198 protein-coding genes, 2 tRNA genes, 2 rRNA genes, 8 pseudogenes and 1 other annotated feature (2 of these 211 cut by a window edge) are annotated in these 230,686 nt (G+C 58.7%); of the genes and pseudogenes, 110 read left to right on the forward strand and 100 right to left on the reverse strand.

Going from position 1 to position 230,686, the window contains the following annotated elements:
* Window positions 1-474, forward strand: a 23S ribosomal RNA gene (locus R8G34_14940); it begins 2,893 nt to the left of the window's first position.
* 88 nt (window positions 475-562) lie between these two features.
* Window positions 563-677: ribosomal RNA gene (gene rrf, locus R8G34_14945) — 5S ribosomal RNA — on the forward strand.
* 271 nt (window positions 678-948) lie between these two features.
* Here the strand turns inward: rrf and R8G34_14950 are convergent.
* The 3 genes and pseudogenes from R8G34_14950 to smpB all read right to left on the reverse strand — a co-directional run bounded on the left by R8G34_14950 (window position 949) and on the right by smpB (window position 2,733).
* On the reverse strand, window positions 949-1,587 hold the full coding sequence (locus R8G34_14950) for an AAA family ATPase (GenBank protein MDW3224156.1): 639 nt from the start codon (window positions 1,585-1,587) through the stop codon (window positions 949-951).
* A gap of 71 nt (window positions 1,588-1,658) precedes the next feature.
* Entirely contained in the window at window positions 1,659-2,201 is a 543-nt protein-coding gene (locus R8G34_14955) for a toll/interleukin-1 receptor domain-containing protein (protein MDW3224157.1), read from the reverse strand.
* A gap of 89 nt (window positions 2,202-2,290) precedes the next feature.
* Window positions 2,291-2,733, reverse strand: a pseudogene (gene smpB, locus R8G34_14960) (SsrA-binding protein SmpB).
* A 397-nt stretch (window positions 2,734-3,130) separates the two neighbouring features.
* Window positions 3,131-3,207 (forward strand) — a sequence feature (AL1L pseudoknot).
* Here smpB and R8G34_14965 point away from each other — a divergent pair.
* Both R8G34_14965 and R8G34_14970 read left to right on the forward strand, forming a co-directional pair.
* Window positions 3,166-3,812, forward strand: a pseudogene (locus tag R8G34_14965) (IS3 family transposase). It overlaps the preceding feature by 42 nt.
* A 345-nt stretch (window positions 3,813-4,157) precedes the next feature.
* Window positions 4,158-4,234, forward strand: a tRNA-Met gene (locus R8G34_14970).
* Here R8G34_14970 and R8G34_14975 read toward each other — a convergent pair.
* Both R8G34_14975 and R8G34_14980 read right to left on the reverse strand, forming a co-directional pair.
* A complete protein-coding gene (locus R8G34_14975; GenBank protein ID MDW3224158.1) occupies window positions 4,191-5,843 on the reverse strand; it encodes a recombinase family protein in 1,653 nt (550 codons plus the stop codon). The genes R8G34_14970 and R8G34_14975 overlap by 44 nt on opposite strands.
* Window positions 5,844-5,855: 12 nt before the next feature.
* Window positions 5,856-6,083 (reverse strand): hypothetical protein, encoded by a 228-nt coding sequence (locus tag R8G34_14980; GenBank protein MDW3224159.1) that lies wholly within the window; start codon window positions 6,081-6,083, stop codon window positions 5,856-5,858.
* 400 nt (window positions 6,084-6,483) lie between these two features.
* On the opposite strand from R8G34_14980, the gene R8G34_14985 reads away from it, so the two are divergent.
* Entirely contained in the window at window positions 6,484-7,680 is a 1,197-nt protein-coding gene (locus tag R8G34_14985; protein MDW3224160.1) for a DUF932 domain-containing protein, read from the forward strand.
* A gap of 202 nt (window positions 7,681-7,882) precedes the next feature.
* On the opposite strand, the gene R8G34_14990 is transcribed toward R8G34_14985, so the two are convergent.
* Window positions 7,883-8,473 carry a hypothetical protein gene (locus R8G34_14990; GenBank protein ID MDW3224161.1) on the reverse strand — a complete coding sequence of 197 codons (591 nt, stop codon included), beginning with the start codon at window positions 8,471-8,473 and terminating at the stop codon, window positions 7,883-7,885.
* A 180-nt stretch (window positions 8,474-8,653) separates the two neighbouring features.
* Here R8G34_14990 and R8G34_14995 point away from each other — a divergent pair, with 180 nt between their 5' ends.
* From R8G34_14995 to R8G34_15005, 3 genes are all read left to right on the forward strand, one after another.
* Window positions 8,654-10,774, forward strand: coding sequence for a ParB/RepB/Spo0J family partition protein (locus R8G34_14995; GenBank protein MDW3224162.1), 2,121 nt, complete (start codon window positions 8,654-8,656; stop codon window positions 10,772-10,774).
* A 97-nt stretch (window positions 10,775-10,871) separates the two neighbouring features.
* On the forward strand, window positions 10,872-11,927 hold the full coding sequence (locus tag R8G34_15000; protein ID MDW3224163.1) for a toprim domain-containing protein: 1,056 nt from the start codon (window positions 10,872-10,874) through the stop codon (window positions 11,925-11,927).
* Window positions 11,928-12,236: 309 nt separating this feature from the next.
* Window positions 12,237-13,172: a DUF2493 domain-containing protein gene (locus R8G34_15005; protein MDW3224164.1), complete on the forward strand. Its 936-nt coding sequence runs from the start codon at window positions 12,237-12,239 to the stop codon at window positions 13,170-13,172.
* A gap of 109 nt (window positions 13,173-13,281) precedes the next feature.
* On the opposite strand, the gene R8G34_15010 is transcribed toward R8G34_15005, so the two are convergent.
* Entirely contained in the window at window positions 13,282-13,680 is a 399-nt protein-coding gene (locus R8G34_15010) for a DUF5615 family PIN-like protein (protein MDW3224165.1), read from the reverse strand.
* Between the two features lie 6 nt (window positions 13,681-13,686).
* Window positions 13,687-14,280: a DUF433 domain-containing protein gene (locus tag R8G34_15015; GenBank protein MDW3224166.1), complete on the reverse strand. Its 594-nt coding sequence runs from the start codon at window positions 14,278-14,280 to the stop codon at window positions 13,687-13,689.
* Window positions 14,281-14,555: 275 nt separating this feature from the next.
* Here R8G34_15015 and R8G34_15020 point away from each other — a divergent pair, with 275 nt between their 5' ends.
* From R8G34_15020 to R8G34_15045, 6 genes are all read left to right on the forward strand, one after another.
* The gene (locus R8G34_15020; GenBank protein ID MDW3224167.1) at window positions 14,556-14,972 is read left to right on the forward strand and encodes a hypothetical protein; all 417 of its coding nucleotides are present in this window, start codon (window positions 14,556-14,558) and stop codon (window positions 14,970-14,972) included.
* A 701-nt stretch (window positions 14,973-15,673) separates the two neighbouring features.
* Window positions 15,674-16,075 carry a single-stranded DNA-binding protein gene (locus R8G34_15025; GenBank protein MDW3224168.1) on the forward strand — a complete coding sequence of 134 codons (402 nt, stop codon included), beginning with the start codon at window positions 15,674-15,676 and terminating at the stop codon, window positions 16,073-16,075.
* A 264-nt stretch (window positions 16,076-16,339) separates the two neighbouring features.
* Window positions 16,340-16,594 (forward strand): hypothetical protein, encoded by a 255-nt coding sequence (locus R8G34_15030; protein MDW3224169.1) that lies wholly within the window; start codon window positions 16,340-16,342, stop codon window positions 16,592-16,594.
* 82 nt (window positions 16,595-16,676) lie between these two features.
* Complete coding sequence (locus R8G34_15035; GenBank protein MDW3224170.1) at window positions 16,677-16,958, forward strand: DUF2285 domain-containing protein; 282 nt, start codon at window positions 16,677-16,679, stop codon at window positions 16,956-16,958.
* 374 nt (window positions 16,959-17,332) lie between these two features.
* Window positions 17,333-17,827, forward strand: coding sequence for a DUF2285 domain-containing protein (locus R8G34_15040; GenBank protein MDW3224171.1), 495 nt, complete (start codon window positions 17,333-17,335; stop codon window positions 17,825-17,827).
* Window positions 17,828-18,044: 217 nt separating this feature from the next.
* Window positions 18,045-18,293 carry a hypothetical protein gene (locus R8G34_15045; GenBank protein MDW3224172.1) on the forward strand — a complete coding sequence of 83 codons (249 nt, stop codon included), beginning with the start codon at window positions 18,045-18,047 and terminating at the stop codon, window positions 18,291-18,293.
* A 115-nt stretch (window positions 18,294-18,408) separates the two neighbouring features.
* Here R8G34_15045 and R8G34_15050 read toward each other — a convergent pair whose 3' ends face one another.
* Both R8G34_15050 and R8G34_15055 read right to left on the reverse strand, forming a co-directional pair.
* Window positions 18,409-19,392 (reverse strand): hypothetical protein, encoded by a 984-nt coding sequence (locus tag R8G34_15050; protein ID MDW3224173.1) that lies wholly within the window; start codon window positions 19,390-19,392, stop codon window positions 18,409-18,411.
* A 57-nt stretch (window positions 19,393-19,449) separates the two neighbouring features.
* Entirely contained in the window at window positions 19,450-19,926 is a 477-nt protein-coding gene (locus R8G34_15055; protein ID MDW3224174.1) for a hypothetical protein, read from the reverse strand.
* Window positions 19,927-20,396: 470 nt separating this feature from the next.
* Between R8G34_15055 and R8G34_15060 the strand changes: the two genes are divergently transcribed.
* Window positions 20,397-21,506 carry a DUF4238 domain-containing protein gene (locus tag R8G34_15060; GenBank protein ID MDW3224175.1) on the forward strand — a complete coding sequence of 370 codons (1,110 nt, stop codon included), beginning with the start codon at window positions 20,397-20,399 and terminating at the stop codon, window positions 21,504-21,506.
* Between the two features lie 166 nt (window positions 21,507-21,672).
* Here R8G34_15060 and R8G34_15065 read toward each other — a convergent pair whose 3' ends face one another.
* Window positions 21,673-26,838 (reverse strand): hypothetical protein, encoded by a 5,166-nt coding sequence (locus R8G34_15065; protein MDW3224176.1) that lies wholly within the window; start codon window positions 26,836-26,838, stop codon window positions 21,673-21,675.
* Between the two features lie 589 nt (window positions 26,839-27,427).
* Between R8G34_15065 and R8G34_15070 the strand changes: the two genes are divergently transcribed.
* The 33 genes and pseudogenes from R8G34_15070 to R8G34_15230 all read left to right on the forward strand — a co-directional run bounded on the left by R8G34_15070 (window position 27,428) and on the right by R8G34_15230 (window position 63,046).
* Entirely contained in the window at window positions 27,428-27,712 is a 285-nt protein-coding gene (locus R8G34_15070) for a helix-turn-helix domain-containing protein (protein ID MDW3224177.1), read from the forward strand.
* A 19-nt stretch (window positions 27,713-27,731) separates the two neighbouring features.
* Window positions 27,732-28,574: a replication initiator protein A gene (locus tag R8G34_15075; protein ID MDW3224178.1), complete on the forward strand. Its 843-nt coding sequence runs from the start codon at window positions 27,732-27,734 to the stop codon at window positions 28,572-28,574.
* A pseudogene (locus R8G34_15080) lies at window positions 28,534-28,950 on the forward strand (replication protein). The gene R8G34_15075 and the pseudogene R8G34_15080 overlap by 41 nt, the downstream one beginning before the upstream one ends.
* Complete coding sequence (locus R8G34_15085; protein ID MDW3224179.1) at window positions 28,947-29,465, forward strand: DUF2840 domain-containing protein; 519 nt, start codon at window positions 28,947-28,949, stop codon at window positions 29,463-29,465. Before R8G34_15080 ends, R8G34_15085 begins: the two are co-directional and overlap by 4 nt.
* Window positions 29,462-30,052: a S26 family signal peptidase gene (locus tag R8G34_15090; protein ID MDW3224180.1), complete on the forward strand. Its 591-nt coding sequence runs from the start codon at window positions 29,462-29,464 to the stop codon at window positions 30,050-30,052. The genes R8G34_15085 and R8G34_15090 overlap by 4 nt, the downstream gene beginning before the upstream one ends.
* Complete coding sequence (locus R8G34_15095; protein ID MDW3224181.1) at window positions 30,036-30,371, forward strand: DUF736 domain-containing protein; 336 nt, start codon at window positions 30,036-30,038, stop codon at window positions 30,369-30,371. The genes R8G34_15090 and R8G34_15095 overlap by 17 nt, the downstream gene beginning before the upstream one ends.
* A 3-nt stretch (window positions 30,372-30,374) precedes the next feature.
* Window positions 30,375-31,118: a lytic transglycosylase domain-containing protein gene (locus tag R8G34_15100; protein MDW3224182.1), complete on the forward strand. Its 744-nt coding sequence runs from the start codon at window positions 30,375-30,377 to the stop codon at window positions 31,116-31,118.
* 199 nt (window positions 31,119-31,317) lie between these two features.
* Entirely contained in the window at window positions 31,318-33,132 is a 1,815-nt protein-coding gene (locus R8G34_15105; protein ID MDW3224183.1) for a DUF3363 domain-containing protein, read from the forward strand.
* Window positions 33,133-33,148: 16 nt separating this feature from the next.
* Window positions 33,149-35,137: a conjugal transfer protein TraG gene (locus R8G34_15110; protein ID MDW3224184.1), complete on the forward strand. Its 1,989-nt coding sequence runs from the start codon at window positions 33,149-33,151 to the stop codon at window positions 35,135-35,137.
* Between the two features lie 10 nt (window positions 35,138-35,147).
* Complete coding sequence (locus R8G34_15115) at window positions 35,148-35,576, forward strand: ribbon-helix-helix protein, CopG family (GenBank protein ID MDW3224185.1); 429 nt, start codon at window positions 35,148-35,150, stop codon at window positions 35,574-35,576.
* 237 nt (window positions 35,577-35,813) lie between these two features.
* Entirely contained in the window at window positions 35,814-36,407 is a 594-nt protein-coding gene (locus R8G34_15120; protein ID MDW3224186.1) for a restriction endonuclease subunit S, read from the forward strand.
* Window positions 36,404-37,921 carry a type I restriction-modification system subunit M gene (locus R8G34_15125; protein ID MDW3224187.1) on the forward strand — a complete coding sequence of 506 codons (1,518 nt, stop codon included), beginning with the start codon at window positions 36,404-36,406 and terminating at the stop codon, window positions 37,919-37,921. The genes R8G34_15120 and R8G34_15125 overlap by 4 nt, the downstream gene beginning before the upstream one ends.
* Window positions 37,911-39,113: a restriction endonuclease subunit S gene (locus R8G34_15130; protein MDW3224188.1), complete on the forward strand. Its 1,203-nt coding sequence runs from the start codon at window positions 37,911-37,913 to the stop codon at window positions 39,111-39,113. Before R8G34_15125 ends, R8G34_15130 begins: the two co-directional genes overlap by 11 nt.
* Complete coding sequence (locus R8G34_15135; protein ID MDW3224189.1) at window positions 39,114-40,526, forward strand: Shedu immune nuclease family protein; 1,413 nt, start codon at window positions 39,114-39,116, stop codon at window positions 40,524-40,526.
* 5 nt (window positions 40,527-40,531) lie between these two features.
* Complete coding sequence (locus R8G34_15140; GenBank protein MDW3224190.1) at window positions 40,532-41,362, forward strand: DUF3800 domain-containing protein; 831 nt, start codon at window positions 40,532-40,534, stop codon at window positions 41,360-41,362.
* The gene (locus R8G34_15145; protein MDW3224191.1) at window positions 41,359-44,583 is read left to right on the forward strand and encodes a type I restriction endonuclease subunit R; all 3,225 of its coding nucleotides are present in this window, start codon (window positions 41,359-41,361) and stop codon (window positions 44,581-44,583) included. The genes R8G34_15140 and R8G34_15145 overlap by 4 nt, the downstream gene beginning before the upstream one ends.
* A complete protein-coding gene (locus R8G34_15150) occupies window positions 44,580-45,296 on the forward strand; it encodes a SprT family zinc-dependent metalloprotease (GenBank protein MDW3224192.1) in 717 nt (238 codons plus the stop codon). The genes R8G34_15145 and R8G34_15150 overlap by 4 nt, the downstream gene beginning before the upstream one ends.
* A 239-nt stretch (window positions 45,297-45,535) precedes the next feature.
* The gene (gene trbB / locus R8G34_15155) at window positions 45,536-46,534 is read left to right on the forward strand and encodes a P-type conjugative transfer ATPase TrbB (GenBank protein ID MDW3224193.1); all 999 of its coding nucleotides are present in this window, start codon (window positions 45,536-45,538) and stop codon (window positions 46,532-46,534) included.
* Window positions 46,531-46,863, forward strand: a complete 333-nt coding sequence (locus R8G34_15160; protein MDW3224194.1) for a TrbC/VirB2 family protein — start codon at window positions 46,531-46,533, stop codon at window positions 46,861-46,863. Before trbB (R8G34_15155) ends, R8G34_15160 begins: the two co-directional genes overlap by 4 nt.
* Complete coding sequence (locus R8G34_15165) at window positions 46,863-47,144, forward strand: VirB3 family type IV secretion system protein (GenBank protein ID MDW3224195.1); 282 nt, start codon at window positions 46,863-46,865, stop codon at window positions 47,142-47,144. Before R8G34_15160 ends, R8G34_15165 begins: the two co-directional genes overlap by 1 nt.
* Window positions 47,145-47,154: 10 nt before the next feature.
* Complete coding sequence (trbE, locus tag R8G34_15170; GenBank protein MDW3224196.1) at window positions 47,155-49,650, forward strand: conjugal transfer protein TrbE; 2,496 nt, start codon at window positions 47,155-47,157, stop codon at window positions 49,648-49,650.
* The gene (trbJ, locus tag R8G34_15175; protein MDW3224197.1) at window positions 49,647-50,432 is read left to right on the forward strand and encodes a P-type conjugative transfer protein TrbJ; all 786 of its coding nucleotides are present in this window, start codon (window positions 49,647-49,649) and stop codon (window positions 50,430-50,432) included. Before trbE (R8G34_15170) ends, trbJ (R8G34_15175) begins: the two co-directional genes overlap by 4 nt.
* A gap of 18 nt (window positions 50,433-50,450) precedes the next feature.
* Window positions 50,451-50,729, forward strand: coding sequence for a putative entry exclusion protein TrbK-alt (gene trbK-alt, locus R8G34_15180; protein ID MDW3224198.1), 279 nt, complete (start codon window positions 50,451-50,453; stop codon window positions 50,727-50,729).
* A 3-nt stretch (window positions 50,730-50,732) separates the two neighbouring features.
* Window positions 50,733-52,085 carry a P-type conjugative transfer protein TrbL gene (trbL, locus tag R8G34_15185; GenBank protein MDW3224199.1) on the forward strand — a complete coding sequence of 451 codons (1,353 nt, stop codon included), beginning with the start codon at window positions 50,733-50,735 and terminating at the stop codon, window positions 52,083-52,085.
* Window positions 52,082-52,771 (forward strand): conjugal transfer protein TrbF, encoded by a 690-nt coding sequence (gene trbF / locus R8G34_15190; GenBank protein MDW3224200.1) that lies wholly within the window; start codon window positions 52,082-52,084, stop codon window positions 52,769-52,771. Before trbL (R8G34_15185) ends, trbF (R8G34_15190) begins: the two co-directional genes overlap by 4 nt.
* Window positions 52,768-53,754, forward strand: coding sequence for a P-type conjugative transfer protein TrbG (gene trbG / locus R8G34_15195; GenBank protein ID MDW3224201.1), 987 nt, complete (start codon window positions 52,768-52,770; stop codon window positions 53,752-53,754). The genes trbF (R8G34_15190) and trbG (R8G34_15195) overlap by 4 nt, the downstream gene beginning before the upstream one ends.
* Entirely contained in the window at window positions 53,751-54,890 is a 1,140-nt protein-coding gene (locus tag R8G34_15200) for a TrbI/VirB10 family protein (protein ID MDW3224202.1), read from the forward strand. The genes trbG (R8G34_15195) and R8G34_15200 overlap by 4 nt, the downstream gene beginning before the upstream one ends.
* Window positions 54,891-55,705: 815 nt before the next feature.
* Window positions 55,706-57,073, forward strand: coding sequence for an alpha-amylase family glycosyl hydrolase (locus R8G34_15205; GenBank protein ID MDW3224203.1), 1,368 nt, complete (start codon window positions 55,706-55,708; stop codon window positions 57,071-57,073).
* A 1-nt stretch (window position 57,074) separates the two neighbouring features.
* A complete protein-coding gene (locus tag R8G34_15210; GenBank protein MDW3224204.1) occupies window positions 57,075-58,010 on the forward strand; it encodes an ROK family protein in 936 nt (311 codons plus the stop codon).
* A 31-nt stretch (window positions 58,011-58,041) separates the two neighbouring features.
* Complete coding sequence (locus tag R8G34_15215; GenBank protein MDW3224205.1) at window positions 58,042-59,061, forward strand: ROK family protein; 1,020 nt, start codon at window positions 58,042-58,044, stop codon at window positions 59,059-59,061.
* Window positions 59,045-59,821 (forward strand): ChbG/HpnK family deacetylase, encoded by a 777-nt coding sequence (locus R8G34_15220; GenBank protein MDW3224206.1) that lies wholly within the window; start codon window positions 59,045-59,047, stop codon window positions 59,819-59,821. The genes R8G34_15215 and R8G34_15220 overlap by 17 nt, the downstream gene beginning before the upstream one ends.
* On the forward strand, window positions 59,818-61,071 hold the full coding sequence (locus R8G34_15225; protein MDW3224207.1) for a pentapeptide repeat-containing protein: 1,254 nt from the start codon (window positions 59,818-59,820) through the stop codon (window positions 61,069-61,071). The genes R8G34_15220 and R8G34_15225 overlap by 4 nt, the downstream gene beginning before the upstream one ends.
* Window positions 61,072-62,257: 1,186 nt before the next feature.
* The gene (locus tag R8G34_15230) at window positions 62,258-63,046 is read left to right on the forward strand and encodes a class I SAM-dependent methyltransferase (GenBank protein MDW3224208.1); all 789 of its coding nucleotides are present in this window, start codon (window positions 62,258-62,260) and stop codon (window positions 63,044-63,046) included.
* A gap of 62 nt (window positions 63,047-63,108) precedes the next feature.
* Here R8G34_15230 and R8G34_15235 read toward each other — a convergent pair whose 3' ends face one another.
* The 5 genes from R8G34_15235 to R8G34_15255 form a co-directional block, all read right to left on the reverse strand.
* Window positions 63,109-63,768 (reverse strand): cupin-like domain-containing protein, encoded by a 660-nt coding sequence (locus tag R8G34_15235; protein MDW3224209.1) that lies wholly within the window; start codon window positions 63,766-63,768, stop codon window positions 63,109-63,111.
* Between the two features lie 119 nt (window positions 63,769-63,887).
* A complete protein-coding gene (locus tag R8G34_15240; GenBank protein MDW3224210.1) occupies window positions 63,888-65,078 on the reverse strand; it encodes a class I SAM-dependent methyltransferase in 1,191 nt (396 codons plus the stop codon).
* Window positions 65,075-65,959 (reverse strand): hypothetical protein, encoded by an 885-nt coding sequence (locus R8G34_15245; protein ID MDW3224211.1) that lies wholly within the window; start codon window positions 65,957-65,959, stop codon window positions 65,075-65,077. The genes R8G34_15240 and R8G34_15245 overlap by 4 nt, the downstream gene beginning before the upstream one ends.
* Window positions 65,960-65,968: 9 nt before the next feature.
* Window positions 65,969-66,790 (reverse strand): phytanoyl-CoA dioxygenase family protein, encoded by an 822-nt coding sequence (locus tag R8G34_15250; protein ID MDW3224212.1) that lies wholly within the window; start codon window positions 66,788-66,790, stop codon window positions 65,969-65,971.
* A gap of 22 nt (window positions 66,791-66,812) precedes the next feature.
* Window positions 66,813-67,628 (reverse strand): phytanoyl-CoA dioxygenase family protein, encoded by an 816-nt coding sequence (locus tag R8G34_15255; protein MDW3224213.1) that lies wholly within the window; start codon window positions 67,626-67,628, stop codon window positions 66,813-66,815.
* A 139-nt stretch (window positions 67,629-67,767) separates the two neighbouring features.
* On the opposite strand from R8G34_15255, the gene R8G34_15260 reads away from it, so the two are divergent.
* Window positions 67,768-68,265 carry a hypothetical protein gene (locus tag R8G34_15260; protein MDW3224214.1) on the forward strand — a complete coding sequence of 166 codons (498 nt, stop codon included), beginning with the start codon at window positions 67,768-67,770 and terminating at the stop codon, window positions 68,263-68,265.
* A 125-nt stretch (window positions 68,266-68,390) separates the two neighbouring features.
* Entirely contained in the window at window positions 68,391-69,566 is a 1,176-nt protein-coding gene (locus R8G34_15265; protein MDW3224215.1) for a glycosyltransferase family 4 protein, read from the forward strand.
* Between the two features lie 23 nt (window positions 69,567-69,589).
* On the opposite strand, the gene R8G34_15270 is transcribed toward R8G34_15265, so the two are convergent.
* From R8G34_15270 to R8G34_15280, 3 genes are all read right to left on the reverse strand, one after another.
* Window positions 69,590-71,323, reverse strand: coding sequence for an AMP-binding protein (locus R8G34_15270; GenBank protein MDW3224216.1), 1,734 nt, complete (start codon window positions 71,321-71,323; stop codon window positions 69,590-69,592).
* Window positions 71,324-71,413: 90 nt separating this feature from the next.
* Complete coding sequence (locus R8G34_15275; protein MDW3224217.1) at window positions 71,414-73,417, reverse strand: acyl carrier protein; 2,004 nt, start codon at window positions 73,415-73,417, stop codon at window positions 71,414-71,416.
* A 276-nt stretch (window positions 73,418-73,693) separates the two neighbouring features.
* Window positions 73,694-73,870 carry a hypothetical protein gene (locus tag R8G34_15280; protein ID MDW3224218.1) on the reverse strand — a complete coding sequence of 59 codons (177 nt, stop codon included), beginning with the start codon at window positions 73,868-73,870 and terminating at the stop codon, window positions 73,694-73,696.
* Window positions 73,871-73,977: 107 nt separating this feature from the next.
* On the opposite strand from R8G34_15280, the pseudogene R8G34_15285 reads away from it, so the two are divergent.
* A pseudogene (locus R8G34_15285) lies at window positions 73,978-74,196 on the forward strand (IS5/IS1182 family transposase).
* 253 nt (window positions 74,197-74,449) lie between these two features.
* On the opposite strand, the gene R8G34_15290 reads toward R8G34_15285, so the two are convergent.
* The 12 genes from R8G34_15290 to trbB (R8G34_15345) form a co-directional block, all read right to left on the reverse strand.
* On the reverse strand, window positions 74,450-76,225 hold the full coding sequence (locus R8G34_15290; GenBank protein MDW3224219.1) for a recombinase family protein: 1,776 nt from the start codon (window positions 76,223-76,225) through the stop codon (window positions 74,450-74,452).
* A gap of 462 nt (window positions 76,226-76,687) precedes the next feature.
* Window positions 76,688-76,948, reverse strand: coding sequence for a DUF2274 domain-containing protein (locus R8G34_15295; GenBank protein ID MDW3224220.1), 261 nt, complete (start codon window positions 76,946-76,948; stop codon window positions 76,688-76,690).
* Entirely contained in the window at window positions 76,948-78,120 is a 1,173-nt protein-coding gene (locus R8G34_15300) for a TrbI/VirB10 family protein (protein MDW3224221.1), read from the reverse strand. Before R8G34_15300 ends, R8G34_15295 begins: the two co-directional genes overlap by 1 nt.
* Window positions 78,117-79,073, reverse strand: coding sequence for a P-type conjugative transfer protein TrbG (trbG, locus tag R8G34_15305; protein MDW3224222.1), 957 nt, complete (start codon window positions 79,071-79,073; stop codon window positions 78,117-78,119). Before trbG (R8G34_15305) ends, R8G34_15300 begins: the two co-directional genes overlap by 4 nt.
* Complete coding sequence (gene trbF, locus R8G34_15310) at window positions 79,070-79,753, reverse strand: conjugal transfer protein TrbF (GenBank protein MDW3224223.1); 684 nt, start codon at window positions 79,751-79,753, stop codon at window positions 79,070-79,072. Before trbF (R8G34_15310) ends, trbG (R8G34_15305) begins: the two co-directional genes overlap by 4 nt.
* Window positions 79,753-81,066, reverse strand: coding sequence for a P-type conjugative transfer protein TrbL (gene trbL / locus R8G34_15315; protein MDW3224224.1), 1,314 nt, complete (start codon window positions 81,064-81,066; stop codon window positions 79,753-79,755). The genes trbF (R8G34_15310) and trbL (R8G34_15315) overlap by 1 nt, the downstream gene beginning before the upstream one ends.
* Before the next feature lie 4 nt (window positions 81,067-81,070).
* The gene (gene trbK-alt / locus R8G34_15320) at window positions 81,071-81,340 is read right to left on the reverse strand and encodes a putative entry exclusion protein TrbK-alt (protein ID MDW3224225.1); all 270 of its coding nucleotides are present in this window, start codon (window positions 81,338-81,340) and stop codon (window positions 81,071-81,073) included.
* Window positions 81,341-81,348: 8 nt separating this feature from the next.
* The gene (gene trbJ, locus R8G34_15325) at window positions 81,349-82,116 is read right to left on the reverse strand and encodes a P-type conjugative transfer protein TrbJ (protein MDW3224226.1); all 768 of its coding nucleotides are present in this window, start codon (window positions 82,114-82,116) and stop codon (window positions 81,349-81,351) included.
* A complete protein-coding gene (gene trbE / locus R8G34_15330) occupies window positions 82,113-84,635 on the reverse strand; it encodes a conjugal transfer protein TrbE (GenBank protein MDW3224227.1) in 2,523 nt (840 codons plus the stop codon). Before trbE (R8G34_15330) ends, trbJ (R8G34_15325) begins: the two co-directional genes overlap by 4 nt.
* Window positions 84,636-84,638: 3 nt before the next feature.
* Entirely contained in the window at window positions 84,639-84,908 is a 270-nt protein-coding gene (locus R8G34_15335) for a VirB3 family type IV secretion system protein (protein ID MDW3224228.1), read from the reverse strand.
* Complete coding sequence (locus R8G34_15340; GenBank protein MDW3224229.1) at window positions 84,908-85,168, reverse strand: TrbC/VirB2 family protein; 261 nt, start codon at window positions 85,166-85,168, stop codon at window positions 84,908-84,910. Before R8G34_15340 ends, R8G34_15335 begins: the two co-directional genes overlap by 1 nt.
* 71 nt (window positions 85,169-85,239) lie before the next feature.
* Entirely contained in the window at window positions 85,240-86,220 is a 981-nt protein-coding gene (gene trbB / locus R8G34_15345) for a P-type conjugative transfer ATPase TrbB (GenBank protein MDW3224230.1), read from the reverse strand.
* Window positions 86,221-87,050: 830 nt separating this feature from the next.
* On the opposite strand from trbB (R8G34_15345), the gene R8G34_15350 reads away from it, so the two are divergent.
* Together R8G34_15350 and R8G34_15355 are read left to right on the forward strand one after the other, a co-directional pair.
* Complete coding sequence (locus tag R8G34_15350; GenBank protein MDW3224231.1) at window positions 87,051-87,299, forward strand: hypothetical protein; 249 nt, start codon at window positions 87,051-87,053, stop codon at window positions 87,297-87,299.
* 6 nt (window positions 87,300-87,305) lie between these two features.
* Window positions 87,306-87,761, forward strand: a complete 456-nt coding sequence (locus R8G34_15355; GenBank protein MDW3224232.1) for a DDE-type integrase/transposase/recombinase — start codon at window positions 87,306-87,308, stop codon at window positions 87,759-87,761.
* Window positions 87,762-87,903: 142 nt separating this feature from the next.
* Here the strand turns inward: R8G34_15355 and R8G34_15360 are convergent, their stop codons facing one another.
* Entirely contained in the window at window positions 87,904-88,416 is a 513-nt protein-coding gene (locus R8G34_15360; GenBank protein ID MDW3224233.1) for an OmpA family protein, read from the reverse strand.
* Between the two features lie 140 nt (window positions 88,417-88,556).
* Between R8G34_15360 and R8G34_15365 the strand changes: the two genes are divergently transcribed.
* The 4 genes from R8G34_15365 to tssI all read left to right on the forward strand — a co-directional run bounded on the left by R8G34_15365 (window position 88,557) and on the right by tssI (window position 94,867).
* Window positions 88,557-89,312, forward strand: a complete 756-nt coding sequence (locus R8G34_15365; GenBank protein MDW3224234.1) for a protein phosphatase 2C domain-containing protein — start codon at window positions 88,557-88,559, stop codon at window positions 89,310-89,312.
* Window positions 89,313-89,377: 65 nt separating this feature from the next.
* Window positions 89,378-90,133, forward strand: a complete 756-nt coding sequence (locus R8G34_15370; protein MDW3224235.1) for a M15 family metallopeptidase — start codon at window positions 89,378-89,380, stop codon at window positions 90,131-90,133.
* A gap of 29 nt (window positions 90,134-90,162) precedes the next feature.
* Window positions 90,163-92,502, forward strand: coding sequence for an ImcF-related family protein (locus tag R8G34_15375; GenBank protein ID MDW3224236.1), 2,340 nt, complete (start codon window positions 90,163-90,165; stop codon window positions 92,500-92,502).
* Window positions 92,503-92,578: 76 nt separating this feature from the next.
* A complete protein-coding gene (gene tssI, locus R8G34_15380; GenBank protein ID MDW3224237.1) occupies window positions 92,579-94,867 on the forward strand; it encodes a type VI secretion system tip protein TssI/VgrG in 2,289 nt (762 codons plus the stop codon).
* Here the strand turns inward: tssI and R8G34_15385 are convergent.
* The 14 genes from R8G34_15385 to R8G34_15450 all read right to left on the reverse strand — a co-directional run bounded on the left by R8G34_15385 (window position 94,854) and on the right by R8G34_15450 (window position 112,773).
* Window positions 94,854-95,132 (reverse strand): hypothetical protein, encoded by a 279-nt coding sequence (locus R8G34_15385; GenBank protein ID MDW3224238.1) that lies wholly within the window; start codon window positions 95,130-95,132, stop codon window positions 94,854-94,856. The genes tssI and R8G34_15385 overlap by 14 nt on opposite strands.
* Window positions 95,133-95,328: 196 nt before the next feature.
* Complete coding sequence (tssM, locus tag R8G34_15390; GenBank protein ID MDW3224239.1) at window positions 95,329-98,883, reverse strand: type VI secretion system membrane subunit TssM; 3,555 nt, start codon at window positions 98,881-98,883, stop codon at window positions 95,329-95,331.
* Window positions 98,880-100,238: a type IVB secretion system protein IcmH/DotU gene (icmH, locus tag R8G34_15395; GenBank protein ID MDW3224240.1), complete on the reverse strand. Its 1,359-nt coding sequence runs from the start codon at window positions 100,236-100,238 to the stop codon at window positions 98,880-98,882. Before icmH ends, tssM begins: the two co-directional genes overlap by 4 nt.
* A 4-nt stretch (window positions 100,239-100,242) precedes the next feature.
* Window positions 100,243-101,577: a type VI secretion system baseplate subunit TssK gene (gene tssK, locus R8G34_15400; GenBank protein ID MDW3224241.1), complete on the reverse strand. Its 1,335-nt coding sequence runs from the start codon at window positions 101,575-101,577 to the stop codon at window positions 100,243-100,245.
* Between the two features lie 12 nt (window positions 101,578-101,589).
* On the reverse strand, window positions 101,590-102,027 hold the full coding sequence (gene tssJ, locus R8G34_15405) for a type VI secretion system lipoprotein TssJ (GenBank protein ID MDW3224242.1): 438 nt from the start codon (window positions 102,025-102,027) through the stop codon (window positions 101,590-101,592).
* Between the two features lie 4 nt (window positions 102,028-102,031).
* Window positions 102,032-103,291, reverse strand: a complete 1,260-nt coding sequence (tagH, locus tag R8G34_15410; GenBank protein MDW3224243.1) for a type VI secretion system-associated FHA domain protein TagH — start codon at window positions 103,289-103,291, stop codon at window positions 102,032-102,034.
* Window positions 103,288-104,307 carry a type VI secretion system baseplate subunit TssG gene (gene tssG, locus R8G34_15415; GenBank protein ID MDW3224244.1) on the reverse strand — a complete coding sequence of 340 codons (1,020 nt, stop codon included), beginning with the start codon at window positions 104,305-104,307 and terminating at the stop codon, window positions 103,288-103,290. The genes tagH and tssG overlap by 4 nt, the downstream gene beginning before the upstream one ends.
* On the reverse strand, window positions 104,304-106,184 hold the full coding sequence (gene tssF / locus R8G34_15420; GenBank protein MDW3224245.1) for a type VI secretion system baseplate subunit TssF: 1,881 nt from the start codon (window positions 106,182-106,184) through the stop codon (window positions 104,304-104,306). The genes tssG and tssF overlap by 4 nt, the downstream gene beginning before the upstream one ends.
* Window positions 106,184-106,918 carry a GPW/gp25 family protein gene (locus tag R8G34_15425; GenBank protein MDW3224246.1) on the reverse strand — a complete coding sequence of 245 codons (735 nt, stop codon included), beginning with the start codon at window positions 106,916-106,918 and terminating at the stop codon, window positions 106,184-106,186. The genes tssF and R8G34_15425 overlap by 1 nt, the downstream gene beginning before the upstream one ends.
* A 6-nt stretch (window positions 106,919-106,924) precedes the next feature.
* On the reverse strand, window positions 106,925-107,428 hold the full coding sequence (locus R8G34_15430; GenBank protein MDW3224247.1) for a type VI secretion system tube protein Hcp: 504 nt from the start codon (window positions 107,426-107,428) through the stop codon (window positions 106,925-106,927).
* A gap of 35 nt (window positions 107,429-107,463) precedes the next feature.
* Window positions 107,464-108,969, reverse strand: a complete 1,506-nt coding sequence (gene tssC / locus R8G34_15435; GenBank protein ID MDW3224248.1) for a type VI secretion system contractile sheath large subunit — start codon at window positions 108,967-108,969, stop codon at window positions 107,464-107,466.
* Entirely contained in the window at window positions 108,969-109,502 is a 534-nt protein-coding gene (gene tssB / locus R8G34_15440; protein ID MDW3224249.1) for a type VI secretion system contractile sheath small subunit, read from the reverse strand. The genes tssC and tssB overlap by 1 nt, the downstream gene beginning before the upstream one ends.
* Complete coding sequence (gene tssA / locus R8G34_15445) at window positions 109,499-110,641, reverse strand: type VI secretion system protein TssA (protein MDW3224250.1); 1,143 nt, start codon at window positions 110,639-110,641, stop codon at window positions 109,499-109,501. The genes tssB and tssA overlap by 4 nt, the downstream gene beginning before the upstream one ends.
* 110 nt (window positions 110,642-110,751) lie before the next feature.
* Window positions 110,752-112,773, reverse strand: coding sequence for a protein kinase (locus R8G34_15450; GenBank protein ID MDW3224251.1), 2,022 nt, complete (start codon window positions 112,771-112,773; stop codon window positions 110,752-110,754).
* 97 nt (window positions 112,774-112,870) lie between these two features.
* Here R8G34_15450 and tssH point away from each other — a divergent pair, with 97 nt between their 5' ends.
* Genes tssH through R8G34_15495 form a run of 9 tightly spaced genes read left to right on the forward strand, consistent with a single transcriptional unit; the run spans window position 112,871 to window position 121,455 of the window.
* Window positions 112,871-115,513 carry a type VI secretion system ATPase TssH gene (gene tssH / locus R8G34_15455; protein MDW3224252.1) on the forward strand — a complete coding sequence of 881 codons (2,643 nt, stop codon included), beginning with the start codon at window positions 112,871-112,873 and terminating at the stop codon, window positions 115,511-115,513.
* A complete protein-coding gene (locus R8G34_15460) occupies window positions 115,510-115,929 on the forward strand; it encodes a DUF6484 domain-containing protein (GenBank protein ID MDW3224253.1) in 420 nt (139 codons plus the stop codon). Before tssH ends, R8G34_15460 begins: the two co-directional genes overlap by 4 nt.
* Before the next feature lie 10 nt (window positions 115,930-115,939).
* Window positions 115,940-117,070, forward strand: coding sequence for a hypothetical protein (locus R8G34_15465; protein ID MDW3224254.1), 1,131 nt, complete (start codon window positions 115,940-115,942; stop codon window positions 117,068-117,070).
* Entirely contained in the window at window positions 117,067-117,618 is a 552-nt protein-coding gene (locus R8G34_15470) for a hypothetical protein (protein MDW3224255.1), read from the forward strand. Before R8G34_15465 ends, R8G34_15470 begins: the two co-directional genes overlap by 4 nt.
* Window positions 117,619-117,621: 3 nt before the next feature.
* Window positions 117,622-118,419, forward strand: a complete 798-nt coding sequence (locus R8G34_15475; protein MDW3224256.1) for a DUF4150 domain-containing protein — start codon at window positions 117,622-117,624, stop codon at window positions 118,417-118,419.
* Complete coding sequence (locus R8G34_15480) at window positions 118,419-118,877, forward strand: hypothetical protein (GenBank protein ID MDW3224257.1); 459 nt, start codon at window positions 118,419-118,421, stop codon at window positions 118,875-118,877. Before R8G34_15475 ends, R8G34_15480 begins: the two co-directional genes overlap by 1 nt.
* The gene (locus R8G34_15485) at window positions 118,874-119,374 is read left to right on the forward strand and encodes a hypothetical protein (protein MDW3224258.1); all 501 of its coding nucleotides are present in this window, start codon (window positions 118,874-118,876) and stop codon (window positions 119,372-119,374) included. The genes R8G34_15480 and R8G34_15485 overlap by 4 nt, the downstream gene beginning before the upstream one ends.
* 3 nt (window positions 119,375-119,377) lie before the next feature.
* Window positions 119,378-120,445, forward strand: coding sequence for a DUF2169 domain-containing protein (locus R8G34_15490; protein MDW3224259.1), 1,068 nt, complete (start codon window positions 119,378-119,380; stop codon window positions 120,443-120,445).
* The gene (locus R8G34_15495) at window positions 120,433-121,455 is read left to right on the forward strand and encodes a hypothetical protein (protein MDW3224260.1); all 1,023 of its coding nucleotides are present in this window, start codon (window positions 120,433-120,435) and stop codon (window positions 121,453-121,455) included. Before R8G34_15490 ends, R8G34_15495 begins: the two co-directional genes overlap by 13 nt.
* Window positions 121,456-121,465: 10 nt before the next feature.
* On the opposite strand, the gene R8G34_15500 is transcribed toward R8G34_15495, so the two are convergent.
* The 6 genes from R8G34_15500 to R8G34_15525 form a co-directional block, all read right to left on the reverse strand.
* Window positions 121,466-122,938, reverse strand: coding sequence for a hypothetical protein (locus tag R8G34_15500; protein MDW3224261.1), 1,473 nt, complete (start codon window positions 122,936-122,938; stop codon window positions 121,466-121,468).
* Window positions 122,939-123,042: 104 nt separating this feature from the next.
* Window positions 123,043-123,423 (reverse strand): biopolymer transporter ExbD, encoded by a 381-nt coding sequence (locus tag R8G34_15505; protein ID MDW3224262.1) that lies wholly within the window; start codon window positions 123,421-123,423, stop codon window positions 123,043-123,045.
* Window positions 123,420-123,797: a biopolymer transporter ExbD gene (locus tag R8G34_15510; protein MDW3224263.1), complete on the reverse strand. Its 378-nt coding sequence runs from the start codon at window positions 123,795-123,797 to the stop codon at window positions 123,420-123,422. The genes R8G34_15505 and R8G34_15510 overlap by 4 nt, the downstream gene beginning before the upstream one ends.
* Window positions 123,787-124,398, reverse strand: coding sequence for a MotA/TolQ/ExbB proton channel family protein (locus tag R8G34_15515; GenBank protein ID MDW3224264.1), 612 nt, complete (start codon window positions 124,396-124,398; stop codon window positions 123,787-123,789). The genes R8G34_15510 and R8G34_15515 overlap by 11 nt, the downstream gene beginning before the upstream one ends.
* Window positions 124,395-124,811 (reverse strand): hypothetical protein, encoded by a 417-nt coding sequence (locus tag R8G34_15520; protein MDW3224265.1) that lies wholly within the window; start codon window positions 124,809-124,811, stop codon window positions 124,395-124,397. Before R8G34_15520 ends, R8G34_15515 begins: the two co-directional genes overlap by 4 nt.
* Complete coding sequence (locus tag R8G34_15525) at window positions 124,808-125,158, reverse strand: hypothetical protein (GenBank protein MDW3224266.1); 351 nt, start codon at window positions 125,156-125,158, stop codon at window positions 124,808-124,810. The genes R8G34_15520 and R8G34_15525 overlap by 4 nt, the downstream gene beginning before the upstream one ends.
* Window positions 125,159-125,198: 40 nt before the next feature.
* Here R8G34_15525 and R8G34_15530 point away from each other — a divergent pair, with 40 nt between their 5' ends.
* On the forward strand, window positions 125,199-125,843 hold the full coding sequence (locus R8G34_15530) for a TIGR02466 family protein (GenBank protein ID MDW3224267.1): 645 nt from the start codon (window positions 125,199-125,201) through the stop codon (window positions 125,841-125,843).
* On the opposite strand, the gene R8G34_15535 is transcribed toward R8G34_15530, so the two are convergent.
* Genes R8G34_15535 through R8G34_15545 form a run of 3 tightly spaced genes read right to left on the reverse strand, consistent with a single transcriptional unit; the run spans window position 125,800 to window position 133,710 of the window.
* A complete protein-coding gene (locus R8G34_15535) occupies window positions 125,800-127,764 on the reverse strand; it encodes a caspase family protein (GenBank protein MDW3224268.1) in 1,965 nt (654 codons plus the stop codon). The two genes, R8G34_15530 and R8G34_15535, sit on opposite strands and share 44 nt — an antisense overlap.
* Window positions 127,765-127,796: 32 nt before the next feature.
* On the reverse strand, window positions 127,797-132,029 hold the full coding sequence (locus R8G34_15540; GenBank protein ID MDW3224269.1) for a filamentous hemagglutinin N-terminal domain-containing protein: 4,233 nt from the start codon (window positions 132,027-132,029) through the stop codon (window positions 127,797-127,799).
* Window positions 132,030-132,054: 25 nt separating this feature from the next.
* Window positions 132,055-133,710, reverse strand: a complete 1,656-nt coding sequence (locus tag R8G34_15545) for a ShlB/FhaC/HecB family hemolysin secretion/activation protein (protein MDW3224270.1) — start codon at window positions 133,708-133,710, stop codon at window positions 132,055-132,057.
* 867 nt (window positions 133,711-134,577) lie between these two features.
* On the opposite strand from R8G34_15545, the gene R8G34_15550 reads away from it, so the two are divergent.
* The gene (locus tag R8G34_15550) at window positions 134,578-135,147 is read left to right on the forward strand and encodes a serine protease (protein MDW3224271.1); all 570 of its coding nucleotides are present in this window, start codon (window positions 134,578-134,580) and stop codon (window positions 135,145-135,147) included.
* 308 nt (window positions 135,148-135,455) lie between these two features.
* On the opposite strand, the gene R8G34_15555 is transcribed toward R8G34_15550, so the two are convergent.
* The 21 genes from R8G34_15555 to R8G34_15655 all read right to left on the reverse strand — a co-directional run bounded on the left by R8G34_15555 (window position 135,456) and on the right by R8G34_15655 (window position 153,761).
* Window positions 135,456-135,872, reverse strand: a complete 417-nt coding sequence (locus R8G34_15555) for a CopG family transcriptional regulator (GenBank protein MDW3224272.1) — start codon at window positions 135,870-135,872, stop codon at window positions 135,456-135,458.
* Between the two features lie 10 nt (window positions 135,873-135,882).
* The gene (locus R8G34_15560; GenBank protein ID MDW3224273.1) at window positions 135,883-137,868 is read right to left on the reverse strand and encodes a conjugal transfer protein TraG; all 1,986 of its coding nucleotides are present in this window, start codon (window positions 137,866-137,868) and stop codon (window positions 135,883-135,885) included.
* 30 nt (window positions 137,869-137,898) lie between these two features.
* Window positions 137,899-139,638 carry a DUF3363 domain-containing protein gene (locus R8G34_15565; GenBank protein MDW3224274.1) on the reverse strand — a complete coding sequence of 580 codons (1,740 nt, stop codon included), beginning with the start codon at window positions 139,636-139,638 and terminating at the stop codon, window positions 137,899-137,901.
* Between the two features lie 244 nt (window positions 139,639-139,882).
* Window positions 139,883-140,587 (reverse strand): lytic transglycosylase domain-containing protein, encoded by a 705-nt coding sequence (locus R8G34_15570; GenBank protein MDW3224275.1) that lies wholly within the window; start codon window positions 140,585-140,587, stop codon window positions 139,883-139,885.
* Window positions 140,588-140,645: 58 nt separating this feature from the next.
* On the reverse strand, window positions 140,646-140,984 hold the full coding sequence (locus tag R8G34_15575) for a DUF736 domain-containing protein (protein ID MDW3224276.1): 339 nt from the start codon (window positions 140,982-140,984) through the stop codon (window positions 140,646-140,648).
* Window positions 140,985-140,996: 12 nt separating this feature from the next.
* Window positions 140,997-141,578 (reverse strand): S26 family signal peptidase, encoded by a 582-nt coding sequence (locus R8G34_15580; GenBank protein MDW3224277.1) that lies wholly within the window; start codon window positions 141,576-141,578, stop codon window positions 140,997-140,999.
* Window positions 141,575-142,096 (reverse strand): DUF2840 domain-containing protein, encoded by a 522-nt coding sequence (locus R8G34_15585; protein MDW3224278.1) that lies wholly within the window; start codon window positions 142,094-142,096, stop codon window positions 141,575-141,577. The genes R8G34_15580 and R8G34_15585 overlap by 4 nt, the downstream gene beginning before the upstream one ends.
* On the reverse strand, window positions 142,086-143,150 hold the full coding sequence (locus R8G34_15590; protein MDW3224279.1) for a replication initiator protein A: 1,065 nt from the start codon (window positions 143,148-143,150) through the stop codon (window positions 142,086-142,088). The genes R8G34_15585 and R8G34_15590 overlap by 11 nt, the downstream gene beginning before the upstream one ends.
* 21 nt (window positions 143,151-143,171) lie before the next feature.
* Window positions 143,172-143,456, reverse strand: coding sequence for a helix-turn-helix domain-containing protein (locus R8G34_15595; GenBank protein MDW3224280.1), 285 nt, complete (start codon window positions 143,454-143,456; stop codon window positions 143,172-143,174).
* Window positions 143,457-143,642: 186 nt separating this feature from the next.
* Window positions 143,643-144,074, reverse strand: coding sequence for a DUF2285 domain-containing protein (locus R8G34_15600; GenBank protein MDW3224281.1), 432 nt, complete (start codon window positions 144,072-144,074; stop codon window positions 143,643-143,645).
* A gap of 91 nt (window positions 144,075-144,165) precedes the next feature.
* Window positions 144,166-144,414 (reverse strand): DUF6499 domain-containing protein, encoded by a 249-nt coding sequence (locus R8G34_15605; protein MDW3224282.1) that lies wholly within the window; start codon window positions 144,412-144,414, stop codon window positions 144,166-144,168.
* Window positions 144,415-144,526: 112 nt separating this feature from the next.
* A complete protein-coding gene (locus tag R8G34_15610) occupies window positions 144,527-144,790 on the reverse strand; it encodes a DUF2285 domain-containing protein (protein ID MDW3224283.1) in 264 nt (87 codons plus the stop codon).
* Window positions 144,791-144,911: 121 nt separating this feature from the next.
* The gene (locus R8G34_15615) at window positions 144,912-145,166 is read right to left on the reverse strand and encodes a hypothetical protein (protein ID MDW3224284.1); all 255 of its coding nucleotides are present in this window, start codon (window positions 145,164-145,166) and stop codon (window positions 144,912-144,914) included.
* Between the two features lie 190 nt (window positions 145,167-145,356).
* The gene (locus R8G34_15620) at window positions 145,357-145,680 is read right to left on the reverse strand and encodes a DUF736 domain-containing protein (protein ID MDW3224285.1); all 324 of its coding nucleotides are present in this window, start codon (window positions 145,678-145,680) and stop codon (window positions 145,357-145,359) included.
* A gap of 585 nt (window positions 145,681-146,265) precedes the next feature.
* Window positions 146,266-146,706: a hypothetical protein gene (locus tag R8G34_15625; protein ID MDW3224286.1), complete on the reverse strand. Its 441-nt coding sequence runs from the start codon at window positions 146,704-146,706 to the stop codon at window positions 146,266-146,268.
* Between the two features lie 267 nt (window positions 146,707-146,973).
* On the reverse strand, window positions 146,974-147,915 hold the full coding sequence (locus R8G34_15630; GenBank protein ID MDW3224287.1) for a DUF2493 domain-containing protein: 942 nt from the start codon (window positions 147,913-147,915) through the stop codon (window positions 146,974-146,976).
* A 289-nt stretch (window positions 147,916-148,204) separates the two neighbouring features.
* Window positions 148,205-149,287 (reverse strand): toprim domain-containing protein, encoded by a 1,083-nt coding sequence (locus R8G34_15635; GenBank protein ID MDW3224288.1) that lies wholly within the window; start codon window positions 149,285-149,287, stop codon window positions 148,205-148,207.
* A gap of 60 nt (window positions 149,288-149,347) precedes the next feature.
* Window positions 149,348-149,827 (reverse strand): hypothetical protein, encoded by a 480-nt coding sequence (locus R8G34_15640; protein MDW3224289.1) that lies wholly within the window; start codon window positions 149,825-149,827, stop codon window positions 149,348-149,350.
* A gap of 11 nt (window positions 149,828-149,838) precedes the next feature.
* On the reverse strand, window positions 149,839-150,315 hold the full coding sequence (locus R8G34_15645; GenBank protein ID MDW3224290.1) for a hypothetical protein: 477 nt from the start codon (window positions 150,313-150,315) through the stop codon (window positions 149,839-149,841).
* Window positions 150,316-150,391: 76 nt separating this feature from the next.
* Window positions 150,392-152,446: a ParB/RepB/Spo0J family partition protein gene (locus R8G34_15650; protein ID MDW3224291.1), complete on the reverse strand. Its 2,055-nt coding sequence runs from the start codon at window positions 152,444-152,446 to the stop codon at window positions 150,392-150,394.
* A 121-nt stretch (window positions 152,447-152,567) separates the two neighbouring features.
* On the reverse strand, window positions 152,568-153,761 hold the full coding sequence (locus tag R8G34_15655; GenBank protein MDW3224292.1) for a DUF932 domain-containing protein: 1,194 nt from the start codon (window positions 153,759-153,761) through the stop codon (window positions 152,568-152,570).
* Between the two features lie 262 nt (window positions 153,762-154,023).
* Between R8G34_15655 and R8G34_15660 the strand changes: the two genes are divergently transcribed.
* Both R8G34_15660 and R8G34_15665 read left to right on the forward strand, forming a co-directional pair.
* Window positions 154,024-154,410, forward strand: a complete 387-nt coding sequence (locus R8G34_15660) for a helix-turn-helix domain-containing protein (GenBank protein MDW3224293.1) — start codon at window positions 154,024-154,026, stop codon at window positions 154,408-154,410.
* The gene (locus tag R8G34_15665) at window positions 154,410-155,639 is read left to right on the forward strand and encodes a type II toxin-antitoxin system HipA family toxin (GenBank protein ID MDW3224294.1); all 1,230 of its coding nucleotides are present in this window, start codon (window positions 154,410-154,412) and stop codon (window positions 155,637-155,639) included. The genes R8G34_15660 and R8G34_15665 overlap by 1 nt, the downstream gene beginning before the upstream one ends.
* An 11-nt stretch (window positions 155,640-155,650) precedes the next feature.
* Here the strand turns inward: R8G34_15665 and R8G34_15670 are convergent, their stop codons facing one another.
* The 5 genes from R8G34_15670 to R8G34_15690 all read right to left on the reverse strand — a co-directional run bounded on the left by R8G34_15670 (window position 155,651) and on the right by R8G34_15690 (window position 164,560).
* Entirely contained in the window at window positions 155,651-157,375 is a 1,725-nt protein-coding gene (locus tag R8G34_15670; GenBank protein MDW3224295.1) for an AIPR family protein, read from the reverse strand.
* Between the two features lie 313 nt (window positions 157,376-157,688).
* Window positions 157,689-158,699 carry a PD-(D/E)XK motif protein gene (locus R8G34_15675; GenBank protein ID MDW3224296.1) on the reverse strand — a complete coding sequence of 337 codons (1,011 nt, stop codon included), beginning with the start codon at window positions 158,697-158,699 and terminating at the stop codon, window positions 157,689-157,691.
* Window positions 158,696-161,434: a Z1 domain-containing protein gene (locus tag R8G34_15680; protein MDW3224297.1), complete on the reverse strand. Its 2,739-nt coding sequence runs from the start codon at window positions 161,432-161,434 to the stop codon at window positions 158,696-158,698. Before R8G34_15680 ends, R8G34_15675 begins: the two co-directional genes overlap by 4 nt.
* Entirely contained in the window at window positions 161,431-162,960 is a 1,530-nt protein-coding gene (locus R8G34_15685) for an ATP-binding protein (GenBank protein ID MDW3224298.1), read from the reverse strand. The genes R8G34_15680 and R8G34_15685 overlap by 4 nt, the downstream gene beginning before the upstream one ends.
* Window positions 162,950-164,560: a DNA cytosine methyltransferase gene (locus R8G34_15690; protein ID MDW3224299.1), complete on the reverse strand. Its 1,611-nt coding sequence runs from the start codon at window positions 164,558-164,560 to the stop codon at window positions 162,950-162,952. Before R8G34_15690 ends, R8G34_15685 begins: the two co-directional genes overlap by 11 nt.
* 74 nt (window positions 164,561-164,634) lie before the next feature.
* Here R8G34_15690 and vsr point away from each other — a divergent pair, with 74 nt between their 5' ends.
* From vsr to R8G34_15725, 7 genes are all read left to right on the forward strand, one after another.
* Window positions 164,635-165,105 (forward strand): DNA mismatch endonuclease Vsr, encoded by a 471-nt coding sequence (gene vsr / locus R8G34_15695; protein MDW3224300.1) that lies wholly within the window; start codon window positions 164,635-164,637, stop codon window positions 165,103-165,105.
* 262 nt (window positions 165,106-165,367) lie between these two features.
* Window positions 165,368-166,366: a WYL domain-containing protein gene (locus R8G34_15700; protein MDW3224301.1), complete on the forward strand. Its 999-nt coding sequence runs from the start codon at window positions 165,368-165,370 to the stop codon at window positions 166,364-166,366.
* Between the two features lie 66 nt (window positions 166,367-166,432).
* Window positions 166,433-169,051, forward strand: a complete 2,619-nt coding sequence (locus R8G34_15705) for a PD-(D/E)XK nuclease family protein (GenBank protein MDW3224302.1) — start codon at window positions 166,433-166,435, stop codon at window positions 169,049-169,051.
* Complete coding sequence (locus R8G34_15710; GenBank protein ID MDW3224303.1) at window positions 169,048-172,194, forward strand: UvrD-helicase domain-containing protein; 3,147 nt, start codon at window positions 169,048-169,050, stop codon at window positions 172,192-172,194. The genes R8G34_15705 and R8G34_15710 overlap by 4 nt, the downstream gene beginning before the upstream one ends.
* Window positions 172,194-173,363, forward strand: a complete 1,170-nt coding sequence (locus R8G34_15715; protein ID MDW3224304.1) for a DUF6361 family protein — start codon at window positions 172,194-172,196, stop codon at window positions 173,361-173,363. The genes R8G34_15710 and R8G34_15715 overlap by 1 nt, the downstream gene beginning before the upstream one ends.
* Entirely contained in the window at window positions 173,353-175,197 is a 1,845-nt protein-coding gene (locus R8G34_15720; GenBank protein MDW3224305.1) for a phospholipase D family protein, read from the forward strand. Before R8G34_15715 ends, R8G34_15720 begins: the two co-directional genes overlap by 11 nt.
* Window positions 175,190-178,375, forward strand: a complete 3,186-nt coding sequence (locus tag R8G34_15725) for a helicase-related protein (protein MDW3224306.1) — start codon at window positions 175,190-175,192, stop codon at window positions 178,373-178,375. The genes R8G34_15720 and R8G34_15725 overlap by 8 nt, the downstream gene beginning before the upstream one ends.
* A 331-nt stretch (window positions 178,376-178,706) precedes the next feature.
* On the opposite strand, the gene R8G34_15730 is transcribed toward R8G34_15725, so the two are convergent.
* From R8G34_15730 to R8G34_15740, 3 genes are all read right to left on the reverse strand, one after another.
* Window positions 178,707-179,693, reverse strand: coding sequence for a recombinase family protein (locus R8G34_15730; protein ID MDW3224307.1), 987 nt, complete (start codon window positions 179,691-179,693; stop codon window positions 178,707-178,709).
* Entirely contained in the window at window positions 179,612-180,121 is a 510-nt protein-coding gene (locus R8G34_15735; protein MDW3224308.1) for a recombinase family protein, read from the reverse strand. Before R8G34_15735 ends, R8G34_15730 begins: the two co-directional genes overlap by 82 nt.
* Window positions 180,122-180,205: 84 nt before the next feature.
* A complete protein-coding gene (locus R8G34_15740) occupies window positions 180,206-180,433 on the reverse strand; it encodes a hypothetical protein (protein ID MDW3224309.1) in 228 nt (75 codons plus the stop codon).
* 400 nt (window positions 180,434-180,833) lie between these two features.
* On the opposite strand from R8G34_15740, the pseudogene R8G34_15745 reads away from it, so the two are divergent.
* Window positions 180,834-181,172, forward strand: a pseudogene (locus R8G34_15745) (DUF932 domain-containing protein).
* 17 nt (window positions 181,173-181,189) lie between these two features.
* Here the strand turns inward: R8G34_15745 and R8G34_15750 are convergent.
* Window positions 181,190-181,822, reverse strand: a complete 633-nt coding sequence (locus tag R8G34_15750) for a hypothetical protein (GenBank protein MDW3224310.1) — start codon at window positions 181,820-181,822, stop codon at window positions 181,190-181,192.
* 488 nt (window positions 181,823-182,310) lie between these two features.
* Here R8G34_15750 and R8G34_15755 point away from each other — a divergent pair.
* Window positions 182,311-182,676, forward strand: a pseudogene (locus R8G34_15755) (integrase core domain-containing protein).
* Window positions 182,677-182,884: 208 nt separating this feature from the next.
* On the opposite strand, the gene R8G34_15760 reads toward R8G34_15755, so the two are convergent.
* Window positions 182,885-183,292, reverse strand: a complete 408-nt coding sequence (locus tag R8G34_15760) for a hypothetical protein (GenBank protein ID MDW3224311.1) — start codon at window positions 183,290-183,292, stop codon at window positions 182,885-182,887.
* A 385-nt stretch (window positions 183,293-183,677) separates the two neighbouring features.
* On the opposite strand from R8G34_15760, the gene R8G34_15765 reads away from it, so the two are divergent.
* Window positions 183,678-184,016, forward strand: a complete 339-nt coding sequence (locus tag R8G34_15765) for a hypothetical protein (GenBank protein ID MDW3224312.1) — start codon at window positions 183,678-183,680, stop codon at window positions 184,014-184,016.
* Between the two features lie 236 nt (window positions 184,017-184,252).
* The gene (locus R8G34_15770; GenBank protein ID MDW3224313.1) at window positions 184,253-186,019 is read left to right on the forward strand and encodes a tetratricopeptide repeat protein; all 1,767 of its coding nucleotides are present in this window, start codon (window positions 184,253-184,255) and stop codon (window positions 186,017-186,019) included.
* A 980-nt stretch (window positions 186,020-186,999) separates the two neighbouring features.
* Here the strand turns inward: R8G34_15770 and R8G34_15775 are convergent.
* Genes R8G34_15775 through R8G34_15800 form a run of 6 tightly spaced genes read right to left on the reverse strand, consistent with a single transcriptional unit; the run spans window position 187,000 to window position 194,175 of the window.
* Window positions 187,000-188,382, reverse strand: coding sequence for an FAD-dependent oxidoreductase (locus R8G34_15775; GenBank protein ID MDW3224314.1), 1,383 nt, complete (start codon window positions 188,380-188,382; stop codon window positions 187,000-187,002).
* Complete coding sequence (locus R8G34_15780) at window positions 188,366-189,229, reverse strand: isocitrate lyase/phosphoenolpyruvate mutase family protein (protein MDW3224315.1); 864 nt, start codon at window positions 189,227-189,229, stop codon at window positions 188,366-188,368. Before R8G34_15780 ends, R8G34_15775 begins: the two co-directional genes overlap by 17 nt.
* Complete coding sequence (locus tag R8G34_15785) at window positions 189,226-189,846, reverse strand: isochorismatase family cysteine hydrolase (GenBank protein ID MDW3224316.1); 621 nt, start codon at window positions 189,844-189,846, stop codon at window positions 189,226-189,228. Before R8G34_15785 ends, R8G34_15780 begins: the two co-directional genes overlap by 4 nt.
* On the reverse strand, window positions 189,843-191,921 hold the full coding sequence (locus tag R8G34_15790; GenBank protein MDW3224317.1) for a hydantoinase/oxoprolinase family protein: 2,079 nt from the start codon (window positions 191,919-191,921) through the stop codon (window positions 189,843-189,845). The genes R8G34_15785 and R8G34_15790 overlap by 4 nt, the downstream gene beginning before the upstream one ends.
* Window positions 191,918-193,612 (reverse strand): hydantoinase B/oxoprolinase family protein, encoded by a 1,695-nt coding sequence (locus R8G34_15795; GenBank protein ID MDW3224318.1) that lies wholly within the window; start codon window positions 193,610-193,612, stop codon window positions 191,918-191,920. Before R8G34_15795 ends, R8G34_15790 begins: the two co-directional genes overlap by 4 nt.
* Window positions 193,609-194,175 (reverse strand): nuclear transport factor 2 family protein, encoded by a 567-nt coding sequence (locus tag R8G34_15800; protein ID MDW3224319.1) that lies wholly within the window; start codon window positions 194,173-194,175, stop codon window positions 193,609-193,611. The genes R8G34_15795 and R8G34_15800 overlap by 4 nt, the downstream gene beginning before the upstream one ends.
* A gap of 141 nt (window positions 194,176-194,316) precedes the next feature.
* On the opposite strand from R8G34_15800, the gene R8G34_15805 reads away from it, so the two are divergent.
* The 7 genes from R8G34_15805 (at window position 194,317) to R8G34_15835 (ending at window position 202,684) form a co-directional block, all read left to right on the forward strand.
* Window positions 194,317-195,123 carry a GntR family transcriptional regulator gene (locus R8G34_15805; protein ID MDW3224320.1) on the forward strand — a complete coding sequence of 269 codons (807 nt, stop codon included), beginning with the start codon at window positions 194,317-194,319 and terminating at the stop codon, window positions 195,121-195,123.
* Window positions 195,120-196,526 carry a 3-isopropylmalate dehydratase large subunit gene (gene leuC, locus R8G34_15810; GenBank protein ID MDW3224321.1) on the forward strand — a complete coding sequence of 469 codons (1,407 nt, stop codon included), beginning with the start codon at window positions 195,120-195,122 and terminating at the stop codon, window positions 196,524-196,526. The genes R8G34_15805 and leuC overlap by 4 nt, the downstream gene beginning before the upstream one ends.
* Window positions 196,526-197,137, forward strand: coding sequence for a 3-isopropylmalate dehydratase small subunit (gene leuD / locus R8G34_15815; GenBank protein ID MDW3224322.1), 612 nt, complete (start codon window positions 196,526-196,528; stop codon window positions 197,135-197,137). Before leuC ends, leuD begins: the two co-directional genes overlap by 1 nt.
* A gap of 96 nt (window positions 197,138-197,233) precedes the next feature.
* Complete coding sequence (gene dctP, locus R8G34_15820; protein ID MDW3224323.1) at window positions 197,234-198,247, forward strand: TRAP transporter substrate-binding protein DctP; 1,014 nt, start codon at window positions 197,234-197,236, stop codon at window positions 198,245-198,247.
* A gap of 136 nt (window positions 198,248-198,383) precedes the next feature.
* Complete coding sequence (locus R8G34_15825) at window positions 198,384-198,812, forward strand: TRAP transporter small permease (GenBank protein MDW3224324.1); 429 nt, start codon at window positions 198,384-198,386, stop codon at window positions 198,810-198,812.
* Window positions 198,812-200,119 carry a TRAP transporter large permease gene (locus R8G34_15830; protein ID MDW3224325.1) on the forward strand — a complete coding sequence of 436 codons (1,308 nt, stop codon included), beginning with the start codon at window positions 198,812-198,814 and terminating at the stop codon, window positions 200,117-200,119. The genes R8G34_15825 and R8G34_15830 overlap by 1 nt, the downstream gene beginning before the upstream one ends.
* A 606-nt stretch (window positions 200,120-200,725) precedes the next feature.
* Window positions 200,726-202,684: a hypothetical protein gene (locus tag R8G34_15835; GenBank protein ID MDW3224326.1), complete on the forward strand. Its 1,959-nt coding sequence runs from the start codon at window positions 200,726-200,728 to the stop codon at window positions 202,682-202,684.
* 921 nt (window positions 202,685-203,605) lie between these two features.
* On the opposite strand, the gene R8G34_15840 is transcribed toward R8G34_15835, so the two are convergent.
* Together R8G34_15840 and R8G34_15845 are read right to left on the reverse strand one after the other, a co-directional pair.
* Window positions 203,606-204,217: an MFS transporter gene (locus R8G34_15840; GenBank protein ID MDW3224327.1), complete on the reverse strand. Its 612-nt coding sequence runs from the start codon at window positions 204,215-204,217 to the stop codon at window positions 203,606-203,608.
* A gap of 323 nt (window positions 204,218-204,540) precedes the next feature.
* On the reverse strand, window positions 204,541-205,290 hold the full coding sequence (locus tag R8G34_15845) for a hypothetical protein (protein ID MDW3224328.1): 750 nt from the start codon (window positions 205,288-205,290) through the stop codon (window positions 204,541-204,543).
* Between the two features lie 151 nt (window positions 205,291-205,441).
* On the opposite strand from R8G34_15845, the gene R8G34_15850 reads away from it, so the two are divergent.
* Together R8G34_15850 and R8G34_15855 are read left to right on the forward strand one after the other, a co-directional pair.
* Entirely contained in the window at window positions 205,442-206,008 is a 567-nt protein-coding gene (locus R8G34_15850; GenBank protein MDW3224329.1) for a TetR/AcrR family transcriptional regulator, read from the forward strand.
* Window positions 206,009-206,202: 194 nt separating this feature from the next.
* Entirely contained in the window at window positions 206,203-206,415 is a 213-nt protein-coding gene (locus R8G34_15855; protein MDW3224330.1) for a hypothetical protein, read from the forward strand.
* Between the two features lie 96 nt (window positions 206,416-206,511).
* Here the strand turns inward: R8G34_15855 and R8G34_15860 are convergent.
* A pseudogene (locus tag R8G34_15860) lies at window positions 206,512-206,655 on the reverse strand (IS6 family transposase).
* A gap of 158 nt (window positions 206,656-206,813) precedes the next feature.
* Here R8G34_15860 and R8G34_15865 point away from each other — a divergent pair.
* Complete coding sequence (locus R8G34_15865) at window positions 206,814-208,640, forward strand: helix-turn-helix domain-containing protein (GenBank protein MDW3224331.1); 1,827 nt, start codon at window positions 206,814-206,816, stop codon at window positions 208,638-208,640.
* Window positions 208,641-208,730: 90 nt separating this feature from the next.
* Here the strand turns inward: R8G34_15865 and R8G34_15870 are convergent, their stop codons facing one another.
* Both R8G34_15870 and R8G34_15875 read right to left on the reverse strand, forming a co-directional pair.
* Window positions 208,731-209,564, reverse strand: coding sequence for a GNAT family N-acetyltransferase (locus tag R8G34_15870; GenBank protein ID MDW3224332.1), 834 nt, complete (start codon window positions 209,562-209,564; stop codon window positions 208,731-208,733).
* A 366-nt stretch (window positions 209,565-209,930) separates the two neighbouring features.
* Window positions 209,931-210,203: a hypothetical protein gene (locus tag R8G34_15875; GenBank protein MDW3224333.1), complete on the reverse strand. Its 273-nt coding sequence runs from the start codon at window positions 210,201-210,203 to the stop codon at window positions 209,931-209,933.
* 50 nt (window positions 210,204-210,253) lie between these two features.
* On the opposite strand from R8G34_15875, the gene R8G34_15880 reads away from it, so the two are divergent.
* Genes R8G34_15880 through R8G34_15890 form a run of 3 tightly spaced genes read left to right on the forward strand, consistent with a single transcriptional unit; the run spans window position 210,254 to window position 211,911 of the window.
* Entirely contained in the window at window positions 210,254-210,547 is a 294-nt protein-coding gene (locus tag R8G34_15880; GenBank protein MDW3224334.1) for a hypothetical protein, read from the forward strand.
* The gene (locus R8G34_15885) at window positions 210,548-211,687 is read left to right on the forward strand and encodes a hypothetical protein (protein MDW3224335.1); all 1,140 of its coding nucleotides are present in this window, start codon (window positions 210,548-210,550) and stop codon (window positions 211,685-211,687) included.
* 44 nt (window positions 211,688-211,731) lie between these two features.
* Entirely contained in the window at window positions 211,732-211,911 is a 180-nt protein-coding gene (locus R8G34_15890; GenBank protein MDW3224336.1) for a hypothetical protein, read from the forward strand.
* 7 nt (window positions 211,912-211,918) lie between these two features.
* On the opposite strand, the gene R8G34_15895 is transcribed toward R8G34_15890, so the two are convergent.
* Window positions 211,919-212,875 (reverse strand): hypothetical protein, encoded by a 957-nt coding sequence (locus tag R8G34_15895; protein MDW3224337.1) that lies wholly within the window; start codon window positions 212,873-212,875, stop codon window positions 211,919-211,921.
* Between the two features lie 95 nt (window positions 212,876-212,970).
* Here R8G34_15895 and R8G34_15900 point away from each other — a divergent pair, with 95 nt between their 5' ends.
* From R8G34_15900 to R8G34_15955, 12 genes are all read left to right on the forward strand, one after another.
* Window positions 212,971-214,215 (forward strand): RNA polymerase subunit sigma-54, encoded by a 1,245-nt coding sequence (locus tag R8G34_15900; GenBank protein ID MDW3224338.1) that lies wholly within the window; start codon window positions 212,971-212,973, stop codon window positions 214,213-214,215.
* 677 nt (window positions 214,216-214,892) lie between these two features.
* On the forward strand, window positions 214,893-216,557 hold the full coding sequence (locus tag R8G34_15905; protein MDW3224339.1) for an aromatic/alkene/methane monooxygenase hydroxylase/oxygenase subunit alpha: 1,665 nt from the start codon (window positions 214,893-214,895) through the stop codon (window positions 216,555-216,557).
* A gap of 77 nt (window positions 216,558-216,634) precedes the next feature.
* Complete coding sequence (locus R8G34_15910) at window positions 216,635-217,693, forward strand: 2Fe-2S iron-sulfur cluster binding domain-containing protein (protein ID MDW3224340.1); 1,059 nt, start codon at window positions 216,635-216,637, stop codon at window positions 217,691-217,693.
* 47 nt (window positions 217,694-217,740) lie between these two features.
* A complete protein-coding gene (locus tag R8G34_15915) occupies window positions 217,741-218,802 on the forward strand; it encodes an aromatic/alkene monooxygenase hydroxylase subunit beta (GenBank protein MDW3224341.1) in 1,062 nt (353 codons plus the stop codon).
* Between the two features lie 69 nt (window positions 218,803-218,871).
* Complete coding sequence (locus tag R8G34_15920; protein ID MDW3224342.1) at window positions 218,872-219,195, forward strand: MmoB/DmpM family protein; 324 nt, start codon at window positions 218,872-218,874, stop codon at window positions 219,193-219,195.
* An 81-nt stretch (window positions 219,196-219,276) separates the two neighbouring features.
* Window positions 219,277-220,299, forward strand: coding sequence for an amidohydrolase family protein (locus R8G34_15925; protein MDW3224343.1), 1,023 nt, complete (start codon window positions 219,277-219,279; stop codon window positions 220,297-220,299).
* A gap of 4 nt (window positions 220,300-220,303) precedes the next feature.
* Window positions 220,304-221,107, forward strand: a complete 804-nt coding sequence (locus R8G34_15930) for an iron-sulfur cluster assembly protein (protein ID MDW3224344.1) — start codon at window positions 220,304-220,306, stop codon at window positions 221,105-221,107.
* 30 nt (window positions 221,108-221,137) lie between these two features.
* On the forward strand, window positions 221,138-222,805 hold the full coding sequence (locus R8G34_15935) for a molecular chaperone GroEL (protein ID MDW3224345.1): 1,668 nt from the start codon (window positions 221,138-221,140) through the stop codon (window positions 222,803-222,805).
* Window positions 222,806-222,869: 64 nt separating this feature from the next.
* Window positions 222,870-223,913: an NAD(P)-dependent alcohol dehydrogenase gene (locus R8G34_15940; protein MDW3224346.1), complete on the forward strand. Its 1,044-nt coding sequence runs from the start codon at window positions 222,870-222,872 to the stop codon at window positions 223,911-223,913.
* 459 nt (window positions 223,914-224,372) lie between these two features.
* Window positions 224,373-225,383, forward strand: a complete 1,011-nt coding sequence (locus tag R8G34_15945) for a hypothetical protein (GenBank protein ID MDW3224347.1) — start codon at window positions 224,373-224,375, stop codon at window positions 225,381-225,383.
* 574 nt (window positions 225,384-225,957) lie between these two features.
* Window positions 225,958-226,356, forward strand: a complete 399-nt coding sequence (locus tag R8G34_15950; protein MDW3224348.1) for a hypothetical protein — start codon at window positions 225,958-225,960, stop codon at window positions 226,354-226,356.
* A gap of 105 nt (window positions 226,357-226,461) precedes the next feature.
* A complete protein-coding gene (locus tag R8G34_15955; protein ID MDW3224349.1) occupies window positions 226,462-228,429 on the forward strand; it encodes a sigma-54-dependent Fis family transcriptional regulator in 1,968 nt (655 codons plus the stop codon).
* A 28-nt stretch (window positions 228,430-228,457) separates the two neighbouring features.
* On the opposite strand, the gene R8G34_15960 is transcribed toward R8G34_15955, so the two are convergent.
* The gene (locus tag R8G34_15960) at window positions 228,458-228,658 is read right to left on the reverse strand and encodes a zincin-like metallopeptidase domain-containing protein (protein ID MDW3224350.1); all 201 of its coding nucleotides are present in this window, start codon (window positions 228,656-228,658) and stop codon (window positions 228,458-228,460) included.
* 86 nt (window positions 228,659-228,744) lie between these two features.
* Here R8G34_15960 and R8G34_15965 point away from each other — a divergent pair.
* Window positions 228,745-228,984 (forward strand): annotated as a pseudogene (locus tag R8G34_15965) (transposase).
* 47 nt (window positions 228,985-229,031) lie between these two features.
* On the forward strand, window positions 229,032-229,361 hold the full coding sequence (locus R8G34_15970) for a hypothetical protein (protein MDW3224351.1): 330 nt from the start codon (window positions 229,032-229,034) through the stop codon (window positions 229,359-229,361).
* 28 nt (window positions 229,362-229,389) lie between these two features.
* Here the strand turns inward: R8G34_15970 and R8G34_15975 are convergent.
* Window positions 229,390-229,464 (reverse strand) — tRNA-Thr (locus R8G34_15975).
* 86 nt (window positions 229,465-229,550) lie between these two features.
* Here R8G34_15975 and R8G34_15980 point away from each other — a divergent pair.
* Both R8G34_15980 and murA read left to right on the forward strand, forming a co-directional pair.
* On the forward strand, window positions 229,551-229,730 hold the full coding sequence (locus tag R8G34_15980; protein ID MDW3224352.1) for a hypothetical protein: 180 nt from the start codon (window positions 229,551-229,553) through the stop codon (window positions 229,728-229,730).
* A gap of 4 nt (window positions 229,731-229,734) precedes the next feature.
* A protein-coding gene (gene murA / locus R8G34_15985; GenBank protein MDW3224353.1) for a UDP-N-acetylglucosamine 1-carboxyvinyltransferase crosses the window boundary here: on the forward strand, window positions 229,735-230,686 show its 5' portion. The gene runs 317 nt beyond the window's last position; only the first 952 of its 1,269 coding nucleotides appear in the window; the start codon lies at window positions 229,735-229,737; the stop codon falls past the right edge of the window.

Consider the following 230,686-nt stretch of genomic DNA (forward strand, 5'->3'; position numbering starts at 1 on the left):
GGGCCATCGCTCAACGGATAAAAGGTACGCCGGGGATAACAGGCTGATACTGCCCAAGAGTCCATATCGACGGCAGTGTTTGGCACCTCGATGTCGGCTCATCTCATCCTGGGGCTGGAGCAGGTCCCAAGGGTACGGCTGTTCGCCGTTTAAAGAGGTACGTGAGCTGGGTTTAGAACGTCGTGAGACAGTTCGGTCCCTATCTTCCGTGGGTGTAGGATACTTGAGAGGAGTTGCCCCTAGTACGAGAGGACCGGGGTGAACGATCCACTGGTGGACCTGTTGTTGCGCCAGCAGCAGTGCAGGGTAGCTATGATCGGAAAGGATAACCGCTGAAGGCATCTAAGCGGGAAGCCCCCCTCAAAACAAGGTATCCCTGAGGGCCGAGGTAGACCACCTCGTCGATAGGCCAGAGATGTAAGCACAGCAATGTGTTCAGTTGACTGGTACTAATTGCCCGATAGGCTTGATTTGATCCAGTAGAAGCAAGACTTCGAAGGATATTCAAAAGCATACACAGCACATTAGAGTGCATGACTTGGACGACAGAGGTTTTTCATGGTTTGGTGGTCATAGCGCGAGCAAAACACCCGATCCCATCCCGAACTCGGCAGTTAAGTGCCGCCGCGCCGATGGTACTGCGTCTTAAGGCGTGGGAGAGTAGGTCACCGCCAAACCTAGTAAAACCTTTGTCAGTATCTCTCTAACGATACTCCCCAACTCACAGCAGATAGAAAATTGAAACGCAGCGCGGGCAGTTTTGCGTCCGTGTGGGCTAAGCATCCGCAAAACATGTCGTTCCTGCAAACGTCAAACCAGTAGGAAGCTAATACATCTTGGTGTTGTAAGCGTTTCATCCGCCCCCTGTTCAACCATGACCCCGCCCCCTGATCCGGGCAGATCAGGTTTACAATCCATTTCTGTTACTTTCTGTCGATTTGTTTGCGGTCAAGGCCTCCTGAGCGCAGTCCTTACATACACTAGTACTACCGTGCAAAGGTCCCCGCTATCAGTCATACCGCTGCGGCTGTCGATCAGTACGTAGTCATATTTGGCCAGCCACTCGCCGCGATACGCACCAAATCGATTGCCGATGTCGTGTTTGGTGTAAAGGTCGTCCAAATTCAGGTTCTGTACCAACTGGGTGTAGTCGTTAGCCGCACGGGATGCACGCCCCGACTGAATGATGTCCAACCGTGCGCCATCATTCGGTTCGTTGACAGCAAAAGACAGTGCTTCAAGATCGAGATTGACTTTGGTGACAACCGATCGCAAATCCATCGATTTGGGTGTCAGCAAATCAATGAGACCTGAGCCGGATCGCAACCGATCCTGCAATGTCGGATCATGAGAAAAAAAGAAATGCTCTAGCCCCGGCGCCTCGAGGTCAAAACCGATCATCAAGACCTTATTTCCCTGCACGGCCAGCGAAACGGCGACGTTCGCCATGGCCATGGACCGACCAACGCCTCCCTTGAACGAATAGAAGGTGTAAATTTTTCCTGGCTTGACCTGCGGCTTTTCCGGTTGCCGCTTGACCTCTTGGGCCGGGCGCAAGTCAAATCCCTTAAGCGTGACGTCTTCCATCAAACGAACTGCCCCCGAAAAGGTTGTTGTACTGGCGCTTGCGGACCGAACAAGGCAGCAAGTGTCGGGTTTTACTCAACTGGATCAGGAACATTGGGCAGTTTCGGAAAGTCCGGTTGGTGGGGCACATTATTGGCAACATGCTTTATCTTGTCTCCAGCGCCAGTGGTAAATTCCTTGAGCGCTTCGTCGAATCCGTGCCGGACTTCGGACACCTCAAATGTTGGTCCGAGCAGAAAGAACTCGCAAAAATCCCTTGCTTGGATGTCCCGTGCCCAAGACGGAAAATGGTTTTTGTCGTGGGTGCGGGCCGCATGGATTAGAGTGCCGCGTTCCAGATCAAGGTGATCTTCGCGCGTCATGAATGTCTTTAGCTCAGCAACGCAATAGTCCGAATTGAAATACCCAGGTGAGAAGAAAGGGATTAGGATCGGGGCGCGGTCCAGCCCATCGCGCAATTCGCTGCGCCAATTGGCCCCAAGTATAACCAAGTGTCTGTCAAAGAACACTTCGCGGTTATCGGCACCGAATGTCTGCTTGAGATACATCTCGACGCTTGCCTTGGACGTACCGAACCATTCATCGGCACCGGCCCCCCCGTTTGTAGCTAACAAATCCCAAGCTGTTTTAATGCGGCATACCCAAATTTCCGACCGGGACTGTGACAACTGCAGGTGGTTGGGTCAAGTGTTGATGGGCTTGATCAGCCCCGCTCTTTGAGCAAGCGCTGTTTCTGGTCATTCCAGTTGCGCTCGGCGGAGGTGTCGCGCTTGTCGTGCAGCTTTTTGCTCTTGGCGATGCCGATCTTCAGCTTCGCCATGCCCTTGTGATTGAAATAAAGCACGATGGGCACCAGCGTCATGCCTTGCCGCGGGGTAGCGTTCCAGAGGTCCTTGCGGCTGACCAGAAGCTTCCGACGGCGGTGTTCTTCGTGGCGGAAGCTCTTGGCCTGCTCGTAGGGAGCAATGTATAGCTATTGATCAGCCACAATTCGCCCTCGTCCACCTGCGCGTAGCTCTCGGCGATGTTGGCACCGCCTGCCCGCAGCGATTTGACCTCGGACCCTTCGAGCGCGATGCCGCATTCGAGATCTTGTTCGATCGCGTAAGGCTCGAACAAGCAGCTATTCAGTTCGTTGGCCTTAATGGCATCTTTGTCCGCGTCTAGATAGTCGAGCAACATTGTTGCGAAGGGGCAGTTTGGGAACTGGGTGCGTGGTGGATTTGAATGACCGGTTTTTCGACGTAGGCTGCAACGCAGCGAAACGCGCCCTGCGCCCGCAAACCGATGCCGCGCAAGCGAAGGCAGAATCTTCAATGTCGGTAAAGTCCGCGATGTGTGAGCTCAATGAAGCCCGGAGATTGCGCTTGCAGCGAATGACCGCAAAGCGGGCTGTGACTGCAGCATGCTGGCCGGTCGGTGAATGGCAGGTTTGGGCCGGAAATGCGCAAATTTGAGTTCCTGCATTGGCGCGTAGCGCCAATGTAACCCCAGTTTAGGCCCGCGAGAAGGTATCAAATAGGGGGTCAGATGCAACGCTTGCAAATGATTGCCTTCATCAAAGACTTTCGCGGGGAGCATGGGGTCGAGCCGATCTGCCGGGTTCTGCAAATCGCCCCATCCACTGCCCGGCAGGGCATTGCGCAGCAATGTCCCGAGAGGGGACATTCTATGAACGCCTTGCCGTCGAGCGTGATCCTGACCGGGCTTCGGACCGTGCCAAGCGAGATACGTCTCTGCGCAAGGAGATAGCCGACATCTGGGCAAAGAACCGGTCTGTCTCTGGCGCACGCAAACTTTGGCACGCGATGAACCGTGAGAAGTTTGATGTTGCCCGCTGCACCGTCGAGCCATTGATGCGCCAACTTGGCATTCAAGACGTCCGGCGTGGCAAAAAGATCAAAACCACGCACGGACAGCCTGTGGATCAATGCCCGATAGACAAGGTCAATCGCCAGTTCAGGGCTTCAATGCCAAACGAGCTATGGGTGTCCGACTTCACATTTGTGTCCACCTGGCGTGGGTTCGTTTATGTTGCTTTTGTCATCGACACCTTCGCGAACCGCATCGTCGGCGGGAAGGCATCGACAGCGCAGGACACGCAATTTGTTCTGGATGCGCTCGAACAGGCGATCCATGCGCGCAGGCCAGCTGAAAAGCTCATCCATCATTCGGATCGCGGCAGCCAATATGTGTCGATCAAATACACTGAACGCCTCGTTGAGGTCTGTTTCACAATGTCCAAGCTACTTTTCCTCAGCAGTGCCATACTGCCAATAGCGCGAACGCAGTTTGCAAGACGACCTAAATATTCGATTTTTTTGATTTGTGCTTGCATGGCGCAGTCTCCCGCCAGTGTTTTGACCGAATAAGCATGCTGAAGAGAAACGCGGTGCCAGTCTTAAAACATGCGCAAAGATGGGCATTTGTCCGGTTCCGGCGATCAATCAGGGATTTCGAATATTGCGTTTATACTCAACTGAAGAAAAAAGTCAGAAAAACCGTAATCCATGGCGGATTCTACTTGTGCTCCGCCTGGGTCAGACATAGACAAGCCTTGCTCGATTTGGCGCGGGATGGAGCAGCCCGGTAGCTCGTCAGGCTCATAACCTGAAGGTCGTAGGTTCAAATCCTACTCCCGCAACCAACGATCCTTGCGATAGCAAGTTGTCTAGCGCCTCGGCCTCCGAAAGGAAGTCGGGGTTTTTCTTTCCTGCCGCAAAGCGCAGGATTGCACCCAGATCGCCGCGCAGGATGATCGCCAATTCCTCGTTGTCAGGCATGAGCGTTACTTGCTCGATCAACGACCGCAGAACCTCGACCGCTGGTCCGCGGTCCTCCTCGCGCTGCAGGTTCTCGCACAGCTTGCCAACCCGATCCTGATAGACATACGCCATGTTCGGATGCAGCAAGGGCGGTGGTTCATCGGCATTCGCCAGCAGCTCGGCCAGTTCGACCTTGCGTGCTTCCAGCTTCTCGGCCTTGTCCTTCAGCTTCTCAGGTGGAAAGCCTCGAAGGATGGCGTCGACCATCTTGTCCAGCTCGCGATCAGCCCGTTCAAACTCCTTTTGCCATCCAACCAAATCCGCGCCGCGCTCGATCCTAAGACGGTTCACCTCGCGCGTGAATTCCGCGCAGAACTCCTTGAAGAGCTCCGGCTCCATCAAATGCTTGCGCAGGCCGTTCAGGATCGAGGCTTCCAGAGCATCGCGCCGGATATTCATCCGATTGCTGCATGTTCCTTTGTTCCGGGCCGTCGAACAGCCCAGCAGGTCTTTTGAGATCAGCGAATAGCCTCCGCCACAGCATCCGCATTTAATGAGGCCCCCCAACAGGTGCTTCGCCCGCCTCCGATCGTTCATCGGATTGCCACCCTCGCCCCCGGATGTGTCGAACGCGAGGCTGGCTTGCCGCACCTTCACGTCGTCCCAGAGCGACTGGTCTACAACCCGCAGGTCAGGCACCTCGTGCACCACCCATTCGCTTTCCGGGTTCGGGCGCGATACCCGCCTTCCCGTGTCGGGATCCTTCATGTAGCGCAGCCGGTTCCAGACCAACCGACCGATGTAGAGTTCATTGTTGAGAATGCCGGTTCCTCTTTTCGGGTTCCCGTGGATCGTCGAGGGCCCCCACTCCTTGCCTTGCGGTCCAGCAACGCCTTCCTTGTTCAGGGTCATTGCAATCGTGCGAGATGATTGCCCGGCAAGATAATCGCGAAAAATGCGCCGCACGACGGCGGCCTCTTCCGGATTTATCTCGCGCTCACCGCGGTCGTCCGGATCAGGCGTCCGAATGACGTCATAGCCAAAACAGAGACCACCGCCTGACCTCCCCATTTCCACCCGACCGCGCAGGCCGCGTCGGGTCTTGTCCGCAAGGTCCTTCAGAAAGAGCGCGCCCATCGTGCCTTTCAGGCCGATATGCAGTTCGCTAACCTCGCCTTCGGAGAGTGTCACGATGCTCACATCTGCAAAGCGCATCCGCTTGTAGAGCCCGGCGATATCTTCCTGATCACGTGACAGCCGATCCAGCGATTCCGTGAGAATAACGTCGAACCGCCGCTTGAGTCCGTCGGCGATCAGTTCCTGAACGCCTGGACGGAGGAGCGAGGCCCCGGAGATCGCGCGATCCGTATAGCTGTCGATAATCGTCCAGCCTTCGCGTTCCGCACGCGCACGGCAGATGCGCAACTGATCCTCGATGGAGGCATCGCGCTGATTGTCCGATGAATACCTCGCGTAAAGTGCTGCTTTCATATGCTCACCTCCCTAATCGCGGGGGCGAGTCTGTCCATGACGCGCGGTTTCCGCTTCGACAAAATCCCTTGCAGCTTGCCGTGCCAGCAGGCGAACCAAGTCGACCAGACGTGGGTCATCGCTTGCACGCCCCACGCGCACGACTTCACGATCTGCGTTCTCGGCTCCAATGGAGTAATGCCCTGTCGAGGTATCGCTTGCGGTCTGGCCGCTGCATGTTTTTTGACCGATGCGTTCCATAAAGCCCAGCATGACCGACGGTCGCTGAGTCTCAAGAAAAAACCATATGGGAAAACAGCGAGTTGCCGCATGCGCTGGCGTGCTTTGGCGTAGGCTGTCGCAGTATGGGAAAGCCTGGCGTCGCACATATAGGCACCGTAAAGGCCGTAGTTCGAATGCGTGTCAGTCCGAATTCTGTCCATGGCGAGGTCCTCGGCGGACGAATTGCCAGCGCAATCGCCCCATTCATAAAGAATGCCACAACCCGCCCGAATCGCAAAACGGCATTGAATTGGGGTTGCGAGATTTCGCCGTTTGCACGCGCGGCTACTCCGGCGGGAGAGTGAGAGATGGGTTTGGGGAGCCGTGACGGGCTAGGGCTGGAGGAGTGGCCTCCGGCGCCTGTCGTGGAGATTTTCCCATGATTCAGGAACAGAATTTCAATGCGCGCCCCGATGCGAGCGGCGGCTACAAGGTGGATGTGTCACGCGGCTCGAACGTGGACCGCGTGTCGTCCGAATGGTTTTCGCGGCCCGACGATGAGCGCTACCTGTCACTCGACGACCTTTTCGCCTCAGTCAAAGGTCGCGCAGAGCGCAGTCGGACGCGCACGGTGGAGAGCGCTGCGATCCGGGTCGAGGCGCATCGCGACAATCCTGAGAAGTTGGGGTTGGTCTTGCCCGGAACAGATGAGCCGATTGCGCCAACGCATTGGAGCTTTGGTCAACTGTCCAGCCTCGTCGGCGCGCCTGCCGCCTATTTGCGCCAGTTGCCCGCACCACTCGCAGGCATCAACTTACAATACGGCCTGACCAACCACCGCGCCGAACAAATCAAGACGCTGGAAACCGGCGACGGGCGCACCGAACTGCGTGCCGTGACCGGGCCCGACTATGGCCGCATCTACGATCACGAGCTGGTCTCTGCCGTCCAGCGTATCGCGGGCAATGGCACTGGCGACACGCGTTGGAAGGTGCCCGGCGTACTTGACTGGTCGACTGGCATCTACAATCCCCGGGTCGATATCACCAAAGACACCACCACACTTTATGCTTCAGACCGCGACGTCTTCCTCTTTCTGGTCGATGATCTGAACCCCATTGAGGCGGGGCTGCTGCCCGATGGCTCGCCCGACCTCTATTTCCGGGGGTTCTACTGCTGGAATTCCGAGGTGGGCGCCAAGACGCTCGGCATCGCCAGCTTCTACCTGCGGGCGGTCTGCCAGAACCGCAACCTCTGGGGCGTCGAGGACTTCCAGGAGATCACCATCCGGCATTCGAAATACGCCGCCTCCCGCTTCGCCCATGAGGCCGCGCCTGCGCTGAGCCGCTTCGCCGAGTCTTCGCCCGCGCCCTTCATCGACGGCATCCGCGCGGCGCGCGAGAAGATCGTCGCGCGGTCCGACGACGACCGTCAGGACTTCCTCCGCAAGCGCGGTTTCTCGAAGGCGGAGACGGGGCGGATCGTCGAGACGGTGCTGGCCGAGGAAGGTCGCCCGCCCGAAAGCGTGTTCGACTTCGTGCAGGGGATCACGGCGGTCGCCCGGTCGAAGCCGCAGCAGGATGCCCGGCTGGTGATGGAGGGCAAGGCGAAGGTGCTATTGGAGAGAGCTTCCTAGTCGGTATGCAAGCTGTTCAGGTTCGGTTGTCATTGTTGGGCAGAGGCCCTTTGTGAATGCCCGCCGGCTCTTTTGTCTCAATCTACCAGACAGCCGTTCAAAGAGCTGGCGCGCAGCCGTCTGGGAATTAGAATTGCGGCGCTTTCAATCCCGTTTAGTTCGTTCGGTGTTTCTGTGTTCTACTACGCGCGAGTCTCGGTGTTCAGCTGTTGTTTTCAAGCTCGGCGTGCATGTCTGCCAGCGCATCGATCCAGTCCCAATGTGCTTCGAGCGCGTCGCTGTCGTCGTCGACAAGAACCTTCATCACGCCATCGACCTCTTCTTCATAGAGGATGCCTTCGAAAATGAGGCCATTGATCAAAGTGCGACGCTTTTTCTTGCCAGTATCTTGGGCGTAGGAGCGTTGGACGAGGAAATCGTAATCCATAGGCCCGTGAGTGTCATGCAGCTTGACCACAGAATCTATTATCTGGATCCGTTGGACCGCTTCCTTCTGGCGATCCAATGCAAGTTTGAACAGACCGCCAATGGCGGCTCCTGCCACGTTGATGACCGAGCTGACAATTAGACCGCCCGCCACATCGTTAGCGGCGCGCTCGAGGCTCCGTCCGTGTTTTTCAGCCGCATCGTCAAGCGCCACTCGCATGCCGTTTACTGTCAATTCGAACGTCTCTGAGGCTTCCGATATCCGGTCAGCGCTTGCAGTGTAAGCCTCAACGCCGTCAAGAATTTCTCCGGACAGCCCTTCAACGTTGGCGTTAAGGTCTTCAAGAAGCTCTTTACGGGTAGGCATTGTTAAAACCTTCAAGCAGCGAAACGGTCCTACATGTACCACGCAAAGTTGACGAAATCTACCGCGCCTGACGCATGATGCTACCCAATTCCACCTAGAGTGAGAGGTGGGCCGGGTTTTCCGTGACGGGTTTGGAGGTCGGGAGAGAGGCTCCCGGCTGGCCCGTCTGGAGATATCCCGATGACCAAGCAACAGAAAATCACCCTCAGCGCCTCGCGCGACATTCCCTTCAACAAGCTGATGCTCAGCCAGTCGAACGTGCGCCACGTCAAGGCGGGCGTGTCGATCGAGGAACTGGCCGAGGACATCGCGCGGCGGACGCTGCTCAGTTCCATCACTGTGCGGCCCGTGCTGGACGACAGCGGCGCCGAGACCGGCACGTACACGATCCCGGCGGGTGGGCGGCGGTTCCGGGCGCTGGAACTGCTCGTCAAGCAGAAGCGCATGAACAAGACCGCCCTTGTGCCCTGCATCGTGCGCACCGATGGGCTCGCCGAGGAGGACAGCCTGGCCGAGAACGTCCAGCGCGCGCCGCTGCATCCGCTCGACCAGTTCCGCGCATTTCAGGCGATGCGCGAGAAAGGCCGCACCGAGGAGGAGATCGCCGCGGCCTTCTTCGTCTCGGCCAGCGTGGTCAAGCAGCGGTTGAAGCTCGCCGCCGTAGCGCCCTCGCTGCTCGACGCCTATGCCGAGGAGGAGATGACGCTCGACCAGCTCATGGCCTTCACGGTCAATCCCGATCACGCGCGGCAGGAGCAGATCTGGGAGGCACTGCAGCGGCACTATTCGCGGCAGCCCTACGAGATCCGCCGCATGTTGACCGAGGCTGCGGTGCGGGCCTCGGACAAGCGGGCTCAGTTCGTCGGGCTCGAGGACTACGTCGACGCCGGTGGCGAGATCCTGCGCGACCTGTTCGAGCAGGACGACGGCGGCTGGCTGCAGGATGCCGCCCTGCTCGATGTCATGGTGAGCGAGAAACTGGCCGAGGAGGCCGAAGCGATCCGGGCCGAAGGCTGGAAGTGGGTAGAGGTCGACACGGACTATCCCTATGGCCACACCTTTGGCATGCGGCGCATCCATGGCGAAGCGGAACCGATGAGCGACGCTGAGGCCGCAGACTATCAGGCGCTGAAGGCCGAATACGAGACGCTAGAGGCCGAGCATGCCGAAGCAGATGAGTTGCCCGAGGAAGTCGACGCGCGTCTCGGGGAGATCGAAACGGCGATGGAGGCACTCCAGGAGCGTCCGATCCGGTTCGAGGCGGAAGACCTTGCAATGGCGGGTGCCTTCGTCAGCATCGACAGCTCCGGGCGGATGCGCGTCGAGCGCGGCCATGTCCGGTCCGAAGACGAGCCAGTCGAGGAACAGGACGAGTCTGCTGATGTCGATGCTGAAGCGCTGATTGACGAAGATGCGGATGACACCGTCTCGCCCACCGTCGAAGACGAGGAGGAAGAAGACGGCCTGAAGCCGCTCTCCGACCGCCTCGTCATGGAACTGACGGCGCATCGCACGTTGGCGCTCCGCAATGCATTGGCGCAGGATCCGCAGGTCGCTTACCTCGCGGCGCTCCATGCGATGACGCTTCGGCTGTTCTACCGCTATGGCCTCGACAGCTGCATCGAGATCGAACCGCGCAACGCGGCGTTCGGGTCGCAGGTGCCGGGCCTTGGCGACACGGCCTATGCGCAGGCCATCGACCAGCGGCACGAGACCTGGGCGCGCAACCTGCCCAAGGCGTCGGAAGACCTATGGGAAGCGCTGACCGAGTTCGACAGTTGCAGCCGCGAGACGCTGTTCGCCCATTGCGTGGCGATGAGCGTGAATGCCGTCCACGATCACTACCAGCGCCGCCCCCGTGCGATCGCGCATGCGGATGTACTGGCCGGGACCGTCGGGCTCAACATGGCCAAGACGGGCTGGGTGGTAACCGGCGACAGCTATCTCGGTCGCGTGACCAAGGCGCGCATCCTTGAGGCCGTTCACGAGGCGAAGGGCGCGGACGCTGCCGACCGCATCTCTGGCCTCAAGAAGCTGGAGATGGTCACGGCCGCAGAGGACCTGCTTGCGGGCACCGGCTGGCTGCCGGAACAGCTGCGCACGCCGCCGCTGCCGGAGGAGGATGTCGCGGAGTTCGAACTGGTCGACAACGTCGATGAACCGGCTTCGGACGACAATACCGACGCGGGCGAAGGGCAATCGGTGGAAGACGGCGGCGAACCGGCTATCGGAGATTCCGATGTGTCGGACGAAGATGATCCCGTCACCACGGACGCCTTCGCCAAGACAGCCGCCGAGTGACTTTCGAGCAGGTCGAGGCCCATCCAAGAGGTCTGGCCACAGGGGTCCGCCAGCAGTGGCGGGCCCCTTCTTTTGTCTATTGCTGAAGGAGGTCCATATGCACAGCCCCGCCGCAGAACTGTCCCGTCGCCTTGCCGAGAACGCCGAGGCCGTGTGCCGCCATTACCTTTCAAACGGCAGGAGGCAGGGGCACTACTGGATTGTCGGTGATGTTCAGAATGCTCCAGGGCGGTCCATGTATGTCCTTCTTTCCGGACCTGCGAATGGCAAAGGAGCTGCAGGCAAGTGGACCGATGCGCAATCCGGCCTGCACGGGGATCTGCTGGACATCATCCGCGAAAGCTGCGGCTTGTACGACTTCAAGGATGTCGCTGCAGAAGCGCGGCGGTTTTTGAGCCTGCCACCACCGGAGCCGTCATTGCCGACTGTAGCCCGATTGCAGACACCGGTGCACGTCGGATCAACGGAAGCTGCACGACGCTTGTTCGCGATGGGCAGTCCGATCTGCGGCACTCCAGCCGAGTCCTATCTGCGTAGCCGCAGGATCAGTCTATTCAATCCGGTGCCGAACTTGCGGTTCCATCCAACGTGCTACTATCGGTGCGAGAACGGCGAGCCCGCGCTCCGGCTTCCGGCGATGCTCGCTGCGATCACCGATCTGGATGGCCACCAGACGGGGACACATCGCACCTGGCTGCGACCGGATGGGACCGACAAGGCGGATGTCGAGACACCGAGGCGGGCCATGGGCACGATGCTTGGCCATGGGGTCCGGTTCGGCTCGTTTGATGATGTTCTCGTCGCAGGCGAGGGCATAGAGACCGTTCTGTCCGTTCGCACTGCCCTGCCTGCAATGGCCACACTCGCGGGGTTGTCGGCGGCACACCTCGCTGCCATCCAGTTCCCCGAAGGCCTCAGGCGGCTCTATGTTTTGCGTGACCGCGATCCGGCGGGCGCGGCTGCGAGGGACACCCTATGCTCTCGCGCAGAGGGCGCCGGGATCGAAGCGCTGACCCTCACCCCGCGGCTGGGTGACTTCAACGATGATCTGCTACGCTACGGCGTGGTCGCCCTGCAAGAGCGTTTACGGCTTCATCTGCATCCCGAGGACGCTGCACGGTTTTTGGCGGTCAGAGGAGGAACGGGTCGGTAATCGCTGTACCGCTCATCGCATGACCTTTCGTGCTGGTTCCCTGCGGCCCCTTCCTCGTGGACTGGCCGGCGCGCACGGCCTTCTCAGAGGGCAGGGGACCCACAAACGGGATGGTCCGGCAATGGCCGCGCTCCGGTTATTTTCCGCCGCGCCCCGATGGGGCGCTTTGCATCGCGAAACAAAATAGCCGGGCTTGGCCATCAAGGCCCTCGCAAAGGGCTCGGGCTGCCCGTCCCTCCCGCCCGTGGGCGCGTTCCTGCCACGAAGGCCGCGTGTGTCGCGCGGCTCACCCGAGAAAGGAGCCCTGAGATGACCTTGGAACACGAAAGCACAGCGATAGAGCCGCATCACAGCTCGTCACCAACAGACCACGTCCTCACCGAACTCCAGCTTTATGGCTGGCGTCCATTCGAGGATGAACCCGATCCCCGCCCACTGCCTGAGGGCAACCAGGTCGCCGCTGCTGTCACAGATATCATCGACGCATTGGTCGCCACGCTGGGCGATACCCGACTTGAACCCGAACTCGACGAACTGCTTTGGGGGACGGTCAACCTGTTCCATCGCGCGCTGGCTCGTACCGAGCGGCAACTCGACGACAACGAACAGGCGCAGCGTCGCCTGCAACGGGAACAGGACGGCTCCGAGGTGAAGTCCCTCGAACTCGAGCGCCTTTTGACCGAAGGGCAAAGCATGCTCGAACGCCGCGCAGCACTGGAACTTTTCCGCGACCTCGCCGCCGAAGGGTTCGAGCATCACCTCGCTAAGCCCTGGCATCCCCGGAGCGGCTCGCGCGTCAGCCATCGCAATCTGACCGCAGCGATGATCGACAGCCGAGATTTCCTTGCCGCGCGCCGCCGGGCCGAGGCGCAACTGCTTCTGCCCGAGGGGCCCAAGGTGGCTGTCACAGGCGGCGCTGACTTCAACGACCACCACCTGATCTGGGCACGCCTCGACCGGGTCCATGCCAAGCACTCGGATATGGTGCTGTTGCATGGCGGCTCGCCCAAGGGCACAGAACTCATCGCCTCACGCTGGGCGGATCACCGCAAAGTGCCGCAGGTCGCCTTCCGCCCCGACTGGGCGAAACATGGCCGCTCAGCGCCGTTCAAGCGCAATGACGCGATGCTGGATGTTCTGCCGATTGGCGTCCTGGTCTTCCCCGGCACGGGCATTCAGGAGAACCTGGCCGACAAAGCCCGCAAGCTGGGCATCCCGGTTCTGAAACACGAGGGCGGCGCGTAAGCGCCGCCTGACCCCACTGCAGGCGTCTCAACCGAAAAACTGCCGCAACGACCGAAAGCGCCGGTATGATTGGGCTTCACCGACGCAGCCCCGGCTGTCCAAGTTAGAACTACGTGCCGTCCTTCGGCAATTCCGCATGCGTCACAAGACCTTGGAAATTGACCTCCACGACGCGGTTGACCATCCAATCCTGCGGTGTCTCTGGCGGTGCTTCTTCATTGATCAACGCGAGTGCGGCCTCGATGGACAGGATCTGACGCGCCTTTGAGACCGATGGAATTATGATCAGACCCGGATGCATTTGGTCTGGTTTTCCGCAGAGCTTCCGAAAATCCTTGCCGTTTACAGTGATCAGCGTGTGATCGTAAGCAATGCAATAGGCCAACACATCCGTGTCCGTCGCACCCGACATGTTGATATCGCGCGTGTGACAGGTCGCATGGGCGGTCGTGTCGCGAAAATGAACCGCTGCACCTGCCGAGACGCATTCGTCGAAGAAAAGGTTCATGCGGGACTACGCGGCCGCCTCCCAAGGACGGCCAGCCGCCACGGGGCGTCCGCGTTCCGGATGGGTGCGTGCGTAGATGTCGGCCGCGACGAAGGCTTCCCGCGGGATTTCGGGGTAGTCTTCCAACAGATCATCGATCGTATCGCCGTCGGCCAGCCGCCCGCTTACCGCATAGACTGGAATTCTTGTGCCCTTGATGATCGGAACACCGCCGAATATCTCCGGATCACTGGTGATATGACGCTTTTTGTTCACCATATAGGCGCGCGCGGCTTCGAGTTTTGTCCCCGCGATCATTGGCAGATCGAGGTGGAGCCCGGGTTCGAGATCGAGCGGCGCGAGGTTTGTACCGGCCATCCCTCGGATGGCCTTCATCAGGATCTTTTTGCGGCTCACCGGAATCTCCTTGAGAAACCTCATGTGTCCGACAGTCGCGAAGTAGCAGACGGCATCCACATTGAGGAACCGGGCGCGGGTCTTGGTGAACATCCCACGGCGCTTTACCGGCGTCATGATACCGGTCTCGATTGCCTTCTCCACACTGCGTGGCGGGACATCGGCGATGTGCGCGACTTCGTTGATCGTCAGTTCGGCGGCCATGTCTAAATCCTTTCCTCGTTGGGGAAGATATATACCGCACACGCCCGGAATTCAAGTCAGCACCCACGACCGTTCTGCGGTCACTTTATCTGCGATGGGGTCGAACGAAGCGCAATGCGCGAAGGTTCGCCGCATCGTCACATTTTTCTTCGGCCAAAAGCGGGTTTGGGCCATAATCGGACCAGCAGAACCGGCGTAGCAGCGCAGTCGCAGGCGGAGCGTTCATTCGGGCAGCCTGTCGTGATCATTCGTGTCACTGACCTATGGAGGCTTCCATGTCGCTAATTCTTCTTGCCATCTCGCTATCCGTCGCCCTCGGAGTTCTAGCCTTTCGCTTTGCGATCTTCGCCCTTCCGGTCATGGCCGGTATTGCCGCTTTCATGCAGGTTCAGAGCGGGGGTTCCAGTTTCGGAGTTGCCTTCCTTGCTGGTGTGCTTGGGGCAGTTGTTTCCATCGGGCTCGTCATCGCCATTCTGGGATTTGCGCGGAACCCTTTCCTTCGCCTTGCAGCGCTCGGCCTGTTCGCTGCGCCTGCATCGGTGGCGGGGTATGCGCTGGCTCATGGGATCGCAAAACATGCCCTTGATCCGGGTGTTATGCTGACGGTTCTGAGTGGGACCTGTGGTGCCGTGGTCGCGATAGCGGCAATCATCAATCTAAACGCGCTTGGCGACGGCGTCCTCGAGCCGTGACGCAATCGGCATGGTCTGAGCTCGGCTTCGTTTGAACACACTCCGGTCGACTTGGGCCGCAAAGCCTCGGGTGTGCCTCATTGAGGAACATCGTCGCGGCCTTAGAATACCTCGACGACGTCGCCCGCCATTTCCTCACAGCAGTCTGACAAAGACGGATTCTCTCAAGCGCAAACGCACTCGACCCGCTGTTCTCGGTTTGCTTGTTGCCCGTAAGGCCGGGTGAATGCAGCTTCCCTTTCCCGCCGCTGAACAAACGTCCCACCGAGGCTATGGCAGCCGACACGGTGCTGGTTGTCTTGAGCGTGTGCCGTTCATGCGGATTCTGTCCCGCTTCGGATTTGTGGCGGCCGTGCTGCGCGAGGTGGCGAGGATGATAAGAGGAGCCTCGGCGTCATTGCGCCTTGGGGATGTCCGACGTTAAACCTGCGTTCGGATGCTGGTTCTGCGCCGCGTCTCCGTTGGCGCTTCTTCAGAAAGACCTGTCCCTCCTCCTGATTGATTCCCTAATCCCGTCCGTCCGAGGCCAGCAACCCCGCACGGCGGAACCCGTGTTGGCGCGTGCCGCGCCTGCCCGCACCACGTCCCGCCTTTGGGGGTCAAGCAGACGCCGATGGCGTCAGTGCAGGCCTCGTCCAGCGGTCTTTGACGGGCCTCATCGGAGGGACGGTCCCTTCGGATGAAGCAACGGAGACCAAATCATGCAAAACATCGTCATCCTCGCTGGCAACATCGGCCAGACCCCCGAGACCCGCACCACACAAGGCGGCACCTCGATCACGAACTTCACCCTCGCCACCTCCCGCCCGCGCTATGCCGAAGGTCGGGTCCTCCGCGACGACAACGGCTTTCGCGTTCAGGACACCGAATGGCACCGCATCACCTGCTTCAACGGCCTCGGCAAGACGGTTCAGCAGTATTGCGAGAAAGGGATGAAGCTTCTCGTGCGCGGCCGCATCCACTACACCAAGTGGACCGATGCCGCCGGGGTCGACCGCTACGGCTGCGAGATCATCGCCGAAACTGTCGACTTCCTGAACCGGGCAAAGACGACCGACGACGAAGACGAGACCTTCATCGACGAAGAGGACGTCCAGTCCTGAGCAAGCGACACCCCGGACCCGGCGGCGCAAGTCGCCGGGTTTCGCGTGTTTGGCCATTCTGCCCCGATCACATTTGGTATCATTCGGCGAAAACCTGCTGCATGCACAATCCATCGCTGATGCGATTCGGACCTGGCAGGCCATAGTGGCGGATCACCTCAATACCGCGCCGCAACATTGGTGATCTCTGGCAAGCCAAGGGAACTACGACTAAAATAGTCGTAGTTCTGGCATGAGTGACTGGCTGGGTGGGAGGTGATCATCATGATCACCGCCCGACAATCACGGGCCGCGCGCGCTTTGCTGGGATGGACGCAGCAAACGCTTGCCGATAAGGCCCTGGTATCACTGACCGCTCTCAAAAGGCTTGAGTCTCAAAAAGGACTTCGGGTCTACGAGACGACAGACGATCAGGTGCGTCGGACGTTTGAGGCCGCAGGCATTGTTTTGTTGCGAACGGACGACGGTGAGGGCGTGTTGCTGACATCGCAGCAGGTGAAAAAGGCCAAGTCGTCGTAAAGAGTTGAGAAGACCCCCAGCTTGGGGTCTGTACAAAACGACAACTATGGGAGGGGGGTCCTTTCTGCGATCCTGCACGTTCATGGCACAGACCGACACAGCATTTCTCGACGCGCCACCGGCAAGCGAGACACTTACCGAATACGACCACGCGCATATGGTCCTCTACCTCCGCCTCTTCGACGCCGCAGAGGAAGGCGCTGACTGGCGCGAGGTGGTCAAGATCCTGTTTGGCCTTGATCCGGTGAAGGCACCCGAGCGCTGCAGACGCGTCTATGATAGTCACCTTGCGCGGGCGCGCTGGATGACCGAGCAGGGGTATCGCGAGCTCCTCCAGGGAGGCGGCGACGGCCCAAGCGGCTGACTCACGCCGAAACCTGCCGAAGTGAACGGGGCGAGACTCCCGAAAATCAATCATTGCGTGTAAAATCCTGAAGCTTGCGAGATGTTTTTGAACAGGATTTGTCATGCCGTCGGACCAGTCCGGCTGGCGTTCCACGGCAGAGTACGACTACGTCGAATACCTGAGTGCGTCCGATCTTGCCTGGGAATGGCTGCGCCGAAACAAACGCTATTCAAAGGACTACGCGACCTTGTCAAAGGCCGCCACGGATTCTGCGGCCTTGAAAGCGGCGCTTCTCGACAAATGGAGGTTGCGATTTCGCGGTCGATCCCTCCCTGCCAGCACCAAAGGCCCGCATCTTTTGGGACCCTGGGATCGACCCGGCAGTTATCGTTTTGCAGCCAGCGCCCGCGGTACTGGAGGATGCGAGTCCGCTGACCCCACTCCCCAACACGACCACCATTTCCGACCGGGACGGCCTCCATCATCTCAATGATGCCGGGGATGAACGCCGTGTCCAGATCCTTCAATGCGAACCCGACAGTACCGCGTTGGTCGCGGTTGTACCGCTCGGCCACGAGGGGTTCGCTCGGCTGGATGCGGTATATCGGCTTCTTGCACAGCTTCATGGACGGGCTATTCCTGCCGACAAACGTCTGACACGCCAGAAGCGCCTGCGCGCCAAACGCATGCTGCAGGCCCATGATGGGCGGCTTGCCGGGGCCTCTCAGCGTGAGATTGCAGAGGTGGTCTTCAAGTTGCCAGCGATCAGCCGGGACGAGTGGCAAAGCGCGTCGCAACGCTTTGCCGTTATGGCGCTCTTGCGCGATGCCGGACGGATGGTTGACGGCGGGTACCTGACACTGCTGCGACCGAGAAAACATGGGTGATGCCCCGTTCGGCGGCACCCGCAGAGATCAGCCACCCGCAGCGCCAAACTGGTCAGGCCTTCAATTGCGTTGACTTAGTCGGCCGAGGGCGCACTCGACCCTCGCGAATGAATGCGAAAGCGCAGGACGAGCATTGATGACGTTGGCAACCATCCACGAGATGTTTAGGGTTGTCTGCAAAACATTATGAGGCCTGCCAATAGAAACTGAACCCAGTATGGTCATTTCCAGCGCTTCACAGCAGATCGTTGTGGAAGGCGTCCCTTTCAAAGTGGACATCTACAAGCTCGAAGGCGGACATGGATGGTCCCTGGAAGTGGTGACCGAAGACGGCACATCCATCGTATGGGACGATCTGTACGACGATGATAAGGCCGCATTTGAGGAAGCGCTTGCGACCATCAAGAAAGAAGGCCCGGTCGCCTTTGCAAGCGGTGACGAAAACGTCATTCCGTTTCAGCGATAAGGACTTAAGAACGGCCCAAGCACGACTTTGGACCGCACCACGGACGCTGTAGTGCAACTTCTCAAAACAGGACATTGGTGTCGAGCTACAGAACTTTGTATGATCAGGTCAGCCCCTAATTCTTGGCCTCGAATACTCGATTACATTCTTTAAGGATACCAAGTCTATTGAGTTGGGGCTCGACAGTTTTCCAGCCAACCCCAACAACACGGTTAACCCGTGATAGATACGAAGCGATGGCCTTTGGCGCGGTAGAGTGTTCGAGGTTGGTTGTGCTAATCTGCCATCGTTTCATGCAACGTTTTGCAGCCAATAAAGTTAGGCCTTCGATCCCAATGCGCCTTACCGCTTGGGCGTCGATATCCAAGGCTAGGCGTCTTAAGATTGAGGAGCACAAAATTGCATCAAAATAGTCGAGTTTGATCGTTTCACCTTCCTCAAAGCTCTTCAACTTCAGCGGTCCGTGCTCGTCCGTTAGCTCCTCCCAGTTGGCCAAAGACTCAGAAAGGCTGGCCGAAACCACCTTCGTCTCAAGCTCTCGACTTGCCACCCCACTGCGGTGAATTATGCAATTGCGAGCCGCACGATAGTAGTCAAAAACAGGTGCTGCAAATTCAACATTCGACCTGCTGAAGCTTTGGCGTTCACAAAACCTCTCAAGCGCCATCCCTGGATTATCGAGACCGACACTGTCGTCATCCGTTATGCTCTTCAATGCTACGGACCCAGAAGAGTGATAATGGTCAAAGCTATCAAGTTCGCCTCCAATGTCCGCCAAATATCTATCAAACGCTGAAAAACTCCTGGCAAGTCCAAGGTTCGCAACTTCGGCATATGCTGTTTCCGCAATCTCTCGAGTGAAAATGGGTACTGTCCCCCAATCCTCAGAAAGCGCCCCAACTCGCGACCAAAGTGATTTAGCCGGGGTTCCACTTTGAATTTCCTCTATTGTCAGCGAAAGGCCGACGCTGACTATCTTTAGGACATTCCCAAGTTCTTCATGTGAATTACTAAAGGTCTTGAATGCGGTAGTATTTGCCTGCTTAATACTCAGCTCTGTCATCCCAAATTTTGTTCCTTCTTCGACCCAAGCGGACATTCGTCACAGTCGCTTTCTCTGTACTGCAGCTTCTCAAGAGAAGTCGTTCAAAGTTCATCAATTACCAGGCCCTTCAAACCATCGGTGTTGAACCCGTCCCAAGTCGGCTTCAGGCCCTGTCGACAAACGCAAGAATAATCCGTTTTGGTATCGCAACTGCCAACAGAACGCCTGCAGCTTAGCGTGATCATGCTCATCACCGACGGCATTGGTGGCTTTCTTCACCTCAACAACCAAGAGGTTGCGAAGATTGTGCCCACGCTCATGCACTATGATATCCGGAAAAACTCGACTTGTCGTCAAAACACCGTCTTGATCCGGCATTTCGATGTCCTTCGGTTCCAACCCGGGACCCTTGCGATTGTACTCAATATCCACTTTGTATCGGGGAAACTTCGGGCCCATCAGCATAGCCAGTCGTCCGCATATTGCACGCTCACCGATGTCTTGAGCTAAGATCTGACCATCTTGATCGTAGAGTTCTTGTAGGCATTCTCTCATCAATTGATCGAGCTGCTTGCGGTCCAAATCCATATTTCCAATACTTAGTTATCCGGTGATCGTGCGGTCAAGGATGCACGCTCAAACAGCAGTAGGCAATGATGGCCCAAAGCTGCCTTCCATCACAAAAGTTAACGATGCACCGCTGCACAGGCTTTGGTGATTGTGATTTTCAAACCAAAGCGGACAGCTTAAGTCGTTGAAACTTTCCAGCGGGCCCTTCATCTGCGACATGTTCCTAGGACCGTCTCCCGGCTTGGGCTATCGTTTGCTAGTTCGGAAAATCTGTTTGGCACCAAGATGAAGGTCATTCAAAAGACATGACAAGTTCGAAAAAATCCCATCTTGAACGAGACACGCTGCCCTTCATCCCTGCGAAGATACCGCACTGTCTGAGCGCGGTCAGAAAACATGCGCCATTGGACGCGGAGCATATTGTGCGTCCGCTTGCGACGATTTGGGATGAGGTTGTCCATCGGATCATTTCAGAGCTGATGGGGTTGGTGACCGACGATGACGCAGAGCTCCACATTGATTTGCGCGAAGAAATGATTCTAGAGCTTGCGCGCCTGCAAATTTGGCTTGGGGAACGCGTGGTTGAACAGCGCATCAACAACAGGCCACCTAATACTATAAATCCTGAAGTGGAACGAGAAGCCTGTCTGGGTCCGAAAGGCGCGGATACCATTTCCAGGACAGCACGCATGGCCTATGACCATGTCTGGAAAAAAATCACAGACGAACGCTGGAAACCCAAGTCGACAAATGCTCTTAAGCGGGCAAAGAATCCTCGAAAAGCGAAGCTTGCCGTCAAACCCGTCGCAAAAAATCACTTCATCCCTAGGTGGTTCTTGAAAGACAATTGGGCCACCGATGACCTTCTTCGTCGATGGCAATGCACCAAAAAAGGTTGGACCTCATCGCCGCGCAACTTTGGAAAATGGGGATTTCGCCATGCACTGTATAGCGATCAGCTTGAGGCATATTTCGCACTGCTGGAAGGGGATGCCAAGAGACCAGTAGAAATGCTGTTGGATACGCGCCCCCTCAATGGACCGCAAAGAGAGGCGTTCGTCGGCTTTCTGATCATTCAGATGCTGCGAAACCCACATTTCATTGAAACCATTGAAAAAGACATTGCACTCATGATTGCCGAGGGTGGGCACGACAACGTTCCCAAAACGGCGCGCCAGGTATATGAAACGCTGTTTCAAAACAATGAGCTCTACAACCGCTTTGCTCAGCCAATTATTCAAAGCCGGTGGGCGATTGTTAAATCAAACACTCCAATCTTCGTGCTTCCGGACAGATTTAGTCTTCAGGAAGATCTTGGTGATGGCTTGCGCACGATTGTCCCTCTAACGCCTAAAGCTTGCTTTGTGACATTGCTCGACAGAGAGGTAGAAAAACGGGTCGTGCCTTATTTCCTTCTTGCAGACGAGGCGCTTGCCAGGCGGATTTCCGCAACGCTAATCGCAGGATCAAAATCTGAGTTCGTGTCGCATCCTGACTTTGTGCCAGACCTCACAAACGCAGCCGGACTTAACAACCTGCTAAGTGCAATCGGCGATGCGATCACGACGCGACTGCGTTCGCGAGGCGAGCTAGAATGACTGCAAACGAGTCATCCTTTGAGAGGGTGGGGTCTTCAAAAAGTAGTCGCTCTAAACCTCACAATAATCGGCGACGACGCGCTCCCGGCCTCCCATCGAAATACTTCAAAAAAGGAAACTTCTCAGTGAATAGGCTAACCTCAGGATCCCAGACTCTAGCCACTTGTTAATGCCCCAGAAGTTTGATGCGTTCCTGCAGAGCCATTGCGGCTGGGTTGTTGCGTTGAGCAAGTAGTCCGGCAATCTCAACGAGAGCCAGGCGCGCCGATGCATCAGTTGCCAATTCACGATCCTCTTCATAGATCGAGGTGTTCAGAAGCTCGACTAATGCATCATCAGTTCTGTCCCTAAACCAACGGGTGCTCGGTGATCCTTGTTTGAACGCAGCCGCGATCCAACGCAGCCCATCACGTCGCAGAGGAGCGCCGAACGGTGTAGTGAGAAAATTACAAAACCGAGACACACAGTCTTCATCGTGGATAAGATGGTTTTTTGCCCAGCGTTCATAAACGTCATGCATTCGTGCTAGGACATCGGCGGGTAGCTGACCCAGAGCGTTCTCATGACCGAAGCCAAGGAAGTCACAGATCAGATTTTCGCCGCGGTACCACAGACGTTCACGCTTATGCCAATCGGAATCGAGAGCATACTCGACAATCTCCCGCCAAACCCGCTCGAAAGCGATACCGTCGCACCCATTTTGAAGCTGCTGGAATAGACCCCGGGTAAACTGGCCGATCGCATAGTGAGCAGCCGGCCCATGAGATAGTACTGGCATCCAAACGGTTCGCGTAGAGTTTTCTGGTGCTGACAACGACAGTTCGGCCAGTTTAGACAAAAGGTCATAGCCGAAGTTCTGGCTTGGGAGGTCATACTCGCCGCCTGTTTCGTCTTTGCCGCGCGCTTTCTGTCGTTCTGCTTCATGTTCCCAAAGACGCCCGGTAAGCAATCTGTCTTCTGCCAAGTCCCCTGCGCCGTCCCCGTTGGTGAGCCAGCTGAAGAGTTGCCCCAATACATCCCAAGCGAGACCCGTACTCCAGCTGCGTTTGGGTACGCCGCCCCAGCGTGTTTCACCTGCCTCGTAGGCGCGCATCTGCCGTGCATAATCCAGCCGTTCATAACCATTCGCTATGCGCATGACATCGAGGTTTTCGGCGCTGGCCGCGATCTCGCGAAGCCGAAATCGGCGCAAGCGCTTTAGCCAGGTCGCCCAAAGCTTTCCGTCATCGTCTTCCCCAAATTGAGGTTTCAATAGGACGAGCGCCGACCATAGAAGACCGGCATAAAGCAAGCGCCACCAAGCATCTCCAAGTCGTTCTCGGTAGAAGTAGGCAATTTCGATGATGGTTCCGAGCACCCGATTGTCGCCGCTCGTTAGTAGGGTGAGGACATGCCGCTCCCAACGTTCGCCTGCTGAGTCATTCTTCATCCAAAGGTGCATCACGGCGAAGGCAGCGTACTTCAGGTGTTCATTTCCGTAGCGCACTCTTGCGCTGCGAATCCCTTCCACCGTGTCGCCGACTTCGGCTATTGCTTCCATGACGATTGTTTGGGTGCGCTTGCGCGCATCCTGGTTTGTGGTCAGCAAGGATTCGCCGGAGACAATCAGGGCTGCGGCAAGGGCGACGCGAAAGTTAAACTTTTGTTCGGCCTCAATATCTTCGGCATGTTCGATTTCGTTCAGTTGGTCGTAGAGCTTGATCGCATCGACTTGAGACAGCGTGACCTGCTTGTTCAAGAGTTCCTCGCAAATCGTAGGAACAAGCAAATACTGTCGCGGCTTTTCATGCTTTTCGTTCCAATCTGCCAGCTCTCGATCAAGTTGGTCGGGCACCTCAAAAAAGGGCGCCTCGGTGTCAGTTGCTGCATTCAATTGCGTTCGATAATTCGAGTGGTCGAGCTGCGCGAAGATGATTTTGAACTCCAGAGCAAGCTTGGGGTCAGTTGGCACGTGCCAGGTCGGAATGGATTTAGTCAGAAAATCCGCGATCTCCTCGTTCGAATTGATTAATTCGACTACGAGAGAGAGGAGCTGAACGGTCCGATGCGTTGCCAGCCCCCAGTTCTTCGCCATCTCAAACACGACATCGCCCGAGCGCGCCCACGTCAACGCGTCAAACCTGTTCGCAGAGTTTGCCACCCGCCCATAATCCCAATAGAAGACACGTGGGTCCGTAAGGATCGGCGCAAGTGGACCGGCCAAGAGCTCCGGCCGATATTTGCCGATGTTGTTCAGCAGACCGATGAAGGCGGACGACGAGCCTTCGGCTAGTAACCGGTCGATAATCGGCAGAATGTTGACGCCAGCGTCGAGCTGGAGGATCATCCAGCGTTCGAGCGCATCGAGGGCGCAGAACAGATTTCCATTACGATTAGAACTGCTATGAACCCAGCCGAACACTTCCGACGTCCCCGTGAACAGCTTCATCGTCCCGTCATTCATTTGCAGCTTCAAACCTAGCGGCGAGCCTTCATGGCCTTTGCCAGCCTCTTCAAACCACCGCTGCGTGCAAAAATCTACTAGTGCGATTAGTGCGTCCAGCGCCTCCCTTTCCGCGACCTGCAAAAACGAGAAAAACGGACTCTTCCAATACATCGTCGGATAGCCGTCGCTCGCGAATTCGAGACCCAAATCTATTTCGTACCGGCTTCTGCCGTACTCGAATTCAGGCTCGTCCTCGATGATGAGTGCGAGGAGCACTTCAGCAGCGACCGCGGGCGCAGCCCGCATCAGCGGCAATAGGCCGTTGCTTTTGAAGGCGGCCTTGCGGAAGTCATGATCGACGCGTCGCTTTGCGCCGAGAGGCCAAGGCGGCAACCGCTCACGGCTGGTACCTAGTATGGAGCGTGATGTCTGCTTCCTGCTCTCTTCCTTCTCTTTGAAAGCGGCGTCCTTCTTTAGCCGTTCGGCATAACGCTTTGCTTTTGCCGAACGCTCATCCGAAATCCGCTGCTCCACGATAAGGTCGGCCTGGCGGCGTCCTGTTAGTTCGAGCGCCCAGGCTGAGATCTCAGCGGTCAAATCGGCAGCACCTGCGAGTGGTGCGGTGTACAAGCTCAGATCGTCCATGAGGTACATGACTCCATAGCCTTTTTCGACTTGGACCGTTCGCGCTATTGCGAGGGTAATCTCGGCGGCTTCCTTTCTGAACGGCACTGTCGTGCCGTCGGAAAGCTCCCTTGGGGTGCCGTTCAGCCAAGTCTCAAGAAGCTTCGCGGTTGCCACCGATGCAAAACTTTCAATTGTCTCGCGATGTGCGATCAGGAAGCGCAGCACCGAAGGCCAGCGCCCTACAATAACGGTCCTGAACTGGGCCTCCATGTAGAGGCCGAGCGAGGCGTCCGCACCGGCGACTCTCGCATTTGGGACCGTTCCGATGTGTCGGAAGCGCGACAGGAGTCGATCTAACCGCTTCGCCCTGTCTGAGAAAAGTTTGTCGGCACGTTCATTCAGGAACCGCTCGGCATCCGGGTCTAGGCAAAGAGCATCTAACAAAACATCTGACGCCAGAATATTCCCTGAAGTTTCTGCCTCCCTTAGCGCCTGATCCCAAGCCGTCGACCCACTCACGGTTTGCCTTAGCAGAAACTGGCCTAGCATCCGCAGCGCATTCATCCAGAGTGGGTTCGTTGCCAGCGTTGCCCACTTTTCCGTATTGTCAGCGACTTGCTTTAGGTACTGGAAACGGGCCCAATCCGCCGCGAGGTCGTGCTCGAACTCAATCCGGTTAGTTCGCACGTTGAGGCGAAGCGGAAGTGTCTTTGGGCGGTTCGCGAATAAGTTCGCTTCCGATGGGTTAAGTTCAGAAAGAGCGAAGCTGCGTTCAAATTGCGCCTCGCGTTCTGCGAACCGCATCATCATTGACTGTACGTCAGCTGCTCCGTTGGTCCAGTAGTCCCAAAGACGATCAGCGACATCATTATGTGACGCTATGCCGCCCTCGCACGAACCTAGAGAAGTGCCCGCTTTGGCCACCCACGCCAGAATTCGGAGATTGGTGAGTACGGCGACCGTCTCATCATGAGCGGTCAGCCAGCTGAGCGAAGGCGTCGCCCAGAGGGTATTTTTGACTATTGATTCCTTCAGCGGCTTGATCTCCAAGGCACAGACATCAGTCGTACGAGAAACGGAAATTACCTCGCTTGCCTCAGACCAGCCTTGGTTCTGTGTAACAAAGACAACGCGCCATACTGCGTCAGCCGCATCGGCAGTCTCAGGTAGGATAGCCTCCAAGAGCTGGCGGACAATACTGAACTCTACTGGGTCAATCCGCTCTGCGGAGTCGAGGATGAGCAGATTCCGGGCGTTGCTGCTGGCGCTGAGCACGCGCCCAAGTTCGTGATTCAGCGGGAGCGACCGTCGCCGCGCTGCGCTTAGCGCGACCCGAAGCTCTTCCGGTCCCAGCCAGACTTGCGTCCAGCCCCTGAAATCGTCGTCGAGGGTACATTTTACGATGGCAGACTTGCCTGTGCCTGACTCGCCGACCACTATTGTGACGAGGTTCGCCCTTATTGCCGTGCCGAGCTCTTTCTTCACGTCCGGCAATGAGACGCTATAACCTGTCGAGAACGCGGTCTGAATCCGCGCCTTGTAGTCCGAGGTCAAATCGGCGAGCGTCTGCCAGTCTTGCGCGAAGTCCGGATGGTCGCGAAGCTGGTGCTGCTTGCGCACTTCGCACCATAGCTCCGCTAGCGTCAGAGTACCGAACTGCATTCGGACCTTGCTGGCAATACCAATGAGGTCATTCCAGAGTTCTTCAGCTTCCGATGGGCTTGGGCTTGAAAGCAACTGCCGACACTGACTAATGGAACCGCTCTTCAGTTCTGACTGACTAAGCTGGAAGTCCGCTGATAACACATGAAGGTGGCGAATAAGTTCAACCGTTTCTTCGTCCGTTGCATCACTCGGTGTTCCGGCGGCTTTGCGCAAGCTGTCGAAGATCGCTGATTGCTTTGGCGCATTTCGGATCCTCCTCAGCGCCAACTTGGGATCGCTACCTGAGCACGCGTTCTTCACTTCCTGCCAGTTCGGATCGAAAACCGGGTGAGCACCCCTTTTTACTAGTGCGAGACCATCTTTGCGCTGCTTCAGTGGACCAGCCGTGTCTCGCCAGTGTCTCCAAGCAAGTTCGACGAAGTCCGGCGGTAACCCCGATGGTGTCACCTGTTGGTTTCCTTTGGCTGAAATCGCTAGCCGAATTTCTGAGCCAGAGTCATCCATCGCCGTCACTAGCAGGTCGTCGATCAGCCACCCGAGCGCGGAAACTTGCGCTTGGATTTGGGATATTTGACCACCAATAGCTGGGGCAGGTTCCCCGGCGAGCATCTTCACCTGAAGCCAAGCGCTGATTTGGTCCTCGAAATCGAAACCCGCGCCACTCGTTGACCTCAGAGTCGCAACAGGTTGCTTGCGCGTAGTCACATTTGAAGCCTTTCATATGTTTACGTATCAAACCATCGATAAACAATTTCGCAGTCATGGGAAATGTCGTCTCAAATTCCGTCATGGTATGATCATCTGACTTGGACAATGTCGTTCGGCCAAGTTCGAAGAACAAGCTGCTGAAATATCATGAACCCATTGGACCCGGCGGTCAGCAGATGAAGTTCAGCTCTTGATATCGAACAGCGCGGTGTTTGCGCTTGCAGCGAAAGCCGACTTTCCGACCTCCGCGTCGAATTTGTCGCATTTGCAAGCCCAAACCATAATAACTTAAGGAATGTCGCCACAATTCCCGTGACCTGACAACCTTCGTCGAACGCCGTAATTCTTCACGTCGGCTAGGGCACCGCCCACACCCTGCGGTGTGTGATTTCCGTATGCCCATCTTCGCACTCCATCTCGCCCAGTGCACTTCGCCATCGTTGTCCCAATCAGCCGCCAATGTCCGGCGGCCTCACGGACCCCACGGAGGCTTTTCATGCAACCCGATCACGCTCCATTTCCGCCACGCTATCTTCGCACCAAGGAAGCCGCGCAGTTCCTCAGCCTATCTGCGCGCACCCTTGAGAAACACCGTACCTACGGCACCGGCCCCGCCTATCACAAGCTCGGGGGGCGCGTTGTCTATTCGATTGAGGAGCTGGAGGCTTGGGTGAAACTCGGTTCCGTCACCTCGACGACCGACCCACGCGGAGGTCAGGTCTTGCCCGCCAAGCGCCATGTGCTCACCGCGACCTCGCCCGCGGGTCGGGCCTTTCGCTGAGCCGGTCGAGGCGCGCCCGATGTCAAAAACCCCTACCGAACGCGGCCAGCTCGATCTTTTCCATGCGTTGCCCGGTGAATTCGCGCCGCGTGACGCGCAAGACCTCATGGCCTATCCGTTCTTTTCGCTCGCAAAGAGCCGCCGCATCCGGCCCATCGAATTTACCTCCGGAAATGTCGAAATCCGTGTCGAGGCGGTAGCTGACCATGGGATGGCCACGATCTGGGATGCCGATATCCTGATCTGGGCCGCGAGCCAGATCGTCGAGGCTCGCGACGCCGGTCTCAGAACATCACGCCTGATGGCAGCGACGCCTTACCAAATCCTCAATTTCATCGGTCGCGGCACCTCGGCGCGTGATTATCACCGGCTGAAGGCCGGACTTGACCGGCTACAATCCACGACGATCTGTACATCGATCCGCCAACCCGTTGAGGGACGGCGGCACCGGTTTTCTTGGATCAACGAATGGCAAGTGCGCTCCGATGCACTGGGCCGACCCGATGGAATCGAACTGATCGTCCCGGACTGGTTCTATCAAGCGGTGCTGGACAACACGCTGATCCTCACCATCGACCCTGACTATTTCGACCTGACTGGTGGCTTGGATCGTTGGCTCTATCGCCTCGTGCGTAAGCACGGCGGTCGTCAACGCGCAGGATGGCGGTTCGAATTCCGCCATTGCATGTGTGTGTGTGTGTGTGTGTGTGTGTGTGTGTGTGTGTGTGTGTGTGTGTGTGTGTGTGTGTGTGTGTGTGTGTGTGTGTGTGTGTGTGTGTGTGTGTGTGTTTTTTTTTTTTTTTTTTTTTTTTTTTTTCCTCAAATCCGGCAGCCTCTCGCCATTCAAGCGGTTTGCTTTTGATCTGCGAGAGATCATCCGACGCCAGCCGTTGCCGGGATATCGCCTTGCGCTCGAGATAGAGCCACAAGGGCGCCGCTTGCTCGCGTTCGAGCCTTGTGGACAACCTGTGAATGGCCTCGTGCTATCGGGAACCTACGGTATCGTGCCATCAGGAACCGGACTCTCGTGCTATCGGGAACCCGAACGCGCCTTAAATTCTTCTGGCAGCGACAGAAATCGCGTCCTTAACTTAGAATCTAACAAAGAATCTAACTCTTGTAGTACTCGGCACGCTGGGGAAAACCCAAATCTGGCTCGTTCCAGGCCTCCGAAAACCGGCCGAGATGGGAGCACGCAGGATCTGCCGATCGGTCCGACTAGCGAGGCCAAGCCATGACCGAGCAGGGTTCCTCAAAACGCGCAGCGAATACGCGACCCGATGGGTTCGACACCGATCTGACATTCGTGGAACTGACCTGGAAGGAGGGCCAGGTCGAGCAATGGGTCCGCTTCGGCAAGCCGACCTGTGAACACCGTATCGATCAGTACCGCCGCCGGTTTGGCTTCGCGCCGGGTTCGGTCTTCGGGGTCAATCGCTGGGCCTCGAACGATTTCGGAACGGTCCTGTCGCGGTTTGACATTCTGTGCGCCGCCCATGCCGGAGAGACCATCCAGACGCTGCCCTTTCTGCATCCCGGTGGTGCGCTTCTGCTGTCGACCCATGGCTGGCCAAAGGTTGAGCGGGTTCTCCAAACAATCGATGCCATCGAAGCACTCGGCATCGACACTGCCGATGTTGCCCCCGACTATTGGCGACACGTCCACAATCGACTGGCCGCAGGACAAGCGGCTCACGCCTATACGCGGCTGCAGCATCGGGCCTGGCTCAAGCGGCGGAGCCTCGGGCAATGAACAGACGAGGCAAAATCGTCTGGGCTACGGCCCTCGCCGCCGCGCTGGTTGTCGTGCCGTCGTTCTTTCCTTGGACACCTCGGCTTCTCTGGAATGCCAGTGCGAGCGTGCCGATCGGGCTCTACCATCTGCGCCCCGCCGACCAGGTCGCCGTCGGCGACCTGGTTGCCGTTCAGCCACCACCGGAACTTTCTGCTTTCCTGGACGAGCGGGGCTACCTGCCGACGCATGTGCCGCTGCTCAAGCATGTCGTGGCGCTCCCGGGTGCTATCATCTGCCGCGCCAGTAACACCATCATTGTCGATCAAAGCGTCATTGGGTTTGCCCATTTGCTGGACAGTCTCGGCCGTCGTCTTCCGCGCTGGGAGGGATGCCGACACCTCATCGACGGCGAGATCTTTCTCATGAACCCAGAAGCGCCTGACAGCCTCGACGGGCGATATTTTGGTGCCTTGCCGAGCACCGCGATCACCGGGCGACTGGTGCCTGTCTGGGTTCATTCCGGCAGCGCGCACCGCGGGATCATGACCGCCAATTTACCAAACCACCGCAACAGAAAGGAGTCCTTCCATGCCCCAGATCGGTGAATTCACCCGCACGAAATCCGGCTTTGCCGGGCATATTCGAACGCTGACGCTAGACCTCGACGTCACCCTAAGCCAAGCCGATACGACCGAAGCTGAGAACGGGCCAGACTACCGTCTGTTTCACGGCGACGGTGAGATGGCCCGCGAAATCGGCGCGGCCTGGACGCGCACCGGCGAGAAGGCCGGTGAATACCTTTCGGTTCTGATCGACGACCCTATGCTCGCGCAACCGATCCGCGCGAACCTCTTCCGAAATGGCGAGGCATCGGTCTGGGCATTGCAGTGGAGCCGTCCACCGAAGCGCAGTGGGAAGGATTAGCCCATGCGCCGATCCCCATCCCGCAGTGATGTTCCAGTGACGGTGCAGATACCCCGCGCAACACGTCGCGTTGCCATTCTCCTTCTTTCCGGCTTCGCCGCTGCGTTACCAGCGAACAGAGTTGCACTAGCAGAAACTGTGCTTCCAGCCCTCACTGTGGCGCGGGATACCCATGCCGCTGCCATCTCTGAAGCATCGGTACGCTTCGCCATTCCAGAACACTGGATCCTCGCCGTGATGCGCGTCGAAAGCGCAGGCAATCCGCAGGCCATATCGCGGGCGGGGGCCATGGGGCTCATGCAGGTGATGCCTGGGACCTGGGTCGAGTTGCGACAACACTACGGCTTGGGACAAGATCCCTTCGACCCGCGCGAAAACATCATTGCGGGGACTGCCTATCTGCGCGCGATGCTTGACCGCTACGGAACAGTTGGTGCCATGCTTGCCGCCTACAACGCGGGACCGGGGCGATATGACGAATTCCTGTCCACAGAGCGTCCACTGCCCGCCGAAACTCGCGCCTATGTCGCGACCCTGGCGCCACTTCTTGACCGTGACGGGGCACTTCCGCACCGGTCCTCCGCGACCGATTGGCGCGAAGCAGCGCTCTTTGCGGACAGATCAGCTGCAAGCGAACTGCCGTCTGAGAGCGAACCGGCGACAGCGCGCTCGACGCTCGACGATCCTGCGCCAACGCCCACATCAGAGCTTTTCGTCGCACGGCAAAGCGAGGGCAGTCAGCCATGAGAGTGATCGCACCCCTGCGTGTTCTGGCGTGCTTCCGGATGATCTGGTCGGAAGGGCGTGCCTGGAGGAAGGGCGGGAAGAGAAAAGGGCGAGATAAAAGCGCATGCCAAGAATGCCGCAAGTCCCTGAAGGGACTGGCGTTTTCGCGTGCATACGGGTCGGTCGTGTGCAGGAGTTTTAGTTTTCTCAAGCGATTTCCATGGTCCGACATGCACAGTGCCGGGTTGCAGTTCGGAGGGAGTGTGTTGTGAGAGAATCTGAACGCGACTTCCGGATCAAACCAGGTAGGCCCCGAAGCACTCCTGTGCCGCGGACCAAGGGCTTCATTGATCAGGTGCTGCGCGCGGCTCAGAAGGCGGGCCACACGTCGCCATCTCGCACGAGCCGTGGGCCTGGCCGCTCGACATTTGGGCGCGGACAAAACCGATTTGGGCGCAGCCGACTTTTCTCGCCAACCCGCCGCGTGGTCGTGAAGGCAAGGATTGCGCGTTACAAGGGCCGTGCTTATCGCGCCGCCCCGCTCAAAACCCATCTTGCTTATCTGCGTCGCGAAGGCGTCAGTCGCGAGGGCGAGAAAGGGCTGCTCTTCGATGCCGAAACCGACAATCTCGACGGGTTGGATTTTGCAGAGCGCTGCGAAGATGACCGCCACCATTTCCGGTTCATTATTTCGCCCGAGGATGCAGCCGAGATGGAAGACCTGCGCGGTTTCACTCGGGATGTCGCACGCCGGATGGAGGCCGATCTCGGCACGCGACTGGATTGGGTCGCGGTGGATCACTGGAATACCGACAATCCGCACGTGCATCTGATCGTCCGGGGCGTCGATGATCGCGGTGGCGATCTGGTCATCGCGCGTGACTACATCAGCAGCGGATTGCGGTCCCGCGCCGAGGATCTGGTTGCGCTCGAACTCGGACCCAAGCCTGAACATGAGATCCGACATGCGCTCGAACAAGAGGTCACTGCGGAACGCTGGACCAGCCTCGACCGCGAAATCCGTTATCGCGCCGACGACCTCGCACTGATCGACCTGCGCCCCGAGACGCGCGGTCCCGAGGATCCCCAGATCAGGCGGTTGATGATCGGCCGCTTGCAGCACCTGAAAAAGCTTGGCCTTGCCTCGGAGGGCCGCCCCGGCGAATGGATGCTTGGGACAGAGGCCGAGCGCACGCTCCGGGATCTTGGCGAGCGTGGCGACATCATCAAGACCATGCACCGCGCCTTCGCTGCGAAGGGACAGGACCGTGGCTTCACAGATTTCGTCGTCGACCACGGCGGGGCCGGCGACCCGATCATCGGGCGGCTGGTCGCGACCGGGCTGCATGACGAACAGACTGGCATGGCCTATGCCGTGATAGACGGCAGCGATGGGCGCGCCCATCATGTCCGCTTCCGCGGGCTAGAGGCCTTTGAGCATGCGCCGCATCCGGGTGGCATCGTCGAAGTCCGCCGCTTCGGTGGACCAGACGACCCACGGCCCACTCTGGTTCTCGCCACGCGGTCAGATCTCGATCTGCAAAGCCAGATCACCGCGCCCGGTGCGACCTGGCTGGATCATCGACTGGTCGAGCGTGCCCAGATGCCGCTCGCCAAGGGCGGCTTTGGGAGCGAAGTCCGCAGCGCGCTCGAGGCCCGCACCGAACACTTGGCACGCGAGGGACTTGCCGACCGACAGGCGCAACGGATTCTCTTGCAGCGCAATCTGCTCACCACCCTTCGGCGGCGGGAGCTTGATAAAGTGGGCGAGAAGCTTTCGACCGAGACCGGTTTGTCGCACCGACCCTCGGAGTCGGGCGAACATGTCTCCGGCACCTACAGCCGCCAGCTGCGCCTGTCCTCGGGTCGCTATGCAATGATCGAAGGGATCAGCCCCGACGGCGGCCGCAGCTTCCAACTCGTCCCCTGGTCACGCGAGATCGAACCGCGACTTGGCCAGCGTGTCGCAGGTATCGCGCGCAGTGGAGGCGGCATCGACTGGAGCCTTGGGCGAAAACGCGGACTCAACATATGATGAAAGGACCCTGATCATGACCGCCACCAAAATCCTCTGGGGCCAGATTCTGGTCGTCTTCCTGATCGTGCTCACGACCACTTGGAGCGCGACCCAATGGGTGGCGTGGCGATTGGGGTTTCAGGCGCAGCTTGGCAACCCGTGGTTCGAGGCTTTCAGCGTGCCGATCTATCCGCCGCCAGCTTTCTTCTGGTGGTGGTACTTCTACGACGCCTATGCCCGCACCGTGTTCTGGGAGGGGGGAGCCATCGCAGCCTCTGGCGGTTTCATCTCCATCGCTGTCGCCATTACCATGTCGGTTTTGCGCGCCAGGGAGGCCGCAGATGTGGATACCTATGGCTCGGCCCGCTGGGCAACACGCGCGGAGGTCGAGGCCGCTGGGCTGCTCGGTTCAGATGGCGTCGTGTTGGGCAAGCTCGATCAGACCTACCTCCGCCATGGTGGTCCGGAGCACGTCCTCTGCTTTGCGCCGACCCGATCCGGCAAAGGCGTGGGTCTGGTGATCCCGACGCTTCTGACTTGGCCGGGCTCCGCCATCGTCCACGACATCAAGGGCGAGAACTGGGATCTGACGGCAGGCTTTCGCGCGAAACATGGCCGGGTGCTTCGTTTCGACCCGACCAGCATGACCTCCGCCGCCTACAACCCGCTGCTCGAAGTGCGTCGCGGCGAAAGGGAGGTGCGCGACGTCCAGAACGTGGCGGACGTCCTGGTCGATCCTGAAGGATCACTGGAGAAACGCAACCACTGGGAAAAGACGTCGCATTCACTGCTGGTGGGGGCAATCCTACATGTTCTCTACGCGGAGAAAGAAAAGACGCTGGCTGGGGTGGCGGCCTTCCTCTCAGACCCGCGCCGCCCGATCGAGGAGACGCTAGAGGCGATGATGGCGACCCACCATCTGGGCGATGCCGGGCCACATCCTGTCATCGCCTCGACTGCACGAGAATTATTGAACAAGTCCGACAATGAACGCTCAGGCGTGCTTTCGACGGCCATGTCTTTTCTCGGGCTCTATCGCGACCCGGTCGTCGCCCATGTGACCCGCCGCTGCGACTGGCGGATTTCCGACCTGATCGGCGGCGAGCAACCCTCGACGCTTTACCTCGTGGTGCCACCCTCGGACATCTCACGCACCAAGCCGCTGATCCGGCTGGTGTTGAACCAGATCGGCCGCCGCCTGACGGAGGATTTGAACGATACCAAACGACGGCACCGCATTCTGATGATGCTCGATGAGTTCCCGGCCCTAGGGCGGCTCGACTTCTTCGAAAGCGCATTGGCTTTCATGGCGGGTTACGGGATCAAAAGCTTCCTGATTGCTCAATCTCTGAACCAGATAGAGAAGGCCTATGGCCAGAACAATGCCATCCTCGACAACTGCCATGTCCGGGTGAGCTTTGCGACCAATGACGAACGCACCGCCAAGCGGGTTTCAGACGCCCTCGGCACGGCGACCGAGATGAAAGCAATGCGCAACTATGCCGGGCACCGACTGGCACCTTGGCTCGGCCATTTGATGGTGTCCCGCTCCGAGACCGCCCGCCAGCTTTTGACCCCAGGTGAGATCATGCAACTACCGCCCGACGACGAGATCGTCATGGTGGCCGGCTCGCCACCGATCCGAGCGAAAAAGGCACGGTATTTCGAAGATCGACGGTTCGCGGAGCGCGTGCTGAGGCCACCAGAGTCGAAGAAAACTGAACCCGTTCCGAAAAATGATCTTTGGTCTTCATTGACACCTTCATCTTCTGCAGATCCCGGGTTGGCTACTCAGACAAAGTCCGATGATGACGAAGCCAATGCGGGACTGCGCCGAGAGCCGGAATTGCCTGATCATGTTGCGATTGCGCCGGAGATCCTGCCAGAGCCAGCACGCGAGTTTGAAATGATGCTGGACGATGAGCCTGAGGAAGCAGTTCGACAACGACAGGCACTCCGCCGACAAATGGGACAGGTGGCCCGACAAGCCTCGCTTGACCGGAATGATGGCATCGATCTTTGAGGGCTAACCTATGCGTGACCGTCTCAACCTGTCTTTGCCAGCCGATCTGATCGGACGCATCAACGATTTGGCCGACCGAAAACGGCTGACCAGGTCTGCGGTCGTCGAGGCGGCGGTAGAGTCTTTTCTATCTCCGGATCATGCCGACATGCAGGAGGCCGCTCTGACGCGGCGCTTGGACCGCCTCTCGCGCCAGATCGCGCGGGTCGAACGAGACCAGCGGATCACCACCGAGACTTTGGCGTTGTTCGTCCGGTTTTGGCTCACTATCACGCCGCCAATACCGGCTGAGGAACAGGTGTCTGCCCAAGCCAAAGGGCGGGAGCGGTTCGATGGGTTCGTCGAGACGTTGGGGAAGCGGATTCAAAGGGGGCGATGGTTTGCTGATGAGATTGCAAGGGATGAAGTAGCGCCAACTAAAACTAGACCGCCCGACTGAGAGCCAGAACCAATGAAGTCATTGCCACCCTTGCTGATGCCTTGATGTGTTGATCGCCTCACGGCTTCGGCCGTCAGAGGTCGTTCAATGCGTTCGAAGCACTTGGTTTCGCATGCCGATGAGATGCGGTGAGCCATTCAATGAATGCTCTGTATTCGCAATACTGCAATAAAGACTATTGACTCTGGATGAGGCCTCATCTATTTCTCTGTAATGTTCATACAGAGGAATCAGCCTGTGAAGCTCGGCAAGGTTTGCAACCTAAGCACAGGATATACAGCCAGGGGGCGATTAGAGCTTGCAGAGCAAGGCGGGCAGCCTGCCGTTCAGTTGCGCGATGTTCAGGCTGACGCCGATCTCGAAGCTGGCCATCTGCAAAGGTACGAATTCGATGACCTGCCGGAACGCTATATGGTGCGTGGGGGTGAGGTCATCTTCCGATCGCGTGGCGCACCGAACACTGCTGCCGTTGTGAGTTCACAGCTGACAGAGCCGGTCGCCATTATCCTTCCTCTCGTCATCCTTCGTTCAAAGAAAGAGCTGGTCCTTCCTGATTACCTCGCTTGGGTGATCAACCAGCCGCAAGCACAGCGGTACTTCGATTCCGAAGCGCAGGGCACCAGTATGCGGATGATCCCAAAGACGGTGCTTGAGCAGTTAGAGGTTCCGCTACCAGACTTAGAAACCCAAGCTCGCATCGTTTCAATACACAAGCTGGCAAGGATTGAAGGATCATTGCTCCGCAATCTCGCTGACCGCCGCGAACAGCTTTCCTCCATCATTTTGGCAGAGCGCGCGCGCGCCGCCCATCAACAGGAACTTCACCAATGACAAACCAGGTTACACAGCAGCAGATCAATCAAACCGCCTGGGCCGCGTGCGACACCTTCCGGGGCGCAGTCGATGCAGGGCAGTACAAGGACTACATCCTCGTGATGTTATTCCTGAAGTACATCTCGGACCAATGGAACGACCATATCGAGACCTACCGCAAACAGTATGGCGACGATGACGCGCGCATACGGAGGCGGCTGGAGCGTGAGCGTTTCATCCTTCCAGAAGGGGCGAGCTTCTACGACCTTTATTCTCAGCGGAACGAACCCAATATCGGCGAGCGGATCAATATCGCGCTTGAGAACATTGAGGACGCGAACCGCGCCAAGCTTGAGGGTGTCTTCCGTAATATCGACTTCAACTCAGAAGCCAATCTTGGCCGTCCGAAAGACCGCAACCGCCGCCTCAAGAACATGCTTGAGGACTTCGCCAAGCCCGCGCTTGACCTGCGCCCGTCACGGGTGACCGAGGATATCATCGGCGAGTGTTACATCTACCTCATCTCCCGCTTTGCGTCGGATGCCGGGAAGAAGGCAGGCGAGTTCTACACGCCCACCGCAGTTTCCGGCCTGCTGGCAAAGCTTGCCGCGCCGCAGCCTGGCGATACGATTTGCGATCCGGCCTGCGGGTCTGGCTCACTACTCATTCAGGCCTCGCAAGAGGTCGGGTCCGAAAACTTCGCCCTTTACGGGCAGGAAGTGAACGGGGCAACCTGGGCGCTTGCGCGCATGAACATGTTTCTGCATGCCAAGGACGCGGCCCGCATCGAATGGTGCGATACGCTGAACAGCCCGACGCTGGTCGAAGGCGACCACCTCATGCGCTTCGACGTGGTGCTCGCCAATCCGCCGTTCTCGCTCGACAAGTGGGGCGCGGAGGATGCTGACACCGATCAGTACAACCGTTTTTGGCGCGGCGTGCCGCCCAAGTCCAAGGGCGACTATGCTTTCATCACGCATATGATCGAGATCGCCAAACGCCAGTCGGGCCGCGTGGCGGTGATCGTGCCGCATGGCGTTTTGTTCCGGGCCGGTGCCGAAGGGCGCATCCGTCAGCAGCTGATCGATGAAAACCTGCTCGACGCCGTAGTCGGCCTGCCTGCCAACCTGTTCACCACGACGACAATCCCGGTCGCCATCCTGATCTTCGACCGGTCCCGCGAGGAAAGCGGCGCTAATGAGGGCCGGCGCGATGTGTTGTTCATCGACGCCAGCAAGGAGTTCACGCCAGGCAAGACCCAGAACGTGATGGAGGAAGCGCATCTCAGCAAGGTGCTGGAGACCTTCCGTGTTCGCACTGAGGTAGACAAGTACTCTCATCTGGCCAGCCCCGAGGAGATCGCCGAGAACAGCTACAACCTCAACATCCCCCGCTATGTCGATACCTTCGAGCCAGAGGAAGAAATCGACGTCGCCGGTGTCCAGAAAGACATCGAGCGGATCGAGGCCGAACTGGCTCAGATTCGAGCCAAGATGGCCGGGCATCTGAAGGAGCTTGGTGTTGAAGCTTGAACCTTACGCCAAGTTGCCGCTTTCAAAGGTAGCAAGGATCGAGCGGGGCAAGTTTTCCGCTCGGCCTCGCAACGACCCGATGTATTACGGTGGCGAGACACCGTTCTTACAGACGGGCGACATAGCGAGAGCAGGTCGCGTCATTACGAATTGGACGCAGACACTCAATGAACTTGGCCTTGGCGTCAGTAAGCTGTTTCCTCGCGATACTATCTTCATGTCAATTGCGGCGAACATCGGGGACGTTGCCATTTCAGGTTTCGATGCGGCTTGCCCAGACAGCGTGGTTGCCGTGAAGCCCCGTGATGACGTTGATCACGAATGGCTGTTTCAGACGCTCAAATTCTCAAAGAAAGAACTTTCGGCGCTTTCCACGCAGAATGCTCAAGCGAACCTCAGTCTTAAAAAAATTGAACCTTTCAAGGTTCACGTCCCCTCGCTTCGCGACCAGAGCGAGATCGCTGCGATCCTGCAGACTTGGGACGAAGCGCACGAAAAGCTCAGCGGCCTGCGCGCGGCCAAGGACAAGCGTTTGGGTGCCCTTCGCGCAGCACTGCTCTTCGGCGAATTGCGGCTAAATGGACAGCGCCGCAACTGGGTGCCGACGCGTCTTGCCGCCGTGACCCATGAGCTGACCGGACGCAACGGGGCAAAGGGCCTTGGCCGAGACTATGTCATGGGGGTCACCAAGGCCCAAGGCGTCGTGCCCATGCGCGAACAGACGGTTGCCGGTGACATCAGCCGCTACAAACGCCTTCCGCCGCGCGCGTTCGCCTACAACCCGATGCGTATCAATGTTGGTTCCATCGCGATGAACGAACGCGATGAGGAGGTGCTGGTGAGCCCCGACTACGTCGTATTCGCCTGCAACGCCGACGGCCTCGACCCCGACTACCTTGACCACCTGCGCAAGACGTCCTGGTGGGCCCATTACATCAACAGTGGCGGCTCGGGCAGCGTGCGCCAGCGGACCTACTACGATGACCTCGCCGCACTGAAACTGCCGTTGCCCGAACTCGACGAGCAAAAAGCCATCGCCGCCGTCCTGACCACCGCCCGCGATGACCTGTATGCGACCGAACGTGAAATCGAAGCGGTGAAGCTTCAGAAGCGCGGCTTGATGCAGAAGCTGCTGACGGGCGAGTGGCGAGTGCAAACCGCCGAAAAAGGTTCCACGGAGGCCGCAGAATAGATGGCCTACTACATTCCCGCTCCAGATCCGAAAGGTGAACTCCAGATCGAAGAGGTCCATCCGCGGTGTATCGAGGTTTGGTTCACTCCGGAAAATGATCGGCTGCGCGCTGCGGGCATTGACAAGAAGGATCGGAAAAAGCATCGCGTGAGGCTTCTCGAGATGTCGGCCCAGGATCACTATATCTCGGTGTTCCCGGTCAATACGTTGCCGCGCAACCCGAAGTTCCTGAAGCCGAAATACAGCCAGGTTCGCGAGATCACCATCGCGGAGACCGATCTTTGGAACGTGCGGCTCGATGATGAGCTGCCAAAAACACGCGACGACATCGTAGAAATCCTGCACGACTTTCCGTCGGCTTTCACGAAGGACCCTGACTACGGGCTCGGATTGGCGAAGGAATATCGTTTCATCGTTGATGCCGTTGAAGCGTTGTCTTCATGCAGCTCGATTGTGATCTCGCCAAAAGAGATGACCCATGCAAACGAGGCTGAGGCAATCTTCTATATTTCGAGTGCGGATTTCGACGAAATACGCCGCAAGATCAACTCGATTGCGACCGCCAGTCAATCGGCTGGGCGCTCGGTGAAAGATGCGACGACCCACAACTATCTTGCGGAAAAGATCGGCAAGCCGCAAGTGGAGGTGACTGCAGGGCGGTCGCCGGTGCGCCGTATGATTACGGCGAAAGCAATGGGCGAGGAAGTCCTGCCGGAAGACGCGCAGGACGCGGTGATCCACGCTCTTGCAAAGACGGCTAAGTCCCTTGGGCCGGTTCAGACAGATCGCCTTGCCAAGTTGCAGAGCGATATCGAACTCGTGACTCTCGACGCGCTAATTGCCCGTTTTGAAGACATGCTTGGGAAGAAGCTGGACGAAGCAAAGTGGCAGGAATTCTTCAACGAGAATCCGTTCATTCTGAACATGGCGTTCGGCTACCCGGTTATCAAAGTCCGGGACCAGGCATCAGTCGGCGGCAGGAAGCTGTCTGGCGGCGGAGAAAAGATTACGGACTTTCTCGTCAAGAACAGCCTGACCAACAACACCGCCATCTTCGAGATCAAAACACCCCAGACGGCGGTGCTGTATAAGACGCCGTTCCGAGAAGGGGTCTATACCCCGTCGGCAGATCTTTCGGGGTCGATCAATCAGACGCTCGACCAGAAGTATCAGTTCCAAAAGCAAATCGCCCAAATCAAGGAAAATTCCCGACTTTACGACATCGAGTCCTACGCGGTTCACTGCTGTCTGGTTGTGGGGACGACGCCCGAAGGCGAGGACCGGCAAAAGTCGTTCGAGCTGTTCCGCAGAAATTCCAAGGATGTCGAGATCGTCACCTTTGACGAACTCCTGGAGAAACTGAAGCAACTAGGCACTTTTCTTCGCGCGGCAAAGACGGAGGACGCATCTTGAAGTTCGTGTATTTTGATGAAAGTGGTGCCGCGGGTGATAGCGACGTCTTCGTCATGTGTGGCTTGATGGTGGATGCCTACAAGCTGCGCAAGAAGACCGCTGATTTCGATAAGATGCTTGCGGAATTCCTAGCCATGCATCCGGGGTCGAGCACCGAGCTGAAGACCAGCAGGTTCATCAATGGCAAGGGAGGTTGGAGCAAGATCGCCCCTGACGAGCGCAAGGCTTTTCTCACCGAGATTTGCAAACTTGCGGTCGCTAATGGTGGAAAGCTCTTTGGCATCGGGTTGTCGTTCGCCGCGCTAGAGGCGGCGCGTGCCGCTGGGCACGGTCATCCTTTCAGTGATAGCTATTGGCTTGCCGGAGGCATGTTCACCTGCGCCCTCGTTCAGAAGAAGATGCAGAGCGTCAAGAACAGCAAGGGCCTGACCGTCGTCATCATGGACGACAACAAGGTCGAGATGCCTCAGCTCTCAGACGGCCTGTACGACGCGGATGCCTGGTATGACGGGCTGTACCAGCTCCGGGGCACCAAACGCGGCAAGAAGATCTGGCTGCCGCGCAGCAAGCCGGATCGGTTCGATCACATCATTAACACGGCCTTTGCGATCAAGTCGCACCATTCCTCATTGGTGCAGGTCGCAGATGCCATCTGCTACGTGTATCGCCGTCATCTCGAGATGAAGTTTTCGGGCGAAGCCTACCCTGGAGAGGCTGCGTACTACCAGAGCCTTGTCCATATCCTCGAGCCGCAGCGCGAGAAGCTCGGTCAGGCTCCCGAGGCGCCCTGCGTGACGTTCTACAGGGCTGCCAAGCACCCGGAATGGACGCTATGAGCTCAGAGTACTTCAATTCAAGCGAGAAGCACCAGTCCCAGGTCCCGGCGCTTCAGCTAATGGTGGCGCTCGGGTTCACCCCACTCTCGCAGGAGGACGCCCTTCGCCTGCGCGGTGGACGGCTCCGCAACGTCGTGCTGGACGATGTTCTCGCCGAGCAGCTGATGCGTATCAACCGCTTCACGCATCGGGCGCGCGAGTACGCCTTCGACCTGGAAGACGCCCACGAGGCCATGCGGCGGCTCAAGCCCACGCCGGACCGGTTGAAGGGACTTCGCGGGACGAACCAGGACATCTACGACACGCTCGTTCTCGGCACGACTATCACAAAGTCCATCGATGGCGATTCAAAGAGCTATTCATTCCGCTATATCGACTGGGAGAACCCAGACAACAACGTTTTCCACGTGACAGCCGAGTTCTCGGTTGAAAGGACAGCGTCCAGCCAGACGAAGCGCTGTGACATCGTCGCCTTCGTGAATGGAATCCCGATCCTCGTTATTGAGAACAAGCGGCCAACCGAGAGCCTGAAGAAGGCCGACAGCCAGTTAATCGGCTACCAAAACGAGGACAATATCCCGCAGCTCTTCCACTTCGCGCAGCTTCTCATCAGCACTAACCGCACAGGCGCGCGGTATGCCACCGTGATGACCAAGTCGAAATTTTGGGCCGAGTGGCGCGATGAGGAAGACACGGATGAAGCCATATTGCCCCGCGCGAACCGCGTCCTAAACACCGAAGAAAAGAAGGCCGTTTTTTCGGGCGACTTCATGGGCGCGCGCGCCTACTTCGACGCGATGGCCGCCGAGGGCGACCGCGCGGTCACGGTACAAGACCGGACGTTGTATGCGCTGTGTCGGCCGGAGCGGCTGCTCGATCTCATCCGCCGCTTCACCGTGTTCGATGGTGGCATTCGCAAGATTGCGCGTCATCAGCAATTCTTCGGGATTCGACGGGCGGTCGAGACGGTAAAGCAGCACGACGTCAACGGGGCTCGCAAAGGCGGTGTGATCTGGCATACGCAGGGCTCGGGCAAGTCGCTCACAATGGTAATGCTGGGTCGTTCGCTTGCCCTCGAGCGCAGCATCGAGAACCCGCGCATCATAATAGTCACCGATCGCGATGATCTCGACAAGCAGATCAAGGATACGTTCAAGTCCTGCGATCTCGAACCGGTCCGGTCGACGAGCGGCGCCCACCTTCTTGAGCTTGTCAGGAACAAGACGCCGCTGGTCACAACGATCATCAATAAGTTCGATACGGCGCTGAAAAACAGCCAGTTAGCGGATGACGATCAGAATATCTTCGTGCTGGTCGACGAAAGTCATCGGACGCAGACGGGGCGCTACGGTGGCCATAGCCAGTTCGCCGCCAAGATGCGCAGGCTTCTTCCGATGGCCTGTTACCTCGGCTTCACAGGCACGCCCCTGCTGAAAAAAGAGAAGAACACGCTGTCGACCTTCGGCAGGCTGATCCATCGCTATGCCATTGACGAGGCGGTCGCCGACGGCGCCGTCGTGCCGCTGCTTTACGAAGGACGATTTGTCGAACAAGAGGTCTCCGGCAACGTGATCAACCGTTGGTTTGACAAGATCAGCGAGGGGCTAACCGACAGCCAGAAAGCCGACCTGAAGCGGAAGTTCTCCCGGATGGATGCTCTGGCCAAGACCGATCAGGCCATCCGCGCCAAGGCCTTCGACATCTCCGAGCACTATCGCCAGCACTGGCAGGGGACTGGCTTCAAGGCGCAGCTCGTCGCTCCGTCGAAAGCTGCGGCTGTCCGCTTCAAGGAAATCCTCGACGAAATTGGCCATATCTCGAGCGCGATCATCATCTCGCCGCCAGATGAAAACGAGGGCAACGAGGAGGTTGATCAGGAGTCGAAGGACCTCGTGCGCGGCTTCTGGTCAAAGATGATGGCGCGGTACAAGACGGAGGAAGAGTACAACCGCAAGACTATAGATGCCTTCAAGGGCTCCGGAGATCCGGAGGTCCTCATCGTCGTCTCGAAGCTTCTCACTGGCTTCGACGCACCTCGCAACACGGTGCTCTATGTCTGCAAGTCTCTGAAGGAGCACAATCTCCTGCAGGCGATCGCACGCGTGAATCGGCTTTACGAAGACGGGGGCACGGAGAAACAGTTCGGTTTCGTTGTCGACTATGAAGGCTTGCTCGGCGAACTCGACAGCGCACTGACGACCTATAGCGCCTTTGAAGGATACGAGGCCGCCGACCTTTCCGGAACAGTGCACGACGTCAAGGAGGAAATACGAAAGCTGCCCCAGCTCCACGACCAGCTTTGGGATCTCTTCAAATCCGTCCGCAACAAAAAGGACATGGAGCAGTTCGAGCAGCATCTCGCCGACGAGGCGCTGCGGCATGAATTCTACGCCCGCCTGAAGGCCTTCAGCCGCTGCCTGCACATCTCGCTGTCGTCGGATAAACTGTTTGATGTCTTCGACGAGGCGAAGGTCGACGCCATAAAGCGTGACTGGAAGCAGTTCTCTGAACTCAAGCGCTCGGTCCAGCTCCGCTACCAGGAAACAGTCGATGTCCGCGAGTTCGAGCCGAAGATCCAGAAGCTTCTCGATGACCATGTTGTTGCCATGCCAGCTGAAACCATTATCGAGTTGGTGAACATCAACGATCCCGACGCTTTGAAGGCAGTCATCGAGGAGACGGGGGTTTCCGAGGCGTCGAGGGCTGACCGAATTGCCAGTGCAACCCGTCGGGCCATTACCGAGAAGATTGATGAGGATCCTACCTTCTACAAACAGTTCTCGGAGCTGCTCGAAGAGACCATCCGCGCCTATCGCGAGAAGCGGCTGTCCGAACGCGAATACTTGAAAAGCGTTGTGGACTTGGCGAGCAAGGTGGCGCGCAAGGATCGTGGCCGGGATGTTCCGGACAGTATCCGCGGCGATGAGGATGCGCAGGCGTTCTTCGGCATCCTGGACGGTCAGCTCAAGACCAAGGAAGAGCAGCAAGTTGCCGGCGACGAAGCCGCATCCATAGCTCTCGAGATCATCGGCATCATCAAGACGCACCTGATCGTCGACATCTGGTCGAACGAGGTGGCACAAAACGATCTGCGCAACGCCATCGATGACTACTTCTTCGACGTCTTGCGGGACCAGAAAGGCGTCGACCTGCCCGTAGAGGTGCTTGACGAGCTGGAGCTGAAGATCATGGACCTTGCTCGGGCTCGGTTTGCGGCATGACGCGCGAACTGCACTGCCTGAAATACGGCGAGCGGGAGATCCGCTACGAAATTGTCCGGCGGCCGAGGAAGACACTGGAAATCGCCGTCGAGCCGGATGCGTCGGTGGTAATCGCAGCCCCGGAGGATGCGACGCTCGACGCCATCGAAGCCAAACTGCGCAAACGGGCAGCATGGGTCACAAGGCAGCAGCGGTACTTCTCCCAGTTCCTGCCACGGACGCCTGAGCGCCGGTTCGTCGCTGGCGAGACGCATCTTTACCTCGGGCGCCAATACCGACTGATGGTTGTCCCACACGTCCAAGAAAGCGTGAAGCTGATCCGTGGCTTCATCGTCGTACGAACGCACCGGCCAAACAGACCCGAGGTGACGCGTGAATTGGTGGACGAGTGGTACCGGGCCCGAGCCCATATCAAGTTTCCGGAGCGGATCGAACTCTGTCTCGGTTTTTTCCCGAACCCGGAGGCATTCCGTCCCAAGGGTCTCATCGTCCGCCAGACCCGACAGCGGTGGGGATCCATGTCACCGGCTGGTCGACTGCTCCTTAACCGTCGCCTCGTCCAAGCACCGGTCGACGCGATTGATTATGTTATCACCCATGAGCTCTGTCACGTGGCTGAGCCTCATCACGGCGTGGCGTTCTTCGACCTCTTAGAGAAGGTGATGCCCGATTGGGAGCGTCGAAAGCAGAGGCTGGAACGGGCTATGGCCTGAGCACCCATGAATAACTTCGAACCCGGTCAGTCTTTTCGAAAACCTATTGGTTTCCGTTCGCAGTGAAACGTTGGGCAAGGCAAATGCGCTTTCGCTCTAAGTCCAGCATTTTTCCCTGTCTTTGCACGCCAGCGCCCTACGCCTCTTGAATAACTGTTGAGCGAAGCCGGTTTCCGGTCTTCTTGATGAACCCGATCCAGGGCCGCCTTTCGGCAGCCAAACCACGGAACGGGGACAACATGGCAGAGGCAGTTCAGAGACCGGAGGCGATCGAGCGGGGTGCGCGGATGCTGCGCACTGCGCTCGGGCCCGCCATCGCAGGATTTCTGGGAGACCCCATGACCGTCGAGGTCATGCTCAACCCCGACGGGCGGCTCTGGATCGACCGACTGTCAGAAGGCCTCTCCGACACGGGTGCCACGCTGTCGCCTGCCGACGGCGAGCGGATCGTGCGGCTTGTTGCCCACCACGTAGGCGCCGAGGTGCATGCCATGCGCCCACGAGTCTCCGCGGAACTGCCAGAGACCGGTGAACGCTTCGAAGGACTTCTGCCGCCGGTCGTCACCGCCCCGTGCTTTGCCATCCGGAAGCCCGCTGTGGCCGTCTTCACGCTGGCCGACTATGTCGCGGCCGGGATCATGACCGAGGCGCAGGCTGAGGCGTTGCGTTCAGGTGTGACCACGCGGGCCAATATCCTTGTTGCCGGTGGAACCTCAACCGGCAAGACGACACTCACCAATGCCTTGCTGGCCGAGGTCGCGAAAACCGACGACCGCGTCGTGCTCATCGAGGATACGCGCGAGCTGCAATGTGCCGCACCCAATCTCGTGGCCCTGCGCACCAAGGACGGGGTGGCGTCGCTGGCCGATCTGGTCCGCTCCTCGCTGCGTTTGCGGCCCGACCGCATCCCCATCGGCGAGGTGCGCGGGGCCGAGGCACTTGATCTGCTCAAAGCCTGGGGCACCGGCCATCCGGGCGGCATCGGCACCATCCATGCAGGCTCCGCCCTCGGGGCGCTGCGCCGGATGGAGCAACTCATTCAGGAGGCGGTGGTGACCGTGCCGCGCGCCCTCATCGCCGAAACCATCAATCTGATCGCTGTCCTGTCGGGGCGCGGAGCCAGTCGCCGCTTGGTCGAGCTGGCCCGCGTCGATGGGCTCGGGCCCGACGGCGACTACCGCATTTTCCCGGCGGAACTGCCGCCGGATGGCCCCCTTGTCACAGGAGAAACCCCATGATCCGACACATTCACCGCTTGCGCGCGCAGGCTCGCCATGCCGCCATCTTTGCTTGCGTCAGCCTGATGCTGGCCAGTCCTGCCCGGGCCGCAGGCTCGTCCATGCCCTGGGAAGCGCCGCTGCAATCGATCCTCGAGTCGATCGAGGGGCCGGTCGCCAAGATCATCGCGGTGATCATCATTATCGTCACCGGCCTGACGCTGGCCTTCGGGGACAGTTCCGGGGGTTTTCGTCGCCTGATCCAGATCGTCTTCGGCATCTCCATCGCCTTCGCGGCGAGTTCCTTCTTCCTGAGTTTCTTCAGCTTCGGCGGCGGAGCCCTGATCTGATGACAGTCGACCTTGAACACCTCAATGAGGTCCCGGGCTTCACCGTTCCCGTCCACCGGGCCTTGACCGAGCCGATCCTGCTGGCAGGCGCACCCCGGGCCTTCGCGATCCTGAACGGCACGCTTGCCGGAGCCATCGGCCTCGGTCTGCAACTCTGGGCCGCCGGGATCGCCATCGGGGTCCTTGGGCATGTCCTGGCCGTCTGGGCCGCACGGCGCGATCCGCTCTTCGTCGAAGTCGGGCGACGGCATCTGCGGCTGCCTGGTCATTTCGAGGTTTGAGGGAAGAGCGATGATGAACCTCGCAGAATATCGCCGGAAAGGGACGCGGCTGGCGGATTACCTGCCTTGGGCGGCGCTGGTAGCGCCCGGGGTGGTGCTGAACAAGGATGGCAGCCTCCAGCGCTCGGCGCGCTTCCGTGGCCCCGATCTCGACAGCGCCGTCGCGGCCGAACTTGTGGCAGTGGCGGGGCGGCTCAACAATGCCTTCCGCCGCCTCGGGTCGGGCTGGGCGATCTTTGTCGAAGCGCAACGGATCGCTGCCGCCGACTATCCCGACAGCCGCTTTCCCGATCCTGCCTCGGCCCTCGTGGATGCCGAACGCCGCGCCGCCTTCGCGGAGCAGGGGGTGCATTTCCAGTCGGAATACTTCCTGACCCTCCTCTATCTGCCGCCAGCCGAAGAAGCCGCGCGTGCCGAGACCTGGCTCTACGAGGGACGCGAGAAGACCGGGATCGACACGGGCGAGGTCCTGCGCGGCTTTATCGACCGCACCGACCGGGTGCTGGCGCTCTTCGACGGTTTCATGCCGGAGTGCCGCTGGCTCGATGATGGTGAGACGCTGAGCTATCTGCATTCGACCGTCTCGACCCACCGCCACCGGATCCGTGTGCCAGAGACCCCGGTCTTTCTCGATGCGCTTCTAGCCGATCAGCCCCTCACCGGCGGGCTTGAACCCCGGCTGGGCGTGGCGCATCTGCGGGTTCTGACCCTCTCCGGCTTCCCCAACGCGACCACGCCCGGGATCCTCGATGAGCTCAACCGGCTGGCCTTTCCCTATCGCTGGGCCACCCGCGCAATCCTGATGGACAAGACCGAGGCAACCCGGATGGTGACCCGCATCCGTCGCCAGTGGTTTGCAAAGCGCAAGTCCATCGCGGCCATCCTGAAGGAGGTGATGACCAACGAACAGTCGTCACTGGTCGATACTGATGCGGCTAACAAGGCTGCCGACGCCGACATGGCCCTGCAGGAGCTTGGTGCCGATGTCGCAGGCGAGGCTTATGTCACCGCGAGCCTGATCGTCTGGGATGAGGATCCCCGCCGCGCCGATGAAAAGCTGCGCCTGATCGAAAAAGTCGTGCAGGGGCGCGACTTCACCGCGATGGTCGAGACGGTTAACGCTGTCGATGCCTGGCTTGGCTCTTTGCCGGGGCATGCTTACGCCAATGTGCGCCAACCGCCGATCTCGACCCTGAACCTCGCCCATATCATCCCGCTGTCTGCGGTCTGGGCGGGCGAAGAGCGGGACACACATTTCAACGGGCCGCCGCTGCTCTACGGCAAAACCGAAGGCGCGACGCCCTTCCGCCTGTCGCTCCATGTGGGAGATGTCGGCCACACGCTGGTCATCGGGCCGACCGGGGCGGGCAAGTCCGTTTTGCTTGCGCTGATGGCGTTGCAGTTTCGCCGCTACCCGGGCGCGCAGGTCTTCGCCTTTGATTTCGGGGGGTCCATCCGGGCGGCAATCCTCGCCATGGGCGGAGACTGGCATGACCTGGGCGGCGAGCTGACCGACGAGGCCGAGACGGCGGTGTTTCTTCAGCCGCTGGCCCGCATCGATGACCCCGCCGAGCGATCCTGGGCCGCAGGCTGGATCAGCGCGATCCTGGCCCGCGAAGGCATCGCGATCACGCCCGATGTGAAAGAACACCTCTGGACCGCGCTGACCTCGCTCGCCTCGGCCCCGGTTGGCGAGCGCACCATCACCGGCCTCGCGGTCCTGTTGCAATCAACCGATCTGAAACAGGCCTTGCGGCCCTATTGCCTGGGTGGGGCCCATGGGCGGTTGCTTGATGCGGAGATCGAGGAGCTTGGCGCGGCTTCAGTCCAGGCCTTCGAGATCGAGGGGCTGGTTGGTACTTCGGCAGCGCCTGCCGTCCTCTCCCATCTCTTCCACCGCATTGGCGACCGGCTGGACGGGCGACCAACGCTTCTGATCATCGACGAGGGCTGGCTCGCGCTTGATGACGAGGGCTTCGCGGGCCAGTTGCGCGAATGGTTGAAAACACTGAGGAAGAAGAATGCCTCTGTGATCTTCGCGACCCAGTCACTCTCCGATATCGACGCGTCCGCCATCGCGCCTGCGATCATCGAAAGCTGCCCGACGCGGCTTCTTCTGCCCAACGAGCGCGCCATCGAGCCGCAGATTACCGCGATCTACCGCCGCTTCGGGCTGAACGACCGGCAGATCGAGATCCTCGCCCGCGCTACGCCGAAGCGCGATTACTACTGCCAGTCACGGCGCGGCAACCGGCTTTTTGAGCTTGGCCTTTCAGAGGTCGGCCTCGCGCTTTGCGCGACCTCCTCGAAATCTGATCAGTCGCGCATCATCGACATCATGGCCGAGCATGGCCGAGAGGGGTTTCTCGCCGCCTGGCTGCAGGCCCGGGGTGTCGGCTGGGCCGCCGACCTGATCCCGGACCTCACCAATCTCGCGCCCGACAGGGACGCAGATGATCCAGAAACCTTCCCAGACCCCCAAACCGAACAGGAGACAACATCATGACCCGCACACCCCATAGCCTTCGCAAATGCGTTAGCGCGTCTGCACTCGCTTTGACACTCGCCGCACCCCTTGGTCTGGCGCCGATCTTCGCCAGCCCGGCCCATGCCTTCTTCGGCGGCTTCGGTCGCATCGTTTACGACCCGCGCAATCACGCAGAGAACATCCTCTCGGCGGCCCGCGCCATGGAGCAAATCAACAACCAGATCACCCAGCTGCAGAATGAAGCGCAAATGCTCATCAACCAGGCCAGCAATCTTGCGAGCCTGCCTTATTCCGCGCTCCAAACGTTGCAGCAGAATGTGGACCAGACACGCCAGCTTCTCTCTCAGGCACAGAACATTGCCTTCGACGTGAACCAGATCGACCAGATCTTCCAGCAGGACTATGCCAACATTCCACTCGCGGCACCCGAGGCACAGCTTCTGGCCGATGCGCGATCCCGTTGGGAAAACACCGTGGGCGGGTTGCAGGACGCGCTCCGGGTTCAGGCGGGCGTGGTTGGCAATATCGACAACCAGCGGGCAGAACTCTCCGCGCTTGTCGGCCAGAGCCAGTCCGCCGTGGGGGCCTTGCAGGCGACACAGGCGGGCAATCAGCTTCTGGCACTCCAGTCCCAGCAAATCGCCGATCTCGTCGCGGTCACCGCCGCCAATGGTCGTGCGACGGCGCTTGTGGAGGCCGAACGCGCCGCAGCCGCCGAACAGGGCCGCGTCCAGCGCGAGCGCTTCCTCACCCCGGGTGCAGGTTACCAGCCTGGCAATGCCCAGATGTTCAACAACTGACCGGCAAGGAGCAGACCCATGGACGGATCGGTCCTTGCCCGCATCGCCGCCATCATCTTTGTCGCCGTGGCCATCACGGTGGCGGTGGTGCAGATGAGCCGGGAGGACGAGGGGCAGGTAGTGCGCCCGGGACCGGTCGCCGCACCCTTGGCCGATCCGCTGCGCGCCGAACAACGGCGGTGCCAGGAGTTGGGGGAGGCCGCGGCCTCCAATCCCGACTGTCTCGCCGTCTGGGCCGAGACCCGCGACCGATTCCTCGGGCGCGACACCGGCTCAAATCCAGCCGGGGGCGAATAGGCCATGGGCGGCACCGGCGTCATCGACACCTTCCTAGGCGTCTTCACCTCCTATATCGATTCCGGCTTCGGCCTTCTGGGCGGCGAGGTCGCCTTCGTCGCCAGCACGCTGATTGTGATCGACGTGACGCTCGCAGCACTCTTCTGGGCCTGGGGCGCCGATGATGACATCATTGCCCGCCTTGTCAAAAAGACCCTCTTCGTCGGCGTTTTCGCTTGGCTCATCTCCAACTGGAACAGTTTGGCGGCTATCGTCTTCGACAGTTTCGCGGGGCTGGGATTGCTTGCTTCCGGCACCGGGTTTTCGCCTGCCGATCTGTTGCGCCCTGGCCGGGTGGCGCAAACCGGGCTCGACGCCGGGCGGCCCCTTCTGGAAGCAACCGCCGATCTTATGGGCTTTGTCGCCTTCTTCGAGAACTTCATCCAGATTGCCTGCCTGCTTTTCGCCTGGGCGCTGGTGCTGCTGGCCTTCTTCCTGCTGGCCGTTCAGCTTTTCGTGACGCTGATTGAGTTCAAGCTGACGACGCTGGCGGGCTTCGTGCTGATCCCCTTCGGCCTCTTTGGCAAGACTGCCTTCATGGCCGAGCGGGTGCTGGGCAATGTGGTTTCCTCCGGTATCAAGGTGCTGGTGCTGGCCGTCATCATCGGCATCGGCTCTACGCTCTTTGGTCAGTTCACCGCGGGGTTCGGCGGCGTGACGCCCACCATCGACGAGGCCATGGCGATCGTGCTGGCCGCACTTTCGCTTCTGGGTCTGGGCATCTTCGGCCCGGGCATTGCCACCGGCCTCGTCTCGGGCGGTCCGCAGCTGGGTGCAGGGGCTGCCGTGGGCACTGGTCTTGCTGTCGGCGGTGCCGCATTCGCGACTGGCGGGGGCGCTATGCTCGCGGCGCGCGGGGCAGGCGCTTTGGCTTCCCGTGGCACCGCCGCCACGCGCGGTGCGGCCGCAGCAACCGGCGCGGCCTCGACCGCTTACAGCCTCGGGTCGATGGGCCAGACCGGTGCCGCAGCTGTCGCCTCCGGTTTGGGCGGTGTCGCGCGCTCTGCAGGCTCTGCCGCGGTCTCCCCCCTGCGCAATGCCGCGGCGTCAGCCACGGAAAGCCTACGTACAAGCCATGCCGACGGCGCGCGTGCCGGGTTCGCCGCCACGGGCGGCACCTCATCCTCAGGCTCGATTGCCATTGCTGCCAATCCAGCTGCCACCGGACCTGCAGGCGGCCCGCCCGCCTGGGCCCAATCCATGCGCCGCAATCAGGCGATGAGCCACGGCGTCTCTGCCGCCACCCATGCGCTACGCGCGGGCGACAGCCCGGGCGGCGGTGCCTCTGTTTCCCTGTCCGAAAGTGATCGCACATGACCTTTTTCAAACGCTCCGCTACCCATTACGGCAAAACGCCCGAACCCGAGACCCCCTATCAGAAGGCCGCCCAGGTCTGGGACGAGCGCATGGGTACGACCCGGGTGCAGGCGAAGAACTGGCGTCTCATGGCCTTCGGCTGCCTGATCCTCTCGTCCGGGTTCGCCACGGCGCTGGTCTGGCAGTCGGCGCGCGGCACAGTGGTTCCTTACGTCGTCGAAATCGACCGCCACGGCGAGGCCCGTGCTGTCGAGGCGGCGACAGCGGGGTATAGTCCGACCGATCCTCAGATCGCCTGGCATCTGGCCCGATTCATCGAAGAGGTGCGGGGCCTGCCGGCTGATCCAGTGGTGGTCCGGCAGAACTGGCTGCGCGCCTATGAATTCGCCACCGACCGCGGGGCACTTGCGCTGAACGACCACGCCCGCGCCGATGACCCCTTCACCCGTGTGGGCGAGCAGCAGGTTTCTGTCGACGTCTCGAGCGTCATCCGCGCGTCGCCAGACAGTTTCCGGATCGCCTGGACGGAGCGGCATTATGACAACGGCCAACTCGCCCGGACCGAACGCTGGACCGCGATCCTGACCCTCGTGATCGACCCGCCGCGCACGGCAGAACGTCTGCGCGCCAATCCCCTCGGAATTTATGTCAACGCGATCAGCTGGTCGCGGGAGATGAGCCAATGACCCTAAACCGTCCTATACTGCCCGTCGCCTTGCTCGCCGCTATAATCATGACTGGATGTGCCAGCGACCGCCCGCCGCAATTCGCCTATGACGACGCAGTTCCGCCCTTGCCCGCGCCCCCAAGCGCCGCGACGGACGAGCGCCCGCGTCCGCTCCATGTCCCGCCCGCCTGGACACCAAGCCGAGGTGGAGAGACGGCACCGACGCCGGTCGCACAGGTGGGCAATGCAAATGACGCAGCCCGGGTGGAGCCCCGGCGCGCGGGGTATTTCAACGCGATCCAGATCTATCCCTGGTCCGAAGGCGCGCTCTATCAGGTCTATGCCGCCCCTGGGCAGATTACGACGATCGCGCTTGAACCTGGCGAGCGCCTGACCGGCACCGGTCCCATTGCGGCGGGTGACACCGCCCGCTGGATCATCGGCGACACCGAAAGCGGCTCAGGCCGGGATACCCGTGTCCTCGTCCTTGTGAAACCCACGCGCCCCGACATCACCACCAATCTCGTCATCTCGACAGACAGGCGCACCTATATGATCGAGCTCAATGCCAGCGAAGAGACCTGGATGCCCGGCATTTCCTGGGCCTATCCACCAGCGCCTGAGACGCCGCGCGTTGCTGCTGCGACGCCAAGGATCCCGCCGCCCCATGCGCGCAACCATCGCTACGGGCTGCAGGTGCAAGGCGACGTTCCTCCTTGGCGTCCGGTTTCGGTATTCGACGATGGCCGCCGGGTCTATGTCGTCTTCCCCCGCGGGATCGGACAGGGCGAGATGCCGCCACTCTTCGTTCTCGGATCGGATGGCGAACTTGAGATCGTCAACAGCCGCATCCATGGCAACGTTTTGATCATCGATCGCCTGTTTGGCGCGGCCGAACTCCGCCTCGGACGCGGTCCTCGACAGGAGGTCGTGCGCATCCTGCGGATCGAACAGCAGACCGACGCAGCTGCCGCCCAAGGACCTGCGGAGCGGCCGACATGACGGAGACACCTCATGACACCGCGTCGGCCATGCGGTTGCGCGCTGATCCGCCCCGCGTGACACGGATTTCGCGCAAGGTAATTATCAGCCTCGGTGTTGTTGCTGGCCTCGGGATCGGTGCGGCGCTGATTTTTGGGCTGCAGCGCCCGGACCGCACCGCTGCACCGGACGAGCTGATCACCACCGACCGTCGGCAGCCCGCTGATGGCTTGCGCGATCTGCCTGGCAGCTACGACGCGATCCCGCAGCTCGGCCCACCTCTGCCGGGCGATCTCGGTGGTGGCATTCTCGATGCGCAGCAGCGCGGCCAACCTGTTGCGGCACCCAGCCTAACACCGCCCACCATGGACCCGGCAGAGCAACAACGTCTGGCTGAACTGGAGGCCGCCCGCGTCAGTGAGTTGTTTTTTCAGACACGACCTGGCGCATCGGCCATTTCACTCGGATCCCAAATGCCGTCCGGCGCGCCTAGGGCCGGGCTGGGCGTTCCCGCAGAAGCCGATCCCCGGCAAGCCTTTCTGAATGCACCCGTCGACCGTCGGACAGTTGCGCCCGACCGCGTCCAGCCGCCCGCCTCGCCCTACCTTTTGCAAGCGGGTTCCGTCATCCCAGCCGCCCTGATCACTGGCATTCGCTCCGACCTTCCCGGCCAGATCACGGCGCAGGTCACCCAGAATGTCTATGACAGCCCAACCGGCAGCTTGCTTCTGATCCCACAAGGGACGCGCTTGATCGGCGAATACGACAACGGCGTAACCTTCGGTCAGCGCCGCGTGCTCCTGGTCTGGACGCGGCTGATCTTCCCCGATGGGCGTTCTCTCGTCCTCGAACGCCAGTCCGGGGCGGATGCGACGGGCTATGCCGGTCTCGAAGACCGCGTCGACAATCACTGGGCCAGCGTCCTGCGCGCCGCGGGTCTCTCGACCCTACTGGCCATCGGCGCGGAACTTGCCACCGACGAAGACGACCGCCTCGCCCGCGCGCTCCGCGACGGAGCTCTGAACACTATCAACGAGGTAGGACAGCGGATCATCGAACGACAGCTCGAAGTGCCGCCGACCCTCACAATTCGCCCCGGCTTTCTAGTCCGCGTTATTGTGACGCGAGACCTAGTGTTTGAGCGTTTCAGAGAGTGACATAACCAAGTTGAAACTGTGTCCATGCCCGACGACAAACCGCTGAAGTAAGCTGTGAAACTGGCGGTGAGCCTGCATCGCGATCCTATTGCCTCTGACGAGATCCTTAGTCGCGAAGCAGGGCAGGAATCGATTGCTCTTAGATGGACACCCGCAATAACCCCTACTTCAAACCCTAAACTACCTCTACGCTATTGAATTACAACAGGTTTAGAAATGAAAACTGACATTATTGCCGGTGTGCATCTGGCTGATTGTGACGAAGCTCGAGCGGTTCGCTGACGAGCCAGCAACTCAAGCAAATCAAGATCGGGGCCCCCGTCGTTAACCATTGGGGTTCACCGCCCGATCGAACCGACACATGGCGTGCCCACAATTGCAGACACCGCTCGTACAAAAAAACTTGCTCAGTGGCCACACTTGAGCGATCTTACTCCCAATGGGCAGCCTACTTGGGAAATTCCTGAAAAATTCACCATTTGAGCTGAAGGAACATTTCGAGAGGCACTTGGTAGATGGTGGAGCTATTGTAGCCAATCGGCGAAGTGAGAGGCTTGATCAATCGCTAGAACTTTTGTGGTTATGGGAGCGAAAGCGCTTCGGGCAGGGTAGTTGGGGGTAACTCATGAAAAAACTTGAACTCAAAATAGCATCAGACGACGTAATCCAACAATGTCGTTGAGAGATACCTTTTGTTAATAGTAGGTCTTTACCCGCAGCAATTTCATCCTGGAGCACGAGAAACTCCTCTGGCTGAGACCTTTTTTAGGCTGAGATCCTCGATCCCGCCAAAAGTAATCCTTCACTTGTTACCAATGTGGAAGTCGGAAGGCGATGGCGGTTTTGCAGTCTCCTCTTGGTCTGACATTGATCCACGTTTTGGAAGCCTTAGTGAACTTGAAGATATAACCCGTTCCTGGCGCACAATAATTGACGGCATATTCAATCACGTTGCATGGGGCCATCCGATTGCTCAACAGTTTCTGCTAGACCCAGAACAGAATGCAGATATGCTTCACGCGGTAAAATCAGATGTTGAGCCAGAGGCACCATATGCGCCCCGAGGAGGCTCAGTATATTTGGAAAGCCAAATTGATGGCGCCAATTGGTATATCTGGCACACCTTTGGTGAGCAAGCTGTCGATATCAATCTTTCAAACGATCAAGTGCGCGCACAGGTAGAAGCTGCGATAGAACTCTATGCAAGTATTGGGGTTTGGGGATTACGGCTGGACGCACTGGGTTATTTTGGCAAGACAGCCCAAAACGTAGACCACACCCGCAACCCAGGCGGTGTTGAAGTGCATAACCCCGACGGAATTGAGATCTCGGAGGGTCTCATTGGTCATGCAGCTGGGGTCGGTCTAAAATGCCTGCTTCAAATTGACAGTGATGAGAAGGTAGATTTGTATAAGGATACTTTCAAACATCTGCCAGCGGTAATTGACTATTCCTTTACAGCGCATTTCGTTTTTTCGATTCTTTTTCAAGACCCTAGTCGAATTGCAAGCCATTTGGACGTTATCCGGGAAGGTGACGATTACTTGATTGTAAGGCCGTTGCGAACCCATGATGGTATACTTTTTCGATCACGAAACTCGAGTGATTTGGACCGATCTCGGTATGAATTCTATTTGGATAAAATGAATTTTCAAAAACGCGCTACGAACGGCATAATCTATGAGAGTAACAACTCACTTCCTCATCTTCTTGGAGTTCAACAAGATCGATCACTTTTCAATAGAAAATTAGCGGCAGGGATTATCATTGCCGAACTTACAGCAACCTACAGCTACATCTACTTGAATGCGTTAGTCGGAGACGAACCCGAACGCGAAAGAAAATTCGAGAGTGACCCAAGAGAATTACAACGGCGCTCGATTGACCCAAAGCAACTCGAGGGATGTTTTGACGACACACAGGGTATTTTGGGTGAGCTTTTATCAACTCTCGAAACACACTTCGATGTTGTTGGAGGCCGAAAGGCCTACAAAGTGTGGGCTGAAGGTGCTCTTCTAAGAATCGAAAATGAGGCTCTAGGTTTGTCGGCGACTGTAAACTTCTCAGATAGTAACGTTGAAGTCGACACTGATGGAGAAGTGATCTTTAGCAATGGATTCAACTCAACCGAGTTGGATGCATTTGGCTTAGTTTTGTGGCAGAATAAGCGGAAAGGAATGTGATATGAAGTCTCTTGTACTAGACATAGGCGGATCTTCTGTAAAAAGTGGGCTTTTTGACAAGAAAACCTACACCTTGCAGGACCCATTGGATGTCCGCCTCGACCCGATCTCGATAACAGGGCACAAATTTTCGGATGTGAAGGAGGCTGTGATTTATGCAGTTAAGGTAGGACTGCAAACTGAGGCCATCACTTCAGTCGGAATTAGCACCACTGGATCGGTATGGCCAAATGGTGTTGTAAAGAGCGCCGGGCATTTTGAAGGCTACGAAAACATTGACTGGTCCAAGCTGATACGTTCTGAGTTCTCAGCAATCAAAACAGTGGCGACCGAGAATGATGGGAAAGCTTCAGCTTGGGCAGAGTACAAACATTTTGGAGGGGTTGATGAGAGCCACGTACATTTCGTACTCGGAACTGGCGTTGGCAGCTCAACAATTGTTCGTGGCGAACTCATGCATGGAGATAGTGGAGAGGCAGGCTTCCTTGGCCACACCGTGGTAACATCTGAGCCAACAATCCTTTGTAGCTGTGAGCGAACGGGATGCATTGAGACAATCGCGTCTGCGCCAGGGCTAGCCGCTGAACTTTCAAAGATCAAATCATCAGATGTCGAAGACTTTGCACAGTTCACGCGACTGCTTAGCGAAGGTGACCCTGAAGCATTTCAAGTACTCGAAAGAGCTTGTAAGGGCCTAGGATTGATTTCGGCAATCTTAGCGAATTCATTCAACCCCAAGAACATAACCTTTGGCGGTGGTGTGGTTTTGGGACTTCAGGACGCACTTAGAGTCACATCGACGCCAGATTTTTTTCTTGATGTCATTAATCAGGAAGTAAATAGAGTGGCGTTCTCCAGGACTGCAGCCTCAACAAATCTCCACTATGGTGTCTTTGACAACGATGGTGGAATGGTTGGGGCTGGGCTACTTGCCTGAGCCGGAAAATAACGACATTTAGGAAGTGGAAATGGAAGTAGTAGTTCAGCTGGAAACCGAAACTGTTGATCTAGCTTGCATACGAAGTGAGGCTGGTAAACCTAAGATTTTATTTGAAACTCAATTTGCGCCCGATCTCTCAGATCCAACAGGCAAGGCGTTGTTTCGAGGCGTGGACGTCGAAGTGTCTAAAGCTGTGAGCAAGATCGCGCCAGGCATGGACGTCCATAACGTCAATGTATCGTTCGTAATGCCTGGTTCACTCCGCCCGCCCGATACAGTCGTTAGAGTTTCGAGGCTCAATATACGACAAGAATGCAACGTAACAAGCTGTCTTTCGGAACACTCTGCGCGCTACACGCTCGTGAACGATGTATTAGCAAGCGCAATGGGGCATATTGGTTATTCACTTGACCAAGAACTAACCCAAGACTGGGAAAGCAAAGTCATCTTATTCATTTATGTAAATGAAGGCATTGGTTCTCTTATCGTTGCAAATTCGGCCCCTATAAGTGGCGCAGGCTTTGCAGGGCCACTTGGCCATGCAATTGTCGAGCCTAAAGGACAGTATTTTGACGACTTTAGAGCGCGTGGAGCACTAGAAACGTATTCATCAAGACCGTGGATCAGCGCTAACATCGTAAACCGGTTCTTCACAGAACGACACAAATCCCAGGAGGAAGATCTTGATATTTCCAACTCATCTTTAAGGCGGGCATTGGAAGAAATTACTCTAGATAAAAAATACTCTCTTTCCATAGACTTAATAAATGTTGGAGTTGATACAAAAGATAATTTGGCGCTCTCAGCACTTCATGACGCTACTGATTATCTTGGCTTGGCAATTTCGCATATAATAGTCGCGCTTAATCCTCATCTAGTAGTCTTGGATGGTGGTGTGATCCACAACGTACAAGGGTATTTTGAGCATACTGTGCATGCAATTAAAAAGTACACTTACGTTGACGGTTGGAACAGCACAACAATAGTTAGATCGCAAAACTCGCCCAACAATACAATATACGGGGCAATAGATGCTAGAAAACTTTGAAGGAATTAGAGTCCTGGTTAACGCCGATGATTTCCTTCTTGCAGGAAGCGTGGACCATGCCATCATACAGCTTTTTAAGGAAGGCGCGATATCGAATACAACAGCCATGATGTGCTTGCCCCAAAGCGTGCAAAGTTTGAGTGAATTGAAATATAGTATAAATACCTATAAAATTGGTGTGCACCTGCAACTCACTTCTGGAAAGCCAATACTGAAAGATGTTCTAAGTCTTATTGACAGAAAAACACAAAGCTTTGCTCCCAAGGAAAATTTAAGTAATACTCGGGCGGATGAAGTGGAAAGAGAGTGGCGAGCACAAATTGATCTCTTCTGCCGTGTCATTGGGCACCCACCTTCCCACTTGGATTCGCATCACGGACCGCACAGACTTAGCCATCTCCTCCCCATATATCTGAAATTGGCCTCTGAGTTCGGTGTGCCTGTCCGTGGCGGTACCTTGGCGCTAGGCAAGCAAATTTCGATGTTAGGCTGTCGCTCAACCGCTATTTGTACAAGTGACTGGACCGGACGAGGACAAAGCTCAGAAAAATTGATGGAGAAAGTCCTTCATGTATTTTCAGTAGAAGGTCCTACAACGCTAGAGATCGTGACGCATCCATCGCTATTTGATCCAGAACTGCGCAAAATCAGCAGCCTGAACGACACTAGGTTCAATGACTATTCCGAACTCCGAAGATTTCGCGAACTTGTTGATAGTGAACCAAAGGTCAAAATGTATTCTTACGAGGCAAAGCAATGAAGCCATTAGCGCAGGCTTTTCTTAAGCAGGAAAAGTGGAAGAATTTTGAGTTCAAGGAATCACCGATTGATTTAGGACATGAGATTTTCGAAGGTGCGAACTTCCTGAATCATTATTTTGATGCTTTGCTGGCGCGAGGGTGTACTTTCAAGAACTCCTATTTCACGAAGTGTTCATTTCACAATTGCGATTTCTCGAATTCAGAATTTTCTAGCTGTACGTTTGATGATTGTAAGTTTGTCAATTGCGAATTTGGTAATTTGGACTTTCTTGAAACACGATGCGCCCAAGTCGAATTCAGCACTTGCAGTGCCGAAAGTATTAGCTTGCAGGGAGGATCTTTTGTTCGAGGTCGCGTGTGTTGTTGCAACTTTTTGGAAATTATTGGCAAGAATGTTACAAAATTCGACACTACATTCGAGGAGGCGAATGCCGTCCGGTTTGATTTCGAAGGAACTTTCCTTGCTATCAGTTTCGAACAATGCCGCAACGTTGAACTGTCGGCCAACGGAGGTGTTCCAAACATTTCAGCATCAACTTCATCGTTCAAAGAAATTTCGATTCGTAATTATCTTGGCCCATCAATTAGATTGCGAGACTGTGAAGTCCTGACTGCTGATTTTGGAGGTCCAAGTAAGGGATTAGTATTGCATGCTTACAACTCACTTATTTTTGGGCCTGATCTCGAAAAGGTAGATCTAATTGCCAGTACGTTGCCGGGGTGTTCCATTATCAATGGAAACTGGCCCAATCAGGACGGCAAAACCAATTGGATCGGTCGGTTCGTACCACCCGATAATTTGTTGGCAGAACCTGTTGATGACGTTATGGGCCTGTCCGAGACTGTGAGGCGAAATATCTCGCGGTCACAGGCGCTTGCCAGCTTAGAGCAAGAAAAATCAATATCTGTCGCAACATTTGTGTTGCATCGAATTGTCGGATTGACCACAGGGCATGGAAGAAGTCCCGCGCGTTTGCTTTGCTTTGCTTTGCTGCCTGCGACCCTTCTTAGCGTACTCCATGTGATTTATGTCCAAGAATTTGGCCCATTTGTCGATATTGAAAATCCTGCTTCTTTATCAGAATTTGTGAGTCTGTTTTGGATGTATTTCTCTCTTGTTGTAGGCTATGGAGATCGCTCAAGTCTTGCTTTGCTTCCAACTTTGGAGAGCGTGGCATGGGTCTTGAGTGTTTTGTTTTTGGGACTTGTAGTTACACTTTTTTCTAACTTTCTTTTTCGGCAAGGCTAAATGCTCCGTCCTGGATAATGACATTCGTCGTCTGCAATCTTCTCCGCAGGTTGATTTTGAGGAACCTTTTGGACAGGCCTCTAAGTTGTTGAGAATTCTTCACAAGAAAGCGACGAAGTGCATGTGTTGATCTAACGCTTGAAGCTTTGCGGTAGCAGTTTGACGATGATCCTTAGCTTATTGCGGTTGCCGAAGGTTGTGAGGTGTGGGTTAGACACACGCTAAGGATCGTGCCTAATTGAAACCGACGCCACGACCGAGATCATTGTTATTTGCAGTATCGTTGACCTTTATAACGCGGCAAGCTGCCGAACGCCATTTTTCGTAAATCGCAGGAAACGTAAGTTGCGAGCCCCCGCAACCAATGCCATCGGAAAACCAAAGATATTTCAGTGACTTGGCGGGCGGCTAAGAGTTGCAGCTCACGCGACCCATGTAGTATCTATAACTTAGCCCTATAGGTGCAAATCACCCCGCAACCAATTGCGTCGGAGCACTCTAGCGAATAGCGGGCGTCGATCTCGTGACGGATGGTGATGATTATGATTAAATTACAGTGGCTTGCGTGTGGTCGTGCGCAGCTAATGTTCATGTTCTGATCGTATGACTTCGCGCTGCGTCGCGTGCATGTCGGTCAGGGGACGGGTGCGCATTCCAGTTGATCCGCCCGCGTGTTCCGACGGCATCCGTCGAGCGTACAGCAAAAAAGAAAGCACAATTCAAAAGTCGGGGACTTTGTCGGCATTTGTAACCAAACTCGGATACAAAGGCTAACCCCCAAATAACAACCATCCTTCCTTTTCGGAGAATGCGCTAATCCTCGAATTAGTTTGTCCCGTGCTATTTCGCGAAAGTGTTCACAGGCTGCCGCTCTTAGGGCAAGGCAGGTACACCGACCGGCCAATGATGCCATCAAACACGCGGAACTGCTGACCAGATGGGTGGTAGTCTTCGAAACAGGCCGCAAGGTTCCAGCGAAGTATGCGTGAAAGGGCAAAATGCAAAAAAGATGCTTCGTGAGGCAGTGCCATGACCGCGCTTGGTCCGCGATTGTGGACTAGGCCCCGCACCTAGCAGAAAAGCCTCGCTGTTCTAAAAGCAAGCCGATATTGTTTCGCCAGTACTCCGCCATCAAGGAGCGCTGGCCGGCCGAAAGGCCAGGCGTGCGATTAGGGGACAGGGACGAATGGCGGATTTTGAAGATTTGATCTGGCACGATGACAGGATGGTTTTGGACGGCTGGACCTTCCGGCTAGAACACACGCCCGGCGACAATTGGCCAGAAAGCATCGAGTACTTTCGTTTATTCAAAACCCGCGACGTTATTGATCAGTATCACCGGTTCTGGCGAGCGCACGGTGCTTTGGCACCCGAGTTCCACCCTCTCCATGTTCTTGAGTTGGGTATCTGGGACGGCGCCAGCGCTGCGCTGTGGGCGGAGCTTCTGGCACCCGAGCGCTTGGTCGCTGTCGATCTGGCTCGGCGCAACGATAGCGCCTACTTTGAGAAATTCCGTAGAACTCGCGGCCATGGCGCGCGCCTGGTCACGCGGTGGGCGACCGATCAATCCGATCGAACGGCTTTGGGCGAGATATTTAACCGCGACTTAGGCGGGCGGCTGGATATGGTGATCGACGATGCCTCGCACGATCTTTCCGCGACAAAGGCAAGCTTTGAGATCTTGTTCCCCTTGCTGGCGCCAGGTGGCCTCTACTTCATCGAGGACTGGTCCTGGCCGCATTGGTACAATTTTCAGTCAGCCGAGCATCCATGGTCGAATAGGGCGCCGCTCAGCCGGTTGGCCGAGACGCTGATGCGGGCGGCTGGGTCGATGCCGGATGATGGCCCAAAGATGATCACGTCGCTGTTCGTGCAGCGCGATGTTCTGGCTGTCGAGCGCGGCACGCGGCAGGTCGGGGCTCCAGCCGAATTTCGATTGAAGGACTATGCCCTAATTCGTCCGCAAGATCGCTGAGCATCGACAGCATAGGACGACGGGACATCGCACGAGCAGCCGTACCCTAGAGCAAGCTGGGCCTACAGGTCGCCAGTTCCGTGGCGCGCGAGCGCATCGGCATAGCGACGATAACTCGGCATTTCCCGCCGACGTTTGCTGACCGGCCAAAGGTTGGTCAGGCTGACCGAGAATCCATCGTTCGTTACCCGGTGCCACCAGCAGCTTGGAATATAGATCATCTCGCCGCGCTGGACCGTCAGCGTGATACTGTCTGCGCAAGCCGTTGCGCGGCTCACCAGATCGCGATCCGTCAGGCTGGAGAAGTTCGAGCAATAGTGGTGGGTGGCATAGGGGGCCAGATCATCCGTTTGCTCGGGTGGGAAAAGAATAAAGCGTTTGGAGCCCTCGAGCACCAGCACAACGTTGTCTGGCAGATCATAGTGCATGTGCGTTCCACTGCGTCTATTTCCGACAAACAAAACCCGATTGTCCGGAGGACCGCCCGGACCATTTAAGCACGGCAGGTCTGCGGAAAGGACACCGTCCAAGCTCTCCGCATCGATTGCCGAGATATAGTGCACATCTGGGTAGTGATCACAGAATACGATGCGCTCCAGAGCGTCAGACGCCGCCATGCGCTTGCGGAAGTATCGCCCGTTGTTAACGTTTGGTCGGGGGTGATACATGCCATCGCAGCTGTACTCAACCCACAGCCTGCTGGTGCCAAGCCTGGTGCTCAATCTGGCTGCGGACCAATTGCCGAGCGCGCAGGGCGAGAGTTTTTGTGGCAGTACGGCTGGGCGGTACTCGTACCTAGGCGCGTCGATCGTGATCACCCGGCGCCGAAACGACGGGCAGGTCATGGATTTGTCCGCATGCAGACCGCTACGGTACGCACAACCGCAGGCATTTCACCGAACAGGCGCAGCGCCATCGAAACATCGCCTCGCATCCGCATCCTGTCTGCATAGTAAAGCCCCCAGAATGAAGACGGCGTGCCGAGTAGCTGGACTAGATCCGCCTCATTCGCGGTCAGGATTACATCCGGTATTCGGCTGGAGACGGTCGCAACCTCGGCGCTTTCGCCGTCGGAGATCCAGTGGATTCTCTTTAGCGAATCTTCGTCGACAATCTCCAGGCAAACATGCGCCGCGACAGCAAGATGCGCCCCGCCGACCCGGCTCGATGCTTTCAACATCGCCTGGGGGCTTTGGGCGCCTCCGGGCGCTACGATCTCGCACGGGGCGTCGGTCGCTGGCGGCGCAAGACCTTGCTTTTTCTCCAGGCGCACCGCACCGAAATGATATCGTACGATCCGGAAGTCGGTGCCCTCAAGCTCGGGCAGAACCATGATCATCGGAGCCGACCCCGGGGCGGGTTCGGTTGGCAAAGGATCAGGTGCTGCCAGTCCCGAACGGGCGATAATCTCGGTCTGCAGGTCGATAATGGAGACCGGGGGATCACCCAGCGCGCGGGCACCGGCGCCAAAGTCAAAGGTCAAAAAGAGCTGCCCGTCGGGGCTTAATGCACGGTGGATCTCTGTAAAGAATGATTGGCGTTGGCGTTTCATCAAACCCTCAAAAACTGAGATCGAAACGGCAGCGTCGAAGGCTCCGGATTTCACATCCCACCCGCACTCCGGCGCAATCTCCAAGGCACAGAGGCGGTCCGCAATGCCCAGTGCCGCCGCGTTTGACTGCACGGCAGTTACCGCATGGGGATCGATATCTACGACTGTGACGTGATAGCCAGAAAGGGCCAGTTCATAACAAAAGAGACTGCCGCCGCCGCCGACATCGAGCACCGAAGATCCGCGACCGAAATCCTCTTGGATACGTAGGGCGGTATGTACATGCTCCCAGTCGCGACCTCGGTCTTGACGCAATGCGAGCCCAAGCGACCGCATCTTGAAAACCAACGCGAGATTGCGCTGGCGCTGGGCTGCATAATCGAGTCGGTCGAAGTACGGCGCAAAGCTTTCTGGGATCGCGGTGTATTGCGGAAGTTTTCCCCCGCGGTTTGCGCGTCGTGCCGAGTGCTGCGCCGTCATGGAGTTCGTCCTGCTTTGTCCAGGTCCAGTATCTCGGGGCCTCGCGTCGGCCGGTCGCGCCGTAGTCCGGCGAGGAAAATCTCGCGATCTGAGAGAACGGCGAGCGACGCGACATCGTCCGGAATATCGCAGCCAAGCTGATCGAGTATCGCCCGGAACGCACGCTGAATTCGGGGTCCTAGCATAGAAGCCAGCGCCCGCCGCGCGCAATGGGCCTGGGTGTCCTCGTCATAGGTGCTGTCTTCGACCGCATAGACTCGAAATACAAGCCAGAGTCCTCGGTCCGGGATCGGCGATGTGTCCAAAGGTCCGGAAAATCCCGGGGAAAGTGCCTTTTGGCGGACCGCACCAGGCGCCTCCCAAGCATAGATCGTCAACTTTGACAAAGGATGCTCGGATACTCCATCGGCAAACAAAACTGAGTAGCGCCGTGCCAACGTGTCAAAGCTTGTGTCGCATTCCGTCAGAACGTGGCAAAGCTCTTGGGCAATGCCCTCATCTTCAACAGCGATGTACCCGGCGTGGATCCGCGCGTATGAATCCGGATCTGCGTCGAAAAGTGCCCGCCCCGCGGTTGCCACATCAGGATGCGCCAGAAACGCTTGCTCTAGCAGGTCTGACTCGAGAGTTTGGACCCAAGAATCGATGGTGAGCCCACGAACTGCCAGCCACGAGATTGTTGCGCCGCGGGACAACAAACCATGACGTCGGCGCATCTGGTCCGCTACCGCCTGCAGTGCCTCGCCATCGCAGATGACGCCCATAGCATCGGCAAGTTGTGCAAGAGCGGTCTGCCGTGCTGCGCGTTGTAGGGTGCCCGGGGGCATGGCGAGCACAAGCTGATCGAGAAGCCGGCCGGGAAGATCTGAAGTTGCCGCCATTGATTGCATCTATCCTTTTGAGTTCCAGATAACCGGGAACTCGCCTGGTTCCAGCAGTTGTCCGTCATTCTCTGGTCGGCCGACAGTGCGCTCCTGCGTTGCTGCGGGACGGCAACGGTGGCGTACGTCCTCGCCCGCGCAGCGGACGGAGAAGGCCCGCCGCCGCCAAGCCGTGGCGTTGCACGGAGCAGCGTGGGCGGTCATTGCATGAAACACTAGGCAATCTCCGGGTTGCATCTCGAAACCGATAATTGTCGCACCAACGGATTCTGGGTCCTGCATAACTGGCATGTAGCGCGGGCCAAATTCGGCGCCGGTGGTGAAGTCGCGCGGGCTGTACGCCTGCCAGCGGTGGCTTCCAGCGGCAAAGGTCATGCCTGCGCTCCGAGGAACCGCATCCACTGGCACCCAAATCGAACACATCTGTCGGCCCTCAACGGGCCAGTACGGCATATCCTGGTGCCAGGGTGTCTCCTTTCTTGTCCCGGCTTCCTTCACAATCAGTTGATCGGTGAAGTAGCGGATCGAGCGAGCGCGCATCAGCCGCCCGGCGAGCTCGGCGGCTGGCGAAGCCAGGACGAACCGCTCGAATGCGGAAAACCGGACGAGACCCTGATCGATGTAGAAGCGCCGACGGACGCCATCGACGAGAATGTCTTCGCATGTCTCAAGGGTTGGGGCTGGTGCCGCATCGGCCTGTGTGCAAACCTCACAGAGTGTCTTCATCTCGTCGGGGGTGAATATTTGGCGCACACATGCAACGCCGTCGGTCTCAAAGTCCGTAACCGCTCGGCTCAAGGCCGTGTCGCTGAGGCGATCGCTTAGCAACATTTACTGTGCTCCTATTGTAGTGTCATTCAAACCCTGTATGACCCAGATATGGATGATGGATACGGTATCCGATCAGTTGAAGTACATCTTGGGGAAGCCGATCGAGCCGCTCGCGGGGGACAGTCAGATAGAAGTTTTCCTCCTGGCGCAGCCAGCCGAGCATCAAAGAGATCGACAGTGCCCGGCGCGGCTGGTCGGTGCGATTGGCGCCCGAACAGTGCAGCACCCCGCCAAGCAACGGCAGAACTGCGCCGCACGCCATGTCCGTTGTTACAAGCTGTTCTGGTCGAACAGGATCGACCGCATCCAGATCCAGCCGGCCAGGTCCGATTTTGTCGGGATCGCGCGCCCAGCGATGGCTGCCCGGCACCACCAGTGTGCCGCCATTTTCTGTCGTGAAATCGGTCATTGGAATAAGGAAGTTGATAACCGCCACCGGTCGGGGCCACGGCATCGGCCAGATCACATCGTCGCGGTGAATTGTACCCTGCGCGCTGCCTGGCTGAACCTCTATCAGGTGAATCGCCGAAAGCTGGTAGGACGCGCAATGTGGCAACAAGAATCGCGTAGCGATGTTGTGGAGCAAATCTGATTGCAGAATTGGAACTATAGCCAGCGTTTTGGCCAGAACCGCGCCAACCCGCGCCGCGCCAGCGGCGAGCTCGCGCCGCAGGCGCGCACGATCCGTCGCAAGATATGGCGCTAGATCATCGTCGATCCGCTGGATCAGAGCCGGATCGATCACATCGCGGATCGCCGCCACGCCATCGCGTTCTAGCGCGCCGAGCATATCCTCGACGTCGGATTGACTGTTGAACTCTTCCAGTTGGGTGTTCATGGCTGTCTCGCAAAGGCACATCGTCTATAAGTAAAGGAATAATCCCAGTAAAGGCGTACCTGTTACGAAAAGTCCACTTGGCAGCGAATTCGCCCGTTGCTATTCTTCCCGGTGTTAAAAAAAGGAGTGGCCAGAACAGATGGATCTTGCGCTGGTAGCAGACTTTCCCGATCTCATTCCTACGCTCGGTGAGTGGTATCGCAATAGCTGTCCGGAAGAGAAGGAATCAGGACGTGACCCGGAGGATGATTTCCGCGGCTGTGCCAACCGCGATACGTTACCGATAGCGCTGGTTGCGCTGCAGAATGGCGAGCCCGTTGGAGCGACCTTCGTCCTCGGAACTGTATCGCGGGCGGACCCGGCTCTAGGTCCTTGGCTGGATGGCGGTTTCGTGCCGTCATCGGAACGGCACAATGAAATATGCATGTTCATGAAAGTCGGATCGATCGCGCTTTGCCACAAAATGGGATTCGTGCGTGTCAATCAAGGTGTGCGCTCGGAAACTGCAGCGCAGTGGTATGAGAAGAAGGGCTGGGTCCGATTCGATCTGCCCGGCAGTAATGATCCATCGGCGATATATCTGACGCGTAGTACTGAAGCACTGAAGGCACCCGCCGGACGACGTTGGTGTTTTTAGCTCCGCGAAGGATCTATAAGGATCTATATCGTGAAAAGTTCCCGTCGCAGAACGCAAAGCGAAGTATGGAATAGGTGTCTTTGTGTAGGTCTAACGGTGCACGAACAGCGGCCCGTAAGCATTTGATGCGGGTCTCTCTTATCACTCTAGACGGCCTCTTCCCGCCAGCGCATGGTGGGGCTCATGTCCTGCAGATGATCGCTCAGGGACTTGCAGAGCTCGGGCACGATGTTTCTTGCCTGATCCGACTGGCCGACGAAGATGCTAGCGATCTCACCGATCAGACAGTCGCGGGCCTTGCCGCGAGCGGTTTGAGGTATTCGCGATCATCAAGTGGTGTGGTGCGATTCAAGAGTGGGGCGCTCAGCGGCGCAGGCGTCATCGATGCTGGCGGGCGGTTCCTTCCGTTCGTTCTATCCGAACTCCGGCGCACGGGCGCGGAGACCGTTATTATGTCGGATATCGGAGGCAGGCCCGCGCACACGTTGCTCTCAGTCATCGCCGAGCGGTTCACGGGAATGTTGGTGTATGCACCGCAAACTGTCCACTTTTTGCCTGGCGGGCCGCTCGCGGTTCAGGCTGACCCTGCTGCCACAAAGGCGATGCGCCTTTGCCGCGTGGTCGTACCGAGCCAGTACTTGGCGGCCTATCTTCGGCAGCACTTGGGAATAGCGGCGCGCGTTAACCTGCCGCCGTTGTTTGCGCTTTCGGAAGTGCCGCCGCGACCGCAGCCCTTTGGTGGGCCGGTTGGCGTATTCAATCCTAACACATGGAAGGGGCTGCCGATCTTGCTGGCACTTGCCGACCGGCGGCCGGATTTGCAGTTTCTGGTACGGTGCGGCTGGCGGACTCTTCATACCGAGCGTGATGCCTTGTCGCAGCGCGGCAACGTTATCATTGAGGACCACTCCCATGACGGCGGAACGGTATATGATCAAGCGTCGATCATCCTCGTACCGTCGCTCTGCTATGAATCGTTGGGCCTCGTTTCGATTGAGGCGATGCTGCGTGGCCTGCCCGTTGTAAGTGCGCGACATGGCGGTTTAGCCGAGGCCGGCCTCGGAACTGCAGTGCTTTGTACTGCGGTGCCAATCGTTTTCGAGGACGACCGGAAAAATCCAGGAGGTCACGTGCGCCAGCACGTGCCCGAGCAACCTCTCGATGACTGGCTCGCCGCTATCGACCGTCTGACCAACGACCGGGCTTGGTACGAGCAGCGCGCGCGACATGCCATTATCAGGTCGCATGCATTCGCGCGCAGTCTGACTTGGGAGTCGACCGAGCGCTCCTTTTTGGGCTAGAATATTGATGGTACAGCATGATTTCAGCCAAGCAGCGTTTTGCCGTCTTCCGTGGCGTGCATGAACTGGGCACCACCGGATTCCCACAGCTGGCGATAATGACGATGTCGGCGCTTTCCACTGATGGTCGTCGCAAGCGTGTTGGGGGCCAACGTTACTACTTCGTCAGGCACGACCCCGAGTTTCTCCGCCGCGCTGCGACGGATGGCACGCAGCGCCTGGGTCTTGGCATCGTTTGAGGTTAGCTCAACGATCAATACGATCCGCTCTGTCCCGCGCTCTGGGTCGACCGCTCCGAAGGCCGCGAAGCGCCCGGCATCGACGCCTTCGATATCCTCTAAAACCGCCGTGAACTCGTCCGGGTCGATCTTGCGGCCGCGTATATTTATGGCGTCTTGTGACCGGCCGATCCAAAAGAGTTGACCATGGCGGAGATATCCAAGGTCTCCGGTCAACAGTAGCTTACCTTCGAACATAGCATCCGTGGCAGCCTGATCGTAGAGATACCCTTCGAACCGCGACGGGCTGTCGAGCACGATCTGCCCTACCGTGCGCTCAGAAAGAGCACGGCCGTAGTCATCCCGAGTCAATACCGACAATCCTGGCCATGGTGCGCCCACAGTAGCGACGTCAGAACGTCGGGCGCCAGCGCTCCAGTCGGCTGCAATTCTACGCGTCTCAATTGCCCCGGCATCAAGCGAATCGACCAATAGCGGCGAGTCACCAGTCGAGGAAAAAGTTGCACCGCCGGTGTTTTCGGCCAAACCGTAGTTCGCCCGCAATGTCTCAGGGCGTAGCCCAGTACCGGATAGTGTCTCGAGCATCGCGGAAATGCTCGACGGTAGTACTCTCTCGCCCGCGTTCCAGATTGCGCGGATCCCGGATAGCGACAGTCCAGCAATTAGATCCGGATCGACACGGTCGGCGATCTGGCGCAGTGCGAAGTTCGGTGCCGCGGTAATAGTGGCACCGCTTGCGTGCAACCCTCTCAGCCACATGGCCGGGTTACCGGCGAAGACCTGCGGGCTCATAAATGTTGCTGGTATGCCATGCAAGAGCGAGACGAACAGGAAATTTAGCAGTCCGACGGTGTGGTGCAGGCCCGACCACGAGAAGAACCGGTCGCCGGGGCCAAGGGCCATAGAATGTGCGACACCGGCGATAGCCGTTCGCATTGCCGGAGCATGCCAAATACAAACCCGGCTTGCTCCAGTGGTACCCGATGTCAGCTGCAATGCGTGGCAACGCGCAATGCGATTCGCACGCCTTGGTAATTCTATAACCACCGTAGCAGTTTCAAGCGCCGCGAGATGGAGACACATAACGGGTGCGCCAGACGCTTCCACTAAGTCTCTCGCTGCAGCAATCTGAGAGTGATTTCGCGTTGCCACGAGAACGACACGAGCATCGGTTATGGCTTGGGCGTGGGTCAAGACGGCCGTCGCGTTTGAAAAGCCCCCATCAAGCGCAGGTAGGACCAATGGCGGACAGCCCACGAGCACCGCGGCAACGATACAAATTGCGGCGTCCACTTCACCATCGCCGAACGGCATGATGAGCACAGGCTCGGCTGCCATGAGCCCCGCATGGACAAGTCCGTATGCGACCGTTCGGGCCTGCGTCAGAACTTCCCCGCGTGTGCGCCAGATAAGCTCTCCGTCGCGATAGTACTGAGCCAAGGCTAGAGCGCTGGGGTTATGAGACAGCGCAGCCTCGACTTCAGCGGCGAATGCGGTATTCGGCTTATCGGACTTCAAATGAGGTCTCCTTTCGGCTCATTTGTTCGGCGTTGGCGGGCTTTCGTATCGGAATCAGGCCACAATAACTGCGCAATAGTGTCGGCAAGGCTATCTTCGCCCAGTGCAGTCGGAAGCGTCGTCATGGGAGCTTTGCGCTTGGCTCCGTTGCAGCGCCCTTTGAAAGAGAGCTTGCAAATTGGTTACCTCGAATAGATTGGCACTTCCACGCTCCCAACTTTCAAGCTCGACGTCAAGAGCCTCCTCAATCGCGGCAATCACTTGAGCCAGTCCCAGTGAGTCGATTCCCAAATCCGCAATGTGTTCTAAATCATCCGGCGGCGCTTGGCCGGCTTCTTTTGAAATTACGGTGTTGATCACTTGTGCGAGCTGTTGCTTGCCATATGACGCAGGGTCGGCCCCAGGATTTTCCCCTTTCGATGTTAGGTTTCGTGGTCCGTCTTCGCGTGGCCTGGGCAACTTTGGTTCAAGTTCGGGCGCGCGGAGAATGATCTCGCGCATCCGCCATAGCTCGTGGCGGCCGAGTCGGACGACATTCGACGCCTCTGCGTCAGGTACGTCTGTAATGTCAGCCCACAAAACGGCTTGCGCACCGGCCGCTGTGGCGATTCTGGAAATCTGGTCGCGTTTGTCCCGGTTTACAATGGTCGACGCGATCATGTCGCGGCTGAAGAGCGAATCCAATCTGGCAGAGGTTTCTGGCATGCCCTTTTGTAGATCCGCTTTGTCCATGTCAGAGAGGCAGATCAACCGATGGCCCCGGCGCCAGAGCGTGCCGAGTGCTTCCGATATCCCAGCGAACCGGAAGTCTTGAACATCGGCCAAGAAATTAGTCATTGACGCGCGCGCGAGCCCACGATCATCCGCGTCCAGCGGCCACAACAGCCCGCGCGGCTCGAAAACAATCGCATGGACTCCTGGCGCATCGAGCCGGCGCAGTATACGCAAGATCTCCATCGTAACGCCAAGGGCTGGATCGGGCTGGCCCGCACCAGGCGGCGGCGGGCGCTCCGGTGGGCTAGCGGCATCGGGTCGGTGGGGGACCCATGACCAAGAGCTCATCGGCGCGCGATGGGCAGATGCATTTATCATATCATCCCAATATCGAGGAATTCCCAGCCGCTCGCGCGCATCGATTTCATCGATCAGTACCGCTGGTGGAACCGTCTCCAATGCTTCGCAGACGGCTAGGTTGATCCTGCAGAACAAATCGCGCAGCCGGAAGGCATCGGCAGAACCCGGGGCATGGATGCCGAGCGCCGGCGGATGTGCGGCGACAACGGCGATCGGTGCCGGCGACTTGGAGCGGACCTGTTGCAGCCAGCCCTCAATTGTCTCAACTACCCGCGCCATCAGCGCTTCTGCATCAGTCCATGCGCCGCGTGCTGCGAATTGAACGACATAGGGAACGAACTGGCCGGCGCTTATGACGATAAGATCAGGTGGGTTTGGCCCCAAGTCATCTTCGGGCGCGACGATGCTATGAATGTCGATCGCATAACCCGCCGCATATCCATGAAACACTAGGCACTCGGCGAATTGCTGAGCGATGCAGGGCCCGATCAGCGCGATTCTGCGCGCGGCGCTCGGCCGATCGATGCGAGCGACTGTAAATGGGCGGTGGATCTGGCGGTATTGGTCGTCCGGCCGCGTCACTAATCGTAGATTTGGAAGCATCTCCAAGTCTAGCCTCAGCCGATGCGCCGCCGCGGCTTGCTCCTGCTCGGCGGACTGGCAGAGCAGCAGCCGACTGAACAGAAACGCCCAGATATGGCACTCGGTTGAATCGATGCTCCTGCCGTCAGCGAATGTTTGTAGATAAGCCCAAAGGCCCGCATCCAGCTGGGTCACCGGGCCGGCAGCGTGTGTAACAAGCCAGTTGCCGTTTGTCAGGCTGAGCGAAGTGATAGCGCGCGACAGATAGAGACGCCCGGTCGGGAGAGAAGGCTCGGACGGCTCTAGTGTGCTGAGGCTGCACAACTCGATCTCACGTGCGGCTAAACTGGCGGCTTCGGCATAAGCTTGGCGAATTTGCCCAGCTTCGCTGACACCAGAACCGGCATCCGCGGACCAGATCAAGCCCGCGTCAGACATAGCCTCAGTGAGCTGCGTCGCTGTGGCGCTTTCCCAGTTTTGGCGCCGGAATTCACCGACATGCGGCGGTCCGAGAACCAAGCGTTTGCGGCCCAGAATATGGGACAATATGAGGTGCTTTTCCCCGATAGGGCAAAAGGCGACTAGCTTGCTCAACGAAATCGACTGTACTGCCATCTGATGATACAAATACGCTTAGCGACACGGCAAATAGTGTCAACGGAAAGCCTACACTGCCAAACGCTTTTCAAGCCTTCCCATTTGGGAAAACAGGCTTCAACCGCGAACTCCGGCGCACAGATTAGGAAGCGAGGCGTTGTCGCCGTTTTCTTCCTCAGCTTCCAATTCATCAATCTTGATCTTGCGAATCTTCTCTTTGGCGGCCTCCTTGCTGGCTTTGTCTTTGGTGTCCTTCTTGTCGGCGGTTGGCTTGTCGCTTGCTTTTTTGCTCATGATCCCATTCCATAATCTCTAGCACAGGATTAACCCTGTTGCACGATGATCCTGTCAAGTTAGTTTGCCTTCGGCAAGCGGATCATCGGCATGCGGGCACCCCAATTGCCCTGCAGGACAAACAGATACCCTCCTGCATTCCAGGCTGAACATCCCGCGACAAGGCCATCCGGTATAACAAGCGCCGATACAAGCGGCGCAACCGCATCGAGATAATGTTCGGTCGGCTGAAGGACTGGCGTTGGGTCGTAACCCGCTATGACATAAGCCCGAAGGTGTTCCTGTCCGCCGTCACCCTCGCCGCAGCCATCATATTCTGGCTATGAACGTCAATGAGTCCGGAGCCTGGTCTTGGCCTCGTTGTTCGTCGCAATCAAACCGCGCAGTGATTTCGAAGAAAGATGATGATTGAGGTGCCACTTCCGCTCATGGAGGATCGGACCGAAACTCAAGTGGCGTGAGACACTTGGGCCTTATGCACCTGCGGATCGTGTGCATAGGGCGTATCGGCGCGCTCCTTTTGAGGTGCGAAGGCTGAAGTCGCGCCGTCCGCACCTTTTCACGCCGCGCTTGCCGATTCTACGCCGCAAGCTGAGGCACCACGCCCTCCACCAACCGCAGAAATCGTGAATTGCGAGTCCCCGCAACCAACGATAATTGCGAATCCTCCGCTGACCCTGCCGCGGAGGTTTTTGCTTTTTGGGGCCCAGCGCACAGAGATCGTCTGTTGCGCCCTCCCGCAACCAACTCAAATTGCGATTGACCCGCCCTTGTGGTGGGTTTTTTGCGTTTTAGGGAAATGCCAAGGATTCCAGCAAGATCGCCCCTCACATCGATGAGCATTTCGTCGTCGGTCGGCGTCAAAATTATCTCATCGACGAGTGAGCGCAAAATCTCCGTGGCCTCCAGTCGTTTGGCCTCGATTTCGTCCTGCAGGGAGGAATGCAGTTTCTCGACCTGCAGGCGGTAGAATCCCGCCATTTCGGGATGTAGCAGCGGGGGCGGCTCATCGGCGTTGGCGAGCAAAATTTCGAGTTCCAGCTTCCTGCTTTCCAGCAGCTTGCTCTTTTCCTTCACCATTTCCACCGGTAGAACATCGTTGAGAAAGAGTTGAAGTATCTTGTCTAACTCTCGATCAATTTTTGCCAGCTCAGTTCGCCCAGCCTCGATCGTTGATCGCTCTTCAATCCGAAGGCGGTTCATTTCGCCTGTAAACTCATCGCAGAATTCTTTGAACAAGACCGGTTCCATTAGGTGATGACGTAAGGCACCCAACACACGATCTTCCAGATGATCACGGCGTATGTTTTTGCGATTGTCGCACGTCCCCTTGTTCCGGGCTGTCGCACACCCGACAAGATCAGCCGAGATCATGGTGTAGCCACCACCGCAGCACGCGCATTTGGTTAGCCCAGAGAACAGATATTTGGGGCGGCGGCGGTCGCGGAAATGATTTTCCGATGTCGGTTCGCCACCACGCTTGTGCTTAAGTTGCGATTGCCGTTCTTTTACAGACGCCCACAGGTCATCATCGACAATACGAAGTTCCGGGACTTCATGGATGATCCACTCATCTTCGGGGTTCATCCGCGCTTGCCGACGGCCCGTATCTGGATCCTTCAGGAAACGTTGTCGGTTCCAGATCAGCCGCCCGATGTATATCTCATTGTTCAAAATGCCGGTGCCACGCTTGGCGTTGCCGTTGATGGTGCTGAACCCCCAATCGCCACCGCTGGGTGCTCGGATACCGTCCTTGTTCAATTCGGTCGCGATGCGCTTGGGTGATTTCCCAGAGACGTAGTCCGTCAGGATTCGGCGGATCACACCTGCTTCGTACTCGTTGATCGTTCGGTCACCCCTTATGGGCTCCCCTTCCGACGAGAACTTCTTCACGACGTCATATCCATAGGCGTTACCGCCTCCTGATTTTCCCATCTCAACGCGTCCACGAAGGCCCCGGCGCGTTTTGTCGGCCAAGTCCTTCAGAAAGAGGGCGTTCATCGTTCCCTTGAGCCCGACATGGAGGTGCGTGATTTCGCCTTCGGACAGCGTGACAATCTTTACGTCCGCATATGCCATTCGCTTGTGAAGGCCCGCGATATCTTCCTGATCGCGGGACAGTCGATCCATTGCCTCCGACAAGACCAAGCTGAAGCGTCCGCGAAGGGCATCTTCGATCAAGGCCTGGATACCTGGCCTCAGAAGAGATGCGCCGGACACGGCGTGGTCAGAGTATTCTTCAACGATAGTCCAGCCCTGCTTCTCAGCATGTAATCGGCACACCCTGAACTGGTCTGCGATCGACGCATCCCTTTGGTTGTCGCTTGAATATCTGGCGTACAGGGCGATTTTCACAATTCGATCTCCTGAAACATCAGGAGCGCGGCTGTCGACGTGCTCCCGACTGCTGGTCATACCATTCTCGTGCAGCACGACGCGCTAGAAGGCGAACCAACTCGGCCAAGCGCGGGTCATGGCTTCCGGCGGAACTCGTAAGGCTCAAGAGACGACCGGGATCGTCTTTGCCTTTTCGATGTGCCTTCGGCTTGGTCATTATACCGCTGTCCGACTCAAATGGAAGATAACTCCATTGCCACAATCGCGGACATGAGCAGTTGGAGCAACTTTGCAGAGAGCGAAGTCTGGCGTGCCAATAAGCGCTTGTGGCGATGTTTTGTTACGCTGGCGAAAAACAGCGCAATATGCCGTAGTGCAAATACTTGCTCATTTCGGTGCCTCTTGGCGCCTGCCCAACTGCTTCTGGGCCGTTTGCTATCTGACTTAACCATCACAAACCAATTGCCCATATCTTGTCCGTTACTTGGGACGCGCCCCAGACAGCTGTTGGGCAGCCGATTCTTGCGTTTCGCGCCTCAGCTTTGCAAAGCCGCGATCCGTCGCCATGAAGCGTTCGACCATCGGTGCGATCAATTTTGCGGGGTCCTGGATGGTTTGTCCGGTCTCCTTCTCCAGCACCGTTGCATACGCGATCAGATCGCGATGGACGGGTGCGGGCAGTTCGACCGTCAGCTTGACCGGTTTGTCATCCGACAAAGCGCCCAGTTTTAATTTCGTCATCAGTGGCCTCCTTGTGGTTCGAGGATCAGATCGCGGGTCACGATCACACGCACCGGAAACCCCGGTCGGATCGTCAGGGTCGGTGGCACATCGATCTGACGACGGACAATCTCGCGGCCAGCATCTCCGATGGTGTCCTGTGCGCCGTCGCGGATGGCACTGGCGATGGGGTCTTCATCGTCTGCACCCAACTCGGTGCCGATGTTGAGCAGGGTCGAAAGCGCCGCGGCCCTGAACAGTCCATCCCAATGGTGATCGACACCGTCCTCAAGGCCTGCATATCCCGCGCTATCGGCCCCGGGTTGCCGTTCCAGAACGATGGAATGGCCATCGGGCAAGATGATCCGGGTCCACAGAAGCAGGATGCGGCGTTGTCCGAAGCCGACAACATTGTCGTATTCGCCGATGAGTCGCGATCCTTGCGGCAGCAGGAGGTAGCGGCCTGACGGGCTGTCATAGACGTGTTGGGTCACTTGGGCGACAACTTGGCCGGGGAGGTCGGAACGAATGCCTGAGACGAGGGCGGCGGGAATGACGGACCCTGCCTGAAGGATGTAAGGTGAGGCGGGCGGTGTCACCCTGTCGGGGGCAACGATGCGACGGTCGACGGGGGCATTGAGGAAGGCCAGTTGCCGATCCTGATCCGTCTGAGCTGCGCTACCTGGTTGCGATGCGGGGAAACTGTTCGGTGGTGTGGCACCGGGTGCCGCGAAGCCAGAAGGTGCGGTCGGTGATTGCGTTGCAAAGAACACTTCACTGGTACGGGCTGCCTCTTCTTCGGCCAGACGGCGCTGCTCGGCCGGATCGGGTCCCGGCATCGGCGAGGCGGGGACGGGTTGTCCTGCGTCTTGGGTTCGCAGGATAGGGCGCCCGAGGTCTCCGGGCAGCGCGGGTCCGAGTTGCGGGATGCCGCTATAATCTGAAGGCAGGCGGCGCAATTCGTCGGCGGTGGGGCGGTTTTCGGTCGTGAAGAGCTCACCGGGGCGATCTCGGGCCGGGCGGTCCTGCAAGGCAAAGATTAACGCGCCACCGATGCCGACGGCGGTGATCACGGCGAGGCCACCGAGGACCTTGCGGGACAGGCGCACGACGCGGGCCGGTTCTGGCCGCAGCCGGAAGGGGTCTGCAGAGCCGGGCAACGGTGCCTCGGGATCTTGAGCTGACGAGGTCATGGGCGCTGCCTCCCATCTGTCCGCACGATCCTGACCATCTGCTGATCGTTACCCCCGAGGCGCAATTCAGCGGCGGCAAAGAGCCGGTCCACGATCAGGATGTTGCGGATCACGCGCGTGTTGACGAGTTCGGCGCTGCCATCGGCCCCGAGAACGAAGAGGGGCGGCATCTCGCCTTGCACGATACCGCGTGGGAACACGACATAGACGCGACGGCCATCGTCGAAGACACTGTCCGGCCGCCAAGGCGGGGTGTCACCCTCGACTTGCAGCCCATAGCGATAGTTGCGGTGGCTGGCCGGAGGGATCACGGGCGCTTGAACCGCCGGTGGACGCGGCTGGACGCGCCCCGGCGGATAGCCCCAGGCGACCGACGGCATGTAGGAATCTTCATTCGCGCGCAGCTCCAGCAGATAAGTGCGTCGGTCGGTGTTGATGACGAGATTTGTGGAGATGTCGGGCCGGGTCGGTTTGACGAGGATATGGACGCGGGCCGTCCGACCGTTGCCGCTTTCGGTGTCCCCGATGATCCAGCGCGTCGTGTCCCCGGCTGCAATCGGCCCCGCGCCGGTTAATTGCTCGCCAGGTTCCAGCGCGATATTGGTGATCTGACCGGGCGCGGCATAGATTTGGTAAAGTGCGCCTTCGCTGTATGGGAAGACCTGGATCGCGTTGTAGTACCCCTCGCGGCGCGGTTCGACGCGGGCGGCTGCATTGGCATTTATGACGCGGGCCTCTGCCGTGGCGGCATCCGCATCACCGCCCCGCGACGGGGTCCAGGGCGGTGGGGTGTGGATCGCCCGAATGGGTTCTTCGACGACCGGTGGCGGCGCGGCGGGCAAGGACGGAACGTCACTGTCATAGTCGATTTCAGGGGGTGTATAGGTTGCGCAAGCGGTGAGCAAAAGGCACGCGGTCAGGGTGATGGGGAAGGTGAGGTTTACGCGTGTCATTGCTGAAGCTCCCGAGACCAGTTGATGGCGTGGACGTAGATGCCGAGGGGGTTCTGACGGAGCCGTTCGGCGCTGCGGGGTGGCTGGACCGAGATGGTCAGGATCGCCGTCCAGCGCTCGGTTGCGGCCAGGCTGCCGTCCTGATAGCGCCGCTCGGTCCACGCGATGCGGAAACTGTCGGGCGAGGCGCGAATGACGCTGGAGACATCGACCGAGATCTGAACCTCGCCGACCTGCGCAAAGGGATCGTTGGACCGGGCATGATCGTTCAGCGCCATTGCGCCGCGATCCGTGGTGAACTCATAAGCGCGCAGCCAGTTTTGCCGGACGACGATGGGGTCGGCCGGGATTGCCCTGACCCGTTCGATGAACTGCGCGAGGTGATAGGCGATCTGCGGATCACTCGCCAGGTAATCAGCACTGGCGGGGGCGATGCTGCGGGCCTCGCCCAGCTGATCGACCTCGACGACCCAAGGCACGACGGTGCCCTGGGTCGATTGCCAGACGAGGCCGAAGGCCAGTCCGGCGGACAGGAACAGCGACCCGAAAGCCATTAGACGCCAGTTTTTCGCCTGCACGCGGGCCGATCCGATGCGGTCATCCCAGACCTGTGCCGCTCTTTGATAAGGCGTCTCGGGTTCCGGGGTCTTGCCGTAATTGAGTGAGGGGCGTTTGAACATCAGGGATCCCTTTCCGAAAGGCTGACAGAGGTGCCGCCGCCGGGGCTGTCGCCGGAGCGCAGGGCATGGGTGGCGGCGGTCGCGCCATGGTGAAGGGTTTGTGCGCGACCCATGCGGGCTGCCCAAGCGGGCGGGCTGGACGCAGGTGCTGGGGCGGTGGGACTACCGCCGCCGGTGATCGCACCGCCGCTGGCCGCAACCGCCGCCCGTGCCCCGCCTTGGGCGCTGTCGCTCAAGGCTGACGCGGCCCGGCGCAAGGGGCTGGCGGCGACACCGGCTCCAGCCCGCGCGATACCACCGACCCCAGACGCAACGCCTGCAGCTCCGGTTCGTCCGGCTGACCCGAGACTGTAGGCGGCAGAGGCCCCGCCGACCGTTGCAGCTCCGCCGCGTGCTCCGGCAACGACACCACGTCCAGCAGCACTGGCCGCCATGCCCGTTCCGGCCATCCCGACGGCGGTGACGCCGCCTGCGACGAGGCCAGTGCCCACGGCTGCTCCCATGCTGAGTTGAGGCCCGCCCGAGATCAGCCCGTTGGCGATGCCGGGCCCAAAGATGCCGAGGCCGAGCAGCGAGAGAGCCGCCAGCACGATGGCCATAGCCTCTTCGATATTGGGCTGATCGCCGCCGAACCCGGCGGTGAACTCACCGAAAAGGCTCGATCCAATCCCGATGATGACAGCGAGCACCAGCACCTTGACGCCGGAGGAGACGACATTGCCGAGAACGCGCTCGGCCAGAAACGCCGTCTTGCCGAAAAGGCCGAAAGGGATCAGCACGAAACCGGCAAGGGTTGTCAGCTTGAACTCGATCAGGGTGATGAAAAGCTGGACCGAGAGGATGAAGAAGGCCAGAAGCACCATCGCCCAGGCAAACATCAGCACGATGATCTGAATGAAGTTCTCGAAGAAGCTGACATAGCCCATCAGGTCGGAGATCGAAGCGAGGATCGGGCGCCCGGCATCAAGCCCAACCTGGGCGACGCGCCCGGGGCGCATAAGATCGGTGGCGCTGAACCCGGTGCCACTGGCCTGCAGGCCGAGCCCGGCGAAGCTCTCAAAAACGATGCGGGCCAGCGCGTTCCAGTTTGAGATGATATAGGCGAAGGCACCCACAAAGAGGGTCTTCTTGATCAGCCGCGCGAGGATGTCGTCATCCGCACCCCAGGCCCAGAAGAGGGCGGCCAACGTGACGTCGATGACGATCAGCGTTGTGGCAAGGAAGGCAACCTCGCCGCCCAGAAGGCCGAACCCACTGTCGATGTAGCTGGTGAAGACCTCGAGGAAGCGGTCGATGACGCCGGTGCCACCCATTGGTTCACTCCTCCGGGTCTGGGGAAAGTGCCGGGTTCAGGAAACGGCGGCGAGTCTCGGACCAAGTGGCGGCGCAATCTTCGTCTTCTAAAGCGGCATCACCAAGCGACTGACATCGGCGCAGTTCTACCGTCAGGGGATCAGAGCTGTCCGTGAAGTTGGGCACAGATCGGACGTCGATCACGTCCTCACGGGCGATCTCAAGCAATGCGCCGAGGACCGCCATGAAAGCGATAACGCCAATGCCTAATCTGAGGAGGAACGCGCCTTTCATCTCCCGTCTCAGTTCTGAAACATCTGGGCATTACCCGGCTGATAGCCGGTGCCGGGTTCCAGAAACCGCCGCCGTTGCTCTCGTGCTTGCTCCTGTGCCGCGGCCATTTGCGCCGCTTCCAGGTTCTGCGCACGACCCTGTGCCGCCATCAGTGCTGTCAGGTCCGAAATCTGCTGTGATTGCAGGGCGAGCAACTGATTGCCAGCTTGTGTCGCCTGCAACGCGCCGGTCGCGCCCTGGCTTTCGCCAATCAGTGCCGACATCTGGGCGCGGTTGGTGTCCAGATTGCCGACAACACCGGCCTGCACCCGCATCGCGTCCTGCAATCCACCAACAGTGGTCTGCCAACGCTCACGGGCCCCGTCGACGAGCGCTTGATCACTGGCCGTGAGCGAGGCCGGGCCGTAATCGGTCTGAAATGCCTGATCGATCGCCTGCACGTCATAGGCGATGCGCTGTGCTTCGCCCAGAAGCTGTTGCGTGCGCTGCACTGATTGCTGCAGGTCCTGCAGCGCCGAATAGGGCAGGCTTGTGAGGTTGCGTGCCTGATTGATCAGCATCTGCGCTTCGTTCTGCAGCGAGGTGATTTGGTTGTTGATCTGTTCGAGCGCGCGGGCGGCGGAGACGATATTCTCGGCATGATTCTGCGGATCGTAGACGATGCGCCCAAAGCCGCCGAAGAATGCATGGGCAGGTGTGGCGGTGAGTGTCGCTGTTGCGGGAACTGCGAGCAGCAGCGCTGTTGCGATGCGGAGCGTGAGGTTCTTGGTGGTCATGGGGAAGTCTCCTGTTGGGTGAGGGGTGTGGGACTCAGCTGTGGGTCATTGGCGTTTGTTTCTTCGGTATTCGAAGCTGGTAGCACGGGTGACAGATTGGTCAGGCTGGGAAGCAGATCGACCGCCCAATCCGCGCCGCGTTCGCGTAGCCAAGCCGAGACGAAACCGTCGCGCCCGTATTCGGCGAGAATGCGGGAGATCGCAGTCTGGTCGGATTTGGACGAGGTGGCGGTGAAGGCGAGGGCAATCTCGCCCAGACCGAGGTCGAAAAGCCGGTTGCCTCGGCGCGACTGGCAATAATAGTCGCGCTTGGGCGTGGCCCGGGCGAGGATGTCGATCTGCCGGTCGTTCAAGCCGAAGCGGCGATAGATATCGGCGATCTGTGGCTCGAGGGCGCGTTCGTTCGGCAAGAACAGCCGGGTCGGGCAGCTCTCGATGATCGCGGGCGCGATGGCCGAGCCGTCGATATCCGCCAATGACTGGGTCGCGAACACGACGCTGGCGTTCTTTTTGCGCAGGGTCTTCAACCATTCGCGCAACTGCCCGGCGAAACCTGTGTCATCCAACGCTAGCCAGCCTTCGTCGATGATCAGCAGAGTTGGCGAGCCGTCGAGGCGGGCTTCGATCCGGTGGAAGAGATAGGCCAGCACGGCAGGGGCAGCGCCTGTGCCGATCAGCCCTTCCGTCTCGAAAGCTTGGACAGTGGCGGTGCCGAGCCGCTCGACCTCGGCATCCAGCAAATGACCGAAGGGGCCGCCAATACAATAGGGCTGCAGGGCGCGTTTGAGGTCTTGGGATTGCAGTAGCACTGAAAGACCCGTCAGGGTCCGCTCGACCATCGGCGCGGAGGCCAGAGACGATAGTGCAGACCAAAGGTGATCTTTGACATCCGGCGTGACGGTTACGCCTTCACGCGCAAGGATGCTGCCGATCCAATCAGCAGCCCAGTTGCGGGTTGCGGATTCATGAATGCGGGCGAGGGGCTGTAGGGCCACGGGGTCCGACGCATCGTCGGACAACGCACCGCCCAGATCGTGCCAGTCACCGCCCATGGCAAGCGCTGCGGCCCGGATCGATCCGCCGAAATCGAAGGTGAAGACCTGTGCACCCGCGTAGCGCCGAAATTGCAAGGCCATCAGGGCCAGCAGCACGGACTTTCCAGCGCCAGTTGGCCCGATGACCAATGTGTGCCCAACATCGCCGACATGCAGGGACAACCGGAACGGGGTCGAGCCTTCGGTCTGGCCGAAGAGCAGCGGAGGGGCCGCGAAATGATCATCTTGTTCCGGTCCCGCCCAGACGGCTGATAGTGGAATCATATGGGCGAGGTTGAGTGTCGAGACTGGCGGCTGGCGGACATTGGCGTAGACATGGCCGGGGAGAGAGCCGAGCCATGCTTCGACGGCATTGGTGGTCTCAGCGATGCAGGTGAAATCCCGGCCTTGAATGACCTTCTCGGCAAGTCGCAGTTTTTCGTTGGCAATGTGGGCATCCGTGTCCCAGACTGCTACGGTCGCGGTGACATAGGCTTCGCCGATCAGATCGGATCCAAGCTCCTGCAAAGCGGCATCGGCATCCATTGCCTTGTTGTGGGCATCCGTATCGAGAAGGGCTGACGTCTCATTCGTCATAATCTCCTTGAGGACGGCCGCGATGGATTTGCGCTTGGCAAACCATTGCCGACGTATCTTGGCGAGGAGCCGCGTCGCATCGGTCTTGTCGAGCATGATCGCCCGCGTTGACCAGCGATAGGGAAAGGCGAGCCGGTTGAGATCGTCGAGAATGCCGGGCGTGGTCGCACTCGGGAAGCCGGTGATCGTGAGGATGCGCAGATGTGCGTTCCCCATCATCGGCTCAAGTCCCGCCGTCAGTGGCTGATCGGCGAGCAGCGCATCGAGATGCATCGGTACTTCGGGCACGCGGACGCGCTGCACTTTGGTCGAGATCGTCGCATGTAGGTAGGTCAGAGTATCGGCATCATCGAGCCAGATACTCTCCGGCATGAACCCCTCAAGAAGTTGCAGCACGCGATCGGTCCGGTCGACAAAGCCGGCCAGCGTCTCGCGGGCGTTGGCCCCGCTCTCGCGATCGCGTCCTTCGTACAAGAACCGTTCCGCACGTGCGGCCTCCTCGGCGGGCGGTAGATACAGCAGCGACAGGAAATACCGCGACTCGAAATGCGCGCCTTCCTCTTCGAACTGCGCCTTGCGCTCGGCGTCGACCAAAGCCGACGCCGCGTCTGGAAACTGGCTGTCGGGATAGGAGAGGGCGGGCACGCGCTGCGCTTCGACGAAGACTGCCCAGCCAGAGCCGAGCCGTCGCAACGCATTGTTGATCCGGCCCGCGACGGCGACCAGTTCAGCAGGCACGGCACTGTCGAGATCCGGACCACGAAAGCGTGCGGTGCGTTGGAGGGAGCCATCCTTGTTCAGGATCACGCCTTGGCCGACAAGCGCCGCCCAAGGCAGAAAATCGGCCAGATGGGAAGATTTGCGGCGATATTCGGCGAGGTTCATCATCGCTCACACTCCGAGATGGCCGGGAATGCGCAGATGGCGGCGCACCACGTCGACGAAGAGAGGATCGCGTTTCGCCGCCCAGACCGCGGCGAGATGGCCCGCGATCCAGATCAGCAGACCGACCAGCCAGAGTTGCAGCCCAAGCCCGATGGCGGCCGCAAGTGTGCCAATTAGAATGGCGATCGAGCGCGGCGCGCCAGCCAGCAAGATGGGTTCGGTCAGCGCCTGATGGACCGGGATGACGAAGCCGGGGATGGTGTCAGGATCGAACATCAGATCACCGCCCCGCCACCGAAGGAGAAGAATGAAAGGAAGAAGCTCGATGCCGCAAAGGCGATGGAGATGCCGAAGACGATTTGGATCAGCCGCCGCGCGCCACCCGAGCTGTCGCCGAAGGCGAGGGTCAGCCCGGTGATGATGATGATCATCACCGCGATGATCTTGGCGACTGGACCTTCGATGGACTCAAGGATTGCCTGTAGCGGCGCCTCCCAAGGCATCGACGAGCCTGCTGCGCGGGCGGGGGTGGCCATGCTCAGCGAGACGAAAGCGGAAATGCAAAGGGCGTCGACCGCCCGGCGGCTTGTTAGAAAGCTGTTGGACATCAAAGGGATCCTTTGCTGGTGTCGGTTGCGGGGGAGAGACGATAGTCACCGGTCGAATCGATCCTTTCGACGTTCGCCAGTTCAGTGAGGCGGCGCACGAAACCGCGCCCCGATATGACTGCGACGAGGTCAATCGTTTCGGCGATCAGTGCGCGCGGGACGGTGACCACGGCTTCCTGGATGAGTTGCTCCATGCGACGCAGCGCGCCAAGAGCGGTCCCGGCATGGATTGTGCCGATACCGCCGGGGTGACCCGTGCCCCAGGCCTTGAGGAGATCGAGCGCCTCTGGGCCACGGACCTCGCCAATGGGGATGCGGTCAGGTCGTAGGCGCAAAGATGAGCGGACGAGATCGGAGAGCGAAGCCACATTGTCCTTGGTGCGCAGCGCCACGAGGTTTGGCGCAGCACATTGCAACTCGCGTGTGTCCTCAATTAGGACGACGCGGTCTTCCGTTTTGGCAACTTCGGCGAGGAGTGCATTGGTGAGCGTTGTCTTACCGGTGGAGGTGCCGCCTGCGACAAGAATGTTGCGACGGTCGGCGACCGCGACGCTCAGGGTTTCTGCCTGTGCTTGGGTCATTATGCCTGCGGTCACGTAATCTCCAAGCGTGAAGACAGCCACGGCCGGCTTGCGTATTGCGAAGGTGGGTGCTGCAACAACTGGCGGGAGCAGCCCCTCGAACCGTTCTCCTGTCTCGGGTAGCTCGGCGGACACGCGTGGCGCACCCGTATGAACTTCGACGCTGACATGATGGGCGACCAAGCGAATGATGCGTTCTCCATCCGCATGGGAAACGCAGTGATCGGTCGGGCGAAGACCTTCGGACAAACGATCAATCCAGAGCCGTCCATCAGGATTGAGCATGACCTCGACGACTTGTGCATCATCAAGATATCCTGCGATAGAAGGTCCAAGCGCAGTGCGCAGCATGCGGCTGCCGCGTGAAACTGCCTCTGAGTGTTGATGTGCCGCGGTCATGAGCGTCCCTTTTCTGCGGGGCGACACATGACGGCCCGGGTTGTGGGGACGATCAAGAAGACTGGAAAGGGATGTTTCGCAACAGCTTCAAGGGTGTAGAAGTGCCTTGGCGTGGAAAGACAGGGAAACGGCGGTGTGGTGTTCGGAAACAGGGTTTACCAATTGATGCAATCCAACTGCGAGAAACCACATTGCGGGTAAAACCCAAGTGGCTTCGCAGTTACATGGGTGCACCATCGGCGTCGTGGTCTATGCCATCAATGATGGATGGAAGTGATTCAGTATGAGTTTCAGTGACTTGCGTGCCTACGTGTGCAGCTCATGTTCTTCTTTCAATCGTACGTTCACGTGCTGCGTCCAACTGTTTTCGGAGGCTTGGCGAGCGTGACCCTTGGGCATACCACCCCGTGGCACCGCATCCCTCAACGCTTAGCCCTGCATAGGCGCCAAAGCGCGCGATTTCTGTGAACGTCAACACGCCCTAGCTCAGGACGTATTCTTTCCTTTAATCCCGGCCATCATGCGGGAGCGGGCCTCGGCATCGACGATATCCACCATCACCTTTCTTGGCCTCTGGCCCGCGGATATCTTGGTCGCACGAAGACATCTTCTGATCTCCAAACAAGCAGATGGGCAGTGTCCCCAATGGTGGTGTAGGAGGAAGCGCGCGGAGCCTCCGGCGTAGCGCAGCCCGCGGCCGCGGGTGACGCTGGCGGTCACCGCCGATCTTCGGAAAAGGTTCGGTTTGCGAGACCTGAAACCTAAAACGGCTCTGTTGCGTTACGTTCTTGAAGTACGACGTTGCTCGTAGCTTTGACAGGGGAATTCACGTGCAGCGTCCAGATCCGTTCAAACAACACCGTTTTCCGAAAGATGTGATCCTGTTGGCTGTCCGCTGGTACTGTCGATACCCGTTGTCCTATCGTGGCGTGCGAGATCTTTTGGCCGAACGAGGGATCACAGTTGATGCGGCGACGATCTATCGGTGGGTCCAGAAGTTTGGGCCTGAAATTCGCAAGCGCGCTTTCGGGCGACATCGCTCGTGGCTCGGGCTGCAATGGCACGTGGATGAAGCCTAGTTGCGAGTGAACGGCCGTTGGTGCTATTTGTGGCGCGCAGTCGCTCAGCGCGGCCAGTTGATCGATTTTCGACTTACCGCCCGCCGAAACGCCAGCGCAGCAAGGGCGTTCATGCGCCAGGCAAGAGAGACGGCACGGTGCTACGACCCCCTGACAATCGTCACGGACAAGGCACACAGCTATGCAAAGGTGATAGAGGAAATGAATTTCGGCAATGGGCCAGGCGACAGGATTCGGCACGTCGACCGAAAATATCTCAACAACCGGATCGAAGCAGACCATGCTGCGCTGAAACAGCTCCTGAGGCCGAAACGAAGTTTTCGAAAACTCACCGCGGCCAAGAACACGCTGAAAGGCATCGAGACCCATCGCGCTATCAAGAAAGGCCACTTCGCGAACAATAAGGCTGGTGTCTTGAATGAGATCGCCTTCGTGGCAAACCTGTTCGATGCGGCCGCATAATATGCAACAAGCTTGGCCTATCCGGCTCTACGCAGGCTAACGCAACAGAGCCAGTGGTGCACAGCGGCTGCGGCTCTGAGCGACCCAGCGTTGGAGGCGCAGTTGAAACGGCTGTCGGCTGAGGCGTGAGGCCCTTGGGCCGTCAGAGCGCCATCTGGATCTCGACCCGGCGGTTGCGGTCGCCGCGGGGGTTTTCCGGCTCCAGCAGGTGGCGTTCGCCCACGCCGACGGCCTGAAGCTGGGTTTCCTCAACCCCGCATTCTCCCGTTAGATGGGCCACCACGGCAGACGCGCGCTGCTCGGAGAGGGCTTTGTTGTAAGCCTCGGCCCCGGCGGCGTCGGTGTGACCGATGATGTTGATATTGGCGCCGCTGGTCGCATTGATCGCGGTGCAGAGTTCAGCCAGATCGGCGATTTCACTCTCAAGGATATCGGCCGAATCAAAGGCGAACTGGATACGCAACTGGACCTGATCCTCGACAGGCATGGTACGATAGCCGTCGTCGGCGGTCTCGGTGGGGTAAAACTCGACCCCCTTGGCAAGGCCCAAGGCCTGCCGTTCAAGGCGCGCAAGAATCTCTTCTGCGGTCATGTCCTGGGCAAGTGCACCCGTGGGCAGGGCAAGGAGGGCGGACAGGATCAATGGTCTCAGCATGGGGCATCTCCGGTGCGTGTAACGCATAAGAGAATGATACAAAGATGACGCAGATCCGGCAATAAAAACCGTGGCCCGAACACGGCAATATCATTTCACTCGGAAATTTGGCACACTGCCGATGCGGCAGGGGAGGAGTGATGCGAACACCGACAACGCGGATACCGGGCCAGACGGCTCAGCCCCTCAGGTTTGATGGCACCGGCGCCACCCATCGCGGGTATGTAAGGGACCTGAACGAGGACGCCATCCTGCTAGACCCTTCCGGGGCGATCTGGGCCGTGGTGGATGGTATGGGCGGGATGCGCCGAGGCGATCTGGCTGCCGAGATCACCACCGAGGCCCTGGCCAAAACCATTCTGTCCGGTGACCCGGCCGAGGACCTATGGGCGGCTCTGGAGGTCGCCAATACGAGCGTTCTGGAGATAGCACGGGCCGAGGGCTCGGAGGGGATGGGCGCAACCGTGGTGGCCTTTGCGCAGTACCGGGGCCATGCGGCGGTGGTGTGGGCCGGCGACAGTCGCGGTTATGTCCTGCGTGCGGGCTATTTGCAGCAACTCACGAAGGATCACTCCGTGGTCCAATCCCTGCTGGATCGCGGTCTGATCACACCCGTCGAAGCCGAAACCCACCCCGAGGCACATGTGGTCACCCAGGCCATCGGTGTGGTGTCGCCGCTGGTCGCCGAGATGGTGCGCGTGGAGCCTGCGCCGAGCGATCGTTATCTTCTATGCAGCGATGGCCTGTCGGGCGTGGTTTGCGCGGCAGAGATTGCCGCACATTTGGAAAAGGCAGGGGACCCGGGTGCGGCGGTCGATGCTTTGATAGCAGCCGCCTTGGCGGCGGGGGCGCCGGACAACGTGTCGGTTGTCGTGATCGACGTCAGGGCGGGCTGAGCGAAATGCGGATCATCGAGGCGACGATTCTTGCCATGGGGCTGGTGCTGGGGGCGGGGGTGTTCGTGGGCCTCAATCACCTGCTGATGCCCGCGGGCACGGATGTCGCCGTCATCGCTTCGCTGGAGCGGCGGGTGAGCCTGCAGGGCGCGCGTATCTCGACGCTGGAGCGGGACTTGGAGGCAATGCGGACCGAGGTGGCTGCCGCGCGTGCTGCCCTGCGCGCAGATCCCGACGTGGTTCTGAGCGAGGAGGATCACGGCGCCATCGCCACCACTGAGGCCCCGACCGAGGCCATTCGCGTCGCCCGTGCTCGGTTCAATCGTGACCTCAGACATGCAAACAGCGCCTTCATGATCCAGACGCTTGGGCCGCCCCGGTCAAGCTACAGCGACCAATGCGACCCGCTGGAAAACCCCCGGCTGCGCGGCGCCCTTGTGACCGAGCGCTTTGTTGATTTTCGCGTCACGCTGGTGCGCCCTGCGATGGAGTCCTTTCGCGCTGTGATGGCGCAGATCGAGGCAGCCGACCCCGATCTATATTCCCAGTTGGGAACTGCGGGGGGACTGTGTCCGAGGTTGATCCGGGGCAGTGACACCGCGGTGTCCAACCATTCCTTCGGAACTGCAGTGGATCTGAAGATCGCGGGGGTTCTGGACCCCTTTGCCGATGGCGAGACCCACGCTGGCCTAGTCCTCATCGCGACTATCTTCAACGATGCGGGCTGGTTCTGGGGTGGGGGCTATGGCCGCGAGGATTCGATGCATTTCGAGGCCAGCCGCGATCTGATCGAACGCTGGGTGTCCGAGGGTGCGCTGTGAGCCTTTACGCTATTGAGGCAAGCGAGGTCATGATGTTGATCGACGCCGTCTCCAAGGACCAGCAGAACGATGCGGCGCAGATTGCCGTTGCCGCCGAGCGATTGCTCGACGGCTTTGCCCAGCGTCTGGAGGCCGCACAGACCCCGCCGGGCGCCGCAGACGCCGCCCGCTATGGTCTGGCCGTGGTTGTCGATGCGGTGGTCCGCCGGGCGCCGGGGTGTTCTCTGGCCACCTGGGGTGCGTTGACGAACGGCACCCTCGGCGGCGGGGATCCGCTGTCGCGGGAGCGGCTGGAGACGCTGGCGGAAAAGGCCGGAACGCTGGGGCCGGAATACGATGATCTTGCGCGGTTTCTCGAGACCTGTCTGGCCCGCGCACAGGCGGATCCAGCAACGGCGCCCGGGCCAAAGGTCTGGCCCGCGCTTGGGGCGGCGGTGTTGTTGGTTCTGTTGGCGGCGGGGGCATCGTTTTTCTGGACACGGGCCGAGCAGGGCCGCGCGGTCGCGGAGGCTGCGGTAAACTTTCGCGCCGAGGTGGCGGCGGCGCGGGGCGATCCAGCGGCCCTGATCCTGGTCATGGACACGTTGCACGGGGCAGGTACGGAGGTGTCGGAGTCCGTCGGCGCGTGGGCGATGCCGATGCCGGGGCAGGTGGCCGCGGCGGTGGTTTATGGCGAAGTTTTGGCGGAGACATCGGGGCCGTTTCTGGCCGGCATGCTGGAGTCGGCGTTTGCCAGCGACGGTACTGCGGAAGGGAACTACGCGCATCTGCGCATCTGGCACATGGGTGCGGGCGCGGGGGCATGGAAGCCCGCGGTTTTCCGGGCGTGGCTTGCCGCGCGGGTGGAGGCAGACCCTTCTCAGGCAGGCGCGGCGGCGCATCTGGCGCGGGTGGACAGCCCCCCGGAACGACTGGTGCTGTTGATCCCCGCGCGGGTGGAAGACGCGCGCCGGATCGCGGGTACGGCCCCCCTGAGCGCGCGGATCTGGGTGGAGTTGCGGGCGCTGGAGAGCGTTGCGGCCTTGCCTTCGTGGCGGGCGGGAGAGTCCCTGCCGGATCTGGCGAGGGTCGCCGAGCGGGCCAGTGGGCGGGCGTTGAACGCGCCTGTGCCGGGCCTGTTCACGCAGGCGGGCTGGGACCATGCGGTGCGCGTGGCCATCCCGGCGGCGGAATTGGCGGCGCGGGCGGCCAGCCAGGACCTGTCGCTGCCCCTGCCTACCGAGGAGGCGCGGGCGGATATCTCGGTGCGCCTGCAGCGTGAAACCATCGCTGCATGGCGGGCCTTTCTCGACGACCTGACGTTGCACCCTCTGCGGGGTCAGGCCTCGGCGGTGGAGATGTTCGGAGTCCTCGGGCGCTCCGACAGCCCGCTGTATCGGTTGGCGCAGGTGGTTTGGGCCGAGAGCGGGGCGGCGGACGGGGGCCGGAGCTTTGACACGCAACTGATGGCGCGCACTGCCTTTGACCGGCTCAAGACCTATGCTGATGACGGCGGGTTTGAGGAGATTGCGCATTTGTTTGGCCTATTGACGCTGGCGCTGGCCCGCCAGGAGGCGGATGGGGCGGTCGATATCGAAGCCTTGATGAGCCATGGCGACCGCGCGCAGTCGATTAGCACGCTGGACCGCGCCCCAGGGGTGGTGAATCGGATTGTGCGCGACGTGCTGGTGCAGACCTCGCAAGCGTTGATTGAGGGCGCGAAAGATCCCGTAAGCGCGTTCTGGAGCGGTGTTCTGCGGTCCGAGTGCGTGGCGCTGATGGCGCGGTTCCCGTTTGGACCCGGGGCGGATCTGGATCTGTCCGACATTGCCGCGGCGCTGGGACCGCAGAGCTCAATGCGCCGCTATATGGAGCGGCGCATCCTGCCGCTGATCGACACCGGCGTCCAGCCGTGGCAGTGGCGTCCGGAGGCGCAGTTTCGCGGCTATGATCCTCAAAGTGCCACTTTTTTCCAGAGCCTCGCCGCCCTGAGCGCGCTTCTCGACGCGCCGGAGCGCGCGCGGGAGGTGCGCCTGTCGCTGTTTGGTGCGGCGGGCGGACCGGTGGAAATCACGCTGGGCGGGGTGGGGCAGGATCTGCCACAGGACGGCACCGAGATCGCGTTTCGCTGGCCGGGCACCCGGGCGGAGGCGGGCCTGTCGCTCGGTTTTCGCGGCGCGGGTACCGAGATTACCGCGCGCGGCACATGGGGGTTGGCGCGGCTGGCGCTGGCGCATGGATTGCGGCCGCGTGAAAGCGGGCGAAGCTATTTTCTGGATGTCCGCGACCCGCCGGCGCGCCTGTTAATGGAGGTGGTTTTTGCGGACGAGATAAACGCGCTGACGATTGCGCAGGCGCTGTCGCGCGCCCGCTGCCCGACGCGCCTGTAAACCGGCGTTTCCCGCTGGCGCCGGTTTCGCGTATACTTACGATATTTCATCGAGGTGTTGGGTTTGGGAGAGTGACATGTCAGTTTTGATCAATGTGAAAGTGACCACGCCGCTGGAGCCGGATGTCTTTGAGTTCGAATGGCTGTCGGGCCGGGAAGCGGTAAGCGACGAGTACAGTTTTGACCTGGGCCTGACGGCGCAGGACTTGGATATCGCCGCCGTCGATTTGTTGGGCCTGCCGGTCACGGTGAGCCTGGGCACGCCAGAGGGCGAGCGGCATTTCACCGGTCTTGTTTCGCGATTTTGCATGTCGCACTTCGCCCGCGGTCAGGCACATTACAAGCTGACGTTCCGGCCCTGGTCGTGGTTTTTGTCGCACCGGTTCGACTGCCGCATCTTTCAGCACAAGAACGTGCTGGACATCGTGCAGGAGGTGCTGGGTGAGCACCCTGCTGCGGCCATCGACGACCGCACCAGCGCGACCTATCCCGAACGCGATTACACCGTGCAGTTCGGGGAAAGTGATCTGGATTTCGCCAAGCGGCTGCTGGAGGATGAGGGAATCTTTTACTTCTTTGAAACGGGCTCGGGCGAGGCGACCCTTGTTTTGTCCGATGACATCGGCGCGCTGGACCCCGCGCCGGGTTATGAGACGGTGAATTACAACCCCGAGGGGTCCGAGTTGTTGGAGGATGTCGACACGATCCAGCACTGGCATTGCCAAAGCGCGGTAGTGTCGGGGGCCGTGGCGCATACGAATTATGACTTCATGAACCCCGGCACGAACCTGATGACCACGCAGGCCAACCCCCTCGGCTATGACGGTGACGACCCGGAGGTTTATCGCTATCCGGAAGCGCATCTCGATGTGGGCCGCGGCGAGACCATCGCCACCACCCGGCAACAGGAACTGCAGGCCCCCCACCGCCGGGTGACGGCCAAGGGCCGGGTGCGGGGTCTTTACGCCGGAGCGGTTTTTGCCTTTGCCGAATATGCCCGCGCCGCGGAGAACGGAGATTATTTCGTAGTTGCGGCGCAGTTTAACCTGAGCGCTGATGGTACCACGGAGCAGGACCATTTCGGTGTGTTTGAATTGCAGCCCGCCGAACTTGCGTTCCGACCGGCCCGGCGCACGCCGCGCCCAGTCATGAAGGGCCCCCACACGGCCACTGTGGTCGGTCCCGACGGCGAGGAGATCTATACCGATGAATGGAGCCGGGTGAAGGTGCATTTCCATTGGGACCGGCTGGGCCCGTCGGGCGAGACGACAAGCTGTTTCGTGCGCGTGGCCTCGGTCTGGGCGGGATCGGGATGGGGGTTTTTGCAGGTGCCGCGGATCGGTGAGGAGGTGATCGTCGATTTCATTGACGGCGATCCAGACCGCCCGCTGATCACCGGGCGGGTCTATAACGCGGCGCAGATGCCGCCCTTTCCCCTGCCGGGGAACAAGACGCAATCGGGCGTGATGACCAAAAGTTCGCCCGGCGGCGGGGGCGAGAATATCCTGCGGTTTGAAGACAAGGCGGGCAATGAAGAGATCTACATGCAGGCGCAGAAGGATCTCAACGAGCTGATCAAGAACAATGAAGGCAGGACGATCCAGAACGATTTTACCGAGACCGTGGAGAACAACGCGACGCAAACTGTAGTGGGCGTGCGGTCGGAGACGGTGAACGGCACCAAGGATGTGACGGTCGATGGCGACAGGACGGTCGTGTTGAATTCGAACGACAGCGAGACCGTAGCCTCTGACCGCAGCCTTACGGTCGGGGGCAACGAGGTGATCGGCGTTAGCGGCAACTCCAACGAAACGATCAGCGGTAGCCACAGCCAGTCCGTCACCGGATCGCAGACGATCACGGCCACCGGGCCGCGCATTGTGAATGCGGCGGCCACCGAGACAGTGAATGTCGCCGCCGCACAGTCGATCAACGTGCTGGGCGGGCGGTCGGTGGTGGTGGTGGGCGGTGAGATGCACACGATCTCTGGCGCCGATGGCTGGGGAGTGTCGGGCGCGCAGACGATCAATATTGGTGGGGCGCAGACTATGGGGATCGGCGGGGGCCAGACCTTTAACGTTGGCGGCGATCAGGGATTTACGGTAACCGGCAGTAAGTCGGTGAGCGTTGGCGGCACCTACGGCCTTCAGGTGACCGGGAAAATGGGTCTGAAGACGGACGCCGATGGAAAGATCGAGGCCGCCGGCAAGCTGGAACTGAAGTGTGGGAGCGCGAAGATCGTGCTGGAGAGCGGGGGCAAGATCACACTCGATGGCTCGGAGATCATTCTGAAGTCCTCGGGCAAGATCGGCCTCGATGCCGGGGGCGACATCATCGGCAACGGCAGCACCATCAGCTTGAATTGAGGGCTGCGGAAATGGCCCGGGAAGGGTCAACGCCGGGGGCGGCGTGGTACCGGTCCTGGCGGGGTTGCCAGGCATAGAACCCGGGCGCTAGGGTGCCGTTCTCTGGTGCGGAACAGGGGGGCAATGCGGCACAGAGCGTGTCGATGTCGGGCGCATGCAGCGCGAGGACAGCGGCCGTAAGGATCGTCAGCGCTGTCTCGGTCGCATCGAGGTCCCAGGGCGCGTCTAGCGCGATCCGAAAAGTCAGGGGATAGGCCCGGCCCACGGCATCGGTGCTGGGCAGGATCAGCGCGCACCAGGGGCGCAGCGCCACTTCGCTGAGGTGCAGGCCCCCGGTGGGCAGGTCGAGCGGTAGATGGGCCACGAGCCACCGGTCCCACAGGTCGCGGGCGCGGGGACCCATGCCGCGCGCCACGAAGTCGCCGTGGGCCGGCAATTTACCAAAGACCGCAACGGGGCGCTCAAAACGCGTCGGGGCAGGCAAAACCGTCAAACACCGTGAGATCGAAAGGGTTGATGAGGCTTTGGGCCCGTAACTCCAGAATGGCCCAGTGCGACGGCGTGCTAAGCCGCAGGCGGTAGACGAGTTGGCGGGTCGTCGGCGTGAGGCCCCCGCGCAGCAAGCGCAGGAAGGACCAGTCGCCGGTGAGGGTCTCGTCCTCCTGCTGGAAGCCGTCGAGCGATGTGAAGGCCACGGAGACCACGTCCGAGCGGTTGAGACCGGGCCAGGTGAAGGGCTTGGGCTCGATGAAGGCGTGGCGGTAGATCAGCGGCTCGCCGTCGATCGACAGGGTCATGGAGGCGGCATTGGGCGACATGTCCACGGGTTGCAGGCTGAAGCGCATGATCGGACCCGGCCCCGCGCCCCCTGACCACAGCGCGTTCCGGATCTCGCGCGCCTTGCGGAGCGCATCGAGGGGGGCGGGATCGCGCGTGATGCCCGGTCGCCAGGTCCAGGTGCGATCATCGATGTAATTGGCTATCTCGTTCTTGGTGAAGCTGTCCATGATCCCGTCCGGCCCCAACAGCGTGGCGAAATCCTGGATCGTGGTGTCGTCGCGCGCTCCGGTGTCAAAGGGGAAGCGTCCTTCGGTGAACAGGCGGCAGGTGCCGAGGTAATTCTCCTGCCACCGGTCATTGACACGGGCCAGCACCGCCTCGAGGGCCAGATCGTTGACGTCATCGGCGATCCCCACGACCCAGGTGCTGATCGGATCGGGCAGCTTGTTGGCGGAGGCCACCAGCGCGCCGGTCAAAAGCGAAAGCCCGCCCATCTCATCGAGAGCGCGCCGGGGATCACCGCTGTTGCGGGCGGTCTGAAGCTGGCCCTTGAGTTCGAGCATGGCGGTAACGACCTCGTCGATCTTGGGCGCCTCGGCGTCGACCTCTTCGATGATGCCCCGGATCGGGCGATAGTATAGCGACACGCGCATCCCATCGCCTACAGGCGCCTCCGCGGCGGAAGCGCTGCCGCCGCCGTTCTTGGCGGCGGCCTTGCCCGCCTTGCATGCAAATTTGGCGATCTTGCAAACGGTTTTCATGACCGTCTTGCGGGCTTTGGCTGGCACCACACGCCCGCCTCCGTCGGTGGCAGCAAGATCGGTTTGGTAGGCGATACCGTTGAGCATGGTGACGAAAGCGCCGTTCGCGCTTGAGACGTTTTCAAGCACGGTGATCGCCTGGCCGATGTCGTCGGATGGCAGCGGGATCAGGCGCAGATCGGTGAGCAGGAGGTCCCATTCGGAGATGAAGCGCTGATAATAAAGCTCAAGTACCTCGGCGCGCAGCGTGTCCTCGGAACGCGCCGCACTGTCGGCGCAGGAGGCGAGGAAAAAGGTGCTTTCGGCGGTGTAGCGTTCGACGACGGCGTCTAGGTTGGGCAGGATGGCCTGCCGAAAGGCATCGCGGGTGAAGGCGCCGTCCGTGCCTTCGCGCAGGGTTCGGTTGGAAAAGCGGGAAAAGACCTCATCGGCGCGACCCGCCGCGTTTGCCCGCGGGATCCAGTCCGGCATAGCGGTTACTTCGGGCAGGGCTAGTACCTCGTCTAGCGCCAGTTCCGCCAGCGACAGATTGTTGCAAATTACTTCTTCCGAGAGCGCCACGAGGGGCGCATTAGGGGTCACGGCGGTACGATTGCGCGGAAGGTTGGCAAACACGCGCTCCTGGTGGGCGCGAGCCTCTGGTGTGGGGTCGAGCACCACGGGCGTGACCTTTGACAGTTCGCTGAACCACCAGTTGGCGGCCTCCTCGGGTCCGTGGCTGCCGGTGCGGGTGAGGAATTTGTAGACCTTAAGAGCGCCAAGCTGGAACCTGGGGTCTTGCAGGCGCTCCCACATGGTTTGCTCCAGCAGAGCGACCATGCGCGGTTCGAGCGCGTTCGTGAGCACCCTGTCGTAGTTTGCCGACTGGATGCGCGACAGATCGCCTGCGGCAGAGGGCCCGAGCGCGCCGATGGCGGTGGGGTTCTTGTCGACCGCGGCGTTCGCCACATCCGTGACTGCCGCTAGCGCCACGCCAAAGTCTGGAGCCGCGTCCGAGACGACTTCAGGGAGGATCCCGGCCGAAAGCCGGGGCGTCACCTGAGCGAACGCTTCGCTTTGGGCGGTAAGCGTGCGGGACCAGCTTGCGTAGTTGATCGCAAAAAGCAGCGCCAGCACCACCGTGGCGGTCACGCTCACCCCAGCGACGCCGGCGAATATTGCCTTGCTCCGGCGGATAGAGGCGGCGTCCTGAGTGGCCAGCCCGGCCTCGGGAAAGATCACCCGCGCCATCAGGTCGTGCAGGAAGAAGGATCGCTTTTCGCGCACGGGCGCGGTGGCGTGCGCGGGCGCGGGCAGGCCAAACTCGGCGGCCATGGCGGAAACCATGCGCGTGATAGGCGTGCCCTCCTGCGTGGCCGAGGTCAGATAGATGCCCCGCAGCCACGCGGCCTCGCCCTCACCGGCGGCGCCGATGCGTTCGGCTAGCATGCGGATGGGGCGCACGAGCGTCTCCAGCTGGCCCGGAAAGCGGAACACCCTGGCGCGGCGGGCAGGGTCGGTTTCCGCGCCCAGCATTCCGGGCACGCCTGCGTCAATGCGGGTGAAGAGCGTGCGCAATTCAGCCGCGATGCCGGTGCCATCCATGCGCACGCCCTCGGGGAAGGTCGCACCCCAGACCTGGCGGCGCTCCTCGTCCAAGACCCGGTCCCCGAAGTAGGTGTTGAACCCGGGCACAAGGTCCAGTTTGGTGATCATCAGATAGACCGGCAGGACCACGCCGAGGCGCGCTTGGATCTCATCGAGACGGTTGCGGATGTCGCGCGCGTGGTTGGTGAGGGCCATCTCGTCGCCTAAAAGTTCCTGTACGGATACCGCGACAATCACCCCGTTGAGGGCGCGACGGCCCCGATGTTTCTTAAGAATGTCGAGAAAGCCGAGCCATTCGCCTGCATCGAGGCCCGGATCGCTGCGTTGTTCGACGAGTCGCCCCGCCGTGTCGATCATCACCGCGTTTTCAGTGAAGAACCAGTCGCAGTTGCGAGTGCCGCCGTGACCCTTTAGGTCGTCTTCAGTCTCCACGAGACTGACGAGACCCGCCTGTTTGAGCGCAGTTGTCTTGCCTGTGCCCGGCGGGCCGATGAAGACATACCAAGGGACGGTTTTAAGGTAGGTGCGCGCGGTATTGCGTTTGGAGGCATGCAGTGTGTCGAGCGCACGGCGAAACTTCTCGTTGATCAGGCCCACGCTTTCGGCGACGGGGTCGGAGGGTTCGGGTTCAGGCGGAGCGAGGGTCTTGCGGAATGCCCCTTCTGCTTTGAGCTTGCGGTATTCGCGCAGGAGCACCCAGATCAGGAGCGCCAGAAAGATCCCGATAGCAAGCAACCAGCGCACGATCTCGGCGCCGAGCGGCGCCCAGCCGCCGATTTCGACGAGGTCACCGAACGCAAGGATGCCGTAGAGCAGCAGGCAAAGGCCCATGAAGGTCCAAAAACGGCGACGGAAGGGGAAAAAGAGGAGCGCTTTCAAACGGGTCATTTGGCGATCGTCTTTTGCAGGAGGATTTCGACGCGCCGATTGCGGGCGCGCCCTTCGGAGGTGCCGTTGGTGTCAATGGGATCGGAGGCGCCCTTGCCCTCGGCGATGACGAAATTCTCGGGCAGTCCGTGTTCAAGCAGCAGGTCGCGCACCGTGCCCGCGCGGGCCTCGGACAGGCGCTGGTTGTTTGTGAAGGGGTTCGAGGATTGCACCGGGATCGAGTCTGTGTGTCCCAGCACCGTTACGCGGGCGATGAGAATGTCGTATTCGAGGATCACCTCGGCCACGCGCGCGATGAAGTCCTCGTACGGCGGATTGATGGTGGCTTTGCCCGAGCGGAAAAGCTCGGGGTTGGTGGCTTGCAGAACGAGGCGGGTCGCGAGCGGGTCGTCGGTTGATCGACCCTCGTCGAGCACTGGGGCCAGCGCTTCGGTCTGGAGCACGAATTCCGACAGGAGGTTGATCTCGGGTGTCTCGAAGTTTTCGGGCGGTGGCGTGGCCTCGCGCTCAAGGGAGATGGTGCGCACGATCTCGGCGCGTTTGAGCGGTGGCACAAGCGCGGAGACATCTTCGACCGCAGCTGCCTTGTGCGTGAGGGTGGCGGACAATCCGGCGTGGGTCAGTGTCAGGATGGTGGCGGCGCCCAAAACCATGACCCAAAGCGGCACGGGCGCGCGGCGGGGCGCGTCCGGAACGGTGGCGCCTTCCCACCGGAGAGACAGGCGCGCATCCGCGCGAGGGCCCGCCACCACGCGCCCGATCTCGGCCATCAGGTGCAAAAGCTCAGGCGCGGCGGAGCCGTCAGCCTGGCGGTATTTGCCCAGAAAACCCAGCGTCAGACAGGTATAGGCCAGCGTCAGAAGCTCGGGGTCTCGGTCGGCAAAGCGGCTGAGTTCGGCCAAATCGTCGAAAAACCTGACGCCGGTATCGCCGCCCCGATCCTCAAGCAGAAAGGTGAGGTCTTCATTAGGCCATACGCTGCGGGCGCCCCAGGGCGTGTTGATGGCCAGATCGTCGGCAAGGGCGGCCACCATCCAGGCGGCTTGGCGGGCGCGATGCCCGTCAACTCCAAGCGCCACGGCGCGGTCGCGTCCGCGCAGAATGCGGTCATGAAGCTTGAGCCGCAGCGTTTCGGGATCTGACGGCGGCTCTGCGCGGGACAGGTCGGGAATGACATCGAGCACTTCACCGAAGGCCTCGAAAAAGGGGTTGGTGGTTGGTCGCCGGGTGGGTCCCGTCATCGGCGTCGAGGCGACTGCTCCTGATGCTGCGGGCGGCGGCGTCCCCTGTCCGATGGATCGGATCTTGGTCCGTGAAGCTGAGCGTCGGAGGCCGAGGGGATGGTCGTCGCTCATGGCATCACCTGTAGACTACGTAGCAGTTCAGGCGCGGATCGTCGGGCAGGGTGCCGATGATCCCAAGCGCGAAACCAGGCGGTTTGGCGGCATCGGCCCAGAAATTCGAGGACTGATCAAACTCGAGGCACACTGCCTCGCCGTCGCGCGGCACGTCGCGAGGGTGGCTACGCAATTCCTTAAGGGACACGCCCGGTTTTCGCTGTGCCCAATGGGTCTGAAACTCGGCGGCCCCCGCGATGATTGCGTCGGTAAACCGATGTGCCACCGTCTCGGGCGACATGTCGGACATCACCCGCAGGATGACACTGCCATTGCGCAGCACCTCGGGGTTGTCGAGCCGGATCGCCCAAATGTTGTCACCGCGTTTGGTGGTTTCAAGCTCGGTGTACTTGGGTGTGTGGTGCGCGAGGGAGGCCAGAAGCGGCCGTATGGTATCAAGCAGTGTTGTGAATGCGCCCTGTGGGTGGGCGTGGACGTAATCGGGCAGGGGCCGCATCGACATATCAGCGGTCTCGTAGGTGGCCAGACGCCCCGCCAGTTCGGCCAAATAGCCATAAAGCTCGGACGGGTGCTGGGTGTCCTGTGCGCCGATATGCCGAAGCCGACCAAGGGCTGCATTGGCCAGTTCAAGCTTGAGCAGGCTTTCGTATCCGCCCGCGGTCTGGCCATGCACCGCCTTTGCGTGCACGGCGACCGCCTGCTCGAAACCGACAATTAACTCTCTTATAAGACGCGCATAATTCGGTGTGGCCCCGATGGTAAGCGCGGGCAGGAGGAAAGCGGAATTAAGGCGGATCTCGCCGGTGGCGGAGACCGATTGCACGTCGGCAACCGCTAGGCTGACGCGGCGGTCCATCTCGGCGTCTGGGGCGTCGAGCCGGGGCGCGAGGGTTGCAACCTCGATCTGCTCTGCCGCGCCGGTGTTCACGGTGATGTCGCGCGCCGTGTCATCGAACAGCCCCGCGTAGCGCGCGCCCGAGGTGGCCTCGCCTGCGCGATCGAACACCTTGCTGTCGGCCCGCGCCTCCGGGATCGAGAGCGACACCGTGCCCGTGGCGCTGTCGGCGGTGAAGACTAGGGGCGGGGGGATGGCCGCTGTGCCCGGGATGTCAAAGGGTGTCCCGTCCGGGAAAATGCCGCGTGCGCGGTCGATTGAGATACGGCCCTCGCCAAGGGCAGCGGGGTCAATCTCCAGCGTCTCGAAGCCGAAGGCTGGCGCGCCGCCAACCATCCGCGCGGCGTTGAAAAGCCAGTCTGTATAGCGATCCTGCCGCTGGAAATGCTGCTGTCTGAGAAACATTCCCTCGGACCAGATGACTTTGTGCCATTCCGCCATTGTTGCGTCCCGTCAGTTGAGCACGAGCCCGGAGGGCCCGACGGTGAGGGTGACGTCACTGGTCCTGCCGGATGCAACGGGCAGAACCTGTTGCCGCGCCTTGCCTGCGGGGTCGCGAAAGCCCGCCAACAGCCCGACCGCGGTGGCGCCATCAGCGACGGCAATATCCAGTGCCGCCGTACCGCCCGGTGGTAGGACCAGCGTGTCTTCTTGCAGCAGGTCCGCGCCCAAGGTGCCTGCCGCGTCGCTTTGAAGGGCAGCGAACGGGGCGGATTGGAACGACACGGGCGTGGTGAGGTGATAGACCGCAACTGTGAGTGGGCGGTCACTGCCGTCAGGCCCGGGGTTCATGCCCGCTGCCGCTGTTGCATTGAGGCTGACGACCGTTGGCCCGGGTTTGAGGCAGCCCGCAAGTCCCACAATCAGAAGTACAACGATGATGGTGCGCATGTGTCTATCCCCTTTTGTCACTGTCGTAGACGCGGGCGAATTCCGTCCCCACGCTGCCCAGAAACTTTTGCTCCGCGGCCTCGGACAGGTCTTTGTATTTACTTTTGTACAACTGCCAATGAGTCGAGTCACGGCCACCGGCGGCCGCTCGTTGAAGCCAGCCCTTAGTGTCGGCTTCCTGCTCAAACCGCTCTGGGTTCATATCCGCGATCAGTTTTCGCAGCGCGGCCTCAAGCCCGTTCCAGGTGCTCAGGTTATGCAGTGCCAGATCGCGAAAAGCCTGGTCGATGGCCGTTTTAGGGTCGAGAAAGCCCTCACCTTCGGGGCGGATCAGGGCGGCCAAAGGGCGGTCGGTGCCGGGCAGTGTCTTGAGCGGATTGTTGTCACGGACGCCAACCTGAGTTTTGCGCACGGGTAGGCCATCGCGCTGTTTGTCTCGGGCGCGCAACATGTAGATCAGCCCATCAACGAGGGATCTGTAGCGCTGGCCCAGAGCCTTCATCTGAGCCTCGGCGTCGTCTGTTGGGAAATCCGCAGGATCCAGCCCTGCGCCACATAGAAAGGCGGCGTAGAGATCGTCGGACAAAGGCATGGATGGGGCGACGTCGTGTTCGTGGACCGTCTCTGAAGGCTTTTGGGGCGTGCCTTGTCGTCGTTGCGGATCGGGCGGGGCCCGGCGCTGGATATTGGGAGGCTCGATAACATGACGGCCCTTGGGAAGGTTTGCTACCGGTGGCGCGGCGGGTGTATGCGTGGGTTCGCCCGGGAAAAGGCCGCCTGCATCCAGTCCGCCAGCCGATGGCGGTGGCTTGACCGGTAGTGGTGTAGACTGCGGGCTGTCATCAAGGCCGGGGATCGGATTTGGGGTGGAGGGACTTGTCCGCAGGCCAAGGTCGATGGTTGGCATTGGCGCAGGCTTTTCCTTTGAACCCTGCGCTTCCCCATCTATTTGTTGCGCGATGACTGAAATCACGTAGTCCCCAAGCCCGAGTGTGGTGCCTGGCCCGATCAGAGCGGAGTTGCCGCGCCCGAGGGCTGTCGCGCCACCATTGAGCATCAGCCCATTTGTAGAGGTGTCGGTCACGCAGTAGCCCTCGGAGGTGCTCGTGATCACACAGTGTTGGCCTGAGACAATGCATTCGGGGTCGTCGATCACCCAGTGGCAGTCGATCTCGCGTCCGATGACGACGTCGGTTTCACCGAGCGGTAGCTCGGTCTGGAGTTGCGCTTGGGGCGCGTGGGTCAGGGTGAGCAACAGCGTCATGGGCCAGCCTCGCGGAATGTGGTGCGCACGGCGCGCAGGCACAGATCATCTGCCGGTGCCGCGTCTATGCGCCCCAGCCAGGCGTCGCGTCCTAGTCCAACCTGGCCAAGCCGCGCGGGTGGCACGTCTTCCCCCGCAAGCACCAGGCGCACATCTGCATCGGGACCGCCTCCTATGAGCCGTGAGAGGGCGCGTCTGAGACGATCAAACCGCACCGATCCGGGCAAGAACTGTCGATATTCGCTGAGCTTCATGGGCCCAAGGGTCACTTCAATCCTGTTTTGACGCATGTAGATGCGCGCGCCGGCCACGGTATCGACCCCAAGCCGCCCGCCGACCGGGTGCGCGAGCCGCGATTGCAGGCGGGGCGGCAGGTCCATCCAATTTCCCACAAATTCGCGCACGGTCACGGGCACACCAAAGAGATGCTGCAATCCTGAGGCTAGTTTGCCGGGCCAGGTCTGTTCCTGCGCCATCGAGGTGGCTTGCGTCAGGCACATGGCATCAATGTGCGGATCTCCAGTCCGTCCCTCCGGCAGGCCGAGGCCGGAAATCGCACGCCCCATGCTACCGACTACGCCGGTGCCACCCCGGTCGGCGTCCACCTCTGCGCGGGTGTCGGCCCAGGCGCGGTAGAATAAGCCGATCATACGATGCTGCAGCATGTTGCAGAAATCGAGAAAGCCGGTATCAGCTACAATGTCGCCTGTTTCCTCGTCATACCAGCGGTCGGATTGACGACGTTGCATCCACCAACTCAGGTGCAGCGGCATTGGACCTTCGGGCCCAAAGAGACCAAAGGCGTTCACCGTCAACACCGCGGGCCTCTTCCCGCGCGCGGGTCGCAGATTGTCTATGTCGCCCTTGGCAAAACCTGTCCGCAGGGCCTGGGCCAGGCGGGCGGGCTCGTCGGCCCTATCCCGCGTGCGCCCGTAAACGGCCTTGCCGTCTTCGAGTTGCCGCAGCGCCTGAAAAAAGCTGGTGCCAATGGGCAGGTCTGGAAGATCGTCGTTCATATCGTGCGGCGCACTCCTGGACGCATTGGCCATGCCACGCTTTCGCCGGAGCGGGCGAGAGTTGTGGTGCAGCGCACAAAAGCATTAAGCCCGGCGTAGCGAGAGAAAACCTGGCCCAGCAACGCGCCGAGCAGGAACCGGGACTGGCCCACAAAGACCTGATCGTCGAAGTCGCAGGTCACGTCGGTTACGGTGCCGAAACAGATAGGCCCGTCCAGCGGCAAGCGCTCGGGCGTTTCAGCGGACTGCACGGCAATCAGAGCGCGGGCGTGATCGCGCAGGGTTGAGTCCCCCCGATCCGCATAAATTTGCAGCAGCCCCCGGAGGGGCACTGAGCCTTCGCCTTCCTCGGCCAGAGAGAGAAAGTTCAAAGACAGATGTGCCACCAGGCGCCAGGAGATGTCTTCTAGGACAGTTTCGCTGGCCGCGTTGCGAAGAAGACCTGATTTCAGGGCGGGTATGGGGCGTTTAAGGGCGGAGAGCAGCCGGATCTTGCCCACGGGAAGGCCGCTTTGCGAGGTGAGATTGGGCCGAGGCTCGAGAATGGGCAGATCGCGATTGCTGCACAGCGCCCGAATATCCAATCGGCGCACGCGCCGCCGTGCCTCGCCCATGCGCCGTTGCGACAGGCTGATGCGCACCTCGTCGCCGTTGTAGGTGGATCTGTATTTGCCCTGCGCCTTCTCGCCGGGACCCGGTCTGCGGGGCTGGCGCTCGATCGCGTAGACCGGGCCATCGGCGGCCAGGGCCCCGACAGAGGCTGCGTTGGAGATATGGGTCTCGTCGCCATCGTCGCGTTCGAGGTCCTTGACCGACACAAGGGCATAGATTTCGTAATCGCGCGGGCGGGCCTTGTCGGCAAAAACCACCTTTCCGTTGCCGCGGGTGTCCACATCCACCGTGCTGCACTCACGCTCGAAGAGATTGACGATTGGCGTGGAGAACAGGAGCATGTTGCGCGGCTTGACTGCTGCAATCTGGGGAACCGGGCGGGCGAGAGGAATGAAGATTTCAAGCGTCTGACCTTCGGCGGTTGCACCGCGTATCGCGGGGCCGAGGCCGTCAAGCGTCATGTTGTGAAATCGCTCGGGCAGCACGAAGTATTCGCGCAGCAGCCGGTACCCTTCAAAGCCCGCGCGGGTGCGGGGAAACAGGCTGTCGCAATCGTCGATCCCCTGCATTCCCGCTTTGTCCAGCCGCGTGATCGGACCGTTCCGGGGCCGGGCCAAGGCCCCGCTGCCGTGCCCATGGACCGCGTCAAAGAGCGCACCAGCCATCGGTGCACCCTCGAATGTGAAGGTCAGGGCATCAAGGCTCAGCGCGGCGAGCGGATCTGCGCCCGCCGGCGCAATTTCGATCCTGAGCGCTGCCTCGGCGGTGCCAATCTCGGCGTCGGTCAGCCCGGCCGCTTCCAGGGTGCTTCGGTTGGCGAGGTAGTCGGTGGCCCGGACCTGGATGGGCCAAAGGTGGACGTCCTGCGCGGTTGTATACGTGGCCCGCGTCTGGATGTCGTCCTGAGGGTCGGTGATCAGACGCGTCCCGCGGGAGACGTGGTAGCCGTCGAACATGCCCATCACCTGGTCGCCTGGTTCCATGACGATGCGCCCCACCGACGGCGTCGGCGCCGCGAGGTCGGGATAGAGCATCTCGAGAATATCGCGGCTCAACCGCGCCTGTTCGGTGTCGATCTTCAGCCGCGTTCGCGCGGCGAGAAAAGCCACACCCTCAAGCAGACGCTCGACATAAGGGTCGGGACAGGGGGTTTCCTTGAGCGACAGGTGCCGGGCGATCTGTCCGTTCATGTCGGCAAAATCGGCGGCGAGGTGCCGCAAATAGGTCAGATCATCGTTGTAGTATTCGAGAAACAGGCGATCCATCAGGCGTCATCCATACGCGCCGAGGTCTTGGCTGTGTTGAAATCGATCTCCGCAATCAGGCTCAGATGCTCGGGCGCGGGGGATAGGCGCACTTCGCCACTGATTAAAACCTCGACCCCTGAGCGCGTTGCGGTCCGTCTGGGGCGGCGCACTTCAACCCGCAACTTGTCCGGCGCGAGGCGTGGCTCGAACGTTAAGAGCGCGTCGCGCAGTTCCTTTTCCATCTGGTTCAGGTCCAGCGACCGGCGGTGCCGCCCGACCAGCGGCACGATGCCGTAGTTCACCACACTCGTCTGGACTTCGGGAAAGTCCGAGAGGTCGCGCACAAGGTCCGGGCGATTGCGCATTTCCTCTTCTGTGAGTGCCAGTTTGCAGTCATAGCGGGCCGTGTTCATCAGCGCCTCGATATCGCGCCGGACCGCTTCGACGACATTTCGCACGGATACCACGATCCCGGTGCGTTCCAGAACCCGCATTTTGCGTTCCGCCTCGCCGAGTGCCTTGAGATGGCGTTGCTGGTCCTTGGACAGGACGGCCGTTTCCGAGAAAGGCGCAGAGCCTGACAACAGGCGTTTGAGCTTGTTTTGCCCAATTTCGGTTTCGAGCTCAGCCTGCAGGTTGCGGACCTCAAGGCCAAGTCCGGGCAGATCATTCTTGAGACGATCCCAAAGCGTCGGCTGCGCCGCCGCTTCGGTCGCTTCGAGCCCCGTGTCAGAGCTTTGCGGGTCAGGCATCTAGCATCACGGCCGGTTGTTGGGATCGAGGAAGTGCTCGAACTCCAGGGACTCGCCTTCTTTCGGGCTGCGTTTCGGTGCAGTGTAGGTATAAAGAATGCTTTCTGCCGTGAGCGCAACGCGCTCGACAACCCGTGTCGGGCTATCGGGGCTGCCGTCGTTCATCTGGCTGAACTCCACGACCTTCACCACGTTCATATCGAGCGTCAAGTAGTCAACTTCCTCTTCTTCATCTTCGAAGGAAAGCATGATCTTTGCGGTGTCAAAGGTCATGTTCAGCGACAACGCCTTCATGATGTTGATCGATGCGAGACAGTTGTACTTGATGAGCGTCACATCATGGGTCAGAACCTGGCCCGTGACCGCATCGCCCTGAGCCTGGCGCTCGCGCTTGCGTGTCATTCCCGAGCCATATCCGATGATGGTGAACATATCTTCGCGGTCGCTGCCCCGCGCCTCTCCCGGAACATCTCCCGGGTCGCCCAGCTGGGCGTATCCTACAATTGGCATGATCTACGTCCTTCCCGATAATTTACATTGAGCCGTCACCCACGTTTTGACGGCAGGGTCGAAACAAGGCTGAGTTTTGATTTCAGGCCTTCTAGAAAAAAGAGCGGTCGGAGTGAAAATTTCGCGTCGTAATAGCCAGGGCGCCCTTCTACGCTGGAAACCTCGACCTCGGCTTCGGCGAGAGGCGCACGGGCCTTTTCGGCGTCGGTGGCCAAGGGGGGTGCCACGTAAAGGCTGATCCACTTCTGCAGAAACTCCTGCATGTCGGAGCGTTCCTTGAAGGTGCCCACCTTGTCGCGTGCGATAGCCTTGAGGTAGTGCGCAAACCGGGTCACGGGCATAAGGTACGCGATATTTGCGGACAGCCTGATATTTGAGGCCGCTTCCATGTCTGCGTACTGCCCGGCCAGCTTTTCTGCGTTCTGCAGGGACATTATCCCGAGAAATGCGGCGTTGTCGGTGTGTTTTCGATGCAGAAGCGGGATCATGCCCAAGGCGGACAGTTCGCCCTCGCGCTCGTCGTCGATGGCCACCTCGGTGGGGCATTTCATGCCGATACCGCCGTCATCGGTCGAAAAGGCGTGCACCGGAAGATCGATAACCGTGCCACCGCCTTCGACGCCGCGGATCTGAGTTGCGAAGCCATTTTCGTTTTGGCTGCGGTTGATGTTCACGCCCAAGGCATAGGCCGCATTCATCCAAACGTAATTCTCGTGCTGGCCCTCGATCTCTTCGTTGAAGCGGAAGCCTTTGACACGCCCGTCTTCCTCCGAATACGGCAGGCGGCTCAAAACACGCGGCATAGTTAGGCCGATGTACTTGGCCTCGTCCTTTTCGCGGAAGCCATTCCATGTTGCATATGCCGCGTTCGAGACGATTTTCTCCAGATCCTGCGGATTTGGCAATTCTTCCCAGGTATTCATGCGGAAAAGCTTTGGTCCTGCGGCTGCGAAGAACGGCGCGTGGGCGGAGGCAGAGACCTTGGCCATATTGCGCAAAAGTTGCACGTCAGTCGCGTTGTGGTCGAATTCATAATCGCCCAGGATGCAGCCGTAGGGCTCGCCCCCGAATTGGGAGTATTCCTCAGTATAGAGTTTACGGAAAATCGGCGAAGTCATATACTCGTTCTCGCCCTCGAAATCCGCGAGCGTTTCGCCTAGTTCTTCCTTTTTGATCGACATCACGCGGATCTTGAGTTTCTCACTCGTGGATGTGTTCTTCACCAGATAGTTGAGGCCGCGCCATGCCCCTTCGAGTCTGGTGATTTCGGGGGCGTGCAGAACCTCGTTCATCTGGGCGGTCAAAAGCGTGTCGATGCCTGCGATCAGTTCCTTGACTGCCTTTTTGGCGTTGCTTGAAACGGCGGATTTGCCGCTTTCATCCATGGCCAGCCTGGCCAGCGTGCCAAGCATCTTCTGAAAGCTTGCTTTTTCAGCGTCATCCAGGCGGAACGCCTCTTCGAGCTGGCCGGTGTACTCGGAAAAGTCGAGCGTCTGCTCCGCGCCGCCGGCCTGTTCTTCGAGCTTTGCGTCATCAGCCATCAGTTGTCTCCCTTCGGCGCATCATCGCCGCCAGCGGCGGGCACGGTCTCCATGATTTTGGAAAGCATCGGTTTGTTCTTGAGGAGCGACGCGATTTCCTTCTCCGCATCAGCTTTGCCGTCCATCAAGCCCAGAAGGTCTTCGAGGTCCTGACGCATTTTGAGAAGGCTCTTAAGTTCGGGGATCTGCTTGGCCATCTCATCCGGCGTGAAATCGGACATCGATTTGAACTTCAGATCAAAGCTGAGCGTCCGATCTTCGCTGTCCTCCTCGCCTTCGTCGAGCGGCAGGACGTTCTTCACATCGCCTTTTGCGCGCGGCTCGATCGCCTGCATGAGCTTTGGTAGTTCTTCGGCATCCGTAACCTTGAAGTCGCGCTGTGCCACTGGCCGCGTGGCGTATTCGGTCTTGCTTTCCCCTGCGAGATCGGACATCACGCCCATAACAAAAGGCAATTCCACCAGTTTGGTCGCGCCGTTGACGTCAACCTCATATTCGACCTTGATGCGGGCCTTTGAATTCTTCCGTGTCATGATATCTTCCCTTTGCTGTCAACGCTTGGCCCGATAATGGCGTTGAAGTCCTTCAAACCGCCCGGGGCCATGTCCTCCAAGAGTTCAACGAACGTTTTGTTGACCGCGTTTCGCGTCCGTTGCGCGAGCACGGGCACCGGGCTTGCAGGTTCGGTGCGTTTGTAGAAATCGATGATCCGGTCGAGCGCGTCGATCACGTCATCGCGGGACGCGATGGTGCCCTGCGCGGATTGAGCGGCAACCGGCTGTGCCTGGGTTGCTAAGTCGGCCGTGTGGCTTTGGTCCGAGGCATCTGGCACTGTGGCGGGCGTTGGTGACGCTGCCGCGGGTTTGATGCCGTCAATAGTGGCATTCATCCCCCGCAAAATGCGCCCAAGCTCCGGGATTGCGAAGATGGGCCCCTTTTCGCCCAGTTTTTCAGTCATCACCGTCTCCAGCGCATCGAGCGCCACGGCCGCATCGGTGGCATCTTTCTTCAGAGCCGCAAACTTCTCGGCATTGTCCCGGGCTAAGCCGCGCAAGGCGTCTTTCACGCGTTTAATCAACTGTGTTTGTGTGTGTATGACAGCCTGCCGGTCTTTGTCCCCGGCAAGCTCAGGCAGGCCGTCCGCCGCTTGCTGCGGGCTGAGCATTGCGCGCGACAGATCCTCGCCCGTAATTTCATCGTCGCCAGGCTGCGCAAGAAACGTGCGGTGCTTGAGCGGGCCGACGAGCCCGCTGGTGCGCCCATCCAACTGGCGCAGGGCGGTCATGCGGCGCCGCGCGGCATCTTCAACCGGCTGATTGGCGCGCAGGACGGGATAGGCCGTATCCCAAAAATCGCGGCAGGTGTCGCGCAGTAGGAGCAAGCCGTCGCGGAGTCCCGCAAGGCCACGAAGCTCAAACATCGCACGGGTGACGATCACCAAAAGGCGCAAATCCTTGCCGGATTCCGCGAGGGCCTCTGCCTTTTCCAGGACTGTTGCCCAATCGGGAGGTCGGGTGATGGAGTCGGAGACGTTGTTGAGGTCGTCCGTGACGACGTCGACGACCGGTTGGCACAAGCGTTCGATTTCGTCAAATCGCGGGTCCTCACGCAATTCGACGCCAGCGGGATTGTCACCCTGCACGGGCTCTAGCCACTTGCGCGGTTCGAACAAATCACATCCCCCGAAAATTCTTTAACAACAATTAATGATACAACCGCAGGTACCACCGCGCAAGTGAAGCGATTGACGTTTCGGCAAGGAAAACCGGACCAGAAGCGTTGTTATTGGGCGGGTTCGACTCGCCAAAGACGATAAGCCATGCTCACGTCGCCCGCCGTTTGCGAATTTCGAATCGCCATGAGGAAGGACTCGGGCGTGGTTCCAACGGTCTGAGATTCGATCAGTGGACCTGCGCTGAAGATTGCCACAACGGCAACTTCGCCCACGTCGTATTCCTGCATGATGAGATGCGCATTGGTCAGTGGCGCGTCCCCGCGCCCCCGTGATCTGTTGCCCAGAACGCGGATGATTTGCTGACCACCCGACTCTTCGCGCAGCGCTGGAATTCGGGTATTTTGAGTTTTTAGGTTGGGCAGAATATGGGTCAGCTCGCCAGATGCGCCCTGGTACAGAACCCAGAGATAGCCGTCTTCGACTCCGGGAAAATGCACGTCGACGACCGGGTTGTCTCCAACGGTGAACGTACCCGACAGCGCGGGTTGATCGGTCGCGCCGTCGCGAATGAGAACCGAAAGTGGCGCGGTATCGGGAAGGGCCGCGCGAAACGCGCAGGTGTGGGGGTTGGTGACCTTTGTAGAGAATGCGACGCGCCTGTCGCCCGCGATCTGGCCCAGGGCGTCGCGCAGACGGTTGGCCTCGGCGGTCGACGCCACACGCCCGCGAACCTCCACCGCCTGATCAAGCGTCAAGGCGCCCGTTCCCACCACCGTGAGCGGACCGCAGGTCGACAGCCCGTTGAGCGCATCCGCCACGTCATCGACCTCCAGCAAGATCGGACCGGCGAAGATCTCGGTGCGCAGAGTGTACCCCCAATCAGCAGCGAGGCTGGCCAGACGGGCCTCAACGCTTTGGCGTACCTGCCGCGACGCCGCGGTGCCGGACACCGAAATCTCGGTATCCTCGACTACGAGCCGCCAATCCTCAAGCGACAGCGCTTCCATGGTTTGCATGGTCCGCTCTGGCCAGTCGGGATCGGGCAGCCCCAAGGCGAGGGTGATCTCTGTGGACCCGCCGGTCAAAAGATCAAAGCGCTGCGTGAACATGTCTTCGAACGCGCGGTTTGGGGCATGGGTCACGAGAGACGCGGGGCCACCGCGGGTGGCAGAAGCCTCAAGCCGATAGACCGGCACCTTGGGTGGAGCGGGTACCCAGATTAATCCGATGTAACCGGCGATTGCCAATGCCGCCGCCAAACCGAAGCCAATCGAGACGCGCCGCAGCCAGGGGGAGCGCGTTGTCCTACCGTCCAGTCGCTGCAGAATGTCGGACGCGCTTTGAGGGCGATCCGCCGGCTCGGGTGCCGACATCCAGTCGATCAGGTCTTTCAGCGGTTCGGGCACGCCTGATGTGTCGAGGCGCAGCTTCTTTGCCTCCATGATTTGACCGTCGCTCAGTTTGTTGTAGGGCACCTTTTGCCGATAGATCGCAAGTAGGGAGGCGCCAAGCGCGTAGAAATCCGACCGCTCGTCGGTCTTGCCGAAGATCTGCTCGGGGGCGGCGTATTCGTATTTACCCGCAAATTTGCTTCCGATCAGTGTGGCGCGGCGTTCTCGTGTGTCCTTCGCGATGCCGAAATCGATGATGACAGCGTCTTCAGGCTTACCACCCCGCAGAATTATATTGTCCGGTGAGAGGTCGCGGTGCACCAGGCCGCTGTCATGGGCGGCCTTCAGCCCCTCGACCACGCGTCTGAGCACTATGGCTAATGCCTGCGGGTCCGGAAGGTGCGGACCTTCGAGAACTTCCGAGAGTTGTTTGCCCTCGACGTACTCCATGATGATAAAGTCATGCCCTCGGTCGCTGCGCCCGCAGTCATAGTATTTCAGCACCGCGGGGTGTTGGATATCACGGCCCAGAAGCTCGCCCCTCACAAAGGCAATTGCGTTTTGTGTGCGGGAAAATTCGAGCGTCAGCGCCTTGATTGCCACGTCCCCGCCGAGCACGACATTATGGGCAAGATAGACCTCGCTCATGCCCCCGCGCCCCAACAAAGCGCGGATTTCGAAAGTGTGGTTGACGACTTCACCGATGGTGAAAATGTCGCCTGGCAGGGGGTCCAGCATGGCTATGATTCCAATTCGGGGCAACTAATCATTTTGGAAATATACGCAAACGAGAGTATGGTGGCGAAATAATTGATCCATTTACGGTGGACAGCATATGGCAACGTCGAGCCCGAAGACGACAAAAGGGGATCTTGTCGGCAGGCTGAACATGTCCTGTCAGAAGGCGTTGATTGCCGCTGGCGAAACGGCCAAGACGCGTGGGAATGCCTATATCGAACTTAGCCATTTCTTGCTGGCGATTATCGCGGATCAGCGTTCTGATATCGTGCGGATGCTCAGCGGCACGGGTGATGAGGTCGGGCGGGTGATCACGGACCTTACCGCGGCGCTTGACAAATTGCCTCGCGGGGCAACTGCCACGCCGGTCATTTCTGAGCATATTTTTCGCGCGATCCACGAGTCATGGACCCTTGCGTCAATAACATTCAAGTCCGATAGCATCCGCTCCGGGCATCTTCTGATTGGTATCCTTGGAAATGACGCCCTGGCTGCCCTTGCGGGGAGCGCCAGCGCGCACTTTAACGGTCTCGACAATGCAGACCTGGCCGAGCGTTTCGACAGCCTGACGCAAGGCTCGATCGAGGCGCCGGGACCCTATGAGGTGCAGCGGACCCAAGAAGCGCCCGCGGAGGAGGGTGATCTGCTGGCTAATCTCAAACGTTATGGGACCGATTTGACGGCCGAGGCGGAGGCCGGGCACCTGTCGCCGGTCATCGGGCGCGACCCGGAGATCCGCCAGATAATCGACATTCTTCTGCGGCGACGTCAGAACAACCCAATTCTGACCGGTGAGGCTGGGGTTGGCAAAACCGCCGTGGTTGAAGGTCTGGCCCATCGCTTGGCCGCAGGTGAGGTGCCGCCACAGCTTCGCAACGTCTCGCTTTATCTTCTCGATATAGGGCTGATGCTGGCTGGCGCATCGATGAAGGGCGAGTTCGAGAAGCGGCTCAAATCAGTGATTGAAGATGTGGCCACCGCGCCGAACCCGGTGATCCTCTTTATTGACGAGGCGCATACGCTGATGGGGGCCGGGGGGGCGAGCGGCACGGGTGATGCTGCGAATTTGCTCAAGCCTGCGCTTGCACGCGGTGAATTGCGCACCATCGCGGCAACAACCTGGAGCGAGTATAAGGAACATATCGAGAAAGACCCCGCACTCACGCGGCGCTTTCAGGTGGTGCGAATCGAGGAGCCTGATGAACTCGCCGCGATCGAGATGCTTCGGGTTCTGGTCCCGACGCTGGAAGCGCACCATGGGATTGAAATCCTGGATGAAGCGATTTCCAAGGCCGTCGCCCTGTCGCGTCGCTATGTACCGTCCCGGCAACTGCCTGACAAGGCGATCAGCCTGCTGGACACGGCCTGCGCCCGCGTGTCCGTTTCGCAATTTGGGCGACCGCCGACCATTGAGGATCTCGAGCGTCGCATCGCGTCGCTGGAAAGCGAGTTGAACATGCTGGCGCGCATGGCGCAGGTGGGCGAGGGCGACGACGCGCGGCAGGCGTCTGTCACAGAAGATCGCGAGCAGGTCGAAGCGGAGTTGTCGCAAGCCCGCGGGCTTTATGATCAGGAGAAGGCGCTGATCGACCAAATCCTGGACCTCCGACGCAAACTGTCAGATCCAGAGGTTGCTGATGCGGACAGGCTGCGCCAAGACTTGCGCGGACTGAATGAGGAACTGGCTGCGCTTCAGGGCGAAACCCCGCAGGCCCACCCTTCTGTGACCGGTGTCGTGGTCGCTGAGGTTGTTCAGGATTGGACCGGAATTCCCGTGGGTCGTATGTTGGCCGATGAGACGCGGCGGATGCTGGATCTGGGCGCTGAACTGTCCACTCGCGTATTCGGGCAGGACCATGCGATGGAAATGATTGCGGCCCGTATGCAGACCTCCGCGGCCGGGCTTGATGCCGAAGAAAAACCCGTTGGCGTGTTCCTTCTGTGTGGCACTGCGGGTGTGGGCAAGACTGAAACGGCCCTTGCCCTGGCTGATCTGGTCTACGGCGGAGAGCATAATCTCATAACGATCAACATGAGCGAGTTTCAGGAGGCGCACACGGTCTCCACCCTCAAGGGCGCGCCCCCCGGCTATGTGGGCTATGGCAAAGGCGGAATTCTCACAGAGGCTGTCCGCCGCAAGCCCTATTCGGTGATCTTGCTCGATGAGATCGAAAAGGCGCACCCGGATGTGCACGAGATCTTTTTTCAGGTCTTCGACAAGGGTATGATGGACGACAGCGAAGGACGTCGGATCGATTTCTCCAACGCGCTGATCCTAATTACCTCGAACGTCGGCTCGGACGTCATCAGCAGCATGACCGATTGGGGCAAAGAACGCACCGTCGTCGACGCGCTTGTCGATGCTCTGCAGGACCCGCTGCTGGAAGTTTTCCCGGCCGCATTCCTCAGCCGCGTTGTCACGATCCCGTATTACCCGCTTTCCCCAGAAATGATAGAAGCCATCGCGCGCCACCAGTTTTCCAAGCTGCGTAAACGCCTCAGCAGTGGGTACGGGGCAGACCTGGTCTTGGGCAACAACGTCTACGAGACGATTGCCGCGCGCGTGACGGATGTGCATTCGGGCGGGCGGGCGATCCACCGCCTGCTGACCAATACGCTGCTTCCGGACCTCAGCCGCGCCCTGCTGCGACGGCAGCTTGACGGAGAGCCCATCGCACGGGTCATTATTGATGGGGATGGCAACAGCTTTCGCTATACCTTTGAGGGAGAGGCCCTATGACAGTGTCGACAAAACTGGAGGGTGTGGCGATCGGGTTGCTCATGGGTTTTGAGAATGGCCAGCCGCTGGTGGTCTACGCCCAGAACCCCGACGCGGCCGCGCGGGCAGCAAAAAGCCTCGTCCAGCTTTCGACCGAACAAGTGGGAAGTCAGGTCGCGCTGCTTTTTGTTGAGGGTGACCCCTCCGCCCCGATGGTGGTGGGCCCGGTGCTGGACACGCCGCTGGTCGATCGCGGCGCGGTTATTGTCGATGGCAAAGTACAGAAGATCATGGCAGAGGACCGGGTTGAATTGCGCTGCGGAAAGGCGTCGATCATCCTTGAGGCGTCCGGCCATATCACCATCCGTGGCAGCGATCTGACCAGCCAAGCAAGCGGCATAAACGCGGTGCGCGGCGCGTCGGTGACGCTGAACTGAGGGCACAGCGATGGCCATCATCCAACGCATCGTCCGGCAACACGTAGAGGAGGCCGCCCATCTCTGGCGGCGTCGCACCCGCGAGAGTGATAGCGCAATATATGGCACCGAAGACCTTGCACGGATGGATGGACGCCTCATGGCCCATATCGCGGGGCTGCGCGCAGCGGGAGTGGAAGGCTGGCCCATCGCGTTGCAGCAATTCGAAGATTACGTTGAACCCGGTGAGGCATTTGTGCTCTTTTTGCTAGCGCTCATTCTCGATGATTCCGAAAAATTAGTATGGGCCCGTACGCTGGTTTTCGCCGAGCCGCCCGAGGTGCAGGCCGGGGCTGCGGGTGCCTTGGCATGGTGCGGCCCGGATGTCTTGCGTCGGCATCTCGATACCTGGGTCTATGACCCCAGCGCCGACCTGAACTATCTGGCGTTGGCCGCTCTGCTTGCCTACCGCACAAACCCAGGGGACCGCCTGGCGCGATTGCAGGACCACCCCGACCCACGGGTGGCAATCGGTGCTGCAACCTTGATCGGAGCCATGGGTCTGGTGGATCTTGCCCCGCGTCTTGCCCGGCGGTGTGACGGTGAGAACGCGGAGGTTGCTTTTGCAAATCTCATTGCCCACGCCCGTCTCACCGGAGATCAATCTTCGCTCGACGCCTTGCTCAAGACGGAAACACACATCGACCTAGCCCTGATCCTTTCCGAACCTGTGGAAGCGCGGGCATGGATCGAGGAACGGCTCGCGGATGAGTCGACCCGCAGCGATGCCCTTGCTCGACTGGGGCTGTTGGGGGACCCTGCAACGGCCAGTGTGCTGTTCAACGCCATGGAGGAGCCGGCTCTCTCCGCAGCGGCTGGGATTGCGTTTCGCGATCTGCTGCCCTTGGATTTCAACGACTGGTCCGTGTTCACACTTGACGCTGCCGCGATGCCAGAGGGATTTGAGGGGCGCGACGACGGGCCGTGGCCGATCCCGCACGAAGCGCGCCGTTTGTGGGACCGGGTTCAGACGGGTGAGGTTGTGGCGGATTATACGTCCCAGCGCCGCGCAAAGCACGCAGCCTTTGCCGCCGGGCGCGTGGATCGCACATCAATCCTTGCTCGTTGGGACGCGCCCGCACCGGGCCCTGCGTGGTCATGATGCACGCGCCGCTCTCGCCCCCGCAGCACGCCAAGGAGGTAGGTCTGCTCGGACCGATCCCAAGCGAGACGGCACCCCTCGACACGGGCCTGTCTGCCGTGTTCAGAAACCGCTGGTCTGCCTTTTCCGCCCGTGCCCGAGAGATCGAGACCGACGACCATCGGATCTGGCACTTTCTTGCGGCGCCTGGCATTTTTGAGCGAACACCCTGCGCGGGCGTGTGGTGTCTAAGCCACAATCGTCAAAGCGAACCCGGCGCTTTGGTTCTGGCGGCGACAAACGCGCAGCCGCCGGCTGACGGCGCCTGGTTTACTGCGGCACGAGACCTGATTCAGGCTGCCACCGAAAGTTTCGCCAGCGCAGACCGCCTGTACCGCCGCCTGCGCGACCTGCCGCGCCTGATCCCGACAGAGACCAAGGGCGCGGGCGTCACCTTCTGGATCAACGACTGGGAGGTGCATGAACTGCATTACGACAGCATTCACGCCCTCGCCGCGACCGGCCTTTCCGATATGACTGGCCTACGTCCTGAGATTGAGGGAGGCTAGGCGATGGGCATTTCCGCATATGCTGAAGGTAAAGGATTTTTTCACAAGGGAAGTGGCGGCTCTGGTTCCGCGCCTGGGGATGTCTGCCTGTCGCCGCCGCCGGCGCCTACCGGTCCAGCTCCCGTTCCCTATGTCAACATGCTCAAGTCTGGAGACCTTTCCAAAGGTTCCAAATCAGTAAAAATTGATGGTCAGCCCACTGCCAAGGAGAACGTATCCTTTGTGTCGACGAGTAGCGGTGACGAGGCCGGGACTCAGGGCGGCGGCGTCGTTACGGCCAAGACCAAAGGAAAAGGCCGGTTCAACACTTGGTCATTCAAGGTGAAAGTCGAGAACAAGGGTGCCGTTTGTCATGGTCACCTGGCTGGGCAAAATAGCGGGAGTTTCCCACCCAACTGTGTCGACGCCACGCTGACCGTCGATTTCATCGTCAAGAACCTCACCATGGACCAACTCGAAAAGGATTGTGACGAACCTTACACGGGATCCAAGCACCGGCAGTCCACTACACAAGCTCAGCGGGACTCTGTTAACACCGCTGGTAGCAAGTGCTGGCAGTGTGGCACCAAACCACCGCCTCGTATGATTGCCGATCACCAACCTCCGGAGAATGTCGCTTGGGAGATGGGAGGGTGTAACATGGAGCCATCGCCCGAGGCCTTCAAGGCAGCGATGAAGGAACTTCCCGTGTTGCCGCACTGTCGTTCCTGCAGCAGCAGCCAAGGCGGGCAAATGCGCAGCGTTGATCAGCGCGAGGTTTTCGACTTTATGAATGATAACATTGTTGGGTTGGCGATATGATGGACATCGAGACAAACGACGACCTTGAAGCGTCCTATGATACGATTTGCCGAGAATGGGCCGCTGAAGTGGACGCACTGCTACCTGACCTGCAGGATTGGTGGGACGCACTCAGTGACAACCTGGACAAAACGCGACCTGGCCTCGTCAACGTTCATTGGCCTGCGGGCATTGGTAGCCATCCGCGTATCTTGGGCCTGTTTCGCATGTACTATTTCAGACTACTCGAACTAAACGATAGTATTGTGCACCTGTACCATCCTCCCGAACACGAGGATGGCGAACGCTGGGGAGACGTAGCGCGGGAGGAAGGCATGGATCCGACTGCCCCAGATCCCGTGTCACCTATCGTTTTGCTGATTGATGATCTGCCCTCATATTCGGAGAGCGCGGCGGAAGCCCTACGCAAGGTCAGGTTTTTCCCGATTGGAATGAACGCGCAAAGGGACTTGGAATGAGCTTTGCCGATAAAACAGGACACAACGCCCGAACAGGAATTTACCGGCTGCACAATGCGCCGCGCGATGCCTACACGCTTCGGGACTACTCAAATGCGATCTTCGAGCTCGACGATGCACCCGAAGTCTTTCGCAGCGCCTATGGTGACTTTCTGGAAGACATTACTGACGCTTTGAATGGTGCCATGTCCCATTGGCAAGATCAGATTGATGCGCAGATCGAAGAGGGCGACAGCGAGAAAGAGGCCATCATGCGCCTCACATTAACAATGCTTGGCGGGCCTGCGCGGCATCAACCTTTTATCTCAGCAATCCGTCGAAATTGGCTGGCAATTCAAGCGATATCACAGCCTCTTCCCGCAGAGGCACGTTGGGTCGCACCCGAAACCATCATGGCAAAGTGGCCATATGATCAAAAACTCTCGGAACTAGTAAGCGTTGTCTCTGCAATGCCTTACTGGCCTGTTGGGCTCGATGAGGATGGAAACTGGTGTTGAGCAATGGGATTTGATGTCTGGCTTGAAAACCGCACGCCGTTTGAGGCGGCGACGCATGTTCAGATGAATGCCGACGGGCAAGAGATCCTTCTGGCCGTGGTCTCGGCGGGTTTCACCGCGCCAGGGCTGGACGCAACGCTGGAGATCGCCGAGGCACAGCTTCCTGTTCAGTTCGGCGATGTGCCATACGGCAATCCGGAGTTGTGTTCGAACGAGCACGAGGCCGATCTCGCCCTCGAGAAACCGCAGCCTGAGTTGATCGTGCTGGGGCAGGCCCATGCGCCTCCGGGGCAGCTCACCGAGCAGATCGATGTGAGTGTAGAGGCTGGAGACATTCGCAAGCGTTTGCGCGTGACCGGCGATCGATTGCGGGTGGCGGGGGGGCTGTCGCCCCCGCGTGCGTTCGAAACGATGCCGATCCGTTGGGAACGCGCCTATGGCGGTACCTTGCCCGACGGACGGCTGGACCAACGCAATCCGGTGGGTATTGGCTATCGCGATGCACGCTCCGCAGATCCCGACGTTCTGTCGGATGTGCCCAATATCACTGACCCGGATCGTCCCGACACGCCCGTGGGTCTCACCCCGCTCGGTCGTGGTTGGCTGCCGCGCCTGCCCCTTGCCGGGACCTACGATGATTCTTGGCTTGCCAAACAATGGCCGCTGCCGCCGCATGACTTTAAAACCGCCTACAACCTCTGCGCGCCCGCGGATCAGCGTTCGGCGGCTTTGGGTCCCCATACGCCCGTGCGCCTGACCAATCTGACACCCAATCGGGTCTGGGCGTTCCGATTGCCCGCGTTGACCGCGCCCCTGACACTAATCTATCGCGACAGGACGGAAGTGCGTGAACTCGAGCCTGACACAGTGATCATCGAGCCGGATGCGGCACGCGTGACCCTTAAGGCACGGGTTGCGGTGCCGATTGTGCCCAATCGCCCAAAACTGTCGGAGCTTGTTCTTGGGCATGTCTCGCCGGTCTGGCTCTCGGCTCGGCGCCAGGGCAAGGCCTACCTCAACCCCCGTGGCGGCGACGGCACGCAAACCGACAAACCCCTATGGGTCGCCTGACGCCAGACCTTTTCATAACGGGCATCGGGGCCGTGACGCCTGTGGGCCTCACGGCCGCCCAATCGCTGGCGGCGACCCGCGCGAATACCTCGGGCTTTGAGGATCGGATCCAATCCCATCCTTTTGGATCAACGCAATCTGTGGCCTCGGTGCCCGCGAACTGGCGGCTGCAACGCACACCGGGCGAATGGCTGACCAATATGGCGGTACGGGCGTTGGCAGAGGTGTTGGATCGCGATGAAACAGTCGTGCTCGCCGCTGGTCCTGACGCATTTCGCCAACACCCGGCGGCCGAGACCTGGCCGAAGGAAGGGTTCCTTTCGAGCCTGCGGGCCAGAACGGACTACGCGTTCCACGCCGCGTCATCGGAGGTGAGCGGAGGTGCGGCGGGTATTGTTGGCGCACTTGAGCAGGCTGCAGCCCTCATCGCGTTGGGCGACGCGGAGGAGGTGATCCTTCTGGCATCCGACAGCTACGTGAACGACAGGGACATCGCACGGCTTAAGGCAGCGGAGCGTTTGTCAGGCGAGACGAATGCCCAAGGTGTCATCCCGGGCGAAGGGGCCGTTGCCCTGCGCCTTGCCGCCGTTCCGCGCAATCCCTCGGACGCTGTGATCCGCGCAGTGGGCACAGGGCAGGAGGCCTGTCCGGTCATTGGAGAGCGCCAGAGCCAAGGCCGTGGGATGCAGCAAGCGCTGGAAGGGACGATCTCGGAGGAAACACCGGAAAGCGCTGTTGATTTCATTGTCGCCAATTTCAACGGCGAGCGGTACAGCGGTCTTGAGGCGCTGATCTTCAGGGCGCGTCACTACCGCACGCACAGGCCGTTCATGGTGACGGCCTTTCCTGCAATGTCCGTGGGCGACATCGGATCTGCATCGGGTCTCTATTGTCTTGCCGTTGCCGCCGATAGCTTCAAGGAAGGATACGCGCCCGGAGCGGTTGCGATGTGCGAAGTGTCGTCCGAAGCGGGGGAGCGTGCCGCAGCGGTTGTAGCGCGCGGGGAGTGAGACGCGCACGTCACTCGCGCGTCTCGACAATGAAATACGCCCATTCGGCGCGAAAATCCGGATCCGTTGCGCGTGCCTCCGCGATCTGGCGCTTGAGCCATTCCAGATAAAGGCCTGCTGTCTCCCGCCGACCGCGGGAGCCGTCGGATAAGACCGCGCTGGAGGCGATGACGACCGCGAGTTCCGAGCCGTAGGGGGGGCTGATCCTCACCCTGGGAAAGCGGCCTGCGGCTATCGGTCCGGTCAGTTCCAAATTTTCGTCCGTCGCTAGCGCGAGCGGCGGAAATACATCGTTTGGTACGAGGTGGGTGACCATGCCCGCCGCATCATAGTAATCGATCATCAGTTTGGCGGGGTAATCCGACCCGGTCACCACCAGGTTCAACAGGTCGCCGCGGCGAAAGGTGAACACGCGCGCCTGCCCGGTCGGCCCGACCATGCGCGGCGAGACGCCTTGTTCATTCGACAAAGCGATGCCGAGATCTTCGAGGGCGCCGAGAACGCCGCATTGCGGCTCAGGCAGAAGGGCGAGTGTGTCGTCAATGGGGATGCTTGCACCGACAATATCCGCAAGCCCCGCCATCATCGGTGCGCGCAAGTCCTCCGTTGGAATGTGTCCCCGCAGCTCCATCCGTCCGGTCTCGGCACGGTATTCGACCTGGGCGCGGGCGCAGGGTAAAGCCGAAAGCAAATCAGAAAGCTGACCCTGCGTGCGTGGGCGCGCCGCTCCCGCCAAGCGCGGCGCCGCAAAGTCGGCGAGCGCGTCGAGTGACCGTGAATCGAGCGCTTGCGTGCCTGACCACGCGGCTGTCATGGGGCGAGCTTTTGATGTCGGGATACGTGCGGGCGCTGCGGGGCTGCGCGCCGGTCGGGGCGCCATCGCATAGCTCTGGCCAAGGTTTTCGGGCAAGGCGATGGCGGTTTTGGGCGGGACGTTGCTCGCTTTTGCGGACGGGGGCCATCCGGCGGGCACGGGATCGTGTCGTGTGCGGGTTGCGGTGACGACTTCTGATCGGACAAGCGTTTCGCGCAGGGGCCGAGCCTTTGGTGCCACGCCTGCGCGTTCGGGCACAGAGACCATTGCGGTGTGCTCTTGCGCAAGAGTTGGCCATGGAGCCTGGCCTGAGATGCGTAGGGACGCAACACCGGACGGTTCTAAACGCGTCGTGACTAGGCTGCGCGCTACGTTGCGATCGGGTGTGATGTCTCGCGGCTTGATCTCTCGGGCACCATTTCTTGGGAGGACACGCGCACCGGTGGGCGCAACCGAAAGGACTTGCGTTTCGGGCCCTCCCGAAGCGATCACACTTTCCCCCAGCCGATTTCGTGAAACAACCTTCACTGGATCCGGAAGGCCCAAATTGCCGCCGTCCATGCCCCGCGAACCAGCGGCTTCCAGTGATGATCCGGTCGCCTTCCGGCCCTCTGTGCGACGCTCGGGCACACTGTAGCCCGAGATGGCGACCCCGTCGTTCGCGTCCATCACCAAGGGCTCAAAGTGCGGTGAAAAGGTTAACCAAAGGAGGGCAGCCGCGCCGGCATGGAGGCCCACGGAGACCGCTCCCGCACCAACCCACCCCATCGCTTTCATTGCGCAGACCCTGAGACTACTAGGGCGACTGAAGCCGTACCCAGGGCCTCGAGTGAGGCGATCAGGGGCAGCACATCGCCGAGGCGCGCATCGGCGTGGGCTCGAATTTCAACGCGCGCTTTGGGAACATCCCCCAGGATCTCCGCGCGCGTGACGTTCGCTCCGTCGCGGGCCAGAGAGCCGTCTGCGCCTACCATCAGAACCAGTGCGCCCACTGCGGGCCCCTGTCCCTGGCCCTCTGGCAGAACCACGTCGAACGGCGCGCTGGCTTGCATCCGCCCGACGAGGAGAAAGAACACCAGAAGGAAAAAGACCACGTCGATCAACGGTGTGATTGTTTCGGGTGGCAGGCCCACTGACGCACGTCGCAGGTTCATTTGGCACGCCCAGGACGGACGAGGCTTATCGTGCCAAGGCCTGCCGCCTCCATGCGATTGAGCGCGGCGACAAGCTGACCTACGCTTGCCGCGCCAGACGGCAGCAGCACAACCTCGCGCCCCATCGCAGCGAGCGTAGACAACTCCGCTTCAGATCCGCGCAAACGCAACTCGCCGTCGCCCAAAAGCGTGACGACAACCGGGCCTGCCTGTGTTGTGGCAACTCCGTACGGTTCGGGCCCGACTACGGGGCGCAGGTCAAGATCGGCATAAGTGGACGTGACCATGAAAAAGATCAACAGGATCAACAGCACGTCTACCAGCGGCGCAAGGATCACCCGTCGCACACCCGCATGAGGGCGCTCAAGCCGCACGGTCGGCAGCCTTCAGCGCCAGCGCACTGTCTTCCATCAGTGCCGCCATCCGGTCGACTTGGGCCGTGAAAAGAATCGTGCCGAAAAGCGCTGGGATGGCGACGCCAAGCCCAGCTGCGGTCGTCAGAAGCGCTTGCCAGATGCCACCCGCCAGAACGGCAGCATTCGCACCCCCTCCGGCCAATTCGAGCGCGCGGAAGGCCTCGATCATGCCCAATACCGTGCCAAGCAGGCCGAGCAGAGGGCTGACAACCGCGATGCCCTCCAGAACTTTGAGATGTCGCGCAAGCTGCGTGACTTCGGTACGTCCTTGAAGCTGCAATGCTGACTCCATCGGGTGTTCTGATCGCAAGGCGTCGATGCCCGAATTCAGCACGCGCCCCACCGGTGTATCGCGACCGGCAACCGAGGCCGCGCGATCAAACGCGCCTTCTTGCACAAGCGCCACGACCTCTGCCACGCCGCTGTCGAAAGCCTGTGCGCGCCAAAGCGTTGCCACCTTGAGGATGATAAGCGCGATGGACATGATCGACAGACCCGAGAGGATTACAAGAACCGGGCCGGCACTCCCTTGCAAGGCATCGCCCAGAAAATTACTCATTTCACCAGTGCCACGTCAGCAAGGCTCTCAAGCGCTATCGTTTCGAAACAGGCAGGTGCTGTGCCATCTTCCGGGGCGCACGCGGGAATGTCATGTACGAGCAACTCCGAGATGTCATCACAGGCCAATCCAGAAATATCAAAGAGTTTCAAAGTCGTTCGCGCAGCGGGGACGGGGGCTGCATCGACTGTCAGAAGCTGGTTGATCACACCGTTTCCGTCCAGAATGGCGAGCGACAACTCCAGAGTGGCGAAATTCAGCCCCGTGCCGTTGCGAAAGAGAAAATAAGTACTGCATCCTCCCCCCTCCGAAGCCTCAACCTTGTTGAGTTCCACCACCAGCGTGTCCTGCGCAACGAGGGGCGCTGCCAGAAGCGTTCCGACAAACAGCGCAACAGACATTTGAGCTTTCACGACGCCATCCCGTTAGACGCCCGGTAGGCATCGCGGGTCTGCAGAAGCACCGACAAAAGTGTGTCGGGATCAGTTTCCCCGGTTATGCGAGAAAGCTCATTGGCGAGTATGCTCAGTTCGGCTTCGCTAAGTTGCGCCCGTTGGTTGAGAAATTTCTCGGCGGCCATTCTCGACATCGGACCGCAGGTCAGAAGGCCCCATGCAAAGCCTGCGGCCGCAGTGACCGGGATGCTCACCCCCCCGAAGGCGCCAGTGAGGACGCCTGCGGTAGTCCAGCCCGCGATGCAAGCCCGATAGAGATCCTTCTCTTTGACGTGCGATTTGAGGAATGCCATATCTGAACTCATTGTTTTCTCCTTTCTGAAATACTGGCTAGGGACAATACCCATGCGACTTACCGAGCAGCGCTACTTTTCGACCCCGATTTTTATTTCGGAACTCGAGGACGCGGCGGCATTGAACCCTGCGCTCATCGACGCCGTTCGTGCGCGACGTACATTCGACGCGGGGCAATCCGCGTCGAATGTGCCAGCCCTTGGGAGTTGGCACTCTAGCGTTGATCTCCATTTGGTTGAAGCCTTCAAGCCGATCGTCGAGGTTATCGGCGATGCCGCAACGCGAACCGCGAAGTCTCTGGCTCTTGATCCCCGCGCGCCGCTGGGGATCGACGCCATGTGGGCAATCGTCAATCCTCCTGGCAGTTACAACCGCAGCCATATCCATCCCCGATCGATCTTGAGCGGGGTTTACTATCTGCAAACGCCGCCCAAATCCGGCGCCCTTGAATTCACCGATCCACGGACGCAAGCCCTTGTGAATCCACCGCTTCTCTCTGAAGAGGCGCAGGCAAACGCCCAGCTTTGGTCGCGGGTGACGCTTGAGCCGGTGGCTGGGCGGCTCGTTCTGTTTCCCGCATGGCTCTATCACTCGGTCAATGTCAACCTGACCGAATTGTCCGGTGCTGAAGCGGATCGCATTATTCTGAGCTTTAATCTGAGCCAACTTGTAACCCCCGCTTTTCGTCAGGCCTGAGATAGCCGCCGTTGCGCCAGTCTGCGAGCGCGGTGTCAAACGCCGCGCTCGGCACTCCGCTCAAGACGCCGTGGTAAAGTCCTCGGCGAACTAGCGTGGCCTGCATCGCCCGGATCGTATCGGGCGACCACCCTGCGCGCGTATGGGGCTCTGTCAACAGGGCCAGCGCATCGCCCCGGTCACCCGCGACCGCCTCCAGGAGGTAATCGGCAGCGCGGAACGGATCAGGCCTGATACCACGACCTTGATCGTAAAGGATCGCAGCCGGCAAAAACGCGTCGACAGCGCCGTACCTGATCGCATCCTCAAGGTATTTGAGCCCCTGCGCTTCACCATTTCCGAAACCCTGCAAGGCCAGCCTGCCTAAGTTTATCGCAGCAAGCGGCGATCCGGCGTCGGCCGCTTCCTTCAGCAGCAAAAACGCGCCCTCAGGGTCTTTGTCACCGCCAACACCACGGCGCATTGCGACCGCGAGATTGATCAGCCCGTCACTGAAGCCGCGGTGTGCAGCACTGGTGTAGAGCGCGCGGGCACGTTCCGGGTCTTGTGGTACGCCGCGCCGTCCATCTTCCAGAATGAGGCCAAGGCTGAGCGCGGCGCGCATGTCGCCGAGAGCGATTGCAGCCTCGTAGCTCTCAAGCGCAAGCTGGGTTTGTCCATCCGCCCATAGCGTTCTCGCCAGAAGGCCCAGGTATTTGCCTTCCTGCGGATTGTCAGTCCCAGCGCGCTTGCAGGCTGTGATCGCCTCTTCTGCGTGACCAGCCAGCTGCCACATCGGCACACCTCCGCGCAATGATTGACCGTCGCGGGGGTGGAGGGCAAGATTTACACACGCCTCCTCCGGCGTTTCGGCGGCACGGTTTTCTGCCCGGCCGATCAGCGTACGTGCCGCCTCGCGCTCGGGGCCATCAGGAAACATCTCGAGATATTCACGCGCCAAATCCACCGATCGCGACCGTACAACCAGTTGCCAGAGCGCGCGCTCCTGCCGCGTGTTATTGCCGGTTGCCTCAGAAGCTTTGCCATCGGGAGCGTTGACCAGCGCCTCCGCCGACTTCGCATGAGTACCTGCCGGAAACCGATCGAGGTAGAGTCGTGCCAGGTCAGGGTCTTTATTGACCGCTGCAAGCTGCCACCAGAGCGTTTCGGGCGACGCCTCCACATCGCCGGGATCAAAAAAAAAGTCCTGAACGAGCCCGGAGTTGTCCCAAGGGATTTGGACCCCGCGCGTGTCTGCACTCACGTCCCGTCGCACGGCTTTGAACATGTCTTCTATCTGTACGCCCGGTACCCGGATGTGGCTCAAAACCGCTTTCGTGAAATAGCTGTTGCGTCCGCGAATACCCTCGTAGGCCTCACGGTTAGGTAGCGTAGCGTATGCGATGAAGACGTTTCTTCCAGCCGCTACCCCCGCCAGCCCAGTTTGGTCTTCCGTCGTCAAACTGCCCGTCAGCGGGTTCTGGCAAGCATCGAGCAGCAGGATCTTAACTCCGGGAGCCCGATCAAGACGCGCGATGACGTTCGCCAGTGGCACGACGCGTTCGTAGTACACCGTCCCATTGTCCTCTGTGCGTTCCGTATCAACCGGCATGAGCACGTTGCGGCCCTCGATCTGGCCTGCATGCCCGGAATAAAAAAAGAGCGCCACATCAGCCGTTTCCGCCGCTTCGGCAAAATCGTCGACCACGGAAAGGGTCTCGGCATAATCGAGGTCCGCACCAGGAAAGACCTCGAATCCCAGCCCACGCAGTGCCTCGGCCATATCGAAGGCGTCGTTCACCGGCTTCGTCAGTGCCCGTATGTCCTTGGTGTCCTGATAGGCCGAATTGCCAAGGACCAGCGCAACGCGCCGTTCCTCTGGTACGGGTGAGGTAATCGCAGCTACCTGAGACTGGCCTGCGTCCGCCGAAAATCCTAGCACCGCGCACAAGCACATGACCTTTACCATTCGCCTCATAGATCGCTCACACGTTCCAGTTCGCTTCCCAACGTGTCGATTGCGTCTGCCACCGATAAAATTGTCGCACGCTCAAATTCCGCACTTTGCGGATCATCGGCACGTACCAGTGTTATGGCGCTCCTGATCTCTGCGGAGGCGATTGCCAGTGCCGCGCGAGCTTCACTAGCGGCTTCGCCCTGGATGGCCCGTCGTTCAGCTTCCGTTTCCGCGGTCGCCAAACGAGCGGTTGCGCGCGTCGCCGCCGCGTTGATCCGAAGGCTCGCATCGCGGACGATCTGTGCAATGTTCTCCATACTTGGAGGTAAATCGAGCGCAATCGCGTCGAGTTCACCGGCGAAACTGTCCAGAGCGTCGGACAGGCAGGCTAGGTATCGGCCCACGTCTCCTCCACCCTGTCCGCAGGCGTCTGCGGCGATATCAAGCGCGTCCGAAAGCGACAGAACTTCGGCGGAGCTTTGTGCGGCATCTGGCCCGAGGAATTCCCCAGTGGCGGGGAAAAACCCGCTAAGATCATCACCGAAGTCAACGACATCAGGTGGATCTGGTAATCCAGCGGGTGTAATCACCTCAGGCCGCGGGACGAAGTCGTCAGCATTAGACTGGACTACTAAAGTTCCCGTGCCTTCGGTGATTAGATAATTTTCCAGGCCCACTCCCGAGAAATCGCCAATCGTAATCGAATAATCACCGACATCGGCCTCAGACGGAGCGCCTAGGCTCGACAGCGAGATTTCGTTTATCCCGTCGCCGGGAACCGCAAAACCGCTGGTCGTGAACTCGTCGCCTGCAAACACGAAGGTCTCGCCAAATGCCTTAACCTGTTGGTCAGGTGTGATGGTTAAAGGCGCAGGGTTTATCGTAAGCGTTCCACTTACAAACGTAATATCATAGTTATCCAGTCCTGACCCCGACGCTCCATCCTCGGTGGCTACAATTGAATAGCTTGCTTCGCCTGGATCGACAGCAGCCTGGACAGCGGAGCCATCGCTAGCCAAAGCAACTGACTCGACGCTGTCGTCGAAGAAGATTGTCCCCGAAACGGTAAAATTGCTCGGCGTGAAGAACTCCCCATACGTCTTTGTATCGTCGTCTGCGATGATCGTGAGCGGCGCAGCTGTTATCTCTACGACACCCGGTCGGTCAACGATGCGGTACGTCACACCATTCACGCTTTCCAGTTCTTCTGTTTCAATACGGTATGTCTGCAAACCAACCGGTGCGCCGGGTTCCAAATCCGTGAAGACTGTCACGTCACCGACAGAGTCGCCCTCTTCTGCAAACACGTAGGTCAAAGGACTGGGGCTGAATACTGTGCTTGTGAACGGCTCACCGGACAGTCCGTATTGTACAGTTGGCACTGGCTCATTGACGGGTTCGATCAAGATGACCGGTGTTGTTGTATAGTTCGCAGGGTAAAACCCCTCGTCCCCGGGCGCCCACGTCGTTCCGAAATCCCAACTTGGAGGATCGTCAGGATCGAGACGACTGGCAAGGCCAATGAAGGTTTCGGTATCCTGGAACTCAGCGGTACTTAAAGCGGTCCCAAAGGCGCTCGTTGCCTGTCCCGATGTGTCCTCGTCCCAAAAATTGCGACTACCCGACGCGTTGACTCCGGTAGCGCCGGCAAATCCGCCTTCAGAAGTGATTGCATCGCCGGAAACCAATACCTCGCCCGTCGAATAGGATCTGTTGATCGTACCGTTCATGAGTCCAACGAAACCGCCGGCAACAATCACGGGTGTTGATTCTGAACCGCTGCCATTGGAAATCGTCACACTGCCCTGGGCGTAGGAGTCGTTAATTGTCAGCAGTTCAACCCCCAACTCCTCGCCCACAAAGCCGCCGGCAAGAACGTCGCCAGAATTGCTAACGTTGTCATCATTGCTAATGTTGATGTCGCCAAGAGCATGGGATCGGTTGATCCGCCCAAAGTTTTGACCGGCAAAACCGCCGACCGAGTTTCTATCCTCAAACCCGGAACTTCCAACGTTTACAGAAATATCCGCGAGGCTGTCTTCGATCAGCCCCCTGTTTATGCCAACCAGTCCACCCGTCTGTTCGCCTTCTGTTTCAAGTGTGCCTAAAACCCGAACGTTGCGTATTGTGCCGTTATTTGTGTCGGCCAGTATACCGCCGGTGCTGCCAGTGAAGTCTGCGCCCTCGATTGTCAGGTCGCGGACTGTCGCGCCCGCCTCGATGGTTTCGAACAGCCCTACGCGTCTGGCACCTTGGTTGCCATCTCCGCCCCCATCCCCGTCAACGATGTTCTGAAACAGACCGGAAACCGCGAACCCATTGCCGTCGAATGTTCCGGTAAATCCCTCGATCGGCTGGAAGCCTCGATTGTTGCCGATACCCCACTCTTCGAGCCCGCTTTCATCAATGTTCTGCGCCAGCGTAAAACTGGAGCCAAAGGTACCGATGCCCTGCAGCCCGTATACGTCGAAGATCAGCGGAGGCAGATCAGGATCGCCAGCAGAACGAGTGCGCGCAAAAGAAGCAAGGGATTGGTTTAGCCCAAAACTATTTGCCGAAAATTCAGCGGTCGTATTGAACTGTTGCCAGTCCCCGTTTCCTAGAAAGAACCTGCCCACGTCGACGTCGCCAGTGGCCGTGATCGTTCCGCCCGCGGAAACTGTCAAGCCATCGACAGCCTGATCGGGTGACGCGGTGACTGCGCCGTTGATAGAGATGTTCTGGCCTGCGTTCAGATCGACGCTACCCGCATTTGCTGTGATCGAACTATTGACAAAAATGTCATTGTCAGCTGTCAGGGTGAGCTGCGTTGCGGCATTCCAGTCGAGATCAGCGTTGATAAAGATATCACCGGCTTCGTCCTGCTGCTGCCCCAACGCGTCGGACGTGTCCAGCGTCACATCACCTAGTTCGAGATCGGCTTCGATATCCACCTCGTTCTCGGCTCCGGTACCAGTCCCGACCACGATATTGCGGGGGTCAAGGAGCAGCTCTCCCGAACGGCCCTTGGGAGCTCGCCGGTCCGTAAGCCCCGCATAGCGCAACGTCTCGCGGCTCGACACTTCGTAAAACCCGCCGTCGCCTGCGTTGTCGCCTCCTCTCACGGAACCGAAACCAGAATATTCGGTGCGTAACTCCGACCAGATTACAACCCGACCGCCGTCGCCGTGCCCCAAAGCGTCCGCGCGGATACTGGTCCTCTCGTCAACCGTTACCTCTGTCGCGCGCGGCATGTCACCAACTCCACCGAAATCGCCCCCGATCCGAACAATCCCGCCGCCGCCGGCCGCGCTTGCGTCAATCTCAGCGCCCGCAAGTTCAATTCGATCGCCAGTGATGGTAATGCTGGGGCGGGCCAACGGGCGGATCGATACGTCCGGACTGGGCGTAGAAGCTTGACCACCTGCACGTATGCGCCCTGTCACGTTCACCTTTCCGCCTTTACCCCCACCAAGAATGATCGCACCGTTATGCACTGACACTGACTGCGCCTCAGCGACACCGCTCAAGTTCACCGCCTGCCGCACCGCTTCACGAGCCGTCGCCGCGCGCATTTCCACACGACCGCCTTGCGCGCTGGCCAAACCAGAGTTATCGATTAGTGCGTCATCGCCATCCTCGCCCACGGTAGGCAAGGCAACTTGCAGAAATTGATCGCCGTCGAGGTCCAACACGATACGTTCTCCCGAACCGAAGGCAATCTTGCCCATCGGAACCGTGATCGTTCCGGAGTTCTTTATCCTGCCACCGAGTAGTGCAGCGTAGCCGCCACGACCAATTGAGACGCGCCCTTGGTTCTCCACCGTCGCCGAGTTGCCGTCACCGTTGTAGCGAAACCGCCCTGCAAGAAAATCGTCATCTGCAATGCTGAGCGATGAGGCCACGAAACTGCCGGCGCTGACACTCCCGTTGGGTCCGATCAGAATGCCGTTGGGGTTTACGAGGTGAACCTGCCCGTTGGCCGTCAGCCGACCGTGAATTTCACTCGTAGTCGCTCCCGAAACTCGATTGAGAATAGTTGAACTGGAATTGGGTTGTCGAATGTCAACATGGGCGCCTGCCCCGACAGAAAATGAATTCCAGTTGACGATGGCCGAGTCGGACCCTTGCCGGATTGTCATAGAGCCGGGCGCGGATTGGCCAATTACCACATCGCCGTGCGCAACGGTGCCGCCCTGCGGCAATTCTTGCGCAACGCTCGTGGTGAAAAAACAAGAGGAGCAGACCGATGTAAGTAAAACTGAGCGCACTAACGCCCGATTGCGGAGACTAGATTTAAAAGCGGAAGTTGGCCAAAACACTGAGGCGCTGGTTATCCGGGAATGCATCATCTCGCTCTCCTATTCCATACTCAACCCTGATAGAATTTGACCGGTAGTTCGACTCGATCCGCGAAAACAGGTCTACTCCTATCCCGTAAGCGAGCGCTTCTGTTGAACGCTGCTCAATGGCAGTCGGATTTTCGATTTTCGCATAGCCGAAACCGGCAAATAGATAAGGTGATACCAAAAGCGGTATCTGTCCGACGCTTGTCTCAAGCTGCGTGGAGAGCTCAGTTCGAGCCACCCAACCACTGTCGCCACGCAACGACCCGGAGTCGAATGTCGAGAGTTCCTGCGGCCCAACAAGCGAAAACTGTTCAGAGGTCAGAAGCGGCTCCCCGAAAGAGCTTTGAAACCGCGCTGATACTGCAAGGGACAACCAGTCATTCAGCGCGCCGCTGTGGGAAAAAGATCCGGCAAGTTTGGTGAATTCGGCATCGGCTCCGGCACGAGAAAGGGGTATGGTTGAGCTCATGGCGTCGCCTTCTGTTCTGGCACCAAACGCGTCAATTCCCACCGAAACAACCAGGTTTCCCCGGCTCAACGCGCCGTTTTCATGGAGATAGGTAAGGTCGGCGCCTCCTCGCAGGACTGTAAGTTGGTCTTCGAAAATTGTAGCGCCGCTTATCAACTCTTGACTGTCTTGCGCTGTGTCAAGGGCGAATTGTCCAGACACGTTCCATTGTCTCTCTCGGATAAACGGATAGATCAAACGCACGGATTGGCGACTAAAGTCTGATCGTGTCGGCACAAGCGGATTATCCGGCGTCGTGTCGCTTTGCGTCGCTTCGACATTCAGGCTGGCGCCGGATGATCCAAGGGGCAGGACTGCGCCAACCGCAAAGATCCTACTTGTCGGGTCGCTCCCGAACACGCTGTCGGGTGCGGTTGAGAGCCGGATGTAAATTGTTTCGCCCAGTTTAAAGGCACTGTTCAACTCAGCCCCGAAGTCCAGCGTGAATTCGCCCAGCTCATCGCTTGCAGGATTTCCGAAGCCGACGAAACCGGTCATCACCCGGTACTCCGGATCGAGTGCAATAACGGTGCCGCCCAGGGTTTCGCCGCGAGCAAGAGCGGAGCGGAGCGCCGTACCGGGAGTGTCGCCAGCCAGCAGAAGCTGTCGTTCGAGTTCACGCCGCGTGAGGCCGGGACGATTCACAAGCTGCTGAGTCAACTGATCGACGCGGGCTTTGATGTTCTCCGGCACATTTGTCGTGTCCACTGTCTCGACAAATCCGTTAACGACAATTACGTCTAGCGCGCTACCGTTGCGCAACGTCTGCTGACGAAGTACCACGCGGGCGAGAACGAAGCCAGCTTGCGCGTAGGCCTCCTCGAGTTCCGCTGCGGCAACAAAGAGTTCCGAGACGGGTATCCGGCCCCGGGTCAAACGTGCCTCAAAGGCGTCGTTAGCGGCGGCCATTTCCGGCAACGCGTCTTGAAGATTAACCCCGCCCAGCGTGATGCCGATGTTTTCAGATCCGGGTGGCGCTTGTGTGCCCTCCTCCCCTGTGAAAACCACAGATCCATCGAAATTCCGCAGTTCCGGTTGGAAGTTATCGGGCGTGATCTCGCTCGCTGTCTGCGCCAGGCTTGTTCCTGGACTCATCGCGAACATGACCAACACAACTATTATCGCTGTTTTCAGCCGCCTGAGTTCACGCACGTAAAATAGCGTACAATGAGTCACTTGAAGTATACCCACCCGTTATTCGCGGTGCGTACCAATAATTAGTCACCGCGCGTAATCAGCATGACAAAAAATTCGCTTAACGCAAGTCTCGATACTCGCAAATAGCGAGCGACAAGGACTTATGCGTCCTCTGGGTTAATTGGTTTCTCCTTTGCCTCCGCGATCAGAACGGACGGCCCAGGTTTTTTTCTGCACCAAAGAAGGATGCGGCCCGGATGAAATTCCAAGGGCATACCGACGCGTTGATTTGAGCTATGGTGATCCATATTGGACTGTTGTGCGGCTTGCGGAAACGCGGCGGTACAACTTAGTCCTGCTGCCGCAATAGTGACGCTCGGACCCCTTCAGCTCCAGATCGAAGAAAAGTTAACTTTCAGTTAACAAAAGAAAATCTTAGCTGGAAAAAATCACTGTATAACCAAAAAATACAGAACCAAATTTAAGGTCGCGGCACCGCAGCATAGAAACTTGCTCATTTCAACCCTTCACTGGGCCACTTTGCCTCGCATCCTTTTTCGAGCTTACCCGGGCTCAACAAAGAAGTCTAGTGTCTGACACGCATTCGATCACCCGGTCGTGAGAACCGAGCAGTCAAACAATACAAGTCAGTTGTACCTCCGCAACGACGCCAACAGATAAAATTGAATGCAGATCATTCGGTCATCTAACCATATTATTAGGCCGCCTCTGTGAGCATCTCCCCGAATCCGCAGTTTTCGGGAGAATCAAGCATTGAAGAAGGCGTCGCTTGCAATCTTGCTGTTAGTCCTTTTCGCGACCCGAGTGCTGGCAGAGGTCAGCCCCCTCTTTCGGTACCACGCGACCGTCGTAAACGGGGACTTCCTTGGATCCAGTTTTGAACTTGAAAGCGGGCTCATCGCAACAAACGCACATGTCGTGCGGGGCATAGGCGTAGGGTCATCAATAAAACTTGTTGTATCTGACAGGCGCAAACCGGTGCGCGCTGTGCTGGTCGCAGTCAGCGAAAAAATCGATCTTGCGTTGTTGCAGATCCCGGCGGGTATTCTTGATACACCTTCAGCAAGCACCAAAATTGGTGCAGCGGAACTAATGCAAATTGTCGGCGTTGTTGCTCGAAATGGCCCGAGGGCAGTGGCGACTGGTACCGGGTACGTGCTCCGGAAAGAAGTCTTCATACCACACTTCGGACCGGGCATGATCCTGCGCACGCGAGGCGTGACGCCGGGTTTTTCAGGCGGACCCGTTTTTGACGGACAGGATCGGATCGTGGGAATGCTGACAGCACTTCGAAACCGCCCAAGCGGGACGGAAGCGCTTGTTATCACCGTTGCCGAGATCCGCGAGGAGGCCCGCCGACTCTTGAGCAATTGAGGCGGGTCTGTTGCATTATTTTGCCGTGCCATTAAAAATTGGATTCCCGCCGCGTTTTTCGGACGCAGTTTAGCGTTTCTTCGGCTTGGCTCGAAGACATCGTTGATCGCAGTGACGCGTTGGAAGCTTCCATCCAAATCAAAACCGATGGAGGAGTGGATGGAGTGAGCATATTTTCCAATGGGTTAGGTAGATTTCCTGTGCAAGTCATGTGCATATAGTGAGGCATGAATTGCATTCCGATGACTGCCAACAGCAGTTTCTTTCGCTCACTTCCTGTTTTTTGCTTTTCGGCAAGCATCTCACTGCTACTGGGGTATGTCCTCTAAAACCTCCTGCCGCAGCGCAGGCCCCTTGGTCAACCGTCGCCCGAGTGCTGCAATAAAGGCGTCATACCGCTCGCCAGCTTGGGCTTGGGCCGCGGCGCGGGCAGGCTCTGGAAGTGGCGGGTTCGTCGTTAGCCAGAAGCGCACGAACAGCGCGAGTGTTTCGACCGAGATACTGAGGTCTCGTTCTAGGCGGTCCATCCGGCGGTCGATCTGGTCGAGGCGTTTTGTGGTCGCCGCTTCTTGGCGTTCGGCGGCGTCAGGTGACAGGAACGAAGCAATCGCGGCTTCGGCGACAAGAGACCGGGAATGATCCCGTCTGGCTGCGTAATCGGCCAGCGCAGCCATAATGTCTGGGTCGAGATAGACGGACAGGCGCTGCTTTTTTGGCTGTTTCATTTCTGTTCCCTCACATGTCGATGCCGTCGTTGGGATCCATCGAGGCTTGGCGGGCAAGCTGGCGGGCTTGTTGATCAAGCTGCCTCAATTGAACGGTCTGATCTTTCGGCGGCTTCTTCAGGTCCGGCTCAAATTCGTTCTCGATGAGTTTTTCCTTCTCTGTTTCTTGGGTTCGGTCCAACTCAGGTTGCCGACGCTGTTCGTTCGGATCATCGGTGGTCGCGTCTTCTGCCGTCTGCGTCTCGGGATCAGCGATCTCTGGTGGCCTGGGTGGTGCTATCTGACTCCAGTCATCGTTCGCCGGTGCATCAGTCTTCTGTGCCGTCGCGGGCGGCAGAACGCGGGCTTGCAATTGGGCATCCTTGAAGTACCGCGCCTTTTGCGCCCGGATCGGCGATGTTCCCGCCACCATGACAATCTCGTCTGTGGGTGGAAGCTGCATCACCTCGCCGGGGGTGAGGAGAGGGCGTGGGGTTTCCTGTCGGCTGACCATCAGATGGCCGAGCCAGGGGGACAGGCGGTGGCCTGCATAGTTCTTCATCGCACGCATCTCGGTTGCCGTACCCAAAGCATCGGACACACGCTTTGCCGTCCGCTCGTCATTGGTGGCGAAGCTGACCCGCACATGGCAATTATCGAGGATCGAGTTGTTGGGCCCATAAGCTTTCTCGATCTGGTTCAAGGATTGTGCGATCAGGAAGCTCTTGATGCCATAACCTGCCATGAATGCCAGTGCGCTTTCGAAGAAATCGAGCCGTCCCAATGCTGGAAACTCGTCCAGCAACAGGAGGAGGCGGTGACGCCGATCCTTACCCTCGAGATCCTCGGTCAATCGGCGGCCGATCTGGTTCAAGATCAGGCGGATCAGCGGTTTGGTGCGGTTGATGTCAGACGGTGGCACCACGAGGTATAGTGTGACCGGTTTGGCACTCCCGAACAGATCGGCAATCCGCCAATCACAGCGCCGGGTGACGTCTGCCACGACGGGATCGCGGTAGAGACTGAGAAACGACATTGCCGTAGACAGCACACCGGACCGCTCGTTAGGCGACTTGTTCAGCAGCTCACGCGCGGCACCTGCAACGACGGGATGCGCTCCAGCGTCCCCGAGATGCGCGGTGGTCTTCATTGTCTCAAGCGTGGTTTCGATGGGATGCTTCGGGTCAGACAGGAATTTCGCGACGGCGGCGAGGGTTTTGTCTGTCTCGGCATAGAGAACATGCAGGATGGTTCCGACCAGCAGAGCGTGACTGGTCTTTTCCCAGTGATTGCGTTTTTCGAGTGAGCCTTCGGGGTCGACCAGGATGTCGGCAATGTTCTGGACATCGCGCACCTCCCATTCGCCCCTGCGCACTTCCAGCAGCGGATTGTAGGCGGACGATTTTGCGTTGGTCGGATCGAACAGCAGAACGCGACCGTGCTTCGCGCGGAAGCCCGATGTCAGATGCCAGTTCTCGCCTTTGATGTCGTGGACGATTGCTGATCCGGGCCAGGTCAGGAGCGTCGGAATGACGAGGCCGACGCCTTTGCCGGATCGTGTGGGTGCAAAACACAGCACGTGCTCCGGCCCGTCGTGTCGCAGGTAATCATGGTCACGCTTTCCGAGGATCACTCCATCCGGGTCAAACAGCCCTGCTGTACGGATGTCGCTCTCGTCAGCCCAACGGGCCGATCCATATGTGTCGACGTTCTCAGCTTCGCGCGCCCGCAAGACCGACATGAAGATCGCAACGCCAACCGACAAAAAACCGCCCGATGCGGCGATCAGGGCACCTTCGATAAAGATCGGTGGCGCGTAGGCGTCATAGGCATACCACCACCAGAAGAAGGCGGGTGGGTAGTAGATGGGCATTCCGAGCAATTCGAACCACGGCTGCCCCAACTGTGGTTGGAAGCCGAGCCGCAGCGCTGTCCACTGTGTCGCAGCCCAAGTCGTGGTGAGCACGATTAGACACACGATAAGGATCTGACCCCAGAGGATTTTCGTTGCTGACATGATCTTTCCCTTTCCCGGCAGTGGTCGCCGCTAGAACCCGATCCCCCGGTTGCGCCCAAAGTCCCAATCGACGCCGCCATTGCCGCGGGCGACGCCGCTGATGTGCTTGCCAAGGTGTTTCTCGATGGACGGAGTCCAGGGGACGAGTTGAAAGCCGAGCCCGTCATTGATCATGGCAAAGCGCCCTGAAGCGAGCGCGATGCGGCGCTGGTAGGTGCCAGTGACATAGTCCCCGGTCTTTGAGGGCGTGTGCGGACGACCGATTTCCGTGGAGAGCTTCTCTCTGACGGATTTGAGTTCGCGGTTGCGCAACGTGTTCAGCAGGTCGCGGTTGAAGATCACGCGCTGCCCCTGACGTTTCGCCAACCCTTCCGCGATCAGATGATCGGCGCGGCGTTCGAGCGCGTCGTGCACATTTGCGCCGAACCCGCCTTCACCGAGGGGCATTGGCTCGCGGGCAATGGCGTGCCGGTCGAGCCAAGTTGCGCCCGATGCCATCACCTGCCGCTCGATTGGCAAATCGGACCTGACTGCGAGGGCGACGCGGCGGCGGCCCTTCGCATCGTCGAATTTCCGCAACTCTACAATCGACCCCGGCGGGCTGTCTCCGGCCGCGTCGATATGGGGCAAGCGGATGTGATGCGTCCTGCCATCCAAGCCATCGACCACGGCATAGGCTGTGCCCTTCAATTCATCGTCGAGGCCGCGATCGACGAGCCTGCCGATAATGGGATCGTCCAGGTTTTCTCCGGCCAGAACATAGCTCGCTGCGCTGCGTTCAATAGCGCGCTCCGAAAGGCCTCGATGGATGCGTTTGATAATATCGCCGCGCGCGCCAAGCTCCCGTAAGGTGGTCTCGGCACTCTCGTCCATCACCCATTGGCCTGGCCCGATCTGATCGGCGAGACCGAGGGATTCCAGCTTGCGTAGGCGCCCGATTTTCAGCGCGTGATGGTTGTCTGGCTGGCTTCCCGGCCGCGGCGCGAGATCGATGATGCCGTTTCGGCCACCCTCTTTGGCAAGCTGGCGATCAAGGCTCGTCCAGCGGTCGCTATCAATCTGACGCTCCAGCGTGTTGTGAATGTCGCGATCAGTTCTAAGCCCAAGTTCCTGCGTGATCAGATCCTGCGCTCGGGCGCGCATCCCGTCACTGATGTAGTCGCGCGCGATCACGAGGTCACCGCAGTCATCGGCTCGACCTCTGGCGATCACATGGATGTGTGGATGTTCCGTGTTCCAGTGATCGACACCGGCCCAGTCCAGCTTCGTGCCCAGATCCGTTTCAGCCTGATGCATCAGATCGCGGGTGAAGGATTTTAGGTCCGTCATCTCGACGGCGTCTTCGGGCGAGACGATGAAGCGGAAATGATGTCGGTCGCCCTCACATCGTTTGGCAAACTCCTTTGCGTCTGTCTCGTCCGCCTCAGGTCCGAACAGCTGTGCCTTTTCTCCGTCGCGCGTGACGCCGTCGCGTTGGAGGTAGGACAGGTGGGTGGCAAGTGGGGCACTGCGCTGCCCATTCCGGACGACCCGCGTCTTGATGACAGCGACACGGGACCGTGGGCTGAGCCGACGAATCGCCTGCACGCTGGCGCGCTTGCCGCGACCAAAATGGGATCGACTGCCGGACGTGATCTTGCCGGAACGCGAGACCTTGCCCCCCGCGCGCTGTGTCGCCGCAAGAGCTTGCGAAATGAAGGGCCGCGCACGTTGGCTGGATGATGAGCGAATGCGGCCAGGACGGATGTGGAAGGTGTCGTCATCGCTCATTGCGCCACTCCTGCACATCGCGTTAACGCTCTGAAACGATTGCAGAACAGGTCAGGTTGCAGCCTGTGCCGAGGTTGCGCACCTCGCAAAATTGCTCTGTAAGGCCCTGAAATCACTCCCCACAACCGAGGCGCACATCGCGCCCTTTTATCTCGCCATCCCCTTCCTGTGTCGTCTGTTGCACACCCTTTGATACGCAAGACTGCGCAGCAGGCCTCAGCGGTACGATTTCGCCAAATACCCATCATTGCGAGGGGGCCAAGCGAGATGGTGAGACGAACATCCCGTCCGGACGATCCGTTGACGGGGCAAGGGCATTCGTTTCCGAGGAACTCGGAGCGGCGTCAGGTTGTCGGTGCATCTGCGGTTGAACTGTGGTCGGCGCGCGATCTGCGGGCGTTACAAAAAGTGCTGCGTCACGCCAATCCGTCGGTCGTACTGCAGTATGATGGTTGTCCGGCGGAGACTCTGATCCGATCATCGGCGCGAGCATCGCGACATAGGCACGTGTTTCGCGCGGCAATGGACGCCCCGTTTCGAGATGCTCCGCATACCGACGAGGACCCGCGTTGTAAGCGGCGAGAAAGCCCGGCGCGCCGAAGAGATTGTACATCTCGCGCAGATAGGCGGTGCCGCCGAGGATGTTATCGCGGGGTTCAAACGGGTCGTTGCCAAGACGATGACGCAGGCGCAAGTCAGCCCAGGTTCCGGGCATGATCTGCATCAGTCCCATCGCCCCGGCGGTGGAGACCGCTGTCACACGGCCCGCACTTTCAACCCGTATCACCGCGCTGATCCAGTGCTCCGGAATGCCGAACCTTTGCGAAGCTTCGGCAATATAGGCGGCATAGGGGTTCACGGAAGAACGCTCTAGGGCGACACTCTGGGCATGCGTCGGTATCGGCGCGGCAGCACCGGCAAGCAGTCCTGAAAGTAGGAAAAGGGACATAATTTGGGTGGCTGATTGCCACATGGAGGTTCGGTTGGGGTGCGGGTTGTCCATCGGTTCAGGACCGCTCGCGGCGCTTCGGGGCCCGGTTCCAAGTGAGCAGATAAAGCTCATTATCCTGCACCGAGTGAAACAGGTTTGCGTTAATCGGATGCGGCAAGGCCGGATCGTCGATCAGCACCGAGACATAGGCCCCGGCTTTCTCGCCGGTGCGTTTCCAGCCCGCTCCGACTTCCAGGCTCTGATCGTCGGTGCCGATATGCACGCGATAGTCGGGCGCATTCTCGGTATCGTTGTGATCGGCCGGAGTGAGCGTCAGTTCGACATCAAGGGTGAGCGTTTTTATCCAACCGTGATAGCCGTCTTTGGTGCGCGTGAATTGTCCGATATGTGCCATGGGGATCTCCTTTCAGGGGGTGTTGGGGATTGTGACTACGGCGTCGCCGATCACATCGGACGCCGGGGATAGATGCTTCGTGGCACGCTGATCCGCCGCCCAAATCAGGCTTGCTTCTGCGAGGATCGCGCTGCGGGGGACCGGTCCGAAATACCGACCGTCGAGACTGTTTTCGACATCCAGGTTCATCAGGAAGATTTCGTCGGATGTAATGCGGCGGCAGCCTTGCCAGATGGGCATTGGGCGACCGTGACTGTCGATCTGCTGCGCCTCTCCCAAAGCGATTCCATCGACGGTGATGCTGCTACCGATCCGGCAAACGATCTGTCCCGGAAGACCGGCCACATGCTTGAGAAGGGGGATGTCTGGTGGCAGATAGCCCCGTTCGGCGATGAATGCGGCGATCGGGTCGGGCGGGGCGACGGCGACGAGAACGCGCGGACTAAGATGGTCGATCGATTGCAAGCGGTAGAGGCCCATTGGAACCGAGGAACTGGCATTCCAGAGGAGCACTGGCGGCAAGTCGACGGCAGTCGAAAGAGCAATCGCACTGACTGTGATGGATGCGATGCCTGCCCAGATACGGGGCGTCATTGCCCCGCCCTCCGACGCTTAAGGCAGGCGGAATGGCGGTCAGGTGTATAGGCCCGCGGCGTTTGACCCGCCGCGATCCGGTTGTGGACATGACGCCAATAATCCTGCGCGACGTCTGCGGGATCGATGCCAAGTGCGTCGATGGCGTCGGTTGCTTGCAGCACCTGCTGGACTTTTGGCCAGCCCGTCAGCCGTAGGAGGTTTTCACCGCCCGGTCGCACACAGGGCAGCGTCTGGTGGGGTTCGCTGGGATGGACAGCGCGCAGGATGTCGATGCGCGACAGGACCGTTCCATAGTCATTCGACCGCCACCGGACCAAGGCGAAGACGCTGCCTGGCATAAAGCTGACGACACGGCGATGACGATCCAGGATCTGTTCTTTCGCAACGTGACCGAAGCGGATCCAGTATTCAATCCTGCCTTCGACCCAGATCAAATCGACATGCGTCAGCGCATGAGTCTGCCGGTCAATGTTTTTTCCGGTGACGGCTTTGGTTCGATGGTGCTCAATGCTCATCGCGGGCCTCCGCGATGCTGATGTCACGCGCCTGAACGTCTTTGTCCCCAACGCGACGGGCCCGACTACCAAAGTTAGAATCTGTGTTAGATTCTAAGTTAAGGGCTGCGTTTTCCGACTGTTCGCATTGGGTTAACGCGGATTTCGGTTCCCGATAGCACGAGTCACCGGTTCCTGATGGCACGACATTGGGGGTTCCCGATAGCACGAGGCCACCCACTGGTTGTCCACAGACAACTGGTGCGAATGCGAGCAGCAATTGTCGACGGGGGCCATTCTCAATCCACAAACGGTATCCGGGTAGGGGCTGGCGATGGACGATGCCGCGCAACTCGAACGCAAAACGTTTGAACGGTGAGAGGCTGCCGGATTTCAGATAAAGATGGCGAAACTCGAACCGCCAGCCGTTGCGTTGGCGACCACCGTGCTTGCGCACGATGCGGTACAGCCATCGGTCATAGCCACCGGTAAGGTCAAAATAGGCGCGGTCGATGGTCAGGATCAGCGCGTTATCAAGGACGGCGTTGTAGAACCAGTCCGGCACGATCATCTCGATGCCGGCTGGTCGGCCCTGCGGATCGACACGCTCGACCCATTCGTTGATCCACGAGAAGCGGTGCCGCCGTCCTTCGCTTGCTTGGCGGATGCTCGTTGCGATTGTTGTGGATTGCAGGCGGTCCAAGGCGGCCTTCAGGCGCTGATAATCGCGCGCACTCACACCCCGTCCGATGAAGGTCAAGATTTCGTAAGGCGTCGCGGCCATCAAGCGGGAGGTGCGCAAGCCGGCGTCACGGGCGTCGACGATCTGGCTTGCGGCCCAGATCAGGATATCGGCGTCCCAGATGGTCGCCATGCCGTGCTCGGCGACAGCCTCGACGCGGATGACGACCCCCGCCACCGCGTAGTCAATGGGCTGGGTGCGCCGCGATTTTGCGAGGCTGAAAAACGGATAGGCCATCAGGTCCTGCGCGTCGCGCAGGGCGAGAGCGGTACCATGAGCCCGAAACAGCTCCAACTGACCGCGTTCTGATGGGATGGGGGTTCGCTTTGTCATCACAGGCAACTGCTGGAGAGATCAGCGAGACCGGCCGCCGGAGCGGGCCTGCTGCGCGACCGGATCATGATGCTTGGCTGGAAGAACGGATCCGCGGGGATCAGACGTCGATGTGACGGCACCGCGATTTGCCCAGGCTTGCAGGTCGTCAATGGAATAGACGACCCGACCACCCAGTTTATGGTAGGCAGGACCGGTTCCGTAGGTGCGGTGCTTTTCCAGTGTGCGGCCGGACAGGCTCAGAAAGCGTGCTGCTTCGGGCGTGCGCAGGTAGCGCGGCGGCAAGTCGGTTGTATTTGCGGGCATGATCGGGCCTCCGTGGGTTCCAATGCAGCCACCTGAGAGGGGCGGCGGATTGCGGCCACGATGGCGAAGAAGAACCGGAAAGGGGGATGGGGAAGTAACGGGTGCCAAAATCGCACCCCTTTGACCCAGTCGCAGGGCCAGCGGCGTAGATCATCGGGAGGGATGAACAGTTGGGATGTTCGTGAGTTACTTCCGGCGGCGCTGACGCAATAGGCTGCGATATCCGCCGTCGATCATGGCGCGGCCGTCTCGGACGAGGCTGATCGTGCTGTCCCGTAGCGCCGAAGTCTTCCAGATTTCGGAGGCAATGCGGGATTTGCCGAAGAGAACTTTGCCGATGTCGCGGTAGCTTGCGCCATCGATGTGCCCGTCAATTGCCTGCAGCATCCGGCGCAACCTTTGACGACGCTGCGCAGTCAGTCGTCCATTGGATGCTGAAGGACGACCCTGCAGCATGCGCCAGAGGCGCAGGGCTGCTTCGATGCGATCCAAACCGGCATCATTGAGCGGGATGACCGCAACGAGGGGCGTGTCGGGCCCCGCGCCATCAATGAACAGAACGCGCAGCGCTCCGAGGTCATCGGACACAGTCACACTCGTTCCCTCCAGATCGCGCACGGTGGTGTCCGGTTCGACCGACGGGAAATCGACGGGTTGAAGATCTGGGATTGGTGATCTGGACGAAAGGATGACCGTGCCCGGGTCTATCTCAGGCTGCCAATAGACAACCGCCTGCAGCGCAGTCCGCTGGGGATCGATCGGGAAATCGCAACCCCCAGGACCGACGCACAAGATGCGTCAGGTCACGGGGGTCCTCTTTCCTCTCAATGGCGCGGGCATAATCGTGCTGGTAGTCCGTATTTCGACGCAACCATTCCCAGGCGAGGTCTGGTGCCGACAGGGATTCGACATAGTCGTATTCTGATGCCGAGCGCCAACGCGATGGGTCTGGGGGCATTTCAATCCTCCCGACGTGTGCATTGGTTCGATCGGGTGAGTTTCAATCAGAAGGGGAGTCGAAGCAAGTCAGCCCATCCACTGCTCATGGGCAATGGCAGTATCCTGCCGGGTCAATGTGTTGAACCGCCCAAAAGCTGCCGATAGCCATGCTCGGTCATCCATTGCGCGCGCGCCAGATGGCTATCGTGGATGCGGCGCGCGCGGTCTGGATCGGACGACGGATCAAGGGAAAAGAGGACGGACACGACCTCTTGCCAATCGGCACTATCGGCATAAGCATCCAGCAGACGCATGTAGAGTTTGACATGCGTCCGGTCGTAATCGGTCAGGACCGCACTTTCGGGCGGTGCATCAAGGAAGTCTGTGTTCGTCAAGTTGCCCCCTTGGTCGGCACGTTACTGCCGATTGAAGCGTCTGTTAACCATTTCCATCTTTCGCACGCCCGAAACTCCAGCCGCCATGCAATGACGCAGACAACTGGCTGAGCCATCTTTTCTAACGGGCTGCGTTGCCCACCTCATCGGACTCGTTAATCAACACACCTTCGCCTTGGGCGGTCGTCAGAAAAACGATGCCGACGGCTTCAAGAGCGCGGCGAACCTGATCATCGGTCGACTCGTAGACACGCTTGCCGTGGCGCGACTCGAGGCGTTTCAACGCGGTCAATGAGACCAGGGCCCGTTCAGCGAGCGTTTCCTGCGTCCAACCAAGTAACGCGCGCGCGGCCCGTGCTTGTCGGGCGGTGATCATGCATGATCACCTCCACGGACACATCTGCGCACGCCAGAACTACGACTATAATAGTCGCTCATTGCGCTGATGGCGAGTGATTATCTGTTTTTGGGCAGGCGTTTGGCGGAAATCGCGCAATCCGATTCGGTCGGGTTTGGGTGCGCATGTACCCGCCCGGAGCGTCCGGGCGGGGTGGTGCCGGAGTGGCTCAGTCGCCGTTGCGGCGAACCGGGCGGGACCAGATAAGGCTGTAGGCGTCGCCGTCTTCCTCGTCGAAGAGATTGGCGTAGATCGGAGCGGTGAAGCTCGGGTCGTCCAGCTTGAGGCCAAGATAGGTGCGGCCCTCGTTGGAGGTCTTCGACCATGCGGCTCCGATTTCGGCGCGGCCCACCAAAACGCGGTGGCTCGGGGCGTTCTCGCTGGTCTGGCTGGTTTCGGGAACGATGCGGACGTTCTTGGCCTGCACGTTGAGGGTGACGATTTCGCCGGTGTATTCGGTGCCGGACTTCTTGAAGGTGCCGATGGTTGCCATTGTGGTTCTCCTTGATCAGATGTTTTCGAGCCCGCACCATTGCGGCCTCGATGGAGATCGACAGGCCGGAGGCGACAGACGGCTCACCCGGTACGGGCCGGAACGTCAGTGGAGGACGGGGACGGGAGACTTTCTTGTCGCGCGAGGAATGGCGGCGCAGCCGACAGGGGAAGAAAGTCGATCAAACCCGTTGAGCCTTAGGCGGTCGAGGCGCAGCCGCCCTTCGGCCAGATCAGTCCATTGACGAGGCCATATGGAGCGGTCGACCAAGGCAGAGATGATCAGCGGAGAACTTAGCGACCAAAGGCCACCCACGGGGTCCGGCACCATCGAGTGCCCGAAAATCGTTACGCGTCTCAGGTCAAATGACCCGCACCTTCAGCGTTCCAAACAGCCTTTGCGAGACCGCTGCCGCCGCAGATTGTGAAGTGCCGCGCTGACCGGAGCTGTCTCATTGACAATCGACGTGGCTACGCTGCGTCATGGCTCCAACTGCAAATCCGCGCGGTCATCGTTTTGTCGCCCATCGAAAACGCCGAGGGTTAAGCGACAGCCCTGATCCTCTTTCCGGCCAAGCCTCGATGACTAAGCTTCGCTGGCCGTTTCAGTGCGTGGATTGGGTGGGACTACGCCTGCCATCCGAAACAATGCGGTGACGCCGACTGCCACGGCACCGATGATCGCGACCGCCATCTGCAACGTCTCGGAAGGTATCGCGAGCCTGGCGATGCCAAGGGTGGCAGCATATCCGGCAACGGCAGCGGGACCAGCAAACAAAGCTGCCACGACAACACGGACCCAGAGCGGACGCGCAAAGGCGAACAGAAGCTGGCCAAGAATCGCCACCGCACCCGCGACGGCAGCGCCCAAAAGGAAACTTGCGACAGGCCCTGATCCAGTCTCATAGGCCCACAGTCCGGCCGTGACGCCTGCCAACAGTGGCAACGCGTAGACCGCGAGAGTGAATACGAGCCAACAGAGAAACCCGATGGTGACGAGCAAAAGGACGATATTGAGGACAAGCATGGTGAATGCCTCCGTGCAAACAGGGTGAACGGTCGCGCCTGCCACCCCCACCTTGGCGCAGGATCATGATAGCTCAGAAGGCGGATTCTTGATAGTTTCGAGCGCTTCGACCCAAAGTGATCGGCGAGAAATTGCAAACCGCCGTCGGGCTGGATCTAATGGCACGAGCGCGACACAAACTCGGCTAATAAAACCTGATCGGTGTTGCAAATAGTGTTGGGGAAGTTTTCGCATCTGGATGCTCAATTTTACCGATGGGTGCAGCGCTTACGCGCTGCCTCCCTTGCGGAAATCGAAGGCCTTAATGCCCAGTTTGCGGGCCTTGTCAGCGAAATTGTCCTGAATGCCGGTGCCGGGAAAGATGATGACGCCGATGGGCAGGACGTCCAGAATTTGATCGTTGCGCTTGAAGGGGGCGGCTTTGGCGTGGCGCGTCCAGTTGGGCTTGAAGGCGACTTGTGTGACCTTGCGGGTCTCGGCCCATTTGGCTGCAATCAGTTCGGCACCGCGCGGTGATCCGCCGTGGAGCAGCACCATGTCGGCGTGCTTGGCGTGGACCTTGTCGAGCGTGTCCCAGATCAATCGGTGATCGTTGAATTCGAGTCCACCTGTAAAGGCGATCTTGGTGCCGGCTGGCAGATGGACCTCGGTATCGGCGCGGGTCTTTGCGGCAAGGAAGTCGCGGCTGTCGATCATTGCCGCGGTCAGATTGCGGTGATTGACCCGTGACCCGGAGCGGGTCGACCAGGGCGATCCGGTCAGGCGCAGATAGTGATCGGCGGCGTGGTCGCGGAAGACCTCCATGCAGTCGCGGCGGTCGAGCAGTGACTGGCCGGTTGCAATCAGATGTTCGAGCTGGACGGATTTGACCTCGGATCCGTCCTGTTCGCGCTGGCGGCGTTTCTGCGCCTGTTCGTTATCGTCCAGTTTGCGTTCTATCCGGTCGGTGGCGCGGTGGAACATGTTGACTGCCGACCAGAGCATCTCGTCGAGATCGGCGTCGAGGCTGGTGTCGGCCATGGTGGCGACGAGGGCGTCGAAGATGTCGGAGACTGCGCCTATGATCAGGCGGTCTTCGGGGACGTCGCGGGGGTCGGGGTCGTTTTCGGAATGGCGGTAGCCGTAGAGTTCGAGATCGCTGCAGATGGCGTGGGTTGCGGATGCGTCGTGATGTGGCTCGGCATCGCTGTTGTGGGGATCGGCGTACATTGTGTGCTCCTTCGTCGGTTTGACCGCGACCGCCGCGGCCTTCATGGCGCCGAAAGAGGGCAGGCGGTGCGGGCCTGCACCCGCATGGGCCGAAGCGCAGCGGAGGAGGGCTGAGGCCGGTTCTTTTGTCTCGCGATGCAAAGCGCCCGCTTGGGCGCGGTGGAAAAGAACCGGGCGCAGGCCTTGCGGGGCTGTCCCGTTTGCCGTCCGGTCGCCCTCCCAAGAAGGCCGGGGTCGCGGGTCTCTCAGACCCTGGAGCACCTCCTTTGCCGGTCCGAGACAGGGTGCACTAGCCGGACGCGGCCTCGCGCGCGGTCAAGGCTGCAGCATTCATGAAGCGGGCGACGTCTTCCGGCGCGACCTGAACCCGGAGCATGTCCCGGAGTTGATCAACGCCTAGCAGGCGGAGATCATCGTTGAAATCACCCAAGTGCGGCGACAGGGTGATCGCCTCAATGCCCGCATCCTCAGCGCGTTGCGTCAGTCTGGCCGATGCGCCGTTACCGGCTGGATCGTTGTCACGGGCGATATAGAGGCGTCTGAGGGATGGCGGAAACCGGATGGCGGCAAGATGGGCAGCGGACAGCGCGGCGGCCAACGGTAAACTGGGCAGGATCATTCTAAGCGACAGCATGGTCTCGATGCCTTCGCCTGCCGCCATGACCTCTTGTGCTGTGCCAAAACGGACAGCGTTGCCAAGTAGATTGCCCATCGCACGTCGGGGCGTGTCGATTGGGGCCTTGCCCAAGTTCGTCTCTGAGAAGCCGTCCGGATCAAGCCAGGTGCGATGCGCACCGGTAATCGCACCATCGAGATCGGTGACAGATGCAATGAGGGCAGGCCAGGTTTCGGTCTCGCAATGCCGATCAGGACGGTAGTAGCAGCGCGGATGAAACCGCAGGCTTGAAATGTCGGACAATCCCGTCAGTCCACGGTTGTGCAGGTATCCTTCGGCCAGCGTCCCGGTAATCGCTTGCGACATAGCAAATAGTCGTCTGGCTGCTTTCGGGGATCCTGTCGGCGCTTGGTCAGATCGGGAGGCGGTGTCGCCTGAGCTCTCTGGCAGCGGCAGGCTGAGAAACCGCCGGGTCTCCAGCGCGACATCAGCAAAGTCGACAAACCCGCAACTTTCCCGAATGATGTCGAGCAGATCGCCGTGCTCGCCTGAGGCTGCGTCAGTCCATTTCCCTGCGGCTCCTTTGCCCGAGATCGGCCCTTTCAATCGTACGAAAAGGGACCGTCCGGGCGTGTTTCGAACATCACCGACCATCCAGTAATGGCCCTCGCGCTTGCCGTTCGACAGATAGTGGTGACAGACCGCTTCGGCGTTACGGGCAAGCGCTTCGGTCAAATCCGCAATGGATCGTGACATGACGATACCTCCAATGAAAAAGGGCCCACTTTGCAGCGGGCCCAGTGGGGAGTGAAGTCGTCATTCCGCGGCGGTGCACTGCTTGTCCTGCCTCGTGCTTTCAGGATCACCGGAACTATCGTGCCGGTCGATAGCCGTTTTGCCGTCGTTTCTGCGCTCGGCTGCGATGGGCATGATCACCGGCACGTCAGGAACGGGTTCAACCGTTCCGTGGAGTGGTTGCGCGCGACCCATCCATGGTTCAGGGCGGATGCAGCGCACCCAGTCCGCAAAGCACGGGATGAAGCCCAGATCCTCGATGACATGCTGCTCGCCGATCAATCGGACGGGAACCTTGCGCCCGGTCGAGATTGTTAGCGTCGCGCCAAAAAAGCGTTCGGCCATAAAGATGCCCTCGGCGTGGTGCCTGAGCGCGCGGTGCCGAAAATCCGCTGTGATGAGCTTGCTTTCGTCAAACCAGCTGTGCAGGGCCAGATAGTCCTCTGCCACGCCGCCAAAGCGCCGCGCGGAAGAGAGGGCGTGATGCCAGGGATGTGCCATGTCGCCCTCCCTCAGAATGCGTGTTCGAAGGACTCGACGTCCTCGAACCGCTGGTTGTAGTCGAGTGTGATCGACTGGTTCGCGACGTCGAATACGAAAGTGCCGAATGCACCTTCGTTGTTCTCCCACCCGCCATGGGTTTGCGTGAGGCAGTCATAGGCGAAATACTCAATAGCATCGTGGACGGACATACTGCGCTCGGTCGGGTCGGTGTCCCGCCATCCAATCATAGTGAGGGTGACGGTTGTCTCTGGCAGAGGCACGTCCGCCCCGTCCGCTTTGGCGTCGATGCTTTCGATCTGGCCGCTATCGCCGTAGCCGTCGAAGCTCACGTCAACGCTGGTGATACCGGCGGTGGACAGCGCAGTGAAGAGGGCGGCTTTGTTGGCAGGCCTGATGGCAGCCTGGGCCGCTTCGCGTGCCCGTCGTTCGGCGTCCCAGGCGGCCACGTCGAAGGCTGGGGCGGGTGTTGTGGTCGGTTCGGTCATCGGAATTCTCCTGTGCTGAGAGAGGAAGGACCCGGCACGACGGCCGGGTCCGACATTGAGATGAAGGAAAGCCGGGTTACTCAGCGGCGACGGCTTCGACCGGTTCGGTCCCGGCTTCGTCGTCCGCGTCGGGTGCCTCTGCCGCATCAGGCTCGTCCGCACCAGTGTCTTCTGCTTGGATTTCGGAGAATTCCTGCCCCGGCGTGCGGAGCGGGTCCGGCAACCAACTACTGCCTTCGAGCAACGCATCGGCAGCCGTGATCATCTCAGGCTTTTTCAGCCCAGCGATCCGATCGGCAGCATCATCGCCCTTGGCCTCCCGCGCCGCTTCAAGGATTTGCGCCTTGGTCACGCGGGCGAGATAGACATCAACCGTCGGGGTCCAGCCGACCGCCACCATGTCGAGGTTCAATGCAGTGGCTAGAACATCTGCATGTGCCAAAGCCCCAGGGCGGCGATTGTAGGCCTCATGCACCGCGTTGAGCGTCAGCGATACACAATGGGCGAAGAGGGCCTGACGGCTGTCACTGTCGAAATCGATCAGTACGTCCCAGAGGTCTTCCGGTGCCTTGGGCAGGTGTTTCGCCCAATTCGCGTGTCGCGCTTCGATGGCTTGGGCCGATGCCGTATCGGCCAGACCGGGGGCCTGTGCCGAGAAGGCGGCGCTCCGGGGATCGATCTCGATGCAGCTGTTTGACCCATAGCGGTAAAAGAGCTTGAGCGTCAGCACATGTAGCGCCGCCACGAAGGCGATGTGCGGATCGCCCGCCAGTGCGTCGCGCAGGGCCAGAGTCCGATGTGCCGTCAGTTCCGTAACGAGGCGGTCCGAGAGCGGTTTGATGCCATCGTCTTCGTCCTCCTCGTCGTCAGGTGCGCCCGCGTCGGGATCGATGTTGGTCTCGTCGACGTCCTTGTCGCCCGCATCCCCACCGGAGTGATCCTCAGAGGGGATGGCTGGTTCATCTTCCGGACGCACATAGCCGCGTTCGACGCGCAGCCGCCCCGAACTGTCGATGCTGACGAAGGCCCCGGCAATGGCCAACTCGTCCTCCTCGAAGTGGACTGGACGGTCCTGCAGTGCCTCCATAGCAGTCTCGATCTCGCCCAGCCGTGCGTCGACCTCCTCGGGCAATTCGTCGGCCTCGGCATGATCTGCCTCAAGCTGGTCGAACTCCGCCTTGAGCGCGTCGTAGGTCGCAGCCTCCTCGTCGCTCATCGGTTCGGCCTCGCCTGCAATGCGCCGCATGCCGAAGGTGTGGCCGTAGGGAAAGTCGGTATCCACCTCGACCCAGTGCCAACCTTCGGCCTGAATGGCTTCGGCGTCTTCGCGCAGTTTTTCGGTGACCATCAGCTCGAGCAGACCGGCATCCTGCAGCCAGCCGCCATCATCGGTCTGGAACAGATCGCGCAGGATCGCACCACCTGCGTCGACATAAGCGTCCAGCCCGACATATTGCGCGCGCTTGTCCGAGGCCCGCACGGCGCCCTCGGTCAGCATGCGGCGGATTTCATAGGGCTGTTTGGAATAGTGCCGCTGCAGCGCTTCCCAGACCTGCTCCTGCCGTTCATGATCGGGATTGACCGTGAACGCCATCAGCTGGTCGAGGGTCAGGTCTTCTTCGGCATAGGCATCGAGCAACGACGGTGCGACGGCGGCGAGCTTGAGCCGCTGCTTGACGATGCTTGCCGATACGAAGAAGGCCGCCGCGACCTCCTCTTCGCTCTTGCCCTTCTCGCGCATCGCCTGAAAGGCGCGAAACTGATCCAGCGGATGCAACGGCGCGCGCTGGATGTTTTCGGCTAGGCTGTCTTCCTCGGCGAGGCCATCCGTGCGGATGATGCAGGGCACGGGCGCTGTGCGATTGAGGCGCTTCTGCTTGACGAGCAGTTCCAGCGCCCGGAAACACCGCCCGCCTGCGGGGATTTCGAACATGCCGGTCTCGGTGCCGTTCTCGTCCAACACGGGCCGCACCGTCAGGCTGGCCAGAAGGGTCCGCCGCGCGATGTCCTCGGCCAACTCTTCGATCGAGACGCCGGCCTTGATGTGCCGGACGTTGGACTGGCTGAGCAGGAGCTTGTTGAAGGGGATGTCGCGCGAGGCGCTGAGGGTGATTTTCTGTTGCTTGGTCATCGGGGTTCTCCGCGACGGGCCGGTCGGGAACCTCTCTCGACCTTCAAACCCGTCACGAAAACCCGGCCCACCTCTTCCTCTGGGGAAGGGGCGGACCGGGGCGATTTGGGCACGACAGGTTTCAGGCGGCGCTTTCCAGAAGTGTCTTGGCGCGGGTTTCCATCTCCAGCCGCGCGTCCTGCTGCGGTTTGTTGCGCGCGACCGCCGTGATGCCCTGCACGAAGTCAAAGACGCTTTCGGGCGGGCGACCTTCTTCGGTCAGCACGGTGTCGATGATCGTCGTCGCCGCGGTTTTCGAGAAACCGCGCTTGCGCAGGAAGTCAGACCGATCTTCGTCCGACCGCGCCACGATTTTCTCCCGCGCCGCGCGGATGCCGTCGATGAACGGCGCGGGTGACGAATTGGCGAAGTTCTTGAGCGCAGGGGCAGCCTCGTGGGCGAAACGGGACGCGGCGTATTTGGAATGGCGGATCTTGATCTCCTGGAAATCTTCGACGCCCCAGAGATTGCGGTTCTGGCAAACCGCGCGCAGGTAGAAGCTGGCGATGCCAAGGGTCTTTGCGCCGACCTCGGAGTTCCAGCAGTAGAACCCTCGGAAGTAGAGGTCGGGTGTGCCATCGGGCAGGATCCCGGCCTCGATCGGGTTGAGATCGTCGACGAGGAAGAGGAAGACATCGCGGTCCGAGGCGTAAAGCGTGGTGGTGTCTTTCGTCACATCCATTCGCGGGTTGTAGATGCCAGTCGACCAGTCGAGCAGGCCAGGGACCTTCCAACGCGTGTCCCCAATGCCGTTGCCCGCGATGCGTTGGACGGCGGAGACAAGCTCGTGATCGTAGATGCGGCCATAGTCGGGCCCGGTCACGGCACGCAGTTCGGTGCGCCCATCTCCGGTTTCCAGCGTCTTGATCTGTTCCTCGCGGTGATTGGCCAGTCCGTACTGAAGGTTAATCCCAGCAAGTGGCGCGGGCAGTTGCCGCAAATAGGCGGCAGGCGCGCCGACGAGGCTCGAAAGCTGGCCAAAGCTCCAATGCGTTGGTGCAATCGGCTCATCAGTTCCGGGCAGGACCAGCCCCAGCTTCTCAGGGTTGTCACGATGCGCCTCGACCCGGATCGCCGCACTCTCCACCGTCCGCGTCCGGCTCCGCTCGGCCCGGCTCTTGACCGAGGCGAACAGTTCGTCGAGCGACAGATACCGCTCGTCGTCCGGCCGCGAGAACCATTCGGACGACACGCGGTCCACATTTTCGCCGCGCGACACATCCACCTTGTAGCCGCCGCTGGCGTCACGCCCGGCCTCGATAATCTGGGTATTCATCTGAAATCTCCCGCGACGGGCGGCCGGGAGCCTCTCTCTCGACCTTCAAACCCGTCACGGGAACGGCCGCAGGCCTCTTACTCTCAGGGCGCGTTGTGGACACCCAGAATAGGGGTTGGTTTTGCGCTGGCTCGGCCATGCCTGTGGGCCTTGAACTTATGCTGTACTATGGCATCGAGCGATACCTTGAGAATAGTTGTCTAAATTCGGTTTATATGCTAACGGTCATATTTGACGTATAAATAGGAATTGGCCGTCAGATATGGTAGTTAAGATAAGCTCACTGACCGCACGACGCGCGCTTGAAGCTCTGGGTAAGAACATCAAGACGGCGCGCTTGAAGCGGCGTATCTCCGTAAAGGGGTTCGCCGAGCGCGTCGGTGTGTCTGAAAGCACAATCATGCGGCTGGAGAAGGGCGATGACGGGGTCAGCATCGGTACGCTTGCGATGGCCTGCCTCGTCCTTGGTGAGATCGAGCGCATTGCGGAGTTCCTCGATGCCGGATCTGACGATACCGGGCTGCTCCTTGATCGGGAGGCGCTTCCCAAGCGGATCGACGGAATACGAAAATCCGGGCAGGAGTCATCGGGCAAAGACCAATTAGGCCCCTCACCGGATCTGGACGATGAAGAAGGGGTCGGTTTCTGATGCCTGAGGCGATCGTCGCCCTCGGAGAGGGCAAACGCATTGTTGGACGCCTACGCTTCGATAGCGACGGCCGACGTCAGCATTCACAATTCGAATATGCCGACGATTGGCTGGCGGCTCACGACCGCTTCGCACTGTCGCCGGGATTGCCTCTGCGTGAAGGCAGCCACTTCAACACCGGGAAAGAGGACAAGCGTTCGGCGCTATCTGGATGTTTCGCTGACGCCGCGCCGGATTCCTGGGGGCGGGCTTTGATGACCAAGGCGCTTGGCGGCGGTCTCAGCGAGTTCGACTATCTGGTGCTGTCTGATGATCGCACGCGGCAAGGCGCGTTGCGGTTTCTTGGCGAGGACAAGGAGCCACTATCCAACCTGACGCCGCCGATCCCGCGACTGGTCGACCTTGAACGTTTGCGCGGGCTCGCGCAGCGGTTTGAACGCGACCCTTCCGGTGCGGAGGAAGAAGCGCGGGATCTGGCTGGTATTGCGGGCTCATTGGGTGGTGCGCGTCCGAAGGCCAATGTGGAAGGCGATGGCCATCTCTGGATTGCTAAATTCACCTCTGCGCAGGACACCAAACCTGTCGAACGCGCGGAGGTTGCCACCTTGAAGCTCGCGGCCATGTGCGGGCTGCGGGTTGCTGAGGCGAAACTGGAGCTGCGGGACAGCGATAGCCCGATCGCGCTCATCCGTCGGTTTGACCGGCGCGGCGCGACGCGCATTCCCTACATTTCAGCTCGAACCGCGCTGGACTGGCAGGGTGACGAAGGCGGCTTCTACACGGACATTGCCGACGTAATCCGGCAGATTTCCAGCAAGCCCCTCGATGATCTGCACGAACTTTGGCGACGGATTGTTTTCACGATCCTTGTGTCCAACAAGGACGATCATCTGAAGAACCACGGCTTCATCTATGCTGGCGGTGATAGATGGCGGCTTTCGCCGGCTTTCGACATCAATCCCTCGCCATCGCGTCACAGGGTTTTGGAAACGGGTATCGTGCAGGGTGGCGCATTCGACGCGTCCCTGGATATTGCGCTCGATGCCTGCGGTTTTTTCGACATGGAACCGGCTCATGCCAAACAGGAGGTACTTAACATGGCGAGGACGGTTGCAGGCAATTGGAAACAGGCATTGCGCGACGAAGCGTCAACTGCGGGCGATTTACGGACCTATGCTGAAGCATTCGAGCATGCGGAAATCGAAACGGCCTTGAAACTGACGCTGTAAAACTTTGAAAGTCAGTCTCTAAATCCGAGTTTGCGAGCCTCAGCGAGAATCTTGTCTCCATGCATGGCCTGCTTTCGGGACGGAGCCTTGCTGCTGCCAGCGAGCTTGCCAAGGCTGAATGATAGACTTCGTTGCCATGGCTGTAGTGATTGCGTGTCCTTTGCCCAAGCCGATAGCGCAAACCAGGTATCTGCAGAGATTTTGGAGACTTCGTTGATCAATTCGGATTCTTCCACGGTCGTCTGCTCTTCAAGTGCATGCTTCGTGTTGCGTGCTTCAGCCTTGTCTCGACTTATCAGTTCCGCTTCGAGGGAGGGTGGAATCTTGATTTTGGTGTCACGAAACTTCTCCCAGCAGGCCTCCTTCTTGCACCACTCCGTGACGTTCTGACCACCGGGTGAATTGGTGATGTGTTCATGGGCATGAACGCATAGGTCATCGATGAAGCTTGAAAGTACAGGTGAGAGGCCTTGCAAGCTCCAGATCGCATCGAGGTCGATCCGTTTCGCGGTGCTGTGTGATAGCCATGCAAGAGTATAGGTCACGATGTTCGCTCGATAGCCTCCGAACTTTCGCCGAGAGACGATCCGCTCTGTTTCTCTGAACATGATGGCACGCCCGACTGCGCGTTTGAAAAACGCCTCATCGGGCAAGAACTGTCCACGCCGATCGAGGACATCCATGAAGTCGAGGTAGCATTTTTGGGCACCACGACTGACGATGCTGGGCAATTGCGACCAAGTGTGTTCGAACTTGGCAAGGTCCGTCTTCGAAATCATTTGCCTTCGCGGATGAATCGCCTCGAATGCCTTGCGTTGAGCAGGTGTTCTGTTCTGCGCCAGCGCGTCGTGATACTGGCCCCGCGCTCGTTCGTAGAACCAACGCGATTGGCGTTGCATGCCGGGTGCCGGTGGAGCCCAGATCGACCTCGAGAGCTCTTCCATCTTGCGATGAAATGCATGATTTGACGAAAAGTCCGCCATGTTCACTTTGTTCTGATTGTTGGCAGACTGGGAGATGCGTGGTGCGATTTCCTCGACGTTGCCGCCGGTCAGGATCTCCGTGATCTTGACCGGTACCTGAAGGCGACTTGCATCGGCAGAGTCCTTGCGAGAGGCACGAAATATCGATCCTGTTGTCTGCCCGCCATTGACGATTTGGAAGTCTTCAGCGGAAATCAGATCCGCCGTCCCGTCGCCATGGTCCCTGATGACCAGTCCAGATGCTGTCACCGATAATCCATTGTTGAATGCAAGAAACATCTGAGGTTCATCAAGGATAGTCTTGCGAATGCTCTGGTTAACCTTCCCCCGCAGTTGCAGAAAGCTCCGCACATTGCGTTCAAGCAGCTTTGGCCCAAAGCGCTTGTACATTTCCACGAGTACATCTCCCGGAATAACGGCCAAAAGGCAGCGGTAGCCCGCATTCTCCGGTTCGGACATTATGCAACGAAGGGGGCTCCCGCCCATTTCCGCAAAGTTGACCTGTATCGCTTCGTGGCCCAAGCCTGAAGAAACGGCGCGATGGATACGCCGCAAGTCCCAAAGATGGCTGGATATCTCGATCCCATGGAGCGTGTCGTTCTCAATTTTTTCGATGCGAGCCAACCCATCAGTGATCACAAAAAGGCGGACGTGGCTTATTTCCTTTCCGGCCTGCCAGATTGATCGGGCCATGTCATAACCGTCCAAGGCTTCTTCACGCCTTTCGTGTATGCCTCCGATGGCCTTGTCCAAGAATGTGAGCAGACGCCTAAACCCAGTGTCGATCTCCGCCTTCGAGGTAGTGCCCGCTTCGCCATCGAGTTGCGGTATGGTCAGGAACAGGTCCAGTCGATCATTGTCTTCAGACAGATAATACCCGCTGCATCGCATACCGCGCGCTTCGAATGGACAAGCAATACCGTCGTCAATTTCGCCGGCATCAGACAGATACCCTATCATGATGTCGGTGAATGCCTCAGCGCGAAGGGCACCATCCTCAGCTGCGTCTGCGCGCGCGATGACATCCTGCTGGATGTTACGACCAAAAGCCTTCAGCTCCTCAAGTTCAGACATCGGTGCCCTTTACGAGTTGGACTGCTTCCTCTCGAGCGATCTCAAATTCAGATAGATCATCAGCGATGATCGTATAGCGGATGTCTCCCACACCAGATGGAAGGTTTGCCTCAGTCAATCGGGGGAAATTGCCATGAACATGAAAGTATTGCTGACCAGTTACGCGATACTTGCTCCCGGCATAGAGCGGTGCGTGCAAGTCCAGGTAGCCAACATGCATCAACCGGTTGTCAAATTCCCGAGCCGCTGCGGGATCGGATCGTAGCTGCGAACGCAGGCGCGCGACGAGCGAAGGAAGCGCAACCCCACTGGCATTGCTTTCTTCAAGACGTACATGGGCAAGCAGCAATGCACGATGGGAGCGTTCATCGAGCTGTCTTTCATTGGCTACCGAAATCCGGGCGTGTCGTTTCGCCAATGTGGTTTTTACTTCGATTGCTGCATCTGCAATGGTGAAATCCTGATGTGCGGCGCGCGGTCCCGCCCAAGACGTAACGGCCACATACGCTTCCATCTCGGCGAGGCAGAAACCTTCCAGAACGACCAGTTCACCGAACAGGCCACGTTGCGCGTCCTCTGATAGGCCCTCGGCTGGGACGCGTTCGAACAGTCCTTGCCACATTGACAGACGGTCAATGCAGCGGCGGAGACCGGCGGCGGCGTTCTCTTCTGCTCCTACGGCACTTACAAGATCTGCGGAGAGAACAGCAAAAATGTCTCTGAGGCGTTCATCCTCCAACATGACTCGCAGAACCGTTCGAGGGCTTTGCATATTGAGCACTTCGTGCACGACCTTGACGCCGCGACAGGTCGGTATGCGGTTTGGCGAAGCGCTCTGTTCTCCATCGCCCTCTATGAGAAGTCCGAGGCGTCCACTGGGCCAGAAAATGCAGGCGAAGAGATCAACCGACGCCTTTGTGTCAAGCCTGCGCCGATCCATTCCGGAAAGGCCTTGCCCTTCTGCCAAGCTGCGCCAGAGTTCGGTCAGATCGTCTGGAATCATGAGAACAGCTCCTCGAGCTGCTTTACGCTGTTTTCGGCATAGTCGATCAATGGTGCGTCGTCGTCGAATGGAAAGCTGACAGCGAAACCCATGATTGGCACGCCGCCTTCAAGGCTTGCATCGATCGGATAAATCAAGAGCAATCCGCGATCCGGGTCTCTTTGTCTGCGTATGAAGGGTCCACTCGCCGACCTCGGCTGATCACGCTTGGGCGGCGATTTTCGTTTCCATGCGGCAATCGTATCTTTCAATGCTCTATCTAACTGGCCTTGATCAAAGTCGATCGTTTCGTCGCGGGGGCTTACCAGCCGACCGATGGTGACCTTATCAGGATCGCCTGGCATGTGGTTCTCGCGTTCAGTTAGAATGACGTCATACGGACCAATTTGGGCTTGGACCTTTGAGCGCCCGCTCGCAACAAGCGTTACCGTCCATTCCTGCAGCCGACCTGCGGCAACACGATTGGCGATGTAGTCGGAGATTGCCTTGGAATTGGCTTTCCAAGAGTCGCGCGATGTCTCAAGAGTTCCCATCAATTCAGCCACCTTGTGGCCGTCTACGTCCTCCCATAGATATCGGCCACCGTTTACTTGAGTGCGCGGCAATTCTGTCAGAAACTGAGCAACAGTGTCTAAGTTCTGCTTGGCACTTGAAATGTCGAACGAAACGGTTTCGGAGATCGTTCCGGAAAAACCAGCCCGAACGGCAGCACCCGACCGCATTTTGTTGGCAGCGGTGATCAGCATGCCGTCGGGATGCGTTCGTACCCGATTTCCAAACTGGAGTGGATTCTCGCCATTGGCGAACATCAGGTCAAATTCTTCTCGAAGCTCTGCTGTGGCTGTTGCGATATGACGGTACCAGTCAACAAGATCCGGCGATGTATAGAGGCGGCAGAGGTCCGCATAGCGTGGTCGATAGCCGAACCAACGACCCATTTGCATCAGAGTGTCGTACATCCGAGATGTGCGCACAAAGTAACTGACGCTCAGTCCTTCGAGGGTCAAGCCACGGGACAGCTTGTCGCCCCCAACCGCAATGACAGAGAGACCCATTGGGTGGTCAGCATAATCGAGAGCATCTTTTGCGGAGCCATTTATCCTCCGCACATTTATGCGCTTGGTTGCGTCAAACAACTGTCGCTGTATCTGTTCCCAACTAACTTCAGGCAAATCATGGTCTGGCAGCAGTTTTCGGATCTTTGGTGCGTTTGCAACAAAGTCGCGTTCCCAGAGCTGTTTCAGAGCATCTTCTGCGTTTCCGCCAGTTCCTGGAAATTCAAGCTGACGCCGGATATCGGCCAAGTCGTCTTCAATAAGTCTTGCGACCTGATCCTGCACGAGTGTGAATCGTGTGACATGGACCAGCATGGAATTGTCTGCGTCAACTTCACCACGAGCCCGCCGCGCAGCGCATGCAAGAATGAAAGCCAACAGAGCCTCATTCAGCGAGGCAGGCAATGCTGAGACAGGGAGGTCCTTCTTGTGCCTTGGTGGAAAATGGGGGGTCGAATCCCAGACGCGCCTAATGATCGGCAAACCGGGCGTCTCTCCGTCAGTTCCCGGACGATTCAAGCCAAACACCTTTTCAGGACCAATATAGTTGGATGGTGCCGGAATGTTGATGATGAAGCTTCGTGGGAAGAGGTCTTCACCAAACACTCTGGACCGTGCTTGGTGATGCATGAAAACATTTGCGAAAGGCGTCGCCGTATATCCGACGTAAGCACTCTTCTCGAAGGCTGTCAGGAGGTTGCGAATGAGGCCGTTTGTTTTTGTTGGATCAGCGTCCTCGTCAATGTTGCCATCATCGTCTCGATACTCGTTCGTGTTTGCTGAGGCGTTGTCGGCTTCATCGTCAATTACGAGCAGAGGCACATCTCGGATTGTCTTTCCGCCCGGCACATTGATGTCATCGACACCCCGAACCGACAGTACCCATGCAAGAAGGTTCTTCAGGATAGTTACGCGCTTTTTGACAACCAGAATGACCGGGTCGCGCCCGCCCGGAATTATCCGCGTACCCTGTGCCGTCGCCTGCTTGAAATCACCGCCATCGGTGCTGCTGGTCAATGAGTGCGCCACGAGAAATGGGGCGCTGGGCATCTTTCCTGCACCGATCCTCTGGTTTTCCTGTTCCGCCAGAAGATTGAGGCGCGTGTCGAAGCCGAGAAAACCTTCATCAAGCCTGAGCTGGGTTTGGCTCCGCAAACTGTTGTGAATGCCGGCCAAGACGATGACCAACGGAAACCCGGCATCGACAGCCTTGCAAATCAAGCCAGTATAGTTGGATGTCTTCCCAGATTGTACATCACCGACCACCAATCCACGGCGATCCCATTCGCCAGCGGTTTCTGGATCGCGCAATCGGTCCAGAATGTCGTCAGTGAGGCCATCCAGTTGATCGAGCACTTCTCGAGGGAAGCGTTTCTTCTTGTCGAGGTAGTGTCGATAGCGTTTCCAGAATTCGAATGGTCGGCTTTCTTGCGATGCGGTGATCCAGGCGCTGAAGTCATTGTCGTCGATCACGGAATAACCGCTCACATGAGTATTGTTCTTGGCCTCCAGTTCCTTGAGCAATCTGTTTCCGTCGACACTGGCGAACTGCGTCATGGACAGCACCGCGGCGACGGTTCGCTCTAGGGCGTCTTGGGTGACGCGTTGCTCCATCAAGAGTAGCGAGTCTGCAACTCCGTAGGCACTTGTAAACAAGGCCTCACTTGATCCTGCCGTCATTCTGCGCCCTTCTTACTGTGATCTTTCGCTGCAATGGTGATTGCAATCTCGTCAAGAAAACCAGCGATCAGCTCGGGATACTGGTTGAATGGTTCCATGCCCATGATTGCTCGAGCGGCGGACGCTGGTTCATTTCCTTCTTGTCGGAGCGCTGAGTAAACGGCTTCCATCGCTTTGTGCAGTTCCAATAAGGCGCCTTCGAATGGCTGGCCGAAGCCGTCAGGAGACTCGGCATTGTTGATGACAATCAGTGGAGCCGGGACGGTCTGCTCAATCAGATTAAGCAGTGCACGAGAAGCGGGAGGATCGTCGGAATCCTTGAGCACCTTGCGAACAAGAGGGTGATCTCGATTGATCTTGTAGAATGTCTTTCCTTGCTTTGTGAGGTGAGTCCACAGGAATGCTTGTTTTTCGCCATGCTGCCGCTGGAGAATTTTGCCGCGATGCCGGTATATTTGTGAGGCGCGACTGCGCGCAGCTCGGGCAATGCGCTGGAGATCTTTGCGCAGCTTTGCTGGCGGGCGGGCGCGGGATTTCTTGACATCGATCTGCCATGAGAGGTCCTCTGAGTTTGGCAAATCAATCCTGATGCGTGCCAGCTTGAAATGCTCTTCTTTCTGCATGCCCAGACCAAGCCAGTCGCCGGCGACAAGCAATCGACGATTTCGGTAGATGTAGAAGCCCTGATGGGCGTTCCAGCCCTTTGGCCCGGCGCCCATTGCGTGCCGTTCCGCGGAAATCTTGCTGTGATGGGGAAGAATGAATGCTTTCACCTCTATGCGGGCCCCGTCCGCGGACAGCGTTTCGGTTGGCTGGGGATCAACAGCCTCTGTGTCCTCCATAAAGGGGTCCCAAGGTTCGACCTTCCGACCGTTTAGATGAATGGCGATCGCGTTCCTTCCGGTCAGAAAGCGATGAAAGACCATTGCAAGATGCTGCTTTACGGAGTCTGCACGCTCGCGAAAGTGCTTCTGCGCAACGTCGTCGTCAGCGGAAGCGGAACCAACAAGTTGATCGAGCCTATCCCAGAAAAGCACAGTTCCGGAATCCTGCTGTTCCAGCAGTGAGGTATCAGCCTTGTTGACCAGTCCGGCGCCCTTGAGAAGCCGCCATTCGCCTGTCTCTGTTGATGCAATGTAGTCCAAATCCCATCGTCTGACTGCAAGGGCAGAATCTGCCGATCGACTGAGCACCGTGAGACAGCGGCAATGGGAGATCGATGCCGTTTTCATGCCAAGCCCAAAGCGTCCCAAGTCGTTGACAGATCGCTGTGCAAGCGGGTTTAGGCTGCCCGGCCGCATGGCCTGAACCAGAGCATTTTCTGACATGCCTTCACCATCGTCGCGAATGGTGATCCGGGAATCCTGTCCTGCCCAAATCAGATCGATCCAGACGTTGCGAGCCTTCGCAGTAATGCTGTTGTCCACGATGTCGGCAAGCGCAGTGGGAAGGTCATAGCCAAAGGCGCGCAGCGACTCGAACAGTTCTGCCGCCCCGGGGTTGGCTATATCGTAGTCAGCCGACATTGGTCTGCTCCTCTGCCTTGTATGCTTCTTCCGACTTTTCTGCGTTGCCCACCAAGATCGAATGCAGGGCCTCTCCGATCCACTTTGCGAGCAGTGGTGGAACGGCGTTGCCAACTTGCACATACTGTTGGGTGCGATTGCCTTTGAAGAGATAGTTGTCTGGAAAAGTTTGTAGTCGAGCTGCCTCACGAACGGAAAGGCTACGACACTGCAGAGGGTCAGGATGAATGAAATAGTGCCCATCCTTTGAAATATGAGACGTTATGGTGGTTGAAGCGGCATTCCACAGCTGGACGCGAAAACGGTCGGAGAACTTTCCTGTAGACCAGTTTTTGTGGTTTGGGGCCAGCTCGTCAGGGTAATTCGATGCCTTCGGAGAGCGGCCTGTCACCTCTCCAAACACGGCTGCAAAGAAGTATCGGGCCAAGTCCTCAGCCATGTGCCCACGAGTCTGATTATTCGCCAACCTGGTGAGCTTCTCGTCAACAAGCCAATCTGTGAGCTCTTTGGAGCACAGGTTGGAAATGCCTACGTCATCACTCTCTCTCGGTGGTATTTCGTTCATTTTCTGGAATTTTGTCAGATAGTGCTTTGCCGTGGACTTGAATTGGAGTCGTTCCGCCTTGGGCAACCCCGGGTCAAGTTGTGACACCTTCTTCATTGCCGACAAAACGACCGCTCGCCACTCGGCAGGGCCATCTGTCGAGCGACTGAGGCCGCTGCGCAATATCGGCATGCCACCGATTGCATCTTTGACAGTCGCTTCTGATTTTCTTTTATCGATTAGATCAGCAACGGCTCGATCCGAAACACTGCGGGCCAGATCTTCGCGAACGCCGATGATGATTACACGGTGCCTGGCTTGAGGAATGCCAAAGTCTTCTGCTCGTATCACAAAATCGCGTGAACGCGGTTCTGTGGTTTCGCTTTCAGATCTGGGACGAGGCGACGGGCAGAGGGCAAACAGCCGATACTTCCCTGCATGGCGCTGATCGCCCCTGAGGTCTTCAAGAACCTGATCGAAAATTAGACGCTCACCATCGATGGTCGAGGAGAGCATACCCTTCACATTTTCCATGACGAATGCCGATGGTTGCAGCCGGTCAAGTATGCGGATGTACTCTTTGTATAGAAAGTGTCGGTCATCTTCCTCGGCAACGTAACCTTTCTTGCCGTGGTTTCTGGCTCGGCCAACTAGCGAATAAGCTTGGCACGGTGGGCCACCGATCAGGATCAACTTGTCGTTGCTGGAAGTTCGAATCTGGTCCAGCCGGGCATCTAGCTGGGCGGTCGCATCCTCACTGCCAAGCTCATGTTGCCAAGCTTCGCTTTGCGCGCGCTCCCACTCTTCGGGAAACTGCTTGCTCCAGTCTGGTTCTGGGGCGTTGGTGTTTATGAAATTGTAGTAAGCTTCAGGAATGGCGCCGTTGAACTGCCTAAGAAAACTGCGGAGAAGAAGAGTTGAATGAGCGGCCGCTTCTTTCTCTATGGAAAGTTCAATTGAAAATGCATAATCTCCATTGTTGCCTCGGACATTGGAGAACCCCTCGGCGAGGCCACCTGGTCCAGCAAAAATGTCGACGACTGAGTAACTTGGCAATATGGACGTCCCTGCAGGAGTTAATGATTTCTAGCTGATTTCAATCACCCTAGAGGAGAAATACTTCAAGCGGTATGGCCGATATTGTAAATACTTCAACACGTTCTCGCATCATGTCTTCGATCCGAAGCGCCGACACCCAGCCTGAGATGGCACTCCGAAGGTTGCTTCATGCTGCTGGCTTGCGCTACGGGTTGCATCGCAAGAACTTGCCCGGAAAGCCGGACATAGTGCTGACCCGCTGGAAGGCAGTCGTGTTGGTTCATGGATGTTTTTGGCATCGTCACTCAGGTTGCCACTGGTGTATCACACCTGCGACCAACAGCGAGTTTTGGAATGCAAAATTTGCAAAAAATGTGCAACGCGATCAACGGTGCGTTCATGAGCTTTTGGGGCTTGGGTGGCGGGTGGCGACAGTATGGGAGTGCGCGTTGAGAGGGGAAGACGCGCCACGATCAGCGGACTTGATCCAAGATTGGCTGCGGTCAGACCATCAGCAATTTGAGACTGGCATAATCCGCCCCCAGTGTAGCTTTTCGTCGTGATTTCGTGGTGAGTCGAGGAACTGCCTGCCGTCTAGATTTTAAGATAGTATTTCAATGCAGTACCAAGGACGGCTCCTGACGATAATCGTGCAACTCCATGCCGCCGCTTGAAACACCAACTTGAGATAAGAGCGAGCCGCCAGTGATCTGCTCAAAGCACTTGCGGTATGACGTTGACAGAGACACGGAGCCAGAAGACCATGACAGAACTTGTCACCCAAGGTGTTTAAATTGGTTCTGGTTCTTCAATGGGGCGGCCATCATGACGTTTTCGAAAGCAGCTGATCTTTTGCGTGTAGCTGATATGGCGACATCAAGCTTCGATGGCATTCTTTTGCAGGACGTGACCCGCGAATTTGACTGCGATCACCGCACAGCGCAGCGGATGATGCGGGCGTTCGAGGCGGTTTTTCCTCAAGTGGATATTTCGGAAGATGATCATCGACGTCGGCGCTGGCACATGCCGCGCAGCGATCCGCGATGGCTTCAGGCGCAAGGGATCCGCGATGGTGAACTGGCCGCACTGGATATGGCAGAAAAACGTGCGCTGCATGATGGGGCATACGATGATGCACGATACCTCAGGGCACTTCGTGACAGGTTATTGTCTGCCATGCCTTCCAGTCTCGCACGCAGAACCGAGGCGGATGCCGAAGCCCTTTTGGAAGCCCAGGGATTTGTATCCCGGCCGGGACCACGCGTGATCACCAATACGCAGTTGCTGGGTACGCTGACAGAAGCGCTTAGAGCGCCTTGGGAACTGACGATCTCATATCGAGGTGCCGAGGAGGTCCGGCCCCGCGAGAGGAGGTTGCATCCATACGGTGTTCTGCTGGGGACACGACAATACCTCGTTGCAAGGCCCGTTGATGGAGATGCAGTAATGCGGCGTTTTCGGTTGGACCGGATTGAGCATGCGGAGATCACAAGTCGAAGTTTTGCACGGGATCCCGAATTCGACCTTGATGTCTTTGCTGCACAAGCCTTTGGGTCTTATCATTCAGAGGAGGAATTCGGTTTAGTCGCGTGGCGCTTTGCGCCCACTGCGGCACCGACGGCGCGCCTTTTTGTTTTTCACCCCAATCAAGAAATGACCGAGGACGCCGATGGGTCTCTGACTGTGCGTTTTTCAGCCTCGGGATATTTGGAAATGGCCTGGCATCTTTATCAATGGGGTGATCAGGTCGAGGTTCTATCGCCGCCTGCTTTGCGTGATTTGATTTCCGCACATCAGCGGGATGACTTCCCGTCGTTGCCATGACAGAATTTGTCACCCTTAATGCCTAACTTTGATTAATGATAATTCTGCCGATTCTTGAGAGTGTTCATGCGTATTGATCCTTTGATGACCGCGAGCCCAGCGACAGGAGCCACCCGTTTGGTGACCGACGAATTGCTGCGTGAGGTTTACTTGGCACCCCAAGCCGCAGAATGGAACCTTGCCGAGGCTCTGGAGGGCCGGGAAGCGCCTTGGGCCGAGAGCTTTAAAGCGGCGCGCACGGAGACGGTGCAGGCGGTTGAAGCTGGCCTCATTTCCGTCGCACGCACAACCAACGCTCTTGTTCCAGACGAGATTGACGTTTCGTGCCTGCCAGATGGCCGTGCCAAAACACATCTGATGGCTCTGACAAAGCTCTGGCGCGACATAGGGCGACTGCCGGAGCCGCTCGCGACATGGTCACATGTTGTTTCCAGCGCGGGCTCCGATGCTCTGGAGTCACTCCCTGTGCTAAATGCTTCGCCGTGTTCATTTTCCGATGCGGCAGAGGTCTCGCTGGCTGCGACACTCGAGCGACATCATGGGTCGGCACCTGAGGCATCCCATGCCCAGTGGCGTGCGCGGCAGACACCAGCAGAGCCAACCGCAGCAGGCGCATTGGGCCAAATCCAAAATGCCTTGGGCACCTCGGCGCATAAGATCCCGCAGGATAGCACGATTTCCTGCTTTGGATTGCGTGACCCGCGTGAAGAAGCGCAATTCGCTGCCGCGCGCGCGCAGCGGATGCTGGATGATCAAGTCGTTGATCATCCCCAAGATATCGGCCTCCTGGTCCCTGATGACGCGATCTATACGGCGGCACTAAAGGACGCTTGTGATGATCTTGGTCTTCCCCTTTCAGGCGGCCCTCAAGTTCATGCCGCGCGGGATGTGACGGGCGAGTTACTGTCGCTTCTGTTGATCATGCTGTCTGCGCCAGCCCCCCGAACGGCATTGGCATCCCTGTTCATATCACCCTTGATGACATGGCCGCGTGATGCTGGCCAACGCATGGCGCGTGAGATCATGGACTATGGCTGGTCTCGGACGGCCTCCGCGCTTGATGGGTCAGCCCGAGAAATTGTGGATGCGTTGCGACCGTGCCAAACGCCAGAGCAGCTCTTTGCGCGGCTAGGCATGATTGCCAAAGCTTTGCCGAAGGCAGGACTGCACCCACGCATTGCGCCTTTGCGGGCGGTGACAAAAGACGGTTTGGATTGGCCGCTTCTACACAAACTGGCCGCACCGCAAGGGATACCAGCCTCGGGGCATGATCGCTTTGTGGAAGGGCTCTCACTTTTCACCGAAACCAGCCTTCCTTGGCGGCCTGCGCGTCAACTCATTGCCTTGGGGCTGACCGGGCGCCATTGGCCACGCCTTCCAGGGTCTGATCCATTTTTCACCGAGGCTGAAGTTGCCTTGATACGCGACAAGACAGGTCTGGAGTTCAAAGGTCGCCGTGAGAAACTGGCACGGGGCATGGAGCTCTTTCGCCGCCAGCTTTGTGCCGCAACAGAGGGGCTGACCCTCTTGGCGCCGGCGATGGATATGCGCGGTGAGCGTTTGTCGCCCTCAACCGGCCTGGCCTTGATTTCACATGTGCTTGGCGCGGAAAAGCCCGCAGATCTGGTGCAAAACCTCCGCTCGATGCCGCGTGAGACATGGCCAGTTTCACACCATTTGCCCGACGTCTTGCCAAACGGCGGTACCCCGGTTCTGCCTGAAGATGGGATACTCCATCTCAACCTTGGTCTTGGGACGCCAGACAAACCCGGTCTCGACCTGCTGCGATTGCGCCATGATGACAATGGGCAGGTGGCACCCCAATCACCGTCGCGCCTAGAAACCTTGCTTGTCAGTCCGCTGGCATGGCTCCTTGAAGAACTCGACGCAAAGGATCGCACTTGGGCACCTGAAGCTTTGGATGTGATGATCATGGGCACGCTCATCCATCAGGTTCTCGAGGATGCCTTTCCCGAAAATACGCCTGTTCCGTCAACTGATGTGCTCCAGGACAAGATCCCAGGTATTCTGGAGGCCGCAATTGCCCGCCATGCGCGTTGGCTCTCGGGACCATCTTGGGCGACCGAACGCCAAACTCTTTTGCGCGAGGCGCGGGATGTCGTCCAATCATGGTCCGGGTTTTTGGCGGCAGCTGGTGCGGAGATTTTGCAAAACGAGATCGCACTCAGTGGCGATCATGGCGGATTGATATTGCGTGGGAAGGCTGATTGCCTTTTGCGACTGCCCGACGGACGTATTTTGGTGGTGGACCACAAAAGATCGAGCGCGCCCAATCGGCGTGATCGAATGTCAAAGGGATGGGACCTTCAAGTCGCGCTCTATAGGGCCATGCTGGAGCGCCCAAGTGAGGATACGGCTCTCACGCGTTTGATAGAGGGCGGCGCGCAGATCGTGACCGCTTATCACACGACACGTGATGCGTCTGTGCTGGCAGACGCCACTGGCGGTGGTCTGCCACGTGTTGAGGCTGCACAGCGTGATGTCTCGGCAGAGGCAATGGCACATCTCGCGGGTACTGTCGTGGAGGTCGGAGCGGGGACAGTGCGTCTGAACCGGGTCGGAGATGTTAAACGGTTTGAGAAGGAACGCGGGATCAAAGCTTACGCCTTGGAAGAAAACCCCTTGGTTGCTGCCTTTACTCTACCTGAGGAGGATACCGCATGACCCATTTGTCTCTCGTTCCCGCTGGCGCAGGTGCCGGTAAGACCCATCATATCAAAGAGACTCTGGCAGATTGGGTTGCAAGGGATGAAATTGCTGCGAGCAAGATTCTCGCCGTTACCTTCACCGAGGCAGCCGCTTCAGAAATGCGGGATCGTGTTCGCGGGGAATTGATGGTGCGCGGTCGAATCCAAGACGCATTGGAAATTGACCGTGCTTATATGGGCACCATTCACGCCTTGGGTCAGCGCCTTCTGACTGAACATGCCTTTGCGGCAGGACGGTCTCCTGAAAGCCGCCTTTTGAGTGAGCCTGAGCGCGACTTGCTGATCCGGTTGGAGATGTCGCGTTGCGAGGCTTTGAAGCCGCTGATGGCGGATTTGGGGCGTTTTGGGTATGCTTGGGACCCGCAGACGGGTTTGAGCGCGGAGGATAAATTCCGCGCCAAGTTGCTGCAAACTGTCGATCTTATTCGCAGTTTGGGTGATCGTGGCGCGGCAAAGGACATTGTGAACACGGCACTTACGGCCCTGACAGAGGGCTATGGCGCTTGTGAGGCTGATGGCGGGCCAATGACGAAAGACCTCCACCTCGCCGTCCTAGCACTTCTGGATGCGTTTCCCGACAATCTTGCACCTTTTTTTGCCACCACAAAGACTGTCGCTGATACGTTCTCAAAAAATTACAAGGAGTTGCGCCGAGCAGCAGAGGATGGGGCGTTGGAGCGTGATTGGGCGTTGTGGCAAAAACTGCGTCAGCTCCGGCTTTCTAATTCTCGTTCCAAGACGCCCGACGGGTATGACGCGCTGGCTGAATCTGTCATCAGCGCGGCTGACGCATTGCCGCGCCATCCGGGCCCACTGGCAGACGCTTGCGCGCATCTTACCGCACTCGTGACCGGGGCACAGGAGGTGCTTGAAGCTTATCAGAGAGCAAAGCGTGAAGCGGGCCTCATCGACTACGCCGATATGATTGTGGAGGCAGAAACTCTGCTCAGAACACGGCCAGAAATTTTGCAGGCGGTCATGGGTGAGATCGATTGCGTTGTCATCGATGAGTTTCAGGACACCAATCCGGTGCAGTTCGCCTTGCTTTGGCGACTTGCGCGTAGCGCCAAACGCGCGCTGATTGTTGGCGATACCAAGCAGTCCATCATGGGGTTTCAGGGAGCTGATGCGCGCCTCTCTGCAGCGTTGCAATCGGCGAACCCGGATGTGATCGCGCCGTTGGATCGCAATTGGCGCTCTGATCCGCGAATTATGGATGTGGTCAACACGCTTGGTCCTGTTCTGTTTCCGGGCGGCTACGATCCATTGACCCCGCAGCGCGCTGTCACCGGTGAGACGGCCCTTGAAGTTATCAAGCTGCCAAGCAGTGCGTTCACGAAAGGGCCCGAATGCATTGCCAACCGCATCGCTGACATTCTGTCGGAGGGCACACAGGTATTTGACAAAGTATCTGAAAACCTGCGCGCGGCCCAACCCAATGACATTGCGGTGCTGTGCTATACACACGGTCACGCGAGCCAGGTCGCGGCCGCATTGGAAGCACATGGCCTGCCCGTGCGCATCCAGCAAGATGGATGGCTCGGAGCAGCGGCGATGCGCGCTGCCCGTGCTGCGCTGGCCTATGCCGCCGACCCAAGTGATTGCCATGCCGCCCTCACTTGGCTCACGCTCGGCCCACCGCAAGTGGCGTTGGAGGAAGCTCTTAGAAATGCTGCCGACGGTGTGCTGGACACGCATATAGCCTTAGAGACATTGCGGCTCTTGAAACTGGAAATTGAGGCGCTCCCGATCGCAGATGCGATGGCTGCAGTGATACGGGCGACTTGTTTGCGGGACTGGGCTGCTGGGTTGCAGTCACCCGCCCAAGCTTTGGCAGATATTGCTCGGCTTGAGGCAGAGGCCCAGGACTTCGACCGGATGGTGCCCGGCCTGCGCGCTGCCGCTGGCTATCATGGCAACAGTCTGCAGGTCTTTTTGGGATGGATTGCGGGTCAGACGGAAAAAGACTGGAATCGTCACCCCAATCCCGATGCCTGGTCAGGCACGGGTATCGAGGTATGTACGTGGCATGCTGCGAAAGGGCGCGAATGGCCTATCACTGTTGTCGCGGGACTGGATCAGAAGATTGCTGAACGCGCCGGTACGTTGCGCGCTGAGTTCGAGCGTTTTGACGATTTGGATCAAGTGCTGGATCATGCAGGCCTTAGCTATTTTCCTGATTTTGACGCACCGGAAAGCCAACAGGTGTTTTCCGATGCACAGCATCCTCACGACGGACAGGAATCCGCCCGAAAACTCTATGTGGCACTGACCCGCGCGCGCGACAGGCTCATTCTTGTACTGCCAAAAGAGCGGACGACCTCACGCGAGCGGCCGGAACGGATGGTGGACGTGCTCCGCGACAAGGGTGGTTTAGTGACACATGAGACTGGGCTCACCCTTAGTGGGCGCGCTTTTCCTACACGCATAAGTGACGGGATCGCAGCGGAACCTGACAGGACGGAGGTATCGGACGAAATGGTGCATGCGGGCTTTGGAGCCCGTCGCGCAAGCGACGCTACTCCAAAAACGGTTTGGCGGCGCAGCCCATCGACTTTGGAAGCGGCGCAAGACTTCACCAGCAACCCTTTGACAACAATCGATCTTGGCGCGCCGGTGACGGACACACGGATGGTGGCTGCAACGATGCGGGGTACAGCCTGGCATCTGGCATTGCGCGTCTTGATACAGCACCCTCACAGAGTCGAACACTTGCGCGCCGCGACGGGTCTTTCCGAGGCAACGCTCACGGAGATCGGGGCACAGGCTGCCCTCCTGACGGCATGGTTGAGCGAGCGTGGTTATGATCGACTGCATTTTGAACTTCCTCTGCAAGAGATCGCCTCAGACGGCTCCGAGACAAACGCCATTGTCGATTGCGTCGCCGAGGGTCCTTCAGGTGTGCTGATCATTGATCACAAATCTGGGGCTTGTCCTGATCCAGAGACACGTTTCGCCACGTATTTACCTCAGCTTACAGCCTATGCGGACCTAGTGCGCCAAAACTGGCCAGAAAAGCGGCTAGACGGCGTCGTGATCAATTGGATGAGCGAAGGGACACTGTCGGTTTCCCCTGTTGCGCAGGAGGAACGCGTCTGATGTCCCTTCTGGCATGGATTGATTTTGACCAAGCCGATCGTGACCGGACCCGCCGGATCATGGATTTGTTCGGCCAGGAAGACAGCCGGGACGAGTTGGGATTGGGCTCTGTGCGCGACGCGTTGGCGGACTTGATGTTTCCCAGCACGTCCACCATCCAAACGCGTCTCAGATACATGCTTTTTGTGCCATGGATATATCAGATGGCGGGCCAACAAGCCGGGACGGCCGCCGTTCGGCAGACGCTAGCACGAGGGTTGGAGTTTCGCCTGATTGAGGCTCTAATCAATGGCGGCGAAACACAGAATGTTATCGGACGAGAAGCGCGGGAAACGCTGAAACGCCTGCCAAGTGATGTGTATTGGGCGGGTCTTTATACGATTGGCATTCGCCGCTTTCAGGGGAGCCGAAACGCCTGCTTTGAAGCCTCGCCCAGAGAGGCCCGCTCACTCTGGGCCTCAGGCCTGCCCTCTGCTCCTGAAGGTTTTCTGGAGGATTTGGACAGTTCGGTTGCTTTCGCACTGACGCCTGATGAGGCAGGGTTCATTCGGGATCGCTTGACGCATCAGGCTCCCACCAGCCTGTTGACGCTTTTGGCGCGAGAAAAAACCGCACCTGACTGTGATATGATCTGGAAGCACCCGCGACGATCAGATTGGCCAAGGGATATCACGATAATTGTGAAACATGCGCATCGGTTCTCGGATCTGATGCATGGCGCGTCGTTGCTTTATAATCTCATGCTTTGTGAGAAGGCCGCAACGATGAAGGGTGGTGATGGTTCCACTTGGCACGATCGCGGTGAGAACTATGCGTTGCTGCTGGATAAATGGGCCCAGTCCCTGAACATCAGCCAGTTGTTGGATTGGGATCTTTTCGAGCTTTGGGATCTGTCACGGGATACCATTCACAAAGTGAAACCGCAGACATGCCGTTTCATTGAAACCTGGCGCGACATCGTTGTGCGCACAAATGGCCTTGTTGCAAATAATACCGAGGCGCGCGCGTTGATCAAAGATCGGGAGATGAGACTAAAGGGAGGAAAATCCCGCTTCCGAAATGACGGTGCGCTGATGCGCTGGAGTGGCGCATCTGGAACAGCACCGCTGAACTACAGATGGCAGCCTGTTGTCTCCAATCACGTCAAGGATTTAGTAGATGCCGGATAGCGCTGCGCTAGATCCGCAAAATCGTGCACTTTATGGGGAAATCCTGCGCGCACCTGCGGGCTTTGAGTTGGATGCAGCTCTGGCCACGACTTACACGCTTGACTTTGAAACAGCTCTTGTGGTTCCGGCGACCCTTGCGTTTCACGCAGCTGAAAACAGGCAGGAGACACTCGACACGCCGCTTGCCCTTCTGGAAGGGTTGGAGCGATTGTCATCGCGCATCGCCATCTTTTGCGAGGCGGGTCGGATTAAAGCCGTGCCAAAGGGTGCCAACCGCCTGACAGCGCTTTTGGAAGAGACTGTGACAGAAGTGGTTGCACCACGCGGTGGTGCGTTTCACCCCAAGCTTTGGCTTTTGCGTTTCAAACCACTTGGTGGAAAAGGTCCGTCGCGCCTGAGGCTGGCACTCTTGTCTCGCAACCTGACGACAGATGCGTCCTGGGATCTGTCATTGTCCTTGGATGGTGCGACTGAGTCATCAACGAATGCCGCGAATGCGCCACTGGTTTCCCTGATCCGCACTTTGCCAAGCCTGTCGTCCGGCCGTCCAACGCCTGACCGTGTAACGCGCATGGTGACCTCGCTTGCTGATGACCTGGCCCGAGCCTGTTGGATCCTGCCAGAGCATGTGCGTGCCATCCGATTTGCCGTCAACGGGCTCACTGACCGTGTTTGGCGACCTAAGATCGGCAAGAGCCTCGGGATCATTTCTCCGTTTGTCACCGACAGTGCTCTCGCGACGCTGGCGGGTAGCGTTGGACCTGAAAAATCGTTTCTGCTTGGGCGCAGCGATGAATTGGCTTTGTTGAAGCCAGAAACGCTTGCATATTTCGCCTCTGTCCGCGTTCTTGATGAACTAGCCGAAACCGAAGATGGCGAGGACGCAGAAGAGGGTACCAAAGGACCCGTTCCGGCGCGTGGCCTGCACGCAAAGGCTTTCATCACCGAGCGGTACTCCAGCACCGAAATCACAATGGGGTCCGGAAACGCCACGCGGGCTGCTCTGCTTAGTGGAGAAAATGTTGAAGTCTTTGCGACGCTCTCGGGATACACGCGTGATTTGGGATCAGTTGAACAACAGCTTTCGTCTGAACATCTGGGCCGTTACTTACGCGACTTCGTACCGTATATTCCAGAGGATGTCTCCTCTGAGGAGGCTGCCGAGGGGCGGCTGGATGAAATCCGGCGGCAGCTGGCGCAGGCACATCTGCAGATGCGCTGTGAGACCTATGAGGGCGATTTGATTGGCCTTCATCTATCGGCGGCAAATGCAGTGCGTATTCCAGAAATTGCGGAGGTTCGTATTTGGCCATTGGTCGCCGGGGATGGGTTCGGCGTTGAGCTTTCGGCGCTGGATGGTAAGGAACAACTCTTGGCGCGGCTGCCCCTCAAGAATGTCACGCGGTGGGTTGGCGTGCAGCTTAAGGACAAAGAGACAGGTCTCGAGCAAGAGTTCACGCTCGGAACAGAACTTAATAATCTGCCAGAAACCCGGACCTCAGAAATTCTGCGTGCGCTCATTGAGAACAAGGAGGCTTTCTTGCGCTATATTCGTCTTCTGCTTGGAGACGTTTCAGAGGCTGCGAAGGCTTTGTTTGCGGCAGGCCAAGGGGGCAAGTTCTTTGGCGATTTTTCTGACAACAGGGACGCACCGCTTCTGGAAGATATGGTCCGCGCCTTGGCGGGGGACGGCAGGCAATTGCGCGACATTGAACGGTTGGTCACCCGTTTGAGTGATCCTGAGACTGGGAAAAGTGACGTCATCCCAGCAGATTTCTTGGCGCTGTGGGAGACATTCCGGCAAGTCGTACCGACGGAGCCAAGGGATGGCTGAACGTTTTAGCGCCGAGCGCGCTCTTCGCCCGCTGAAGCCATTTCAGCGCACCACTGTCGAGTATGTTTCGCGCAGACTTCTGAGCGATCCGGACGCTGTTCGGCATTTTCTGGTGGCTGATGAAGTGGGGCTTGGCAAAACCATGATTGCGCGTGGTGTGATTGCCCGCACCATCGAAGCGCTCCAAGATACCGTGCCGCGTATTGATATTGTCTATATTTGTTCAAACGGTGCGATTGCCAAACAAAACGTGGCCCGCTTGAACGTGATGGGGGGCGAGCAGTCTCGGATCTTGCCAACCCGTCTCACAATGCTCGCACTGGAGCTGGCACGTGCAGGCGGTATCAAGGAAAAGGGAGTTAACTTCTTTAGTCTGACGCCGGGAACATCGTTGGACCTGAAACAGGGTGGCGGCATGAAACAGGAACGTGCCTTGATCCTGCGACTGATTTGGGATCTCCTCGATGATCGTCGCGGGGTCTCCAAGATGCTGCAGGGCTATGCAGGCAAGGAGGGCTGGAAGTCCACGCGCGGCTGGGTCGATGCGCAACCCATTGAGCCGCAGATTGCCCAAAGGTTTCAGAACGCAATTTCCAAGCGGCCGGACCTGCTTGCTGAGCTTGAAGCCTGCGCGCAGTGTTATAAAGGGCTTCGGCACAATGATCGGGACCTAAACCGACGGCGCGAAACAATTGTCGGTGAGTTGCGCACCATTCTTGCCCGTGAAAGTGCCGAGGCGCTAGAGCCGGACCTGATTGTCCTCGACGAATTCCAGCGTTTTACCGAACTTCTGCACGGTGACAGTGAGGCGGCAGAACTTGCCCATAAGCTCTTTGACGCGGTGGACCCTGATGGCAACCAAGCCAAGGTGCTTTTGTTGTCCGCCACGCCGTACAAAATGCTATCGCTTCGCGAAGATGATGCCGACGCCGGCGATCATTACCGCGAGTTTCTGGACGTTCTCGATTTTCTCTTTGGGGAACGCGGCGAACATGTCCGCGCCGAGTTGGAAACAGAGATGCGGCGCTTTCGCAACGCTTTGCAGACCCTTCCGGGAAGTTTTGATATCGCCAAAGACATCAAATCCGACATTGAAGGAACACTGCGCCGCGTTATTGCCCGAACCGAACGGGTGTCTGAAACCGCTGATCGTGATGCAATGATGCGGGACATCGACGTCCCGGTGACTGTGGAGCCAAGTGATCTAATCGAAGCGCGCGCTGTCGCGCGCGTTGCTGACGCGGCAGACGCACCGGGCACAGTCGAGTATTGGAAGTCGGCGCCATATCTTTTGAGTTTCTTGCGTGACTACAAGCTTGGCCAGCGGCTGGAGCATCTCAAGGACGCGCCGCCAGCATCATTGGTTCAGGCCATCAAGGACGCCAAATCTGCGCAAATCGACAAGCGTGCAGTGGAGGCCTACGACGCAATCCCAGATAACAACGGTCGGATGCGGGCGCTGAAGAAAATTGCCTTTCAGAACGATATGGCAAAACGGCTCTGGGTTCCAGCAAGTCTGCCTTATTTCGGGCCGCGCATTCGGGCCAGCAAATTGCTCATATTCTCGCAATGGGCGATGGTACCAGACGCGATTGCGGCGCTGCTTTCATATGAAAGCGAGCGGGCTATGGGGATGGATCAACTCGGACACGCATATTCCGATGCGTTCAGAAAGCAAACGCAACCTCTGAACTTCAGAAAGACCAAAGCACGCCTGACAGGTTTGCGTGCCCTGCCATTGGCTATCCCTTCGCCGACGCTCGCAAAAGCAGTGGACCCTTTGACAATTTTCCTCAGCGGTGAGCCTGTACCTGATGTCACGACGATGCGCACTTTGGCAAAAGAGCGGCTGGTGTCGTACGCCAAAAAGATCGACAAGAGACTTCACCCTGCGGAGCGCGGCGGTCTCTTACAAAAACTTGCTGATCGGCTTGGAGAAGAGGGCAGTGGTGTGCGGGCCGAGACGTGGGAGTGGGCATGTGCGGCGTGTCTTGACCAAGACCATGACGGGTTTGGCAAGTGGCTCGCTCAAGGGAAAATACTAAGCGACGAAATCCGCGACGATGGTCTCGAAAACTGGTTTGAACATATCGATGCTTTGAACGAAGCGTCCCGGACGGAGCATGTTTTTGGACAGCCAGACTTCGACATCTTGCTTGATCACTTGACCGATTTAGCATTGGGCAGTCCCGCGACCTGCGCGTTGCGTTCTCTTCGGCGCATGGCGCCCAATCTATCCTACGATGATCCAGCTCTTCTGAATGCCGCAGCGCGCGTTGGGATGGCGTTTCGCGGGCTCTTCAACCAACCTGAAAGCCAGGCGCTGCTACGTGGAAACAGCGATGAAGTCTATTGGCAGTCAGTTCTGCATCATTGCGTAGATTATGACCTACAGTCCGTGATGGATGAATATGTGCACGTCCTTCTGGAAGCAGAGGGACAGACAGATGCCGGCCCATCCGAAGCGGTTACTGTGATCTCCAAGGCTATCGATGAAGCACTCTCGCTCAAACCAGCTCGGATTGAAATCAAGCGGTACCAAGCTCGTCGAGGACGCATCCATACACCCAAACCGTTCGGAATGCGGGGCCGCTTCGCGACCCGTTTGGTTGCAAAAGGTCAGGAGGATGCTGCCGCTCAGCGAACGGTTACCATTCGCACAGCCTTTAATTCACCGTTCAAACCATTCGTGCTTGCCTCCACGTCGATCGGCCAGGAGGGTTTAGACTTCCATCTATATTGCCACCGCCTTGTGCACTGGAATTTGCCCGCCAATCCGGTTGATCTGGAACAGCGCGAAGGGCGCATTCATCGCTATAAAAACCTCGCAATTCGCCAAAATCTTGCGGAGCGCTCTTCTCAGCCTCGAACCATGGTCGGCGCGGATCAGGACGTTTGGAGGCAGATGTTTGACGTTGCCCAAGAAGGTGCCGCGCGCGGGGGTGGTCTGGAACCATTCTGGCTCTTGGAAGGCGAAACTTGCATTGAGCGGTATGCGTTGAGTTTGCCCTACAGCCGCGAGACCTCGTTGATGGGATGGCTCAGACGCTCTGTCGCAATCTACCGGCTGGCTTTCGGGCAACCGCGGCAAGACGATCTGCTGGCCTTTCTTAGCAACTTGAATGGCTCGACGGATGAGATCGATATGGAAGCGCTGCAGATCAGTCTCAGGCCATAGAAACCAGGCCTCTTGTTTGGCCAAGCGCAAGGACTCTGCGGCGGGGACCGAACATTTGAGAATATTACGCTGCTGCTTGAAAAAGCAATTTGAGATCAGAGCGAGCCCCCGCAACCATCTCAACTTGCGATGCAAGTTCACGAAGATCGGCCGCCCCTACCGGGTGGCCGTCTTTCGTTTGCAAGTTGAGATTTGAGCGCCCTCCCGCAACCAACGATCTCTGCGATAGCAGGTTGTTTAGTGCCTCGGCCTCCGAAAGGAAGTCGGGGTTTTTCTTTCCTGCCGCAAATCGCAGGATTGCGCCTAGATCGCCGCGCAAGATGATCGCCAATTACCCGTTGTCAGGCATGAGCGTTACTTGCTCGATCAGCGACCGCAGAACCTCGACCGCTGGTGCGCGGTCCTGCTCGCGCTGTAAGTTCTCGCATAGCTTGCCGACATGATCCTGATAGACATGTGCCATGTTCGGATGCAGCAGGGGCGGTGGCTCATCGGCATTTGCTAGCATCTCAGCCAGTTCGGCTTTGCGCGCTTCCAGCTTCTCGGCCTTGTCCTTCAGCTTGAGTGGCGGGTAGCCCTGTAGAATGGCGTCGACCATCTTGTCCAATTCACGATCAGCCCGTTCAAACTCTTTTTGCCATCCAACCAAATCCTCGCCACGCTCGATCCTAAGACGGTTCACCTCATGCGTAAATTCGGCGCAGAACTCCTTGAAGAGCTCCGGCTCCATCAAATGCTTGCGCAAACCGTTCAGGATCGAGGCTTCCAAAGCATCGCGCCGGATATTCATTCGATTGCTGCATGTCCCTTTGTTGCGGGCTGTTGAACAGCCCAGCAGGTCTTTTGAGATCAGCGAATAGCCACCGCCGCAGCATCCGCATTTGATGAGGCCCCCCAAAAGGTGCTTGGGTCGCCTGCGATCATTCATTGGATTGCTGCTATCCCCGGTTGTATCGAACGTAAGGCTGGCTTGTAGCGCCTTGACCTCGTTCCACATCGGCTGTTCAACAATCCGTAGATCAGGCACTTCGTGCACAACCCATTCGCTTTCCGGGTTCGGGCGGGACACCCGCCTGCCGGTGTCGGGATCCTTCATGTAGCGCAGCCGGTTCCAGACCAGCCGCCCGATGTAGAGTTCGTTGTTGAGAATACCTGTGCCGCGCTTGGGGTTACCGTGGATCGTCGAAGGCCCCCATTCCTTGCCCTGCGGTCCCGCGATGCCTTCCTCATTCAAGGTCAATGCAATGGTGCGTGAGGATTGCCCGGCGAGGTAATCGCGGAAGATCCGCCGTATGACAGCCGCTTCGATCGGATTGATCTCGCGTTCCCCCGCTCGTCCGGGACTGCGGTCCGAACCACGTCATAGCCAACGCAGCGCCCGCCGCCGGACCGCCCCATTTCCACCCGACCACGCAGACCGCGCCGAGTTTTATCCGCAAGATCCTTCAGGAAGAGCGCCCCCATTGTGCCTTTCAGGCCGATATGCAGCTCGCTGACCTCGCCTTCGGACAGCGTCACGATGCTGTCATCGGCGAAGCGCATCCCTTTATAGAGCCCGGCGATATCTTCTTGGTCCCGCGAAAGCCGATCCAGTGACTCCGTAAGAATTACATCGAACCGCCGCTTGAGCCCATCGGCGATCAGTTCCTGAACGCCTGGACGGAGGAGCGAGGCCCCGGAGATCGCACGATCCGTATAGCGGTCGATAATCGTACAGCCTTCGCATTCCGCGCGTGCACGGCAGATGCGTAACTGATCCTAAATTGAGGCATCGCGTTGATTGTCAGATGAATACCATCCGTAAAGTGCCGCTTTCATATGCTCACCTCCCTAATCGCGGGGGCTGCTCTGTCCATGACGCGCGGTTTCCGCTTCGACAAAATCTCTTGCAGCTTGCCGTGCCAGCAGACGAACCAAGTCGACCAGACGTGGGTCATCGCTTGCACGTCCCACGCGCACGATTTCGCGATCTGCTGTCCCGGCCCCAATGGAGCAATGCCCTGTCGAGGTATCGCTTGCCGTCTGGCCGCCGTATTTTCTTTGATCGTTGGGTTCCATAAACTCCAGCATGACAGACGGCGACAGTCCCTCAAGAAAAAACCAAATGGGAAAACAGCGCGTTGCGGCCTGCGCTGGCGTGTTTTGGCGTAGGCACTCGCGGTATGGGAAAATTTAGCGTCGCACATTTAGGCACCGTAAATACTGGTGTTCAGATGTGTGTCGGTCTGCATTCTGTCCATGGAGAGGTCCTCGGCGGACGAATTGCCAGCGCAATCGAACGCTCCCGCGAGAATGCCACAACCTGTCCGAGTCGCAAAACGCCATTGAAATGGGGTTGCGAGATTACGCGGTTTGTACGCGCGGCTACTCCGGCGGGAAAGTGAGAGATGGGTTTGGGGTGCCGTGACGGGCTAGGGCTGGAGGAGTGGCCTCCGGCGCCTGTCGTGGAGGTTACCCCATGATCCAGGAACAGAATTTCAATGCGCGCCCCGATGCGAATGGCGTCTACAAGGTGGATGTGTCGCGCGGTACGAATGTGGACTGCGTGTCGTCCGAATGGTTTTCGCGGCCGGATGACGAGCGGTATCTGTCGCTCGACGATTTCTTCGCGTCGGTCAATGGTCGCGCGGAGCGGAGCCGGACGCGCACGGTGGAAAGCGCTGCGATCCGCGTGGAGGCGCATCGCGATAACCCTGAGAAGTTGGGGCTGGTCTTGCCCGGAGCTGATGAGCCGATTGCCCCAACGCATTGGAGCTTTGGCCAGCTCTCCAGCCTCGTCGGCGCGCCCGCCGCCTACGCGATCTTGCGGTGTCATCAGGCTCCCACATAGTTGCGGGTCGCACCTGAAAAGCCGCGTGAGATCAGGTACTGCGGGTACTCGGCCCGCAAGTCATCTGTGCACCGATTAACCAGAAAAGCCACGTCCTCAATGGCTTTGCGGGTCTTGTCTTCTGTGATGGCCTGGATCGCATACTTAGGGCGGTCGCAGTTGTGTATGCAGTCATGCCGTCTTTGACAGATGCTCTGCATCCGACGACCAAGATGCTCAAGGGCTAGCTTTTTGGCTTTGTTCTTCGCTGCACCCTGCAATTGATTGTACTGCGGCTGGTTTATCCCGAAAAGTCGTTGGCGCATTTCTGCATGCAATATCCAAGCTTCTACAGTGTCTTGCGTTAGCAACTTACTTCCCTCCCGGCAGAAAATATTCAAGAGGCCCTTGATTTGTTTTATTGAGAGTACGTTCTCCTTTTCGATTATCTCTCTTGCGGCCATACGCCAACGCCACCCATTAGTGGTGTTTAAAACGGCTATTACTGGGACTTTTAAATTGTTTAACTTGTCTTGAAGGTCTCCGTCGGGTTGGTAATCTTTGGCCCTCAGAGTTCGAGAGACAAGATCCGCACATGCATCGCAGAAAAAGGCATCGCTGGCACCAACTGCAGTCATCCAGGACGATCTGAATAGGTCATCTTTGAGTCTGCCATCGGAAGCGCCACCGCGTGTATGCGGATGTCTTGCGCTCTTTTCATGTCTTCGTCGAAATGCTGTTTTGCAGTTCCGAGTATCAATGGAAGTTCCTTTCCGGTTTCGATCAAATCTTCGGGGAACCTATCGCACCAAAAATACTTTCTTTGAGTACTCTTGTTCGAAACGTTTGCTTGGCAATAGCCACGACAGTTCCGAATGTCAGGCGGAGTCGGATTCGAAAAACGGTTCAGATCGCTTGCTAGGCGCGACTCTTCCAGCTGTTTCGTTCGCCGATAGATTTAAGGTCCATCGACTCTTTAGAGGGAGAGGTGGCCCGGGTTTTCCGTGACGGGTTCGGAGGTCGGGAGAGTGGCTCCCGGCTGGCCCGTCGCGGAGTAATCCCGATGACCAAGCAACAGAAAATCACCCTCAGCGCTTCCTGCGACATCCCCTTCAACAAGCTGATGCTTATCGACGCGCTGACCGACTTGTTCATTCTGCGCGGTGTCCCTGCCTACATCCGGTCAGACAACGGCCCAGAGTTCATCGCTCAGGCCGTTCGAGATTGGATCTCAGCAGTCCGTGCCAAGACCGCCTACATCGAGCCCGGCTCGCCCTGGGAGAACCGGTATTGTGAAAGCTTCAATGCAAGGCTTCGGGATGAACTGCTGAACGGAGAGGTCTTCTACTCGCTAAGGGAGGCGCAAATCCTGATCGAACAATGGAGCAAACACTACAACACCAAACGACAACATAGGGCCCGGGGCTACCGCCCACCGGCTCCGGAAACCATCATCCCGATGAAACCCAGGCCAATCATGCACAAACATTAAAGTGCACCACTCAAGTGGCGCGGATCAGCATAGCCATGGCATCTCACAATGATTGGGATAACGCACTTTAAGATTTTTCCGTTGCGCTTGCGTAGATATGACACCGTACAGCGGACAAGTATATTTAGGAACACTGCGAGTGAGTGAGTAGATGAAAGATGCATCCACTATAGTAGACGGCAACAACCTTAGGAGTACCGAGGCCCTCTCAGAGTCGCCGCGCGAAATCGTAGAGACCTTGGCGTCGAACAAAATCAGAGGGTTCCTCGGCACCATCGGTGAGGACGGTCAGTATTTGAATAGGTTTGCTGAGAGTTTGGCAGGGCAAACGACCGACGTGGCAACTGACTATCGTGATCGTTTCGTGGTTGAGCTCATTCAAAATGCTTACGACGCTCACGCCTGCCGGAGTTGAGTTGGCCATGGCCGCTTCCATGCCGCGCTGTCCTCGCAGCAGTCGCGTCAGGCGATAGCGGCCCGGCGCGATCAGGTCTGCTGTGCCCGCCTGCACGATTTCCCATATGCCAGGCGGGCTTTCCACGGCCAGCGCATTAGCACCGCCGAACAGCGTCAGATCAGTGACGCTTTCTAACGTGCCGGTCAGCAGATCGACCACTAGCGCATTCGGAAAAGTGCACCATCCGGCCGCCATAGACGGACGACACCGGGTTGTTCGCGGCCTCACCCCACCAGAGATAGGTCGCCTCGAGATACCGTGTGGCTTTATCGCTCCTGCTCAAGCGCCCACTGAGTTCAGTACTGTCTGGCTCAGTTTCACATCCTATATTTTTAGGTCGAATGCATTGTCAACCTTGGGTTTAAGCGTGGTCATGGCGCGCGAAGGGAGTGACAATAGACGTTTGACGACGCGTTTTTTGCCATTGCCAGATCGAACGGCCAATTCGGCGGCCTGTGATCAATCAAATAGTAACGCTTGCATGCAAAACCACTGGGCAACCAAGGCTGAACAGGCACATCTAGCCGTGGAGGCGCGTAGACGAATGGCACCCCAGTCAGGAAAGACGGCTGACCATAGAAGCTGGCAGGAAGCGGTTGAAGCTTTGTCCGCCAGTGTTGGCGCGGATGCAAGTACCGCCCTATCCAGTGAAAAGATGGTCTTGCGTCCGGGCTTTCTGGCAGTGCAGGACGAGCATCACCACAACGCCGGCATTCACGCCAAGCAAGATCAGACAGCCCAGACGCAAAGCCTGCAAATTTGGCGTCCTTTCATTCAAAGCCCCTCGGCTCCGGCACAAAAACTTGATGCAGTATACGCCGCTCAGACTGCGTTGTTGTCCGGCATGTCCTGGGACGTAAAGCATCCCGTCGCCCGGAAATGATCAGTCCCTCGCAAAACCCGCACCAAGCCAAGCCATCATCGTTACAGAAGACCATCCGTGGGATCGCAAAAGCTGAAAAGTGCGGCGATCTCTCGCTAGCCCTTGCGTTGTGCGACAGCTACCTCAAAGGTTTCCCGGGCAATAAGAAAATTCAACGCAATCGCAAAAGGCTCCTGCAGGCAAGGCCGTTGCCGAAACATGCGCCAGCTTCTCTTGATTCAAAAGATGTTGCGAAGATGCGTGAGGCCTTTGAGCAGGGTCGGTTGATGGAAGCAGAACGTCTGGCCGCCGCGCGTCTTGAGCAATTGCAGCATTGCTTAGATGCTTTGGTCATCAAGGCAGCCTGCCGAAAGCGACAAGGGGCGTTTTCTGAAGCGATACCGTTTCTTGAACGCGCCGCGCGGCAGTCCCGGAGTGATGCAACCGTCCTGAACGATCTTGCAAACACATATTTGGCCGTGGGCAACATAAAATCCGCCCTGAAAACCTATGAAACGGCAATCAAACGGTTCCCAAATGACCCCTATGCGTATTTTAACGCGGCCGTCACCCTGCGACAGCAAGGCAAGCTTCAATCCGCAAGCGAGATGCTGAAAACCACCCTCATGGTTCAGCCGCGATTTGTCGAGGCGCTGTCCGAAAGCGGCTCGGTGGCTGCTGATATGGGGCAGTTGGACTTCGGCCTTGCCCAATGTCGCAAGGCTCTCGAGATCAATCCGGAACATAGCGCCGCACTGACAAATTTTGCCTATTTATCAATCCTCGCCGACGATCCTGAAACAGCTATTTCAGCGTGCAAGACAGTCATCGCGAAGGATGCACAAAACGCGGATGCGATAAACACTCTGGGCATGGCGTATTCGGCTCAAAAGTCATTTGAGAGGAGCATCGCCTGTTTTAGGGAAACGCTCCGGCTCGCCCCGGATCATCCTTTTGCGGCCAACAACCTGGGCAATGACCTTTTGGAAAAAGGCGAGGTTGACGAAGCGCTGAGGCTCTATCAACAGGCAACGGTGTTGCGTCCGACATACGATACCGCATGGGTCAATCGACACAATCTTGAATTGCAGATTGACGGTGCGGTGAGCGCCATTCCGACGGGCGCTGTCTTGATGGAACGTTTGTCGCTGACACCAAAGTTCCAAATTCAACAGGCGATCGCTCATTTCCTCAAAGCGGATGATCAGGCCGTAAAGCAGGCGTTGGCACAATTCGACAAGGCTGATCTACTAGGTGAGTTGAAGGCCATGCCCGCACAAGATGCGGTGTTCTGCAAAGCCTACGCGCAATACCTCGCCAAATTGACCAATTTATACCGTCCCGAGGTCTCAGGTGCGGAGGACCCACTGTACCATGTCGGTGAAAGCCATTGTTTGAGCTTTGCGGGGCACAAGCTTCAGATTGATGGGGCACAGCACATCGTGCAACCGCGGATTTGTTTTGGCTTGAAGGCGTTCCATCTGGGCGCTGCCAAGACCGCAAAGTATCGTGCTCTTGTGGCACGGCATCTCGCAAACATACCATCGGGTGCGCGCGTTCTTCTATCGGTTGGAGAAATTGATTGCCGCTGGAATGATGGCATCATCAAGGCGGCGGAAAAGCGGAAAAGCGATCTGAGCGCACTGACCCGCAAAACGGCGCAAGACTCTATTGCCTGGATTGCGCAGCAAAATGCGCGTTGGCATCATGATTTGCATATGATTAATATTCCGGCCCCGACGTTTTTTGAAGAGCTGACAAAAGAGCAGAACCAGGAAGCGGCTTTAGTCGTGCGCCTATTCAACACTGTGCTGGCGGAGCTGGCCTCCGGACATGGCATAAATGTCATCGACGTTTACTCACATACCAACAATGGCGACGGTTTCTCAAACAGTATTTACCATTGTGACTACCGGCATTTGGACAGTCGCATCCTTCCTGAAATCGAGCGCCAACTCAATACGCGTGGCTGTCCGTCCCCCTACACCGTTGAAACCGGCGGGGCGCAAAATTTACCTGCGTGAATACTGCTATGTCTACCACAACCAAATGATCCGAACGCTGAAATCTGATGTGGACGGCTGCAGGCATTACAGTCCCGACGCCAAAAGCATGTTTGACCGCCCGCACCAATGGCGGTCCAAACGGACCGGTCCCGATCTGACGCGCATCCGTTGAGGAATAATCCCAGGCCCGGCATGTCGGACACGTGACAACCTCTGAAAGGATCGTTCATGGTATCAAAGATGTTGGGCTATGGGTTCTTGTCCGAAACACGGATTGACAGAAATCCGCTTGCTGCCTCATTGAGAGCAAACAGGCGGGCCGGGGTGCCGTGTACTGATGGACAGATTGACCGGTCGGACCCAGACGTCACGCATCAGGTCAATCCTAACGTGGATACTATCGAATTTATCGAATGCTAAGGCGTAAACGCCCAAATCCGAGATTTGGTCAGACAACCGGATCAGTTGACCGAAATGAACGCTCTTTTCACCTAACTTCTAGATCAATGCCCGCTTTCGAAAAGATGCGTTGCAGCGTCGGTTGGTTTTCGGACCGGGCTTGGGTCTCGCGGGTCCTTTCGCCGGCTTCTCGCTACCGAACAGTCGCGGTGACACAGAGAATAGGAAAAGTGTGCGTTTTTCGGCCTTCGGATGTAGCGTGGTATCCGCTCAACTTGGCTAGCCCGGTTGGGCGAGGCCGGCCAACGGGTCGAACCAAATTACGCCTCCGAAGCTTCAGTGGTTTTGTAAAAACGATCAAACGCCTCTTCTGCACCTTTAACAGCTTTCCGGCTATCAGGCGCAATTGGCTTCGTGGCACTTGACTGTCAATGTAGTTGTTAGCCTTTTGGAAATATTGGATATCTCCGTTTTACGCCGACACCCAATCGGAGTAATTTCGTTTGCTGGAACCGGGCAGATGAAGAAGCCGGACTGAACAGATGAGCCCTCGTTGAAAAGTTACCATCGCAATTTTAAACGGCCCTAGTCGCTATTGGCTAACCGTCGCTTGATGTTGCTTTGCCAGCACATCGCCCGAGCACAATCGCGCTCAACAAGCCATTGCCTGACAAATAGCCACTGTCACCGCTGCCCGAAACGCCGCAAGCTGCACCTCCTCCTGCGTAAAGCGTGTCGAAACCTGAGCCGTCGATGCGCAGAACCTGCCCCTTCACGTTCACCCGCAATCCGCCTTGCGTGTGAAAAAGAGCCCCTGTTACCCGCACGCCAAAAAATGGTGCGGCCAAAGGTGTTTCGCTGAACGTGCGACCGAAATGGTCCGTCCCTCCGAGGGGAAGAGCAGAAACGGTCTCATCCAAACGATCTATGGGGAGACCAAATACCTCTGCGAGGCCTTGGATCGTTTCGCTGGTCTTTACTGCTCCGGCGACCTCTGCGCGTTTGAAATCTTCGAATTGTCTCGCGATGGCTGCAATGCGGCTGTCGAAGATGGTGAAAGCTTCGCCGCCGGGTTGGGAAAGCACGGCGCGCGCCGCCTCGGAATAGCCTTGCATCTCGTTCCAGAAACGGTACCCGTCGCGATTAACTTGAAATCCGCCCTCCGTGATGACCGCCCATGTAATCAGTATTCCATGTGGATGCGCGACGTTTCCATGTCCTTGGTACGCGCCAAGGTGATGGGTCTGCGCTCCGATTTCATCAGCCCACAGGATCGCCTCGCCGCGGTTGCCATCGTGGCCGAACCAAACCCCGTCCTGGATTTCGGGCATGTACCGGCCAACCAGATCGCGGTTGCCACCAAAGCCGTTGCAGGCAAGGATCAAACGGTCGCACCCTATGGTTTCTTGTCTGCCATCTGCCCGGGCCACGGCAATGCCATTGATGTTGCTGTTTTCGTAAAAAAGGATGTGCGCGCGACTCTCACAAATGACGTCGATCTGCAGCGCCTCACACCGACTGCGCAGGGCATCAATCAGCTCCGCACCTGATCGCGTTGGAAGACCATGCATCCGGCAACGCGAGTGGCCAGGATAGAGGAAGTCAGTCACGACCGAGAACGGCAGTCCATGGGAGTCTGCGAGCCAATCAATCGCATCTGCGGCGTTCGCAGCCATCAAATCCACAAGATACGGGTCATTCTCACCTTTGGCTTTGGCCTGGATATCGCGGGCAAAAAGAGTTGGGTTGTCATCGATGCCCGCTGCGGCTTGGATTTTTGTGCCCGCCGCCGGGATCAGACCAGCCGACAGCGCGGTCGAGCCGCCGGGCACGGCATCCGCTTCGATCACCAGGACCTGTTGTCCCGCCTCATGGGCCGAAAGAGCCGCGACCAACCCGCACGCGCCAGCTCCAATGATCAGTGTTTCACAGGAGATGTCAAAGGCGTCTGGCGGTGGCAGGACCTCAGTCTTTGGCGTCATAATGCGCACCTGCTTCCAACTGTTCCGTAGTGCCGATCACCGCGTTCAAACCTTCAAAATCAAACATGCGATCAGTGAACGGCTTGTTGCTGCCGTTTGCGAGCAGGCTTTGGTAGTAATCCTGCGCAGTCCGGGCCAAGGCACGCACAATGCCGCCGGGAAAAATTGCAATCGAATAGCCTTGGTGCTCGAGATCCGCAGCGCCAGTGATTGGGGTGGCACCGCCTTCGACCATATTGGCCAAGAGCGGCACGCGACCGGTAAACTGGTGCGCAATCTTGCCCAGTTGGTCACGTGTTTGAGGCGCCTCAACAAAGAGCACATCTGCACCGGCTTCCAAATAGGCTTCTGCCCTGTCGAGCGCCGCCGAGAATCCTTCAACCGCGATAGCATCCGTCCGCGCGATGATAAGCGTCTCTTCGCTCGCACGGGCATCGGCCATGGCCCTAATTTTTCCGCTCATTTCGGACGCGGGGATCAGCGACTTGTCTGCAAGATGGCCGCAGCGCTTCGGGTATGTCTGGTCCTCAAGTTGCAGCGCAGAAGCGCCCGCGCGCTCGTAAACCCGCATGGTGCGTTGCGCGTTCAGCGCGTTGCCAAATCCCGTGTCTGCATCAATGATCACCGGCAGCTGCGTGCGGTCCGCGATCAACGCCATCGTATCGGCCATCTCGCTTGCGGTGCTAAGCCCGATGTCTGGACGACCCAGTCGCGTGTAGGCCACTGCTGCGCCGCTGAGATACAGCGCTTCAAACCCTGCATCCGTGGCCAGCGCGGCCGTAATGCCGTCATAGACGCCGGGGGCAACAAGGATGTTTTTGCTTTGAAGTCGGGTTTTCAGGCTCATGCCGCGCCCTCCAGCCAGGCGCGTGCGTCCGCACAGGTCATTTGATGTGTCACCGTACCCAGGGACAACAGCGTTGCATCATGCACCTCTTGTCGGAAAGCGGCACAGCCATCGCTCAGCATCACCGTTTCGATGTTGCGTAAATGTGCATCCCGTAGCGTCGATGCCACGCCGCCGTTCGTGACGATGCCGCCGACGATCAAATGATCCACGCCGACGGCGCGCATGATGTATTCGAGCCGGGTTTGGTAGAAGGCGGAATAGGCGACTTTCTCGATGACAAGATCAGCCGGGTGCAGGGTATGCACGACCGAGTGTCCGAATGAACCAGGCGCAAAGTCGCCTTTGGCCAAAAACGGGCGCAGCTCTTTCAGGTGCTGTGCAATCAGAGGCGCGCCATCGCGGTCCGGTACTAACGTGAATTGCGCAGAAATGTAGTGCCCACCTTGTGCGCGCAGCGCGGCCACCAAGGGTGCAATACGCTCGGGCAAGTCCGCAATGGCATCTGCGGATTGTCCCGCACGTCCGTAAGCGCCCTCCGGATGGATAAAGTCGTTCTGCAGGTCGATGGTCAGCAAAGCCGTTCGACCCAGATCCCATGTTGTTGGACTACTCATGCGGGAGCCTTCTCTGGTGAGGCCGTCACAGGTTCAATGATGGTGTTGCCAAAACTATCCACACGCCCCTGTAACGCAGGTTCAATCAAAACTGTCGTGTCCGGCTGGGACAGTATCGCGGGGCCTTTGATGACGGTACCGACGGGCAAAGACAACCGGTCATAAATTTCCGTGTCGTGCCACGCGGTGCCAAAATGAACAGGACGCGTTGAAATGGGGTCAACGGCGCCCGTATTGGCCGGAGCAAGGGTGGCCAGGTTAAACTTCGTGCGTTTCCCCGTGACCGCGCTGCGCAGATTCAATATCCGCTGCACGCCATTCTTCAGAAGCCGACCGAATGTGGCACCATAAGCTGCATCAAAGGCGGTCTCGATCTCTGCCTTTGTCAAGGCCTGTACCGCGCCGTCTGTCACTGTCACATCAACGGGGACAGACACGGTGTGGGTCTGACCGACATAGGCCATGTCCAGCTCAAAGCGTAATTCTCGCGCATCGAAGATGGTGCGCGAGGCATCAAGTAGAGCCATCCCCTGGTCCGCGTGCGACTGCATGATTGCCGCCAGAGCCGTTTCATCCAATGTGCTGACAAGCGTGTTGATCGTTTGCACGAAATCCTGCCGCATATCTGCGATCACACAGCCCATGGCCGAGGTCACACCGGGATAGCGCGGCACAATCGCGCGCGCGATGCCTGTCTCGGCCAGCATCGCACCAGCATGCAGTGCACCACCGCCCCCAAACGGCATGAAGGCGAAGCGTTTGGGGTCAAATCCCCGCTCAATTCCCACAAGCCGGATCGCGCCCGCCATTCGGCTGTTGGCAACAGTCAGAATGGCCTCTGCGGCCTCGAGAGTTGTCAGATTCAGCGACTGGGCGACGTGCGTGTCGATGGCTTTTGCCGCCGCCTTGACGTCCAGTCGATCCAGCTTGCCGCCGATTGGGTTGTCCGGGTCGATGCGCCCCAGGACCACATTCGCGTCTGTCACGGTGGGTCGATCATTGCCCAACCCGTAAGCCACAGGACCCGGGTCGGACCCGGCACTTTCAGGTCCGATGTTTAGCAATCCGCCCTTGTCGACCCATGCGATAGAGCCGCCGCCAGCACCGATCGTCGTAATCTCGATCATCGGGGTCCGCACGACCATGCCAAAGTCGACGGAAGTCTGCGGTGACAGCATCGACCGACCTTGGGAAATCAACGAGACATCAAAACTTGTCCCTCCCATGTCACCCGTGATCACGTTCTCAAATCCGGCAGATCCCGCAATGTAGCCCGCAGCAATCACGCCCGCCGCCGGGCCGGACAGCGCAGTACGCACGGGAAGGCGGCAAGCGGTTTCCACGGCCATCACGCCACCGTTTGACTGAACGATCATGAATTCACCGTCAAATCCGCCGTCGCGCAGGGCTGTTTCCAACCGGCCCAGATAGCCGGAGACTTCCGGTTGCAGATAGGCATTGAGCGCGGTTGTCGAGAACCGCTCAAATTCGCGGATTTCTGGTAATATTTCGTGGCTGGCAGAGACATGGTCATTCGGCCAGACCGCGCGCACAGCCGCAACAGCGGCGGCTTCGTTCTCAGAATTGGCATAAGCGTTGGCAAACAGGACTGCTACAGCAGCACAATCATCGTCCTTCAGCTGCTGCGCCGCCGCGCTTACAGCGTCCAAATCTACCATTGTGCGTATGGTGCCATCCGCCAGTGTTCGTTCGGGCACTTCGAGGCGGTTGCGCCTGTCCGCAATGGGTTCAAAATCCCCCCGCAAGCCCCAGGTGCGCGGTCGATCACGCCGCCGCATTTCAAGTACATCGCGCAACCCTTCGGTGCAGATCACCCCGGTCTTCGCGCCTTTGCGTTCAAGCAAGGCGTTTGTCCCAGCCGTGGTGCCGTGCACCACAACAGCAATCTCAGACAAATCATCAATTTCTCGCCTGATGCCATCCAGAAATCCGGCGGCTTGATCTGGCCGCGTGGTTGGCACCTTGGCAACTCTTGCGGTGCCTTCGGTTTCATTCAGAACAAAAACGTCTGTGAACGTGCCACCGACATCCACGCCGATCATGAGTTTGCTCATTGCGCGGCCTCCCGCCATAACGGGCCATAGGTTTCGTCGGCCTTCACAGCGCTCACCAGCCCGCGCGCAACGTCGCGAGCCACATCCGCGGGCGCCCGATCCCGGGCAGCGCCATACCCTCCACCGCCAGGGGTTTCGAGGCGTACGGCTTGACCTTGTCGCAATTTGATTCCGCGCATCTTGGAGGCGAGGGGAGGACGCAACCATCCCTCATCCTGCTCATAGGAGAATACATTCAATGCCGCATCAGATCCGTCCGCGATACCCTTTGGCGCAAAGCGTCCACGTTCGCCAAAAAGAAATGCTTCGGCACCGTTTTCCTCAAGTACTTCAATCTCGTAGATCGCGCCCGTGCCTCCTCGATGTGTCCCGGCGCCTGCGCTGTCAGGGCGCAGGGCCCATGTGCGAAACATCACCGGATACGCCGCCTCGAGGATTTCCATCGGGGGGATTGTCGCAGTTGAGATGGGCGCGTTTCCGTGGTTCAAACCATCCGTTTCAATAGAGCCCCCGTGCCCGCCCCCGTAAAAACTGAACATGACCCAAGGCTGTCCGTTGCTGCGTTTTCCTGCAATCGACAGCGCGTTGATCGTGCCATAGGCATTGGCAACGACACGTGTCGGGGCGGCCTTGGCAAAGGCGGAAAACACCACGTCGATCATCCGCAAGATGGTTTCGGTATACCCCCCTGTCGGGGCTGGAAATTCGGCGGACAACAGCGAGCCTTCGGGTACGACAACATCGATGGGGCGCATCACACCAGCATTGGCGGGCAACACGGGGAAGATATGTTTGATCGCCACGTAGGCCGTCGCAACAGTTGTCGGCAGTGCGATGTTTACAGGGCCCGCGCATTGATCCGCCGAACCTGTGAAATCCAAGGTCATACGGTCGTTTTTAATCTCTAGAGCCACTTTGATTGAAAGCGGTTCGTCCGTTATGCCGTCATTATCGAGGAAATCCTCGGCCTCCCAACGACCATCCGGCAGCTCTTGCAGCTCCGAGCGCATAAGTGTTTCAGCACGGTTGCCAAGCGCGTCCAATGCGCTTGTAACGGTCTGGGTGCTATATTCATCCAGTAGTTCGTCCATCCGTCTGATCCCAAGATCAAGCGCGTTGAGCTGGCCATTCAAATCCCCCATCGCCGATTGCGGCAGCCGCGTATTGCGCAACAGAATGTCGATGATGTCCTGGTTGATTTCCCCCGCGCGTGCCAATTTGACCGGTGGTAAAACGAAGGCTTCCTGAAAAACATCTGTGGCAGCAGGATTGTAATTGCCCGGCACCGCGCCACCGACATCATGCCAATGTCCGACCGACGCGAGATAGCAAAACAATTCGCCGTCGCGGAAATAGGGCCGAACCAGCCGCATATCACTCAGGTGCGTTCCGCCGATATGCGCGTCATTGAAAATATAGATGTCGCCATCTTTCAAGTCGCCGTCACTGGCCGCCTTTTCAATCACGGCTTGCACGGCAAATGACATTACACCGACAAAAATCGGAAGACCGGATTTGCCTTGCACAAGCGTATCGCCTGAAGCGCCATGATACAGGCCATGGCTGGCATCATGCGCTTCGGCGATGATTGGATTGAAGGCCGCACGAAACAGCGTGGCGTCCATTTCATCGGCGATCTGCTCCATCCTGCCTGCCAGAACGGACAAGGTGATTGGGTCAATATCTGTCATAAACCAGCTTTCGTTTCAGCGATGTCGTTCCAGACATCCTGTTTGGTGAGCATGCTACCCACGACCTCGAAACGGTCGATGAAGCGAATTCCCGTGAACTTGGTGCCATCGGGCCATTCACCGGAAAGCGTGCCCCGGCAGTATACGATTGCGGCATCCCCAGCACTCTGCATGGCGTCAAAGCCCTCATAGGTCTTGGTGACAAACCGGTAGCGTGCACTGGCCCAGGACATCAACTCTTGCAGAGCAGACATCGGGCCTGTGCCAGGAAACTGCATTTGAAAATCTGGGGACAGGAAAGATTGTGCATACTCGACGTCGCGGGCTTCCATCGCCGACAGAAAAGATCGCACTGTCTCAGATGGGTCAGCCTTGGCGGGCGCGGGCGTTCGCGGGGTACGGCCGCGGTGATAATTCTCGCGCGCGATGTCATGGATCAGGATCGTTACCAATTCTGGTGCAGCGGGTACGACGAATCGCACAGCGTCAGTCAGAGCATTGCCAAGACGCTGTTTCGCCTCTGCGTCATAGCCTTCCAGAACATGTAGTTCGACAATCGGCATGCAGTCCTCCCGCGCATATCTGTATTACTGATAATACATTTAATGTATTTTTGTTAAGTCAAATTTTGCTTGCAAAAATTCACGATCTTAGCTCTTTTATAGCGTGAAGGATGTGAGCGCAGCTTTTTGGGGAGGGTGTTTGTGGAAATCGTCGGGTCAATCGCTTTGCCTGAAGGGGCCAAGGCCAGGCGTGTTTTCCTGTCGCTGCACGATCAGATTTCTGACGGGCGGATTTGTGATGGTGAGACTTTGCCGGGCGAAAAACGGCTGGCGGAAACTTATGGCGTCTCTCGTGTTACAGTGCGCCGCGCGTTGGATGCACTCAGTGAAACGGGTCTCATCGAAAAGCGAGCAGGCAGTGGGACAACCGTGCGCTCCAAGGTGCTGATGGGCAAACGCGCGGCGATGAGTTTCAATACGCTGATGCCGCAGCTGGTGGAAATGGGCCAATCGACAACGGCGCGTCTCTTGTCCTTTTTCTACGGTCAGCCCCCAGATTATGTCGGCCAAGCGATGGGATTGACGTCGTCCGAAAAGGTACAGATCGCGACCCGCGTGCGCCTGAGCGACGGCGCGCCGTTTTCGCACCTTACGACCTATGTCCCAAGTGCCATTGCCAAGAACTATTCCGAAAACGATCTGGCGACGACGCCTTTGTTCAAGCTCCTTGAGCGTGGCGGTGTGCAAATCAAAGAGGCGCATCAATCGGTGTCTGCCACGCTTGCCGGTCCAGAAGTTGCCGAAGCACTTGAAGTGGCTGTGGGTTCAGCGTTGCTGTCCCTGAAACGCGTGGTGCGGGATGTGGACGGGAATGGCGTCGAATTTCTGTCCGGCCTCTACCGACCCGATATGTTCAGCCTTGAAATGCCGCTTGCCCGCGTGGGCGACGGCGTCGGACGGCACTGGGAACCTGCGATTGGTCAGGCCGAGCAAGAAGAGCAGATATGAGGTCGCCGCAGACCCTTTTGGATAAGCTTTGGCGCGCGCATGAAGTTTTGCGGCGCGCTGACGGCGTGTCTCTTTTGTGGGTGGACCGTCACCTTGTGCACGAAGGCTCGCACCATGCCTTTGCCAAGCTGGCAGCGCGGGGCATGACCGTTGCAGAGCCTGGGCAAACCTTTGCCATGGTTGACCATTATGCGCCTACGCGCATGCGCGCGCATATTGTAGACCCGCAGATCAAACGCATGATCGACACGCTGCGCCGAAATGCTTGCGATCACGGGCTGAGGCTGTTTGATCTGGAGAACCCGGCGCAGGGTATTGTCCATGTGGTCGGGCCAGAACAAGGCCTTACCTTGCCGGGGCTTTTGATCAATTGTGGTGACAGTCACACCTCGACCCATGGCGCGTTCGGAGCCTTGGCTTTTGGGATCGGTGCGACGGAAGTGGCGCATGTGCTGGCCACGCAAACCGTTTGGCAGAAAAAGCCCAAGGCGATGCGGATCAGTGTGGAGGGTACACTTGGTGCGGGCGTAACGGCAAAGGACATCGCGCTGAACTGGATTGCGCGTTTGGGCACGGGCGGTGCGCAGGGACACGCGCTGGAATACGCGGGCAGCACCATTCGCGCGCTGTCGATGGAAGGTCGCATGACGCTGTGCAACCTGTCAATTGAAGGTGGCGCGCGGTTCGGATTGATCGCGCCAGATGACATCACAGCGGCCTATGTCAAGGGACGCCCTTATGCGCCGCAAGGCAATGACTGGACGGCGGCAGAGCAAGCCTGGGGCGCTTTGACGTCAGACGACGAGGCCGCGTTTGACAATGATGTACGGATAGATGCCGCCGATATCGCACCGACGGTGACTTGGGGCACCAGCCCCGAGCAAGCTTTACCTATCGATGCAGCCCTCCCGCATCCGTCCGCACTGGATGATAGCAAGGCAGATGCCACTGCCGCCGCGCTGGACTATATGGGGTTGACGGCTGGTCGCAGCTTGGCTGGAACGCCGGTCGATGAGGTCTTTATCGGGTCCTGCACCAATGGCCGTATCGAGGATTTGCGCGCCGCTGCTGCCGTGATGGCGGGCCGCCGCGCCAAAGTGCCGGGGCTTGTCTCGCCTGGCTCGCAACTGGTCAAAGTTCAGGCCGAGCAAGAGGGGCTGGATCAGGTGTTCACCGATGCAGGACTGGAATGGGCTGCGTCTGGTTGTTCGATGTGTGTAGGCATGAATGGCGATCTGGTGGCGCGAGGCAAACGCTGCGCCTCGTCCACAAACCGCAACTTCCGAGGTCGCCAGGGGCCTGGCGCACGCACGCATTTGATGTCGCCTGCTATGGTGGCCGCGGCCGCCATAACGGGCGAGATTTGCGATGTGCGGCCGCTGTTGCAGGGGCGGGTAGCGTAATGGCGGGGTGGCGCTCGCATGAAGGGGTGGCGTTGGCCCTGCCAATTGACAACATCGATACAGATCAGTTGATCCCTGCGCGGTTCATGTCCGCGCTGCGCAGCGAAGGTTATGGCGAGTTTCTGTTACACGACATGCGGCGCGATGAGCATGGTATTCTTGACCCGGCCTTCCCTCTGAACACGAACAGGCAAGCGAGTGTACTGGTTGCCGGTGCAAACTTCGGCAGCGGATCCTCGCGGGAAGCCGCCGTCTACGCGCTGGTCGATGCAGGTTTCAAGGCAGTCTTCGCGCCCAGTTTTGGCGATATATTTGCGAGTAATGCTGTGAACAACGGGCTTCTGCCAGCGTGCGTTGAAAGAGCAAACTGCGACGCACTGCTCAAGCACACCAGTACCGGGACCTGCGTAGTCAGGATCGATTTAGACACCTGCCGTGCGACGTTTGACCAAAAGACCGTTTCATTCGCTCTCGAGCAAAACTGGCGTACCAAACTGGTCAACGGCTGGGACGATATCGACCTAACGCAACAGCACGCACAAGAAATCAAGCAATTTAAAGATCACCACCATCGAGCGGCACCCTGGGCCTTGCCCGCAACGCTGGATTGAAACGCGCGGCATTCGCTGCACATAACGACATCCGGGAGATGTCAAAACAAAAGGGCGATGAGAACACTTTCGCTCACACCAAATGGGAGACTTCAAATGAAGATGACACTGTGGGGCGGCATTCTGGCCAGTTCGACATTTGCAGCGAGCATTGCGCAAGCGGAAGAGACAATTTCTGCGGTGCACGCATTTCCTGAAAGCCTGATCTATACCCAGAGCTTTTTGTCGTTTGTGGACAAAGTGAACGCTGCGGGCGAAGGAATAGTGCAGATTGACGTACGTGGTGGCCCTGAGGCGATTGGCATGTTCCAGCAGCCCGACGCCGTACGCGACGGGATCGTCGACATGGTCTATACGCCGGGCTCCTTTTACGGTGGCGCATTGCCCGAGAAGGACGCGATGGTGGCGTCGAACCTGACGGCTGTGGAAACACGCATGAACGGCGGCATCGAGTTGATCGACCAGATCCACCAAGAGAAGATGGGTCTCAAGTATCTCGGTTGGTTTGACAGCGGCGTTTGCTACAACCTGTGGACGCGCGATGAGCCATCCTTTGACGCGGACGGAAATCTGGAGGTCGAGGGGCTCAAGTTGCGCGGCAACAACGTCTATAATGCGTTCTTCACCAATTATCTGAACGCCCAAGTGATTGATCTGCCAACCGGCGAGGTATATTCAGCCCTGCAGCGCGGCGTCGTAGACGCTACGGGTTGGACACAGATTGGCTTGATTGACCTGAAGTGGAATGAGTTTCTGAACTACCGGATCGAACCGTGCTTCTTTTCCACAGACCTTGGTGTGATCGTCAATAACGATAAATGGAATTCACTGTCTGAAGAGGCAAGAACGATCGTTCAGGACGTGGCCATTCAACACGAAAAAGACAGTGTTGAAGCCTTGCGCGCCAAGCGTGACGAAGATTTTGCCGCGCTGGACGCCGCTGGCATGAAGGTTGTCTCCCTCGAAGGCGACGCCAAGGCGAAATACCTTGCTGCGGCACGCGAAAAAACCTGGGAGCGGATGGAGACCGTCATGGCGGAGCAGCCCGGTGGCACCGGAAATTATGACCGTCTGCTTGAGCTGTTCTACGATCTTGATGCTGCGAAGTAAGTAACGTGTGGGACGGTCCCTGGATCGGCCCACTTCCTACAACCTGAATGAAAGATCAAGGCCAGTGATTTCCAAGCTTTATACAGCGCTGGTCGATCTTTTGGCTTTCATTGCGGGCGCGACCCTGGTTTGGCTCATGGTGTCTGTGATTGTCTCAGTGCTGATGCGCAATACCGGGCTGCAACCCTTTGCATGGCTCTTCACCTCCGCGGAATACGGGCTTTTGTATATGACAATGCTGGGCGCGCCTTGGCTGGTGCGTGAAAAGGGACATGTGCACATCGAATTGGTCACCGCGGTTTTGCCGGCTGCCGCGCGCCGCATTGTGAGCCGCATTGTTGCGATTGCCTGCGTTCTGGTGTGTCTGATCCTCGCATGGAAAGGGATCGACCTGTTCCTGACCAACATCGCGCGGGGTGACGTCGACACACGCGCCTATTATTACCCCCGATGGCTGCTCACCATCACGTTCCCCATCAGCTTTGGACTCATGGCCATTGAATTTGCGCGTTTCGTCTTTGGGACCGAGCTGATGCACTCCGGCGAAGCAGGAATTCACGAATAATGGAATGGTTCGAAGCGCTTGCCCTGCTTATTGGCGCCATCATGTTTCTTATGGCGCTTGGCATGCCCGTGGCCTTGGCCTTTCTTGCGGCCAACATTCTCGGTGCCTGGGTTTTCATGGGTGGCGAGCGTGGAGTCGGGCAGCTTTTGAACAACGGACTTGGTTCGCTTACAAAATACGCGTTGGTGCCGATCCCGCTGTTCTTGTTGATGGGAGAGGTGTTTTTCCATACAGGTCTCGGGGGGCGCATGTTCAGCGCCATTGACAAATTGCTTGGCCGCCTGCCGGGTCGCCTGAGTTATGTCACCGTTCTGGGGGGCACGGCGTTCTCGACGCTGTCTGGTTCCTCCATGGGATCCACCGCGCTTTTGGGTTCGCTTATGGTGCCAGAGATGGGGCGGCGTGGATACAAACCTCACATGAGCATCGGGCCCATACTGGGCACGGGCGGTTTGGCGATTATCATCCCGCCCTCTGCTTTGGCCGTGCTATTGGCGACGCTCGCCCAAATTGATGTGGCCGCTTTGCTCATCGCGGGCGTTATTCCCGGTCTGATCCTTGCGAGCTTCTATATTGCCACGATCTGGCTTCAGACAAAAATCGATCCCACAGCGGCACCGGCGTATGATGTCGAGCCGATGACATTTGGCCAAAAGATCGGTCTGTTGCTCACCGAAGTGGTGCCGATGGTGGGCGTGATGGTCGTGATAATCATATTGATGATCCAGGGGTTCGTGACCCCGTCCGAGGCTGCGGCATTTGGCGCGCTCGGGGTGATGCTACTGGCCGCTGTTTTCCGGTGCCTGACATGGGAGGCAATGCGCAAGTCGGTCGTTGGCGCGTTGCGCGTGACGTTGATGGCCTATCTCATCGTGTTCGGCTCGGCTACTTTCAGCCAACTCCTGGCGTTTTCCGGCGCTTCGCGGGGGCTGGTCAATTGGGCAACCTCCTATGAACTGGCGCCGCTCGTCATGCTTCTGGTGATGTTCGCGGTCTTGCTCCTCTTGGGGATGTTCATGGAGCAAATCTCGATGATGTTGCTCACAGTGCCGATTTTCTTCCCATTGGCACAAACGCTTGGCTTCGATCCGATCTGGTTTGGCCTGATCATGTTGCTTGCACTGGAGATCAGTTTCACGACACCGCCCTTTGGATTGCTCTTGTTCGTCATGAAGGGGGTGGCCCCAAAGGGCACAACCATGCGGCAGATCTATACGTCTGCATTTCCATTCATCGGCTGCTCGTTGCTGCTGGTTGCTCTCTTGATCGCGTTTCCCCAGTTGGCGCTTTGGCTGCCTTCATTGTAATAAATGGTGCCGCGCCAACCAAAGGCCGTTGAAGAGATTCAATCCATTCGCAAGGCAGTTGGCAAAACTGCAAAGGTTTCGGTTGGATATGAGACCTAATTCCATATGTGTTAGGTATCGGGCGCGCCCAATCAAAGGAAAGCCTAGCGCGCAAACAACCAGATCGCGCGCCAGAGGAGGAACGTACCGGCTGTTTTTCCGACCGACACATAGGTCATATCGACAGTGCCCAACTCCACATCCGCGTTGGCCGTAGCCATAGAAACCCGACATCAAGACGACCAGCGGATATCTCAGGGGATCTGGCTGACTATCTGAAAGCTAAGGCATGCCGCACAGACGCGACGCGCCGTATCATCTGCATGGATCGGGTAACTCGGCAACTTTGGCGATAGCGAGTTTTACAGTAAAACACTTTTAACGATAGTTGTCTGCACGCGTTCCCCCATTGATTGATTTATCTCAATCGGCACGCGGCCAATTTACCTACCCTCCAAGGCTTAAAAAAGTGCATTGGAGGAAATTGGTATGTTTATACATCGTCGATATTTTTCACGACAAAATTCCGGGGCCAGGCCGTTTTTGGCAGCAGCCTCTGGGGTTCTCTTGCTTCTCGCGACAGGATTTCCAGATGCTGCCGTTGCTCAGGACGATCCATGTCGTGGTCTGCTGTTTTCCACGTCCGAAGACTTCATCACACGCGGCCCTGAACCCAAGGATGGCAATCCAATCATATCGGATGGCGACCTTTTGGCCTGGGACGTTTCAGCCGGGGCGCGGATATGCCGACGCAATGCGGATTTGATCCGACAGTTTGACATCTCGCGCGTGGACTTGGGCTTGGATGCCGTGGCTTCCGTTGATGAACGCCACGAGTTGATCGCGTTTTCAACGGAACTGGACAGCGTCAACGGCGACCAGTTCACGGCAGGTGATCTGCTTTTTACCAACGGTGGGATCATTCCAAACGCGGCCCTGCTGACGCTTTTCCAAATCCCCCGCTCGCTTGACTTGGGTTTGGATGCCGTGACGCTTGTTGGCGATGAAGGCAGGTTGCGACGTCTGGCTGAACTTGCACGTAGTGGAAGGTTACGTGAGAGTCCTGAACAGCTTGTCGGCTTTCTCAAAGAGTTGGATGTCGACATCTGGTTCTCGACTGAAGGGACGCCGCCGGAAATCGGCAAGCCGGTTTTTCTGGATGGTGACCTGCTGTCAGCGCGTGGCGGAGTGATTGTTCGCTCGAATGCCACTTTATTGCCAGCACTTCCTGCCGGCATCCCGGTGCGCGGTGTTGATTTTGGTCTGGATGCCTTCACACCTGCGCTGGATCCGATCGAAAATGTACCGGTCGAGCTGATGTCGACCGAAATCGTGGGCTTTGGGCCAACGCCATTTACAGATGGTGATGTACTGCAACCGGGGCCCTCTATCTGGTTGAAAGCGGGAGATCTGCTCAACTCGCTGGAACCCGCAACGCGAGATCTGGGACTTGATGCGTTACATGACGACGTGGGCGATGTTGTCCAATGCGCGCCGCCGTCGATTACCTTCATCAGCGGCGTCGAAGTTGGCATGATTGATCCCACGACCGGCCTGGCCAATTTTGGCGGCGTCACGCAACGGCCGTTCGCCAGAAACATCCGCGTTCAGGGTTCAATGCCTGAATTGATCAATTGCCCGGATCTGGCAAATTTCGAGTACCGTGTGGAAGTGGACCAAGGTGCCGGTTTTCCGACCTTTGGTGATCCGGGCGTTGTCCATCCTGCCAGCGAAGACTGGCGGCGCTTGGTGAGGCCAACGCCGGCATCCCCCTGCCCAATATCGCGCAACGATGTTTATGACAGCGATCCCTTGGGCTGGTTCTCGGTCGCAGACTATCGCCGGTTCGATGGCTGTGGCGACCCGCCAAGCCTCGCCGTCTGGAACTCGGCCACGGGTGCGCAGGATGCCTTGGTGAGCGTCCGGCTGGTGATGCGGGAAATTGGCGCACCGACCCCCACATATGTCAGCGGTTCCGTGCGCGTGCAGATCGATAACGATCGCATCAGCCTGCCCGACAATCTTTTGCAAACCTCGTCTGGCACAGGGGACATGTGGTTTGATATCTATCGCGCGTCTGAAACCTCTCCGCTCGGCGATCAGTGCAGGGTTGAAGGGAAAGGTGAAGATGTCGTTCTGGACATGAAAGGGCGGATCAATGACGATCATTTCTGGCAATATGATCTGCACTGGTCTGGTGGCTTTGTGGCCGGAGCGCATCCAATCACCACGGCAGCGGATCAAACCCATTTTGATGATCCGCGCACCGATCTCGATGGAACAGGCACACAACCGCCGAACTCAATTCTTGTGCCACTCAAGGATGGCTTTGATCTGAGCGCTGCTTACGCAACGATTGCAGCAGCCCAGAGCGTTCCAACGGAGTTGCCGGACGTGTGTGGCTTTACTGTGCACTTCCGGGCCTGGGATCGTGCGATTGATCTCAGCTTTGCTCCCAGTGACAACTTCTTCAGCTACAGAAGTCGACACACGAACATGTGGCGGTCTTTCTGCGTGTCTCGCTGAAATCGCAGTGAAGGCAATCTGCTCCCGCCCGAGACATCGGGCGGGAGCTTTTTTCATGCTGAACCTGAAAAATTGCTCGGATTCTTACCAAAGTCCCAGCCCAGCAATGGCCAGGTACCTGATAGATATCGGGCAATGGCCTTTGAAATTTCTGTCTCGTATGGGCTTCGTAATCTGAACACGCGTGGCTCGGATTCACTTCAAAGTACACCCATGCTCCGTCCGGCTTCTCACGCGGGTCGATACCAGCCAACGGGAGGGTCAGTGCATACGATGGTTTCACAGACCGCAAGGCAATTTCCAGCGGCAGTACGCAGGGCTCCAGCTCGGTCGCGCCGCCGTTATGGCCTCTGATATACCGGCAATCGAAGCCGCTGGTCGTGATGCGGGTCACAAAGACTTCTTCGCCCATCAATTGAAGCTTTGGATCCTGTCCTTCCACCCGTTCCTGAAATTGAACCGGCAAATTCGCTGCTTGTTGTACCGGGTCACATCCCGCGCGCTGACTATGCGCCCGATCGAGCACACGGTACGTACTGTTTTGAAGGTGACTTCCTGCCCTCGCGCCTCGGCATCGTGCACAAAGTCCCGCTCACGCTCCGGCGCATTTGTGAACAATGTGCGTGGTAAGCCAAAGCAGGTCCGTCCAATAACTTGGGCCTGAACAGGATTGGAATTGTTGGTGCTCATCCCGTACATCCGGGTCGGCATTCTGCTGCTGCACAGATTGGAAAATACAGTGAACAGTATCACAAGCTGGCTGAAACGCATTCGGGTGAGGCAGTTTTGAGGCAGATCACTGCTTTCGGAAAACTTCGTTGGAGTGTAGCCGTCGATATGGTCCTGTGACCTCTTCGAGGGCGATCGTATTTTAGTCACCGTCTGTCAGCCGACCCTGCAAATTGTCCGTTGTCAGGGTTTTTAGAACCAAGGGCGCCTAAACTGAGTGAGAGTGTGGCTCATCTTGTTTGATTGATTATGCGGTGTGTTTGCGGTGATGCGAGCATCGCGTTTCGAGCGCCTTTTGTTTGATCCTCTCTCGTTGCTGCAGAATGGTTTTGTCGCGTCCAAAGTAGACGTCAGACAGTCTGCCGCTGCGCTGTATCCTGCGATCTCCGAGGCAGGTGACACTCTGCGCTGTGTTGCAAGAGTTTCGGGCAACCACGGCACAACAATGGCAAGGCGCGGCAGCCCAAGCGCTCCCGTGATCCAGAACGTAGCTCGCCACACCAGACTTTGGTTGATAATTCCGCCAAGAAGCGGGTTTTGGCCGGACACGAGCGCAAACACGATTGTGACGGCGGCCAGTATCTTTGCAGGTTCTGCTCCGTCAAAACTATCTCGGATCGTCGCGCGGGACACGACGATGCCTGCAGCGGTCCCGGGCCCTTGGATAATCCGGCCAGCCAACCATGCGGTGTCATCGGATGCCACGCTGCATAGAAAAGTTCTTGCCAGAAAAACCGCCAATCCGCTCGTTAGTGTCGGCTTGCGCCCGCGCTGATCCGCCAGCGGCCCAACCAGAAGCTGCATTGCTGGCAATTGCCGCAAGAAAGACCGCAAGGGTCGCTTGGCTGTTACCTTACGACACTGCCGGATTGGCGGCGACGCTGGGGAGCGATGGTGTGTAAATGTTTGATGGGCACTGACCGACGGCTGCCATTGCGGCCACAAGACTGATGGTGGGTCGGTTGGCCACTAGCTGTCGAGGTTGATTGTATTGAGGTGCCTGATCAATTGACATACACTCCTTCCAACGTCTGAAAGTTTGGGAATAACGCGGCCGCCATGCGGATGGTCTTGCTGGCGCGCGCCATCGCACGCACCTGGCAGTTTCCCATTGATTTTTTATGTGTTCAGGCCTTCAGGGATGCCGTGCCCGAAGCCTCAGCTCGACGTTCTGCCCGCAACTTGCTGATCGAGATGAAGTGGAACCCAAGGAAGATCGGGACGAAGAATGCAGGAAATAATGCCAGCGGATGATCGTTGACGATGTTGGGCGTATCTCGGGACAGCAAATGGGCAAAGCCCTCGGATGTCATGATGCCCAGACCAACTGCAAACACAAAGTCCAATATGCCAATGACGTTCGCCCGCATCAGCAGCTTCTTTGCATTTGGCGCGCCATTGGCCAGCGCCTTGCTGGCTTGCCAGCCCGCGATACCCGCCCAAATGTCACCAAGCCCAGCCGGCAAAGCGAACTCGGCGGGAATGACTCCACCAAGCCAGCCAATCAAGAAGACGCCGCCCATCACGCGCGGAATTTGAAACGCGGCAATTGCGGCGAGTGGGGTCGCCATGGTGATCCGTCGTCCAAGCGGTACGACCCACGCCAGCACCCAGATGAGCGCCGCCCCACCGAACAGGAAACCAAGCACAATTGGAGGATCCTGAAGCGTTGGGGGCACGTTCAGCGCGTTGGCCTGGGATGGAGGAACGACCACGGCGAACCACAAACCGAACACGAATGCTGCAACTGCGATGCTCACCCCGGTCTGTCGTTCCGTCAAGTGCGCTCGGCTGACGCCGATCATCATGATCGCGACTGCAATCAGCGGCAGCGCGACCGCGAACGTGCGCACGTAGAAAATTAGGAAGTCTGTCATGTTCTTACTTTCCAGTTGATTTGCCGAAACCCACTGCGGGAAGGTGTAAACCCAGATGGTTTCACTTTAAGATTACGTTTGTACTCTAAAATTATAGATGATACATAAAATCTATAGTGTCAATTCCCTGGAGCTCGTTTGAATGCCAAGAATGTCAGAAGCCGAAAAACAAAAGAGCCATGCACGGATAATAAATGCCGCGGCACGCCTCTTTCGGAATGAAGGTGTGGGCGCGACGAGTATTTCCGACGTGATGCAGGCCGCAGGCCTAACGCATGGCGGCTTTTATCGTCACTTCCCGTCCAAGGAGGCGTTGATAGAGGCCGCATTCAGCAAGGCCGTTGATGACCTGCTCGCCGAGTGGGAAACCGCTGAAACCGAACACCAAAAAGAACAAGCGAGAGAAGACTACCTCTCGCGCTACCTATCCTTGGGCCACGCCCAGAACGCCGGAAGCGGGTGCCCAGTTGCAACTATGGGCGCGGAGCTTGCCACCCATGGAAAGACGACCAAGGCAGAGACGTCAAAAGCAATTGAGCGTACGTCCCGTGTACTTGATCCGAGGGGCAATGTGGCAACAGATCAAGGCATAGCAACGATGGCTACGCTGGTCGGCACTATCACTCTGGCCCGCCTCGCGAACTCTGAGGATGAGGCTGAAAAGATCATTGAGGCAGGCAAGCAAGGCGTCCAGCACATGCTTGAGAATTGGGCGTAGACGATTTGAACCTGCCATTTGGATGAACCAGATAGCCGCACCCCTTGAGGGCACTCGAACCCACAGAAAACTCGGTCCTCTGACCCAAAGCGCAAGTATCGGGTTGCGAAAAAAATCCCCACCGAGCGACAAATGATGAACACACCAGAGAGGCAAACAAAGATAAAACTGTATAAAAAGCGCGTCGCCAGAAAATGCAGGCCAAACAACTGGCAAAACGGCGCACGCTGTATGCCGGGCAGAAGGAACGAGTTGATATCGAAGCCGAAGCAAGATCAACGCGATTGCGTAAAGGCTCGCGCAGCCTACTGGACCGCGTGACTGGTAAGCGCGCCGCACTGGAAAAACAAAACCAGATAGAAGCCATCCGGTCGCTTCAGCGCGACCGTATGCAGATCATGGTGTGACTGCCTGCTGGGCAAAGAACGAGACCTACATCTGTATGAACGGGCGGTGGTGCTTTCCCATTGCCCGTCAGGCGATTGCGTGGGAATCGGCCGAGAGGATACATGCAACTGAAGACCGTGCTCAGCCAGAAGGTCGCGGGCATCTCGGTCAGAAAGCGGGCATCTGCGATACCAACGCACTGCCAAAAGAATAACCTCGCGTGGCAAACGGTGCGGCTTGAATGGGTCTCGGCAAGGCATAGGGTTTTCCTGAAAAAATACTTACACAAAGTCTCGCTTCGACACGCTTGGTACATCAGAACCCTCACTATTGTGACAGCCCCCCGCAGATGCCTTGTGATGCGACCACTCGGATTTGGCGGCGAAATATGCTACGGTCACGATTGGGGGATCGTCAAATGCGCGACAACAGGGAATTGTTACACGCACGCGCAGCGCTGGAATCCGGTGACGCAATTGACCATTCTGCAACGCCAGAAAATATCGCGCACAGTTGGCAGAGGTGTCGTGAGATGGGCCTCGACCCGGGTGCAATGCCAGAGGACGCAGTGGTCAGCTCAGAGGCGTTGCGAACGATCCTGCAGGACAGACAACGGTTCATCCATCTGGTGCGGCCCGAGCTTGAATTGCTAAGCACCCAGATCGCCGGGACAAATTTCATGTGTGCCTTTGCCGACGAGAATGGCGTTGTGCTGGACACGATCATGGATGCGGAGTTTTCTGACAGCGATTGCGCGCGCAGTGTCGTAACAGGATCGGTCTGGAGCGAGGATGTACGCGGTACAAACGCGTTGGGACTGGCGCTAAGCACAGGGCGAACAAGCATGGTTACAGGAGCAGAGCACTATTTCGGGTGCCATAGCGCCGTGGCCTGCGTGGCGACCCCGATCCGTGGCTCGGACGGACGCATCGTCGGCCTTCTGGACGCGTCTTCGGAATTGGCAGAGCGGCAATACCACACGCGTGCGCTTATCAATCTGGCAGCGACGAATATAGAGAACAGGCTGTTTGCGCAGGCGCACTGGCGTGACATCATCTTGCAGTTTCATCCGCGCGATGAATATCTCGCAACGCAGAGCGCAGGATTGATCGCATTTGACGAGGCCGGGCGTATCACCGGAGCGAACCGCAATGCCATTCAGTTTCTGTCGCCACAGGAAGACGAAGTTGCCGAACGGTTCGATGCGCTTTTTCGCGGCGATTTCGGGACGAACCTGCGAACCCTGGAAGAGGTTGGAACGACGCGGTTGTGGGACAGGCTGGGTTCGGCGTTTTTCGCACGACTGCATCCGGAGTCGCCACAACGGCCGGGCCGCACTACGCGTGCCTTTAGTGGTGGGAGGCGGGTCGAGTCGCCTCTGGCGCGACGAACTGAGTTGCGCGAGCACAGGTTTGTTTTTGATGATGAGATGGCGCGGGAATGTCGGCGAGTGGCGATCAGCGCTGCGACGCTTGGGCAGCCGATTTGCCTGCGCGGGGCTGCGGGCACGGGCAAGACGGCGCTTGCGGAGGCAGTGCACCACCATCTGAATTCCGACGCGCCGCTTATCGTTCTCGATTGCCGAGACCTGCGTGGCGCGCGCCATGATCGGGTTCTGGAGGACATATTGGCACAAGCGCCGGATGCATTGACGGGCAGCGGTGGCACGCTTGTACTGGAGGCGATGTCGGCTATTCCAAAGGAGGCAGACGCATATCTGGACCGTCTGCTGAGCACCCTGCGGGATGCCCCGACGGCTCAACCGTGGTGCATCGTGGCAACGCAGCGCACGCGGCCGAATGAGATTGGCGGGCAGGTGGTAGCACAAGCGAGCGAGACGTTCCTGGCGGTCGACCTGCCGCTGTTGGCGGACCGCACGGATTTTGATAAGATCGCAAGGAGCCTCCTTACAGCGATATCACCTCAGCACAAGCTGTCCAAGAAAGCCCTGAAGGCACTATCCGAAATGGACCGGCCGGCCAACCTGCGCGACCTGAGGCATCATCTGCGACTGCTGGCAGCCAGCTTTCCAAGCGGTGTGCTGCGCGATGTGCAGTTGGATCGGGTGTTCCCCTCTCTGCAACGTCAGACAAAAGCATGCGGACGCTGCAACGACGCACCGATCCGCCGCCGGCGCTGTATCGGGATCCGGCAAACTGTCAGCGCATGTCAGGGAAATGTGGCGCTTGCGTCACGGCGTCTCGGCGTGTCACGCAACACGGTTTATGCACATCTCAAGGACTGACGCCCGACTGCAAGAAAGGGTTTGTTCAAGCGTTGGCTCGTACACTGGAAACCGGGTGTAGTAACAAGATCCGGAGCGCCGGGACGGGTGTCAGGCAGCGCGAAAGATTGCCAGCGCGGCCTCCGCGTCTGCCCGGTGGCGAGCCTGCTCGGTATCGTCGAGAAAACGCAGCGCGGGCTTGGGTCGCTGTATTAACGCCATACCGACGCTCCGCAGGGTGTCGTCTTCGACCATGAAGAGCCCCTGTCGCGGACCGCGAAAACGGTGGGTCTCGATGAAGGTGGGCAGGCCTTCGGCCTCGGGCCAAAGTCCGCGCCCGTCGCGGGCCTGCGGCAACATAAGGGCGAGCGTCGCCGCGTCCACCTGTCGCGCAGGGCGCAACCTTGTCCGGCCGACAACGATGATCGGCGGGTGCAGCAGGTGCCATTGCTCGGGTGTCAGAAGGTGGTCGTGGCAGGGTTCGGATGACTGTTTACCATGAAAGAACATGCGCCGTCCCGTGGGACTGCGCGCGAAACCAAGCCGGGCCAGCAGCGCGCGCGAGGCGGAGTTTTCGTCATGGCAGGTTGCAATCAGCGGCGGCGCAGGCTGCTGAAAGCGCGTCCCGATTGCCAGCGTCAGAGCCCGGTGCATGATACTGTTGCCCCAAAAGGCGGGTGCTAGCCAAAACCATAATCCACGCCCCAAGCAGACCCCTCCAACGCGCGTTCCGTTCCGTTCGATCAGCCGCAGATGCTCGCCCGGATGGCGGCCATGATCGAGCAGTGCACGCGCCGCAGCGTCATCGAATGGCCGGGTGACCGTTGCGAGCCATGGCGCGACGCGATCATCGTTGATCTGGGATGCAATTGCGGGAAGATCGGACTGAGTCGGCGGGCGTAACCTGAGCCCGTCCTGTTCCAGAATTTCGGGAAATTCGTCCATTGCGCTGCATTGCCTTTCACGCCGTCCTTTTGCCACCCGCAATGCGGATCACTTCATCAGAATGCCAAGCCAGGTAGAAAGCAAGCCGGTGATTCGGGTGAAACACTGGAATAGTAGAATTTCCGCACTGCAGCGAAACGGGCGTTGGAACAAGGTGTTACACTGTGCCTGATCGTGCGTAACGCATGTTTACGCTTTCCGGCGACGGTGCGCGAAAATCGCTCTGATTCCAGCGACGCGCGGCAATTTTATTGCGACACTGTGAAGGTGCGGTACCCTTTTCACTACGGAGTGGATGTGCGGGCCGGGGAGGGGTCGATGCAGCAAATTGCAATACCTCGAACCTATGTGCCAGGACACTGCGGATCAGTTAGGTCTCTGCTTGTCAGGGGCACCGGGCAGGACATCCCAGATCGCCGAAAGATCCGTCGCCATACGCTGGTGGACCTGCTGCAACACGCTGTCTTTCAAGGAAACGTCGAGCCTGTCGATGGCGTCCCGCGCGGTCCGCAGGTCAACCGGATCACCCGTGGCGACAGCGCGATCCACCGCGTCGCGGCAAGACTGGTCGACTCCGCCTTCTGCATCGCAGGCCTCCTTCAGGAACTGGAAAAAGCGCGTGTCGGCAGGGTCAAGCATCGCATCGGCCTTTTGTTTCGGAATGCGCGTCCGGTCTACAGGAACGTCAGATGACAGGTCAATCGCGCGAACTCGTAGACATCCTGAACGAGCGCCTGAAGATCATTCAGGACATCGCCGCGGCTAACACGGAACATATGCGCCTCAATCAGCGCGCTAGCGGTTTGTTGGTTCTGGATCTGGCGGATGAGCGCGACGGTATCGACGATCACGCCCACGAGGACGAACGCGCCCGCAACGAGGCGGCGCTCGAGAAGACGATGGCTGAAATCCGTCAATTGGAAGAGACGCTTTCAGCTCTGGACGCGGAACTCGAAGCCACCGCAAAACACGAGGATGGATAGATGAACCAGCACAAGCCACCACAGGCGATGACGCTTTTTGACTTGATTGCCCGACGCTGGGAATTGGACGGCGCGGTGCGGCAGGTGAGATTCAATGCCTCCGGTACATCCCTCGCGGCGATCCTGGAGGATGGCCGGATGGCGTTCGTGTCGGTCAAGGACCTCGAAGATCCGGAATCGCGGGTTCGGATTGAAGCCGATACCGGGCGGACAAGCATCCGGCCGCGCGCCAAACCTCTGCCGGTGCCGGTGGTCACCAAGACGCCTGTGGCGCAGGCAGATGTGGCCATGTGTCGTCTGGGCGCGCAGGGCTTTGCCTTTGCGCAGCTTGAAACCGGCGCTCTTTGGCGGGCCACGGCGCGGGGCCAGACATTGGCTGTAAAACATGCCGGGGACAGTGTTGTGACCGCGCTTGCTGACGCACCACAGACGGGTCAGATCGTGCGGGCCTGCGGTTATGAGCTGACGCTTATGGGCAAAGACGACGGGGCAGAGATCGCATCGGTTGAGCTGACGCATGACATTTCGCGTATCGCTTTCTCCGCAGATGGTCGTCTGCTGGGGTGCTTTGGAAGCGGGCAGATGAGCATCGTCACAGTTGACGGATTCAAAGCAGGTTCTGTCATAGCGTGCGAGGGTGGTGACGTCCTTGATCTGGCGTGGTCGCCCTGCGCCCGCTGGCTGGTGGCAGGTTGTCGCGACAAGGCGTTGTTGCTGGTCGATGTAACGGCAGGCACCAGCGACCGGATCGTCGATTTTCCTGATGCCGTGCGCGCGGTCGATTTCAGTACCGAGGCCGGTGCGATGATCGCGGCCGGGGCGTTTCGGGTGGCGGGCTGGACCCTGCCTGACTTGCCTTTCGGCGATCACGAGGGCGCGCCCATTGAGACCGGCAAACCAGGATTGATGGTCGTCGATCTGGTGGCCGCGCACCCGACACGCGATCTTTGCGCGGTGAGCTATGCCAACGGGTTGGTGTTGGTCTGCCGCGTGGCCCATCCCGATGAGATGCTCCTGCGCGAGGGCACGGGTGCACGGGCCCAGGCACTGGCCTGGACCGATGATGGCGCACATCTGGCCATCGGGGACGCGGATGGTGGGCTGTCAATCGCCACGTTCCCCAAGAACATGTTCAAATGAAACCAGAACCTAAACTGCACACAACACCGATGAGAGGGCACTCCATGACACAAGCTTTATCGCCAGAAGAACAGAGCAAGGACCGCTATTTTCAGACACTGGCCAAGGTTGCCGAAGAAATGGTCGGCGATCACGGCAAGGACTTCGCGGCGGGAGCGCTGGTTCTTGCAGCAAGGTGGGTGGCGGAAAACCGTCTTGGCGAGGCCAAGGAACTCAAGCACTGATCCGGGTTCAGGAATGTCCCGCCGGATATTGCGTTTGGGGATGTGCCGGGGCCTGCAGGCTCTCGATCTGGCTGACGAGGATGCGGCTCATCGGGGCCGCGAGCCCGGCAAGCTGATGGTTGGCTTTCGTGTCCCGTCCTGCGGTGGTCAGCGCCTGCGTGAGGCCCGGTTCCACCAGTTGGGCAAAAGCACACAACTCATGAATGCGGAAGGTCGCGAAATGCAGGCTGTCACCGTTCAACAGAACATCGCCCTGAGCGCGTTCAGGCAAACTCACGCTCAGCGCGTTGCTGTGCACGGCGGCCCCCAGTGTGATCAGTACAGAACGACGCCACTTGGCGTAATCTGTATCGGCGGAATGATCGATTCCTACGGTGTAAAGCTTTTCGGAGATGCTTCGAAAAGCGCGGCCCCCGGCAATATGACGACGCCAGAATTCGTTTGCGTCCTCGACGCTGCGGCAATCGGCAAAGCGTTGCGCCAACTTGCGGCGGATCAGCAACACCAGCACCATGTCGACGTCCTCGGAGATCGAGCGCGCGACCTGCATTGCGGGCATCGGCAAGCCAGTCAGCGCCAGCAGGCGCAACGCCGAAAGCTGTTCCGTCAGCCGCGCCGTAAGCGCCACAAGACCATGCCATTGCGCGGCACTCAGCCCGTCTATCTCGCGCATCGAGCCCGCATTTGTGGCAGCATGCAGCGACCGGATCCACAGAATGCACTGATCGAACAGGAACACCAGATCGACATCTGCGCTGTCACCCGTGGTCTCCATGCGAGGCACGGCGCAGAACCCCGGCAAGTTGCGAATACCCGCACGCCAGTGGCTATCAAATTCGAGACCGGCAGCGGACCAGAGCTGTGTCACGCGCGCCAGAAGCTGCGGCGACAGGCCGGGATAGGACAACTCGGGTGCGACGCTCTCAAGCGGAACGAGTCCGCCAGGCAGGGTTTCGTGGCTCATGGAACTGTCATCCAGTGGTTTACTTGCCCAAGAATAGGCCGTGCCCCGACCCGCTGGCCAGCAATTTGTCGGCAACAGGACAAAGGAAGCGCGCTATGCCGCTAGGGTTGTCCCTGCGTCCGCTACAAACGCAATCCTTCCGGTTGGGTCGAGTCGTGAGCATGCTGAAGATGTCGTCTGGGGAGATAGACGACGCGATCGCAGAAACCGCGCGCCAAAATCCGATGTTGATCCTGAACCGGCGGCCACCGGGGGCCTCAAGCGCGACCGATGTGTTGGAAATGAACGCAGTAGAAGAACCCGGCAGCCTGTTCAGCCACGTATTGCGTGATCTCTCTGGGCTGATTGCGCAAGGTGGGCTGATGGAACAACTGATCCTCGCGCTGATCGATGATCTGGAGCCGTCAGGCTGGCTAGGCCGCTCGACCGAAGAGATCGCCGAGGCGCTGGAACTGTCTGAAGAGTTGGTCGATGCCGCGTTGCGGGTCGTGCAGAAACGCGTCGAACCGGCAGGGCTGTTTGCGCGCAATCTGCAGGACTGCCTGCGCTTGCAGTTAGAGGATCAGGACGCACTGGACGACTCGTTGACCTGCCTTTTGGATCACCTGCCGAAACTGGAAACCGGCGGGATCGCGGCACTGGTCGCGGCCACCGGACTTGGTGAACCACAAGTTCAGGACGGTCTTGCCACTCTGCGACGACTCGACCCGAAGCCTGGCAGCGCTTTTGCTACTGATGCCACCTTGATGCGTGCGCCTGATGTGCGCCTTACGGCTTCCGGCGATGGCTGGGACATCGAATTCCTGTCCTCTTTGCAGGCGGATGTGCGCATTGCAAGGCTTCCGGGTGGCTTGCAAAACGCCGCCACACGCGCAGCGTTGGCAGAGGCACGCGCATTGAAACAGGCGTTGGATATCCGCGGTTCTGCTTTGGACCAGGTTGTGCGCGACGTGGTCAAACGCCAATCGGAATACTTCCGCGTCGGGCCGGAGGCGTTGGTGCCGATGACCATGTCCGAGATCGCGCATAGAACCGGCTTTCATCTCAGCACCATTAGCCGGGTGTTGAGCGGGCTTTTGATTGAGGGGCCAAACGGCATCGTTTCCGCGCGCAGGCTTTTTACCGGATCGGCGTCAGCGCAGGCGCCGCAATCCAAACCGATGGTTCAGGCGCGCATTGGTGCTTTGCTGGCCAAGGAAGATCCAACGCGGCCGCTGACGGATCGGCGACTGACGGCACTCTTGCAAAGTGAGGGCATTTTGGTGTCGCGCCGGGTCGTTTCCACCTACCGACAGGAGATTGGCTTTTTGGCAGCGCCAAAGCGCAAACTACGCGCCTGAAAGGCTTACCGTTCCAGTTCATCATGGCGCTAGGTTTCGCGCGCATTCCCCGAAGCGATTGACTTGCAGCATTCCTGCGCCGCGTTGCGCCACAAGCTTTGTGGTTGCTGCGGTTTTGAGTCTTCGAAAACCCGCATTTGGCGCGTCGCCAAAGCTCCGCTCCGCCGGTCGATTTTCCATTGAACCCAAGACATTGCACTGTTCGTCCTGACCCACAGTAATGGGCGTTACAGAAAGGTTGTAACGAAGTGTTAACGCGCGGTGAAACGACTGTAACGGAATGTAACGGTCGCGCATCCGTCCCAGATCGTGCCTGTCCCAGCTACGTTCAGGAAACAAAATAAATTCTCATAATATAATGAATAAAATCAATATCCTGTGATCTTTTCGCCCCTAATTCGAGTTGTCCGCGACGGTTCTGGAACGAGCCTTGCAACAAGATATGCACAAGATGCGAGCGACCGGTCGGACCCGGTCTGCTGAAAGAACGAAGGACAGGGAGAAAGACCATCAGCGCTTAAGGCAAGCCGCCGCGGCGCTAGGGCATGTCGATCTTTTCAACCTTTGCCGAGAACCGGTGCCCATGCGTCATCCGACGACGGGCGCTTAATTGAAACGGCAAAAGCCGCCAACAGGTGTCCGGGAAACCGGACACAGAGCTATAGGAGGCTCATGGCATGACTTTGACACTAAACAAGATCACGTCCCAGCGTGGGATTTCGGTGGGGGAGGCGACCAAGAAGATCGCCGACCTTGGCTGGAATCCGAGCTACGTTCAGGAAGCCAGCACCTTCCCGACGGATTACAAGATCACCAAGGCACCACGCGATCCAATGAAGCAGGTGCTGCGATCCTACTTCCCCATGGAGGAAGAAAAGGACAACCGCGTTTACGGCGCTCTTGATGCCGCGCTACGTGGCGACATGTTCCGCAATGTCGAGCCGCGCTGGATCGAATGGATGAAGCTGTTCCTTGCGATCATTCCTTTCCCGGAAATATCTGCGGCGCGTTCCATGGCCATGGTGGCCCGACTGGCACCTGGCGAAGAGCTGCGTACCGGCTTTACCATGCAGATGGTCGACGAGTTCCGCCATTCCACGATTCAGATGAACCTGAAGAAGTGGTATATGGAAAACTACATCGATCCTGCTGGTTTCGACATCACCGAAGAAGCCTTCGGCAAATGTTATGCCACCACCATCGGTCGTCAGTTCGGCGAGGGTTTCATCACCGGCGATACCATGACCGCCGCCTGCATGTACCTGACCGTGGTCGCGGAGACTGCATTCACCAATACGCTTTTTGTGGCCATGCCATCCGAGGCCGCCCGTAATGGTGATTATGCGCTTCCTACCGTGTTCCTGTCTGTGCAGTCCGACGAGAGCCGCCACATCGGCAACGGCCATTCGCTTTTGATGGCCGCATTGAAAGAGCCGGAGAACCACCTGCTGCTCGAGCGTGACCTGCGTTATGCGTTCTGGCAGAACCACGCCATCGTGGACGCCGCCATCGGCACGTTCATCGAATACGGCACTACGAACCGCGACAAGGAAAAGGAATCCTATGCGGAGATGTGGCACCGGTGGATCTTCGAAGACTACTACCGGACCTACATGCTGCCGCTCGAGAAATACGGCGTGAAAATCCATCACGACGATGTGCAGGAAGCCTGGAAGCGGATCACTGAGAAGAACTACGTGCACAAGGTCGCACAGTTCTTCGCCGTTGGCTGGCCCGTCAACTTCTGGCGGATCGAGGCGCAGACCGACAAGGACTTCGAGTGGTTCGAGCACAAGTATCCGGGCTGGTATGCCGAGTTCGGCGATTTCTGGAAATGGTATGCCAAGCTCAGCAAGCCCGGCGAGAAGGTCATCACCTTCAACGAAGAGACGGGCTATGTCTATCCGCATCGCTGCTGGTCTTGCCTGGTTCCGTGCCTCATCCGTGAGGATATGGTCGTCGACGAGATCGACGGGCAGCTTCACACATTCGCTCATGAACTGGATCGCTGGACTGCTGTGGAGGCCTTCTCTGACGAGTATCAAGGACGTCCGACACCTGCGATGGGCAAGTTCTCGGGTAAGCGCGAGTGGGAAACAGTCTATGATGGCTGGGACCTGGCCGATGCAATCGTCGATCTCAACTTTGTGCGCGACGATGGCCAGACTCTGGTGCCACAACCACATCTGCGTTTCGACGACAAGGATATGTGGAAGCTTGAGCATGTGCGCGGCCACACGCTGGCGTCACCGCTGAAAGCTCTGCGCGGCATGAATGACGCGGATCGCACGGCACATATCGCCGAGTATCAGGCTGGTTTCACCATCAACCCCTGTAACTGAAGACACAGGCAGGGGCCGTTCGCGGCCCCTGTCACCACACGGCACTTCTATCGCGTGATACAGGAGAGGGGGGACACATGAGCGACACTTACCAGGTTCGATTGGAACCGGTTGGCGTGGAATTCGAGGTCGAAGAGGATGAAACCGTTCTCGACGCTGCGTTCAGACAGGGCATCGCGCTACCCCACGGCTGCAAGGAGGGGCAATGCTCGGCCTGCAAGTGCATTCAGCTCGACGGTGAGACTGAGTTACTGAAATATTCCACTTTCGCCTTGAGCGACTCCGAGAAGGACAGCGGGCACATCCTGATGTGTCGTACACTGGCCTACAGCGATCTCGAAATCGAGCTGCTGAACTACGACGAGGAAGTGCTCTCCAAGTCGATCCCGATCAAGCAGTATTCGGGCAAGATCGTCGACTTCGAAAAACTCACTCACGACATTCGCGGCGTGCAGATCGAGCTGGACGCGCCTTTGAAATTCTGGGCGGGCCAATATGTCGACATCACGGTCAAAACAGAAGCGGGGGAGGAGATTACACGCTCGTTCTCCATGGCAAATCCGCCGAGCGAAACCCAGAAACTCGGGTTCATCATCAAGAAATACCCCGAAGGACGGTTCTCCAACCAGCTCGACGACGGAGGCATCAAAGCCGGAGCAGACGTCCGGGTCGAAGGGCCCTACGGGATGTGTTTCCGACGCGAAGAACGGGAAGGACCCGTGATCCTCGTCGGTGCGGGATCTGGTATGTCTCCGGTCTGGTCGATCCTGAATGATCAGGTGGCCTGCGGCGAGGAACGCCCGATCCACTTCTTCTATGGTGCGCGCACGCAGGACGATCTCTTCAAACTCGATGAGATCGCGGCGCTCACGAAGGCCCATCCCTACGTGGAGTTCATACCCGTCCTGAGCCATGCCGATGACGATGCAGGTTGGACTGGCGCGCGCGGCTTTGTGCACGAATACGTCGACACGCATCTCAAGGAACTGGGCATCGACGGCGATGGAGATGTCTACGCCTGCGGCCCGCCGCCCATGATCGACGCGCTGACTCCAGTGCTGTTCATGCACGACTTCGATACGGACAGAATCTTTTTTGACAAATTCACGCCCACTTCCGGTTCTTCGAGCCACTGAGATTGGCTCGAACGCTAGTGACGTGACACAACTCAAGGGAGGCTAAAATGGTAGCAACATCAAGCTCAGTGGGATCCGGTGCGGCAGGGGCCGCACAGTTCGTCGGATCGACAAGCCGCAAATACAACTACTTCACCCCACGCGGCAAAAGGGCAACGCATTACGAGGATGTCACAGTTGACGTCCAGCCCGATCCCGAACGCTATCTGATACAGAACTGGATCATCGAGTTTGAGGGCGGCAAAGGTGGCGGCGCCTATCAAAAGGACTACACCGCCGCACGGTCGAGCAATTGGCACGCCTTTCGCGCGCCTGATCAGGAGTGGGAGCGCACACACTACCAGCGCCAGTCCAGGATCGAGACCATGGTGCAGAGCGTTATTCAGAACGCCCGCAAAGCCGGCGCGCCGGCCACTTTTGACAAGGCGTGGACGACGATCCTGCAAAAACATCTGGGTGCATGGAAACATGCCGAATTTGGCCTTGGCACCTCGCTGATGCAGGCGCAGCGCTATGGCTACACGCAGATGATCAATAATGCGACGCTGACCAATTCATCCTACAAGCAGCGTCTTGCGCAGGACATCACGCTGTATCTGGCCGAGATCGGCATGGATATCGAGGGCTGGAATGACGATCTGGGCAAGCAGGCCTGGCTGGAAGATCCGATCTGGCAACCGACACGCGAAGCCATCGAGACGATCATGGGCTGTGAGGATTACCTGGAACAGTACTTTGCGATCAATATCGTTTTCGAACCGCTGGTGGGCGAATTGATCCGTTCGGGTTTCTTCATGCAGGTCGCTGCGGCCAATAATGACTTTATCACGCCGCCGGTGATCTCCGCTGCGGAGGCCGATTTCGAGCGTAATCTCGCGAACACTGTCGATCTGGTCTACTTGCTGGCCAATGACGAAGAGTTTGGAACACAAAACCGCAAGCTCTTCACGGCCTGGCTGAACAAGCATCGCGATCTGGCCGACAAGGCCGCCGCAGCATTGCAGCCGATCTGGTCACAACCCCATTCCAAGCCGGTCTCTTTTGAGGATGTCAAAGCCGTGTCGCACGAGCGGCTCAGCCACATCATCGATGAGCTGGGTATCGGATAACTCTCTGAAAGGGATATATTTATGTCTAATGTTGCACGCGATTCATCCAAGCAAAACATCTTCAAATCAATGAAGGACATCGATCTGAGCTCGCGCGAGGTTTCGCATCAATGCGGCGTCACCATGAACGATTCCGTCGAGGCCCGCGCCATCGCCGAATTCATGGGGCAGGATCCGAAAGTCACGGTGACCTACAACCCTGCGACCATCCGTGTCGACGGCGAGGGCAAGCTGATCTTCAAGATGGACGAGATCACTGAATATCTTGGGCGCGAAATGACCGCCGAGACCTTCGAGGTCAACACCTCCACCCACTACGGGCGCATGGTCCGGGTTGATGACAACACCGTCATCCTCTTTGGCGACATGAACGAAGTGATGGAATTCATCTGACGCCACCTGACGCAGATCTTCGGGGGCCGGCACCGGCCCCCGGGTATTCAAACAAAAACACTGCACCCAAGGGAGAGCACAATGTACAAGACACCCGATGGAAAAGAGATTTTCGTTCTCGACGGCCACACGCATTTTTGGGATGGAAGCCCGGAGAACCAGGCCAACGTACATGGCAAGCAGTTCATCGACTGCTTTTATGCCTACCACACCAATCTTAGCCCCGAGGAACAACTCTGGGAAAAATCCAAGTTCGAGAAGTATTCCGAAGACGATATCTATCGTGATCTGTTCATCGACGGACCGGACGACATGGCGATCATCCAGTCGACCTATCTGAGCGATTTTTACAAGAATGGTTTTTCGTCGATCGAGCGCAGCAATGCTATGGCGGAACGCCATCCGGAACGCTTCATCGTCAACGGCACGTTCGATCCGCGCGACGGCGAGAAGGCGTTGGAGTACATCCATTACATGAAAGAAACCTTTGATATCAAAGGCGTGAAGATGTACACGGCCGAGTGGAATGGCGATAGCAAGGGCTGGGCGCTGAACGATCCGGCAGCCTACAAGTGCTTTGAGCTCTGCGACAAGCTGGGCATCCACAATATTCATGTTCATAAGGGCCCGACGATCATTCCGTTGTCGAAAGACGCGTTTGATGTGCATGACGTTGACTATGCGGCCACTGACTTCCAGAACCTCAACTGGATCATTGAGCATTGCGGGTTACCGCGACTGGACGATTTCTGCTGGATCGCGACGCAGGAAACCAACGTCTATGCCGGTCTCGCGGTGGCGCTGCCCTTCATTCATGCCCGCCCACGATATTTCGGCGAAGTGATCGCGGAACTGCTATTCTGGATCGGTGACGAGAAGATCCTGTTCGGCTCGGATTACGCGATCTGGACGCCGCAATGGCAGGTGGAAAAGCTGTGGAACTTCCAAATCCCCGACGACATCGCCCAAGAGCGCGGTGTGCAATTGACCGACGAAACCAAGGAGAAGATTCTCGGGCTCAATGCGGCAAGGCTTTATGGCGTCGATGTCGCGCAAAAGAAGGCCGAATTGGCCGGCGCACCTGTGCAAATCGCGGCGGAGTGAACCGATGTTGCGCGAAACTCTCAAAACAGAGCTTGAGGTGGAGATCTGGGGCCGTCTCGACGGCGTGACGGACCCCGAGCTTGACGAGCCCATCACCGATATGGGCTTCGTTGAGCGGATCGAAGTCTCGGATGCACGGGTAGTTCGGGTCGACTTCCGGCTACCTACCTATTGGTGTTCGCCGAACTTCGCCTTCCTGATGGCCTTTGGCATTCGCAGCGCGGTGGTGTCTCTGCCTTGGGTGGTCGAGACGCAGGTGCATCTCAGCGATCATTGTTTCGGAGACGAGGTCAACGAGGGCGTCAATAGCGGCCGTGCTTACTGCGATGTCTTTGCGCAGTATTGCGACGGGGCCAATCTTGAACGGGTGGAAGAGAAGTTCGCCGCGAAGGCGTTTGATCGGCGTCAGGAAACTGTGCTTCTGGGGTTGGGTTCGCTGGGTCAAAGCGCACAGGACATCGTGTCCATGACGCTTGAGACGTTTCAGCAGATTGCCTTTCAGGGCGAAGAGGAGCTGCGGCAAAAGCCGCGTTATCTCGAGCTGTTGCTGTCCCGTGGACTGGCCAAGAACCCCGACGATCTGGCTTTTCCGACCTGGCAAGGCGCGCCGATCAGCGAGGCCAATCTGACAGAGCATCTCGGTCGTCTGCGCAGCACCCGCATCAACATGGAGTTCAACAGCGCCATGTGCCGGGGGCTTGCCAAGACCCGCTACAAGGAGGTCGAGATCGGACCGGATGGCCCGACGCTGGTCGATTTCATCGCAGGCCGCGTGCCACCGCGAGGTGGGGCAACGGCAACCGGCTAAGACGCTGGAAACAATAAATCAACTGGGAGCATGCCTGATTTGATCGTCAGGCGGGAGGAGGAATTTATGGCTAAACTCATGGTACATGGTGCGGTTGCGAGAAACTGCCTTGCGCGCGGCGTCGGACGGCTTGCAGCAGCGGTGGAGCCGACATTGGGCCCCAAGGGTCTCAATGCGATGGTCGACCGTCCGGTGGGCACACCCCTGGTGACCCGCGACGGCGTCAGCATCGCTTCGGAGATCGAGTTGGACGACCGGTTCGAGAACATGGGCGCGCAGGTGGTGCGCGAAGTGTCGATGCAGACCAATGACGTGGCGGGTGACGGCACGACAACGGCCATCGTCCTGGCCAACGCGCTGATCCAGCGCGGGGTTGAGCTGACGGGCAGTGGCGTCAAACCGGTCGATCTTTGCAAGGGCATCGATCTTGCGGTGGCGCGGATCATTGATGCCATAGACGACTCTTCTCTCGATTGTGAGGAACATCCCGAATATCTTCAAGCGGTGGCACGGGTGTCCTCGACCGATCCCAAACTGGGCGAGTTGGTGGCCGAAGCCTTCCGTCGTGTCGGACGCGACGGTGTGATTTCGGCTGACTTCGGAGTCACTATCGAGACCACAATGGACGTGGTCGAAGGCATGTCCTTCGAGCGTGGCTACATCTCGCATCATATGGTGACAGACCGCGAGAACATGGAAGCGGTGCTGCGCAATCCGCTGATCCTGATGACGGATCAAAAAATCCTCAATCCCGCAGTTCTCGATACCGCCCTCTCGATTGCTGATGGCGAGAACCGGCCCTTGCTGATCATCGCCGAAGAGATCGCGCCCGAAGTGGTGATCAAGCTGCTCGAAGGCGGTGGGGCGGGCAAGTATCTGATCGTGCACCCGCCGGAATACGGCCATTGGCGCAGCGCGATGATGGACGATCTGGCGATTCTGACCGGCGGAGAAGTGCTGGCGCGTGATCTTGGCAAAAAGATCGAGAACGTCACGCGCGCACAGCTGGGCGGTGCCGAAGTGGTCCGCTCGCATGCCTCGGTTACGTCTATTTTGCGGGGCGAGGGTGATCCTGACGCGATCAGCGCGCGCCGCAACCAGGTGCAACGCCAGCATGACGTGGCCCCGCCCAATATCGACAAGGACAAACTGCGCGAACGGCTGTCCAAGCTGACCGGCGGGAGCGCGATCATCTATGCGGGCGGCTTTACGCCCGTTGAGCAGAAGCGCACCATTCAGCTTATTGATGATGCGCTGTGCGCGGTGCGCGCGGCGGCGGAGGATGGCGTTGTCTCGGGCGGTGGAACAGCGCTGGCCCAGATCGGCGCATGCCTCGACAGTCTCGACGCGCTGGGCGACGTGGCCAAGGGCATCCAGCTGGTGCGTTCGATCCTGACCCAGCCGCTGAGCCGTATCGTGAGCAACGCCGGTGGCGATGTCGATGCGGTCGTGAAAGCGGTGGTCGAGGGCGTGCCGGGCCATGGCTACAACGCCGCGACCGGCACATTCGGCGACATGTATGAGGCAGGCATCATCGATCCGGCTCGGGTGCCTGCCAGCGCCCTGGTGAATGCGGCGTCGGTGGCCACGCTGATCCTGACCACAGAAACTCTGGTCGGCGATCTTGAAGAAGGTGAGGCCGATCCAACCGAGGGCCCCGCCCTGGGCGGCGGCGCGGAATTGCTGGGCCGCGCCTGAGCGCGGGAGACCAAGCGGGACCGGCCTTCCGGGGCCGGTCCGATCAGAACGAAGGAATGGGACCATGAAAGCAGCGAGACTCTACGAATACGATCCGGCCATGAACGTGAATCTGAAGATCGAGGATGTGAAAGAGCCCGACGTCGCAGCTCCGGACGAGGTGATTGTCAAAGTCGGGGCCGCCGGCCTCTGCCGCACCGATCTGCACATCATCGAAGGGGTCTGGAAGGATATCATGGACACCGAAGGCAGCTTGCTGCCCTACGTGCTGGGCCATGAGAACGCAGGCTGGGTCGAGGATGTGGGCAGCGCTGTGACCTCGGTCAAACCCGGCGACGCGGTGATCTGCCATCCGCATCGAAGCTGCGGCATCTGCCTGAACTGTCGCTACGGCCACGACATGTATTGCGACCACGGTCTCTTTCCCGGACTTGGCCTCGATGGCGGGTTTGCGGAATATTTCAAGACAAACGAAAGCTCTGTCATCAAGCTCAATACCGGGGTCACGCCGCTTGAGGTGGCACCGATGGCTGATGCGGGCATCACGGCCTACCGTGCAGCCAAGAAAGCTGCCAAACTGCTCAATCCCGGCGGCTATGTCTTGTTGTTGGGGATCGGCGGGCTGGGCCATATCGCGCTTCAGGTGCTCAAACATGCCAGCGGCGCACGGGTAATCGCGGTGGATCAGGAACCTGCGGCACGTGCGCTTGCCAAGGATCTTGGGGCTGATATCGTGCTGGATGGTGGGCCAAACCTAATTGATGAAGTCAAGGATCTGACCGGTGGCGGCGCGCATGTGGCGATTGACTTCGTGGGCGAGCACGGCACCGAAAACGTCTGCTGGAAGCTGCTACGCCAAGGCGGAGAGCTGATCATGGTGGGCTACGGCGGCACCGTCGAAGTCCCGACGCTGGAACTGGTGGCCAATGAGATCAAGATCGGCGGGAGCCTTGTGGGCGACTATGTGGAACTAGTCGAGCTGATGGAGATGAATGCCGATGGTAAGGTGAAGATGCACCAGACGGAATACAGCCTTGCTAACATCAATCAGGCGATTGCTGATTTCAAGGATCGCAAGTTCACCGGCCGCGGGGTGATTGTTCCTTGACCCGCACATCTGACCCCGAAGGTATCCTTGTGCGGCTCGTTCGCCTGTGATGCCCCGCCCTGCGGTGACCGCTTCCTCCCCAGCCGCCTTTTTCCGTGAGGTTTTTGGCCCCGACCTGGCCGACCGGATCGACGTTGACGGCTTCACGTTTGTGTAGTGCTCCAACGCCGAAAACCCGTTCAAGCTTGAGGTGACGACCAGCACAGGGACACCCGGGCCTCATAAGATGGGTAACAGTTGCAGGCAAGCAGCGTTTTGTGCCGAGCATGTTCGGTTCTAGGCCGCCGGTCTTTCGCTCCGAAAACTTGTTGATCTCAACCATAAGGATAAACTGCTTGCGCGCATTTTCTTCGTTCAGGACCCCTATGGCTATGAGATCGAGCTGCTGCAGCACGCGGTGTGCTCTCCGTAGGTCCCAGGGCAAGGGGAAGATATGGCACTTGCGTCACAACTCGTGACGTGCCGGAGGTACTGACGCAAGATCCGTCTTTTGGCGCTAGCTTTGTGATCGGCGCAGGCTTTATGGCCGGGCAGGCGCAGGTCGATAACCGGGCGCTTAAGCGCGAATTTCTCACACCAGCGACGATGGCCACTCTGATCCAGATGGCGCGCGACATCTATCCGCTCGAACAGGTGCAGGACGAGTCCTACGCGCAAGCTGTGAAGGGTTACGACAACGAAAAGGCTGCGCCTGGTGTGGAGATGGGAATTTCTGCGCTCAACGCGGCGGCACACGGCAAAGGCTGCGCCGACTACGTCAATTTCAGGTGGGCGCGTGACCGCGTGAGCGTGCTGCGCGCCATAGCAGACAGCGCGTTCTTCCAACAGATACGCGGCGGTCTGGTGACGGGTCTCTATAACCAGAATGCCGTCTGGCCGATCTTCGCCGTCAAGAACGACAGCTATTCGGCAGGCGGTTACATCGACTACGGCTTTGACGATATCGGCGATATTACTGGCTTGGTCTATGTTGACGTCGAAGGAACCGAGCATGATCAGAAGGCGCGTATCCTTCAGGACGAATGCCGCCATGACCCACGCCGTGGCTTTATCTCCGGTTTTGAGTTTGAGATGCTCATACTTGGTCTGCCAATCATGGTCATCTTCTTTGATCGCAGCGCCTGCGGGCGCGAGTTCACCACAGCACTTGGCCACGATAAAAAAGTGGTTGGCATGTGGATTGTAGGCAAGGACATGCCGCAGGAAACCAACCGCATCACGCTCAAACACGAGGTGAAGGCCCCGCACGGACTGCCAGTGACGGATGTATATTTCGACGACCATCCAAACGATGTTGCCAAGCGCAACCATGTCTACATGCAGGACGCTGCGGTCTATGAGGCGGTCGGCGCGACGTTGCCCTATCCCTTGACACAGGACCTTGAGACCAATCGCATGTCGGCAAATACGCGCGATAGAGATGTAAATGCGCATGGTCGGACCCATGACATCGCTAACCCGTTTGTCTAGGACGGCAATCGGTTCACGACCGGGGCGGCGTAAAATCTGACGCTGACTATTGTGGGGCTGGTCATCCGGCAGGCTGATTGCATCACCTCGGAACTGGACCGTCAGAACCTTTGATCGGGAGCCAGACTCCCCTCCGGTCTTTTGGCGTCAGGAAGGCCGGACCCGGTCGCGTCACCAAGTGTTCGCCGAACCGCTCGATCGCTTGATCTTGGCTCGATACGTGCAGGGCCAATGCCCTGGCCAGACCGTGCGACGGGTTGAAAAATGTGTTCAGTTTTTGAACATATCCAGATCGGGGAACCGCACAGCGCGCACCGATAAATTTCAGCATAATAACATGAACCAAAAGGAAAAAACCCGCATCTCCGTTGAAAGCGAATAGTCAGGCGGTACGGCCAGCTATTGCGCAGGTACAAGGCAGTTTGCCCATTTTATTGGCTGTAGAGGGGCTTTTCTGTTAACACACCCATGGGAGGAACACATTTTGGATATTTTCTCGAAACGTGATGGTCCGCGTCTCGAAGACGTAAAAGCGCGCCGTGTTTTAAAGGAAAATGCTGGTACAATCCGCAAGTTGGCCGACCAGATCAGCAATGGGGGCTACTCGCGGATGCAGGCGGACGAAGCGCGCCGCAAGCAGGCGCCACAGCCCGAAGGCCTGATCATTCATGACCTTAAGGCGAAGGTGCAGTCCGATGTGCCGGAGCCCTATGTCAAGGTCAGCCTCAACAACCGCGTTGTGCTTGTGGACAAATGCAACGGCAAGCAGATGTTGCTACTAGGTGAGATTCGCGGAAATTTTCTATCGAAGAAGTTTGTTCTGGCGACGCGGGAAAACGGCTTCCTGTCGCCGCTTGAAGATGACGTATTGGACGCAATCGCCCATCTCGACGGACAACAAATAACCGACGAATTCACCGAACAAGATCTGGCCGCCGGGTTGGAGACAGTTTTTGTATCGCCGGTCATCTGACCGGAATCCCCGTTCTTTTTCTCGTGACCTAACACCAGGAACACGTCTCATGACCTTTGGGGGAGCAACAGGACTATTGAAACGGAAAGCAAGAGGTCTCAGCAAGTGACTATTGACCTAAGCCATTCGGAAAATGACACACGAGAAGCGTGGGAGCGTTTCGTCTCCTCCGTAACCCGTCATGACGAGCGACCTTCGAAGGTCCGAAACGAAATTCTCGATTCCTGGAAACGCAGCAAGGCATTCGGTGTGAATGCAGGCGCCCAGGCCTCGCGCAAGATCGACGATGAGAACCAACTCTACCTGCGCTGCGAACGCAATGCCGCCTTGCGCAAAGCGGCCACTGTAGCGTTCAAACGGCTTGAACCGCATCTGAAAGAGGCCAAGACCATCCTGATCCTAGCCGATGATCAAGGCGTCGTCATTGAAGCCATCGGCGACAGTGTCGTGCTGGAGAACGGCAAAGACATCCATCTGGAGGTCGGCGGAGATTGGAGCGAAGCCACAATTGGGACCAACGGCATCGGGACTGCGCTGCGGACAGGCAGACCGGCTTATGTGCATGCCTCCGAACATTTTGTTGAGGGAGTGCAATCTTGGACCTGTGCCGGTGCGCCGATCCGTGATCCTTTCACCCAGACGACGATCGCGGTGGTTAACCTTTCCGGCCCGCCACAGATCTTCCGCCAGCATAATGTAGCCCTTGTTCTGGCAACCGCACACGAGATCGAAATCGCGCTCGCCGATCAGAAACAGGCTGAGCGTACACAGTTGCTGGAAGCGTTCCTGTTGTCAGACCAGGGTCGAGGAAACGACGGCGTCGTTCTGGTTGATCAGTCCGGTCGGGTGCAGTTCCGCCGGGGATTGGAGACAGACCATCTAGAGCGTGGCCGGGAGCTGACCGTGGGGCACAAGTTGCTGCCAAAACTGGAAGGATTGACGGATCAGGACATCCCCAAGCTCCTCCCGGTGAACCTTGAGACTCGCGGCATCGAAAGGCTCAGGCTGGATGGTGAATTCCGGGGCGCGGCAGTCTTTCTGAAAGACAAAAGCAAGGCGCAACGCAAGGTCGTCGAGACCTGCCGGATCAGACCACGCGCCAACGTCGTTGAGAGTGAAATTCAGATTGTTGGACGCTCGCCAAAGATGCTTGACGCCATAGGTTTGGCGGAACGTGCGGCGCTTGCGAATGTGTCGGTGCTTATCCATGGGGAAACCGGCGTCGGAAAGGAGCTTTTCGCACGGTTGATCCACAGTCGGTTGCCCGATGCCAAGGCTCCTTACGTTCCGGTCAATTGCGCTGCGGTTTCCGGCGAGCTGATAGGCGCCGAGCTGTTCGGCTATGCCGGGGGTGCCTTCACGGGGGCGGCACCCGGTGGGCGCGCGGGCAAGTTCGAGCTTGCGCATCGCGGGGTTCTTTGTCTCGATGAGATCGGCGATATGCCGATAGAATTGCAGCCCTATCTTCTCCGGGCGCTGGAGCAACGGTCGATCTACCGCGTAGGCGACAGCAAGCGACGCAATGTCGATGTCAGGCTCGTCGCCATGACGAACCGCGATCTGCGGTGTGAAATAGAAAAGGGCAAGTTTCGCCGTGATCTGTTCTACCGTATCGGTGTTTTGACGATAGAAGTGCCGCCGCTGCGCGAACGCCGCGAGGATGTGCCCGCGCTGGTCGAACACTTTTCCGATCTCTTCGCGGCCAAGCCAGGGCACACGCGGATGACTTTCACAGAAAGGGCGCTTGAGCTGTTGTGCAACTATCAATGGCCTGGAAATGTTCGTGAACTGCGGAACGTCGTGCAGCGCTTCTATCTGGTCAAGTCCGACCGCGTGGTCACGGCCCAGGATCTGCCATCAGAGATCCAGGACGATTTCGAAGCCGGTGACGCGGGGTCGCCGGAGTATATCCTCGACGCCAATTCGGGAGATCTGGAGAGCATCGAGGCGGGTGCGATCCGGCGGACTATCGTCGCTGAAAATGGCAATCTGACACGCGTGGCTGCCGTGCTCGGGATCTCGCGACCGACCCTTTATCGCAAGATAAAACGGTATCACATCCGCAAGATCTGAAACGACATTGGCGGACTTGCCCAGTTAATCACAATCGATTTTGAAGGATGTTCAACTCGTGGGCAAGCGTGGCATAGTACGCCTCGGGGCTACGGAAGCTCTCGAAATGCGGCATCTGCACATGATCGGTCCCGTCGCTGTAGTGGGCAGAATTTCCGCCGTGGCGAATGTCTGCGCCACTTGCTGCAAAGAATTGGTCTGCATGCTCGATCCGCTGGGCGGGAGCGATTGTCTGACGTCAGCGCTTATGGATCCAAATAGGGTTATTTGCTAAGGGAGTGTTTGTTGCTCATCGTAACCACCGAGGAGTGGACGATGAGAAAGACAGCGAAGAGCCTTGGCGAGAAGATCGTCAAAGATATTAAACGTGCAACGCGCAAGCACTATTCATCTGAAGAGAAGATCAGGATCGTGTTGGATGGTCTGCGTGGTGAAAACAGCATTGCTGAGCTGTGCCGCCGTGAAGGGATATCGCAGGGCATCTACTACAAATGGTCGAAAGACTTCATGGAGGCCGGAAAGAAGCGGCTAGCTGGGGACACAGCACGCGCTGCGATCAATCCAAGGCCATTGTGACGTCTGCCAAGAAAGAATTGCGGCGCGTGGACAAGGAAATTGAAATCGTCCTTGATCGCATCATGGGGGCCAGCAGTGACTCGGTCATTCGTCGCTATGAAAGCAAGGTCGAGCAACTGGAACGTCAGAGGGCCGGATTGGTGGAAAAAGTCTCAAATCAAGGTGAGGCCAAAGGCACCTACGCAGAAAAACTAGAACTCGTTCTGAAGTTTCTCTCAACTCCATGGAATCTATGGGATAATGGTGACATCCATGTCCGCCGAATGGTGCTGAAACTCGCCTTTACCTCCCCCGTTTACTGCACCCGAAATGAGGGGGCTAGAACTCCCGATTTATCTATACCGTTAAGGCTTTAGATAGTGTTTTGGATGGAGGATTCTTTTGTGGTGCTGCTGGAGAGAATCGAACTCTCGACCTCTCCCTTACCAAGGGAGTGCTCTACCTCTGAGCTACAGCAGCGCCGATGTGGCGCGTGAGTAGACGCAATAACGCATTTGCGCAAGCCTAATCTGGACGCTGTGCGCACCCTGCGCTAGACAGACGCCATGGTTCATAAATCAGACCCCAAAAAGCAAACCGGACCCAAGGATGCGCGTGCAGATCGGCTCAAGGCCGCTCTGAAAGCAAACCTTGCGCGGCGAAAAGCTCAGAGCAGAGCGCGCAGCGATACAAAAGGGGCACAAACAGGCACTCCGGCACCCACCGGATCACAAAAGGACGCATAAGCGTATGGATTCCATTCTTGTTCGGGGCGGTGGCCCGCTCAGCGGGCAAATTCCGATTGCGGGCGCTAAAAACGCCTGTTTGACGCTGATGCCCGCGACGCTGCTTTCCGAGGAACCGTTGACGCTGATCAATGCGCCGCGTCTGTCTGATATCAAAACCATGACGCAATTGCTGCAATCCCTGGGCGCGGAGGTCACGTCGCTGCAGGGCGGGCAGGTCATTGCCCTGTCCAGTCATGATATCAACAACCACATGGCACATTACGATATCGTGCGCAAAATGCGGGCCTCGATCCTCGTGCTGGGGCCGCTTCTCGCGCGTTTCGGGCATGCTGTGGTCTCCTTGCCCGGGGGATGTGCGATCGGGGCGCGTCCGGTTGATCTGCACCTCAAGGCGCTTGAGGCGATGGGGGCGGAGCTCGAACTCAGGGACGGTTATGTGCATGCCAGGGCCCCGGGTGGGCTCAAGGGCGGGAAGGTCGATTTTGACTTTGCCTCCGTCGGGGCAACGGAAAACGCACTGATGGCGGCGACCCTGGCCAAGGGCACGACCGTCATCAATAACGCCGCCCGTGAACCGGAAATCATTGATCTGGCGCGGTGTTTGCGCTCAATGGGTGCACAGATTGACGGCGAAGGGACCTCAACCCTGACCGTTCAGGGCGTGGACCGTCTGGGCGGCGCAACCCACGCGGTGGTCACGGATCGCATCGAACTGGGCACCTATATGCTTGCCCCCGCAATCTGCGGCGGGGAGGTTGAGTTGCTCGGCGGCCGGCTCGATCTGGTCGCGGCGTTCTGCGAAAAACTCGACGCGGCCGGGATCGCGGTCAGCGAAACGCCAAAAGGCCTCTCGGTGAAACGTCGCGGTGACATCACGCATGCGGTGGATGTGACCACCGAGCCCTTTCCCGGCTTTCCCACCGACCTTCAGGCCCAGATGATGGCGCTGCTTT

Source organism: Paracoccaceae bacterium, from assembly GCA_033344815.1.
GTDB lineage: Bacteria > Pseudomonadota > Alphaproteobacteria > Rhodobacterales > Rhodobacteraceae > Roseobacter.

Excerpts from the sequence above, each read along its gene's own strand:
- R8G34_15675 (MDW3224296.1), bottom strand. The coding sequence starts at position 158,699 with ATGATTCCAGACGATCTGACCGAACTCTGGCGCAGCTTGGCAGAAGGG.
- R8G34_15475 (MDW3224256.1), top strand. The coding sequence starts at position 117,622 with ATGGGCATTTCCGCATATGCTGAAGGTAAAGGATTTTTTCACAAGGGA.
- R8G34_15335 (MDW3224228.1), bottom strand. The coding sequence starts at position 84,908 with ATGTTCGATCCTGACACCATCCCCGGCTTCGTCATCCCGGTCCATCAG.
- R8G34_15700 (MDW3224301.1), top strand. The coding sequence starts at position 165,368 with ATGACGTTTTCGAAAGCAGCTGATCTTTTGCGTGTAGCTGATATGGCG.
- R8G34_15770 (MDW3224313.1), top strand. The coding sequence starts at position 184,253 with ATGCGTGAGGCCTTTGAGCAGGGTCGGTTGATGGAAGCAGAACGTCTG.
- R8G34_15655 (MDW3224292.1), bottom strand. The coding sequence starts at position 153,761 with ATGAATACCCAGATTATCGAGGCCGGGCGTGACGCCAGCGGCGGCTAC.
- tssC (MDW3224248.1), bottom strand. The coding sequence starts at position 108,969 with ATGGCTGATGACGCAAAGCTCGAAGAACAGGCCGGCGGCGCGGAGCAG.
- R8G34_15225 (MDW3224207.1), top strand. The coding sequence starts at position 59,818 with ATGAAGCCATTAGCGCAGGCTTTTCTTAAGCAGGAAAAGTGGAAGAAT.
- tssH (MDW3224252.1), top strand. The coding sequence starts at position 112,871 with ATGGCAACGTCGAGCCCGAAGACGACAAAAGGGGATCTTGTCGGCAGG.
- R8G34_15940 (MDW3224346.1), top strand. The coding sequence starts at position 222,870 with ATGAAAGCAGCGAGACTCTACGAATACGATCCGGCCATGAACGTGAAT.
- R8G34_15530 (MDW3224267.1), top strand. The coding sequence starts at position 125,199 with ATGCGACTTACCGAGCAGCGCTACTTTTCGACCCCGATTTTTATTTCG.
- R8G34_15465 (MDW3224254.1), top strand. The coding sequence starts at position 115,940 with ATGGCCATCATCCAACGCATCGTCCGGCAACACGTAGAGGAGGCCGCC.
- R8G34_15800 (MDW3224319.1), bottom strand. The coding sequence starts at position 194,175 with ATGCCGATTGTCGAACTACATGTTCTGGAAGGCTATGACGCAGAGGCG.
- R8G34_15450 (MDW3224251.1), bottom strand. The coding sequence starts at position 112,773 with ATGCTGGACCCCCTGCCAGGCGACATTTTCACCATCGGTGAAGTCGTC.
- R8G34_15260 (MDW3224214.1), top strand. The coding sequence starts at position 67,768 with ATGGATCTTGCGCTGGTAGCAGACTTTCCCGATCTCATTCCTACGCTC.
- R8G34_15595 (MDW3224280.1), bottom strand. The coding sequence starts at position 143,456 with ATGCCCGCAAATACAACCGACTTGCCGCCGCGCTACCTGCGCACGCCC.
- R8G34_15790 (MDW3224317.1), bottom strand. The coding sequence starts at position 191,921 with ATGAGCAAACTCATGATCGGCGTGGATGTCGGTGGCACGTTCACAGAC.
- tssK (MDW3224241.1), bottom strand. The coding sequence starts at position 101,577 with ATGGCGGAATGGCACAAAGTCATCTGGTCCGAGGGAATGTTTCTCAGA.
- R8G34_15980 (MDW3224352.1), top strand. The coding sequence starts at position 229,551 with ATGGTTCATAAATCAGACCCCAAAAAGCAAACCGGACCCAAGGATGCG.
- R8G34_15160 (MDW3224194.1), top strand. The coding sequence starts at position 46,531 with ATGATCCGACACATTCACCGCTTGCGCGCGCAGGCTCGCCATGCCGCC.
- R8G34_14980 (MDW3224159.1), bottom strand. The coding sequence starts at position 6,083 with ATGGAACGCATCGGTCAAAAAACATGCAGCGGCCAGACCGCAAGCGAT.
- R8G34_15430 (MDW3224247.1), bottom strand. The coding sequence starts at position 107,428 with ATGCCAATTGTAGGATACGCCCAGCTGGGCGACCCGGGAGATGTTCCG.
- R8G34_15210 (MDW3224204.1), top strand. The coding sequence starts at position 57,075 with ATGAAGTCTCTTGTACTAGACATAGGCGGATCTTCTGTAAAAAGTGGG.
- R8G34_15485 (MDW3224258.1), top strand. The coding sequence starts at position 118,874 with ATGAGCTTTGCCGATAAAACAGGACACAACGCCCGAACAGGAATTTAC.
- R8G34_15870 (MDW3224332.1), bottom strand. The coding sequence starts at position 209,564 with ATGGACGAATTTCCCGAAATTCTGGAACAGGACGGGCTCAGGTTACGC.
- R8G34_15715 (MDW3224304.1), top strand. The coding sequence starts at position 172,194 with ATGTCCCTTCTGGCATGGATTGATTTTGACCAAGCCGATCGTGACCGG.
- R8G34_14990 (MDW3224161.1), bottom strand. The coding sequence starts at position 8,473 with ATGCCTACCCGTAAAGAGCTTCTTGAAGACCTTAACGCCAACGTTGAA.
- R8G34_15200 (MDW3224202.1), top strand. The coding sequence starts at position 53,751 with ATGACGGAGACACCTCATGACACCGCGTCGGCCATGCGGTTGCGCGCT.
- trbF (MDW3224200.1), top strand. The coding sequence starts at position 52,082 with ATGACCTTTTTCAAACGCTCCGCTACCCATTACGGCAAAACGCCCGAA.
- R8G34_15070 (MDW3224177.1), top strand. The coding sequence starts at position 27,428 with ATGCAACCCGATCACGCTCCATTTCCGCCACGCTATCTTCGCACCAAG.
- R8G34_15825 (MDW3224324.1), top strand. The coding sequence starts at position 198,384 with ATGGTGTCTGTGATTGTCTCAGTGCTGATGCGCAATACCGGGCTGCAA.
- R8G34_15665 (MDW3224294.1), top strand. The coding sequence starts at position 154,410 with ATGCCTGAGGCGATCGTCGCCCTCGGAGAGGGCAAACGCATTGTTGGA.
- trbE (MDW3224196.1), top strand. The coding sequence starts at position 47,155 with ATGATGAACCTCGCAGAATATCGCCGGAAAGGGACGCGGCTGGCGGAT.
- R8G34_15005 (MDW3224164.1), top strand. The coding sequence starts at position 12,237 with ATGACCTTGGAACACGAAAGCACAGCGATAGAGCCGCATCACAGCTCG.
- R8G34_15360 (MDW3224233.1), bottom strand. The coding sequence starts at position 88,416 with ATGCTGAGACCATTGATCCTGTCCGCCCTCCTTGCCCTGCCCACGGGT.
- R8G34_15590 (MDW3224279.1), bottom strand. The coding sequence starts at position 143,150 with ATGACAAAGCGAACCCCCATCCCATCAGAACGCGGTCAGTTGGAGCTG.
- R8G34_15585 (MDW3224278.1), bottom strand. The coding sequence starts at position 142,096 with ATGAGCATTGAGCACCATCGAACCAAAGCCGTCACCGGAAAAAACATT.
- R8G34_15425 (MDW3224246.1), bottom strand. The coding sequence starts at position 106,918 with ATGCCTGACCCGCAAAGCTCTGACACGGGGCTCGAAGCGACCGAAGCG.
- R8G34_15265 (MDW3224215.1), top strand. The coding sequence starts at position 68,391 with ATGCGGGTCTCTCTTATCACTCTAGACGGCCTCTTCCCGCCAGCGCAT.
- R8G34_14985 (MDW3224160.1), top strand. The coding sequence starts at position 6,484 with ATGATTCAGGAACAGAATTTCAATGCGCGCCCCGATGCGAGCGGCGGC.
- R8G34_15650 (MDW3224291.1), bottom strand. The coding sequence starts at position 152,446 with ATGACCAAGCAACAGAAAATCACCCTCAGCGCCTCGCGCGACATCCCC.
- R8G34_15680 (MDW3224297.1), bottom strand. The coding sequence starts at position 161,434 with ATGACGGCAGGATCAAGTGAGGCCTTGTTTACAAGTGCCTACGGAGTT.
- R8G34_15135 (MDW3224189.1), top strand. The coding sequence starts at position 39,114 with ATGGCCTACTACATTCCCGCTCCAGATCCGAAAGGTGAACTCCAGATC.
- R8G34_15280 (MDW3224218.1), bottom strand. The coding sequence starts at position 73,870 with ATGAGCAAAAAAGCAAGCGACAAGCCAACCGCCGACAAGAAGGACACC.
- R8G34_15930 (MDW3224344.1), top strand. The coding sequence starts at position 220,304 with ATGTTGCGCGAAACTCTCAAAACAGAGCTTGAGGTGGAGATCTGGGGC.
- R8G34_15935 (MDW3224345.1), top strand. The coding sequence starts at position 221,138 with ATGCCTGATTTGATCGTCAGGCGGGAGGAGGAATTTATGGCTAAACTC.
- R8G34_15575 (MDW3224276.1), bottom strand. The coding sequence starts at position 140,984 with ATGGCACATATCGGACAATTCACGCGCACCAAAGACGGCTATCACGGT.
- R8G34_15765 (MDW3224312.1), top strand. The coding sequence starts at position 183,678 with ATGGCACCCCAGTCAGGAAAGACGGCTGACCATAGAAGCTGGCAGGAA.
- vsr (MDW3224300.1), top strand. The coding sequence starts at position 164,635 with ATGGCCGATATTGTAAATACTTCAACACGTTCTCGCATCATGTCTTCG.
- R8G34_15025 (MDW3224168.1), top strand. The coding sequence starts at position 15,674 with ATGCAAAACATCGTCATCCTCGCTGGCAACATCGGCCAGACCCCCGAG.
- R8G34_15660 (MDW3224293.1), top strand. The coding sequence starts at position 154,024 with ATGGTAGTTAAGATAAGCTCACTGACCGCACGACGCGCGCTTGAAGCT.
- R8G34_15365 (MDW3224234.1), top strand. The coding sequence starts at position 88,557 with ATGCGAACACCGACAACGCGGATACCGGGCCAGACGGCTCAGCCCCTC.
- tssM (MDW3224239.1), bottom strand. The coding sequence starts at position 98,883 with ATGACCCGTTTGAAAGCGCTCCTCTTTTTCCCCTTCCGTCGCCGTTTT.
- R8G34_15565 (MDW3224274.1), bottom strand. The coding sequence starts at position 139,638 with ATGAGCGATGACGACACCTTCCACATCCGTCCTGGCCGCATTCGCTCA.
- tssF (MDW3224245.1), bottom strand. The coding sequence starts at position 106,184 with ATGGATCGCCTGTTTCTCGAATACTACAACGATGATCTGACCTATTTG.
- R8G34_15615 (MDW3224284.1), bottom strand. The coding sequence starts at position 145,166 with ATGATCACCGCCCGACAAGCACGGGCCGCGCGCGCGTTACTTGGTTGG.
- trbE (MDW3224227.1), bottom strand. The coding sequence starts at position 84,635 with ATGATGAACCTCGCCGAATATCGCCGCAAATCTTCCCATCTGGCCGAT.
- R8G34_15880 (MDW3224334.1), top strand. The coding sequence starts at position 210,254 with ATGACAGGTCAATCGCGCGAACTCGTAGACATCCTGAACGAGCGCCTG.
- R8G34_15480 (MDW3224257.1), top strand. The coding sequence starts at position 118,419 with ATGGACATCGAGACAAACGACGACCTTGAAGCGTCCTATGATACGATT.
- R8G34_15470 (MDW3224255.1), top strand. The coding sequence starts at position 117,067 with ATGATGCACGCGCCGCTCTCGCCCCCGCAGCACGCCAAGGAGGTAGGT.
- R8G34_15075 (MDW3224178.1), top strand. The coding sequence starts at position 27,732 with ATGTCAAAAACCCCTACCGAACGCGGCCAGCTCGATCTTTTCCATGCG.
- R8G34_15725 (MDW3224306.1), top strand. The coding sequence starts at position 175,190 with ATGGCTGAACGTTTTAGCGCCGAGCGCGCTCTTCGCCCGCTGAAGCCA.
- R8G34_15085 (MDW3224179.1), top strand. The coding sequence starts at position 28,947 with ATGACCGAGCAGGGTTCCTCAAAACGCGCAGCGAATACGCGACCCGAT.
- R8G34_15055 (MDW3224174.1), bottom strand. The coding sequence starts at position 19,926 with ATGGATTTGGACCGCAAGCAGCTCGATCAATTGATGAGAGAATGCCTA.
- R8G34_15580 (MDW3224277.1), bottom strand. The coding sequence starts at position 141,578 with ATGACGCCCCGTATCTGGGCAGGCATCGCATCCATCACAGTCAGTGCG.
- R8G34_15165 (MDW3224195.1), top strand. The coding sequence starts at position 46,863 with ATGACAGTCGACCTTGAACACCTCAATGAGGTCCCGGGCTTCACCGTT.
- R8G34_15340 (MDW3224229.1), bottom strand. The coding sequence starts at position 85,168 with ATGGCCACCCCCGCCCGCGCAGCAGGCTCGTCGATGCCTTGGGAGGCG.
- R8G34_15110 (MDW3224184.1), top strand. The coding sequence starts at position 33,149 with ATGACCGCCACCAAAATCCTCTGGGGCCAGATTCTGGTCGTCTTCCTG.
- R8G34_15640 (MDW3224289.1), bottom strand. The coding sequence starts at position 149,827 with ATGGCACATCCCTGGCATCACGCCCTCTCTTCCGCGCGGCGCTTTGGC.
- R8G34_15050 (MDW3224173.1), bottom strand. The coding sequence starts at position 19,392 with ATGTCCGCTTGGGTCGAAGAAGGAACAAAATTTGGGATGACAGAGCTG.
- R8G34_15045 (MDW3224172.1), top strand. The coding sequence starts at position 18,045 with ATGGTCATTTCCAGCGCTTCACAGCAGATCGTTGTGGAAGGCGTCCCT.
- R8G34_15545 (MDW3224270.1), bottom strand. The coding sequence starts at position 133,710 with ATGAGTCCAGGAACAAGCCTGGCGCAGACAGCGAGCGAGATCACGCCC.
- leuC (MDW3224321.1), top strand. The coding sequence starts at position 195,120 with ATGAGGTCGCCGCAGACCCTTTTGGATAAGCTTTGGCGCGCGCATGAA.
- trbB (MDW3224230.1), bottom strand. The coding sequence starts at position 86,220 with ATGACCGCGGCACATCAACACTCAGAGGCAGTTTCACGCGGCAGCCGC.
- R8G34_15775 (MDW3224314.1), bottom strand. The coding sequence starts at position 188,382 with ATGACGCCAAAGACTGAGGTCCTGCCACCGCCAGACGCCTTTGACATC.
- R8G34_15525 (MDW3224266.1), bottom strand. The coding sequence starts at position 125,158 with ATGAGTTCAGATATGGCATTCCTCAAATCGCACGTCAAAGAGAAGGAT.
- R8G34_15255 (MDW3224213.1), bottom strand. The coding sequence starts at position 67,628 with ATGAACACCCAACTGGAAGAGTTCAACAGTCAATCCGACGTCGAGGAT.
- R8G34_15515 (MDW3224264.1), bottom strand. The coding sequence starts at position 124,398 with ATGAGTAATTTTCTGGGCGATGCCTTGCAAGGGAGTGCCGGCCCGGTT.
- R8G34_15780 (MDW3224315.1), bottom strand. The coding sequence starts at position 189,229 with ATGAGCCTGAAAACCCGACTTCAAAGCAAAAACATCCTTGTTGCCCCC.
- R8G34_15035 (MDW3224170.1), top strand. The coding sequence starts at position 16,677 with ATGGCACAGACCGACACAGCATTTCTCGACGCGCCACCGGCAAGCGAG.
- R8G34_14975 (MDW3224158.1), bottom strand. The coding sequence starts at position 5,843 with ATGAAAGCAGCACTTTACGCGAGGTATTCATCGGACAATCAGCGCGAT.
- R8G34_14995 (MDW3224162.1), top strand. The coding sequence starts at position 8,654 with ATGACCAAGCAACAGAAAATCACCCTCAGCGCCTCGCGCGACATTCCC.
- dctP (MDW3224323.1), top strand. The coding sequence starts at position 197,234 with ATGAAGATGACACTGTGGGGCGGCATTCTGGCCAGTTCGACATTTGCA.
- R8G34_15095 (MDW3224181.1), top strand. The coding sequence starts at position 30,036 with ATGCCCCAGATCGGTGAATTCACCCGCACGAAATCCGGCTTTGCCGGG.
- R8G34_15855 (MDW3224330.1), top strand. The coding sequence starts at position 206,203 with ATGCAGGCCAAACAACTGGCAAAACGGCGCACGCTGTATGCCGGGCAG.
- R8G34_15500 (MDW3224261.1), bottom strand. The coding sequence starts at position 122,938 with ATGGACGCGAACGACGGGGTCGCCATCTCGGGCTACAGTGTGCCCGAG.
- R8G34_15630 (MDW3224287.1), bottom strand. The coding sequence starts at position 147,915 with ATGTACGCCGATCCCCACAACAGCGATGCCGAGCCACATCACGACGCA.
- R8G34_15000 (MDW3224163.1), top strand. The coding sequence starts at position 10,872 with ATGCACAGCCCCGCCGCAGAACTGTCCCGTCGCCTTGCCGAGAACGCC.
- trbJ (MDW3224197.1), top strand. The coding sequence starts at position 49,647 with ATGACCCGCACACCCCATAGCCTTCGCAAATGCGTTAGCGCGTCTGCA.
- R8G34_15895 (MDW3224337.1), bottom strand. The coding sequence starts at position 212,875 with ATGAGCCACGAAACCCTGCCTGGCGGACTCGTTCCGCTTGAGAGCGTC.
- R8G34_15145 (MDW3224191.1), top strand. The coding sequence starts at position 41,359 with ATGAGCTCAGAGTACTTCAATTCAAGCGAGAAGCACCAGTCCCAGGTC.
- R8G34_15890 (MDW3224336.1), top strand. The coding sequence starts at position 211,732 with ATGACACAAGCTTTATCGCCAGAAGAACAGAGCAAGGACCGCTATTTT.
- leuD (MDW3224322.1), top strand. The coding sequence starts at position 196,526 with ATGGCGGGGTGGCGCTCGCATGAAGGGGTGGCGTTGGCCCTGCCAATT.
- R8G34_15205 (MDW3224203.1), top strand. The coding sequence starts at position 55,706 with ATGTGGAAGTCGGAAGGCGATGGCGGTTTTGCAGTCTCCTCTTGGTCT.
- R8G34_15295 (MDW3224220.1), bottom strand. The coding sequence starts at position 76,948 with ATGACGAAATTAAAACTGGGCGCTTTGTCGGATGACAAACCGGTCAAG.
- R8G34_15625 (MDW3224286.1), bottom strand. The coding sequence starts at position 146,706 with ATGCTTGTCCTCAATATCGTCCTTTTGCTCGTCACCATCGGGTTTCTC.
- trbF (MDW3224223.1), bottom strand. The coding sequence starts at position 79,753 with ATGTTCAAACGCCCCTCACTCAATTACGGCAAGACCCCGGAACCCGAG.
- R8G34_15030 (MDW3224169.1), top strand. The coding sequence starts at position 16,340 with ATGATCACCGCCCGACAATCACGGGCCGCGCGCGCTTTGCTGGGATGG.
- R8G34_15105 (MDW3224183.1), top strand. The coding sequence starts at position 31,318 with ATGGTCCGACATGCACAGTGCCGGGTTGCAGTTCGGAGGGAGTGTGTT.
- R8G34_15460 (MDW3224253.1), top strand. The coding sequence starts at position 115,510 with ATGACAGTGTCGACAAAACTGGAGGGTGTGGCGATCGGGTTGCTCATG.
- R8G34_15560 (MDW3224273.1), bottom strand. The coding sequence starts at position 137,868 with ATGTCAGCAACGAAAATCCTCTGGGGTCAGATCCTTATCGTGTGTCTA.
- R8G34_15645 (MDW3224290.1), bottom strand. The coding sequence starts at position 150,315 with ATGACCGAACCGACCACAACACCCGCCCCAGCCTTCGACGTGGCCGCC.
- R8G34_15785 (MDW3224316.1), bottom strand. The coding sequence starts at position 189,846 with ATGAGTAGTCCAACAACATGGGATCTGGGTCGAACGGCTTTGCTGACC.
- R8G34_15685 (MDW3224298.1), bottom strand. The coding sequence starts at position 162,960 with ATGTCGGCTGACTACGATATAGCCAACCCCGGGGCGGCAGAACTGTTC.
- R8G34_15240 (MDW3224210.1), bottom strand. The coding sequence starts at position 65,078 with ATGACGGCGCAGCACTCGGCACGACGCGCAAACCGCGGGGGAAAACTT.
- R8G34_15230 (MDW3224208.1), top strand. The coding sequence starts at position 62,258 with ATGGCGGATTTTGAAGATTTGATCTGGCACGATGACAGGATGGTTTTG.
- tssI (MDW3224237.1), top strand. The coding sequence starts at position 92,579 with ATGTCAGTTTTGATCAATGTGAAAGTGACCACGCCGCTGGAGCCGGAT.
- R8G34_15910 (MDW3224340.1), top strand. The coding sequence starts at position 216,635 with ATGAGCGACACTTACCAGGTTCGATTGGAACCGGTTGGCGTGGAATTC.
- R8G34_15605 (MDW3224282.1), bottom strand. The coding sequence starts at position 144,414 with ATGCCCCCAGACCCATCGCGTTGGCGCTCGGCATCAGAATACGACTAT.
- R8G34_15795 (MDW3224318.1), bottom strand. The coding sequence starts at position 193,612 with ATGACAGATATTGACCCAATCACCTTGTCCGTTCTGGCAGGCAGGATG.
- R8G34_15125 (MDW3224187.1), top strand. The coding sequence starts at position 36,404 with ATGACAAACCAGGTTACACAGCAGCAGATCAATCAAACCGCCTGGGCC.
- R8G34_15830 (MDW3224325.1), top strand. The coding sequence starts at position 198,812 with ATGGAATGGTTCGAAGCGCTTGCCCTGCTTATTGGCGCCATCATGTTT.
- R8G34_15375 (MDW3224236.1), top strand. The coding sequence starts at position 90,163 with ATGATGTTGATCGACGCCGTCTCCAAGGACCAGCAGAACGATGCGGCG.
- R8G34_15100 (MDW3224182.1), top strand. The coding sequence starts at position 30,375 with ATGCGCCGATCCCCATCCCGCAGTGATGTTCCAGTGACGGTGCAGATA.
- R8G34_15915 (MDW3224341.1), top strand. The coding sequence starts at position 217,741 with ATGGTAGCAACATCAAGCTCAGTGGGATCCGGTGCGGCAGGGGCCGCA.
- R8G34_15720 (MDW3224305.1), top strand. The coding sequence starts at position 173,353 with ATGCCGGATAGCGCTGCGCTAGATCCGCAAAATCGTGCACTTTATGGG.
- R8G34_15215 (MDW3224205.1), top strand. The coding sequence starts at position 58,042 with ATGGAAGTAGTAGTTCAGCTGGAAACCGAAACTGTTGATCTAGCTTGC.
- R8G34_15300 (MDW3224221.1), bottom strand. The coding sequence starts at position 78,120 with ATGACCTCGTCAGCTCAAGATCCCGAGGCACCGTTGCCCGGCTCTGCA.
- R8G34_15925 (MDW3224343.1), top strand. The coding sequence starts at position 219,277 with ATGTACAAGACACCCGATGGAAAAGAGATTTTCGTTCTCGACGGCCAC.
- R8G34_15740 (MDW3224309.1), bottom strand. The coding sequence starts at position 180,433 with ATGGAACCCAACGATCAAAGAAAATACGGCGGCCAGACGGCAAGCGAT.
- trbK-alt (MDW3224225.1), bottom strand. The coding sequence starts at position 81,340 with ATGAAAGGCGCGTTCCTCCTCAGATTAGGCATTGGCGTTATCGCTTTC.
- icmH (MDW3224240.1), bottom strand. The coding sequence starts at position 100,238 with ATGAGCGACGACCATCCCCTCGGCCTCCGACGCTCAGCTTCACGGACC.
- trbL (MDW3224199.1), top strand. The coding sequence starts at position 50,733 with ATGGGCGGCACCGGCGTCATCGACACCTTCCTAGGCGTCTTCACCTCC.
- R8G34_15245 (MDW3224211.1), bottom strand. The coding sequence starts at position 65,959 with ATGGCGGCAACTTCAGATCTTCCCGGCCGGCTTCTCGATCAGCTTGTG.
- tssJ (MDW3224242.1), bottom strand. The coding sequence starts at position 102,027 with ATGCGCACCATCATCGTTGTACTTCTGATTGTGGGACTTGCGGGCTGC.
- trbG (MDW3224201.1), top strand. The coding sequence starts at position 52,768 with ATGACCCTAAACCGTCCTATACTGCCCGTCGCCTTGCTCGCCGCTATA.
- R8G34_15900 (MDW3224338.1), top strand. The coding sequence starts at position 212,971 with ATGCCGCTAGGGTTGTCCCTGCGTCCGCTACAAACGCAATCCTTCCGG.
- R8G34_15845 (MDW3224328.1), bottom strand. The coding sequence starts at position 205,290 with ATGACAGACTTCCTAATTTTCTACGTGCGCACGTTCGCGGTCGCGCTG.
- R8G34_15490 (MDW3224259.1), top strand. The coding sequence starts at position 119,378 with ATGGGATTTGATGTCTGGCTTGAAAACCGCACGCCGTTTGAGGCGGCG.
- trbB (MDW3224193.1), top strand. The coding sequence starts at position 45,536 with ATGGCAGAGGCAGTTCAGAGACCGGAGGCGATCGAGCGGGGTGCGCGG.
- R8G34_15275 (MDW3224217.1), bottom strand. The coding sequence starts at position 73,417 with ATGTCTGACGCGGGCTTGATCTGGTCCGCGGATGCCGGTTCTGGTGTC.
- R8G34_15150 (MDW3224192.1), top strand. The coding sequence starts at position 44,580 with ATGACGCGCGAACTGCACTGCCTGAAATACGGCGAGCGGGAGATCCGC.
- R8G34_15570 (MDW3224275.1), bottom strand. The coding sequence starts at position 140,587 with ATGTCCCTTTTCCTACTTTCAGGACTGCTTGCCGGTGCTGCCGCGCCG.
- R8G34_15750 (MDW3224310.1), bottom strand. The coding sequence starts at position 181,822 with ATGACTGCAGTTGGTGCCAGCGATGCCTTTTTCTGCGATGCATGTGCG.
- tssG (MDW3224244.1), bottom strand. The coding sequence starts at position 104,307 with ATGAACGACGATCTTCCAGACCTGCCCATTGGCACCAGCTTTTTTCAG.
- R8G34_15920 (MDW3224342.1), top strand. The coding sequence starts at position 218,872 with ATGAAGGACATCGATCTGAGCTCGCGCGAGGTTTCGCATCAATGCGGC.
- R8G34_15705 (MDW3224302.1), top strand. The coding sequence starts at position 166,433 with ATGCGTATTGATCCTTTGATGACCGCGAGCCCAGCGACAGGAGCCACC.
- trbG (MDW3224222.1), bottom strand. The coding sequence starts at position 79,073 with ATGACACGCGTAAACCTCACCTTCCCCATCACCCTGACCGCGTGCCTT.
- tagH (MDW3224243.1), bottom strand. The coding sequence starts at position 103,291 with ATGACGCTGTTGCTCACCCTGACCCACGCGCCCCAAGCGCAACTCCAG.
- R8G34_15010 (MDW3224165.1), bottom strand. The coding sequence starts at position 13,680 with ATGAACCTTTTCTTCGACGAATGCGTCTCGGCAGGTGCAGCGGTTCAT.
- R8G34_15505 (MDW3224262.1), bottom strand. The coding sequence starts at position 123,423 with ATGAACCTGCGACGTGCGTCAGTGGGCCTGCCACCCGAAACAATCACA.
- R8G34_15250 (MDW3224212.1), bottom strand. The coding sequence starts at position 66,790 with ATGTTGCTAAGCGATCGCCTCAGCGACACGGCCTTGAGCCGAGCGGTT.
- trbL (MDW3224224.1), bottom strand. The coding sequence starts at position 81,066 with ATGGGTGGCACCGGCGTCATCGACCGCTTCCTCGAGGTCTTCACCAGC.
- R8G34_15905 (MDW3224339.1), top strand. The coding sequence starts at position 214,893 with ATGACTTTGACACTAAACAAGATCACGTCCCAGCGTGGGATTTCGGTG.
- R8G34_14950 (MDW3224156.1), bottom strand. The coding sequence starts at position 1,587 with ATGGAAGACGTCACGCTTAAGGGATTTGACTTGCGCCCGGCCCAAGAG.
- R8G34_15495 (MDW3224260.1), top strand. The coding sequence starts at position 120,433 with ATGGGTCGCCTGACGCCAGACCTTTTCATAACGGGCATCGGGGCCGTG.
- R8G34_15020 (MDW3224167.1), top strand. The coding sequence starts at position 14,556 with ATGTCGCTAATTCTTCTTGCCATCTCGCTATCCGTCGCCCTCGGAGTT.
- R8G34_15220 (MDW3224206.1), top strand. The coding sequence starts at position 59,045 with ATGCTAGAAAACTTTGAAGGAATTAGAGTCCTGGTTAACGCCGATGAT.
- R8G34_15710 (MDW3224303.1), top strand. The coding sequence starts at position 169,048 with ATGACCCATTTGTCTCTCGTTCCCGCTGGCGCAGGTGCCGGTAAGACC.
- R8G34_15885 (MDW3224335.1), top strand. The coding sequence starts at position 210,548 with ATGAACCAGCACAAGCCACCACAGGCGATGACGCTTTTTGACTTGATT.
- R8G34_15015 (MDW3224166.1), bottom strand. The coding sequence starts at position 14,280 with ATGGCCGCCGAACTGACGATCAACGAAGTCGCGCACATCGCCGATGTC.
- R8G34_15865 (MDW3224331.1), top strand. The coding sequence starts at position 206,814 with ATGCGCGACAACAGGGAATTGTTACACGCACGCGCAGCGCTGGAATCC.
- R8G34_15555 (MDW3224272.1), bottom strand. The coding sequence starts at position 135,872 with ATGAAACAGCCAAAAAAGCAGCGCCTGTCCGTCTATCTCGACCCAGAC.
- trbK-alt (MDW3224198.1), top strand. The coding sequence starts at position 50,451 with ATGGACGGATCGGTCCTTGCCCGCATCGCCGCCATCATCTTTGTCGCC.
- R8G34_15635 (MDW3224288.1), bottom strand. The coding sequence starts at position 149,287 with ATGTCACGATCCATTGCGGATTTGACCGAAGCGCTTGCCCGTAACGCC.
- tssB (MDW3224249.1), bottom strand. The coding sequence starts at position 109,502 with ATGACACGGAAGAATTCAAAGGCCCGCATCAAGGTCGAATATGAGGTT.
- R8G34_15840 (MDW3224327.1), bottom strand. The coding sequence starts at position 204,217 with ATGCAGCTTCTGGTTGGGCCGCTGGCGGATCAGCGCGGGCGCAAGCCG.
- R8G34_15875 (MDW3224333.1), bottom strand. The coding sequence starts at position 210,203 with ATGCTTGACCCTGCCGACACGCGCTTTTTCCAGTTCCTGAAGGAGGCC.
- R8G34_15115 (MDW3224185.1), top strand. The coding sequence starts at position 35,148 with ATGCGTGACCGTCTCAACCTGTCTTTGCCAGCCGATCTGATCGGACGC.
- R8G34_15090 (MDW3224180.1), top strand. The coding sequence starts at position 29,462 with ATGAACAGACGAGGCAAAATCGTCTGGGCTACGGCCCTCGCCGCCGCG.
- trbJ (MDW3224226.1), bottom strand. The coding sequence starts at position 82,116 with ATGACCACCAAGAACCTCACGCTCCGCATCGCAACAGCGCTGCTGCTC.
- R8G34_15850 (MDW3224329.1), top strand. The coding sequence starts at position 205,442 with ATGTCAGAAGCCGAAAAACAAAAGAGCCATGCACGGATAATAAATGCC.
- R8G34_15620 (MDW3224285.1), bottom strand. The coding sequence starts at position 145,680 with ATGGCAACCATCGGCACCTTCAAGAAGTCCGGCACCGAATACACCGGC.